The 224913-nt window shown below is 71.3% G+C and carries 207 protein-coding genes, 1 tRNA gene, 2 pseudogenes and 2 riboswitches; of the genes and pseudogenes, 80 read left to right on the top strand and 130 right to left on the bottom strand.

Going from position 1 to position 224913, the window contains the following annotated elements; translation table 11 throughout:
- Positions 1 to 119: 119 nt before the first annotated feature.
- From ACFY3C_RS14925 to ACFY3C_RS14905, 5 genes are all read right to left on the bottom strand, one after another.
- On the bottom strand, positions 120 to 764 hold the full coding sequence (locus ACFY3C_RS14925) for a DUF899 domain-containing protein (protein WP_386574139.1): 645 nt from the start codon (positions 762 to 764) through the stop codon (positions 120 to 122).
- 165 nt (positions 765 to 929) lie between these two features.
- Positions 930 to 2318, bottom strand: coding sequence for an amidohydrolase (locus tag ACFY3C_RS14920; protein ID WP_390771008.1), 1389 nt, complete (start codon positions 2316 to 2318; stop codon positions 930 to 932).
- A 56-nt stretch (positions 2319 to 2374) separates the two neighbouring features.
- Positions 2375 to 4222, bottom strand: coding sequence for an FUSC family protein (locus ACFY3C_RS14915; protein WP_390771007.1), 1848 nt, complete (start codon positions 4220 to 4222; stop codon positions 2375 to 2377).
- Positions 4223 to 4415: 193 nt separating this feature from the next.
- Complete coding sequence (locus tag ACFY3C_RS14910; protein WP_390771006.1) at positions 4416 to 5183, bottom strand: nucleotidyltransferase domain-containing protein; 768 nt, start codon at positions 5181 to 5183, stop codon at positions 4416 to 4418.
- Positions 5184 to 5479: 296 nt separating this feature from the next.
- The gene (locus tag ACFY3C_RS14905; protein WP_386574143.1) at positions 5480 to 5644 is read right to left on the bottom strand and encodes a hypothetical protein; all 165 of its coding nucleotides are present in this window, start codon (positions 5642 to 5644) and stop codon (positions 5480 to 5482) included.
- A gap of 108 nt (positions 5645 to 5752) precedes the next feature.
- Between ACFY3C_RS14905 and ACFY3C_RS14900 the strand changes: the two genes are divergently transcribed.
- Both ACFY3C_RS14900 and ACFY3C_RS14895 read left to right on the top strand, forming a co-directional pair.
- Positions 5753 to 6169, top strand: coding sequence for a RidA family protein (locus ACFY3C_RS14900; RefSeq protein WP_386574144.1), 417 nt, complete (start codon positions 5753 to 5755; stop codon positions 6167 to 6169).
- Positions 6166 to 6621, top strand: coding sequence for a GNAT family N-acetyltransferase (locus ACFY3C_RS14895; RefSeq protein WP_386574145.1), 456 nt, complete (start codon positions 6166 to 6168; stop codon positions 6619 to 6621). The genes ACFY3C_RS14900 and ACFY3C_RS14895 overlap by 4 nt, the downstream gene beginning before the upstream one ends.
- A gap of 70 nt (positions 6622 to 6691) precedes the next feature.
- Here the strand turns inward: ACFY3C_RS14895 and ACFY3C_RS14890 are convergent, their stop codons facing one another.
- Both ACFY3C_RS14890 and ACFY3C_RS14885 read right to left on the bottom strand, forming a co-directional pair.
- The gene (locus ACFY3C_RS14890) at positions 6692 to 7417 is read right to left on the bottom strand and encodes an aspartate/glutamate racemase family protein (RefSeq protein ID WP_390771005.1); all 726 of its coding nucleotides are present in this window, start codon (positions 7415 to 7417) and stop codon (positions 6692 to 6694) included.
- Between the two features lie 5 nt (positions 7418 to 7422).
- Positions 7423 to 8883 (bottom strand): NCS1 family nucleobase:cation symporter-1, encoded by a 1461-nt coding sequence (locus tag ACFY3C_RS14885; RefSeq protein ID WP_386574147.1) that lies wholly within the window; start codon positions 8881 to 8883, stop codon positions 7423 to 7425.
- A gap of 185 nt (positions 8884 to 9068) precedes the next feature.
- Here ACFY3C_RS14885 and ACFY3C_RS14880 point away from each other — a divergent pair, with 185 nt between their 5' ends.
- A complete protein-coding gene (locus ACFY3C_RS14880) occupies positions 9069 to 9743 on the top strand; it encodes a GntR family transcriptional regulator (protein WP_390771004.1) in 675 nt (224 codons plus the stop codon).
- Positions 9744 to 9750: 7 nt separating this feature from the next.
- Here the strand turns inward: ACFY3C_RS14880 and ACFY3C_RS14875 are convergent, their stop codons facing one another.
- On the bottom strand, positions 9751 to 10446 hold the full coding sequence (locus ACFY3C_RS14875) for a uracil-DNA glycosylase (protein ID WP_390771003.1): 696 nt from the start codon (positions 10444 to 10446) through the stop codon (positions 9751 to 9753).
- Positions 10447 to 10739: 293 nt separating this feature from the next.
- Here ACFY3C_RS14875 and ACFY3C_RS14870 point away from each other — a divergent pair, with 293 nt between their 5' ends.
- The gene (locus ACFY3C_RS14870; RefSeq protein ID WP_390771002.1) at positions 10740 to 11414 is read left to right on the top strand and encodes an RNA-binding S4 domain-containing protein; all 675 of its coding nucleotides are present in this window, start codon (positions 10740 to 10742) and stop codon (positions 11412 to 11414) included.
- Positions 11415 to 11547: 133 nt separating this feature from the next.
- Here the strand turns inward: ACFY3C_RS14870 and ACFY3C_RS14865 are convergent, their stop codons facing one another.
- The 3 genes from ACFY3C_RS14865 to ACFY3C_RS14855 form a co-directional block, all read right to left on the bottom strand.
- Positions 11548 to 12009: a DoxX family protein gene (locus ACFY3C_RS14865; protein WP_390771001.1), complete on the bottom strand. Its 462-nt coding sequence runs from the start codon at positions 12007 to 12009 to the stop codon at positions 11548 to 11550.
- A 75-nt stretch (positions 12010 to 12084) separates the two neighbouring features.
- Positions 12085 to 12765, bottom strand: coding sequence for a class I SAM-dependent methyltransferase (locus tag ACFY3C_RS14860; protein ID WP_390771143.1), 681 nt, complete (start codon positions 12763 to 12765; stop codon positions 12085 to 12087).
- Positions 12766 to 12839: 74 nt separating this feature from the next.
- Positions 12840 to 13766 carry an acyltransferase domain-containing protein gene (locus ACFY3C_RS14855; RefSeq protein WP_390771000.1) on the bottom strand — a complete coding sequence of 309 codons (927 nt, stop codon included), beginning with the start codon at positions 13764 to 13766 and terminating at the stop codon, positions 12840 to 12842.
- A 77-nt stretch (positions 13767 to 13843) separates the two neighbouring features.
- On the opposite strand from ACFY3C_RS14855, the gene ACFY3C_RS14850 reads away from it, so the two are divergent.
- Positions 13844 to 14158: a DUF6343 family protein gene (locus ACFY3C_RS14850; protein WP_390770999.1), complete on the top strand. Its 315-nt coding sequence runs from the start codon at positions 13844 to 13846 to the stop codon at positions 14156 to 14158.
- Positions 14159 to 14352: 194 nt separating this feature from the next.
- Here ACFY3C_RS14850 and ACFY3C_RS14845 read toward each other — a convergent pair whose 3' ends face one another.
- The 3 genes from ACFY3C_RS14845 to ACFY3C_RS14835 all read right to left on the bottom strand — a co-directional run bounded on the left by ACFY3C_RS14845 (position 14353) and on the right by ACFY3C_RS14835 (position 16446).
- Positions 14353 to 14733, bottom strand: a complete 381-nt coding sequence (locus ACFY3C_RS14845; RefSeq protein WP_390770998.1) for a tetratricopeptide repeat protein — start codon at positions 14731 to 14733, stop codon at positions 14353 to 14355.
- 49 nt (positions 14734 to 14782) lie between these two features.
- Entirely contained in the window at positions 14783 to 15430 is a 648-nt protein-coding gene (gene coaE, locus ACFY3C_RS14840) for a dephospho-CoA kinase (protein ID WP_386574156.1), read from the bottom strand.
- Between the two features lie 77 nt (positions 15431 to 15507).
- Positions 15508 to 16446, bottom strand: coding sequence for a PAC2 family protein (locus ACFY3C_RS14835; protein ID WP_390770997.1), 939 nt, complete (start codon positions 16444 to 16446; stop codon positions 15508 to 15510).
- 221 nt (positions 16447 to 16667) lie between these two features.
- Between ACFY3C_RS14835 and ACFY3C_RS14830 the strand changes: the two genes are divergently transcribed.
- The gene (locus ACFY3C_RS14830) at positions 16668 to 17627 is read left to right on the top strand and encodes a nitrous oxide reductase family maturation protein NosD (RefSeq protein WP_390770996.1); all 960 of its coding nucleotides are present in this window, start codon (positions 16668 to 16670) and stop codon (positions 17625 to 17627) included.
- A 140-nt stretch (positions 17628 to 17767) separates the two neighbouring features.
- On the opposite strand, the gene rpsA is transcribed toward ACFY3C_RS14830, so the two are convergent.
- Positions 17768 to 19258 carry a 30S ribosomal protein S1 gene (gene rpsA, locus ACFY3C_RS14825; protein ID WP_097255253.1) on the bottom strand — a complete coding sequence of 497 codons (1491 nt, stop codon included), beginning with the start codon at positions 19256 to 19258 and terminating at the stop codon, positions 17768 to 17770.
- A 227-nt stretch (positions 19259 to 19485) separates the two neighbouring features.
- Here rpsA and ACFY3C_RS14820 point away from each other — a divergent pair, with 227 nt between their 5' ends.
- Positions 19486 to 20454: a class I SAM-dependent methyltransferase gene (locus ACFY3C_RS14820; RefSeq protein ID WP_390770995.1), complete on the top strand. Its 969-nt coding sequence runs from the start codon at positions 19486 to 19488 to the stop codon at positions 20452 to 20454.
- Between the two features lie 70 nt (positions 20455 to 20524).
- Complete coding sequence (gene hrpB / locus ACFY3C_RS14815; protein WP_390770994.1) at positions 20525 to 23050, top strand: ATP-dependent helicase HrpB; 2526 nt, start codon at positions 20525 to 20527, stop codon at positions 23048 to 23050.
- On the opposite strand, the gene ACFY3C_RS14810 is transcribed toward hrpB, so the two are convergent.
- From ACFY3C_RS14810 to ACFY3C_RS14800, 3 genes are all read right to left on the bottom strand, one after another.
- Positions 23040 to 24032, bottom strand: a complete 993-nt coding sequence (locus ACFY3C_RS14810) for a DUF3068 domain-containing protein (protein ID WP_390770993.1) — start codon at positions 24030 to 24032, stop codon at positions 23040 to 23042. The two genes, hrpB and ACFY3C_RS14810, sit on opposite strands and share 11 nt — an antisense overlap.
- Before the next feature lie 27 nt (positions 24033 to 24059).
- Positions 24060 to 24194, bottom strand: coding sequence for an SPW_0924 family protein (locus tag ACFY3C_RS14805; protein ID WP_390770992.1), 135 nt, complete (start codon positions 24192 to 24194; stop codon positions 24060 to 24062).
- A 155-nt stretch (positions 24195 to 24349) separates the two neighbouring features.
- Positions 24350 to 26041, bottom strand: coding sequence for a lytic transglycosylase domain-containing protein (locus ACFY3C_RS14800; protein ID WP_386574162.1), 1692 nt, complete (start codon positions 26039 to 26041; stop codon positions 24350 to 24352).
- A gap of 318 nt (positions 26042 to 26359) precedes the next feature.
- Between ACFY3C_RS14800 and ACFY3C_RS14795 the strand changes: the two genes are divergently transcribed.
- Positions 26360 to 27217, top strand: a complete 858-nt coding sequence (locus ACFY3C_RS14795; RefSeq protein ID WP_390770991.1) for a DUF4184 family protein — start codon at positions 26360 to 26362, stop codon at positions 27215 to 27217.
- Here the strand turns inward: ACFY3C_RS14795 and ACFY3C_RS14790 are convergent.
- Together ACFY3C_RS14790 and polA are read right to left on the bottom strand one after the other, a co-directional pair.
- Positions 27135 to 27542: a hypothetical protein gene (locus ACFY3C_RS14790; protein ID WP_390770990.1), complete on the bottom strand. Its 408-nt coding sequence runs from the start codon at positions 27540 to 27542 to the stop codon at positions 27135 to 27137. The two genes, ACFY3C_RS14795 and ACFY3C_RS14790, sit on opposite strands and share 83 nt — an antisense overlap.
- Positions 27543 to 27817: 275 nt before the next feature.
- Positions 27818 to 30544 (bottom strand): DNA polymerase I, encoded by a 2727-nt coding sequence (polA, locus tag ACFY3C_RS14785; RefSeq protein WP_390770989.1) that lies wholly within the window; start codon positions 30542 to 30544, stop codon positions 27818 to 27820.
- 157 nt (positions 30545 to 30701) lie between these two features.
- Between polA and ACFY3C_RS14780 the strand changes: the two genes are divergently transcribed.
- The 9 genes from ACFY3C_RS14780 (at position 30702) to ACFY3C_RS14740 (ending at position 40686) form a co-directional block, all read left to right on the top strand.
- A complete protein-coding gene (locus tag ACFY3C_RS14780) occupies positions 30702 to 33044 on the top strand; it encodes an FdhF/YdeP family oxidoreductase (protein ID WP_390770988.1) in 2343 nt (780 codons plus the stop codon).
- A gap of 47 nt (positions 33045 to 33091) precedes the next feature.
- Positions 33092 to 33583 (top strand): PaaI family thioesterase, encoded by a 492-nt coding sequence (locus tag ACFY3C_RS14775; protein ID WP_386574167.1) that lies wholly within the window; start codon positions 33092 to 33094, stop codon positions 33581 to 33583.
- Between the two features lie 54 nt (positions 33584 to 33637).
- Positions 33638 to 34054 (top strand): hypothetical protein, encoded by a 417-nt coding sequence (locus tag ACFY3C_RS14770; protein ID WP_390770987.1) that lies wholly within the window; start codon positions 33638 to 33640, stop codon positions 34052 to 34054.
- Positions 34051 to 34659, top strand: a complete 609-nt coding sequence (locus ACFY3C_RS14765) for a Tat pathway signal sequence domain protein (RefSeq protein WP_386574169.1) — start codon at positions 34051 to 34053, stop codon at positions 34657 to 34659. Before ACFY3C_RS14770 ends, ACFY3C_RS14765 begins: the two co-directional genes overlap by 4 nt.
- A gap of 290 nt (positions 34660 to 34949) precedes the next feature.
- Complete coding sequence (locus ACFY3C_RS14760; RefSeq protein ID WP_390770986.1) at positions 34950 to 36185, top strand: branched-chain amino acid ABC transporter substrate-binding protein; 1236 nt, start codon at positions 34950 to 34952, stop codon at positions 36183 to 36185.
- Positions 36186 to 36294: 109 nt separating this feature from the next.
- Positions 36295 to 37227: a branched-chain amino acid ABC transporter permease gene (locus ACFY3C_RS14755; RefSeq protein WP_386574171.1), complete on the top strand. Its 933-nt coding sequence runs from the start codon at positions 36295 to 36297 to the stop codon at positions 37225 to 37227.
- Positions 37228 to 37232: 5 nt separating this feature from the next.
- Entirely contained in the window at positions 37233 to 39056 is a 1824-nt protein-coding gene (locus tag ACFY3C_RS14750) for a branched-chain amino acid ABC transporter permease (RefSeq protein ID WP_390770985.1), read from the top strand.
- 5 nt (positions 39057 to 39061) lie between these two features.
- Positions 39062 to 39973, top strand: a complete 912-nt coding sequence (locus ACFY3C_RS14745) for an ABC transporter ATP-binding protein (RefSeq protein ID WP_390770984.1) — start codon at positions 39062 to 39064, stop codon at positions 39971 to 39973.
- A complete protein-coding gene (locus tag ACFY3C_RS14740) occupies positions 39970 to 40686 on the top strand; it encodes an ABC transporter ATP-binding protein (protein ID WP_384606294.1) in 717 nt (238 codons plus the stop codon). The genes ACFY3C_RS14745 and ACFY3C_RS14740 overlap by 4 nt, the downstream gene beginning before the upstream one ends.
- Positions 40687 to 40769: 83 nt before the next feature.
- Here the strand turns inward: ACFY3C_RS14740 and ACFY3C_RS14735 are convergent, their stop codons facing one another.
- The gene (locus ACFY3C_RS14735) at positions 40770 to 41426 is read right to left on the bottom strand and encodes an ANTAR domain-containing response regulator (RefSeq protein WP_390770983.1); all 657 of its coding nucleotides are present in this window, start codon (positions 41424 to 41426) and stop codon (positions 40770 to 40772) included.
- Positions 41427 to 41526: 100 nt separating this feature from the next.
- Between ACFY3C_RS14735 and ACFY3C_RS14730 the strand changes: the two genes are divergently transcribed.
- Positions 41527 to 41601 (top strand) — tRNA-Leu (locus ACFY3C_RS14730).
- Positions 41602 to 41687: 86 nt separating this feature from the next.
- On the opposite strand, the gene pyk is transcribed toward ACFY3C_RS14730, so the two are convergent.
- Both pyk and ACFY3C_RS14720 read right to left on the bottom strand, forming a co-directional pair.
- Positions 41688 to 43124: a pyruvate kinase gene (pyk, locus tag ACFY3C_RS14725; protein ID WP_390770982.1), complete on the bottom strand. Its 1437-nt coding sequence runs from the start codon at positions 43122 to 43124 to the stop codon at positions 41688 to 41690.
- 154 nt (positions 43125 to 43278) lie between these two features.
- Positions 43279 to 43974: an SIMPL domain-containing protein gene (locus ACFY3C_RS14720; RefSeq protein ID WP_386574176.1), complete on the bottom strand. Its 696-nt coding sequence runs from the start codon at positions 43972 to 43974 to the stop codon at positions 43279 to 43281.
- 149 nt (positions 43975 to 44123) lie between these two features.
- Between ACFY3C_RS14720 and ACFY3C_RS14715 the strand changes: the two genes are divergently transcribed.
- Positions 44124 to 45929: a bifunctional metallophosphatase/5'-nucleotidase gene (locus ACFY3C_RS14715; protein ID WP_390770981.1), complete on the top strand. Its 1806-nt coding sequence runs from the start codon at positions 44124 to 44126 to the stop codon at positions 45927 to 45929.
- 73 nt (positions 45930 to 46002) lie between these two features.
- Here ACFY3C_RS14715 and ACFY3C_RS14710 read toward each other — a convergent pair whose 3' ends face one another.
- From ACFY3C_RS14710 to ACFY3C_RS14680, 7 genes are all read right to left on the bottom strand, one after another.
- Positions 46003 to 47415, bottom strand: coding sequence for a lysine N(6)-hydroxylase/L-ornithine N(5)-oxygenase family protein (locus ACFY3C_RS14710; protein ID WP_390770980.1), 1413 nt, complete (start codon positions 47413 to 47415; stop codon positions 46003 to 46005).
- Entirely contained in the window at positions 47412 to 48770 is a 1359-nt protein-coding gene (locus tag ACFY3C_RS14705; protein ID WP_390770979.1) for a pyridoxal phosphate-dependent decarboxylase family protein, read from the bottom strand. Before ACFY3C_RS14705 ends, ACFY3C_RS14710 begins: the two co-directional genes overlap by 4 nt.
- Before the next feature lie 564 nt (positions 48771 to 49334).
- The gene (locus tag ACFY3C_RS14700) at positions 49335 to 50171 is read right to left on the bottom strand and encodes an NAD(P)H-binding protein (protein WP_390770978.1); all 837 of its coding nucleotides are present in this window, start codon (positions 50169 to 50171) and stop codon (positions 49335 to 49337) included.
- A gap of 127 nt (positions 50172 to 50298) precedes the next feature.
- The gene (gene pepN, locus ACFY3C_RS14695; protein WP_390770977.1) at positions 50299 to 52779 is read right to left on the bottom strand and encodes an aminopeptidase N; all 2481 of its coding nucleotides are present in this window, start codon (positions 52777 to 52779) and stop codon (positions 50299 to 50301) included.
- 103 nt (positions 52780 to 52882) lie between these two features.
- On the bottom strand, positions 52883 to 53224 hold the full coding sequence (locus ACFY3C_RS14690) for a chorismate mutase (RefSeq protein WP_386574183.1): 342 nt from the start codon (positions 53222 to 53224) through the stop codon (positions 52883 to 52885).
- Between the two features lie 164 nt (positions 53225 to 53388).
- On the bottom strand, positions 53389 to 53841 hold the full coding sequence (locus ACFY3C_RS14685; protein WP_390770976.1) for a nuclear transport factor 2 family protein: 453 nt from the start codon (positions 53839 to 53841) through the stop codon (positions 53389 to 53391).
- 7 nt (positions 53842 to 53848) lie between these two features.
- Entirely contained in the window at positions 53849 to 54256 is a 408-nt protein-coding gene (locus tag ACFY3C_RS14680; RefSeq protein WP_386574185.1) for a carboxymuconolactone decarboxylase family protein, read from the bottom strand.
- 129 nt (positions 54257 to 54385) lie between these two features.
- On the opposite strand from ACFY3C_RS14680, the gene ACFY3C_RS14675 reads away from it, so the two are divergent.
- Positions 54386 to 55219: a helix-turn-helix domain-containing protein gene (locus ACFY3C_RS14675; protein ID WP_390770975.1), complete on the top strand. Its 834-nt coding sequence runs from the start codon at positions 54386 to 54388 to the stop codon at positions 55217 to 55219.
- 22 nt (positions 55220 to 55241) lie between these two features.
- On the opposite strand, the pseudogene ACFY3C_RS14670 reads toward ACFY3C_RS14675, so the two are convergent.
- Both ACFY3C_RS14670 and ACFY3C_RS14665 read right to left on the bottom strand, forming a co-directional pair.
- A pseudogene (locus ACFY3C_RS14670) lies at positions 55242 to 55981 on the bottom strand (IS982 family transposase).
- Between the two features lie 69 nt (positions 55982 to 56050).
- Entirely contained in the window at positions 56051 to 56929 is an 879-nt protein-coding gene (locus tag ACFY3C_RS14665) for a helix-turn-helix domain-containing protein (protein ID WP_390770974.1), read from the bottom strand.
- 98 nt (positions 56930 to 57027) lie between these two features.
- Between ACFY3C_RS14665 and ACFY3C_RS14660 the strand changes: the two genes are divergently transcribed.
- Positions 57028 to 58785, top strand: a complete 1758-nt coding sequence (locus ACFY3C_RS14660) for a beta-galactosidase family protein (RefSeq protein ID WP_390770973.1) — start codon at positions 57028 to 57030, stop codon at positions 58783 to 58785.
- Positions 58786 to 58899: 114 nt separating this feature from the next.
- Entirely contained in the window at positions 58900 to 59775 is an 876-nt protein-coding gene (locus ACFY3C_RS14655) for a hypothetical protein (RefSeq protein ID WP_390770972.1), read from the top strand.
- A gap of 153 nt (positions 59776 to 59928) precedes the next feature.
- On the opposite strand, the gene ACFY3C_RS14650 is transcribed toward ACFY3C_RS14655, so the two are convergent.
- Entirely contained in the window at positions 59929 to 60840 is a 912-nt protein-coding gene (locus ACFY3C_RS14650; RefSeq protein WP_390770971.1) for an SDR family oxidoreductase, read from the bottom strand.
- Positions 60837 to 61622 carry an SDR family oxidoreductase gene (locus ACFY3C_RS14645; RefSeq protein WP_386574192.1) on the bottom strand — a complete coding sequence of 262 codons (786 nt, stop codon included), beginning with the start codon at positions 61620 to 61622 and terminating at the stop codon, positions 60837 to 60839. The genes ACFY3C_RS14650 and ACFY3C_RS14645 overlap by 4 nt, the downstream gene beginning before the upstream one ends.
- A gap of 100 nt (positions 61623 to 61722) precedes the next feature.
- Here ACFY3C_RS14645 and ACFY3C_RS14640 point away from each other — a divergent pair, with 100 nt between their 5' ends.
- From ACFY3C_RS14640 to ACFY3C_RS14625, 4 genes are read left to right on the top strand one after another with little or no spacing between them, the layout of a single operon-like run.
- Positions 61723 to 62466 carry an enoyl-CoA hydratase family protein gene (locus tag ACFY3C_RS14640; protein ID WP_390770970.1) on the top strand — a complete coding sequence of 248 codons (744 nt, stop codon included), beginning with the start codon at positions 61723 to 61725 and terminating at the stop codon, positions 62464 to 62466.
- A complete protein-coding gene (locus ACFY3C_RS14635) occupies positions 62467 to 63318 on the top strand; it encodes a CoA transferase subunit A (protein ID WP_386574195.1) in 852 nt (283 codons plus the stop codon).
- Positions 63315 to 64103: a CoA-transferase subunit beta gene (locus ACFY3C_RS14630; RefSeq protein WP_390770969.1), complete on the top strand. Its 789-nt coding sequence runs from the start codon at positions 63315 to 63317 to the stop codon at positions 64101 to 64103. The genes ACFY3C_RS14635 and ACFY3C_RS14630 overlap by 4 nt, the downstream gene beginning before the upstream one ends.
- Positions 64103 to 65161, top strand: a complete 1059-nt coding sequence (locus ACFY3C_RS14625) for an NAD(P)H-dependent flavin oxidoreductase (protein WP_390770968.1) — start codon at positions 64103 to 64105, stop codon at positions 65159 to 65161. The genes ACFY3C_RS14630 and ACFY3C_RS14625 overlap by 1 nt, the downstream gene beginning before the upstream one ends.
- Here ACFY3C_RS14625 and ACFY3C_RS14620 read toward each other — a convergent pair.
- Genes ACFY3C_RS14620 through ACFY3C_RS14610 form a run of 3 tightly spaced genes read right to left on the bottom strand, consistent with a single transcriptional unit; the run spans position 65145 to position 67810 of the window.
- Complete coding sequence (locus tag ACFY3C_RS14620) at positions 65145 to 66302, bottom strand: acetyl-CoA C-acetyltransferase (RefSeq protein ID WP_390770967.1); 1158 nt, start codon at positions 66300 to 66302, stop codon at positions 65145 to 65147. The genes ACFY3C_RS14625 and ACFY3C_RS14620 overlap by 17 nt on opposite strands.
- A gap of 38 nt (positions 66303 to 66340) precedes the next feature.
- Positions 66341 to 67000 carry a TetR/AcrR family transcriptional regulator gene (locus ACFY3C_RS14615; protein ID WP_386574199.1) on the bottom strand — a complete coding sequence of 220 codons (660 nt, stop codon included), beginning with the start codon at positions 66998 to 67000 and terminating at the stop codon, positions 66341 to 66343.
- 24 nt (positions 67001 to 67024) lie between these two features.
- Positions 67025 to 67810, bottom strand: a complete 786-nt coding sequence (locus ACFY3C_RS14610) for an SDR family oxidoreductase (protein ID WP_386574200.1) — start codon at positions 67808 to 67810, stop codon at positions 67025 to 67027.
- 53 nt (positions 67811 to 67863) lie between these two features.
- Between ACFY3C_RS14610 and ACFY3C_RS14605 the strand changes: the two genes are divergently transcribed.
- Together ACFY3C_RS14605 and ACFY3C_RS14600 are read left to right on the top strand one after the other, a co-directional pair.
- Complete coding sequence (locus tag ACFY3C_RS14605; RefSeq protein WP_390771142.1) at positions 67864 to 69003, top strand: acyl-CoA dehydrogenase family protein; 1140 nt, start codon at positions 67864 to 67866, stop codon at positions 69001 to 69003.
- Positions 69003 to 69953, top strand: a complete 951-nt coding sequence (locus tag ACFY3C_RS14600; RefSeq protein ID WP_390770966.1) for an acyl-CoA dehydrogenase family protein — start codon at positions 69003 to 69005, stop codon at positions 69951 to 69953. The genes ACFY3C_RS14605 and ACFY3C_RS14600 overlap by 1 nt, the downstream gene beginning before the upstream one ends.
- A 26-nt stretch (positions 69954 to 69979) precedes the next feature.
- Here ACFY3C_RS14600 and ACFY3C_RS14595 read toward each other — a convergent pair whose 3' ends face one another.
- On the bottom strand, positions 69980 to 70705 hold the full coding sequence (locus tag ACFY3C_RS14595; protein WP_390770965.1) for a VWA domain-containing protein: 726 nt from the start codon (positions 70703 to 70705) through the stop codon (positions 69980 to 69982).
- 144 nt (positions 70706 to 70849) lie between these two features.
- Between ACFY3C_RS14595 and ACFY3C_RS14590 the strand changes: the two genes are divergently transcribed.
- The gene (locus tag ACFY3C_RS14590; RefSeq protein WP_390770964.1) at positions 70850 to 71728 is read left to right on the top strand and encodes a rhomboid family intramembrane serine protease; all 879 of its coding nucleotides are present in this window, start codon (positions 70850 to 70852) and stop codon (positions 71726 to 71728) included.
- A gap of 28 nt (positions 71729 to 71756) precedes the next feature.
- Positions 71757 to 71909, top strand: a pseudogene (locus tag ACFY3C_RS14585) (chitosanase); the annotation flags it as partial.
- Positions 71910 to 71922: 13 nt separating this feature from the next.
- On the opposite strand, the gene ACFY3C_RS14580 reads toward ACFY3C_RS14585, so the two are convergent.
- Both ACFY3C_RS14580 and ACFY3C_RS14575 read right to left on the bottom strand, forming a co-directional pair.
- A complete protein-coding gene (locus ACFY3C_RS14580) occupies positions 71923 to 72948 on the bottom strand; it encodes a glycoside hydrolase family 113 (RefSeq protein ID WP_390770963.1) in 1026 nt (341 codons plus the stop codon).
- 35 nt (positions 72949 to 72983) lie between these two features.
- Positions 72984 to 74774 carry a DUF2334 domain-containing protein gene (locus ACFY3C_RS14575; protein WP_390770962.1) on the bottom strand — a complete coding sequence of 597 codons (1791 nt, stop codon included), beginning with the start codon at positions 74772 to 74774 and terminating at the stop codon, positions 72984 to 72986.
- 510 nt (positions 74775 to 75284) lie between these two features.
- Between ACFY3C_RS14575 and ACFY3C_RS14570 the strand changes: the two genes are divergently transcribed.
- The 3 genes from ACFY3C_RS14570 (at position 75285) to ACFY3C_RS14560 (ending at position 78477) form a co-directional block, all read left to right on the top strand.
- Positions 75285 to 76484: a glycosyltransferase gene (locus tag ACFY3C_RS14570; RefSeq protein ID WP_386574483.1), complete on the top strand. Its 1200-nt coding sequence runs from the start codon at positions 75285 to 75287 to the stop codon at positions 76482 to 76484.
- Positions 76485 to 76606: 122 nt separating this feature from the next.
- Positions 76607 to 77770, top strand: coding sequence for a non-hydrolyzing UDP-N-acetylglucosamine 2-epimerase (wecB, locus tag ACFY3C_RS14565; protein ID WP_390770961.1), 1164 nt, complete (start codon positions 76607 to 76609; stop codon positions 77768 to 77770).
- Positions 77767 to 78477 carry a calcium-binding protein gene (locus ACFY3C_RS14560; protein WP_390770960.1) on the top strand — a complete coding sequence of 237 codons (711 nt, stop codon included), beginning with the start codon at positions 77767 to 77769 and terminating at the stop codon, positions 78475 to 78477. Before wecB ends, ACFY3C_RS14560 begins: the two co-directional genes overlap by 4 nt.
- Positions 78478 to 78575: 98 nt before the next feature.
- Here ACFY3C_RS14560 and ACFY3C_RS14555 read toward each other — a convergent pair whose 3' ends face one another.
- From ACFY3C_RS14555 to ACFY3C_RS14545, 3 genes are all read right to left on the bottom strand, one after another.
- Positions 78576 to 80039: a glutamate synthase subunit beta gene (locus ACFY3C_RS14555; RefSeq protein ID WP_386574210.1), complete on the bottom strand. Its 1464-nt coding sequence runs from the start codon at positions 80037 to 80039 to the stop codon at positions 78576 to 78578.
- The gene (gene gltB, locus ACFY3C_RS14550; protein ID WP_390770959.1) at positions 80032 to 84627 is read right to left on the bottom strand and encodes a glutamate synthase large subunit; all 4596 of its coding nucleotides are present in this window, start codon (positions 84625 to 84627) and stop codon (positions 80032 to 80034) included. Before gltB ends, ACFY3C_RS14555 begins: the two co-directional genes overlap by 8 nt.
- Before the next feature lie 400 nt (positions 84628 to 85027).
- The gene (locus tag ACFY3C_RS14545) at positions 85028 to 85759 is read right to left on the bottom strand and encodes a VIT1/CCC1 transporter family protein (protein WP_389183580.1); all 732 of its coding nucleotides are present in this window, start codon (positions 85757 to 85759) and stop codon (positions 85028 to 85030) included.
- 305 nt (positions 85760 to 86064) lie between these two features.
- Here ACFY3C_RS14545 and ACFY3C_RS14540 point away from each other — a divergent pair, with 305 nt between their 5' ends.
- Genes ACFY3C_RS14540 through ACFY3C_RS14510 form a run of 7 tightly spaced genes read left to right on the top strand, consistent with a single transcriptional unit; the run spans position 86065 to position 93885 of the window.
- Positions 86065 to 87288: an ADP-ribosylglycohydrolase family protein gene (locus ACFY3C_RS14540; RefSeq protein WP_390770958.1), complete on the top strand. Its 1224-nt coding sequence runs from the start codon at positions 86065 to 86067 to the stop codon at positions 87286 to 87288.
- Complete coding sequence (locus tag ACFY3C_RS14535) at positions 87285 to 88400, top strand: ADP-ribosylglycohydrolase family protein (RefSeq protein WP_390770957.1); 1116 nt, start codon at positions 87285 to 87287, stop codon at positions 88398 to 88400. The genes ACFY3C_RS14540 and ACFY3C_RS14535 overlap by 4 nt, the downstream gene beginning before the upstream one ends.
- An 8-nt stretch (positions 88401 to 88408) precedes the next feature.
- Positions 88409 to 89584, top strand: a complete 1176-nt coding sequence (locus tag ACFY3C_RS14530) for an ADP-ribosylglycohydrolase family protein (RefSeq protein ID WP_386574217.1) — start codon at positions 88409 to 88411, stop codon at positions 89582 to 89584.
- Positions 89572 to 90939 (top strand): ADP-ribosylglycohydrolase family protein, encoded by a 1368-nt coding sequence (locus tag ACFY3C_RS14525; protein ID WP_390770956.1) that lies wholly within the window; start codon positions 89572 to 89574, stop codon positions 90937 to 90939. The genes ACFY3C_RS14530 and ACFY3C_RS14525 overlap by 13 nt, the downstream gene beginning before the upstream one ends.
- Positions 90936 to 91829: a ribokinase gene (gene rbsK, locus ACFY3C_RS14520; RefSeq protein ID WP_390770955.1), complete on the top strand. Its 894-nt coding sequence runs from the start codon at positions 90936 to 90938 to the stop codon at positions 91827 to 91829. Before ACFY3C_RS14525 ends, rbsK begins: the two co-directional genes overlap by 4 nt.
- A 2-nt stretch (positions 91830 to 91831) precedes the next feature.
- Complete coding sequence (locus tag ACFY3C_RS14515; RefSeq protein ID WP_390770954.1) at positions 91832 to 93076, top strand: CaiB/BaiF CoA transferase family protein; 1245 nt, start codon at positions 91832 to 91834, stop codon at positions 93074 to 93076.
- Positions 93073 to 93885 carry an HpcH/HpaI aldolase/citrate lyase family protein gene (locus ACFY3C_RS14510; protein ID WP_386574221.1) on the top strand — a complete coding sequence of 271 codons (813 nt, stop codon included), beginning with the start codon at positions 93073 to 93075 and terminating at the stop codon, positions 93883 to 93885. The genes ACFY3C_RS14515 and ACFY3C_RS14510 overlap by 4 nt, the downstream gene beginning before the upstream one ends.
- 68 nt (positions 93886 to 93953) lie before the next feature.
- Here the strand turns inward: ACFY3C_RS14510 and lgt are convergent, their stop codons facing one another.
- The 11 genes from lgt to hisI all read right to left on the bottom strand — a co-directional run bounded on the left by lgt (position 93954) and on the right by hisI (position 102906).
- Positions 93954 to 94949 (bottom strand): prolipoprotein diacylglyceryl transferase, encoded by a 996-nt coding sequence (gene lgt / locus ACFY3C_RS14505; protein ID WP_390770953.1) that lies wholly within the window; start codon positions 94947 to 94949, stop codon positions 93954 to 93956.
- A gap of 84 nt (positions 94950 to 95033) precedes the next feature.
- On the bottom strand, positions 95034 to 95804 hold the full coding sequence (locus ACFY3C_RS14500) for a DsbA family protein (protein WP_386574224.1): 771 nt from the start codon (positions 95802 to 95804) through the stop codon (positions 95034 to 95036).
- Positions 95805 to 95891: 87 nt separating this feature from the next.
- The gene (gene trpA, locus ACFY3C_RS14495; protein WP_390770952.1) at positions 95892 to 96710 is read right to left on the bottom strand and encodes a tryptophan synthase subunit alpha; all 819 of its coding nucleotides are present in this window, start codon (positions 96708 to 96710) and stop codon (positions 95892 to 95894) included.
- Positions 96707 to 97990, bottom strand: a complete 1284-nt coding sequence (gene trpB / locus ACFY3C_RS14490) for a tryptophan synthase subunit beta (RefSeq protein WP_386574226.1) — start codon at positions 97988 to 97990, stop codon at positions 96707 to 96709. The genes trpA and trpB overlap by 4 nt, the downstream gene beginning before the upstream one ends.
- A gap of 65 nt (positions 97991 to 98055) precedes the next feature.
- Positions 98056 to 98307: a tryptophan biosynthesis modulator TrpM gene (trpM, locus tag ACFY3C_RS14485; protein ID WP_390770951.1), complete on the bottom strand. Its 252-nt coding sequence runs from the start codon at positions 98305 to 98307 to the stop codon at positions 98056 to 98058.
- A 21-nt stretch (positions 98308 to 98328) separates the two neighbouring features.
- Entirely contained in the window at positions 98329 to 99138 is an 810-nt protein-coding gene (gene trpC / locus ACFY3C_RS14480) for an indole-3-glycerol phosphate synthase TrpC (protein WP_386574228.1), read from the bottom strand.
- A 158-nt stretch (positions 99139 to 99296) separates the two neighbouring features.
- A complete protein-coding gene (locus ACFY3C_RS14475; RefSeq protein WP_390770950.1) occupies positions 99297 to 99746 on the bottom strand; it encodes a DUF2752 domain-containing protein in 450 nt (149 codons plus the stop codon).
- Between the two features lie 172 nt (positions 99747 to 99918).
- Positions 99919 to 100179: an HGxxPAAW family protein gene (locus ACFY3C_RS14470; RefSeq protein ID WP_386574230.1), complete on the bottom strand. Its 261-nt coding sequence runs from the start codon at positions 100177 to 100179 to the stop codon at positions 99919 to 99921.
- A gap of 129 nt (positions 100180 to 100308) precedes the next feature.
- The gene (locus ACFY3C_RS14465) at positions 100309 to 100947 is read right to left on the bottom strand and encodes a TIGR02234 family membrane protein (RefSeq protein ID WP_390770949.1); all 639 of its coding nucleotides are present in this window, start codon (positions 100945 to 100947) and stop codon (positions 100309 to 100311) included.
- 76 nt (positions 100948 to 101023) lie between these two features.
- On the bottom strand, positions 101024 to 102502 hold the full coding sequence (locus ACFY3C_RS14460; protein ID WP_390770948.1) for an anthranilate synthase component I: 1479 nt from the start codon (positions 102500 to 102502) through the stop codon (positions 101024 to 101026).
- A gap of 11 nt (positions 102503 to 102513) precedes the next feature.
- Positions 102514 to 102906: a phosphoribosyl-AMP cyclohydrolase gene (gene hisI / locus ACFY3C_RS14455; protein WP_390770947.1), complete on the bottom strand. Its 393-nt coding sequence runs from the start codon at positions 102904 to 102906 to the stop codon at positions 102514 to 102516.
- A gap of 138 nt (positions 102907 to 103044) precedes the next feature.
- Between hisI and ACFY3C_RS14450 the strand changes: the two genes are divergently transcribed.
- Positions 103045 to 103680, top strand: coding sequence for a TIGR03085 family metal-binding protein (locus ACFY3C_RS14450; protein ID WP_386574234.1), 636 nt, complete (start codon positions 103045 to 103047; stop codon positions 103678 to 103680).
- 10 nt (positions 103681 to 103690) lie between these two features.
- Positions 103691 to 104098 carry a VOC family protein gene (locus tag ACFY3C_RS14445; RefSeq protein WP_389183622.1) on the top strand — a complete coding sequence of 136 codons (408 nt, stop codon included), beginning with the start codon at positions 103691 to 103693 and terminating at the stop codon, positions 104096 to 104098.
- 3 nt (positions 104099 to 104101) lie between these two features.
- Here the strand turns inward: ACFY3C_RS14445 and ACFY3C_RS14440 are convergent, their stop codons facing one another.
- The 10 genes from ACFY3C_RS14440 to hisD form a co-directional block, all read right to left on the bottom strand.
- Positions 104102 to 105334 carry an MFS transporter gene (locus ACFY3C_RS14440; RefSeq protein ID WP_390771141.1) on the bottom strand — a complete coding sequence of 411 codons (1233 nt, stop codon included), beginning with the start codon at positions 105332 to 105334 and terminating at the stop codon, positions 104102 to 104104.
- 32 nt (positions 105335 to 105366) lie between these two features.
- Positions 105367 to 105948: an ArsR/SmtB family transcription factor gene (locus tag ACFY3C_RS14435; RefSeq protein WP_390770946.1), complete on the bottom strand. Its 582-nt coding sequence runs from the start codon at positions 105946 to 105948 to the stop codon at positions 105367 to 105369.
- Between the two features lie 85 nt (positions 105949 to 106033).
- Positions 106034 to 106789, bottom strand: a complete 756-nt coding sequence (hisF, locus tag ACFY3C_RS14430; protein ID WP_389183628.1) for an imidazole glycerol phosphate synthase subunit HisF — start codon at positions 106787 to 106789, stop codon at positions 106034 to 106036.
- The gene (locus ACFY3C_RS14425; protein WP_390770945.1) at positions 106786 to 107187 is read right to left on the bottom strand and encodes a RidA family protein; all 402 of its coding nucleotides are present in this window, start codon (positions 107185 to 107187) and stop codon (positions 106786 to 106788) included. Before ACFY3C_RS14425 ends, hisF begins: the two co-directional genes overlap by 4 nt.
- Positions 107184 to 107909, bottom strand: coding sequence for a bifunctional 1-(5-phosphoribosyl)-5-((5-phosphoribosylamino)methylideneamino)imidazole-4-carboxamide isomerase/phosphoribosylanthranilate isomerase PriA (priA, locus tag ACFY3C_RS14420; protein ID WP_145875170.1), 726 nt, complete (start codon positions 107907 to 107909; stop codon positions 107184 to 107186). Before priA ends, ACFY3C_RS14425 begins: the two co-directional genes overlap by 4 nt.
- 3 nt (positions 107910 to 107912) lie before the next feature.
- Positions 107913 to 108557, bottom strand: coding sequence for an imidazole glycerol phosphate synthase subunit HisH (hisH, locus tag ACFY3C_RS14415; RefSeq protein ID WP_386574242.1), 645 nt, complete (start codon positions 108555 to 108557; stop codon positions 107913 to 107915).
- Positions 108548 to 108712 carry a hypothetical protein gene (locus tag ACFY3C_RS14410; RefSeq protein WP_386574244.1) on the bottom strand — a complete coding sequence of 55 codons (165 nt, stop codon included), beginning with the start codon at positions 108710 to 108712 and terminating at the stop codon, positions 108548 to 108550. Before ACFY3C_RS14410 ends, hisH begins: the two co-directional genes overlap by 10 nt.
- Positions 108713 to 108715: 3 nt before the next feature.
- Positions 108716 to 109309: an imidazoleglycerol-phosphate dehydratase HisB gene (gene hisB, locus ACFY3C_RS14405; RefSeq protein ID WP_030783530.1), complete on the bottom strand. Its 594-nt coding sequence runs from the start codon at positions 109307 to 109309 to the stop codon at positions 108716 to 108718.
- A complete protein-coding gene (locus ACFY3C_RS14400) occupies positions 109306 to 110412 on the bottom strand; it encodes a histidinol-phosphate transaminase (protein WP_390770944.1) in 1107 nt (368 codons plus the stop codon). Before ACFY3C_RS14400 ends, hisB begins: the two co-directional genes overlap by 4 nt.
- Positions 110409 to 111752, bottom strand: coding sequence for a histidinol dehydrogenase (gene hisD / locus ACFY3C_RS14395; protein ID WP_390770943.1), 1344 nt, complete (start codon positions 111750 to 111752; stop codon positions 110409 to 110411). The genes ACFY3C_RS14400 and hisD overlap by 4 nt, the downstream gene beginning before the upstream one ends.
- Positions 111753 to 111964: 212 nt before the next feature.
- Here hisD and ACFY3C_RS14390 point away from each other — a divergent pair, with 212 nt between their 5' ends.
- The 4 genes from ACFY3C_RS14390 to ybaK all read left to right on the top strand — a co-directional run bounded on the left by ACFY3C_RS14390 (position 111965) and on the right by ybaK (position 116104).
- Positions 111965 to 113542, top strand: coding sequence for an oxidoreductase (locus tag ACFY3C_RS14390; RefSeq protein ID WP_386574249.1), 1578 nt, complete (start codon positions 111965 to 111967; stop codon positions 113540 to 113542).
- Positions 113543 to 113689: 147 nt separating this feature from the next.
- On the top strand, positions 113690 to 114775 hold the full coding sequence (locus tag ACFY3C_RS14385; RefSeq protein ID WP_390770942.1) for a hypothetical protein: 1086 nt from the start codon (positions 113690 to 113692) through the stop codon (positions 114773 to 114775).
- 11 nt (positions 114776 to 114786) lie between these two features.
- Positions 114787 to 115527: an LON peptidase substrate-binding domain-containing protein gene (locus ACFY3C_RS14380; protein ID WP_386574251.1), complete on the top strand. Its 741-nt coding sequence runs from the start codon at positions 114787 to 114789 to the stop codon at positions 115525 to 115527.
- 22 nt (positions 115528 to 115549) lie between these two features.
- Positions 115550 to 116104, top strand: a complete 555-nt coding sequence (ybaK, locus tag ACFY3C_RS14375) for a Cys-tRNA(Pro) deacylase (protein WP_386574253.1) — start codon at positions 115550 to 115552, stop codon at positions 116102 to 116104.
- Positions 116105 to 116109: 5 nt separating this feature from the next.
- On the opposite strand, the gene ACFY3C_RS14370 is transcribed toward ybaK, so the two are convergent.
- The 4 genes from ACFY3C_RS14370 to ACFY3C_RS14355 all read right to left on the bottom strand — a co-directional run bounded on the left by ACFY3C_RS14370 (position 116110) and on the right by ACFY3C_RS14355 (position 120034).
- Positions 116110 to 116781 carry an AAA family ATPase gene (locus ACFY3C_RS14370; RefSeq protein WP_386574254.1) on the bottom strand — a complete coding sequence of 224 codons (672 nt, stop codon included), beginning with the start codon at positions 116779 to 116781 and terminating at the stop codon, positions 116110 to 116112.
- 34 nt (positions 116782 to 116815) lie between these two features.
- Positions 116816 to 117637: an ABC transporter permease gene (locus ACFY3C_RS14365; protein ID WP_386574256.1), complete on the bottom strand. Its 822-nt coding sequence runs from the start codon at positions 117635 to 117637 to the stop codon at positions 116816 to 116818.
- A 76-nt stretch (positions 117638 to 117713) separates the two neighbouring features.
- Positions 117714 to 118727, bottom strand: coding sequence for an ABC transporter ATP-binding protein (locus tag ACFY3C_RS14360; protein ID WP_390770941.1), 1014 nt, complete (start codon positions 118725 to 118727; stop codon positions 117714 to 117716).
- A gap of 89 nt (positions 118728 to 118816) precedes the next feature.
- A complete protein-coding gene (locus ACFY3C_RS14355) occupies positions 118817 to 120034 on the bottom strand; it encodes an NYN domain-containing protein (RefSeq protein WP_390770940.1) in 1218 nt (405 codons plus the stop codon).
- Positions 120035 to 120276: 242 nt separating this feature from the next.
- On the opposite strand from ACFY3C_RS14355, the gene ACFY3C_RS14350 reads away from it, so the two are divergent.
- Positions 120277 to 120447, top strand: a complete 171-nt coding sequence (locus tag ACFY3C_RS14350; protein ID WP_386574260.1) for a hypothetical protein — start codon at positions 120277 to 120279, stop codon at positions 120445 to 120447.
- A 71-nt stretch (positions 120448 to 120518) separates the two neighbouring features.
- Here ACFY3C_RS14350 and dnaE read toward each other — a convergent pair whose 3' ends face one another.
- Complete coding sequence (gene dnaE, locus ACFY3C_RS14345) at positions 120519 to 124058, bottom strand: DNA polymerase III subunit alpha (RefSeq protein WP_386574261.1); 3540 nt, start codon at positions 124056 to 124058, stop codon at positions 120519 to 120521.
- A 170-nt stretch (positions 124059 to 124228) separates the two neighbouring features.
- On the opposite strand from dnaE, the gene ACFY3C_RS14340 reads away from it, so the two are divergent.
- The 4 genes from ACFY3C_RS14340 to ACFY3C_RS14325 all read left to right on the top strand — a co-directional run bounded on the left by ACFY3C_RS14340 (position 124229) and on the right by ACFY3C_RS14325 (position 128944).
- Positions 124229 to 125554: a DUF2252 domain-containing protein gene (locus tag ACFY3C_RS14340; protein WP_386574262.1), complete on the top strand. Its 1326-nt coding sequence runs from the start codon at positions 124229 to 124231 to the stop codon at positions 125552 to 125554.
- A 67-nt stretch (positions 125555 to 125621) separates the two neighbouring features.
- Positions 125622 to 126305 carry a hypothetical protein gene (locus ACFY3C_RS14335; protein WP_390770939.1) on the top strand — a complete coding sequence of 228 codons (684 nt, stop codon included), beginning with the start codon at positions 125622 to 125624 and terminating at the stop codon, positions 126303 to 126305.
- A gap of 66 nt (positions 126306 to 126371) precedes the next feature.
- A complete protein-coding gene (locus ACFY3C_RS14330; protein ID WP_386574264.1) occupies positions 126372 to 127181 on the top strand; it encodes a thioredoxin domain-containing protein in 810 nt (269 codons plus the stop codon).
- A 92-nt stretch (positions 127182 to 127273) separates the two neighbouring features.
- Positions 127274 to 128944 (top strand): alkaline phosphatase D family protein, encoded by a 1671-nt coding sequence (locus ACFY3C_RS14325; protein WP_390770938.1) that lies wholly within the window; start codon positions 127274 to 127276, stop codon positions 128942 to 128944.
- Between the two features lie 7 nt (positions 128945 to 128951).
- On the opposite strand, the gene ACFY3C_RS14320 is transcribed toward ACFY3C_RS14325, so the two are convergent.
- From ACFY3C_RS14320 to ACFY3C_RS14295, 6 genes are all read right to left on the bottom strand, one after another.
- Positions 128952 to 129521, bottom strand: coding sequence for a dienelactone hydrolase family protein (locus ACFY3C_RS14320; RefSeq protein WP_390770937.1), 570 nt, complete (start codon positions 129519 to 129521; stop codon positions 128952 to 128954).
- A gap of 195 nt (positions 129522 to 129716) precedes the next feature.
- On the bottom strand, positions 129717 to 131303 hold the full coding sequence (locus ACFY3C_RS14315) for a Na+/H+ antiporter (protein WP_390770936.1): 1587 nt from the start codon (positions 131301 to 131303) through the stop codon (positions 129717 to 129719).
- Between the two features lie 85 nt (positions 131304 to 131388).
- A complete protein-coding gene (locus tag ACFY3C_RS14310; protein WP_390770935.1) occupies positions 131389 to 131856 on the bottom strand; it encodes a GNAT family N-acetyltransferase in 468 nt (155 codons plus the stop codon).
- On the bottom strand, positions 131853 to 132797 hold the full coding sequence (locus ACFY3C_RS14305) for an RluA family pseudouridine synthase (protein WP_389183683.1): 945 nt from the start codon (positions 132795 to 132797) through the stop codon (positions 131853 to 131855). The genes ACFY3C_RS14310 and ACFY3C_RS14305 overlap by 4 nt, the downstream gene beginning before the upstream one ends.
- A gap of 74 nt (positions 132798 to 132871) precedes the next feature.
- Positions 132872 to 133474, bottom strand: coding sequence for a signal peptidase II (gene lspA / locus ACFY3C_RS14300; RefSeq protein ID WP_386574270.1), 603 nt, complete (start codon positions 133472 to 133474; stop codon positions 132872 to 132874).
- Between the two features lie 67 nt (positions 133475 to 133541).
- The gene (locus ACFY3C_RS14295) at positions 133542 to 135782 is read right to left on the bottom strand and encodes a TraR/DksA family transcriptional regulator (protein WP_390770934.1); all 2241 of its coding nucleotides are present in this window, start codon (positions 135780 to 135782) and stop codon (positions 133542 to 133544) included.
- Between the two features lie 614 nt (positions 135783 to 136396).
- Between ACFY3C_RS14295 and ileS the strand changes: the two genes are divergently transcribed.
- A complete protein-coding gene (gene ileS, locus ACFY3C_RS14290; RefSeq protein ID WP_390770933.1) occupies positions 136397 to 139540 on the top strand; it encodes an isoleucine--tRNA ligase in 3144 nt (1047 codons plus the stop codon).
- Between the two features lie 160 nt (positions 139541 to 139700).
- On the opposite strand, the gene ACFY3C_RS14285 is transcribed toward ileS, so the two are convergent.
- The 16 genes from ACFY3C_RS14285 to rsmH form a co-directional block, all read right to left on the bottom strand.
- The gene (locus ACFY3C_RS14285) at positions 139701 to 140813 is read right to left on the bottom strand and encodes a DivIVA domain-containing protein (RefSeq protein ID WP_390770932.1); all 1113 of its coding nucleotides are present in this window, start codon (positions 140811 to 140813) and stop codon (positions 139701 to 139703) included.
- Positions 140814 to 140868: 55 nt separating this feature from the next.
- Positions 140869 to 141156, bottom strand: coding sequence for a YggT family protein (locus ACFY3C_RS14280; RefSeq protein ID WP_094220204.1), 288 nt, complete (start codon positions 141154 to 141156; stop codon positions 140869 to 140871).
- Between the two features lie 50 nt (positions 141157 to 141206).
- The gene (locus ACFY3C_RS14275) at positions 141207 to 141848 is read right to left on the bottom strand and encodes a cell division protein SepF (RefSeq protein ID WP_023551436.1); all 642 of its coding nucleotides are present in this window, start codon (positions 141846 to 141848) and stop codon (positions 141207 to 141209) included.
- A 128-nt stretch (positions 141849 to 141976) separates the two neighbouring features.
- On the bottom strand, positions 141977 to 142696 hold the full coding sequence (locus tag ACFY3C_RS14270) for a YggS family pyridoxal phosphate-dependent enzyme (protein WP_389183697.1): 720 nt from the start codon (positions 142694 to 142696) through the stop codon (positions 141977 to 141979).
- Positions 142697 to 142702: 6 nt separating this feature from the next.
- Positions 142703 to 143431 carry a peptidoglycan editing factor PgeF gene (gene pgeF, locus ACFY3C_RS14265; protein WP_390770931.1) on the bottom strand — a complete coding sequence of 243 codons (729 nt, stop codon included), beginning with the start codon at positions 143429 to 143431 and terminating at the stop codon, positions 142703 to 142705.
- A complete protein-coding gene (gene ftsZ / locus ACFY3C_RS14260; protein ID WP_386574276.1) occupies positions 143428 to 144630 on the bottom strand; it encodes a cell division protein FtsZ in 1203 nt (400 codons plus the stop codon). The genes pgeF and ftsZ overlap by 4 nt, the downstream gene beginning before the upstream one ends.
- A 278-nt stretch (positions 144631 to 144908) precedes the next feature.
- Complete coding sequence (locus ACFY3C_RS14255; RefSeq protein ID WP_390770930.1) at positions 144909 to 145703, bottom strand: cell division protein FtsQ/DivIB; 795 nt, start codon at positions 145701 to 145703, stop codon at positions 144909 to 144911.
- A gap of 26 nt (positions 145704 to 145729) precedes the next feature.
- Positions 145730 to 146818 carry an undecaprenyldiphospho-muramoylpentapeptide beta-N-acetylglucosaminyltransferase gene (murG, locus tag ACFY3C_RS14250; RefSeq protein WP_145875226.1) on the bottom strand — a complete coding sequence of 363 codons (1089 nt, stop codon included), beginning with the start codon at positions 146816 to 146818 and terminating at the stop codon, positions 145730 to 145732.
- A 6-nt stretch (positions 146819 to 146824) separates the two neighbouring features.
- On the bottom strand, positions 146825 to 148186 hold the full coding sequence (ftsW, locus tag ACFY3C_RS14245; protein WP_390770929.1) for a putative lipid II flippase FtsW: 1362 nt from the start codon (positions 148184 to 148186) through the stop codon (positions 146825 to 146827).
- Between the two features lie 95 nt (positions 148187 to 148281).
- Positions 148282 to 149730, bottom strand: a complete 1449-nt coding sequence (murD, locus tag ACFY3C_RS14240; protein WP_390770928.1) for a UDP-N-acetylmuramoyl-L-alanine--D-glutamate ligase — start codon at positions 149728 to 149730, stop codon at positions 148282 to 148284.
- Entirely contained in the window at positions 149712 to 150782 is a 1071-nt protein-coding gene (gene mraY, locus ACFY3C_RS14235) for a phospho-N-acetylmuramoyl-pentapeptide-transferase (protein ID WP_386574484.1), read from the bottom strand. The genes murD and mraY overlap by 19 nt, the downstream gene beginning before the upstream one ends.
- A complete protein-coding gene (murF, locus tag ACFY3C_RS14230) occupies positions 150782 to 152188 on the bottom strand; it encodes a UDP-N-acetylmuramoyl-tripeptide--D-alanyl-D-alanine ligase (protein ID WP_386574280.1) in 1407 nt (468 codons plus the stop codon). Before murF ends, mraY begins: the two co-directional genes overlap by 1 nt.
- Before the next feature lie 4 nt (positions 152189 to 152192).
- A complete protein-coding gene (locus ACFY3C_RS14225; protein WP_390770927.1) occupies positions 152193 to 153848 on the bottom strand; it encodes a UDP-N-acetylmuramoyl-L-alanyl-D-glutamate--2,6-diaminopimelate ligase in 1656 nt (551 codons plus the stop codon).
- Positions 153849 to 153891: 43 nt separating this feature from the next.
- Positions 153892 to 155856, bottom strand: a complete 1965-nt coding sequence (locus tag ACFY3C_RS14220; protein ID WP_390770926.1) for a penicillin-binding transpeptidase domain-containing protein — start codon at positions 155854 to 155856, stop codon at positions 153892 to 153894.
- A gap of 5 nt (positions 155857 to 155861) precedes the next feature.
- Entirely contained in the window at positions 155862 to 156455 is a 594-nt protein-coding gene (locus tag ACFY3C_RS14215) for a septum formation initiator family protein (RefSeq protein ID WP_386574283.1), read from the bottom strand.
- A 63-nt stretch (positions 156456 to 156518) separates the two neighbouring features.
- Positions 156519 to 157475 (bottom strand): 16S rRNA (cytosine(1402)-N(4))-methyltransferase RsmH, encoded by a 957-nt coding sequence (rsmH, locus tag ACFY3C_RS14210; RefSeq protein ID WP_390770925.1) that lies wholly within the window; start codon positions 157473 to 157475, stop codon positions 156519 to 156521.
- 356 nt (positions 157476 to 157831) lie between these two features.
- Between rsmH and ACFY3C_RS14205 the strand changes: the two genes are divergently transcribed.
- The 4 genes from ACFY3C_RS14205 to ACFY3C_RS14190 all read left to right on the top strand — a co-directional run bounded on the left by ACFY3C_RS14205 (position 157832) and on the right by ACFY3C_RS14190 (position 163495).
- On the top strand, positions 157832 to 158443 hold the full coding sequence (locus ACFY3C_RS14205; RefSeq protein WP_386574286.1) for a beta-class carbonic anhydrase: 612 nt from the start codon (positions 157832 to 157834) through the stop codon (positions 158441 to 158443).
- Positions 158444 to 158709: 266 nt separating this feature from the next.
- Positions 158710 to 159750 (top strand): AAA family ATPase, encoded by a 1041-nt coding sequence (locus ACFY3C_RS14200; RefSeq protein WP_386574287.1) that lies wholly within the window; start codon positions 158710 to 158712, stop codon positions 159748 to 159750.
- Positions 159750 to 161108 (top strand): DUF58 domain-containing protein, encoded by a 1359-nt coding sequence (locus ACFY3C_RS14195; RefSeq protein WP_390770924.1) that lies wholly within the window; start codon positions 159750 to 159752, stop codon positions 161106 to 161108. Before ACFY3C_RS14200 ends, ACFY3C_RS14195 begins: the two co-directional genes overlap by 1 nt.
- Entirely contained in the window at positions 161108 to 163495 is a 2388-nt protein-coding gene (locus ACFY3C_RS14190; RefSeq protein WP_386574289.1) for a DUF3488 and DUF4129 domain-containing transglutaminase family protein, read from the top strand. The genes ACFY3C_RS14195 and ACFY3C_RS14190 overlap by 1 nt, the downstream gene beginning before the upstream one ends.
- Before the next feature lie 98 nt (positions 163496 to 163593).
- Here ACFY3C_RS14190 and ACFY3C_RS14185 read toward each other — a convergent pair whose 3' ends face one another.
- The 3 genes from ACFY3C_RS14185 to ACFY3C_RS14175 all read right to left on the bottom strand — a co-directional run bounded on the left by ACFY3C_RS14185 (position 163594) and on the right by ACFY3C_RS14175 (position 165772).
- Positions 163594 to 163980 (bottom strand): DUF3040 domain-containing protein, encoded by a 387-nt coding sequence (locus tag ACFY3C_RS14185; protein ID WP_386574290.1) that lies wholly within the window; start codon positions 163978 to 163980, stop codon positions 163594 to 163596.
- 276 nt (positions 163981 to 164256) lie between these two features.
- Positions 164257 to 165084, bottom strand: a complete 828-nt coding sequence (locus tag ACFY3C_RS14180) for a methyltransferase (RefSeq protein WP_386574291.1) — start codon at positions 165082 to 165084, stop codon at positions 164257 to 164259.
- Between the two features lie 124 nt (positions 165085 to 165208).
- Positions 165209 to 165772, bottom strand: coding sequence for an SAV_6107 family HEPN domain-containing protein (locus ACFY3C_RS14175; protein ID WP_390770923.1), 564 nt, complete (start codon positions 165770 to 165772; stop codon positions 165209 to 165211).
- Positions 165773 to 165938: 166 nt separating this feature from the next.
- Here ACFY3C_RS14175 and ACFY3C_RS14170 point away from each other — a divergent pair, with 166 nt between their 5' ends.
- The 4 genes from ACFY3C_RS14170 to ACFY3C_RS14155 all read left to right on the top strand — a co-directional run bounded on the left by ACFY3C_RS14170 (position 165939) and on the right by ACFY3C_RS14155 (position 171528).
- Positions 165939 to 166751 (top strand): ATP-binding cassette domain-containing protein, encoded by an 813-nt coding sequence (locus ACFY3C_RS14170; RefSeq protein ID WP_390770922.1) that lies wholly within the window; start codon positions 165939 to 165941, stop codon positions 166749 to 166751.
- A complete protein-coding gene (locus ACFY3C_RS14165) occupies positions 166723 to 168807 on the top strand; it encodes a YhgE/Pip family protein (protein ID WP_386574294.1) in 2085 nt (694 codons plus the stop codon). Before ACFY3C_RS14170 ends, ACFY3C_RS14165 begins: the two co-directional genes overlap by 29 nt.
- A gap of 47 nt (positions 168808 to 168854) precedes the next feature.
- Positions 168855 to 169484, top strand: a complete 630-nt coding sequence (locus tag ACFY3C_RS14160) for a TetR/AcrR family transcriptional regulator (protein ID WP_389183747.1) — start codon at positions 168855 to 168857, stop codon at positions 169482 to 169484.
- Positions 169485 to 170013: 529 nt separating this feature from the next.
- Complete coding sequence (locus ACFY3C_RS14155; protein ID WP_390770921.1) at positions 170014 to 171528, top strand: phytoene desaturase family protein; 1515 nt, start codon at positions 170014 to 170016, stop codon at positions 171526 to 171528.
- Between the two features lie 13 nt (positions 171529 to 171541).
- Here ACFY3C_RS14155 and ACFY3C_RS14150 read toward each other — a convergent pair whose 3' ends face one another.
- From ACFY3C_RS14150 to ACFY3C_RS14125, 6 genes are all read right to left on the bottom strand, one after another.
- Positions 171542 to 172477 carry a hypothetical protein gene (locus tag ACFY3C_RS14150; protein WP_390770920.1) on the bottom strand — a complete coding sequence of 312 codons (936 nt, stop codon included), beginning with the start codon at positions 172475 to 172477 and terminating at the stop codon, positions 171542 to 171544.
- A 56-nt stretch (positions 172478 to 172533) separates the two neighbouring features.
- Positions 172534 to 173457, bottom strand: coding sequence for a methylenetetrahydrofolate reductase [NAD(P)H] (gene metF / locus ACFY3C_RS14145; RefSeq protein ID WP_390770919.1), 924 nt, complete (start codon positions 173455 to 173457; stop codon positions 172534 to 172536).
- Between the two features lie 126 nt (positions 173458 to 173583).
- The gene (gene thiE / locus ACFY3C_RS14140) at positions 173584 to 174231 is read right to left on the bottom strand and encodes a thiamine phosphate synthase (protein WP_386574300.1); all 648 of its coding nucleotides are present in this window, start codon (positions 174229 to 174231) and stop codon (positions 173584 to 173586) included.
- A gap of 90 nt (positions 174232 to 174321) precedes the next feature.
- Positions 174322 to 174687 (bottom strand): Rv2175c family DNA-binding protein, encoded by a 366-nt coding sequence (locus tag ACFY3C_RS14135; protein WP_094220178.1) that lies wholly within the window; start codon positions 174685 to 174687, stop codon positions 174322 to 174324.
- Positions 174688 to 174885: 198 nt separating this feature from the next.
- Positions 174886 to 176118, bottom strand: a complete 1233-nt coding sequence (locus ACFY3C_RS14130) for an NAD(P)/FAD-dependent oxidoreductase (protein WP_390770918.1) — start codon at positions 176116 to 176118, stop codon at positions 174886 to 174888.
- A gap of 32 nt (positions 176119 to 176150) precedes the next feature.
- Complete coding sequence (locus ACFY3C_RS14125) at positions 176151 to 176555, bottom strand: hypothetical protein (RefSeq protein ID WP_386574302.1); 405 nt, start codon at positions 176553 to 176555, stop codon at positions 176151 to 176153.
- A 53-nt stretch (positions 176556 to 176608) separates the two neighbouring features.
- Positions 176609 to 176720: riboswitch (TPP riboswitch) on the top strand.
- On the opposite strand from ACFY3C_RS14125, the gene thiO reads away from it, so the two are divergent.
- The 6 genes from thiO to ACFY3C_RS14095 all read left to right on the top strand — a co-directional run bounded on the left by thiO (position 176718) and on the right by ACFY3C_RS14095 (position 182459).
- Positions 176718 to 177878: a glycine oxidase ThiO gene (gene thiO, locus ACFY3C_RS14120; protein ID WP_390770917.1), complete on the top strand. Its 1161-nt coding sequence runs from the start codon at positions 176718 to 176720 to the stop codon at positions 177876 to 177878. Its footprint overlaps the riboswitch before it by 3 nt.
- Positions 177875 to 178087 (top strand): sulfur carrier protein ThiS, encoded by a 213-nt coding sequence (thiS, locus tag ACFY3C_RS14115; protein ID WP_386574304.1) that lies wholly within the window; start codon positions 177875 to 177877, stop codon positions 178085 to 178087. Before thiO ends, thiS begins: the two co-directional genes overlap by 4 nt.
- Positions 178088 to 178090: 3 nt before the next feature.
- Positions 178091 to 178885: a thiazole synthase gene (locus ACFY3C_RS14110; protein WP_390770916.1), complete on the top strand. Its 795-nt coding sequence runs from the start codon at positions 178091 to 178093 to the stop codon at positions 178883 to 178885.
- A gap of 93 nt (positions 178886 to 178978) precedes the next feature.
- A complete protein-coding gene (gene pknB, locus ACFY3C_RS14105) occupies positions 178979 to 180919 on the top strand; it encodes a Stk1 family PASTA domain-containing Ser/Thr kinase (RefSeq protein ID WP_390770915.1) in 1941 nt (646 codons plus the stop codon).
- Between the two features lie 34 nt (positions 180920 to 180953).
- Positions 180954 to 181859, top strand: coding sequence for a deoxyribonuclease IV (locus ACFY3C_RS14100; RefSeq protein WP_386574307.1), 906 nt, complete (start codon positions 180954 to 180956; stop codon positions 181857 to 181859).
- Positions 181860 to 181934: 75 nt separating this feature from the next.
- Entirely contained in the window at positions 181935 to 182459 is a 525-nt protein-coding gene (locus ACFY3C_RS14095) for a DUF4396 domain-containing protein (RefSeq protein ID WP_390771140.1), read from the top strand.
- Positions 182460 to 182477: 18 nt separating this feature from the next.
- Here the strand turns inward: ACFY3C_RS14095 and ACFY3C_RS14090 are convergent, their stop codons facing one another.
- Positions 182478 to 183110 carry a sulfite oxidase-like oxidoreductase gene (locus tag ACFY3C_RS14090; protein WP_390770914.1) on the bottom strand — a complete coding sequence of 211 codons (633 nt, stop codon included), beginning with the start codon at positions 183108 to 183110 and terminating at the stop codon, positions 182478 to 182480.
- Positions 183111 to 183286: 176 nt separating this feature from the next.
- Between ACFY3C_RS14090 and bfr the strand changes: the two genes are divergently transcribed.
- The gene (gene bfr, locus ACFY3C_RS14085) at positions 183287 to 183766 is read left to right on the top strand and encodes a bacterioferritin (protein WP_386574310.1); all 480 of its coding nucleotides are present in this window, start codon (positions 183287 to 183289) and stop codon (positions 183764 to 183766) included.
- On the opposite strand, the gene ACFY3C_RS14080 is transcribed toward bfr, so the two are convergent.
- Both ACFY3C_RS14080 and ACFY3C_RS14075 read right to left on the bottom strand, forming a co-directional pair.
- On the bottom strand, positions 183763 to 184005 hold the full coding sequence (locus ACFY3C_RS14080) for a bacterioferritin-associated ferredoxin (RefSeq protein WP_386574311.1): 243 nt from the start codon (positions 184003 to 184005) through the stop codon (positions 183763 to 183765). The genes bfr and ACFY3C_RS14080 overlap by 4 nt on opposite strands.
- A 155-nt stretch (positions 184006 to 184160) precedes the next feature.
- On the bottom strand, positions 184161 to 185513 hold the full coding sequence (locus ACFY3C_RS14075; protein WP_386574312.1) for a class II 3-deoxy-7-phosphoheptulonate synthase: 1353 nt from the start codon (positions 185511 to 185513) through the stop codon (positions 184161 to 184163).
- A gap of 105 nt (positions 185514 to 185618) precedes the next feature.
- On the opposite strand from ACFY3C_RS14075, the gene ACFY3C_RS14070 reads away from it, so the two are divergent.
- Positions 185619 to 185675 carry a trp operon leader peptide gene (locus tag ACFY3C_RS14070; protein WP_146468532.1) on the top strand — a complete coding sequence of 19 codons (57 nt, stop codon included), beginning with the start codon at positions 185619 to 185621 and terminating at the stop codon, positions 185673 to 185675.
- Between the two features lie 89 nt (positions 185676 to 185764).
- Positions 185765 to 187621 carry an anthranilate synthase family protein gene (locus tag ACFY3C_RS14065; protein WP_390770913.1) on the top strand — a complete coding sequence of 619 codons (1857 nt, stop codon included), beginning with the start codon at positions 185765 to 185767 and terminating at the stop codon, positions 187619 to 187621.
- 17 nt (positions 187622 to 187638) lie between these two features.
- Here ACFY3C_RS14065 and ACFY3C_RS14060 read toward each other — a convergent pair whose 3' ends face one another.
- The 4 genes from ACFY3C_RS14060 to ACFY3C_RS14045 all read right to left on the bottom strand — a co-directional run bounded on the left by ACFY3C_RS14060 (position 187639) and on the right by ACFY3C_RS14045 (position 191450).
- The gene (locus ACFY3C_RS14060; RefSeq protein WP_386574314.1) at positions 187639 to 188667 is read right to left on the bottom strand and encodes a 6-phosphofructokinase; all 1029 of its coding nucleotides are present in this window, start codon (positions 188665 to 188667) and stop codon (positions 187639 to 187641) included.
- Positions 188668 to 188790: 123 nt separating this feature from the next.
- Positions 188791 to 189468, bottom strand: a complete 678-nt coding sequence (locus ACFY3C_RS14055; RefSeq protein ID WP_386574315.1) for a response regulator — start codon at positions 189466 to 189468, stop codon at positions 188791 to 188793.
- Positions 189465 to 190688, bottom strand: coding sequence for a MacS family sensor histidine kinase (gene macS, locus ACFY3C_RS14050; RefSeq protein ID WP_390770912.1), 1224 nt, complete (start codon positions 190686 to 190688; stop codon positions 189465 to 189467). Before macS ends, ACFY3C_RS14055 begins: the two co-directional genes overlap by 4 nt.
- A gap of 27 nt (positions 190689 to 190715) precedes the next feature.
- Positions 190716 to 191450: a lysophospholipid acyltransferase family protein gene (locus ACFY3C_RS14045; protein WP_390771139.1), complete on the bottom strand. Its 735-nt coding sequence runs from the start codon at positions 191448 to 191450 to the stop codon at positions 190716 to 190718.
- Positions 191451 to 191612: 162 nt separating this feature from the next.
- On the opposite strand from ACFY3C_RS14045, the gene ACFY3C_RS14040 reads away from it, so the two are divergent.
- The 4 genes from ACFY3C_RS14040 to ACFY3C_RS14025 all read left to right on the top strand — a co-directional run bounded on the left by ACFY3C_RS14040 (position 191613) and on the right by ACFY3C_RS14025 (position 194787).
- Positions 191613 to 192392 carry an alpha/beta hydrolase gene (locus ACFY3C_RS14040; protein WP_390770911.1) on the top strand — a complete coding sequence of 260 codons (780 nt, stop codon included), beginning with the start codon at positions 191613 to 191615 and terminating at the stop codon, positions 192390 to 192392.
- A complete protein-coding gene (locus ACFY3C_RS14035; RefSeq protein WP_386574318.1) occupies positions 192385 to 192948 on the top strand; it encodes a hypothetical protein in 564 nt (187 codons plus the stop codon). The genes ACFY3C_RS14040 and ACFY3C_RS14035 overlap by 8 nt, the downstream gene beginning before the upstream one ends.
- Before the next feature lie 212 nt (positions 192949 to 193160).
- Positions 193161 to 193784 (top strand): RNA polymerase sigma factor, encoded by a 624-nt coding sequence (locus tag ACFY3C_RS14030; protein ID WP_390770910.1) that lies wholly within the window; start codon positions 193161 to 193163, stop codon positions 193782 to 193784.
- Positions 193777 to 194787, top strand: a complete 1011-nt coding sequence (locus ACFY3C_RS14025) for a CU044_5270 family protein (protein ID WP_390770909.1) — start codon at positions 193777 to 193779, stop codon at positions 194785 to 194787. The genes ACFY3C_RS14030 and ACFY3C_RS14025 overlap by 8 nt, the downstream gene beginning before the upstream one ends.
- Here the strand turns inward: ACFY3C_RS14025 and ACFY3C_RS14020 are convergent, their stop codons facing one another.
- The 6 genes from ACFY3C_RS14020 to ACFY3C_RS13995 form a co-directional block, all read right to left on the bottom strand.
- On the bottom strand, positions 194788 to 195546 hold the full coding sequence (locus ACFY3C_RS14020; protein ID WP_390770908.1) for an endonuclease/exonuclease/phosphatase family protein: 759 nt from the start codon (positions 195544 to 195546) through the stop codon (positions 194788 to 194790).
- A 64-nt stretch (positions 195547 to 195610) separates the two neighbouring features.
- Complete coding sequence (locus ACFY3C_RS14015; protein ID WP_386574322.1) at positions 195611 to 196564, bottom strand: ROK family glucokinase; 954 nt, start codon at positions 196562 to 196564, stop codon at positions 195611 to 195613.
- A 67-nt stretch (positions 196565 to 196631) separates the two neighbouring features.
- Positions 196632 to 197162, bottom strand: coding sequence for a DUF5304 domain-containing protein (locus ACFY3C_RS14010; protein ID WP_390770907.1), 531 nt, complete (start codon positions 197160 to 197162; stop codon positions 196632 to 196634).
- A 57-nt stretch (positions 197163 to 197219) separates the two neighbouring features.
- Positions 197220 to 198392 carry an ArsA family ATPase gene (locus ACFY3C_RS14005; protein ID WP_386574324.1) on the bottom strand — a complete coding sequence of 391 codons (1173 nt, stop codon included), beginning with the start codon at positions 198390 to 198392 and terminating at the stop codon, positions 197220 to 197222.
- A gap of 171 nt (positions 198393 to 198563) precedes the next feature.
- Complete coding sequence (locus ACFY3C_RS14000; protein WP_386574325.1) at positions 198564 to 199004, bottom strand: SRPBCC family protein; 441 nt, start codon at positions 199002 to 199004, stop codon at positions 198564 to 198566.
- A gap of 124 nt (positions 199005 to 199128) precedes the next feature.
- Positions 199129 to 199926: a metallophosphoesterase gene (locus tag ACFY3C_RS13995; protein WP_390770906.1), complete on the bottom strand. Its 798-nt coding sequence runs from the start codon at positions 199924 to 199926 to the stop codon at positions 199129 to 199131.
- Between the two features lie 301 nt (positions 199927 to 200227).
- On the opposite strand from ACFY3C_RS13995, the gene ACFY3C_RS13990 reads away from it, so the two are divergent.
- A complete protein-coding gene (locus ACFY3C_RS13990) occupies positions 200228 to 202024 on the top strand; it encodes an AMP-dependent synthetase/ligase (protein ID WP_390770905.1) in 1797 nt (598 codons plus the stop codon).
- Positions 202025 to 202043: 19 nt separating this feature from the next.
- On the opposite strand, the gene ACFY3C_RS13985 is transcribed toward ACFY3C_RS13990, so the two are convergent.
- Entirely contained in the window at positions 202044 to 203681 is a 1638-nt protein-coding gene (locus ACFY3C_RS13985; protein WP_386574329.1) for a GMC oxidoreductase, read from the bottom strand.
- A gap of 65 nt (positions 203682 to 203746) precedes the next feature.
- Positions 203747 to 204889, bottom strand: coding sequence for a glycosyltransferase family 4 protein (locus ACFY3C_RS13980; protein WP_390770904.1), 1143 nt, complete (start codon positions 204887 to 204889; stop codon positions 203747 to 203749).
- 56 nt (positions 204890 to 204945) lie between these two features.
- Here ACFY3C_RS13980 and ACFY3C_RS13975 point away from each other — a divergent pair, with 56 nt between their 5' ends.
- Positions 204946 to 206217: a glycosyltransferase 87 family protein gene (locus tag ACFY3C_RS13975; RefSeq protein ID WP_390770903.1), complete on the top strand. Its 1272-nt coding sequence runs from the start codon at positions 204946 to 204948 to the stop codon at positions 206215 to 206217.
- Here ACFY3C_RS13975 and ACFY3C_RS13970 read toward each other — a convergent pair.
- Positions 206181 to 207500 (bottom strand): MATE family efflux transporter, encoded by a 1320-nt coding sequence (locus ACFY3C_RS13970; RefSeq protein WP_390770902.1) that lies wholly within the window; start codon positions 207498 to 207500, stop codon positions 206181 to 206183. The genes ACFY3C_RS13975 and ACFY3C_RS13970 overlap by 37 nt on opposite strands.
- A gap of 90 nt (positions 207501 to 207590) precedes the next feature.
- Between ACFY3C_RS13970 and ACFY3C_RS13965 the strand changes: the two genes are divergently transcribed.
- Positions 207591 to 208133, top strand: coding sequence for a PadR family transcriptional regulator (locus ACFY3C_RS13965; protein WP_390770901.1), 543 nt, complete (start codon positions 207591 to 207593; stop codon positions 208131 to 208133).
- On the opposite strand, the gene ACFY3C_RS13960 is transcribed toward ACFY3C_RS13965, so the two are convergent.
- The 5 genes from ACFY3C_RS13960 to ACFY3C_RS13940 form a co-directional block, all read right to left on the bottom strand.
- Positions 208121 to 209314, bottom strand: coding sequence for a hypothetical protein (locus ACFY3C_RS13960; protein WP_390770900.1), 1194 nt, complete (start codon positions 209312 to 209314; stop codon positions 208121 to 208123). The genes ACFY3C_RS13965 and ACFY3C_RS13960 overlap by 13 nt on opposite strands.
- A 29-nt stretch (positions 209315 to 209343) precedes the next feature.
- Positions 209344 to 210357 (bottom strand): NlpC/P60 family protein, encoded by a 1014-nt coding sequence (locus ACFY3C_RS13955; protein WP_390770899.1) that lies wholly within the window; start codon positions 210355 to 210357, stop codon positions 209344 to 209346.
- Positions 210358 to 210592: 235 nt separating this feature from the next.
- Positions 210593 to 211624: an NlpC/P60 family protein gene (locus ACFY3C_RS13950; RefSeq protein ID WP_386574337.1), complete on the bottom strand. Its 1032-nt coding sequence runs from the start codon at positions 211622 to 211624 to the stop codon at positions 210593 to 210595.
- A gap of 212 nt (positions 211625 to 211836) precedes the next feature.
- Positions 211837 to 213180, bottom strand: coding sequence for an NYN domain-containing protein (locus ACFY3C_RS13945; protein WP_390770898.1), 1344 nt, complete (start codon positions 213178 to 213180; stop codon positions 211837 to 211839).
- Positions 213181 to 213217: 37 nt separating this feature from the next.
- A complete protein-coding gene (locus ACFY3C_RS13940; protein WP_145875323.1) occupies positions 213218 to 213457 on the bottom strand; it encodes a hypothetical protein in 240 nt (79 codons plus the stop codon).
- Positions 213458 to 213610: 153 nt separating this feature from the next.
- Between ACFY3C_RS13940 and ACFY3C_RS13935 the strand changes: the two genes are divergently transcribed.
- Together ACFY3C_RS13935 and ACFY3C_RS13930 are read left to right on the top strand one after the other, a co-directional pair.
- Positions 213611 to 214354, top strand: a complete 744-nt coding sequence (locus tag ACFY3C_RS13935) for a rhomboid family intramembrane serine protease (protein ID WP_386574340.1) — start codon at positions 213611 to 213613, stop codon at positions 214352 to 214354.
- Positions 214351 to 214632: an Lrp/AsnC family transcriptional regulator gene (locus tag ACFY3C_RS13930; RefSeq protein WP_386574341.1), complete on the top strand. Its 282-nt coding sequence runs from the start codon at positions 214351 to 214353 to the stop codon at positions 214630 to 214632. Before ACFY3C_RS13935 ends, ACFY3C_RS13930 begins: the two co-directional genes overlap by 4 nt.
- 35 nt (positions 214633 to 214667) lie before the next feature.
- On the opposite strand, the gene ACFY3C_RS13925 is transcribed toward ACFY3C_RS13930, so the two are convergent.
- The 6 genes from ACFY3C_RS13925 to ACFY3C_RS13900 form a co-directional block, all read right to left on the bottom strand.
- Complete coding sequence (locus tag ACFY3C_RS13925; protein WP_390770897.1) at positions 214668 to 216029, bottom strand: aminotransferase class V-fold PLP-dependent enzyme; 1362 nt, start codon at positions 216027 to 216029, stop codon at positions 214668 to 214670.
- 160 nt (positions 216030 to 216189) lie between these two features.
- Positions 216190 to 216306, bottom strand: a riboswitch (SAM riboswitch).
- 87 nt (positions 216307 to 216393) lie between these two features.
- Complete coding sequence (gene trpD / locus ACFY3C_RS13920) at positions 216394 to 217458, bottom strand: anthranilate phosphoribosyltransferase (protein ID WP_386574343.1); 1065 nt, start codon at positions 217456 to 217458, stop codon at positions 216394 to 216396.
- A gap of 118 nt (positions 217459 to 217576) precedes the next feature.
- Entirely contained in the window at positions 217577 to 219208 is a 1632-nt protein-coding gene (locus tag ACFY3C_RS13915) for a cytochrome bc complex cytochrome b subunit (RefSeq protein WP_386574344.1), read from the bottom strand.
- Positions 219205 to 220263 carry a Rieske 2Fe-2S domain-containing protein gene (locus ACFY3C_RS13910; RefSeq protein ID WP_386574345.1) on the bottom strand — a complete coding sequence of 353 codons (1059 nt, stop codon included), beginning with the start codon at positions 220261 to 220263 and terminating at the stop codon, positions 219205 to 219207. Before ACFY3C_RS13910 ends, ACFY3C_RS13915 begins: the two co-directional genes overlap by 4 nt.
- Positions 220260 to 221072: a c-type cytochrome gene (locus ACFY3C_RS13905; RefSeq protein WP_386574346.1), complete on the bottom strand. Its 813-nt coding sequence runs from the start codon at positions 221070 to 221072 to the stop codon at positions 220260 to 220262. Before ACFY3C_RS13905 ends, ACFY3C_RS13910 begins: the two co-directional genes overlap by 4 nt.
- Positions 221073 to 221134: 62 nt before the next feature.
- The gene (locus ACFY3C_RS13900) at positions 221135 to 221755 is read right to left on the bottom strand and encodes a heme-copper oxidase subunit III (RefSeq protein ID WP_386574347.1); all 621 of its coding nucleotides are present in this window, start codon (positions 221753 to 221755) and stop codon (positions 221135 to 221137) included.
- A 146-nt stretch (positions 221756 to 221901) separates the two neighbouring features.
- Between ACFY3C_RS13900 and ACFY3C_RS13895 the strand changes: the two genes are divergently transcribed.
- The gene (locus ACFY3C_RS13895) at positions 221902 to 222303 is read left to right on the top strand and encodes a hypothetical protein (protein WP_386574348.1); all 402 of its coding nucleotides are present in this window, start codon (positions 221902 to 221904) and stop codon (positions 222301 to 222303) included.
- Between the two features lie 53 nt (positions 222304 to 222356).
- Here ACFY3C_RS13895 and ACFY3C_RS13890 read toward each other — a convergent pair whose 3' ends face one another.
- The 3 genes from ACFY3C_RS13890 to ACFY3C_RS13880 all read right to left on the bottom strand — a co-directional run.
- Entirely contained in the window at positions 222357 to 223619 is a 1263-nt protein-coding gene (locus ACFY3C_RS13890; RefSeq protein ID WP_390770896.1) for an Ig-like domain-containing protein, read from the bottom strand.
- A gap of 129 nt (positions 223620 to 223748) precedes the next feature.
- Positions 223749 to 224147, bottom strand: coding sequence for a cytochrome c oxidase subunit 4 (locus ACFY3C_RS13885; RefSeq protein WP_386574350.1), 399 nt, complete (start codon positions 224145 to 224147; stop codon positions 223749 to 223751).
- Positions 224144 to 224913, bottom strand: a 770-nt coding sequence (locus tag ACFY3C_RS13880; RefSeq protein ID WP_390770895.1) for a cbb3-type cytochrome c oxidase subunit I, incomplete at its 5' end; no start/stop codon positions are given. The genes ACFY3C_RS13885 and ACFY3C_RS13880, both read right to left, overlap by 4 nt.

Below are 224913 nucleotides of genomic sequence, written 5' to 3'. Positions count from 1 at the left end.
ACGGCTCGCTTGGTGACGGGACTGAGACATTGTTGACACCTGGTCAGAGCGGACCGTGAGGATCCGTTCACTTTCCGACAGGAGCGGCACATTCGGCGACGGTCTCACCACGTTCTACGTCACTCCTCGTACTCGTCGTGGTACCGGAGCCGGTCGCTGCCCGCCGGGTTGCGGCCGAGCGCGGTGAGGTCGAGCAGACCGGTGGTGGCGCCGAGGCCGTCCAGGCCCTCGTCGTGCACCGAGTAGGTGTGGAAGACCTGGTCGCGCTCCCGCAGGAAGCAGCTGAGGCCGGGGCGCTCGACCAGCTCCCCGCCCCGCTCCACGGTCGCCTCGAAGTCGCGGTTGAAGTCGCCGTGGCAGGACGAGTACCACGGCACCGCCCAGCCCATCCGCGCCTTGAACGGCAGAAGCCGGGTGAACGGCGCCCGGGAGACGGCCACGAACGAGGTGTTGCGGGCGCACAGATGGGCGAGGTGGCCGACCTGGTCGAGGAAGGCCGCGCAGCAGGGGCAGCCCGCCTCCCACTCCGGCGCGAACATGAAGTGGTGGACGACGAGTTGGGCCCGGCCCTCGAAGAGGTCGAGGAGGGTGGCCTTGCCGTCGCCGCCCTCGAAGACGTACTCCGGGTCGACCTCGACCATGGGCAGCCGCCGCCGCTCGGCGCTCAGTACGTCCCGCGCTCTGCTGACCGCCTCCTCCTTGCGCAGCAACTCCTCGCGCGCGGCGCGCCACTGCTCACGCGAGACGATCTCCGGAAGCGACATGAGCCCTCCTGTCCACCGGTCGGTCGGTTCGGGGTGGTGACCGCCGGCGGGAGCGGAACTCATCGGAGTACGCCACCGGATTCCAAGATTCTTTTTCCAGCACCCCCAGGCGTCCCGGAACGGACTCACGCATCCCAGAGCCGACTCGCGCGTGCCGGGGCGGACTCAGGTGTCGTACTCCTGGACGCGCCGTCCGTGGCTCCGGTCGATCAGGGCGGGCAGTCGCCGGCCCAACTCCCGTACGACGGCGGGCACGTCGAGGGTGAGCAGCTCGCGGTCCCGCATCAGGACGCGGCCGTCCACGATGGTGGTGCGGACGTCGGCGGCGCGGGCGCTGTGCACGAGGGTGGCGGCGAGGTCGTGGACCGGCTGGGTGTGCGGGCCGGTGAGGTCGACCAGGATGATGTCGGCGCGCCGGCCGGGGGCGAGCGTCCCGATGCTGCCGCCGAGGCCGACCGCGCGGGCGCTCTGCAGGGTGGCGTGGTGCAGGGCCTGACGGGAGGTCAGCCAGCGCGGGTCGCCCTCGGTGGACTTCTGGATCAGGGAGGTCAGCGCCATCGACTCCCACACGTCGAGGGAGTTGTTGGAGGCGGCGCCGTCCGTGGCGAGACCGACGGGGACGCCGATCGCGCGCAGGGCCCGTACCGGGGTGGTGTCGGGCCAGGCGAACTTGAGGTAGCCGCGGGGTGCGGTCGCCACCGCCGTACGGCCGCCCGTGCGGGCGAGGAGCGGCAGATCGCGCTCGATGATGCCGGTGCCGTGGGCGACGAGCAGGTCGGTGTCGAGGAGTCCGGTGCGGTCGAGGACCTCGATGGGGGTGACGCCGTGCCGGGCGAGGCTGGTGTCGGTCTGGTCGCGGTTCTCGGCGGCGTGGAGGTGGACGGGCAGGCCGTGGGCGCGGGCGAGTTCGGCGGTGGCGGTGAGGTCGGCGTCCGTGACGGTGTAGGGGGCGTGCGGTGCGAGGGCGGTGGTGATGCGCCCGTCGGCTGCGCCCCGGTGGCTCAGCGCGAACTCCAGTGACCGGTCCCGTCCTTGCGGGCCCTGCGAGGAGAAGTAGGCCTCGCCGAGGTGGGCCCGCATCCCGCACTCGGTGACGACGTCGGCGACCACGTCCATGTGGAAGTAGTGGTCGGCGAAGCAGGTGACGCCGCCGCGGATCATCTCGGCGCAGGCGAGCCGGGCGCCCAGCTCTACGTCCTTCTCGGTGAGGTTGGACTCGACCGGCCAGACGACGTCGTTGAACCACTCCTCGGTCGGCAGGTCCTCGGCGAGCCCGCGCAGGGCGACCATCGGCGCGTGCGTGTGGCAGTTGACGAGTCCGGGCATCGCGACCTGCCCGCGCGCCTCGATCCTCCCCCACGCTCGGCTTCGCTCGCGCGGGGGGACCCTCATCGCGGCCGCCAGGTCCGCCGCGGCGGCCGCGGTGGTCACCGCCTCGATCACGCCATCGCGTACGACGATCGCGGCGTCCTCGCGGAAGGCGATCCGCTCCTCCTCGTCGTGCACGAGGACGGTGCAGCCGGTGACGACCAGGTCGGCGGGAGAGGCGCTCATGGGCCCAACGTACGACGGTCCCGTACCGCGAGGTGGGCCGAACCGCCCATCCGGCGCTATGCGGCGACGGGCGGCCGGACCCACTCCTGGCCGTGCTCCAACTCGTCGAGCAGTTCCTGTAGTTGACGGGTGTGCCGTGAGGTGAGGCGGCCGGTGTCGTCGAGGTGCACGGCGCAGGCCGTGGTGGTGTCGACGAGGCGTTCCAGGACGGCGGCGACGGCGTCCGTGCCCTCGGTGTGCCGGGCGAGGGCGGGCAGTTCGGCGGCGGCGAGCGCGATGGCGGTACGGGCCTCGGCGAGGGTGCGGTAGGCCTCGCGGCGCAGCACCCACCGTTCGGTGCGGTCGCCGGACTCGCTCAGGACGTGCACGAGATAGGCGTGCGCGGCGCTCGCGGCGGCGGCGAGCCGGGCCCGTACCCCGCCGCCCCGCTCCCCCGGCATCGGCAGATGCCCGACGATCAGCACGATCACACAGGCCAGCAGGGTCTCGCCGATCCGGCTGACGGAGGCCTGCGGCTCGCCGCCGACCATCACCAGGGCCAGGACCAGGACGGTGACGACAGCGGTGAGGGCGCCGAAGTTCCGGGTGGCGACGGGGACGAGCGCCCCGCACACCGCCACCAGCACGATCAGCCCCTCCGGGCGCGGCAGCAGCGCGGCCAGCCCGGCGAACACCAGGGCACCGAGCACGGTCCCGGCGGCCCGGCTCAGCACGCGGGAGGCGAGCGGCCCGAGGTCGGGCTTGACGAGGAAGACGGCGGTGGCGGGCAGCCAGTACCAGTGCTGGTGCTGCCCGTACCAGCGGGTGTGGTGCAGGGCCTGGGCGACGGCGGCGCTGGCCCCGAAACAGAGGGCGACGCGCAGCCCGTACTCCCGCCCGCCGGTGCCGAGCGCGGCCCGGACGGCGTCCCCGGCGCCGCGTCGCCGGGCGAGCGGCCGGTGTGCGCCGCCCGCGGTCCGGTCGAAGGTCTCCGCGGCGTGCAGCAGGGCGTCGTCGAGGGCGCGCAGGGCGGGCGCGGACCTGCTGGGGGCGGGCAGCGGGCCGGTGCCGGTGTTGCCGCGGACGGCGGCGGCGAGCCGCCGGAGCCCTTCCGCCGCGCGCGCGGAGAGGGGCTCGCCCGCCCAGGCGAGGGCGGTGGCAGCCTCGGCCAGGGGCAGCGCTGCGGCGTACTGGGCGTGCAGCCTGCGCTCGGCCGCGGAGCCGGCGTACCGGCGCAGCCGGGGTCCGGCGAGGGCGTCCTGGGCGTGGTCGAGGGCGGCGGTGAGCGCGGCCCGGCGGGTGGTGGCGGTGTCGCCGCCCACGGCGTCGAGCAGCGCGGCGACGGCGTCGTACACGTCGGCGACCGCCTCCCGTTCGCCGTCGAACCGGAAGTCCCCGGCGAGCGAACCGGGCGTGGGCAGCGCCAGCCGCAGCAGGAGCAGCCAGCCCGCGCCGGCGAGGAAGGCGAGGGCCCGCTGCCAGCCGCTCTCGGCCGCCGGCATCCCCGCGCCGATGGCGGCGGCGACGAGCAGCTGGGTACCGGCGGCGGAGGCGACGGGCCCGACGGCACTCATGCCTCCGGCGGCCAGCCCGAGGAGGGTGAGGAAGAGGGTCAGCGGTACGGCGGACAACAGCTGCCCGGTGTACGTCCCCACGAGTAGCCCGAGGGCGCCGGCCAGCGCGGGCACCCCGAGCCGCCGGACGGAGGCCCGCCTGCTGCCGGGCCGGTCGTTGATGCCGGCGAGCATCGCGGCGATGGCGGCGACGACCCCGTCGGAGACACGCCCCGCGACGACACCGGCGAGCAACAGCGGCCCGGCGGCGAGCGCACCCCGGGTCACCGCGCTCCAGGGGACGGGCCCGCGTTGGGTACGGAACGCATGGGCCAGCCAAGGGGGCAGGGACAGTACGGCGGGGCGCGGCACGGGGCTCCTGTTCGTTCGAGGGCGGGGGTGGGCCTTCGGACGACGGCGGCCGGGCTGCTGGGTGTGTGTCCCACGGTAGATCGCGTTCGCTGGGCAAACGGGACGATCACGTTTCGGGGAGGTGAAAGGTGGCGGGGCGGGGGGTTTCTTTATGAACGCAATGCGCCGGGGGACCTGGCGCCACGGTTGCCCCTCACCTTTCGGGGCCGAGTCCGAGGATCACCTCGGCCTGTCCGATCACACCCGTCAGCGTCTCCGGCTCCGCCCGCGACGCGCCCACCACCTCGTCGATCCGCCGCAGCCCGGCCCGCTCCAGCAGCCGCTTCTCGTTCGTCACCCACTCCCCGCGTGCCGCCAGCACCGCGTGGCCGGCCTGTACGGCGGCGGTGGCCAGTGCACCGGCGACCTCAGTGAGGCGGGCGTGCGGGGCATGGTGAGCCCTGGCGTAGTCCAGGGTCGCGCGGGCGGTGCCGGACCAGCGCTCCGCCGCGGTCCGGCGCAGTTTCTCCGGGTAGCCGGCAGGGCGCGGCAGTTCGCCGCGCAGTACCCGGTTGACGGCCAGTTCGGCCACGATCAAGTAGCTGGGGATCCCCGCCAGATGGAACAGCAGCGGCTCCACCCGGAACCGTCCCGCCTCCGCCTCCGCCAGCTCGTGCTCGACCACGTCCAGGTCCCGGTAGTGCACGTCGACGCGGCGTCCGTCGATGGTCAGCCAGGCCCCGCCGTTGAAGACACCGCCGCCCCAGCCGCCGATCTCGGACACCTCGCCCTCCCAGCCGAGGGCACGCAGGTCGGCGGGGTCGAAGGACCCGCGGTAGTAGATGGCGAGGTCCCAGTCGCTGTCGGGGGTGTGCGTTCCCTGGGCTCGGGAGCCGCCGAGGGCCACGGCTCGGACGGTGGGGAGGGCAGCCAGGCGGTCGGCCGTGGTGGAGAGGAAGTCGGGGTCGGGGAGCGTGGGCATGGGTGGGGGCTCCAGCTGGGGTGAGGGTTCGGTGCGGGGAGCGTAGGGCGGGGGCCGGGCGCGCGGCGACCCGATTGTCAGTGGGGCGCGTTATCAAGGAAGTCGTCACTCATTGTCACGGCGGGGGAGGTCATGGTGACGGCTGGGGAGAGCGGTGCGAGGGTGCGGCGCGGTCATGTGTCGGTCGCCGGGCTGCGGGCTCGCGGGTGGACGGCCGAGCTGGTGCGCCGGTTGCTGGGCGAGCCCGATCTGCTGCGCGTCAATCCGTACTCGGCGTCGGCCCCGCGGACCCGGCTCTACCACGTCGAACGGGTCGAAGCGGCGGAGCAGAGCGCCGAGTTCAGGGCCGTGGCGGCGGCCGCGGTACGGCGGTCCATCGCGGCGAGGGCCGCCGTACGGCGCAGGCGGCGGGAGGTGTCGGCGAGGGTCGCGGTGGCACGACGGGAGGCGGGCGACGGCACGTCGGACCGGCCCTGCGGGGCCGTTGCCGAGCCGGAAATTCGGGTGCGGAGGCCCGGGCGAGCGCCGGATGATCAGGAGGTTGTCCACCCACCATCCCAGGGGCCGCCATGATTCGCCGAGTGACCGTACCGGGGCTCTTCCCGCCGCCCGCCTATGCGCACGCCTCCGTCGTCGAGGCCGGGACGAAGCTGGCGTTTCTCGCGGGAGCCGTGCCGCTCGACGCGAAGGGGGAGGTGGTGGGAGCCGGGGATCCCGTGCGGCAGGCGGAGCAGGTGGTCGCCAATCTTCGGGAGCAACTGCGTGCGGTGGGCAGCGACTTGGAGCATGTCGTCTCGACCGACGTGTACGTCGTGAGCGGCGAGCCGTCGGTGCTGTCCGCGGTGTGGGAGGTCGTCGAGGCCTCGGGGCTGAGCCGGGGGCCGCACTCGTCCACGCTGCTCGGTGTCGCCTGCCTCGGGTACACCGGGCAGCTGGTGGAGATCACGGCGACGGCCGTGGTGCCGGAGCGGGAGGAGGGCCGGTGACGGCCGAGACCGTCCTTCGCCGGGCGGTGGCGCCGGACGCCCGTGCCGTCGCCGACGTGTGGCTGCGGTCCTACACCGCCGCGTTGCCCTCAGTCGTGCGGCCGCGCTCCGACGACGAGGTGCGCGACTACATCCGGGCGGTCGTGGTGCCGTCGCGGGAGACCTGGGTCGCCGCGACGGGGGGCGGCGAGATCGTGGGCATGATGGTGCTCGCCGGGGACGAGCTGTCCCAGCTGTACCTCGACCCCGACTGGCGCGGCCGGGGCATCGGCGACCGGTTCGTCGCGCTGGCCAAGGAGCGTAGTCCGGGCGGGCTCGGCCTGTGGACCTTCCAGGTCAACAAGCCCGCCCACCGCTTCTACGAGCGGCACGGATTCGTCGCCGTCGAGTACACGGACGGCAGCGGCAACGAGGAGCGGGAGCCGGACGTGCGGTACGTGTGGCGGCCCTGAAGGACGTCCACGTGAAGGGCGTTCACGTGGAGGGCGTCCATGTGAAGGACTTCCCCGTAGTGGGCGGCCCTCACCTCCTCGGGCGTGCTCCCCATGTCCTCCCCTTCGGCAGTGGCTTCGCATAGGTGCCCGCCCGGCTGGTCGTCAGCCCCAGCGACACCAGCGACTCCGCCAGCTTCACGGCCGCTCCGACCCCGTCGACCACCGGGAGCCCTAGCTTCTCCCCCACCGCCCGCTGCAGTCCCGTCATCCCGGCGCAGCCCAGGACCAGGACCTCGGCGCCGGCCTCGTGGGCCCGTTCGGCCGCGGCGAGGAAGGCGGCCTCGGTGCGGGCCGGGTCGTCGGCGAGGTCGAGTACGCCGAGGCCCGTGCCGATCACGGCGGCGCAGTTGCGGGCCACGCCGGCGGTCTCCAGGCTGTCCTCGATCTGGCCGCGGGACCGGTCGAGGGTGGTGACGACGCCGTACCGCCGCCCGAGGAGGCAGGCGAGGTGGGCCGCGGCCTCGGTGATGTCCACGACGGGCACGTCCGCCAGCTCCCGTACGCCCTCCCGGCCGTGCTCCCCGAACCCGGCCAGCACGACGGCGTCGTACGACGGGCCGTCATAGGTGCGCAGTGCGTCGAGGACGGCCGCGGCCGAGAGGTAGCTGTCGAGCCAGCCCTCGGCCGATGCCGGCCCCCACGCGGGGGTCAGCCCGGTCACGGTGGTGCCCGGGCCTGCGGCGGCCCGGGCACCTCGGACGATCTCCTCGGTCATCGCCTGCGTGGTGTTGCAGTTGGTGACGACGATCCGCACGTCCGTCAGACCTCCGCCCCGGCCGTCCGGGCCCGTTCGCCGCGGCACAGCACCGCGTACAGCCCGGCGGCCAGCGCCGTGCCGATGAACCAGGAGTACGGCGCCACGTCACTGAACGCCTTGACCAGCGCCAATACCGCGGCGACCGCGGCCGAGGGCAGGAACGCCCACAGGGCCTTCGGGTTGACGCCCTTGCGGTAGTAGTAGCGGGAGCCGGGTGTGGCGTCGAAGAGCTGGTTCACATCGACCCGGCCGCACTTGACCGCGTAGTAGTCGACCATGATCACGCCGAACAGCGGTCCCAGGAAGGCACCGAGGCCGCCGAGGAAGTAGTTGACCACCGTCGGGTTGGAGAAGAGGTTCCAGGGGGTGACGACCAGGGCGGCCACCGTGCTGATCATGCCGCCGACCTTGAAGGTGATCTTCTGCGGCCAGACGTTGGCCAGGTCGTACGCCGGTGAGACGAAGTTGGCGACGATGTTGACGCCCATGGTGGCGATGGCGAACGTCAGCGCGGCCAGCACCAGCACCCAGGTGTTGCCGACCTTGGCGACCAGCTCCGCCGGGTCCGTGATGGCCTCGCCCCAGACCTCCAGCGAGCCCGCGGTGACGATGACGGAGACGACGACGAAGGCGGTGGAGTTGATGGGCAGGCCCCAGAAGTTGCCGCGCCGGACCGTCCTGTAGTCGGGTGCGAAGCGGGAGAAGTCGCAGAAGTTGAGCATGAGCGTGCCGTAGGTGGCGAGGATCAGGCCGATCGCGCCGAACCACTGCCGCCACTGCTCACCGACGGAGACCGGGTGCGGGGTGGAGGTGAGCGAGATGCTCCAGTGGGCCTTGGCCAGGACCCAGACCGCCAGCGCGATCATCACCAGCCAGATCGCCGGACCGCAGAAGTCCTGGAACTTCCGCACCGATTCCATGCCCTGACTGATGATCAGCGCCTGGATCAGCCAGAGGGAGACGAAGGAGATCCAGCCGAGGGCGTCCAGGCCGAGGAAGGAGCTGTGGGTGAGGGACTCCAGGCCCGGCCAGGCCGCCAGCAGCATCACGTTGACGGCGACGGAGGCCAGATACGTCTGGATGCCGTACCACATGATGGCGATCACGGCCCTGATCAGGGCCGGGATGTTCGCACCCCAGACGCCGAAGCTGATGCGGCTGACGACGGGGAAGGGGACGCCGTGGCGCTGGCCGATCCTCCCCATCCAGTTCATGCCGACGTAGATGAGCACGAAGCCGACGAGCAGGGAGGTGAAGACCTGCCAGACGTTCATGCCGAGGACCAGCAGGCCCGCGGCGAAGGTGTAGTTGCCGAGGTTGTGGACGTCGGACATCCACATGGCGAACAGGTCGAAGACCTTCCAGTTCCGCTGCTCGGCGGGGGCGAGGTCCTCGTTGGTGAGGCGGGGAGCGGGGACGAACGCTGGGGCGCCGGTGGCTTCGGCGCGGTCGGCGAGGGACACGGGGCCTCCATGGGCGAGGGGACGGAGGAGGACGGCTGTTTGTCCGGAGTACCGGACCGTGGGGGGTGCCGAGCGATTCGTTTGGTATACCAAACTGCCTCATGGTCCCGCCGTCAAGCGTTCGGACCGATGTCATCGCTGTTACTTCTCCGTAAAAGCACCGCCGGGTCGGCGAAGATGGCCCCATGAGCCCCACCACGACGAAGACCGAACCCCTGGGCGCGGTGCGCGAACGGGTCCTCGCGACCCTGCGGCAGGACATCATCGCGGGGCGTCTCGGGCCCGGCGAACGGCTCGTCGAGCGGGAGCTGGCCGAACGGTTCGGCGTCTCGCGGGTGCCGGTGCGGGAGGCGATCCGCGCCCTGGTCGCCGAGGGTTTCGTCCTGTTCGAGTCGGCACGCCGTACGGTCGTACGCAGGCTGACCCCGACCGACGTGAAGGAACTCTTCGAGCTGCGCGAGGCGTTGGAGGTGTACGCGGCGGGACTGGCCGCGGCACGGGTGACGCCCGAGGCGCTGGCGGAGCTGCGGGGGCTGCTGACCGAGGCCGCGACGGCGACGAAGGAGGGGGACGGCGAGGCGATCACGGACATCAACACCCGCTTCCACGACCGCATCCTGGCCATGGCCGGCAACAGCCTGCTGATCTCCGTCATGGAGCCGGTCGACGGCCGGCTGCGCTGGCTCACCCGGCAGAACGAGGAGTGGCCCCAACTCCTCGACGAACACCGCGAGTTGTACGAGGCCATCGCCTCCGGTGACCCGGACCGGGCCCGTGCCCACGCACTCGGCCACGTCCGCGCCAACTACCGCTCGACGGTACGGCACCTGTTCGGAACCGAGCCCGACGAAGCCGGCTGAGACTTCACTACGGCAGCCCGGCCGCGTCGGCCGCCGTGCGCAGCACCTCGCGCAGCATCTCGGGGGTGAGCCGGCCGGTGAAGGTGTTGCGCTGGCTGACATGGAAACAGCCGAAGACGTCCAGTCCGCCGAGGGCGACCCGGGTGCCGTGGCCGAAGACCGGGCGGGGCCGGGGCACGGGCCAGCCCGCCTCGTCGAACGCGGGCAGCGCCGCCTGCCAGCCGAAGGCGCCGAGCACCACGGCGGCCCTGAGCGTCGGGCGCAGCAGCTTCAGCTCCTGAACCAGCCAGGGGCGGCAGGTGTCGCGTTCCTCGGGGGTGGGCTTGTTGGCGGGCGGGGCGCAGTGCACGGGCGCGGTGACGCGCACGCCGTACAGATCCAGGCCGTCGTCGGCACGCACGGAGGTGGGCTGCGAGGCGAGCCCCACGTCATACAGCGCCTGGTACAGCACATCTCCCGAGCGGTCCCCGGTGAACATGCGCCCCGTGCGGTTGCCCCCGTGCGCGGCGGGGGCCAGCCCGATGATCACGAGGCGGGCGTCGGCCGGCCCGAAGCCGGGCACCGGCCGCCCCCAGTAGGTCCAGTCGGCGAACGCGGCCCGCTTGGTCCGAGCCACCTCTTCCCGCCACTCGACCAGCCGCGGACAGGCCCGGCACTCCGCGACGCGCCGGTCGAGCCGAGCGAGGGCACAGCTGTCGTCCATACGGCCACCGTATGCCTGGTGCGGACAGCGCCTGCAGCTCGCCCGGCACGTGAAGGCCGAGCATCCCGGGTGGGGCCGCCAGCCGGGGGGCAGGCCATCAGGTGACGGGAGCTTCCCGGCCCACGAGGTCTCGGGGGCCGGCGTCCTTCGGCACCCACTGGGCCCGGCTCGCAGAGCGCCCCGACTCGCCCGGCCCGCCGGGTTCAGGTGGCGCGCTTCGGCACTCCCCTGGAGACGGGCGCTCCCCGGAAAACGCCTCCGGGTCGCCCAGCCCACCGGGTTAAGGTCAGGACATGGCTTCCGAGGATGCGGACGAGAACGTGCAGCGTGACTCCGGCGGAACGGGCGACGCGGCCCCCGCCCAGGGCGCCGAGGGTTCTGGAGCCGCCGGTGCCCAGCCGGTCGACCCGAAGACCGCCGCCGCGGTGGCTGCCGCCGAGGCCGCCGGGCCGGCGAGCGGCGAGACCGTACGGATCGACAGCTGGATCTGGGCCGTCCGCCTGATCAAGACCCGCTCGCTGGGCGCCACCGCCTGCCGTGGCGGGCACGTCCACGTCAACGGCGAGCGGGTGAAGCCCGCCTACTCCGTGCGCGTCGGCGACGAGGTGCGCCTGCGGAACGAGGGCCGGGAGCGGGTCGTGATCGTCAAGCGGCTGATCCGCAAGCGCGTCGGCGCCCCGGTGGCCGCCCAGTGCTACATCGACAACTCCCCTCCTCCCCCGCCCCGCGAGGTCGTGGCCCCCGCCGGCCTCCGCGACCGCGGTGCCGGCCGCCCCACCAAGCGGGACCGCCGCGAGATGGAACGACTGCGCGGGCTGGGCGGCATGGCTGGACTCGGCGGGCCGAGTGGGCCAGGCGGACAGAGCGGACCGAGCGGGATGGGTGGCCCGGGCGGGTCAGGCGGGTCGGACAGGGCGCAAGGGCCCGGCGGGCGGGACGGGAGGGGCGGGCGGCCCCGAGGTCGGTGAGTCACCGCCCGCGTGTGCATCATCCCCATGTCCCAGCGCACCTTCCCGGCACACCAGTGACTGTGTCCGCACACGGTGACGCTGGCCAGGCCCCCGTGCCCCGGCCGACGTCACCTGCGCTGTCCGGCACGGGTCACGCCCGTCGGCCCGTCCGCTGCAGCAGCCGCAGCAGGTCCGCGTTGTGCCCGCGCCGGGACCAGGCGATCAGGACGAGCGGCACGATCAGGATCAGCGGGGTCGCCGCGTACTGACCGTCGAAGACCGTGAGCTGGACGACGAACGCACCCACCATCAGCGCGCTCAGCGCGATCGCCGCCACCGACTGCAGCACCGGCACCAACAGCGCGATCGCGCCGGCCAGTTCGAGCGCGCCGATGGTGTACATGCCCACACCGCCCCAGCCCATCTTGTCGAAGGACTCGACGGCCGACGGGTGCGCGATCAGCTTGGGCAGGGCGCTCGCGATGCCGTAGAAGAGGGCGAGCAGCACCTGCACCGTGCGCAGGGCGATCCGGGCGAGGCGACCGCGCGTGGTCACGGCAGCGGCGGAAGGAGCGGAAGTGGCGGAAGTGGCGGGGGCGGTGGTCTCGGACATGGGGGTCTCCCGGGTGAGGCGGTCCCGATTGCTGTCACCGAGGTAGACCGCCCGCAGTCCGAAAACTCATCGCTCCTACGCGGCCGGTACGGCCCTGACCCACATCCCGTCGGGAGTCAGATAGGCGTCCACCTCCAGTCCCGCCTCGGCCAGCGCCTCCTCGAACTGCTCTTTCGTCAGGGGCCGGGCCAGGAACGTCTGGGTCCAGACCGCGTCCGGGAACACGTACTCGGCGCGCACCGAGTTCACCCCGTCGCCGACCGGCTCCGACGACGCGATCCGCACGGTGAGACCGCTCGGATCGTCCCGCTCCCTCGGCACGTTCGTGTGGTAGTCCGCGCCCTCCCGCTGGATGAGCACGCAGCCGCCCTCCGCCACATGCCGGGCGCAGGCGCGCAGCATGCCCCGCCTCACCTCGACGTCACCGCTGTGCACGAGGAACGACGCGAGCATCACCACGTCGAATCTCTCGTCCACGTCCAGCTTCTCGATCGGGGCGCATATCGTGCGCGCCCCGCGGACGTGGGCGAGCATCTCGGCGGACTCGTCCACCGCCGTGACCGTGAAGCCGCGCTCCAGCAAGGGGTGGGTCATCCGGCCCACTCCGCTGCCCAATTCCAGGATGTGCGCCCCTGCGGGCACCGCCGCGGCGATGACGTCCGGCTCGTCCCCCACCGGCAGCCGCGTGTACAACTCGACCGCGCAGCCGTCCGGAGTGATCGCACCGGGTCCGGTTCCGTCGTATCCCTCACGCATTTCGACTGTCATGCCCGAACAACGGGCAGCCTCCGCACGCCCGTTCCCGCCCAGCCCCGGTTCACTCCTTCGAGTCATTCACCGCGCAGCGGGAACTCCTGGAGCGGAAACCAGCCGTGCCCGATGTACCAGTGCCCTCCGGCCCGCAGATGGTCGCCGACCGCCCGCTCCACGGACGTGCGCCGCGGCAGCTGGGCGACCGGCAGGTCCGGGTCCCCGAAGACGAACTGGACGGGCTCGGTGTCGGCCGGTTCCGTGTCCCCACGGGCGATGCGGAAGCGTTCCTGGAAGCGGACGATGTTGGACTGTGCGGGCAGGTACCGCTTCAGCTGGGGGTCGAGCAGCCAGGAATGGCACAGCACGGCCTCGGGGTGCTCCTCGGGGAAGTGCAGGGCGAAGAACTCCCGGGCCTGCGCCAGGGAACGGCCGCAGGCGGACGGCGTCAGCGGGCCGTGGAAGTCGGGTATGTGCAGGTTCAGGCAGGGTGTGCCGGGAGCCGCGTCCAGACCGGCCGCCGCGATCACCGGCACGGTGTGCTGCCCGAGTCGCGCCCGCTCGAACTGCAGCCGCCCCAGCTGGTACAGCTCCCCGCGGAAGTGATGGGCGAGCCAGCGCGGCGACTGCACCCCGGCCCTGCCGTGCCGTCTGCGGTGCACGGCCAGGTGACGGCCCAGGTCGGCCAGGGTGCGCCGGGAGATCTCGGCCGGGATGCCGCGTTCCCGGTGGTGGGCGAGGGTGTACGGGAGCGCGGCGACGAAGACGTACACGGCGAGGGTGCCGTGCAGCGCGGGCGGAGCGGATGCGAGCAGCTCGGCCAGGTCGGGTGCGCGGCCCGTCTCGCCGGGGTCCCGGAGCAGCTCCTCGACGCCCTGTTCGAGGAGGCGCCGCGTGCCCGGGTCGCCCGTCACCGTGCGGCGCAGCGCGACCAGTTCGTTGATCTCCTCGTGCGGGACGGCCAGGTCGAGGAGCACTTCGGGCAGGTCGTCGGCGTCCGGCAGCACGGCGCATCCCCCTTCGGCGAACGTCGTTGATGAACGTCCCCGACGAAGAGTACGTTGCAAGGAGGAGTGGTGATCCGATGCGTACGGGCAGTGAGCCGGTGACCGCGCGCAGTGCGCTGCGAGCGCGCTTCTGGCTGAGCGTGTGGGGGCTGGTCTGGGCGATCTTCGGCACCGCGGTGTTCGCGCTCGTCGGACGCCCCGGCTGGGCGGCCGCCTGCGGGGTGCTGTGGCTGGTGGCCACCGTCGACATGACCATGATCCTCAGGCACATCCGGCAGGGCCCGCACTACCAGCCGGGCCGGGACGTACCGCCGTACCAGCCGGTGGACCCGCCCTACCCGCGGCCGAGCAGCCGGCCCTACACGCGCCCGCATCGGCCCCGGCACCCGTGACGGCGGCCTGCGGACTCATCGGCGCGCCCCAGCACGGACCCGTCGGGCACGGCCTTCTCGGCGCGGATCCGTCAGCGCGGACTCCTCAGCGCGCGCCCGGCGCGGACCCAGCACGAACGCGTCAGCACGGAGTCCCCGACGCGCCCCGGCACGGACCCGTCAGCACGGAATTCCCGCCGCGGCCCCGCCGGTGGTCAGGACTCGAAGCCGGCCGCCTTCACGTACTCCGGGTTGGGGTCGAGCGCCGCGGCCAGCCGGAAGTGACGCTTGGCCTGGTCGGCGCGGCCCTGGCGTTCGTAGGTGCGGGCGAGCGCGAAGTGCGCGAACGCGTTGTCCGGCTCCCGCTCCAGCACGATGGTGAACTCGAGTTCGGCGGGTCGAAGTTGCGCGGCCGCGAAGAAGGCACGCGCACGCAGCAGCCGGGCCGCGGTGTTCTCGGGATGTGCGGCGATGACTCCGTCCAGCAGCTTCACCGCACCCCGCGGATCCCGCGCATTGAGCAGGTGCTCGGCGGCGCGGAAGTCTATGACATGCGTCTCCGGAGTACGTCCGGTCGAACCGCTGGTCTCGGGCACGGCAAAGTCCTTCCCTCACTGCGGCGGTTCAACGCCCCGACGCGAACGGCTATTCCGCACCACCGCCGCGCGGCCCCCCGCCCCCGGATGCCGCACGCGGCTCGCGCGCCCGGCGCACGAGGTCGTCCCAGACCTCCGCCACGCGCTTGCGCAGCGCGTCCAGGGGTACGTCGTTGTCGATCACGATGTCCGCGATCTCCCGGCGCTGCTCACGAGTGGCCTGCGCGGCCATACGCGCGCGTGCGTCGTCCTCGGCCATCCCGCGCAGCCGGACGAGCCGGTCGAGCTGGGTCTCGGGGCTCGCGTCGACGACGACCACCAGGTCGTACAGCGGCGCCAGGCCGTTCTCGGTGAGGAGCGGCACGTCGTGGATCACGACGGCGTCCTCGGCCGCAGCGCTCTCCAGTTCGAGGGAGCGGGCGCCCACCAGGGGATGCACGATCGAGTTGAGGACTGCCAGCTTCTCGGGATCGGCGAAGACGATGGAGCCGAGTCCGGGCCGGTCCAGGCTGCCGTCCGAGGCGAGGATCCCCTCGCCGAAGGCCTCCACCACGGCCGCGAGCCCGGGCGTCCCGGGCGCCACGACCTCGCGCGCGATGCGGTCGGCGTCGATCAGCACGGCCCCGTGCTCCACGAGCAGCCGCGACACCTCGCTCTTGCCGGCACCGATGCCGCCGGTCAGGCCCACTTTCAGCATGAGCGGAAGCTTAGGCCCTGCCGCTGACAGGGCGACCCCCGGCGTCGACCCCGCGGCCGGGCCGGGCCCGACCGTGCCTAGCTCTCGCCCTCGCGCTCCGCCAGGAACCGCTCGAACTCCCGCCCGATCTCGTCGGCGGACGGAATCTCGACCGGCTCGGCAAGCATGTTGCCCCGGGTCTCGGCGCCCGCGGCCGCGTCGTACTGGTGCTCCAGGCCCTGGACGAGCGAGGTCAGCTCCTCGTCGCCCTCCTGGATCTGCCGGTCGATCTCGGTCTGCGTGCGGTGCGCCTCCGTGCGCAGGGAGTGCGCAATGCCCGACAGCACCAGCCCTGTGGCTGCGGTGACGGCCTCCAGGACGGTCAGCGCGGCGTCCGGGTACGGCGAGCGGGCGATGTAGTGCGGGACGTGCGCGGCGACACCGAGGACGTCGTGTCCGGCCTCCATGAGGCGGTACTCCAGCAGCGACTCGGCGCTGCCGGGTACCTGGGCCTCCTCGAAGGGGCTGCGGTGGCCCGGGACCAGGTCGGTGCGGTTGCCATGTGGGGTGAGGCCCACGGGGCGGGTGTGCGGGACGCCCATGGGGATGCCGTGGAAGTTCACGGACAGGCGGACGCCGAGCCGCTCCGCGATCTGCCGTACGGCGGCCGCGAACCGCTCCCACTCCACGTCCGGTTCGGGCCCGGACAGCAGCAGGAAGGGGGCGCCGGTGGCGTCCTGGACGAGGTGGACCTCGATGGCGGGCACCTCGTAGTCGGTCCAGCTGTCCCGCTTGAAGGTCAGCAGCGGGCGGCGGGCCCGGTAGTCCACGAGCCGGTCGTGGTCGAAGCGAGCCACGACCTGGTGGGGCAGTGAGTCGAGGAGCCGGTCGACGATCTGGTCGCCGGTCTCACCCGCGTCGATGTATCCGTCGAAGTGGTAGAGCATGACAAGTCCGGCCGACTCCTGGGCGAGCGCCATGTCGACGACGGCCAGGCCCTTCGGCTCCCATGCGTACAAACCCTGCGGATCAAGCACTGTGACCGCTCCTCCTCGTGTTCCTCTTCGACAACGTCCCCTGGGGCGTGGGCATTCCCGCGTCGGGCCGCTGATCAGGCGCCCCGCTCCACACACCTTGACGCCCCGTCAACTGGTCCGTACCTTCACGAAGACCGGAGTTCACATTCACACACAGCGTTCATGTATGAGATCTGTGACCTGTATGAGATCCGTGTCCGTACGACAGGAAGGCACCCCCCATGCGCACGCGCACGCTGCTCACCTCCCTGCTCGCCGCGACCACCGCCACCGGTGGCCTGCTCCTCTCCGCGAGCCCGGCCCCGGCCGCCCCGACCATCGAGGTCGGCACCGCGGCCCAGCTCAAGACCGCGCTCAGCAGTGCGAAGCCGGGCGACACGATCCATCTCGCGGACGGCACGTACACCGGCAACTTCAAGGCGACCTCACCGGCCGGCGCCACGGCCCGCATCACCCTCACCGGCTCCCCCAGGGCCGTACTCACCGCGAGCGGCGGCTACGGCCTGCACCTGAACGGCGCGTCCTACTGGACGGTCAGCGGGCTGACCGTGACCGGCGGCCAGAAGGGCATCGTGATCGACTCGGCCAAGGGTGTGGTGGTGGACGGCGTCACCGTGCACGGGCTCGACATGGAGGGCGTGCACTTCCGCAAGTCCAGCACCGACGGCGTGATCAGGAACTCGAGGATCTACGACACCGGGAACGACGGCCGGGGCATGGGCGAGGGCGTCTACGTGGGGACCGCGAACACGCTCTCCGACAAGAGCGACCGCATCCAGATCCTCAACAACACGATCGGCCCCGACGTCGGCGGCGAGAACGTCGACATCAAGGAGGGCACGACGGGCGCGCAGATCGTCGGCAACACGTTCGACGGCAGCGGGCTGACCGGCGCCAACTACGACGACTCCTGGGTCGACGTGAAGGGTGACAACGTCCTCGTCCAGGACAACACCGGCCGGAACACCAGCAATGACGGCTACCAGACCCACACCCAGCAGTCCGGCTGGGGCTGTGGCACGGTCTTCAAGAACAACAAGTCGACTTTGACCGGCGCCACCGGCTCGACCCAGCTGGCGATCAACGTGACGAACTACAGCACGAGCTGCAGGACAACGGTCTACGGCACGAACGCGGTGACGGGCGGCAAGGGGCTGACCAACGTCCAGGTGACGCCCTAAGGGGCGCGGGGAACTGCGCGACCAGCCACAGACGGCCGGCGCTCAACCGATAACCCGCGGTCCCCCAAAAAAGGTCTGAGGGCCCGCACCTCGAAAGGTACGGGCCCTCAAAACTATCGGCTAAGCCTCAGCGGCAGCGTTCAGCTCTGGCCACCGGCCAGCTTCTCGCGAAGCGCGGCCAGCGCCTCGTCCGAGGCCAGGGCACCAGAGGTGTCCGCGCCCTCGGAGGAGTACGAACCGCCGGTCGCGGCCGGAGCCGCAGCCTCGCCACCCTCGGCCGCAGCAGCGGCGTCGGCCTCGCGGGACTTGATGACCTGCTGCTGGTGCTGCTCGAAGCGGGACTGCGCCTCGGCGTACTGGCGCTCCCACTCCTCGCGCTGCTTCTCGTAACCCTCGAGCCAGTCGTTGGTCTCGGGGTCGAAGCCCTCGGGGTAGATGTAGTTGCCCTGGTCGTCGTAGGACGCGGCCATGCCGTACAGGGTCGGGTCGAACTCGACCGAGGCCGGGTCGGCACCGAAGGACTCGTTGGCCTGCTTCAGCGAGAGGCTGATGCGACGACGCTCGAGGTCGATGTCGATGACCTTGACGAAGATCTCGTCGTTGACCTGGACGACCTGCTCCGGGATCTCCACGTGGCGCTCGGCCAGCTCGGAGATGTGGACCAGACCCTCGATGCCCTCGTCCACGCGGACGAACGCACCGAACGGAACCAGCTTGGTGACCTTACCCGGGACGACCTGACCGATCTGGTGGGTCCGGGCGAACTGCTGCCACGGGTCTTCCTGGGTCGCCTTCAGCGACAGGGAGACGCGCTCGCGGTCCATGTCGACGTCGAGAACCTCGACGGTGACCTCCTGGCCGACCTCGACAACCTCGGACGGGTGGTCGATGTGCTTCCAGGACAGCTCGGAGACGTGGACCAGACCGTCGACGCCACCCAGGTCCACGAAGGCACCGAAGTTGACGATCGAGGAGACGACGCCGGAGCGGACCTGACCCTTCTGGAGGGTCGTGAGGAACGTCTGGCGGACCTCGGACTGGGTCTGCTCGAGCCAGGCACGGCGGGACAGGACCACGTTGTTGCGGTTCTTGTCCAGCTCGATGATCTTGGCCTCGAGCTCCTTGCCGACGTACGGCTGGAGGTCGCGAACGCGGCGCATCTCGACCAGGGAGGCCGGGAGGAAGCCACGGAGGCCGATGTCGAGGATGAGACCACCCTTGACGACCTCGATGACGGTACCGGTGACGATGCCGTCCTCTTCCTTGATCTTCTCGATGGTGCCCCAGGCACGCTCGTACTGGGCGCGCTTCTTCGAGAGGATCAGGCGGCCTTCCTTGTCCTCCTTCTGGAGGACCAGGGCCTCGATCTCGTCGCCGACGGCCACGACCTCGTTCGGGTCGACGTCGTGCTTGATCGAGAGCTCGCGGCTCGGGATGACACCTTCGGTCTTGTAACCGATGTCGAGCAGGACCTCGTCCCGGTCGACCTTCACGATGACGCCGTCGACGATGTCGCCGTCGTTGAAGTACTTGATCGTCTCGTCGATCGCGGCGAGGAAGGCTTCCTCGTTACCGATGTCGTTGACCGCAACCTGCGGGGTGGTGGCGGTGGTCTCGGTGCTGCTCGTCATGTGGGAAAGGGCTCCGGTACGGACATTGAAGTCGTAGGTACTGCTACGCCGGGAGCCCGTATCGCTCTGAAGAAGCCGGACAGCCAAGGAAGCGCCTCACCAGTAACTGGTGATGGCGCCTCGACAACCGAGGGGACATACAACAGATGCGAGCGCAGCCTGCTACGTCTGAGGTGCGCAGGCCCGCAGCGCAACTTGTAGCATACGGGGGCAGCCGGACATGGTCAATGCGCGAAGGCGCACACCCGGGGCGGTTCACCGCATACCCGGCACAAGAAAGGTCCCAGGAGGCCACGCAGGGCCGTGGGACCCCTTCTGTGACGCACTCGCCCGGGCGGGTTGCACGGAAGAGTACGACGAGGGAGCCGATCATCCAAGAGTCCGAAGCGCTCGACCCTGAGGGGTTCGAGCCGGAAGCCACCCGACGTGACGCGGGGGTCGCGGAGAGCACCCGGGCCAACCGCGGCTGGTGGGACCGCAACGCCGACGAGTACCAGGGCGAGCACGGCACGTTCCTCGGCGACGACCGCTTCGTCTGGGGCCCGGAGGGCCTGGACGAGGTGGAGGCCGAGCTGCTCGGCGCCCCGGAGGACCTGAAGGGCAAGAAGGTTCTGGAGATAGGCGCGGGCGCGGCGCAGTGCGCGCGCTGGCTGGCCGCCCAGGGCGCCCACCCGGTGGCCCTGGACCTCTCGCACCGTCAGCTCCAGCACGCCCTGCGCATCGGCGGATCGTTTCCCCTGATCTGCGCCGACGCCGGCGCGCTGCCCTTCGCGGACGGCTCCTTCGACCTGGCGTGCTCCGCGTACGGGGCGCTGCCGTTCGTGGCCGACCCGCGCCTCGTGCTGCGCGAGGTGCGGCGGGTACTGCGCCCGGGTGGCCGGTTCGTCTTCTCGGTGACCCATCCGATCCGCTGGGCCTTCCCGGACGAGCCCGGTCCCGAGGGCCTGTCGGTGTCCGCGTCCTACTTCGACCGCACGCCCTACGTGGAGCAGGACGAGGAGGGCCGCGCGGTGTACGTCGAGCACCACAGGACGCTCGGCGACCGGGTCCGGGACATCGCGGCCTCGGGCTTCCGGCTCGTGGACCTGGTGGAGCCGGAGTGGCCGGCCTGGAACACCGCGGAGTGGGGCGGCTGGTCTCCCCTGCGCGGGAACCTGATCCCGGGTACGGCGATCTTCGTCTGCGAACGGGACTGAGCAACCTCGCTCACCGACGCCCCGCACGCACGCGTGCGGGGCGTTTTCGGCGCCGTACGACACTAGGGGCGTGATCCGTTACGACGCCCTGGACGCGCTGCCCGTCCATGCCGCCCTGCCCGCCCTGAACGACGCCCTGGAGGGGCAGGGCACCGCCGTGCTCGTGGCGCCGCCCGGCACCGGCAAGACGACGCTGGTGCCGCTCGTGCTGGCGGGGCTGGTCGGCGGCGGTCCGGCGCGGCGGGTCGTGGTGGCCGAGCCGCGGCGGATCGCGGCGCGGGCGGCGGCCCGGCGGATGGCGTGGCTGCTGGGCGAGAAGCCCGGCGAGAGCGTCGGCTTCACGGTGCGCGGCGAGCGGGTCGTGGGGCGCCGCGCGCGTGTGGAGGTCGTGACGACCGGTGTGCTGTTGCAGCGGCTGCAACGGGATCCGGAGCTGGCCGGCGTCGACGTGGTGGTGCTCGACGAGTGCCACGAGCGGCATCTGGACGCCGACACGGTGGCCGCCTTCCTGTGGGACGTACGGCAGACGCTGCGGCCGGAGCTGCGGCTGGTGGCCGCGTCGGCGACCACGGACGCACAGGGCTGGGCGCGGCTGCTCGGCGATGCCCCGGTGGTGCAGGCCGAGGGGGTCTCGCATCCCGTGGACGTCGTCTGGGCGCCGCCCGCGCGTGCGGTACGGCCGCCGCACGGCATGTGGGTCGATCCGGCGCTGCTGGGGCATGTGGCGTCGGTGGTGCGGCGGGCGCTGGCCGAGCGGGAGGGGGACGTGCTGTGTTTCCTGCCGGGCGTGGGCGAGATCGCGCGTGTGGCCGGGCAGCTGGGCCATCCGGGTGAGGTCGAGGTGCTGCAGGTGCACGGGCGGGCGCCGGCGGCCGTGCAGGACGCGGTGCTGGCCCCCGGGGAGCGGCGCCGGGTGGTGCTGGCCACGTCCGTGGCGGAGTCGTCGCTGACGGTGCCCGGGGTGCGGGTGGTGGTCGACTCGGGGCTGGCGCGGGAGCCGCGCGTGGACCACGCGCGCGGGTTGAGCGGGCTGGCGACGGTACGGGCGTCGCGGGCGGCCGGGCGGCAGCGGGCGGGGCGGGCCGGACGTGAGGCGGCGGGTGTGGTGTACCGGTGCTGGACGGAGGCGGAGGACGTCCGTCTGCCGGCTTTTCCGGCGCCGGAGATCAAGGTGGCCGACCTGACCGCGTTCGCCCTCCAGGCGGCCTGTTGGGGCGATCCGGACGCCACCGGACTGGTGTTGCTGGATCCGCCGCCGGGTGGGGCCATGGCTGCGGCGCGCTCCACGCTGACGGCAGTGGGGGCGGTGGACTCCGTCGGTCGGGCCACCGAGGTCGGTGTGCGGCTGGGGCGGCTGGGGGTTCACCCTCGGCTGGGGCGGGCTTTGCTGGACACGTCCGGTGGGGGTGCCTCGGTTGTCGCTCTGCTTTCCGAAGAGGTGCCTCGGGACTACGGAGATGATCTTGCGGGTGCGTTGCGGCGTGCTCGGCGTGGGGGTGACGCCTATGGGGGGCGGTGGACTCGTGAAGTACGGCGGCTGCAGACCGTGTCGGAGGAGTTTTCCCACCCGGTCGCCCATGACCGTCCGTCACACGTGGACGTCCAGGCCGGACCCGGCACCGGTGACGACAGGATCGCCGGCCTCGTCGCCGCCCTGGCCTTCCCCGAGCGGGTCGCCAAGCTCGACGGCGGTTCGTATCTGATGGCCTCCGGGACCCGGGCCGAGCTGTCCGAAGGGTCGGCGCTGCGCGGCGCACCCTGGATCGTCGTCGCCGTCGCCGACCGGCCCGGTGGAAAGGGGCACGCGCGCGTGCGGCTCGGAGCCGGCGTGCACGAGGACGTGGCGCGGGCGGCGGCCGGGGCGCTGCTGGAGGAGCGGGACGAGGTGCACTGGGCCGACGGGGATGTCGTGGCCCGGCGTGTCGAACGGCTCGGGGCCATCGAGTTGGCCGTACGGCCCCTGAAGGACGTCGATCCCGGGCTTGTGCGCGGTGCTCTCCTCGAAGGGCTCCGGCAGGAGGGGTTCGGGCTGTTGCGGTGGTCCCCGGAGGCGGAGGTGCTGAGGCAGCGGCTGACGTTTCTGCGTGCGCACCTCGGGGAGCCGTGGCCGGACGTGTCGGACGAAGCGCTGCACGCGCGCGTGGACGAGTGGTTGGAGCCGGAGCTGGGCCGGGCCCGGAGGCGGCCCGATCTCGGGCGGATCGACGCCGGACAGGCGCTCGCGCGGCTGCTGCCCTGGGCGAGCGGGGAGGCCGCCCGGCTGGACGAGCTGGCGCCCGAGCGGATCGCCGTACCCAGTGGGTCCAGAATCCGGATCGACTACGGGGACCCGGAGCGGCCCGTCCTCGCGGTGAAGCTGCAGGAGATGTTCGGGTTGCAGGAGACCCCGGCGGTGGCCGGGGTGCCGGTGCTCGTCCATCTCCTCTCCCCCGCCGGACGGCCCGCCGCCGTCACGGCCGACCTCGCCTCCTTCTGGAAGGACGGCTACAAGGGCGTGCGCGCTGAGCTGCGCGGGCGCTATCCGAAGCATCCGTGGCCCGAGGACCCGGCGACCGCCGAGCCCACCCGGCACACCAACGCGCGGCTCAGGCGCTGACCGGTTCGGGTTCCGTCGCCTGTGCGGGTGCCGGGTCCTCGGGGCGGCGGCCGCGTGCCTCCAGGTAGAGGGAGAGCGCGAGGAGCAGCAGGCCGAGGCTCAGGAAGCCCCAGGGCAGGTAGGAGGTCATCAGCAGGACCAGGGTGCGGTTGTGCTCGACCAGGGCGACGGTGTGCTCGATGTAGTCCTCGCGCATCTTCACGTCCCCGGCGAACGCCGTCACCTTGGCGCGACCGCCGAGCAGGGTGCCGCCGCGCAGCTCCTCCTTGTGGAGCTCCTCGCCGTAGACGGGCGCTCCGGTGACGGGCTCGACCCAGAACTTCCGGACCGTGCTGTACCAGCGGGTGGTGCCGGTCTTGGCCACCGACTCGGGGGTGATGCCCTGGACCGGCATGGTCTTGGGCATGGCGACCTTGGTCCAGGGGATGGTCTGTTCGAAGTAGTAGACCTTCAGGCCGCGGAAGGTCAGGGTGCCCTTGTAGTGGATGGGGCTGGTGGTGCGGGTCTGCGCGTCGAAGTACTCGTAGTCGCGCTTCTGGGTCAGGAAGGGCCACTTGAACTCGATGCCGTCCCGCTTGACCGGGTCGCCGTCGACCGACTCGCCGGTGGCGTGGACGGGATCCTGGCTGTGGGCGTCGAAGATGTAGCGCTCCGGGATCCTGGAGATCATCTTGCCGTCGGGGCCCTCGAGGTAGGACAGCCCGTCCCAGACGACGACGGGCCGCCCGGCGGTCTTCTCGATGCGCTCGGCGGCCTCCACGTTGCCCTTGAGGGTCTGCACGATGGTCACCTTGGAGACCTTCTTCGCGCGCATGGAGCCGTAGTCGAGGAGGGTCGCGTCCTTGGCCTCCAGGACCATGTCCTGGTACTGGTTCGCGGGGATCCTGGCCAGGCGCGGGAAGGCGTACCAGCGCAGCAGTGGGGACAGCGCCGCGAAGAACACGGCACAGGCGAGCAGGACCAGGCTTGCCTTGCGGCGCATTCCGGCCTCCCTCCCGGACGGGCGCTGCTAAGGGTGCGAAGGCACCGTCGTCAGCAGCGGTTTGGGGGACGTCCGGCCCGTCGGCGCGCCCACGGCGGTGATCGCGAGGACCAGGGCGAGCGCGAGGGCGAGACCGGTCGCGGCGGCGATCAGGGCGCGCATGCGGGGCCTCCCGGCGGACGGTTCCTGATGGTTCGTCAGGTGCGGCACCGTAGCAACGCGCGCGCGAGATGAGAACACGTCGCGCACACGGACAAGGGCGCCCCCTCCGCCGTGGCGGAAGAGGCGCCCTGTTGCCCTGAGTTGAGTCCGTACCGTCAGGAGGTGGCGGACGGGCTCGGCGAGGGGCTGGTCGAGGCGTCGGCCGCGGCGACGTTCAGCTCGACGGTGAGGGTCGCGCCGCCGGTGGTGGTGATGCGGAGCAGGAAGGTGCCGGTGACGTCGTCCGCGTACAGCTTCGGCAGCGTGAGCAGGCCCTTGCCGTCCGTCTGGAGGCCGGTGAGGGTGCGTACGGCCTTGCCGTCGGCGTCCTTGAAGTAGGGGCCCTTGTCGTTCTCGGTGGCGTCGTCGGCCGACTTGATCAGGGTGGCGGTGGCCACGACCTTGTCGGCGACGGTGCCCTTGTACGTCGCCTTCACCTGGACCTGGTCGGCGAACTCGCCGCCCGGGGTGCAGGTCAGCGGGGTGTCGCTGGTGCGGGCGAGGGTGTCGGCGGCGCGTGCGGTGACGGTGGCCGTGTAGTCGACGCCCTTGGCCTGGTGGCCGACGACAGCGGTGGTGATCTTGAAGGTGCCCGTCTTCTCGCCCGCCTCCAGCACCGGTGCCAGGGCCACGCCCTTGGCGTCGGTGGCGATCGTGGCCACGGTCTCGCCGCCGGCGAAGGTGGCGTCGGTGTCGCCGGTGATGGTGAACCGGATCCGGACCTTGCCGACGGCCGACCCGGCCTTGGTCTCGGCACGGGTGCTGATCCGCTGGGCGAACGTGTCGCCGGCCATCGCGGTGAGCTTCGCGGTGCCGGTGCTCGCGTCCTCCAGGTGGTCCACGGTGTCGGAGGGGGTGGGCGGCTTCGGCGGTGTCGGCGGCTTCGGGTCGTGGTTCCCCTTGTCGCCGCCGGGCTTGCCCGGCTTGGTCTTCGGCGGGTCGGAGGGCTTCGTGGTGTGCTTCGAGCCGTCGTCGCTGCGGTGGGAGGGCACGCCGCCGGAGCCGTCGGGCACGGAGTGGCTGCCCTTGCGGTAGTACTCCAGCCAGCTCAGGACCAGGTTCAGGTAGTCCTGCGAGTTGTTGTAGCTGAGGATCGCGCTGTGCAGGCCGGCGTCGCCGGACAGGTCCCAGTCGTTGCGGCACAGGTAGTGGCCCGCGGCGAGTGCGGCGTCGTAGACGTTGTTGGGGTCCGCCTTGCCGTCGCCGTTGCCGTCGCGGCCGGCCCAGGCCCAGGTGGACGGGATGAACTGCATCGGGCCGACGGCCTGGTCGTAGGCGCTGTTGCCGTCGTACTCGCCGTGGTCGGTGTCCTTGATGAGCGCGAAGCCGTTGCCGTCGAGCTGCGGGCCGAGGATCGGGCTCAGCGTGGTGCCGTCGGCGTCGACGCGGCCGCCGCGGGCGTGGCCCGACTCGACCTTGCCGATGGCGGCCAGGAGTTGCCAGGGCAGGTTGCAGCCCGGCTTGGAGGTGCGCAGCTCGGCCTCGGCCTTCTTGTAGGCGTCGAGGACCGTCGCGGGGATACCGGCCTCGGCCGGGCCCCGGGAGACGGGCGTGCCGATGGTGGACGACGGGCTGGGGTTGGGGCTGTTGAGCGGCGGCAGGTCCGTGTAGTACGGCGAGTTGCCGGTGGCGTTGCCGTCGGCGGCCACGTCCGGTACCGGGGCGCTGGCGCCGGCCGCGGCCTGTCTGCCGTGGTCCTCGCCGGGGGCTCCCGGAGCCTGGGACGCGGACAGAGCCGCGACCGCTGCCGCGGCCACGGCGGTGGTCGCCGCTCCCTTGCGCAGCCGCCTGCCGATGTGCGCCGCCATAGAGTGAACCCCTCCTATGGACGCCCATGCGTCCGTCTCCGTCCGTGTGCCTCGCTCTGGTCTGACGGTTGACCCGGTGCTCTGGTTGCCCCTGTTCCGTCTTTCCATCCGCGTGACGTACGTTCGAACGTGCGCCCGGCACTGCGACCCAGGTGACCCTACGACAGCTTCCTTGAAGCGGGCACGGGTTCGCGCCCGTTTTTCACCGGTTGGCCAACTTCCGTTGGTGTGGCGGGTGTCGAACGGCACTCACGCATACTGGACGGGCATGATCACCGGTTCCGGTGCCACGGCCGACGACCGCTCCAGGGGGCTCTGTTGCCGTTCACGCTCAGCCATGCGGCGGCCGTGCTGCCCGCCATCCGCCGGGACGGCGGCGGCCGGGGCCGGCTGGTGCCCTCGGTGCTCGTCGCGGGCTCCTTCGCGCCCGACATGACCTACTACGCCGCGAGCGTCCTGCCGGGCGGAATGGAGTTCGGTGCGGTCACGCACTCCTTCGCCGGTGTGGCCGGCGTCGACGTGCCCATCTCCTGGGCGCTGGTGGGGCTGTGGCTGCTCGTCCGGGAACCGCTGGTGGCCCTGCTGCCCCGGGCCCGACAGGGGCGGCCGGCCGCTCTGCTGCGCTGCGGTGCGGCGCGCGGGCGCGTGCGGGCCGTATCGGTGCTGTGGTGGTACGTCTCCGCGGTGCTCGGCGCGCTGACGCATGTCGTGTGGGACGCGTTCACGCATCACGACCGGTGGGGGTCCCGGCTGGTTCCGGCCCTCGGGCGGGGCCTGGCGGGCATGCCGCTCTACTCGTGGCTGCAGTACGGCACGTCCGCGGTGGCCGCCGTGGTGATCGCCGGGTTCCTGGTACGCGCGCTGCGGCGGACGCCGGCCGGCGAGCCGGTGGGGGTGCCCGCCCTGTCCGTACGGGACCGCTGGTGGGCGGCCGCCGTGCTCGGCGGCTGTGCCCTGGTGGGAGCGGTGCAGCGGGCGACGCGGTGGTGGGAGTACTGGGGTGCGAACGCGCAGCCCTGGGACCTGGTGCCCACCCTGTGCTTCGGTGTGGGCTCCGGGCTGGTCCTCGGGGTGCTGGTGTACGCGGCCGGGGTCAGGGTGTGGCGCCCGGCCCCGGTTCCGGGCGGTCCCGCAGCGGCGGCCGGTGTCCACCGGGACCGGTCGGCCGCTCGATGACGGGGGCCACGAACACGGTGAGGGTGCGCCGGGGCCGCGCTCTCGGGATCAGGGTGAGCAGCAGCGCGAGGTAGCCGCGGGCGAGATCGGGCCAGGCGTGCCGGTCGGGGGCGTGGCGGGTGCGGGCGGCCAGTCGGCGCCGGAGGTCCGCCGCGGCGCTGCGTACGGTCGTGGCCAGGTCGGCGGGGATGCGGGCGGTGCTTGCGTCGGCCGCGAGGGCAGGGACCGGCGAGGCGGGCGTGGCCCGGTCCGAGGCGGTGTCCGCCGGGGCCGGGGTGGCGCCCTGCACCTCGGGCGTCCGGCGGTGGAGCATGCGTATACCCATGCTCGCAGTGTTGCGGCTGCGGGGCTCGGGGGGCGTTTTGGCGGGGGCCACGTGAGTGAAACGCCCTCCGGGGGCTCGGCCGGGACTGGTGCGGGTGGGTGGGATGGCCGTGGGGGGTGCGGTGGGTTCGGCACCGCCGGGGTGCGCCGTGGAGGCTGATCGCCGTTGCGGCGGAGAAGATTTTGGCGTCCGGCGTGGAAGAAGCGACCGTCGGGCGACGGAGGGGCGTTGTCCAGCCCTTGGCTGAAAACGCCCCTCCGCTGAATCGCCGAAGACTAGTGCGCCGCCGACTCCCAGTCCGGGCCCACGCCCACCGAGACGTCGAGCGGGGCCCTCAGGTGGACCGCGTTCGCCATCTCGTGGCGGACGATCTCCTCGGTGGCCCTGCGCTCGCCGGGGGCGATCTCCAGGACGATTTCGTCGTGGACCTGGAGGAGCATGCGGGACTTGAGGTCCGCCTCGCGCAGGGCCCGGTCGACGTTGAGCATGGCGATCTTGACGATGTCGGCCGCCGTGCCCTGGATCGGCGCGTTCAGGGCCATGCGCTCGGCCGCCTCGCGGCGCTGGCGGTTGTCGCTGTTGAGGTCGGGGAGGTAGCGGCGGCGCCCGAAGAGCGTCGCCGTGTAGCCCGTCGCCCGCGCCTCGTCGACCGCCCGGCGCAGATAGTCCCGGACGCCGCCGAAGCGCTCGAAGTAGGTGTCCATCAGGGCGCGCGCCTCGCCCGCCTCGATGTTCAGCTGCTGGGAGAGGCCGAAGGCGGAGAGACCGTACGCCAGGCCGTACGACATGGCCTTGATCTTGCGGCGCATCTCCGCGTCCACCGCGTCCCGCTCGACCGAGAAGACCTGGGAGGCGACCGTGGTGTGCAGGTCCTCGCCGGAGGTGAACGCCTCGATCAGGCCCTCGTCCTCGGACAGGTGGGCCATCACGCGCAGCTCGATCTGGCTGTAGTCGGCGGTCATCAGGGACTCGAAGCCCTCGCCCACCACGAAGCCGCGGCGGATCGCCCGGCCCTCGTCGGTGCGGACCGGGATGTTCTGCAGGTTCGGGTCCGTGGAGGACAGCCGGCCGGTCGCGGCCACCGTCTGGTTGAAGGTGGTGTGGATACGGCCGTCGCCGGCGACGGTCTTGATCAGGCCCTCGACCGTGACGCGCAGCTTCGCCTGCTCGCGGTGCCGGAGCATGATCACCGGCAGTTCGTTGTCGGTCTGGCCGGCGAGCCAGGCGAGGGCGTCGGCGTCGGTGGTGTAGCCGGTCTTGGTCTTCTTCGTCCTGGGCAGGGCCAGCTCGCCGAAGAGGACTTCCTGAAGCTGCTTGGGGGAGCCCAGGTTGAACTCGTGGCCGGCGGCCGCGTGCGCCTCCTTCACGGCCTGCTGCACGGCACCCGCGAACATCTGCTCCATCGCCTCCAGGTGCGCGCGGTCGGCGGCGATGCCGTGACGCTCCATACGGGCGAGCAGGGCGGAGGTAGGCAGCTCCATGTCCCTCAGGAGGTCGGCGGCACCGACCTCCTGGAGGCGGGCCTCGAAGGCCTCACCCAGGTCGAGGACGGCGCGGGCCTGGATCATCAGCGCCTCGGCCTCGGCGCCGTCGTCCGCACCGAAGGCCAGCTGGCCGTCGGCCGCGGCGGCGGGGGCCAGCTCGCGGTGCAGGTACTCCAGGGACAGCGCGTCCAGGTCGAAGGAGCGGCGGCCCGGCTTGACCAGGTAGGCGGCGAGGGCGGTGTCCATGGCGACGCCCTCGACGCTCCAGCCGTGCTCGGCGAAGACGCGCATCGCGCCCTTGGCGTTGTGGAACACCTTGGCGCGGCCGGCGTCGGCCAGCCAGGCCGCGAACGCGTTCTCGTCGGTCTCGTCCAGCTCGGCGGGGTCGAACCAGGCGGCCGCTCCCCCGGCCGCTGCCAGGGCGATCTCGGCGACCGAGCCGGTGCCCAGGGCCCAGGTGCCGACCATGGCGACGCCGAGGGTCCCTGTACCGTGCTCGGCCAGCCAGGGGGCCAGCTCGCCGACGCCGAGGATCTTGCCGTCCAGTTCCACGCCGTCCGCCGCGACCGGGGTGGTCTCGGCCTCCTCGGTGCCCGGGTCGACGGCGAAGAGACGCTCGCGCAGGGAGGGGTTGCGGATCTCCAGGGTGTCCAGGACCATCGCGACGGTCTTGCGGTCGTACGGGCCCCGCTCCAGGTCGGTGACCGTCTTCGGCAGCTCGACCTGGCGCTCCAGCTCGGTGAGGCGGCGGTTGAGCTTGACCGCCTCCAGGTGGTCGCGGAGGTTCTGCCCGGCCTTGCCCTTGACCTCTTCGACGCGCTCGACCAGCTCCGCGAACGAGCCGAACTGGTTGATCCACTTCGCGGCGGTCTTCTCGCCGACCCCGGGGATGCCGGGGAGGTTGTCCGACGGGTCGCCGCGCAGGGCCGCGAAGTCGGGGTACTGGGCGGGCGTCAACCCGTACTTCTCGAAGACCTTCTCCGGGGTGAAGCGGGTCAGCTCCGAGACACCCTTCGTCGGGTACAACACGGTCGTGTTCTCGGTGACCAGCTGGAAGGAGTCGCGGTCGCCGGTGACGATCAGCACCTCGAAGCCCTCGGCCTCGGCCTGGGTGGCGAGGGTGGCGATGATGTCGTCGGCCTCGAAGCCCTCGACGGCGAAGCGCGGCGCGTGCATGGCGTCGAGCAGCTCGCCGATCAGCTCGACCTGGCCCTTGAACTCGTCCGGGGTCTTGGAGCGGTTCGCCTTGTACTCGGTGAACTGCTCGGAGCGCCAGGTCTTGCGGGAGACGTCGAAGGCCACCGCGAAGTGCGTGGGGGCCTCGTCACGCAGGGTGTTGGCCAGCATCGACGCGAAGCCGTAGATCGCGTTCGTCGGCTGGCCCGTCGCGGTCGTGAAGTTCTCCGCGGGCAGCGCGAAGAACGCGCGGTAGGCCAGCGAGTGCCCGTCCATGAGCATCAGCCGGGGACGGGTGCCGCCGGGGTTCTTGTCGGTCTTCTTCGATGCTGTCTCTGCCACGCCCCCGATCCTGCCACGCCCCACTGACACTCCGGGCCGCGGCGGGTTCGGCGCATGCACGGCACCCGCGCCCGGCAGGACCGGGGCTCACCGCTGTCGGTGCCCCGTGGGAGGATCGGAGGCGTACTTCTCACACGCAGTCGAAGGGGACCGTGCGATGGCGACCAAGCCGCCCAAGGGTGATCCGGTTCAGGACGCGCCGCAGGTCGCGGAGCCGAAGCACGCGGCGGCGGGGCTGCCCGCCATCGGGCACACGCTGCGCATCGCCCAGCAGCAGATGGGTGTGAAGCGCACCGCGCTGACCCTGCTGCGGGTGAACCAGAAGGACGGCTTCGACTGCCCGGGCTGTGCCTGGCCGGAGCCGGACCACCGGCACAAGGCGGAGTTCTGCGAGAACGGCGCCAAGGCGGTCGCCGAGGAGGCCACCCTGCGCCGGGTCACCCCGGAGTTCTTCGCCGCGCACTCCGTGGCCGACCTGGCCACCAGGAGCGGGTACTGGCTGGGACAGCAGGGGCGGCTCACGCATCCCATGCATCTCCCCGAAGGCGGAGATCACTACGAGCCGGTGAGCTGGGAGCGCGCCTTCGACATCATCGCCGAGGAGATCTCCGCCCTCGGCTCCCCCGACGAGTCCGTCTTCTACACCTCGGGGCGGACCAGCAACGAGGCCGCGTTCCTGTACCAGCTCTTCGCGCGCGAGCTGGGCACGAACAACCTGCCCGACTGCTCGAACATGTGCCACGAGTCGTCCGGCTCGGCGCTCTCCGAGACGATCGGCATCGGCAAGGGCAGCGTCCTGCTGGACGACCTGTACAAGGCCGACCTGATCGTCGTCGCGGGGCAGAACCCCGGGACGAACCACCCGCGCATGCTCTCCGCGCTGGAGAAGGCCAAGGCGAACGGCGCGCGGATCATCAGCATCAACCCGCTGCCCGAGGCCGGCCTGGAGCGGTTCAAGAACCCGCAGACCCCGCAGGGCATGCTCAAGGGCGCAACCCTCACCGATCTGTTCCTTCAGATCCGCATCGGCGGCGACCAGGCCCTGTTCCGTCTCCTCAACAAGCTGGTCCTGGAGACGGAAGGCGCGGTCGACGAGGAGTTCGTCCGCGAGCACACGCACGGGTACGAGGAGTTCGCCGAGGCCGCGCGTGCCGCCGACTGGGACGAGACGCTCAGGGCGACCGGCCTGTCCCGGGCGGAGATCGAGCAGGCCCTCGGCATGGTCCTCGCCTCCGAGCGGACCATCGTCTGCTGGGCGATGGGCCTCACCCAGCACAAGCACGCCGTTCCGACCATCCGCGAAGTGGTCAACTTCCTGCTCCTGCGCGGCAACATCGGCCGCCCGGGCGCGGGCGTGTGCCCGGTGCGGGGCCACTCCAACGTGCAGGGCGATCGCACGATGGGCATCTTCGAGCGGCCCGCCCCGGCGTTCCTGGACGCGTTGGAGAAGGAGTTCGGGTTCGCACCCCCGCGCGAACACGGATTCGACGTCGTACGGGCCATCCGCGCGCTGCGGGACGGCGAGGCGAAGGTGTTCTTCGCCATGGGCGGCAACTTCGTCTCCGCCTCCCCCGACACGGACGTCACCGAGGCGGCCATGCGGCGCGCGCGGCTGACCGTGCACGTGTCGACCAAGCTCAACCGCTCGCACGTCGTCACGGGCGCGCGTGCCCTGATCCTGCCGACGCTCGGCCGTACCGAGCGCGATCTGCAGGTCGGCCCGAACGGGAAGAGCACGGAGCAGTTCGTCACGGTCGAGGACTCCATGGGCATGGTGCACGCCTCGCGCGGGCGGCTCGCGCCGGCGAGCCCGCAGCTGCTGTCCGAGCCGGCGATCGTGTGCCGGCTGGCGCGCCGGGTGCTCGGCGCGGACAGCAAGGTCCCGTGGGAGGAGTTCGAGAGGGACTACGCGACGATCCGCGACCGCATCGCGCGCGTGATCCCCGGCTTCGAGGACTTCAACGCGCGCGTGGCCCGCCCGGGCGGCTTCACGCTGCCGCACGCGCCGCGCGACGAGCGCCGCTTCCCGACGGCGACCGGCAAGGCGAACTTCACGGCGGCGCCGGTGGAGTACCCGGAGCTGCCCGAGGGCCGGCTGCTGCTGCAGACCCTGCGCTCGCACGACCAGTACAACACCACGATCTACGGCTTGGACGACCGCTACCGGGGCATCACCAACGGCCGCCGGGTGGTGCTGGTGAACCCGCAGGACGCGCGGGCCCTGGGGGTCACCGACGGGGCGTACGTGGACCTGGTGAGCGAGTGGCAGGACGGCGTGGAGCGGCGGGCGCCCGGTTTCCGTGTCGTGCACTATCCGACGGCGCGGGGCTGCGCGGCGGCGTACTACCCGGAGACCAATGTGCTCGTGCCGCTGGACGCCACCGCCGACACCAGCAACACCCCGGCCAGCAAGTCCGTCGTGGTCCGCCTGGAGAGCGGGCTGGAGGGTCGCCCGGAGGCCCGGCCGGAAGCCCGTCTGGAACAATCGGCGACCGACTGAGCGTTTGCTCAGCCAAGAGACAGGTGTACGACGAACGGAGCCGGCCCATGGGCGAGCAGCAGCAGGTGAAATTCCCGCAGGAGGTCATAGACGAGTACGCCGCGCTCGGTGTCGACCTGCCCGCACTGTTCTCGGCGGGCCACCTCGGGACGCGGATGGGCGTGCAGATCCTGGAGGCGTCGGCGGAGCGGGTCGTCGGCACGATGCCGGTGGAGGGCAACACCCAGCCGTACGGGCTGCTGCACGGAGGCGCGTCCGCGGTGCTGGCGGAGACCCTGGGCTCGGTCGGCTCCATGCTGCACGGCGGCAGCTCGAAGATCGCGGTCGGCGTGGACCTGAACTGCACGCACCACCGTGGGGCCCGCTCGGGCCTGGTGACCGGCGTGGCGACGCCGGTGCACCGGGGGCGGTCGACGGCGACGTACGACATCGTGATCAGTGACGAGGAGGGCCGCCGGGTGTGCAGCGCCCGGCTGACCTGCCTGCTCCGGGACGTGCGGGCCGGCGACGAGGCGCACGTCCGGCCCGCCGGCGACTGAGCGCGTCCCCGCCGCCCCGTTGCCCCCCGCCGTCCCTCCCCTTAGCTTCGGCACATGGGACGGTATGGGGGCCCCTGCCCGGGGGTGAGGTTCCTGACGGTCTGGCTGGCGCTGCCGGCCCTGCTGTGGACGACGAGCTGCGGCGGGGCGGACGGCGCCGGCGGCCCCGGGCACTCGGCCAGCAGCTCGGCCGCCGCCTCCGCGGCGCCGGCCTCCGACGCGGAGCTGTGCGCGAGGATCGTCGCCCACTGGTCGCGGAAGGTGCTCGACAGCGGCACCTACGGCGACTACCAGTCCATGGGGCTGTCCAACGCGCAGTACGAGATCCTGCGCGACGTCGTGGACGCGGCGCGGGCGGCCGAGCGGCGCCAAGGGGCCACTGCCTCCGACGAGTTGATCGACCGCCAGGCCCGCAGTGCCTGCGCCGAGCGGTACCGGCACGGAACCCCGAGCGGAGGTCCGTGGCAATGAGCGGCATCGGCCCCCTGGAGCCCGGCGAGGGCACGCAGGCGTGGGACACCGCACCGCAGGCGCCCCGCGGCCGAAGGCGCGCACTGCTCTCGTCCCTGTACGCCCGCCACCGCCGGGCCGCCCTGGCCCTCGCCGCCGTCGCGCTCCTGCTCGCGGGCGGCGGCTATCTCTACGCGACCCGCCCGCGGCAACCGGCACCGCCCCAAGTGCCGTACCCCGCCCAGGTGGTGACGATGTCGTACCTGCGCGAGCGGGCCACCCCGCCCGGCGGGCCGGCCCGCAGCTTCCGCTTCGAGGTGCTGTTGAGCGTGGAGTCGGGACCGCCGGTCACCGTGACCCGAGTGACCCAGCCGTACGCCGGTCTCTCGGTGGCCGCGGCGCCGCATGTCCCCTTCCGGACAAAGGCAGGCGCTCCTCGCAAGATCACCATAACCATGCAAGTGACGGAATGCGGAAAGGTTCCGAAGGACGCCGGGATGCCTTTCCTGGAAGTAACTCTACGTAATACGCGCGCAATGCAGATTCAGAGTTTCATCCTCGGCCCCCACTACGCACAGCACCTCTCGCACGGCCTGAAAGTCGCCTGCAGCAACAGTGGTGCGTAATCACCAAAACCCTTGAGACACCTGAACGGATCACGGTGAGTCCTGCGGGTTCTCACAATGCGGACAGGGCGAATCGGCCTGAATTCCGGCGTTCCCCCCACGGCGTACCGCTCTGCATTACCTCGTGTCATAACAAGAGCGTCACAGCATTGGTCAGACCCTCCTCCACGTTCCCCACACACGCCTAGAGTCACGGCCAGTCACCGCGCAGTCGGATTCTCACTTCGGCCAGGCGCGAGCGGCTCGACCGTTTCCACGGGGATGCGGTCGTCGATCGGAAAGGACTGATCGTGCGTCAACGTTCGCTCATCGCCATCACCGCCGCCCTGGCGGCGGGTGCACTCACCCTCACCGCCTGCGGCTCGCGCGACGGCGACAAGGGTTCGGACTCCGGCAACGGTGGCGGCACCACCGTCACCATCGGCGTCGACGCCCCGCTGACCGGCGACCTGTCCGCGCTCGGCCTGGGTATCCGGAACTCCGTGGACCTTGCGGCCAAGCAGGCCAACAAGAAGAACTACGTCAAGGGCATCACCTTCAAGGTCGAGGCCCTCGACGACCAGGCGCAGCCCTCCTCGGGCCAGACGAACGCCACCAAGTTCGTCGGTGAGTCGGGTGTCCTCGGCGTGGTCGGTCCGCTGAACTCCTCCGTCGCCCAGTCGATGCAGAAGGTCTTCGACGACGCCAAACTGGTCGAGGTCTCCCCGGCCAACACCAGCCCGGACCTGACCCAGGGCCCCGACTGGCGGAAGTCGAAGTCGCGCCAGTACAAGTCGTACTTCCGCACCGCGACCACGGACGCCATCCAGGGCCCGTTCGCCGCCCAGTACGTCTACAACAAGGCCAAGAAGACCAAGGCCTTCGTCATCGACGACAAGAAGACGTACGGCGCCGGCCTCGCCGGGACGTTCACCGACGAGTTCAAGAAGCTCGGCGGCAAGATCGTCGGCACCGAGCACATCAACCCCGACACCAAGGACTTCTCCGCGGTCGCCACCAAGGTGAAGAACTCCGGTGCCCAGGTGGTCTACTACGGCGGTGAGTACCCGCAGGCCGGTCCGCTGAGCAAGCAGATCAAGGCCGCCGGCGCCAAGATCCCGCTGGTCGGCGGTGACGGCATCTACGCCGACGACTTCATCAAGCTGGCCGGCGCCTCCGGCACCGGTGACCTGGCCACCTCGGTCGGTGCGCCGGTCGAGACGCTCGACTCCGCCAAGGAGTTCGTCGCCAACTACAAGGCGGCGGGCTACAAGGAGGCGTACGCGGCGTACGGCGGTTACTCCTACGACTCGGCCTGGTCGATCATCGAGGCCGTGAAGAAGGTCGTCGACGACAACGGCGGCAAGCTGCCGTCCGACGCCCGCGCGAAGATCACCGCCGCGATGCAGAACGTCTCCTTCGACGGTGTGACCGGCAAGGTCTCCTTCGACGAGTACGGTGACGCGACCAACAAGCAGCTCACCGTCTACTCCGTCACGGGCGGAGCCTGGAAGGCCGTGGAGTCCGGCACCTACAACGGCAGCTGACCCACACCCGCACCAAGCGAGCCGCGCGGGGCGCTGTTCCACTGGCGCCCCGCGCGGACTCGCATCCGGCCACATCCGTCGAACTTTCCGAACGCTCGGAGGACATGCGGTGAACGAACTGCCGCAGCAGCTGGTCAACGGCCTGCTACTTGGATCCATGTACGGGCTGGTCGCCATTGGCTACACGATGGTCTATGGCATTGTCCAGCTCATCAACTTCGCCCACGGCGAGATATTCATGACCGGCGCGTTCGGCGCGCTCACGGTCTACGCCTACATCCTTCCCGACGGCACCTCGATGTGGGTGGCCCTGCCGCTGATGCTCGTCGGCGCCATCCTCGTCGCCACCACGGTCGCCGTCGGAGCGGAACGGTTCGCCTACCGCCCTCTGCGCAGCGCACCCCGCCTCGCTCCCCTCATCACCGCCATCGGTCTCTCCCTCGCCCTCCAGCAGGCGGTGTGGGCCTGGTACCCGGGCGCCAAGTCCGCCCGCACCTTCCCGAGCATCCCGGGCGGCCCCTTCGAGATCGGCAACGTCACGATCCAGACCGGTGACATCTTCCTGGTCTGTGCGGCGCCGCTCAGCATGGCGTTCCTCGCCTACTTCGTGATGCGCACCCGTACCGGGCGCGGCATGCAGGCCACCGCCCAGGACCCGGACACCGCGAAGCTGATGGGCGTCAACACCGACCGCATCATCGTGGTCGCGTTCGCCCTCGGTGCCACCTTCGCCGCCGTCGGATCCGTGGCCTACGGCCTCAAGTACGGCCAGATCGACTTCCGCATGGGCTTCATCCTCGGTCTGAAGGCGTTCACCGCGGCCGTCCTCGGCGGTATCGGCAACATCTACGGCGCCATGCTCGGCGGCCTCGTCCTCGGCGTCGCCGAGGCCCTGTCCACCGCCTACATCGCCGACATCCCCGGCATGGACAAGTTCGGCAGCCAGTCCTGGGCAGACGTCTGGGCGTTCGTACTCCTCATCCTCGTTCTGCTGTTCAGGCCCCAGGGTCTGCTCGGCGAACGCGTCGCGGACAGGGCGTGACACCGATGACCACACAGACCACCACATCCGAGACCCCGAGCGCTCCCGCGGCCGCCCCGTCCGGCCTGATCGGCCTGCCCGCCCCGCTCGGCCGGGCCCTCGCCACCGGCGGCGGCATCCTGACGATCCTCTCCACCTTCCTCGCCTGGACCTGGACCGCCGCGTTCCCCGGCGACCTCACCGTCTACGGCTACCCGGGCGGACTTCAGGTCCTCGTCCTGATCGGCGGCATCCTCACCACCCTCTTCGGCCTCGCCTCCTACGGCGTCAAGGGCCTGAAGTGGCTGACCCCGGGCAGCGCCGACAGCGCGCTGAAGACGGCCGCGCTCGGCACCTTCGCCACCGCCTGGTACACGGTCATCGCCATCAGCGCCAAGCTGGGCGGCCTGGTGAACCTGGAGGCCGGCGGCTTCGTCGTGGCCATCGCCACGCTGGCGGCCCTGGTCGGCGCGCTGGCCCTGCCGTTCGAGCGGCCGGCCCCGGACCTCGCCGACCCGGACGACACCGGCATGGAGAAGTTCCGCCACCAGTCCCGGCAGAACTGGAACAACTTCAAGGCGGCCTTCGCCTCCAAGCCCCTGGGGCCGGCCCCCAAGCTGCCCGCCTACGCCGAGATCCTCGTCATCATCGCGGCGATGGCCGTCGGTCTGATCGTCTTCACCTACGGCATCGGCACCGAGTACGACCAGCTGTTCATCGGCTTCCTCATCACCGCCGGCTTCGGCTTCGGCGCCCTCTCCAAGGCCGGGCTCGTGGCCCGGGTCTCGGCGATCACGGCGCGCCACCGCAACATCACCATGACCGGTGCCTTCGCCGCCGCGGCCGCCTTCCCGTTCACCCAGTCCGACGACCAGTACGCGACGATCGGCGTCTACATCCTGATCTTCGCCACCGTCGCGCTCGGCCTGAACATCGTCGTCGGCCTCGCCGGCCTCCTCGACCTCGGTTACGTCGCCTTCCTCGGTGTCGGCGCCTACACCGCGGCCCTGGTCTCCGGCTCGCCGTCCTCGCCGCTGCACGTCAGCTGGCCGTTCTGGGCCTCGGCCCTGACCGGCGCGGCCGTCGCGATGGTGTTCGGTGTCCTCATCGGTGCCCCGACCCTGCGCCTGCGCGGCGACTACCTCGCCATCGTGACGCTCGGCTTCGGTGAGATCTTCCGCATCACCGTCCTCAACATGGACGGCACCTCGGGCCCGGACGTCACCAACGGCTCCAACGGCATCTCCTCGATCCCGAACCTGAACATCCTCGGCTTCGACTTCGGCCAGGAGCACCAGTTCCTCGGCGCCACCGTCGGCCGGTTCGCGAACTACTTCCTGCTGATGCTGCTCATCACGCTCATCGTGGTCGTGGTGTTCCGGCGCAGCAGCGACTCCCGCATCGGCCGCGCCTGGATCGCCATCCGCGAGGACGAGACCGCCGCGCTCGCCATGGGCATCAACGGCTTCCGGGTCAAGCTGATCGCGTTCGCCCTGGGCGCCTGCATGGCCGGCCTCGCCGGTTCCGTCCAGGCCCACGTCACGTACACGGTGACCCCGGAGCAGTACCAGTTCGCGCACGTCGTGCCGCCCAACTCGGCCTTCCTGCTGGCCGCGGTGGTCCTCGGCGGCATGGGCACCATCTCCGGTCCGCTGGTCGGTGCCGCGCTGCTGTACCTGATCCCGGCCAAGCTCCAGTTCCTGGGCGACTACCAGCTCTTCGCCTTCGGCGTCGCGCTCGTAATCCTGATGCGCTTCCGCCCCGAGGGCCTCATCCCCAACCGGCGCCGCCAGCTCGAATTCCACGAAGAGGCAGAAGCGCCCGCCGTCCTCAGCAAGGCAGGGGCGTGACCATCATGACCACCGACACCACCACCCAGGACGCCGCCCCCGGCGCGTCCGCACCCGGCGAGGTCGTGCTCGACGCCCGCGGCGTCACGATGCGCTTCGGCGGTCTGACGGCCGTACGCAATGTCGACTTCACCGTCAACAGCGGCGAGATCGTCGGTCTGATCGGCCCCAACGGCGCCGGCAAGACCACGTTCTTCAACTGCCTCACCGGTCTGTACGTGCCCACCGAGGGCGAGGTCCGCTACAAGGGCCAGGTCCTGCCGCCGAAGTCCTTCGAGGTCACGGCGGCGGGCATCGCCCGTACCTTCCAGAACATCCGTCTGTTCGCCAACATGACGGTTTTGGAGAACGTGCTGGTCGGCCGCCACACCCGCACCAAGGAGGGCCTGTGGTCCGCGCTGCTGCGCGGCCCCGGCTTCCACAAGGCCGAGGCGGCCTCCCGCGCCCGCGCCATGGAACTCCTGGAGTTCGTGGGCCTGGAGGCGAAGGCCGAGCACCTCGCCCGCAACCTCCCCTACGGCGAGCAGCGCAAGCTGGAGATCGCCCGGGCGCTGGCCAGCGAGCCCGGCCTGCTGCTCCTGGACGAGCCGACCGCCGGTATGAACCCGCAGGAGACCCGGGCCACCGAGGAACTGGTCTTCGCCATTCGGGACAAGGGCATCGCCGTGCTCGTCATCGAGCACGACATGCGCTTCATCTTCAACCTCTGCGACCGCGTCGCCGTCCTCGTGCAGGGCCAGAAGCTCGTCGAGGGCGACAGCGCGACCGTGCAGGGCGACGAGCGGGTCGTCGCCGCGTACCTCGGCGAACCCTTCGAGAACGCCCCCGGTGACGAGGAGGTCGCCGAGGTCGAGGCGGCCGAGGCGCACGCCGAGGCCACGACGGACGCCGCGCCCGGCAAGGAGAACGACCGATGACCGCACTGCTCGAAGTAGAGGACCTGCGGGTCGCCTACGGCAAGATCGAGGCCGTCAAGGGCATCTCCTTCAAGGTCGAGGCCGGCCAGGTGGTCACCCTCATCGGCACCAACGGCGCCGGCAAGACCACCACCCTGCGCACGCTCTCCGGCCTGCTCAAGCCGGTCGGCGGGCAGATCAGGTTCAACGGCAAGTCGCTGAAGAAGATCCCGGCCCACCAGGTGGTCTCGCTGGGGCTCGCCCACTCCCCCGAGGGGCGGCACATCTTCCCGCGCATGACCATCGAGGACAACCTGCGCCTCGGTGCGTTCCTGCGGAACGACAAGCCGGGCATCGAGAAGGACATCCAGCGCGCCTACGACCTCTTCCCCATCCTCGGGGAGCGCAGGAAGCAGGCCGCCGGCACCCTCTCCGGCGGTGAGCAGCAGATGCTGGCGATGGGCCGCGCCCTGATGTCCCAGCCGAAGCTGCTGATGCTGGACGAGCCGTCCATGGGTCTGTCGCCGATCATGATGCAGAAGATCATGGCGACGATCGCCGAGCTGAAGTCCCAGGGCACGACGATCCTGCTGGTCGAGCAGAACGCCCAGGCGGCGCTCTCGCTCGCCGATCAGGGTCATGTCATGGAGGTCGGCAACATCGTCCTGTCCGGCACGGGCCAGGACCTGCTGCACGACGAGTCGGTCCGCAAGGCGTACCTCGGCGAGGACTGACCGCCGGGGCACACGAAGAGGCCCGCGCCCCCTTCTCCGGGGCGCGGGCCTCTTCGTTCGGCTGCGATCGAACGGCTGCGAGATCAGGCCTTCTTCGCGGCTTTCTTCTCCTCGTTGTCCGCGATGACCGCCTCGGCGACCTGCTGCATCGACATCCGGCGGTCCATGGAGGTCTTCTGGATCCAGCGGAAGGCGGCGGGCTCGGTCAGCCCGTACTCCGTCTGCAGGATGGACTTGGCGCGGTCGACCAGCTTGCGGGTCTCCAGGCGCAGGGTGAGGTCGGCGACCTCCTGCTCCAGCTGCTTCAGTTCGGTGAAGCGGGAGACGGCCATCTCGATGGCCGGTACGACGTCGCTCTTGCTGAACGGCTTCACCAGGTAGGCCATGGCACCGGCGTCCCGGGCGCGCTCGACGAGGTCGCGCTGGGAGAACGCGGTGAGCATGAGGACCGGGGCGATGGACTCCTCGGCGATCTTCTCGGCCGCGGAGATGCCGTCCAGCTTGGGCATCTTCACATCGAGGATCACCAGGTCCGGCCGGTGCTCACGGGCCAGCTCCACGGCCTGCTCCCCGTCCCCGGCCTCGCCGACGACGGTGTACCCCTCCTCCTCCAGCATCTCTTTCAGGTCGAGCCGGATCAGCGCCTCGTCCTCGGCGATGACGACACGGGTCGTCAGCGGAGGCACGTGCGACTTGTCCTCGTCGGGCACGTCTACGGGCTGGGGCGACTCGGCGGTCACGGGGGCTCCTCGTTCAGGGCAGGGGTACTGCTGACAAGAGCCTACCTAGCTACGGTATGGTGGACGCGCGGAGGGTCGGGGGAAACCTTGGATTCTGCGAGCCCCGGTAGCCCAATTGGCAGCAGGCAACGGATTCAAAACCCGTACAGTGTCGGTTCGAGTCCGACCCGGGGCACTTTCCTTGGATTCCAAGGTCACTGAATTGGTCGGGCCTCTCTGGGTGAGGGGCCCTTTTCCGCGCCCTGTTCCAATCCTGGTCCGCTATTTGGGACTGTCGTCCTCGCCGATGTGGTGCACCCGGACCATGTTGGTCGAGCCGGAGACACCGGGCGGGGAACCCGCCGTGATGACCACGACGTCGCCCTTCTGGCAGCGGCCGTACTTCAGGAGCAGCTCGTCCACCTGGTCGACCATGGCGTCCGTGGAGTCGACGTGCGGGCCGAGGAAGGTCTCCGCACCCCAGGTGAGGCTGAGCTGGGAGCGGGTGGCCTGCTCCGGGGTGAAGGCCAGCAGCGGGATGGGCGAGCGGTAGCGGGACAGCCGGCGGGCCGTGTCTCCCGACTGGGTGAAGGCCACCAGGAACTTCGCCCCGAGGAAGTCGCCCATCTCGGCCGCGGCCCGGGCGACGGCGCCGCCCTGCGTGCGGGGCTTGTTCCGCTCGGTCAGCGGTGGCAGACCCTTGGCGAGCAGGTCCTCCTCGGCGGCCTCGACGATCTTCGCCATCGTCCGCACGGTCTCGATCGGGTACTTCCCGACGCTGGTCTCGCCGGACAGCATCACCGCGTCCGTGCCGTCGATGACCGCGTTGGCCACGTCCGAGGCCTCGGCGCGGGTCGGGCGGGAGTTGTCGATCATCGAGTCCAGCATCTGGGTGGCCACGATGACCGGCTTGGCGTTGCGCTTGGCGAGCTTGATCGCGCGCTTCTGCACGATCGGGACCTGCTCCAGCGGCATCTCCACGCCCAGGTCGCCGCGCGCGACCATGATGCCGTCGAAGGCGGCGACGATGTCGTCGATGCTGTCGACCGCCTGCGGCTTCTCCACCTTGGCGATCACCGGGAGGCGGCGGCCCTCCTCGTCCATGATGCGGTGGACGTCGACGGCGTCCTTGCCGCTGCGCACGAAGGAGAGGGCGATGACGTCGAAGCCGGTGCGCAGCGCCCAGCGCAGATCGTCCTGGTCCTTCTTGGACAGGGCGGGCACGGAGACGGCGACGCCGGGCAGGTTCAGGCCCTTGTGGTCGGAGATGACGCCGCCCTCGACCACCCGGGTGTGGACCCGGGGGCCGTCGACGGCGGTGACCTCCAGGCAGACCTTGCCGTCGTCCACGAGGACGCGCTCACCCGCGGTGACATCGGCGGCGAGGCCGGCGTAGGTGGTGCCGCAGGTGTGGCGGTCGCCCTCGACGCCCTCCTCCACGGTGATGGTGAAGGAGTCGCCGCGTTCAAGGAGTACGGGGCCTTCGCTGAAGCGGCCGAGCCGGATCTTCGGACCTTGAAGGTCGGCGAGGATTCCGACGCTGCGACCGGTTTCGTCGACCGCCTTTCGTACGTGCCGGTATCGCTCCTCGTGCTCGGCGTGAGTGCCGTGGCTGAGGTTGAAGCGGGCGACGTCCATTCCGGCCTCGACCAGTGCCTTGATCTGGTCGTACGAGTCGGTGGCGGGCCCCAGAGTACAGACGATCTTCGCTCGGCGCATGACTCGAGCCTAGGCCTTACCCGCCGGTAGAGAATCCGGCCCACATGGCCACTCAACAACCTTTGAGTAAAGGGCTATTGACAAGTGTTGAATTGTGCAGCCGCCCGCTCCTATGAGCGATTCTTTGCGGTCATAGCTTCTTCGTGTCCGGAATTCACAGCCGCGGCGGTACCAGGGTGAATTGGGCACTGACCTGGGCGGTGACACGCAGTCGCGAAGGTTCCAGATCGAGGGGTTCGGCGGGCTCGGCCGCCTCGGCCATGCTCATGCGCCGGACACCCCGCCCGAAGGCGGCCCCACCGGCCCGCGGTCGCTCGGCGCCGGTGTCGGCCAGTTCGACCAGGGCGGCGATCGAGGTGCCGAGGGCCTCGGCGTACTCCCGGGCCCGCTGGAGCGCGTCGCCGACCGCCCGCCGCCGGGCCTCGGCGTGCACCGGCGAGCCGGGGCGCAGGGACCACCAGGGGCCGTCGACCCGGGTCAGCTCCAAGTCGGCCAGGCGCGTGGTCAGTTCACCGAGGACGGTGAAGTCCGAGAACTCGGCGCCGAGGTGGACCCTGCCCTGGTAGCTGCGCACCCGCTCCCCCCGGCCACGCTCGGCCAGCTCCGGGGTGATGGAGAAGGCGCCGGTGGACAGCTCCTCCACCGCGTCCCCGTAGGACTTCACGAGGTCGAGCACGGCGGCGTTGCGCCGGGTGAGGTCGTCCAGGGTGGAGCGCCGGTCGCGGCCACGGGCGGTCACGGTCACGCCGATGCGGGCGATCTCGGGCTCGACGTCGAGTTCGGCCTCGCCGCGGACCACGAGGAGAGGGGCATCGGGGGTGCCGTACGGGACGGTCGAGGGGGAGGTCATACGTCCCACTCTGTCACGCACCTCCCGCTTCGGCGGCCGGAGTTCACGCATCCGGTCACCAGATCGCAACCTCTTGGACCTGTTGCCGTCAGTCATGACCAGGTCAGAATCTACGCGCGTTGTTGACCATTCGCCGAGGAGACCAAGAGATGCCGTTGAACCGCCGGAAGTTCCTGAAGAAGTCCGCCGCGACGGGCGCGGGAGTCGCGATCGCCGGTGCGGCGGCGGCTCCGGCGGCCCAGGCGGCCGAGCAGCAGACGCCCGGGAAGCACGTGAAGCGCCACTCGCTCACCGTCATGGGCACCACCGACCTGCACGGCCACGTCTTCAACTGGGACTACTTCAAGAACGCGGACTACACCGACAAGGCGGGCAACGCCCAGGGCCTGGCCCGGATCTCGACCCTGGTCGACCAGATCCGCGCGGAGAAGGGCCACTGCAACACGCTGCTGCTGGACGCCGGCGACACGATCCAAGGAACCCCGCTGACGTACTACTACGCCAAGGTCGACCCGATCACCGCCAAGGGCGGCCCGGTGCACCCGATGGCGCAGGCGATGAACGCGATCGGGTACGACGCCGCGGCGCTCGGCAACCACGAGTTCAACTACGGCATCGAGACCCTGCGCAAGTTCGAGGACCAGCTGGACTTCCCGCTGCTCGCCGCCAACGCGGTCGACGCGAAGACGCTGCGGCCCGCCTTCCCGCCCTACTTCGTCAAGACGTTCCACGTGCCGGGCGCCCGTCCGGTCAAGGTCGCCGTGCTCGGTCTGACCAACCCCGGCATCGCGATCTGGGACAAGGCGTACGTGCAGGGCAAGCTGGCGTTCCCGGGCCTGGAGGAGCAGGCCGCGAAGTGGGTGCCGAAGCTGAAGGCGCTGGGCGCCGACGTCGTCGTGGTCTCGGCGCACTCCGGGTCCTCCGGCACCTCGTCCTACGGTGACCAGCTGCCGTACGTGGAGAACGCGGCCGCCAACGTGGCCAAGCAGGTCCCGGACATCGACGCGATCCTCGTCGGGCACGCGCACGTGGAGATCCCGGAGCTGAAGGTCACCAACGACAAGACCGGCAGGACGGTCGTGCTGTCGGAGCCGCTGGCCTACGCGGAGCGGCTGTCCGTGTTCGACATCGAGCTGGTCTTCGAGAAGGGCCGGTGGACCGTCGAGTCCGTCTCCTCGAAGGTGCTCAACTCCAACTCGGTCGCCGACGACCCGAAGATCACCAAGCTGCTCAGCGACGAGCACGCGAAGGTCGTCACGTACGTGAACCAGGTCGTCGGCACCGCGACCGCGACCCTCACGACGGTCGAGGCCCGCTACAAGGACGCCCCGATCATCGACCTGATCACCAAGGTCCAGGAGGACGTGGTCAAGGCCGCGCTGGCGGGCACCGAGTACGCCTCGCTGCCGGTCATCGCGCAGGCCTCGCCGTTCTCCCGCACCTCCGAGATCCCGGCCGGCGACGTGACCATCCGGGACCTGTCGAGCCTGTACGTGTACGACAACACGCTGGTCGCCAAGCTGCTGACGGGCGCGCAGGTGCGGGCGTACCTGGAGTACTCGGCGGCGTACTACGTCCAGACGGCCGCCGACGCCGCCGTCGACGTGGAGAAGCTGACCAACGAGGGCGGCCGCCCCGACTACAACTACGACTACGTCTCGGGCCTGTCGTACGACATCGACATCGCCCAGCCGGTCGGTTCGCGGATCAAGAACCTCACCTTCAATGGTGCCGCGCTGGACGACAGCCAGCAGTTCGTGTTCGCGGTGAACAACTACCGCGCCAACGGCGGCGGCGCCTTCCCGCATGTCGCCTCGGCCAAGGAACTGTGGTCGGAGTCGACGGAGATCCGCACCCGGATCGCGGAGTGGGTCACCACGAAGGGCGTCCTGGACCCGAAGGACTTCGCGTCCGTGGACTGGAAGCTCACGCGGAACGGCACGCCCGTCTTCTAGGCCGCGCAGGAAGCGGACCGGCCTCCCGGGACGGTGACATGCACAGGATGCGTGTCACCGTCCCGGGGGCCTTCTACCTTTCGCCCACCAGCGGGGTCAGCTGCGTCGCCTGCCTGGGCTGCGGCACCCGGGACTGCGGCTCCTCCAGCCCGTACGTGGTGAAGGACGTCCGGGTGGGCAGCGGGTACGGCTCCTTGCCCGTGAGGGAGTTGAGGATGCCGGCGCTGCGCCAGGCGGCGAGCCCGAGGTCGGGGGTGCCGACACCGTGGGCGTGGAGTCCGGCGTTCTGGACGTACACCGACCCGGTGACCGAGGGGTCGAGCAGCAGCCGGAACTCCCCCTCGATACGCGGGCGTTCGCTGCTGTCGCGGCGCATGTAGGGGTCGAGTCCCGCGAGGAGGCGGCCCAGCGGGCGCTCGCGGTAGCCGGTGGCGAGGACGACGGCGTCCGTGGTGAGCCGGGAGCGGCTGCCCTGCTGGACGTGCTCCAGGTGGAGTTCGACCTTGGTGGTGGCGACCCGGCCGGCGGTGCGAACCCGGACCCCGGGAGTCAGGACCGCGTCGGGCCAGCCTCCGTCCAGGGTGCGCCGGTACAGCTCGTCGTGGATGTCGGCGAGGGTGCCGGCGTCGATGCCCTTGTGCAGCTGCCACTGGGCGGCGATCAGCCGGTCGCGGACGGGTTCGGCGAGGGCGTGGAAGTAGCGGGTGTAGTCGGGCGTGAAGTGTTCCAGGCCGAGCTTGGAGTACTCCATCGGCGCGAACGCCTCGCTCCGGCCGATCCAGTGCAGCCTCTCGCGCCCGGCGGGACGGTGGCGCAGCAGGTCGAGGAAGACCTCGGCGCCGGACTGTCCGGAGCCGACGACGGTGACGTGCTCGGCGGCGAGCACGGTGGCGCGGTGGTCGAGGTAGTCGGCGGCGTGGATGACCGGGACGCCGGGCGCCTCGACGAGGGGCTGCAGCGGGTCGGGCACGTAGGGGGCGGTGCCGACGCCGAGGACGACGTTGCGGGTGTAGGTGCGGCCCAGCGCCTCGGCCTCGCCCTCGGCGTCGAGCCGGGTGAAGTCGACCTCGAACACGTCGCGTTCGGGGTTCCAGCGGACGGCGTCGACCTGGTGGCAAAAGTGCAGCCCGGGGAGGTTCTCGGAGACCCAGCGGCAGTAGGCGTCGTACTCGGCGCGCTGGATCTGGAAGCGCTCGGCGAAGTAGAAGGGGAAGAGCCGCTCGCGGGTCCTGAGGTAGTTGAGGAAGCTCCAGGGGCTGGTGGGGTCGGCGAGGGTCACCAGGTCGGCGAGGAACGGCACCTGGATGGTGGCGCCCTCGATGAGGAGGCCGGGGTGCCAGGCGAAGGCGTGGCGCTGTTCGTAGAAGACGGCGTCGAGTTCGGCGAGCGGGTGGGCGAGGGCGGCGAGGGAGAGGTTGCAGGGGCCGATACCGATGCCGACCAGGTCGCGCGGGGACTCGGGCTCGTGGCCTGGGGAGATGGTCATCTGGGGGTCGTTCCTTCTACGAGTTTGAGGAGCTGGGCCAGTTCGTCCGGCCGGGTGTGGGGGTTGAGGAAGGTGGCCTTGAGCCAGAGGCGGTCGTCGAGCCGGGCGCGGCCGAGGACGGCCCGGCCCTCGTGCAGCAGCCTGCGGCGTACGGCGGCCACCGTGTCGTCGTCCGCGTCGGCGGGCCGGAACAGGACCGTGCTGATGACGGGCCGGTCGTACAGCTCGAAGCCGGTGTGGCCCTGGACGAGCGCGGCGAACTCGCGCGCGCGGGCGCAGACCTGGTCGACCAGGGTGCCGAGGCCGCTGCGGCCCAGCGCCTTCAGGGTGACGGCGATCTTGAGGATGTCCGGGCGGCGGGTGGTGCGCAGGGAGCGGCCGAGCAGGTCGGGGAGTCCGGCCTCGGTGTCGTCGTCGGCGTTCAGGTAGTCGGCGCGCTGGTGCAGGGCGGCGAGGTCGCGGGGCCGGGCCACGGCGAGCAGGCCGGCTGCGACCGGCTGCCAGCCGAGCTTGTGCAGGTCGAGGGTGACGCTGTGGGCGGCTTCGAGTCCGGCGAGTTTGTCCCGGTGCCGGTCGCTGAAGGCGAGGCCGCCGCCGTAGGCGGCGTCGATGTGCAGGCGGGCGCCGTGGGCGGTGCACAGGCCGGCGATCTCGGGCAGCGGGTCGATGAGCCCGGCGTCGGTGGTACCGGCGGTGGCGGCGACCAGCAGCGGGCCGGAGAGCGCGGTGAGGGCCGCGTCGAGGGCCGCCGGGTCGAGGGTGCCGCCCGGGGCGGGGACGACGACCGGCTCGGGAAGGCCGAGCAGCCAGGCGGCGCGGGGCAGCGAGTGGTGGGCGTTGGCCCCGCAGACCAGCTGGACGCTGCCGCCGTGGGCCTCGCGGGCGAGCAGCAGGGCGAGCTGGTTGGACTCGGTGCCGCCGGTGGTGACCAGGGCGTCGGCGAGGCCGATCTCCTGGGCCAGGGCACGGGCGACCTCGGCCTCCAGCGCGGAGGCGGCCGGGGCCTGGTCCCACGAGTCCAGGGACGGGTTGAGGACGCTCGCGGCGAGGTCGGCGGCGGTGGCGACGGCGAGCGGCGGGCAGTGCAGATGGGCCGCGCACAGCGGGTCGGCGGGGTCGGCGGCGCCCTCGGCGAGGGCATGCACGAGGGCGCGCAGCGCGTCGGGGTCGCCGTCGTCCGGCAGGACGTCCCCGAGGGCGTCGGCGATCCGCGCGGCGACGGCGTCGGGCCCGCCGGCCGGCAGCGGTCCGCCGCGGGCCCGGGCACCGCTCGCGAGCGCGTCCATGACGGTGTCCAGGAGCGGCCGCAGGGCTCCGGGGCCATCGGGTCCTGAGGCGAGGGGCGGCATGCTCATGGGCTCTCCTCCGGGGCGCGGGGACATGGGGGCGGCCATGGGGGCTTCCGGCTGGTGCAGGGGCCTGTGTACGGCGTCTTCCAGTTTGTACGGGAAGAGTCCCACGCGTCCGTAAAGCCCAACGATCGGAACCCGAAAGTGGGTACTGCCGTACGGGGAAAGCGCGTTGGAGTGTGGTGACCTGCGGCTGACGTCGGTCGGGTGGTTGACGCGCGGATGACCGACGTGCCCGGTGAGCGGGTGGTGGTGCGTGCGCCCGGTGCGTCGGACGAGGCACCACTGGCGACGCTGTTCGCGGAGTGCGAGGACTGGTGCGTGGGCCTGTTCCTGCCGGCCCCGTGGGCGCGGGGGCGGTGGCATCGGCCGAGCGCCGGTCGAGCCCCTGCTGACCCGCGCCGGGCAGGTGCCCCCGCGCCCACGGGGCCGGCAGGCCGGCGCTCCGGTGAGCGCTTCCTGGAGCGCCTCGGCTTCACCCTGACCGCCCCTGCTCCCGCCCCCGGCCGAGGTGGGCAACCGGTGGGCGGGGCGAGGCGAAGGGGACGTACGGCGGGTGGAGTTGAGGTTCTAGACGCCTCGGAAGTCGTCCGCGTGATCCTGTGCCCACTGGTCGAAGGTGCGCGCCGGGGTGCCCGTGACCTTCTCGACCGTGGCGGTGGTCTCGGGGGGTACGCCCACGGTGGCGGCGAAGCTCTTCAGCAAGGGCTGGACGAACTCCGGCGGGGCGTGCGGGAACAGCTTGGGTCCCGCCTCTTCCGGGGACACCTCGACGAAGGTCAGATCGCGCCCCACCGCCCGGCCGATCGCGGCGATCTGATCGGTGTTGGTGGTCGCCTCGGGCCCGGTGAGGCGGTGGACGGCGCCTTCGTGACCGTCGTCCAGCAGGGCGCGTTCGGCCACGGCGGCGATGTCGTCCTCGTGGATGGGCGCCGTGAGCATGCCCGCGAAGACACCGTGGACGGTGTTGCCGGCACGGACCTGCGGTGCCCACTGCAACGCGTTGGTGGCGAAGGCGTTGGGGCGCAGGAACGTCCACTCCAGGCCGCTGTCGCGGACCTGCCGTTCGGCGGTCGCGTGCATGACGTGGATGGGATGGGTCTCGTCGGCGCCCTCCTGGATGATCCCGGAAGAGAGCAGGACGACGTGGCGCACCCCGGCCGTGCGCGCGGCCTCCAGCAGGGCGGCTGTCCGCTCGCCGCCCGCCTGGACGTACAGGAAGAGCTTGCTCGCTCCCTCGAACAGGGCCGCCGGCTCCTGAGGCGCGAACGTCACCACCTCGGCCTGCCGGGGCAGACCCGCGCGCTCGGGGTCGCGGGTCAGTGCCCGTACCGGCCGGCCGGCGGCGACTAGACGCTCGACGAGGGCACGGCCGACGTTGCCGGTCGCACCGGTGACTACGATCACGGGTTGCCTCCTGGGCTCGGGTTGATCGTCCTGGTCGTCCTTGGCCTTGCGAGCCTAGGCAGGACGATCGGCCCTCCGCATCGTCGTCAGGGACCAGCCACCCCGGCCGCGCCCTACGTCCCCGGCCCTACTCCCCCCGTACCCGCAACGCCCGGGCCAGGTCGTCCAGTTCGTCGACCAGCTTGCGGCGGAGGGCGACGACCGGGTCGGCCTCGTTCAGGCAGGCCTCGCCGAGGGCGAGGGTCTCCGCGTCGACGGCGTGGTACGGGAAGGCCCAGCGGCCGGCGGCGACGGCGATGGCCGGGCCGCGGCGGGCGGCGAGGGCGACCGCGTCCTCGTAGTAGCGCGGCACGTACGCGCGTACCAGGTCGGCCTGTTCGGGCTGCCAGAAGCCCCTCGCGGTGGCCGTGAACAGGTAGTTGGAGAGGTCGTCCGTGACGAACATCGACTCCCAGGCCGCACGCTTGGCCTCGGGGTCGGGCAGGGCGGCGCGGCAGGTGGCGGCGCCCTCCCGGCCGGTGGCGGACGGGTCGCGCTCCAGCTCGGCGGCGATGGCGGCCTCGTCGGTGGCGCCGAGCACGGCGAGCCGGACGAGGATGCGCCAGCGCAGCTCGGGGTCGAGTTCCGGACCGCCGGGCACCGTGCCCTCGGCGAGCCAGGCGGCGATGGTGTCGGGGTGGGCGGCGACGTCGATGAAGTGCCGTACGGCGACCAGGCGCAGGCCGGGGTTGTCGCCGTCCTCGGTGCGGCGCAGCAGGTCGCGGCAGAGGGAGCTGAGGGTGGCGAGGGCGGCCGGGCGGTCCTCGGGGCGCAGGAAGCGGTCGGCGACATGGGTGGAGGCGAACGCGAGGACACCCTGGACGAGGGCCAGGTCGGTCTCCAGCGGGAGGTGGGCGCGGGCCGTCTCCAGATAGGCCTGGGGCGGGAGTTCGCCGTCGCGGACGGCGTCCCTGAGGGCGTTCCACACCACCGCGCGGGTGAGCGGGTCGGGCAGCCCGGACAGGCCCGTACGGACCGCCTCGAAGGAATTTGCGTCGAAGCGGACCTTGGCGTAGGTCAGGTCGCCGTCGTTGAGCAGGAGCAGCGCGGGGCGCTTGCCGATGGGCTGCGGGGCGGTCTGCGGGACGTCGAGGCCGATGCGCTCGCGCAGGGTGAGACGGCCCTCGTCGCCGAGGTCGCGGTCGTAGAGGCCGACGGTGACGCGGTGCGGGCGGCTGCCCGCGCGGTCGACGGTCAGGGCGCAGGTGCCGTCGACGGACCCGATCGCCGGGGTGAGCGTGTCGACACCGGTGGTGCGCAGCCAGGCGTCGGCCCAGGCGTGCACGTCGCGCTCGGTGGCCGCGGCGAGGGAGTCGATGAAGTCGGCGAGGGTGGCGTTGGCGAACCGGTGCCGCTTGAAGTGGATGTTGATGCCGGCGAGGAAGTCCTTCTCACCGAGCCAGGCCACCAGCTGGCGCAGCGCGGAGGCGCCCTTGGCGTAGGAGATGCCGTCGAAGTTGAGCAGGGCGGCGGCGGTGTCGTCGACCGCCTCGGGGGCGACCGGGTGGGTGGAGGGGCGCTGGTCGGCGTCGTAGCCCCAGGCCTTGCGGGCGACCCCGAAGTCGGTCCAGGTGTCGGTGAAGCGGGTGGCCTCGGCGGTGGTCTGGTAGCCCATGTACTCGGCGAAGGACTCGTTCAGCCAGATGTCGTCCCACCACTTGAGGGTGACGAGGTCGCCGAACCACATGTGGGCCATCTCGTGGGCGATGACCATGGCGCGGGTCTGCCGCTCGGTGTCGGTGACGGCCGAGCGGAAGACGAACTCGTCGCGGAAGGTGACCAGTCCGGGGTTCTCCATGGCGCCGGCGTTGAACTCGGGAACGAACGCCTGGTCGTAGGAGTCGAACGGGTAGGGCTCCTCGAACTTCTCGTGGTAGCGGTCGAAGCACGCGCGCGTGACCTCGAGGATCTCCTCGGCGTCGGCCTCGAGGTGGGGGGCGAGGGAGCGGCGGCAGTGGATCCCGAAGGGCAGGCCGCGGTGCTCGGTGCGCACGGAGTGCCAGGGACCGGCGGCGACGGCGACGAGGTAGGTGGAGATCAGCGGGGTCGGGGCGGCCCGCCAGCGGCCCTCGCCGAGGTGCTCGGTGATGCCGTTGGCGAGGACGTTCCAGCCGTCGGGCGCGGTGACGGTGACCTCGAAGACGGCCTTCAGGTCGGGCTGGTCGAAGGCGGCGAAGACCCGCTGGACGTCGTCCAGGAACAGCTGGGTGTAGACGTACGTCTCGCCGTCGGTGGGGTCGGTGAAGCGGTGCATGCCCTCGCCGGTGCTGGAGTAGCGCATGACCGCGTCGACCCGCAGCTCGTGCTCGCCGGCGGTGAGGTTCTTCAGCGGCAGCCGTTCGTCCTGGAAGGACTCCGGGTCGAGGGGCTGTCCGTCCAGCGTGACGGCGCGCAGCTCGACGGGCTTCAGCTCGACGAATGTGTCCCCGTCGGCCCGCGCGCTGAACCTGATCACGGTACGGGAGTCGAAGGTCTCGTCCCCCGTGGTGAGGTCGAGCTCGATCGAGTAGCGGTGGACGTCGAGGAACTGTGCTCGGAGCTGCGCTTCGTCGCGCGTGATGACGGACATGCACGCCATGCTGCCTGATGCCGCCGACAGCGCACAGGGGTGGATCCTTACACGACATATGTCCGGCCCCGAACCCCCTGCCCGGTGTACCCTCCGGCGGGGATCAGGCGGGCTGCCCGTTCGCGGTGTCCTCGGCGATGGACTCGTGGTGCCGGATCACCTCGGCGATGATGAAGTTCAGGAACTTCTCCGCGAACGCCGGGTCGAGCTTGGCGTTCTCGGCGAGGCTGCGCAGCCGCTCGATCTGCCGGGCCTCGCGGGCCGGGTCGGCGGGCGGCAGCTGGTGCACCGCCTTGAGCCGGCCGACCTGCTGAGTGCACTTGAAGCGCTCGGCGAGCATGTGGACGACGGCCGCGTCGATGTTGTCGATGCTCTGACGCAGCCGCTCCAGTTCGTGGCGGACCGCGGGGTCGACGTCATCGCTACCGGTGTTCCTGATGGTCATGGGCGTCAACCCTAAACGAGTCTTTCCGAATACGGTTGGGTGTGGCTCTCCTGCAGGGACGGTGGTGAGCAGCATGGGGGCGGGTCCCGCCCCCATCGAGGGCGGGTGGGGGCCGGGTCGTGGTTGTCCGGTGCGGGGCCGTCCCCATCTCGACGCGATGTCTGTCAGGTCGGGTTCGCTGCCAGGGTCAGGATGTCCTTGTTGCCCTCGCCCCATCCCGCGGTCATGACGATCTCGTCGATCTTCCATCCAGTGCTGGTCCTGGCCAGCCCGAAGCGGTACGTGCCGTACAGGGTCCACTGCGGCGAACCGTAGGGGTTGGCCAGCCGGTGCGTGGACTGAAAGGAAGCGGTGAGCACTCCGCGATCGCCGTCCACCGTAACGAGGTGGTTGCCGAGCAGGTGCTGGGTGGCGTCGAAGGCGCCGATCAGCTTCGACCACATCCCGGTCACCTCGGCCGCCGCCAAAAGCTGGGGCTCGCCGCCGTAGATGCTGGTGAAGTCGTGGACCACCTTGTCACCGAGAAGTCCCGGCAGTGCCGCCCAGTCGCGAGTGTCAACGCTCCACATCATCCGGGTACAGGTCTCGATGATGTCGTGACAGTCCTGAAGTTCCATGACTTGCTTACTCCTTACTGAAGGACGGGACAGGTAGCAGCCCGCGCTCGTCGAAGACCCGGCGGGCGACTGACATGGCGGCCAGGGTGCGGGGGAACCCGGCGTACGGCACGGCTTGGATGATCGCCTCGACGACCTCCCGCGGCTGGACGCCGGCTCCCAGTGCCGAGCCGATATGGGCTTCGAGCTGCGGTTCAAGACCGCCCAGTCCGATGAGGATGCCGAGGATCACCAGTTCACGCCTCCCCGCGTCCAGGCCGGGCCGGGTATGGATGTCGCCGTAGGCGAATTCGACGGCCAACCGCGGCAGATCCGGCGCGATGTCGGCGAGCGCGTCGTAGGCCCGCTCGCGGGTCTCGCCGGCCCCGCCCAGCTCGGCTTGCCGGGTCAGTCCCCGCTCGTACCGTGTCGGCATGTGTCCGGCCCTCCCGTGTCCATGCGATGCGTGCAGGTCTGAGTCTGGACCGTGGCGGCGCAACCACCCAGGCCCCTCCTTGTACGGGTACTGCCAGGGCTACCCTGAGCTTCGGGGATACTGGACGTCATGGAAGATCTGGGAGCGTTCCTGCACTCTCGCCGGGCTCGGGTGACCCCCGAGTCCGTCGGACTGCGGACCAGCGCCCGCCGCCGGGTCTCCGGACTGCGCCGCGAGGAAGTTGCCCACCTGGCAGGGATCAGCGTGGAGTACTACCAGCGCCTGGAACAGGGCCGGTCGGCCAGCCCCTCCCCGGCAGTACTCGACGCCATCGCCCAGGTCCTTCGCCTGGACGAGGTGGAACGTGGCCACCTCGTCACACTCGCCCACCCACCCCGCCGCTCGGCCGACCACCGGCGCGCACAGGTCCGGCCGGAACTGCGCCGCATGCTCGAGCACATGCACCGGATCGCCGCCCTCGTCATCAACGACCGCTTCGACGTCCTCACCTCCAACGCGCTGGGCGCGCGACTGTTCGAGCCCGTGCTGGCCAAACAGGACGCTGATTGCAACCTGGCACGCCACCTGTTCCTGGACCCGGCCGCTGCCGACTTCTACCTCGACTGGAACGACGTAGCCGCAGCCACCGCCGCCCAGCTCCGGCTCGTCCATGCCCGCTATCCGGCGGACACTGAACTGACAGCACTGATCGATGACTTGACCGAAGGAAGCACCGCCTTTGGAACCCACTGGGCGGCAGGCGATGTGCAACTGCGGTCCGCAGGAAGTAAGAACCTGTGTCATCCCGAGGCGGGAGTGCTGGCCTTGCACTACGAAAACCTCAACCTGCCCGGAGACCCCGGACAACGCATTGTCACCCTGAGCCCGGACGAAGACTCCGCCACCGAAACCGCCTTGAGGCTCCTATCCCTGCAGACGGCCGACGCCCCAACACCTCCCTGAGGGCGAGCCGCACCCAATACGGTCAGTGGCCGTAGGCGGTCAATGAGCGGCTGACCGACTGCCGGGTCTGGAAGTTGTGCCATATGGCGGCTGTCAGTGCGAGCACGCGCTGAGCGACGCGGACCGCGACGCCCTCGATGGTGCGTCCGCCGTGTTGTTCCAGGTCGAGCTGCCCCTTGAGGGGGTCGTTGACCGACTCGATCACTTGCCGGACCTTCTTCAGCATCGGCTCACCGGGCCGCAGGACCTCTCTCTTGCGGGAGGGCCGCAGCAGGGTGATGCCCCGTTGGGACAGTGACCGCTCGAAGGGCTTGGACGCGAAGCCCTTGTCGGTGATCAGCAGGAGGCCCGGCCGCTCGCGCACGAGGTCGGCGTCGACAACCGTGAATGTGACGCGCAGTAGCCGTAGTTCACCCATCCGGCCACCGCGGACCGCTTCACCGTGGGGCGGGACATCCCGCACGGCACGGGAGTCGAGTCGGTGATCCACACGGTGTCGTGCCAGAAGTCGGTGTCCTTGGCCAGGACCCGGATGATGCGCTTGATCTGGGACAACGCTGCCCGCAGCCATTTGTTGCAGCCCGGATCCTGAGGGATGAACGGGAACAGGTGCCGCCAGTGCCGACGGGCGTACCTCAGCCAGCGGGCCTCGCTGTGGAAGCCGAGCATCGCCTGCATCACCGCCAAGCACAGCAACTCCGAGTGGCTGAGCTTCGGCGGCCTGCCGGGCAGGCGGGCGAGGTCGGCCCACTCATCGTCGATCTTGACGTATTCGGAAAGACTCGTCTAAGGGGCGGGGCGCCTCCCGTTCACCGGCTGATCAGCATGCGATCAGCCGCCGATCGTCGGAGGATCGTCCGGATCCGGGATCCGGTCGCTCCAGCCGCCGGGGACGCTGCGGCCCTGCTGGGCGCGGAAGCGGACGGGGGCGAGGCCGACCCGGCGGGAGAACAGGCGGGAGAAGTAGGCGGGGTCGTCGTAGCCGACGCGGCGGGCGACGGCGGCGACGGGCAGCTCGGTGGCGGCGAGGAGTTCCTTGGCGCGGCCCAGGCGGATGCCGAGAAGGTAGTCCTTGGGGCTGCATCCGGCGCCGCGGCGGACGGCATTGCGCAGCTCGGCGGGGGTCATGCCGTGCCGGGCGGCGTGGTCGGCGACGCTCATCGGCCGGCAGGCGTCCCGGGCCAGGGCCTGGAGCACCTGGTCGCCGTCGGGGGCGAGGTCGGCGCGGGCGCGGCGCAGGGCGACGAGGAGTTCGTGGACGGCGGCGCCGGTCTCGACCTCCAGCAGGGGGTTGCCGCGGCGGGCGGCGCGGGCGATGCGGGCGACGACCGCGCGGGGGCCGGTGGCGTCCGAGAGCGGGACGACGGGCCGCTCGGGCTCGATGTAGCCGAGTTCGGTGTAGGTCGCGGTGGCGGGCCCGGCGAAGTCGACGAAGCCCTCGTCCCAGCCGGTGTCCGGGTCGGGCCCGTAGTGGTGCGGCACTCCGGGGGTGAGCCAGAGCAGCGCGGGCGCGGTGACGGTGATGCGGCGGCCGTCGGCGCCCTGGTACCAGCCGCCGCCCGTGCTGACCACGACGGCCACGTGGTGGTCGAGGGTGCGGGGGCCGACCGTGGGCAGCGTGCCGTACTGGAGGCCGACACCGAGGCAGACCAGGCCGAGACGGTGGTGGGCGGGGCCGGGGCTGAAGAACCGCATCCAGGTCTGGTACATCGGTGCTCCTCCCGGCGTCGGCGACGGCGGACTTTTGTCCAAGCAGCGCCGATCTTCGTCCATGGCGTCGATCACCGCCAGGGCCGAGGCTTGGGTGCATGAGCGAGTTCACGGTGGGGGAATCCGACTTCCTGCTGGACGGGCGGCCGGTACGGCTGCTGTCCGGGGCGCTGCACTACTTCCGGGTGCACGAGGCGCACTGGCGGCACCGGCTGGAGATGCTGCGGGCGATGGGCCTCAACTGCGTGGAGACGTACGTCCCGTGGAACCTGCACCAGCCGGGCCCGGGGCGCTTCAGGGACGTGCGGGCGGTCGGCCGGTTCCTGGACGCGGTCCGCGAGGCCGGACTGTGGGCGATCGTGCGGCCGGGTCCGTACATCTGCGCCGAGTGGGAGAACGGCGGGCTGCCGCACTGGGTGACCGGCGAGCCGGGTACGCGCGCGCGTACCCGTGACGAGCGCTTCCTGTTCCACGTGCGGAACTGGTTCCACCAGCTGCTGCACGAGATCGTGCCCCGGCAGATCGACCGGGGCGGCCCGGTGATCATGGTGCAGGTCGAGAACGAGTACGGCAGCTACGGCTCGGACGCGGACTACCTGGAACAGCTCGCCGAGCTGCTGCGGGTCAAGGGCGTCACGGCGGCGCTGTTCACCTCGGACGGCCCCGAGGACCACATGCTCACCGGAGGCTCGCTGCCCGGTGTGCTCGCCACGGTGAACTTCGGTTCCCACGCGCGCGCGAGCTTCGAGACGCTGCGCCGCCACCGCCCCGCGGGCCCGCTGATGTGCATGGAGTTCTGGTGCGGCTGGTTCGACCACTGGGGCGGCGAACACGTCGTACGGGATCCCGGGGAGGCCACCGAGGCTCTGCGGGAGATCCTGGAGTGCGGCGCCTCGGTGAACCTGTACATGGCGCACGGCGGCACGAGTTTCGCGGGCTGGGCGGGCGCCAACCGGGGCGGCGGCGAGCTGCACGAGGGTCCGCTGGAGCCGGACGTGACCTCGTACGACTACGACGCACCGGTCGACGAGTACGGGCGCCCCACGGAGAAGTTCTGGCGCTTCCGCGAGGTGCTGGCCGGGTACCACCCCGCTCCCCTGCCCGAACTTCCGCCCCCGCCTGCTCGGTTGGTTTCTCCGACGGAGGTGGCGCTCACCGGATGGGCACCCATGGGTGATGTCCTGGAGGCGCTCGGCGGCGAGGAGACCGTCACCCCCGTACCGCCGTCCTTCGAGGAGCTGGGCGTCGCCCGGGGCCTGGTGCGCTACGAGGTGGGCGTGCCGGGACCGCGGCAGCCGTACCCGCTGACGGCGCGCGGGCTCAGGGATCTCGCGGTGGTGTACGTCGACGGCGAGCGGGCCGGGGTGCTCACCGAGGAGGAGCCCCGGCTGAAGGAGCCCGTCGCGGGCCCCGCGCGCGTGGAGCTGTGGGTGGAGTCCCTGGGGAGGGTGAACTACGGGCCGCGCTCCGGCGAGGCGAAGGGCATCACCGGGGGCGTCCTGCACGAGCGGCAGTATCTGCACGGGGTACGTGCGCGCGGGCTCGATCTGGACGCCTTCGACGACGGCCTGGAGGCGGTGCCCTTCGGCGCGCTGTCCGGGGACGGCGCCCCGGGGCTGTACCGGGGCACCGTCACGGTCCGCGGAGCCGGGGACGCCCGGCTCGAACTGCCGGGCTGGACGCGGGGCTTCGTCTGGGTCAACGGTTTCGGCCTGGGCCGCTACTGGTCCGTGGGGCCGCAGCGGTCCCTGTACGTCCCCGGGCCGGTGCTGCGGGAGGGCGAGAACGAGGTGTGGGTGCTGGAACTGCAGGAGGCGGGGCCGGGTCCGTGCGCACCGCGGCTGCTGCCGTTCTGAGCGCCTGGTCCGGCGGCCGCGGCTTGTTCGAGGGTGGTCCGGCCGCCTACCGGCGAAATACGCTCACACCCGCCTAGAGTGGATGGCAGTTCTGGGCGTCTTAGGGGGTCGGACGTGGCGAACGGCGGACCGGTCGAGCACGGCTACCCGCATCTGGAGACAGTGCGGGCCGCGATCACCGCGCTGTACAAGCGGCTGTCGTACGACACCGTGCAGACCTTCTCGGCCAGCGTGGCCCCCGCCGACGTGGCCTTCAGCGACACGGACGACCTGCATCTGGGCGCACAGCGCGTGGCCCGCGAGATCGTACGGCACTTCCGGCTGCCCGACGCCCGGCTGATCGTCGGCTTCCGGGAGATGAGCCACGCGGCCAACGTCGAACTCACGGCGGGCCCCGAGTACTTCGTCGAGCTGAACGACCGCTTCCGCACCCACCGCAGGGACATCGGCGCGGCTCTCGCCCACGAGGTGACCCATGTCTACCTGCACCGCCTCGACCTCGCCTTCCCCACCACGGCGGAGAACGAGATCCTCACGGACACGGTGACGACCTACCTGGGCGCGGGGTGGCTGCTGCTGGACGCCTACCGCGAGGACAGCGACTCCTCCCAGAAGCTCGGCTATCTCACCCCCGAGGAGTTCGGTTACGTCCTCGCCAAACGGGCCCGGCTCTTCGGCGAGGACCCCTCCGTGTGGTTCACCAGCCCGCAGGCGTACACGGCCTACGTCAAGGGCATGGAGCGGGCCCGGCGGGACGAGCAGCAGCCGCCGCTGACCGCGGCCGGCTGGGCGGGCCGCCGCCGCTACGCCCACGACCGGCGCCATGGCGTCCCGCCCGGAGCGCCGTACACCTTCAGCCCCGACCCCGCCGGCCACCTCCGCGTCTCCTTCCCCTGCCCCACCTGCCACCAGCGCATCAGGGTGCCGGTCCGGGGGCGGGTACGGGCACGGTGCGGGTTGTGCAGGACGGTTCTGGAGTGCAACACCTAGGTTCAAGGCAGCTGGCTGGGGTTCCGCCCCAGTCCCCCCGTTTGTACCTGCGCTTCTCGGCCCACCGAGTCGGGTGGTGGGTGGGCATAGGCGGGGGTCCAGGGGGCGGAGCCCCCTGGTGGGCCCACTGCGGCTCCGAGTACTCGGCGGCCCCTAACCCTGGGCCCCGTACACCACCCCCGGCACCTCCGCCTCCGCCAACAGCTTCAGCGCCGCCTCCCCCGCCTCGGCCGGGGCCCAGCGCGCCCCCTTGTCCATGCCGGGTCCCGCGCGCCAGCCCTCCATCACCGTGATCCGGCCACCCTCCGCCTCGAACACCCGGCCGCTCACCCCGGCGCACGCGGTGGAGCCGAGCCAGACGACCAGCGGGGAGACGTTCTCGGGGGCCATCGCGTCGAAGCCGGCGGCCGGAGCCGCCATGGTCTCGGCGAAGGTGCGTTCCGTCATACGGGTGCGGGCCGCCGGGGCGATGGCGTTGACCTGGACGCCGTAGCGGGCGAGTTCGGCCGCCGCGACGAGGGTCAGGCCGATGATCCCGGCCTTGGCGGCGCTGTAGTTCCCCTGCCCGACCGAGCCCAGCAGGCCCGCCCCGCTGCTGGTGTTGACGATCCGGGCCACCGGCATGCGGCCGGCCTTGGCCTCGGCCCGCCAGTGCGCGGCGGCGTGTTTGAGGGGGAGGAAGTGACCCTTGAGGTGGACGCGGATCACGGCGTCCCAGTCGTCCTCGTCGAGGTTGACGAGCATGCGGTCGCGCAGGAAGCCGGCGTTGTTGACGAGGGTGTCGAGGCGGCCGTACGTCTCGACGGCGGTCCGGATCAGGGAGGCGGCGCCCTCGGTGGTCGCGATGTCGCCGCCGTGCGCGATCGCCTCGCCGCCCGCCTCCCGGATCTCCGCGACGACGGCCGCCGCCGGGCTGTCGGGTCCTGGCACCCCGTCCAGCCCGACGCCCAGGTCGTTGACGACGACCCGGGCGCCCTCGGTGGCGAACGCGAGGGCGTGGGCGCGGCCCAGCCCCCGTCCGGCTCCGGTGACGACGACGACTCGCCCTGCGCAGATTCCGGTCATGCCAGGCCTCCTTGTTCTTCCTTGTCGGCGGTCGCGGCGTCGAGGAAGGCGGGCCGCTCCCCGCCCCCGTGCACCTGCAGACTCGCCCCGCTGATGTAGGCGGCCGCGTCGGAGGCGAGGAAGACGGCGGCCGCGCCGACGTCCGAGGGGGTGGCCAGCCGGCCGAGCGGGACGGTGCGGGAGACCGCGGCGAGGCCGTCCGGGCCGCCGTAGTGCAGATGGGACTGCTCGGTGCGGACCATGCCGACGACCAGCGTGTTGACGCGGACCTCCGGCGCCCATTCCACGGCCATCGACGCGGCCAGGTTCGCCAGGCCCGCCTTGGCCGCGCCGTAGGCCGCCGAGCCGGGCGAGGGCCGGCCGCCGCTCACGCTGCCGACCATGACGACCGAGCCTCGGGCGCGCCGGAGCCGGTCGTAGGCGGCGAGGGAGGCGGTCAGCGGGGTGACGAGGTTCAGCTCGATGACCCGGGCGTGCCGCTCGGCGTCCGCGTCGGCCAGCCGCCGGTACGGGGTGCCGCCCGCGTTGTTGACGAGGACGTCGAGCCGGGGCAGCGCGGCGAAGAAGGCGCGGACGGCGGGCGGATCGCGCAGGTCGAGGGGGGCGAACTCCACTCCGTCGAGGGGCTGTTCGGGCGGACGCCGGGCGCAGGCCAGTACCTGGGCACCGGCCCGGGCGAAGGCCTGCGCGATGCCCGCCCCGACGCCCCGGGTGCCGCCGGTGACGACGACGGTCCTGCCGCGCAGCGAGTTGTCCACAGGCCCTGCCGCGGAGTTTTCCACAGGCTCTCCCGCTCGTCTTCGCCGACTGCTAGCTTCGAAGCCTCACACCTAACAAATGTTTGGTGGAAAGGCGTTGAGTGCGAAGGTAGCTGATGCGTCCATGGGTGTCTCCATGTCGGTCCCGGAAAAGGGGATTTCCGTAGTCACGGTCGACTTCCCGCCGGTGAACGCGCTGCCGGTGAGCGGCTGGTTCGCCCTGGCCGAGGCCGTGCGCGCGGCGGGCCGTGACCCCGGGGTGCGGTGCGTGGTGCTGGCCGCCGAGGGGCGCGGTTTCAACGCGGGCGTGGACATCAAGGAGATACAGGCGGCGGGTCAGGAGGCGCTGATCGGCGCCAACCAGGGCTGCGCGGAGGCCTTCGCGGCGGTGTACGAGTGCGAGACACCCGTGATAGCGGCGGTGCACGGGTTCTGTCTGGGCGGCGGGATAGGCCTGGTGGGGAACGCGGACGCGATCGTGGCGAGCGACGACGCCTCCTTCGGGCTGCCGGAGCTGGACCGGGGCGCGCTGGGTGCCGCCACGCATCTGGCCCGGCTGGTCCCGCAGCACCTGATGCGCGCGCTCTACTACACCTCGCGCACGGCGAGCGCCGCCGAGCTGCACGCGCACGGCTCGGTGTGGCGGGTGGCGCCCCGGGCGCAGTTGCAGGCAGCTGCGCTGGAGCTGGCCCGCGAGATCGCCGCCAAGGACGGACGGCTGCTGCGCATGGCCAAGGCCGCCATCAACGGGATCGATCCCGTCGACGTGCGCCGCAGTTACCGCTTCGAACAGGGCTTCACGTTCGAGGCCAACCTCAGCGGACTGGCCGACCGGGTCCGCGACACGTTCGGGAAGGAGGGCGCGTAGGTGGGCGACAAGACGATGACCGCCGACGAGGTGGTCTCCCGGCTGTCCAGCGGGATGACCCTGGGCATCGGCGGCTGGGGTTCACGGCGCAAGCCGATGGCGCTGGTCAGGGCCCTGCTGAGAGCCGGGATCGGAGACCTCACGGTCATCTCGTACGGCGGCCCGGACATCGGCATGCTGGCCGCGGCCGGCCGGATCCGCACCCTGGTCACCGCCTTCGTCACGCTCGACTCCATCCCGCTCGAACCGCACTACCGGGCGGCCCGGGAGCACGGGGACTTCGAGCTGACGGAGGTCGACGAGGGGATGTTCATGTGGGGGCTGCACGCGGCCGCCCACCGGCTGCCCTTCCTGCCGGTGCGGGCGGGTGTCGGCTCGGACGTCATGCGGGTCAACCCGGGCCTGAGGACGGTCACTTCGCCGTACGAGGACGGGGAGACGTTCGTGGCCATGCCGGCCTTGCGGATGGACGCGGCCCTGGTGCACGTCAACCGCGCCGACCGGCTGGGCAACGGGCAGTACCTGGGCCCGGACCCCTACTTCGACGACCTGTTCTGCGAGGCGGCGGACGAGGCCTACGTCTCCTGCGAACGGATCGTCGACACGACCGAGTTGACGAAGGAGGCGGCCCCGCAGTCGCTGCTTCTCAAGCGGCTCGCGGTGACGGGTGTGGTCGAGGCACCGAACGGCGCGCATTTCACCTCCTGCGCGCCGGACTACGGCCGGGACGAGGAGTACCAGCGGGAGTACGCGTCCACGCCGTGGCCGGAGTTCGCCGAGCGGTTCCTGTCCGGGGACGAGGAGGCGTACCGGTCGGCGGTGCGGGAGTGGCGGAAGGAGCGGGAAGCATGAAGGTCACCCGAGCCCCCCTTCCCCCGCCCACCCGCGCCCCTCTTCCCCCGCCCACCCGCGCCGAGTACTGCGTGATCGCCTGCGCCGAGGCCTGGCGGGGCGGCGGGGAGATCCTGGCCAGTCCGATGGGCCTGATCCCGTCGCTGGGCGCGCGGCTGGCCCGGCTCACCTTCGCGCCGGACCTGCTGCTCACCGACGGGGAGGCGCTGCTGGTCCGCCCGGACGGCACACCCGAGGGCTGGCTGCCCTACCGGCAGCATCTGGCGCTGGTGGCGGGCGGACGCCGGCACGTGATGATGGGCGCGAGCCAGATCGACCGGTACGGCAACCAGAACATCTCCTGCATCGGCGACTGGACCCGGCCCCGGCGGCAGCTGCTCGGGGTGCGCGGAGCACCGCTGAACACGCTGAACAATCCGACGAGTTACTGGATCCCGAGACACTCCGGGCGGGTGTTCGTGGAGCGGGCGGACATGGTGTGCGGGGTGGGGTACGACCGGGCGGCGGAGCTGGGGAGCACGGCCCGCTTCCACCGCATCCCCCGGGTCGTCTCCGACCTCGGCGTCTTCGACTTCGCCACCCCCGACCGCTCGATGCGGCTGGCCTCGCTGCATCCGGGGGTGAGTGTGGAGCAGGTGCGGGAGGCGACGGGCTTCGCGCTCGCCGTGCCCGACGAGGTGCCGTACACCCGGGACCCCGGCGAGGAGGAGCTGCGGCTGATCCGCGAGGTGCTGGATCCGGCGGGGGCCCGCGCGCGTGAGGTGCCCGAGGCGGCGAGGGGGTGATGGAAACCGCGCTGACCCGGCTGGTCGGGGTCCGGCATCCGATCGTGCAGACCGGGATGGGCTGGGTGGCCGGCCCCCGGCTGGTCTCGGCGGCGGCGAACGCGGGGGCGCTCGGCATCCTGGCCTCCGCGACGATGACCGTCGACCAGCTGCGGGCGGCGATACGGGAGGTCCGGTCGCGGACCCGGGCGCCGTTCGGGGTGAACCTGCGGGCGGACGCGGCCGATGCGGCCGACCGGGTGCAGATCATGCTGGACGAGCACGTCCGGGTGGCCTCCTTCGCCCTGGCGCCCTCCCCCGAGCTGATCACCCGGCTCAAAGAGGCAGGTGTGGTGGTCGTCCCCTCCGTCGGGGCGCGGCGGCACGCCGAGAAGGTGGCCGCGTGGGGTGCGGACGCGGTGATCGTGCAGGGCGGCGAGGGCGGCGGGCACACCGGCGAGGTGGCGTCGACCGTGCTGCTGCCGCAGGTGGTGGACGCGGTGCGGATACCGGTGGTGGCGGCGGGCGGCTTCTTCGACGGGCGGGGCCTGGTCGCGGCGCTGGCCTACGGGGCGGCCGGGGTGGCCATGGGCACGCGGTTCCTGCTCACCTCGGACTCGACGGTGCCGGACGCGGTGAAGGCCCGGTATCTGGCGGCGACGGTCCGGGACGTGACGGTCACCCGGGCGGTGGACGGGCTGCCGCACCGGATGCTGCGCACCGACCTGGTCGACGCACTGGAGCGGTCCGGCCGCATACGGGCCCTCGCCCACGCGGTGCGGCGGGCCTCGGGCTTCCGGCGGCTGTCGGGGCTCACCTGGCGGCAGCTGGTCCGGGACGGCCTGGCCCTCAGACACGGCAAGGAGCTGTCCTGGAGTCAGGTGCTGCTGGCCGCGAACACGCCGATGCTGCTCAAGTCGGCGATGGTGGACGGCCGTACGGACCTCGGGGTGATGGCCTCCGGGCAGGTCGCCGGGGTGATCGACGACCTGCCGTCGTGCGCGGAGCTGGTGGAGCGGATCGTGAAGGAGGCGGAGGAGGTGCTGGCAGGGCTGGAGAGACTCAGAGGCGTTCGATGATCGTCACGTTCGCCTGACCGCCGCCCTCACACATCGTCTGGAGGCCGAACCGGCCGCCGGTGCGCTCCAGTTCGTGCAGCAGGGTCGTCATCAGCCGGACGCCGGTGGCGCCGAGCGGGTGGCCGAGGGCGATGGCGCCGCCGTTGGCGTTGACCTTCTCCGGGTCGGCGCCGGTCTCCTTGAGCCAGGCGAGCACGACCGGGGCGAAGGCCTCGTTGATCTCCACGAGGTCGATGGCGTCGATGGTCAGGCCGGTCTTCTTCAGGGCGTGGGCGGTGGCCGGGATCGGCGCGGAGAGCATGCGGATGGGGTCCTCACCGCGCACGGAGAGGTGGTGGACGCGGGCCCGCGGGCGCAGCCCGTGTTCCCGTACCGCCCGCTCGGAGGCGAGCAGCATGGCCGCGGCTCCGTCGGAGACCTGGGAGGAGCAGGCCGCCGTGATGGTGCCGCCGTCGAGGACGGGCTTGAGGGTGGCCATCTTGTCCAGGGAGGTGTCCCGGCGCGGGCCCTCGTCGACGGTGACCTGGCCGTAGGGGACGGTCTCGCGCTCGAAGCGGCCGGTGTCGATGGCCCAGACCGCCCGCCGGTGCGAGCGCAGGGCGAACTCCTCCTGGTCCGCGCGGCTGATGCCCCACTTGGCGGCGATCATCTCGGCGCCGGCGAACTGGTTGACGGGCTGGTCGCCGTAGCGGGCGCGCCAGCCGGTGCTGCCGAGGAAGGGTCCGTCGGTCAGGCCGAGGGGGTCGGCGGCCTGCCGGGAGGCGAAGGCGATGGGGATCTGGGACATGTTCTGCACCCCGCCCGCGACCACCAGGTCCTGGGTGCCGGAGAGCACGGCCTGCGCGGCGAAGTGCACGGCCTGCTGGGAGGAGCCGCACTGCCGGTCGACGGTGACGCCGGGCACCTCCTCGGGCAGCCCTGCGGCCAGCCAGCAGGTGCGGGCGATGTCCCCGGCCTGCGGTCCGACCGCGTCCAGGCAGCCGAAGACGACGTCCTCCACGGCGACCGGGTCGATCCCGGACCGTTCCACGAGCGCCTTGAGCACATGGGCGCCCAGGTCGGCCGGGTGGACCCCGCTGAGCCCTCCCCCGCGCCGCCCCACAGGCGTGCGGACCGCTTCGACTATGTAGGCCTCGGCCATGGCGACTCCCTCACAGGAAAGGGGTGTTGAGCGTGATGTCATTCGCGTACGGCGATCCCGTCCAGCACCATCGACAGGTACTGGCGGGCGATCTCCTCCGGGCTGTGCTGTCCGCCGGGCCGGTACCAGGACGCGGCGACCCACACCGTGTCCCGGACGAACCGGTAGGTGAGCCGGACGTCCAGGTCAGCGCGGAAGACGCGCTCGGCGACTCCGCGTTCGAGCGTGGACAGCCATGCCTTCTCGAACCGGCGCTGCGAGTCGGCGAGGAAGGCGAAGCGGTCCTGCGCGACGAGCTGCTTGCTCTCCTTCTGGTAGATCGCGACGGCGGCGCGGTGCCGATCGATCTCCCGGAAGGACTCGGTGACCAGGGCCTCCAGGGTCTCGCGGGGCCCGAGCCCGGAGGCCAGGACGGTGTCGTAGCCGTCCCACAGCTCGTCCAGGAAGGTCCGCAGGATCTCCTCCAGCATCGACTCCTTGGAGTCGAAGTGGTAGTAGAGGCTGCCCGCGAGCATTCCCGCGTGGTCGGCGATGGTGCGGACGGTGGTGGCGTTGTAGCCCTGCTCGGCGAAGACCTCGGCGGCGGTGCCGAGGAGTTCGTGGCGGCGCGCCTGGGCGGCGGCAGCCGCGGGCTTCTTCGGGGCGGCGGCGGTGGGCTTCTTCGGGGCGGTCACCTGGGGCTTCTTCTTGGTCGGCACGAACCCATTGTGGTCTGCCCGTCGTCAGGGATGCTGGCTGCTGACGGCGACGACCTCGCCGGTCAGGTACGAGGAGTAGCCGGAGGCCAGGAACACGATCACGTTGGCCACCTCCCAGGGCTCGGCGTACCGCCCGAAGGCCTCCCGTGCGGTCAGTTCCCGGAGCAGTTCGGCGGAGGTGACCTTCACCAGGTGCGGATGCATGGCGAGGCTGGGTGCCACCGCGTTGACCCGCACCCCGTAGGCGGCCGCCTCGATCGCCGCGCACCGGGTCAGCGCCATCACGCCGGCCTTGGCGGCGGCGTAGTGGGCCTGGCCGGCCTGGGCGCGCCAGCCGACGACGGAGGCGTTGTTGACGATCACCCCGCCGCCGGTGTCCCGCATCGCGCGCAGGGCCGCCCGGGTGCAGCGGAAGGTGCCGTTCAGCGTGACGTCGAGGACGCGGGACCACTGCTCGTCGGTCATGTCGACGAGGTCCGAGGTGCCGCCGAGGCCCGCGTTGTTGACCACGATGTCGAGCTTTCCGTGCTCCCGTACGGCCGCCTCGAAGAGTGCGCCCACCTGGGACTCGTCGGTGACGTCGCAGGGCACCGCGGCCACCGCGCCCGGGAACTCCCGGCCGAGGCGGGCCTCGTGCTCCTTCAGGCGGCGCGTGTGCGCGTCGCTGATCAGCACCCGGGCACCCTCCTCCAGGAAGCGGCGCGCGGTGGCCCCGCCGATCCCCGCGCCGGCCGCCGCCGTGACGACGGCGGTGCGCCCCTTCAGCAGCCCGTGCCCGGGCTCGTACGCCGGACTCTCGACGCCTGTCATAGGGCCACGCTAACCTACCAAACACTTGTTAGGGAAGGACGGTGACGGCGACCGTGGACCTGACCCACGCTCCGGCCGACGAGGAGTTCCGCGCCGAGGCCCGCGCCTGGCTGGCGGCACACGTGCCGCGCACCCCGCTCCCCTCCCTGGAGACCGCGGAGGGCTTCGCGGCGCACCGCGCCTGGGAGGCCGAACTGTCCGCGGACCGCTGGTCGGTGGTGTCCTGGCCCGAGCAGTACGGTGGCCGTGCGGCCGGCCTCTTCCGGTGGCTGGTGTTCGAGGAGGAGTACTGGGCGGCGGGCGCGCCGGGCCGGGTCGGCCAGAACGGGATCAGCCTGCTCGCACCGACCCTGTTCGACCACGGCACGGAGGAGCAACGCGCGCGCGTGCTGCCGCCGATGGCCTCCGCCGAGGTGGTCTGGGCGCAGGCTTGGTCCGAGCCGGAGGCGGGCTCCGACCTGGCCTCGCTCACCTCCAGGGCGGTACGGACGGACGGCGGCTGGCTGCTGAGCGGCCAGAAGACCTGGTCCTCGCGGGCGGCCTTCGCCGACCGGGCCTTCGGCCTGTTCCGCAGTGACCCCGAGGCCTCGAAGCCGCACCAGGGGCTCACGTATCTGATGTTCGACCTGCGGGCCCCCGGCGTCACCGTCCGCCCGATCGGCCGCCTGGACGGGAAACCGGCCTTCGCGGAGCTGTTCCTTGACGAGGTGTTCGTGCCGGACGAGGACGTGATCGGCGAGCCCGGCCAGGGCTGGCGGATCGCAATGTCCACGGCGGGCAACGAACGCGGCCTCACTCTGCGCTCCCCCGGCCGCTTCCTCGCCTCCGCCGCCCGGCTGCTGGAGCTGTGGAGGGCGCAGGGCCGCCCGGAGCAGGCACGTGCCCGGGTGGCGGACGCCCTGATCGGCGCCCGCGCCTACCAGCTGTTCACCTACGCGGCCGCCGCCCGCTTCCTGGAGGGCGCCGTGTTCGGCCCGGAGTCCAGCATGAACAAGGTGTTCTGGTCCGAGTACGACCTGGCGCTGCACGAGACGGCGCTCGATCTCCTCGGCGAGGAGGGTGAGTCGGCGGACACGGACTGGGCGGAGGGGTACGTCTTCTCGCTGGCCGGTCCCCTCTACGCGGGGACCAACGAGATCCAGCGCGACATCGTCGCCGAGCGCCTGCTCGGCCTGCCGAAGGGACGCCGCTGATGCGCTTCCTCCTCGACACCGAGCAGCGTGCCTTCGCCGGCTCCTTGCATGCCATGCTGACGGCGGCGGACACCCCGGCGGTGGTCCGGGACTGGAGCCGCGGCGACCATGCGGGCGGCCGCGCGCTGTGGCGTCGTATCGCGGAGGCGGGGGTGTTCGGTCTTGCCGTGCCCGAGGAGTACGGGGGGCTGGGGCCGCACCCGGTGGAACTGACCGTCGCGTTCGTGGAGTTGGGCAGGCACGCGGTGCCCGGGCCGCTGGTGGAGACGGTCGCCGCGGCCGTACTGCTCGGTGCGGACGGGCCGGCCAAGCGGTTCCTGCCCGGGCTCGCGGCGGGCGAGATCATCGCCACCGTGGCGGCGCCCACCGGGTACGCCCTCGACGGTGACGCGGCCGCCCTCCACCTCGTCCCGGCCCCGGAAGGACTGTACCTGTCGCCAGGTCCCGGCCCGGTCCGCCCCTCCCTCGACCCCGCCCGCCGGCTGACCCCGCTGGCCCCCGGCGGCGAACTCCTGTCCCCCGGGCCGCCGGACACCCACGCCCTCACCTGGGCGCGCCTGGCCACGGCCGCGCAGGCCCTCGGGCTGGGACTCGCCCTGCTCGACCGGACGGTCGCCCACGTCCGGCAGCGCACGCAGTTCGGTGTCCCCATCGGCTCGTTCCAGGCCGTCAAGCACCGCCTCGCCGACGCGAAGATCGCCCTGGAGTTCGCCCGGCCCCTGCTCTTCGGAGCGGCGGTGTCCCTGCGCCCCGCGGACGTCGCGGCCGCCAAGCTGAAGGCCTGCGAGGCGGCCTACGCCACCGCCCGCACGGCACTCCAGCTGCACGGCGCGATCGGGTACACGGCGGAGTACGACCTGTCCCTGTGGCTGACCAAGGCCCGTGCCCTGCGCACCGCGTGGGGCACGCCCGACGAGTGCAGGGACGTGGTGCTGAAGGACGCCGGCTGAGCGGCCGGGGCCGGCCGGCGCTCGGCTCAGGCAGGCCGCGCGATGCCCGCGGCGCGTGCGGCCGCGAGCCACTGGGGGAACTCGGCGACGAGACGGTCGTACAGCTCGGCGTCGGAGACCTTCCGGGGATCCTGGCCCGCGTGGAAGAAGCCGGCGTTGTCCACGGGACGCTTGCCAGGGACTGCCAGCTCGTCCAGTTTGCGCAGGAACTCGAACTGGCGGCTGCCCGGGTCGCCGAAGCCGACGAACTGCCAGAACAGCGGCAGCTTCGCCGCCTTGCACAGGTAGCGCTCCGCGGCGAGCTTGTTGATCGGGCCGCCGTCGGTCTGGAAGACGACCAGCGCGGGGGCGGTGGCGCCACTGTCCATGTAGTGGTCGATGACGGCGTCCATCGCCAGGTGGTAGCTGGTCTTGCCCATGTGCCCGAGCCCGGCCGCGATCCGTTCGATGCGGCCCTCGTGGCCGTCGAGGGCGATGTCGGTGACCGCGTCGACGTCCGTGGAGAAGAACACCACGGGCACCCGGCCGTCGTCGTCCAGGTGCGCGGACAGGCCCAGCACCCGGTCGGCGAGCGCCTGCACGCTGCCGTCCTTGTAGTACGGCTTCATCGAGCCCGAGTAGTCGACCACCAGGTACACGGCGGCCCGCAGCCCGTCCAGGCCGTGTTTGCGCAGGCAGACGCCGGCCGAGCGGTACGGCTCGACGAGCGCGGGCGCGGTCTCCTCCACCTTGCGCAGGCTGATGGCGGCCATGGTTCCCCCCTTGGCTGTGCGGGAAGCCGAGCCTAAGGGATCAGAGGCCCCAGCTGTCGCTCCTGTCACTTCAGTTCGCTATTTTGTTCGCCGCCGTCCCCACCGGCTCGCCCTGTCCCGAACCTTTCCTCAGAGGAGCCGGCCGTGACCGCCGAGTCCGCCGTCACCACCTGCTTTCGTCACCCCAAGGTGGAGTCCCACGTCCGCTGCACGCGCTGCGACCGCCACATCTGCCCGTCCTGCATGCGGGAGGCCGCGGTCGGCCATCAGTGCGTGGAGTGCGTGAAGGAGGGCGCACGCTCGATCCGGCAGGCGCGCACCGCGTTCGGCGGCCGGATCAGCGCGGTGCCGCTGGTGACGTACGTGCTGATCGGGCTCAACGTGCTCGCCTATCTGGCCGAGTTGGCGCGGCCCTCGGTCGAGGACCGGTTCGACATGCTGGGCACCGTGCCGGCGGGTTACTACCCGGAGGGCGTCGCCCACGGCGAGTGGTACCGGCTGCTGACCGGAGCGTTCCTGCACCTGACGCCCGGCGAGGGCACGTTCGGCATCGCGCACATCCTGATGAACATGCTGGCACTGTGGAACGTCGGCCGGGTGGTCGAGGCCCAGCTGGGCCGGGTGCGCTATCTCGCCCTGTACCTGCTGTCGGCGCTCGGCGGCTCGGTCCTGGTGCTGCTGATCGCCCCCGAGACCCCCACGGTCGGCGCCTCCGGCGCCATCTTCGGGCTGGGCGCCGCGTACTACGTCATGGGCCGTCGCCTCGGCTACGACATGCGCGCGGTCAACCAGTACATGGGCGGTCTGCTGCTGTGGCTGGTGATCTCCGCGTGGGTGACCTCCTGGCAGGGTCACCTCGGGGGCCTGCTGGCGGGCGGGGCGGTGACGCTGGCGTACGCGTACGCGCCCCGGGGCAACCGCCGTGTCCCGATCCAGGCGGGCGCGTGCGTGGCTCTGCTGGCGCTGCTGCTGGTCCTCGCCTGGGTCAAGGCCGCGGATCTCACGGGCGGCGCGGCCGTGTGAGGCGAGCGGGAATCCTGCTGCTCGCGGCCGCCGCCGGGCCATGAGAGCGAAGGCGAAGAGGCCGGGCGTCGACAGCTCCCGCGTCGACACGGCCCAGCGGCGGTTCCTCTACGACGGCAACCTCGACCTGGACACTCCGCTGGAGTGGCGGGTGTACAAGGAGCCGTACCGGATTCCGTAGCGCGTCACGGGCGTCAGCCGGCCCACTTGCGGCGCAGCACCTCCTCCGCGGGTTTGCCGTGCGGGGTGTACGCCAGGTGTGCCGGGGTCTCGCCGCTGTCCGGCCAGTCGTCCCACATCCACCAGCAGACCCCGGCCCACCACGGGCGGCCCTCGAAGGAGTCGAGGAGCGCCCGGTAGGCGGCGGCCTGTTCGGCGTCGGCCGGGTGCGTGCTGACGGTCCAGGAGTACGGGGCGGTGGTGGAGCCGCGCTGGCTGACGTAGCCGGCCTCGGTGAACAGGATCCGGCGGTGCTGGCCTGCCGAGTAGGCGGCGAGCTTCTGCCGGATCGGGGCCCAGGCGCGGTTCAGAAGGGCGGGATCGGTGGTGGGCTTCTCGGCGAGCGGCCAGTAGGCGTCGATGCCGATGAGGTCGAGGTCCTGCCAGAAGTGGATGTGCTGGTACTCGTCGTAGTTGGCGGCGTAGGTCAGCGGGCCGTCGTAGTGGGCGCGGACCGCCTTGATCACCTTTGTCCAGGCGGCGGTGTCACCGGAGACCCCGGCGAGTTCGGTGCCGACCGCGAGCTGTTCGGCTCCGGTGTCGGCGGCGATGTCCGCGTAGTGGGTGATGAAGCGGCGGTAGGCGGCGAACCAGGCGGACCGGTCGCGGGGGCGGATCTCGGCGCGGTCCTGGTCGCCGGGCAGGTCCACATGCGGTTTGATCATCACGTTGAGGCCGGCCGCGTGGGCGCGCTCGACGATCCTGCGCAGGCTCGCGTCGCTCGCGGTCTCCTCCGTGGTGTGCGGGCCGGAGTCGGTGACCCGCTTCTGGTACCAGGTCGGGGTGAAGGTGACCCAGCGTGCCCCGGTGGCCTTGATGCCGCGCAGATAGCGGGGTGCGGCCGGGCTGTCGTAGTCGGTGCGGTTCCACGAGGGCAGGGTGATGCCGCGCATGGTGGTGGTCCCGGTCTCCGGGCGGGAGGCGTGCGTGCTGCCGTGGCCGGACCCGTGGCCCGGCCGGGTGGACTCGCAGCCGCCGGCGGCGAGGAGGACCGCCGCCATGACGGCGACGGTCCTCCTCCTGGGGGCGGGCGCCGTCACAGCGCCGCCGGGCTGACGAAGGTGTAGCCGAGTGCCCTGATGCCGTCGATCGTGTCCTTCAACGGCTGCACCGGGTAGTACGGGTGGTAGAAGAAGCTCGCCACTCCGTCGCGCACCGCCAGGTTGGCCTTCGCCGAGGCGATGAGGTCGGCGGGCAGGCGCGCCGGGTGGTTGTTGTACGCCTCCGGCTCGTAGTTGCCGATGTTCTCGGGCAGCACCTTGGTGCCGTAGACGTCCTTCACGACGTACGGGAAGAACTGGCCGATGAACCGGTTCGGGTCGGACGGGGCCCCGCTCAGCGTCCCGGCGAAGTAGAGCGAACGCTCAAGACGCGCCGAGAAGTTGCCGCTGAAGACCTTGTAGTCGGCCGCGGAGCCCGCGTAGTGCGGGGTCGTCCACAGCGTCGGCTTGGGCAGGCCCGCCAGCGCGAACTGGGCGAGCGCGCTGGTGACCCGGGTCTGCGCCCAGAGACTGGAGTCCTCGGCGACCGGGCCGTCGTAGACGACGTTGTTCGCGGAGTCGACGTGCGCCCGGTAGAACTCGAAGTCGTCACCGGTGACACCGTTGTAGGGGTTGGCGACGTTGCCGTACTGGTGGGTGTAGCCGTGGTCCATCAGGACCGCGCCCCTGGCCAGCATGTACTTCAGCGCGCTGACCACCTGCGGGCGCTGGGCGAGCGTGATCGCCTGCGGGACGCCGTTGTTGTAGGTGCCGCCCGGGTCCGAGTAGACGGGGATCACGTTGATGCCGTAGGGGATGTGCTGCGAGTAGAGGTAGTCGGCCATCGCGCGCAGCTCGGTGGGGTCGGCGTCGGGGCTGATGTCCTCCAGGCGCACCATCGCCCGGTGCCGCTCGGTGGTGGCCGGGGCGAGGGCGTCGAAGAGCAGGTCCTCGAAGGCGATGACGCGGTCGGCCTCGGAGACGTAGGCGAACGGGATCTCACCGATGTAGGTGAGGTTGGACGAGCGGATGGCCCAGCTGAAGGTGTGCCCGTTCGAGCTGTCCAGGCCCTCCGCGAGCCGGGTGACGGCCGGATACCCGGGCCCCGTCAGGACGTTGGGGCGCAGCACGCCGCCGTCCTGCCCGGCCGGGATGGTGCGGGTCAGCGTCTGGCCGCGGTACGTCACCTGTGTGACGTTGCCGATCGAACCGCCGTCCTCGTAGTACGACGTCGTCGGGTCCCAGCCGTACTTCTGCGTGAACTGGGCTACGCCCACCGCCCCCGCCATGTTCCAGATGTTGGCGCCCATCCAGATCACCGGCTTGGTGCTCGCCGACGCGTCGGCGTAGAACGCGGCCGGGACGGCGTCCGGGATGGTGCCGCCGTAGTACGTCGAGCCGATGTAGATCACGGCCGAGTACGAGTCGATCATCCCGGCGGTGTACTGCTGGACCGGCTTGGCCGTCACCGTGCCGAAGTGGCCGGCGAGGTTGGCCGTGGCCATCGCGTACAGCTCGCCCAGCTGCCCGTAGGGGCCCGCCGTGTCGTAGAGGACGAGTGCGGGCTGAGCGGCGTCCGCGGCCGCGTCGGCAGGGGCGAGCAGGGCAGGCCGGGTCGCGGTGGTCGCCTTGGCCGCAGTGCGGACAGGGACGGTGGCCGCGGCTGCGCGGGTGGTCAGGGTAGTGGTCGGGCTGGTCTTGGGGTGCGGCCGGGTACGCCGCGTCTGGTCGGCCTTGAGCTGGGCCTTCGCCCAGCCCTTGAGGTCGACCCGGTTGAGTCCGGACCTGGTGCCGGCGGCCTCGCCCCTGTGGTGCCGCCCCCCGGCGGCCTGGGCGTTGGTGGCCATGAATGTGCCGCTCAGCAGAGCGGCGACGAGTAGTAGAACGACGGAAATTCGGCTGCGTGCCCGCCTCCGAGGCGGGATCACTCGTCTCACGATCTTCCCCCCACTTTGCCAAATGATTGACGAAGCATTTGGCGTTAGGAAGACCAGATTCTTCTGGTCACCTCGACGACTGTCAAATGTCCTTCTCGGTCCCGGAAGGTCTGCTAAGTTCGCCTCGCGCATTGGGGATGCGCACCGAATATGGGGGGACAATGTACGGACGACCCGCCCTGGGGGCACTGCTGCCCCTGGCAGGCGCGATGGCCGCACCGGAAGCAATACCCGGACTACCTTTGGCCAAGGCGCTACAAGCGGTAGCCGGGGCCGGATTTCTGTTCTACTGCCTGACGGCGTGCCTGATACTGCTGGCCCGGATACATCTGCGACGTCAGGGACAGCGGATGCGGGCCCATACCGGGGGCAGCCGTGATCATTGAGCTGCTCCTTTGGTCGAGCATCACTCTGATCGTGATGGCCGGCTGCTACAACACCAGTCTTTTCCTTCTCTCCCGACGCAGAATTCGGCGCTCCAGAACAGACCGGAGAGAACGTTTCTACGTATTCCTGCTGGCGTGTCTGAACGAGGAGAAAGTTCTCGCGGAAAGCCTTGCGCGCATCACTTCTTTACCCGCCAGGAATTTCATGGCCCTGGTCATAGACGACGGCTCCGACGATCGCACCAGTGAAATCGCGCTGGCCGCCGACCCGAACCTGGTCCGGCTGCACCGGCGCACTCCGCCGAACGCACGCCGGGGCAAGGGCGCCGCCCTCAACGACGGGGTGCGGCACCTCAGGGAGTCCGGTCTGCTCGCCGGGCACGACCCGGCGGACGTCGTGCTGTGCGTGGTCGACGCGGACGGGCGGCTCGACCCGCACGTCGTGCAGTCCGTCGACCCGTACTTCGACGACCCGCGTACGGGCGCGGTCCAGGTCTGCGTCCGTATGTACAACCGGCACCTGGGGCTGCTCGCCCGCATGCAGGACATGGAGTTCGTCGTGTACGGCGACGTGTTCCAGAGCGCCCGGCGCTTCATCGGCAGCGTGGGCATGGGCGGCAACGGGCAGTTCATGCGGCTGTCGGCGCTCAACACGCTGGACGGGAACGGCCCGTGGAGCGACAGCCTCACCGAGGACCTCGACCTCGGGGTACGGCTGATCGCCAAGGGCTGGACCAACATGCACTGCACCACCGCCGCGGTGTCCCAGCAGGCCGTGCTCAGCCTGCGCCGCCTGGTCCGGCAGCGATCCCGCTGGTTCCAGGGTCATCTGCAGTCCGCCGGTCTCGTCCCGCTCATCCTCAGGGACGTGCCGACCCGGCCGGCGCTGGACATGCTCTACCACCTGTCGAGCCCGGTCCTGATCCTGCTCACCTCGCTGCTGCCGATCTCCTTCCTGGTCGCCCTGGGTGCCACCGTGATGGCCTCCGTCCAGGTGGGCCACGCGCTCGTGTCACCGATGTGGCTGCTCGGGCCGTACGTGCTCTCGTTCACGGCCGCCTACACGTACGGCTACGTGTACTTCAAGCGTGAGCGGGAGCTCGGGCTGGTGCGCTGTGTGCTCCTCGCCCATGTCTTCGTCTTCTACGGCTACATCTGGTTCTTCGCCGGCTGGTGGGGGTTCTGGCGGATGCTCACCGGCAAGCAGACCTGGCTGAAGACCGCGCGCACCTGAGGGCCACCGTCCCTCTCCCGCGGCCTTCCCGCCGCGCTTCTCTCATCTCTTCTCTCATCTCCGCACCGCTCACACCCTTGCGCGGTCCTGCGACGATCGCGCATGCCCTAGGGGGGCCTTACATGTCCACACCTCCGTCAACCCTGCCCGTACGCGCCATGCTGGTGCTGGGCACCCGGCCGGAAGCGATCAAGCTGGCGCCGGTGGCGCGGGCCATGGCCGACAGCGAGCAGTTCGAGCCGATCGTCGTCACCACCGGCCAGCACCGCGAGATGCTCCACCAGATGCTCGGCCTGCTCTGCGTCGACGTACGGGTCGCGCTCGACGTGATGCGCAGCCGGCAGCAGCTGTCCGAGCTGACCGCCCGACTGGTCGGCGAGCTGGGCGAGGCCATGCGGGAGCAACGGCCGGACCTGGTCGTGGTGCAGGGGGACACCACGACCGCGCTGGCCGGCGCCCTGGCCGCGTTCTACGAGAAGATCCCGGTCGCCCACGTCGAGGCAGGGCTGCGCACCGGAGTCATCGACAACCCGTTCCCGGAGGAGCTGAACCGCAGCCTCATCGGACGCATGGCCCGCTGGCACTTCGCCCCGACCTCGCGCGCGGCACGGCATCTGACCGACGAGGGCGTCCCGGCGGAGCAGGTGTTCACCACCGGCAACACCGTCATCGACAACCTGCTGTGGGTGCTGGCCGAGGGCACCGGCACCTCGGCGTTCCGCACCGGCGCCCGGCGGGTCCTGGTGACCCTGCACCGCCGGGAGAACCAGGGCGAGCGGATGCGCGGCATGGGCCGTGCGCTCACCCGGCTCGCCGGGCGCGGGGACGTGGAGATCGTGCTGCCGCTGCACAAGAGCCCCGCCGTACGGGACGCGCTGCTGCCCGAACTCGACGGCCACGCCGGCATCTCGCTCGTCGAACCGCTCGACTACCTGGACTTCGCGGCCACGCTGGCCGAGTGCGACCTGGTGCTCACCGACTCCGGCGGCATCCAGGAGGAGGCCCCGAGCCTGAGCAAGCCCGCGCTGGTGCTGCGTACGACCACCGAGCGCCCGGAGGCGGTCGAGGCCGGCGCGGCCCGGCTGATCGGCACGGACCCGGACGCCATCGTCACCTGGGCCGAGCGGCTGCTGGACGATCCGCTGGAGTACCGGCGGATGGCGACCGCGGGCAACCCGTTCGGGGACGGACGGGCCGCCGGGCGTGTACTCGCCCAACTGGCCGAGGACTTCGCCGCCGAAGTTCCGGTCGGCCTCACCGCTTCCGGGCCATACTCTGCGGCATGACGTCATCGCTCCTGCGCCCCCGCCGCCGGATCCCGCCGATCCCACAGGGGCGCAGGGGCCGTCTTCTCACCACCCTGGCACTGGCGCTCACGCTGACCGCGCTCCTGGCGGTCGCCCTGACCCAGTGCCGGGGCGAGGCCGCACCGCCGCCCAAGCCCTGGATCGACGGCACGGTCCACGGCCGCTGGCTCTCGGTGTTCAACGGCCACGGCACAAACGTGGGCGACGACGACTCCCTGTCGCTCTCCCCCAAGGCGGCGGAAGACCCTGGCACCACCCACGCGGGCCTCGTGGTGAGCACCGCCTCGTACACGGACGTACGGTACGAGGCCCGGATGCGGACGGTGCGGCAGCTGCGCGATCCCGACCCGAACCCGTGGGAAGTGCCGTGGCTGGTCTGGGCGTACACCGATCCCGAGCACTTCTACTACATCACCCTCAAGCCGAACGGCTGGGAGCTGGGGAAGCGGGATCCGGCCTATCCGGGAGGCCAGCGCTTCCTGGCGACCGGGCGGACGGTGTACCCGGTGGGCGCCTGGTACACGGTCCGGGTGGAGCAGAACGGCGGGAACCTCGCCGTCGAGGTGGGCGGCAGGCACCTGGTGACCTTCGTCGACGACGAACGGCCGTACACCGAGGGCAGGGTGGGCGCCTACACCGAGGACGCGACCGTGAAGTTCCAGGGGCTGAAGGCGAGTTCACGCTGAAAAGGCGGCGACGCCTGCCCACGTCCGGTCGGGGACTGTGGGGCAGGCGCCACCAGTGTTCCGTACGCCTTTGTACGGGACGTTCTACTGCGGGACCGTCAGACCATCAGCGAGCGGTCCGTCGGGCGGATCGGGGCCGGCAGGTCGCTCGCTCCGGTCAGGTGCCGGTCGACACCGCGGGCGGCCGAGCGGCCTTCCGCGATCGCCCACACGATGAGGGACTGGCCGCGGCCGGCGTCACCGGCGACGAACACACCCGGCACGTTGGTCTGGAAGTCGGCGTCGCGAGCGATGTTACCGCGCTCGTCGAGGCCCAGGCCGAACTGCTCCACCAGGCCGTTCTCCCGGTCGGTGCCGGTGAAGCCCATGGCGAGGGTGACCAGCTGGGCCGGGATCTTGCGCTCGGTGCCCGGCTTCGGGGTCAGCCTGCCGTCGACGAACTCGACCTCGGTCAGGTGCAGCCACTGCACGTTGCCGTCCTCGTCGCCCTCGAAGTGGGTCGTCGAGACGGAGTAGACCCGCTCGCCGCCCTCCTCGTGCGCCGAGGTGACCTTGTAGAGCATCGGGAAGGTCGGCCAGGGCTGGCTGGTCGGGTGCCGCTCGTCGTTCGGGCGGGGCATGATCTCCAGCTGGGTGACGGAGGCCGCGCCCTGGCGGTGGGCGGTGCCCACGCAGTCGGCGCCGGTGTCGCCACCGCCGATGACGACGACGTGCTTGCCCTCGGCCGAGATCGGCGCGGTGACGTAGTCGCCCTCCTGCACCTTGTTGGCCAGCGGCAGGTACTCCATCGCCTGGTGGATGCCCTTGAGCTCGCGACCCGGCACCGGCAGGTCACGGGCGGTCGTGGCGCCGGCGGCGATCACGATCGCGTCGTACCGCTTCTTCAGGTCGGTCGCCTTGAGGTCGCGGCCGATCTCGATGCCGGTGCGGAAGCGGGTGCCCTCCGCGCGCATCTGCTCGATACGGCGGTTGATGTGCCGCTTCTCCATCTTGAACTCGGGGATGCCGTACCGGAGGAGGCCTCCGACGCGGTCCGCGCGCTCGTAGACGGCGACCGTGTGGCCGGCCCGGGTCAGCTGCTGGGCGGCGGCGAGGCCCGCCGGGCCCGAGCCGATGACGGCGACGGTCTTGCCGGACAGGCGCTCGGGGATCTGCGGGGCGACGTCCCCGGTCTCCCACGCCTTGTCGATGATCGAGACCTCGACGTTCTTGATGGTGACCGGCTGCTGGTTGATGCCGAGCACGCACGCCGACTCGCAGGGGGCCGGGCAGAGGCGACCGGTGAACTCCGGGAAGTTGTTGGTCGCGTGCAGGCGCTCCTGGGCGGCCGCCCAGTCCTCGCGGTAGGCGTAGTCGTTCCACTCGGGGATCAGGTTCCCCAGCGGACAGCCGTTGTGGCAGAACGGGATGCCGCAGTCCATGCACCGGCTGGCCTGCTTGCTGATGATCGGCAGCAGGGAGCCGGGGACGTAGACCTCGTTCCAGTCCTTGACGCGCTCGGTGACGGGGCGGGTCTTGGCGACCTCACGGCCGTGGTTCAGGAAGCCCTTCGGGTCAGCCATTGATCGCCGCCTCCATCATCTTCTCGGTGATCTCGGTCTCGGAGAGACCGGCTCGCTCGGCGGCGTCCTTGGCGGCGAGCACTGCCTTGTAGGTGCTGGGGATGATCTTGCTGAATCGCGCCACGGCCGCGTCCCAGTCGGCCAGCAGCTTCTCGGCGACCGTCGAGCCGGTCTCCTCGGCGTGGCGGCGCACCACGTCGTGCAGCCACTGCTTGTCCGAGTCGTCCAGCGTCTCGACCGCGCCGACATTGCCGACGTTGACGTTGTCGCGGTCGAGGTCGATGACGTACGCGATGCCGCCGGACATGCCCGCCGCGAAGTTGCGGCCGGTCTGGCCGAGGACCACCGCGCGACCGCCGGTCATGTACTCGCAGCCGTGGTCGCCCACGCCCTCGGAGACGACCAGCGCGCCGGAGTTGCGGACGCAGAACCGCTCACCGGTACGGCCGCGCAGGAACAGCTCGCCGCCGGTGGCGCCGTAGGCGATGGTGTTGCCCGCGATGGTCGAGTACTCGGCGAGGTGGTCGGCCGCGCGGTCCGGGCGGACGACGACGCGGCCGCCGGAGAGGCCCTTGCCGACGTAGTCGTTGGCGTCGCCCTCCAGGCGCAGCGTGACGCCGCGCGGCAGGAACGCGCCGAAGGACTGGCCGGCGGAGCCGGTGAAGGTGATGTCGATGGTGTCGTCGGGCAGGCCCGCGCCACCGAACTTCTTCGTCACCTCGTGGCCGAGCATGGTGCCGACCGTGCGGTTGATGTTGCGGATGGCGACCTGGGCGCGCACCGGCTGTGCCTCGGTGGCGTCCGAGGCGGCGAGCGCGTCCGCGGCCAGCTTGATCAGCTCGTTGTCCAGGGCCTTCTCCAGGCCGTGGTCCTGCTCGACGATCTGGTGGCGCACCGCGCCCTCGGGCAGCGCCGGCACGTGGAACAGCGGCTCCAGGTTCAGGCCCTGCGCCTTCCAGTGGTCGACGGCACGGGCGACGTCGAGCGCCTCGGCGTGGCCGACGGCCTCCTCGATGGAGCGGAAGCCCAGCTCGGCGAGGATCTCGCGGACCTCCTCGGCGATGAACTGGAAGAAGTTCACCACGTACTCGGCCTTGCCGTTGAAGCGGTCGCGCAGGGTCGGGTTCTGGGTGGCGATGCCGACCGGGCAGGTGTCCAGGTGGCAGACGCGCATCATCACGCAGCCGGAGACGACGAGCGGAGCGGTCGCGAAACCGAACTCCTCGGCGCCGAGCAGCGCGGCGATGACCACGTCACGGCCGGTCTTCAGCTGGCCGTCCGTCTGGACCACGATCCGGTCGCGCAGGCCGTTGAGCAGCAGCGTCTGCTGCGTCTCGGCCAGGCCCAGCTCCCAGGGACCGCCCGCGTGCTTGAGCGAGGTCAGCGGGGAGGCACCCGTACCGCCGTCGTGACCCGAGATCAGGACCACGTCCGCGTGCGCCTTGGACACACCGGCCGCGACCGTGCCGACGCCGACCTCCGACACCAGCTTCACGTGGATACGTGCGGCCGGGTTGGCGTTCTTGAGGTCGTGGATCAGCTGGGCCAGGTCCTCGATGGAGTAGATGTCGTGGTGCGGCGGCGGGGAGATGAGACCCACGCCCGGCGTCGAGTGACGCGTCTTCGCGACCCACGGGTAGACCTTGTGGCCGGGCAGCTGGCCGCCCTCGCCGGGCTTGGCGCCCTGGGCCATCTTGATCTGGATGTCGTCCGCGTTGACCAGGTACTCGGAGGTCACACCGAAGCGGCCGGAGGCGACCTGCTTGATGCTGGACCGGCGCGCCGGGTCGTACAGGCGCTCCGGGTCCTCGCCGCCCTCACCGGTGTTGGACTTGCCGCCCAGCTGGTTCATGGCGATGGCGAGGGTCTCGTGCGCCTCCTTGGAGATGGAGCCGTACGACATGGCGCCGGTCGAGAACCGCTTGACTATCTCGCTCGCCGGCTCGACCTCGTCGATGGAAATGGGCCGGCGCTCGGACTTGAAGCCGAACAGGCCGCGCAGCGTCATCAGGCGCTCGGACTGCTCGTTCACCCGCTCCGTGTACTTCTTGAAGATGTCGTACCGGCCGGAGCGCGTGGAGTGCTGCAGGCGGAAGATCGTCTCCGGGTCGAACAGGTGCGGCTCGCCCTCGCGGCGCCACTGGTACTCGCCGCCGATCTCAAGGGCGCGGTGCGCCGGGGCGATGCCGGAGGCCGGGTAGGCCTTGGCGTGGCGGGCGGCGACCTCCTTGGCGATGACGTCGATGCCCACGCCGCCGATCTTGCTGGCGGTGCCGTTGAAGTACTTCTCGACGAAGGTGTCCTCCAGGCCGACGGCCTCGAAGACCTGGGCGCCGCGGTAGGAGGCGACGGTCGAGATGCCCATCTTGGACATGACCTTCAGGACGCCCTTGCCGAGGGCGTAGATCAGGTTGCGGATGGCCTTCTCGGGCTCTATGTCCGACAGGAAGGTGCCCGCGCGGACCAGGTCCTCGACGGACTCCATCGCCAGGTACGGGTTCACGGCCGCGGCGCCGAAGCCGATCAGCAGCGCGACGTGGTGGACCTCGCGGACGTCGCCGGCCTCGACCAGCAGGCCCACGTGGGTGCGCTGCTTGGTGCGGATGAGGTGGTGGTGGACGGCCGCGGTGAGCAGCAGCGACGGGATCGGCGCGTGCTCGGCGTCCGAGTGCCGGTCCGACAGGACGATCAGCCGGGCGCCGTTCTCGATGGCCGCGTCGGCCTCGGCGCAGATCTCGTCGATCCGCGCGGCGAGGGCGTCACCGCCGCCGGAGACCCGGAACAGGCCGGAGAGGGTCGCGGCCTTGAAGCCGGGCATGTCGCCGTCGGCGTTGACGTGGATGAGCTTGGCCAGCTCGTCGTTGTCGATGACCGGGAAGGGCAGCACGACGGAGCGGCAGGAGGCGGCGGTCGGGTCGAGCAGGTTGCCCTGCGGGCCCAGCGAGCTGCGCAGGGAGGTGACCAGCTCCTCGCGGATCGCGTCCAGCGGCGGGTTGGTGACCTGCGCGAACAGCTGCGTGAAGTAGTCGAAGAGCAGCCGCGGGCGCTCGGAGAGAGCGGCGATCGGCGAGTCGGTGCCCATCGAACCGATCGGCTCGGCGCCGGCCTTGGCCATCGGCGCGAGGATGACGCGCAGCTCCTCCTCGGTGTAGCCGAAGGTCTGCTGGCGGCGGGTGACCGAGGCGTGGGTGTGGACGATGTGCTCGCGCTCGGGCAGGTCGCCCAGCTCGATCTCACCGGCCTCCAGCCACTCGGCGTACGGCTGCTCGGCGGCGAGGGACGCCTTGATCTCGTCGTCCTCGATGATGCGGTGCTCGACGGTGTCGACCAGGAACATCTTGCCGGGCTGCAGGCGGCCCTTGCGGACGACCCTGGCCGGGTCGATGTCGAGGACGCCGACCTCGGAGCCGAGGACGACGAGGCCGTCGTCGGTGACCCAGTAGCGGCCGGGGCGCAGACCGTTGCGGTCGAGCACGGCGCCGACCTGGGTGCCGTCGGTGAAGGTGACGCAGGCGGGGCCGTCCCAGGGCTCCATCATCGTGGAGTGGAACTGGTAGAAGGCGCGCCGGGCCGGGTCCATGGAGTCGTGGTTCTCCCACGCCTCCGGGATCATCATCAGCACGGCGTGCGGGAGCGAGCGGCCGCCGAGGTGGAGCAGCTCGAGCACCTCGTCGAAGGACGCGGAGTCGGAGGCGTCCGGGGTGCAGACCGGGAAGATGCGGTCCAGCTTCTCCTGGTGGCCGAACAGGTCGGACACCAGCTGGGACTCACGGGCGCGCATCCAGTTGCGGTTGCCCTTGACGGTGTTGATCTCACCGTTGTGGGCGACGAACCGGTAGGGGTGCGCGAGCGGCCACGACGGGAAGGTGTTCGTGGAGAAGCGCGAGTGGACGAGCGCGACGGCCGAGGCGAAGCGGCGGTCGGACAGGTCCGGGAAGAAGGGCTCCAGCTGGCCGGTGGTCAGCATGCCCTTGTAGACGATCGTGCGGGCGGAGAGCGACGGGAAGTAGACACCGACCTCCCGCTCGGCGCGCTTGCGCAGCACGAAGGCCTTGCGGTCCAGCGCGATGCCCTCGCTGGCGCCGTCGGCGACGAAGACCTGCCGGAAGACCGGCATGGTGGACCGGGCGGTGGCACCCAGCAGTTCCGGTGCGACGGGAACCTCGCGCCAGCCGAGGACGGTCAGGCCCTCGTCGGCCGCGATCGTCTCGATCCGCGAGACGGCGTCCTGGGTCCCCTCACCCGGCAGGAAGGCGATGCCCACGGCATACGAGCCCGCCGCGGGAAGGTCGAATCCGGCGACCTCACGGAAGAAGGCGTCGGGCACCTGGGAGAGGATGCCGGCGCCGTCGCCGGAGTCGGGCTCGGAGCCGGTGGCGCCGCGGTGCTCGAGGTTGCGCAGGACAGTCAGCGCCTGCTCGACCAGCGCATGGCTCGCCTCACCGGTGAGGGTGGCCACGAAGCCGACGCCACAGGCGTCGCGCTCGTTGCGGGGGTCGTACATACCCTGCGCAGCAGGGCGAGCATCCATGAACGACCAGTTCTGGCCATTCGCGGAATGCTGGGACGGCTGGCGCGGCGTACGCATCGGCTCTCCCGTCGTCGTCATGTGGCAAGTGCCGAGGGACGACGTTGGCCCTCTGCGGATGTGGCTAAATTTCATGCAGGTTACATGATGGAGCGGTTCTCGGGAACCGGATACTCCGTTCCAGCATGCGGACGCCGCCCGGGTTTACGGCAGGTGCCGCGGGGTCACGGCAGCGCCGCACACGAGCGGCGGGAAAGTTTGGGGGGACCGAGCGGGACAAGATCGATCAGATCGGTGTCCGTCGGCCCGAAGGGGGGCGGGTGGAGCGTCGTCGCTCCTCCCGCGAGTGCGCCGCAGGCGTCATTGCCCACAGCGCTTACGGCTCATGCCCGGTGGTTAAGCATTCGAAACCAGCAAGTAACGGCTACTTATGCGGCCCATCGCATAGGTTGCGGTCGCACTATCCTACGGCCGTTCCGAACAGGCTGCCCAGGGCGTATGTCACACCGGCCGCCGCACCGCCCAGGGCGAGCTGCCTGAGGCCGCTGTACCACCAGGTCCGCGCGGTCACCCTGGCCACCACCGCACCACAGCCGAAGAGCCCGGCGAGCGCGAGCAGCAAGGCCGGCCAGAGGGCGGTCGCACCCAGCAGGAACGGCAGCACGGGCAGCAGGGCGCCGAGCGCGAACGACCCGAAGGACGACACGGCGGCGACCAGCGGCGACGGCAGGTCACCGGGGTCGATGCCCAGCTCCTCGCGGGCGTGGATCTCCAGGGCCTGCTCGGGGTCCTCGGACAGCTGCCGGGCGACCTCACGGGCCAGCTGCGGCTCCACCCCACGGGCCACGTAGAGCGCCGCCAGCTCGTCCTCCTCGTCCTGCGGGTGCTTGCGCAGCTCACGCCGCTCGACGTCGAGTTCGGCCTCGACGAGTTCGCGCTGCGAGGCGACGGAGGTGTACTCGCCGGCCGCCATGGAGAAGGCGCCGGCGGCGAGGCCCGCGAGCCCGGTGATGACGATCGTCTGGTGACCGACGGAACCGCCGGCGACACCGGTCAGCAGAGCGAGGTTGGAGACCAGGCCGTCCATGGCACCGAAGACGGCGGGACGCAGCCAGCCGCCGTTCACGTCCCGGTGCGTGTGGTTGTCGCGGTGCGCCTCGTGCAGCGCCGCCTCGGTCTCGATGATGGCCATGCGGGTCCCCCAGGAAGATTAGCCAAAGCTAACTTTGGATGAGTTCTACTTTTCGACAACAGCGAACGTACGCCGATAATTTCATCGCCGCCAGCAAGGAAAGGCTGGGCTAACCTGCGGATTTACCTCTATCCGCTCATCCGTGCTGATCATTGCTCAGATGCCGACTGGGTGACACGGCGCCTGCCGAGGCTCACGCGCGCCCCTCCCGTGGGAGACATCCGCAAAGGTCCCCGTGACCCCCTTGAGGTCCCGACGCGGCCCCGCTGTCGCCCCGTCGTGGTCCCGTGAAGGAGAGGCCGCCCATGGCATCGATCGCCTGCACTCCCCCGGCCCCGGCGCCCGGGGACGCCACCGGACTGCGCGAACGGGCCCGCGGCGCCCTGCTCGGCCTGGCCGTCGGGGACGCGCTCGGGGCGCCCGCGGAGAACCTGAAGCCCTCCGAGATCCGCGCCCGCTGGGGCCGCATCACGGGGTACGTCACCGAGGAGCCGTGCGGCACGGACGACACCGAGTACGCGATCTTCTCGGGCCTGCTGCTGGCCCGGCACGGCTCGGCACTCACCCCCGCCCATGTCGAGGCCGCATGGCACGAGTGGATCGCCGACCGGGCCGAGGGCTCCTTCCGCGGCGCGGGCTTCAGCGAGCGGGGCACGCTGGAGAACCTCCGCCGCGGCCTCGCGGCGCCCATCTCCGCCCAGCACCGGCACGCCTGGAGCGACGGCCTGGCGATGCGGGCGGCCCCCTTCGGCGTCTTCGCGGCGGGCCGCCCCGCCGAAGCGGCCCGTCTGGTGGCGATCGACGGCCTGGTCAGCCACGAGGGCGAGGGCATCTACGGCGGCCAGGCGGTCGCGGCGGGAGTGGCGGCGGCGATGGCGGGCGCCTCGCCCGCGGTGGTGATCGCCTCGGCGCTCGCCGTCGTCCCCGAGGACTCCTGGACCGCCCGCTCGCTGCGGCGGGCGGTGACCGTGGCCCACCGCGGCGAACGCGCGGTCCGCTCCGCGGTGGTCATCGGCGGCTACCCCTGGACCGACCTGGCCCCCGAGGCGGTCGCCCTCGCCTTCGGCGCGTACGCGGCGGCGGACGGCGACTTCCGGGAGGCGGTCCTCACGGCGGTCAACATGGGCCGCGACGCGGACACGACGGCCGCGGTGGCGGGCGCCCTGTCCGGCGCGACCCAGGGCGCCTCGGCGATCCCGCCGGAGTGGGCATCGGCGATCGGCCCGGTACGGGGCCGCTGTCTGCCCTCCATGGCCGGCCATCACGTCCTGGACGTGGCGGAGCTGCTGGTGCCGGGGGAGGGAGGGAAGTGGGGGGCGGGGGTGGTGCAGCCGGACTTTCTGCCGGAGGACGTTCGGGGGCTTGGGCCGACGACTTCTCAGCCGACCGAGCCCCCCACACCCCTCCCAGCCACTTCTCAGCCAAACGAGTCGGGTGGTGGGTGGGCAAAGGTCCGGGGGTCCAGGGGGCGGAGCCCCCTGGTCGGTGCGGGTAACTCCGCTCACCAGGACAGCGAGCCGGTGTCATGACGCGCCGCATCGAGGGACTCCTGCTGGGCCTAGCCGCAGGCGACGCCGCCGGCTGGCCCGCCGCCCGGCACCGCGCCGCCAGAATGCCCGAGTGGACCCGCCGCCTGACCCGCGAACTGGACACCTTCGCCGAGCAGAACGCCACCACCACCCTGCCCGTGCCGATCGCGCTCAACCAGCCGCCGGAACCCCTCCGCCTCGGCCCCTCCGACGATGCCGAGTGGGCGGCGTTCGCCGCGGAGGCGGTCCTGCGGGCCGGCGGCGACGACGTGCTCGGCGACCTCAGCCGGGAACGCCGTATGCGCGCCGCCATCGACCTCACCTGGACCGCCGTCGCCGCCGAGGTCGCCGCGGCGGCGGACCGCGCGCCCGAGATCGAGTCCGCCGTACTGCCCCTGCGCGCCCGCATCTCCGTACGCGCCGGCCTCGGCAACCTCGCCGCCGGCCTGCGCCCGCCCGCCACCGGCCACGACAACCCGCACTACTTCGACGACGCCGCCTGCGTCCGCGCCTGCGTCCTCGCGGTGGCCCACCCCGGCGACCCCCAACGCGCCGCCGGCCTCGCCGAGTTCGACGCCCGCTACACCCAGGACGGCGACGGCGTGCACGGCGCCCGCGCGATGGCGGCGGCCCTCGCGCTCGCCCTCACCGGAGCGGACCCGGACACCTGTGTGACGGCCGCGCTCGCCGAACTCCCCGCGGCGACGGAGATCGGCCGCAACACCCGCCACGCCCTCGCCCTGGCCGAGGACAGCGAGTCGGCGTTCGCCCTCGTCCCCCTCCTCGAACACCAGATCGTCGACCACGTCTACAGCTACGGCATCGCCGCCGCCGAGACCGTCCCCGTCGCCCTGGCCCTCGCCACGGCCGCCCGGGGCCGCCTCGCCGAGGCCGTCCCCGCCGCCGCCTGTCTGTCCCGGGTCGCCGACTCCGCCCCCGCCCTCGCGGGTGCGCTCACCGGCGCCCTGGGCGGCGGCGCGGCCGTCCCGGCCGGCTGGCGCGACGCCTGCCGAGTCCTCTCCGGCTGCGCCCTCCCCCGCCTCACCGGCACCGACCTGGTGGAACTCGCCGGACTCCTGGAAGCCGCACAACGGGCCCGACCAGGAGGATGATTCGGGGCATGACGCCCATAGGAGAAGAAAACCGCGGGCCCGGCCTGGACGAGCGGATCACCGGAGCCCTGGTCGGAGCCGCCGTCGGCGACGCGCTCGGCGGCCCCGTCGAGGGCTATTCCCCCGACCAGATCACCGACCGCCACGGGGGCCGGGTCCACGGCATCGTCGGCCCCTGGCACGGCGACCACTGGCGCACGGCCCGCCCCATCGCCCCGTACCACAAGGGCGACGGCCACGTCACCGACGACACCTTGATGACCCACGCGCTGGTCAGGGTCTACGCCCGCGTTCGCGACCACCTCGACGCATACGCCGTCGCCGAGCACCTGGTCCCGGACCTGATGACCAACCCGCGCTGGATCCCGGAGCTGGAGGCCGAGGCGCTGCCGCTCCACCGTGTCTTCCTCGCCGAGAAGTGGCTCGTGGCACGGCTGGCCTACGGTCACGTGGACCCCCGGGAAGCGGGCGTCGGCAACATCGTCAACTGCGGTGCGGCGATGTACATGGCCCCCGTCGGCCTGGTCAACGCGGCCGACCCGGCCGGGGCCTACGCCGAGGCGCTGGACATCGCGGGTGCGCACCAGTCGTCGTACGGCCGTGAGGCCGCCGGAGTCTTCGCCGCGGCGGTCGCCGCCGCCACCGCACCGGGCGCGACCCCGGACTCCGTGGTGAGCGCCTGTCTGTCCCTGGCGAAGGACGGCACGCGCACGGCGATCGAGAAGGTCTGCGAAGTGGCGTGCGACCACGGCGACTTCGAGTCGGCCCTGGTCCCCCTCCGGGCGGCGGTGGCCCCGTACGACACGGTCGGCCCCGACTACCGCGCCCCCTCGCTCGGCGCCCGGCGCCCCTCCCGGCTGCACTCCATCGAGGAACTCCCCATCGCGCTGGGCATGTTGCTGGTCGCCGGCGGCGACTACCGCCAGGCAGTCCTGGGCGCGGTCAACTACGGCCGCGACTGCGACTCGATCGCCACGATGGCCGGCGCACTCGTGGGCGCCCTGGGCTCCCCGGTCCCGGAGGACTGGGCGAAGACGGTGGCGGAGGCGAGCCGCCTGGACCTGTGGGAGCCGGCCCGGACCCTGGCCGCGGTCACCCGCGAGGTCTTCGCCCGGGACGTGCGCCGCCGGCGTGCACACGAGCAGGCCTTCGCGGCGCTCGGAGGCACGGCATGCTCCGCCTGACCTGGATCCAGCCTGAGGACCTCCTGGGCCACGAACTCCACCAGGCCCGCCTGGACGGCCGGGAACCGTCGAGGATCGAGGCGAGATGGCGGGCGGCGGGCGGCCTGGAGCCACCGGAGCGCGCGGGCTCCTCACCGCGGCCGGCATCGCGGTACCTTCGGCTGCTGGCGGAGGACCTGCTGGACGAACTCGCCGACCTGCCCGGCCGGTTGACCGACGACGAGCCGACGGACCTGGCCCGTATCAAGGCACTGTGCCCGGACTGGCCCGAACCCTCCGGACGCACCCCACCCACCCTCACCCCCCTCGCCCTCGAAGCATCCTGGCTGGGCCGGGCCATCGGCTGTCTCCTCGGCAAACCCGTCGAGAAGCTGCCCCTGGACGGCATCCGCGCCCTCGCCCGGTCCGCCGGCAACTGGCCCCTGTCCACCTGGTTCACCGCGCGCGGCGTCCCCGAAGACCTGCTCGCCCAGTACCCCTGGAACCGCCGCTCCGCCGCGACCTCCCTCGCCGAGAACATCGACGGCATGCCCGAGGACGACGACCTCAACTACCCCCTCCTCAACCTCCTCCTGCTCAGGCGCCACGGAAGGACCTTCACCACCACCGACGTGGCACGGCTCTGGCTCGACGAACTCCCGCCCGGCCGCACCTTCACCGCCGAGCGCATCGCCTTCCGCAACCTCCTCACCGGCATCGAACCCCCGCACACCGCCCGCCACCGCAACCCGTTCCGCGAATGGATCGGCGCCCTGATCCGCGCCGACATGCACGGCTGGACCAACCCGGGCGACCCCGCGGCCGCCGCCGAACAGGCCCACCGCGACGCGCGCCTCACCCACACCGCCAACGGCGTCTACGCGGCCATGTTCACGGCCGCCACCCTCGCGGCGGCGGCCACCGGCACCCACGACATCCACGCCTGCCTGCACACCGGCCGCACGGTGGTCCCACCCCGCTCCCGCCTGGCGCACGCGATCGACCACGCCCTCCGCACGGCCGGGAAACACCGGGACTTCGACGACGTCGTGGACGAACTCCACGCCGCCTACTCCGCGACCCACCACTGGGTCCACGCCATCCCCAACACCGCCCTGATCGTCGCCGCCCTCACCCACGCGGACGGCGACTTCACCGGCTCCGTCTGCCGAGTCGTGTCCGGCGGCTGGGACACCGACTCGGGCGGAGCGACCGCCGGCAGCGTCGCCGGCCTCCTCGCCGGCACCCCGAGCGCGCTCCCCGAGCGCTGGCGGGCCCCGCTGAAGAACCGGCTCGCCACCTCCGTCGCCGACTTCGACGGCACCGGCTTCGACACCCTCGCCCACCTCACGCACCTGGAGGCGACCCGACCATGACCCACATCGCCGTCCTCGGCAGCACCAACATGGACCTCGTCACCTACGTCACCAAGGCTCCGCAGCGCGGCGAGACCGTGACGGGACGGGAGTTCCGTACGATCCCCGGCGGCAAGGGCGCCAACCAGGCGATCGCCGCGGCCCGCGCCGGCGCCACGGTCTCGATGATCGGCGCGGTCGGCAACGACGCCTTCGGGGTGCGCCTGCGCGACACCCTCGAACACTCCGGTGTGGACACCGACTTCCTGCGCACGGTCGAGGGCCCGTCCGGCACCGCGCACATCGTGGTGGACGCCGAGGGCGGCAACTCCATCGTCGTCGTCCCCGGCGCGAACGGCACCGTCGACCACCTCGCACCCGGCGACGAGGGCGTGCTCGCCTCCGTCGACGCCCTGCTGCTCCAGTTGGAGATCCCGCTGGCCGCGGTCGTCGCGGGCGCGCAGACGGCCCACCGGCACGGCGTCCGCACCATCCTCACCCCGGCTCCCGCCCAGCCGCTCCCGCCCGAACTCCTCGCCGCGACCGACCTGTTGGTCCCCAACGAGTACGAGGCGGTCACCCTCACCGGCCGCACCGACCCGCGGGAGGCGGCCGCCGCCCTGCTCGACCTGGTCCCGGAGGTCGTCGTCACCCTGGGCGCGACCGGCAGCCTGTACCTGGCCCGGGGCGCCGAACCCCTGGTGGTGCCCGCACCCGAGGTGAAGGCCGTGGACTCCACAGGGGCGGGCGACACCTTCGTCGGCGCGCTCGCGGTGGCCCTCGCCGAGGAGAAACCGGTGCGCGAGGCCCTGTCCTGGGCGGCCGCCGCCGCGGCCCTGTCCGTGCAGCGGGAGGGGGCGTCGGCGTCGATGCCGTACCGCCCGGAGATCGATGCGCAGTGCACGGCATGAGCATGAGTACGACCACGAACGCGACGGCGAGTACAACTACGGCTGCGGGTACGGCCCCACGGATCCAGCCCCTCGACGGCCTGCGGGTCCTCGATCTGGCCACCCTCTTCGCCGGCCCCATGGCCGCGACCCTGCTCGGTGACTTCGGCGCCGAGGTGATCAAGGTGGAGCATCCCGGCCGCCCCGACCCGTCCCGGGGGCACGGCCCGGCGAAGGACGGCGTCGGCCTGTGGTGGAAGGTGCTCGGCCGCAACAAACGGACCATCACCCTCGACCTGTCCAAGCCCGGCGGCGGCGCGACCCTGCTCCGGCTGGCCGCCACCGCGGACGTGGTGATCGAGAACTTCCGCCCCGGCACCCTGGAGAAGTGGGATCTGGGCTGGGCGGAGCTGTCAGCCGTCAACCCGCGGCTGATCCTCACCCGGGTCACGGCCTTCGGCCAGTTCGGCCCGTACGCGCACCGGCCCGGCTTCGGCACCCTCGCCGAGGCGCTGAGCGGCTTCGCGGCCCTCACCGGCGAACCGGACGCACCGCCGACGCTCCCGCCGTTCGGACTCGCCGACTCGGTCACGGGCCTGGCCACGGCGTACTCCGTGCTGACGGCCCTGGCCGCACGGGACCGGACCGGCGAGGGGCAGGTCGTGGACATGGCGATCATCGAACCGATCCTCGCCGTCCTCGGCCCCCAGCCCACCTGGTACGACCAGCTCGGCTACATCCAGGAACGCACCGGCAACCGGTCCGCTAACAACGCCCCGCGCAACACCTACCGCACCGCCGACGGCCGCTGGGTCGCCGTCTCCACCTCCGCGCAGTCGGTGGCGGAGCGGGTGCTGCGGCTGGTGGGCCGCCCGGAGCTGATCGAGGAGCCGTGGTTCGCCACGGGCACGGACCGGGCGGCGCACGCCGACGTCCTGGACGAGGCGGTGGGCTCCTGGATCGCGGCCCGCTCCCGCACCGAGGTCCTCGCGGCCTTCGAGAAGGCGGACGCGGCGGTGGCCCCGGTCCAGGACGCCCGGGACGTACTGGAAGACCCCCAGTACCAGGCCCTGGACACGATCACCACCGTCGCCGACCCGGAGCTGGGCCCGCTGCGCATGCAGAACGTGCTCTTCCGGCTGTCCGCCACGCCCGGCGCGATCCGCTGGGCCGGCCGCCCGCACGGCGCCGACACGGAGGCGGTGCTCACCGAGCTGGGCCTGGCCCCGGCCGAGCTGCGCGCCCTGCGCGAGGAGGGCGCCCTGTGACGCCGTTCCCGCTGACCTGGCTCTACGTCCCCGGCGACCGCCCGCACGTCGTGGCCAAGGCGCTGGCCGCGGGCGCCGACGTGGTGGTGATCGACCTGGAGGACGCGGTCGCCCCCGACCGCAAGGACTACGCCCGCGCGGCCACGACCGAGCGTCTCGGCGAGCCGCAGCCCGTCCCGGTCCACGTCCGCGTCAACGCCCTCGACGGCCCCTGGGCGGCCGCCGACCTGACGGCGCTGGCCACACTGCCGGGCGTGTCCGGGCTGCGGCTCCCGAAGGTGACGTCCCCGGGCCAGATCAGGCAGGTCGCCGTGGCCACTCCGGTCCCCCTGTACGCCCTGCTGGAGTCGGCCCTCGGCATCGAGCACGCGTACGCCATCGCCACCGCCCATCCGTCCCTGCGGGGTGTCTCCCTCGGCGAGGCCGACCTCCGGGCCGACCTGGGTGTACGGGCCGACGCGGGCCTCGACTGGCCCCGCTCCCGGGTGGTCGTCGCCGCCCGCGCGGCCGGCCTGGCACCGCCGGCCCAGTCCGTCCACCCCGACATCCGCGACCTGGACGGCCTGGCCGCCTCCTGCGCCCGCGGCCGCACCCTCGGCTTCCTGGGCCGGGCTGCGATCCACCCACGGCAGCTGCCGGTGATCGAGCGGGCGTATCTCCCGACGTCCGCGGAGATCGAGTCAGCCGAAACGATCATCAAGGCCGCGGCGACGAACGAGGGCGCCCAGGCCCTGCCCGACGGCCGCTTCGTCGACGCGGCGGTGGTGGCGGCAGCACAGCGGACGCTGTCATTGGGGCGGCGACACTGAACCTCCCTCCGCACGCACCGAGGGCGCCCGGAAGATTCCGGGCGCCCTCGGTGTCGTACAACCAGCCGTCAGCTCTTCTTCGCCGACTCCGCCTCGTCCTTCGCCTCCACGGCATCCGGCTCGGCCTTGTCCTCTGCCTTGTCCTCAGCCTTGTCCCCAGCCTCATCCTCGACCTCGGCGTCGGCCTTGGCGCCGGCTTCCGCACCGCCGGCTTCGGCGGCTGCGGCGCCCTCGGTCGGACCGTCGGAGGCACCCGGTTCCACCACCGCTTCACGGCCCGGCCGCTTCTTGGCCGACACCACGATGTACGTCACCGCCAGCAGGAACACGATGATCGCGGTCCAGTCGTTGAGGCGGAGGCCCAGGATGTGGTGGGCGTCGTCGACGCGCATGTACTCGATCCAGCCGCGGCCCACGCAGTACGCGGCGACGTACAGGGCGAAGGCCCGGCCGTGGCCCAGCTGGAAGCGGCGGTCGGCCCAGATGACCAGGAGGGCGACGCCGATGCACCACAGGGACTCGTAGAGGAAGGTCGGGTGGTAGTAGCCCGGTACCCGGCCGCCCTCGGAGGAGGTGATGTGCAGCGCCCACGGCACATGGGTCTCGCGTCCGTACAGCTCCTGGTTGAACCAGTTGCCCCAGCGGCCGATGGCCTGCGCGAAGGCGATGCCGGGGGCGATGGCGTCGGCGTAGGCGGGCAGCGGGATGCCCCGGCGCCGGCAGCCGATCCACGCGCCCACCGCGCCGAGCGCGATCGCGCCCCAGATGCCGAGGCCGCCCTCCCACACCTTGAAGGCGTCCACCCAGTCACGGCCCGGGCTGAAGTACAGCTCGTAGTCCGTGATCACGTGGTAGAGCCGACCGCCGACGAGGCCGAAGGGAACGGCCCAGACAGCGATGTCGGCGACCGTGCCGGATCGCCCGCCCCGGGCGATCCAGCGCTTGTTGCCGAGCCAGACGGCGACGAAGACGCCGATGATGATGCAGAACGCGTAGGCGCGCAGCGGAATCGGTCCGAGGTTCCAGACCCCGCGCGACGGGCTGGGAATGTAGGCAAGTTCCATGGCAAGGTCGACGCTACCGTGCCGGGCCGCGGGGACGGCAGGCAGCCCGGCTACGGGTCCATAACGGGCACGTGAGAAACACGCTTACCCGCGGTTCGCGTCCTCCACCATCTGCTTGAGCTTCGCCGGGGTCATCGTCTGGTCCGCGTAGATGTTCTTGCCGCCGAACAGGACGGTGGGCGTACCGCTGAAGCCGCCGGTCTGGAAGGCCTTGTGGGACTTGTTCACCCAGCTGTCGTGGGTGCCGTCCTTGACGCACTTCTGGAACGCGGGGGTGTCGAGGCCGTTCACCTTGCCGGCCAGCTGGATCAGCTTGGCGTTGTCCCCGAAGGCGTCGTCGGTCTCCTTCGGCTGGTTCGCGTACAGCACGTCGTGGTAGTCGCGGAACTTTCCGGCGTCCTGGGCGCAGGCCGCGGCGTTGGCCGCGCGCAGCGAGCCGGTGCCGCCGAGGTTGCCGTCGATCAGCCGGACCAGGTGGTACTCGACTCTGAGCTTGCCCGCGTCGGTGAGCTCGTGGAGCGTGGGCCGGTACATCGTCTCGAAGGACTGGCAGGCCGGGCAGCGGAAGTCCTCCCAGACCGTGAGCGTCGCCTTGGCGCCGTCCTTGCCCACCGGGATCGCGAGACTGTCCTTGCCCTGCGCACCGGAGGGCGCCACGACCGGGCCCGAGCTGGTGGTCTTCTTGCCCGAGTTGGCGGCGATCACCCCGATCACCGCCGCGAGCCCCAGGACGCAGACGACGCTCGCACCCACGATCAGCGCGCGCCGTCGCTTCTCCGCGGACTTCTGCTTCTCGCGCTCGACCGCCAGCCGCTCCCGGGCGGTGCGCTTTCCGTCACGGTTCTTCTCGCTCACACCCCCAGAACGAACCGGGGAGGCGCAGCGCGCCTCCCCGGCTTGAGGTCCACTCGTTCGAGTGACCGAATCTTCCGTTACGGACGGTTACGCCTGTCCGCGTACGCCCTTCGCCAGGTCGCCGGCGAGCCCGCGCACCGCCTCGATGCCCAAGGCGTGGTCCGGGGCGTCCAGCATCCGCTTCACGAACGCCGAGCCGACGATGACGCCGTCGGCGAAGCCGGCGACCTCGGCGGCCTGGGCCGCGTTGGAGACGCCGAGCCCGACGCACACCGGCAGCGGGCTGCCGGTGGCCCGGGTGCGCTCGACCAGGTCGTGGGCCTGGACGCCGACCGACTCACGGGTGCCGGTGACACCCATCAGCGAAGCCGCGTAGACGAAGCCGCTGCCGGCCGCGGTGATCTCGGCGAGCCGCTCGTCCCTGCTGCTGGGGGCGACGACGAAGACGGTGGCGAGACCGTGCTTCTCCGCGTGCTCCCTCCACAGGCCCGACTCCTGGACCGGCAGGTCCGGCAGGATGCAGCCCGCGCCGCCCGCCTCGGCCAGCTCGGCGGTGAAGCGCTCCACGCCGTAGCGGTCGATGGGGTTCCAGTAGGTCATCACGAGCACCGGCTTCCCGGTCGCCTCGTGCGCCTCCCGGACCGTCCGCATGACGTCCGCGATCCTGACTCCGCCGCGCAGGGCGATGTCGTCGGCGGTCTGGATGACCGGGCCGTCGAGGACCGGGTCGCTGTGCGGCAGACCGACCTCGACGACGTCGGCGCCGCCGTCGAAGACGGCCTTGATCGCCTCGATGCCGCCGTCCACGGTCGGGAAGCCGGCCGGGAGGTAGGCGATGAGGGCGGAGCGCCCCTCCGCCTTGGCGGCGGCGAGGGTGTCGTTCAGAAGCTGAATGTTGCCGCTCACTTGGCGTCCCCCTCGATCTCGGCGGTGTCGGCTTCGTTGGCGGCCACCTCGGCGTCGGTGTCGTAGAGGCCGAAGTAGCGCGCCGCCGTGTCCATGTCCTTGTCGCCGCGGCCGGACAGGTTGATGACGATCAGCCCGTCCTTGCCCAGCTCCTTGCCGACCTCCAGGGCGCCGGCGAGGGCGTGGGCGCTCTCGATGGCCGGGATGATGCCCTCGGTGCGCGACAGCAGGCGCAGGGCCTGCATGGCGGCGTCGTCGGTGACCGCGCGGTACTCGGCGCGGCCGCTGTCCTTGAGGTAGGAGTGCTCGGGGCCGATGCCCGGGTAGTCCAGACCGGCCGAGATCGAGTACGGCTCGGTGATCTGACCCTCGTCGTCCTGCAGGACGTAGGAGCGGGAGCCGTGCAGGATACCGGGCTCGCCCGCGGTCAGGGTGGCCGCGTGCTCGCCGGTCTCCACGCCGTGCCCGGCCGGCTCGCAGCCGATCAGGCGGACGCCCTCGTCGGGGATGAAGGCGTGGAAGAGGCCGATGGCGTTGGAGCCACCGCCGACGCAGGCGACGGCGGCGTCGGGGAGACGGCCGGCGCGCTCCAGGAGCTGCCGCCGCGCCTCCACGCCGATCACCCGGTGGAAGTCGCGGACCATGGCCGGGAAGGGGTGCGGGCCGGCGACCGTACCGAACAGGTAGTGGGTGTGGTCGACGTTGGCGACCCAGTCCCGGAACGCCTCGTTGATGGCGTCCTTCAGCGTGCGGCTGCCGGACTTCACGGCGACGACCTCGGCGCCGAGCATGCGCATACGGGCCACGTTGAGGGCCTGGCGCTGGGTGTCGATCTCGCCCATGTAGATGGTGCAGTCGAGGCCGAACAGGGCGCAGGCGGTGGCCGTGGCGACGCCGTGCTGGCCGGCGCCGGTCTCCGCGATGACGCGGGTCTTGCCCATGCGCTTGGTGAGCAGGGCCTGGCCGAGAACGTTGTTGATCTTGTGGGAGCCGGTGTGGTTCAGGTCTTCCCGCTTGAGGAACACCCGGGCGCCACCGGCGTGTTCGGCGAACCTCGGCACCTCGGTGAGGGCGCTGGGGCGGCCGGTGTAGTTGACGAGCAGGTCGTCCAGCTCGCGGGCGAACTCGGGGTCGTGCTTCGCCTTCTCGTACTCGACGGCGACCTCGTCCACGGCGGCGACGAGGGCCTCCGGGATGAACTTGCCGCCGAACGCGCCGAAGTAGCCTTCGACGCTGGGCACCTGGCCGGTGGGGTCAGGGATGAAGAACTCGCTGGGCATGCGGATACCTCACGGTGAGTGGAGTGGTGTGTGAACAGCACTGATCGCCGTGGGGGCGGGGATCGTCAGTCGGCTGCGGGCCCGTTGTGGCTGGTCGCGGCCGCGCGGCGGAGCCGCATGTTCGGGCACTGCCCCGCGCCCCTATAGGTCGGCTGCTGCCATCGCATGCCGTTGACTTGCCCCGGCTCGTCACCGATGACGTACCGCACCCGTCGGCCGTGCACCCTGCGGGCGGGCGCGCGGCAGCCACGCGGGCGGCAGCCGCGCGCGAGGCGGGCGTACCGGTCCGTGGCCGTGGCGGGTGTGGTCGCAGTCATCGCGGCAAGCCTATCCGCTGATCAGCTTCGGCCGTGCCGCAGTGCGGGGTGCTCGCCCGCCGCGACCAGGTCGGAGACAGCCGTCTTCGGGTCCTTGCCGGTGACCAGGGACTCGCCCACCAGGACCGCGTCGGCGCCGGCGTTGGCGTACGCGATCAGGTCGTGCGGCCCGCGCACACCGGACTCGGCGACCTTGACGATGCCCTCGGGGATCTCCGGGGCCACCCGCTCGAAGGTGCCGCGGTCGACCTCCAGGGTCTTCAGGTTGCGCGCGTTGACGCCGATGATCTTGGCGCCCGCGGCCACGGCCCGCTCGACCTCCTCCTCGTCGTGCACCTCGACGAGCGGGGTGAGACCGATGGAGACGGCACGCTCGATCAGCGACTCGAGAGCCGGCTGTTCCAGGGCGGCCACGATCAGCAGCGCGAGGTCGGCGCCGTACGCGCGGGCCTCCCACAGCTGGTACGACGTGACGATGAAGTCCTTGCGCAGGACCGGGATGTCCACACGCGCGCGGACGGCCTCCAGGTCGGCCAGCGAGCCGCCGAAGCGGCGCTGTTCGGTGAGGACGGAGATGACGGCGGCACCGCCCGCCTCGTAGTCCGCCGCGAGCCCGGCCGGGTCGGCGATCGCGGCCAGCGCGCCCTTGGAGGGGCTGGAGCGCTTGACCTCGCAGATCACCTTGACACCGTCGCCCTTGAGCGCGGCCACCCCGTCCTTGGCGGCGGGGGCCTTCGCCGCACGCTCCTTGAGCTCGTCGAGGCTGACGCGTGCCTGCCGCTCCGCGAGGTCGGCACGGACTCCGTCGATGATCTCGTCGAGCACACTCACGCGAGCGGCCCCCTTTCAGACGGTTGTTCCTTCGGGTTCTGAAACCCTTGGTCACTTTGATGGTATCCGCAGGTCCACGATGGGCCTGCATCCGAGCTATACCGGTCCCACCACCTGGACATTCCGTGGACGGGTCCGAGAGCGGTCCGGGAGCCGGTCTAGGGGTGCAGCCAGCCGCTGCCCGGCAGGTTCCGGACCACGGTGAAGACCAGCAGCAACGCGCCGATGCTCCACATCTGTACCCGCCCGAGTTCGATCCGCAGTGGCCGGCCGCGCACCGCGCGGACCACCCAGACGGTCCACAGCACCGCGAAGCCCAGGTAGGCGGCCACGCCCGCCGCGTTGTCGTGCAGGGCGGTGAGGAAGTCGCCGTGGATGAAGGCGTGCGCGCTGCGCAGTCCGCCGCAGCCGGGGCAGTACAGGCCGGTGAGCCGGTACAGGGGGCACACCGGGTAGTGGCCGGGTTCGTTCGGGTCGACCGTGCCGACGTACGCGAAGGCGCCGCCGACGGCCGCGAGCAGGCCGACCGGAAGGGCGAGCCGGCCCCACAGGGCGGGTGGCGGGCTGGTGCGCGGGGCGCTGTGGCTGTCGGCGTTCACGCTAGGCATTCTGCCCCGCACGCCCCGCGCACGCGCGCGAGGGGGCGGGCTCGGCGGCGCCGACTCGCACCGGACCGCGCGTAGCCGTCGGCGACACACGCCGACCGCGCCCCCGATACGCGCGAGGGGCGGCCCGTACCCTCCTCGGGTTCGGGCCGCCCCTCGTGGGAAGCGGTGGTGCTCAGCTCTCGGCGGCGGCCGGCTCGCGGGTCGCGGCGGGGGCCGCGTGCGTGACGGCGAGCGCCTGCTGCTTCGGCTGGCCGAGGCCCATGGCGCGCATCGCGGCGCCCACGACGCCACCGAGGAGCACGAGCACCATGCCGGCCCAGAAGCCCACGGGCTGGGCCATCACCATGAAGGCGCCCGCGACGCAGAAACCGATGAAGGCGATGGTGACGCCGGTCCAGGCGGCCGGGGTGTGACCGTGGCTGCTGCCCGCCATGACTTGCTCCTCGTTGCTGTGTGTCCTAGTCCGAGCCGGACGCTCGTCGTCCATTGTTCCGTACGCGCACGCGTGCCGGACGCTGGGGTGACGTCTGGTTCGCCACATCTGCGCCCCCAGGGGTACTGCTCAGGCGCCGGTCGGGTCCTCGCCCCGGTCCAGGGCCTTCCAGATCTCCTCGGGACGCTCGGGGTCCACCGGTCGCGCCTTGCGCCGCGGGCGGTCGGCCCCGCGCTCGTAGCGGCCGGACATGGCGGGCCACCGGCTGCCGTAGCGCAGGGCGAGCAGCCCGGCGAGCAGGATCAGGACGCCGCCGACGGCCGCGACGTACGGCCAGCCGGTGTGGCTGAGGGCGGCGACCGTGGCCGAGGTGTCGCCGGTGGTCTGCGCGGCCTTCTCGTCCAGCGCGGAGCCGTCGGACGCCCCGACGAGGGCGGCGGCGACGATGCCCGTGCCGGAGAGCGCGAGCAGCGCGGCGACGGCGAGGCGGCCCGCCCCGCGGACGGCGAAGACGGCGACGAGCGCGGCGAGGCCCACTACGGCGAGGGCCGCGGGGACGCCCGTGACGTCGCTGCCCTTGGCGGTCAGCGGGAACGCGCCGCCGGCCACCGTGGCGGTGCCCTCCGCCCAGCGCTGCCGGGTCGCGAGCAGCGCCACGGCCGCGCCGAGCGCACCGAACAGCAGGGCGAGGGCGAGGCTCCGGCGGCCGGACCGGGCGGGCGCGGCGGCTTCGGAACGGGGGTGAGGTACGGCAGTCACGTAGTCCACTATCGCTTGAACCCCGGGCGAACCGTCACCCGGGGTTCACGTCGGACGCTCTCAACCGTCCTTCACCGACCGGCTTCTACCGTCCGAGACGGTTCGCCGTGTGGACGGCCCGCAGTACCGCGGCGGCCTTGTTGCGGCACTCCTGGTCCTCGGCGACCGGGTCGGAGTCGGCGACGATGCCCGCACCGGCCTGCACATAGGCCGTGCCGTCCCGGAGCAGGGCGGTGCGGATGGCGATGGCGGTGTCGGAGTCGCCGGCGAAGTCGAGGTAGCCGACGCAGCCGCCGTACAGGCCGCGCCGGGACGGCTCGAGTTCGTCGATGATCTGCATGGCGCGGGGCTTGGGCGCGCCGGACAGGGTGCCCGCCGGGAAGCAGGCGGTCAGCACGTCGAAGGCCGTACGGCCCTGGGCGACCCGGCCGGTGACCGTGGACACGATGTGCATGACGTGCGAGTAGCCCTCGATGGACATGAAGTCCACGACCTCCACCGAGCCGGGCTCGCAGACCCGGCCGAGGTCGTTGCGGCCGAGGTCGACCAGCATCAGGTGCTCGGCGCGCTCCTTGGGGTCGGCGAGCAGTTCCTCGGCGAGGGCCTGGTCCTCCTGCGGGGTGGCGCCGCGGTGCCGGGTGCCGGCGATGGGGTGGACCATCGCGCGCCCGTCCTCGACCTTGACCAGCGCCTCCGGGGAGGAGCCGACGACGTCGAATCCGTCGAAGCGGAACAGATACATGTACGGGGACGGGTTGGTGGCCCGCAGGACCCGGTAGACGTCCAGCGCGCTCGCCGTGCACGGGGTCTCGAAGCGCTGGGAGGGCACGACCTGGAAGGCCTCGCCCGCGCGGATGCGCTCCTTGACGTCCTCCACGGCCGCCTGGAAGTCGGGGCCGCCCCACAGGGCGGTGTACTCGGGCAGTTCGGAGGGCGGCAGGACGGCCGGGGGCTGGGCGACCGCCCGGGACAGGTCGGTCTCCATCGCGTCGAGGCGGGCCACGGCGTCGGCGTAGGCCTCGTCCACCCCGGTGTCGAGGTCGTTGTGGTTGATCGCGTTGGCGATCAGCAGGACCGAGCCCTCCCAGTGGTCCATGACGGCGAGGTCGCTGGTGAGGAGCATGGTCAGCTCGGGCAGCTTCAGGTCGTCGCGCTCGCCGGGGCCGATCTTCTCCAGGCGTCGGACGATGTCGTAGCCGAGGTAGCCGACCATGCCGCCGGTGAAGGGCGGCATGCCCTCCTGGTGCGGGGTGTGCAGGGCCTGGAGGGTGGCGCGCAGCGCGGCGAGCGGGTCGCCGCCGGTGGGGACGCCGACGGGCGGGGCGCCGAGCCAGTGGGCCTCGCCGTCCCGTGCGGTGAGGGTCGCGGCGGAGCGCACGCCCACGAAGGAGTAGCGGGACCAGGAGCGGCCGTTCTCCGCGGACTCCAGCAGGAAGGTGCCGGGGCGTTCGGCGGCGAGCTTGCGGTAGAGCGCGACCGGGGTGTCGCCGTCGGCGAGGAGCTTGCGCGTGACCGGGATGACGCGTCGGTCGGTGGCGAGCTTGCGGAAGGTCTCGAGGTCCATGGCGGCTGACCTTACTGATCCTGTGCCCGCACGCCGGAATCGGCGTCCTTGAGCAGCACGTCCACGTCGAAGCAGGTGCGGGCGCCGGTGTGGCAGGCGGCGCCGACCTGGTCGACCTTGACCAGCAGGGTGTCGGCGTCGCAGTCGAGGGCGACGGACTTGACCCACTGGAAGTGGCCGGAGGTGTCGCCCTTGACCCAGTACTCCTGGCGGCTGCGCGACCAGTAGGTGCAGCGGCCCGTGGTGAGCGTGCGATGCAGCGCCTCGTCGTCCATCCAGCCGAGCATCAGCACCTCACCGGTGTCGTACTGCTGGGCGATGGCCGGGACGAGCCCGTCGGCGCTGCGCTTCAGGCGCGCGGCGATCTCGGGGTCGAGGCTGCTGGGCGGAGGCGTACTGGTCATGGGTGCCATTCTGCCGCGCGGCACGGACAGTGACCGGTCAAGTCCACTGATCGAGCCCTGCGGCGCGCAGCGCCTCGTTGAGGGGCGGTGGTCGGGTGACGGGTGGGCGGACCCTCTGCGTGGTCGTAGGCTGACTGCATGTCGACCTTCGCTCAGCGTGAACGGCTTCTGCTCGCCGACCTCTTGGAAACCACCGGCCCGGAGGCCCCGACCCTCTGCGAGGGGTGGCTGACACGCGATCTGGCCGCGCACGTGGTGGTGCGGGAGCGGCGGCCGGACGCGGCCGGGGGCACGCTGATCAAGCAGCTCGCGCCGCGGCTGGAGAAGGTGATGGCCGAATACGCCGCGAAGCCGTACGAGGAGCTGATCCAGCTGATCCGGACCGGCCCGCCGCGTTTCTCGCCGTTCCAGCTCAAGCAGATCGACGAGGCGGCCAACATCGTGGAGTTCTACGTCCACACGGAGGACGTGCGCCGCGCCCAGCCGGACTGGACGCCGCGCGAGCTCGACCCCGTCTTCCAGGAGTCGCTGTGGTCCCGTCTGGAGCGCACCGCCCGCCTGCTGGGCCGGGGTGTGCCGACGGGCCTGGTCCTGCGGCGTCCGGACGGCCAGACGGCCGTCGCCCACCGGGGTGCGCCCGTGGTGACGGTGACCGGCGAGCCGGCGGAGCTGCTGATGTTCGCGTTCGGCCGGCAGAGCGCGGCGAAGGTCGAGCTGGACGGCGACGAGAACGCCATCGCGAAGCTGCACGATTCCAAGCAGCTGGGCATCTGAGAGGCACCTCATGATCAAGGTCGCGATGACCGGTGTGTACGTGGACGACGTGCCGAAGGCGCACGCCTTCTACACGGACGTCCTCGGCTTCGAGACCCGTACGCATCTGGACCTGGGCGGCGGCACGCTGTTCGTCACGGTCGGCGCGCCGGGCGGGGCCCAGCACGATCTCCAGCTGCTGCTGGAGCCCGGCGACGGCCCCATCGCGGAGCCGTACCGCCGGGCCCTGTACGAGGCGGGGATCCCGTGCATCGTCTTCTCGGTGGACGACATCCAGGCGGAGTACAAGCGGCTGGTGAACCTCGGCGTGCGCTTCACCCACGAGCCGCAGGAGCAGGGTCCGGTGATCGCGGCCGTCATCGACGACACGGTCGGCAACCTGATCCAGCTGACCCAGCCCAAGCCGGCCCACGGCTGAGTCTCAGCGGGGCAGTTCGGCCCGGCGCAGGCCCGGGACGTACAGGGCGACGAGCCCGCCGAGGCCGCAGACGACGGCGCTGACGACGTAGACCGGGCCGAGTCCCCAGGCACCGATCGCGGCGGCCGCGAACGGCATGCTCAGCGGGGCGAGTCCGAGGCTGACCAGGCTGGAAACGGCCGTGACCCGGCCGAGGTAGGCGGGGTCGGCCTGGGTCTGGAGCAGGGCCCCGCACAGGGCGCCGCTGAGCCCTGCGAGGAGTCCGACGAGCAGGGCCACCCCAACGGCCCCGGCGAGGCTCGGCACGAAGGCGAGGGCGCCGATCGCGACGGAGCCCCCGAGGATGGCGTACGCGGCGACCAGCCCGGCGCGCGGCAGCCGCCCGCGGACGGTGAGCAGCAGCGAGGCGGCGCCCGCGCCGACGCCGAACCCGGCGAGGATCCAGCCCATCCCGGAGGCGCCCCAGCCGCGCCGGTCGGCGAGCAGGGTCAGACCGACGTTGAACGGCCCGACGAAGCCGAAGTCGCCGAGGGCGATGGCCAGCATGAGCGGGGCGAGGACGCGGTGGCGGCGGATGTAACGCAGGCCTTCCCGCAGATCCCGCCAGGCGGACGTCTCCCGCGTGTCGACCCGGTCGTCCGTCGGCAGCTTCCGGACCCGTACGGAGACCAGCAGCGGCACCGACACCGCGATGAGCAGTCCGGCGAGGGTGAACGCGGTCGCCGCACCGCCGAGCGCCACGCCGAGGCCGCCGAGCGGGGCGCCGACGACGTTGGAGAAGCGGATGGCGAGGCCCCGCATGCCCTGTACCCGGGCAAGCTGGTCCTTGCAGGTGATCCGTGCCGGGAGGGCGCCGACGGCGGGCATGAACACGGCGTCGACGGTGCCGAAGACCAGGGCCAGCAGAGCGAGCGGCCACAGCCCGGGGCTGGTGAGGGACAGCAACGCGGCCACGGCCAGGACGGCCGCGCAGCGCACGGCGTCGCTGCCGATGACGACACGGCGCGGGCCGAGCCGGTCGGCGAGCACTCCCCCGCCGAGCATCAGCACGGCCCTCGGCACCGCGCTGACCGACATCACGACACCGGCCTGCGCGGGCGTTCCGGCCTGGACGGCGGCCCAGGACAGGGCGATGTAGTAGATGCTGTCGCCGAGCATCGAGGAGGTGTAGGCCCCGAGCCAGCGCAGGACGTTGGGGTCGCGGTGGGCGGCCTTTTCGAGCTGCCGCGTGGGCATGTCGGACAGGACGGTCACGGCGGTGCCCTCTCTCAGACGCGGAACGGGAAGCCGTACACGTGCAGCGCGACGTGCTCGCGCCCTTCGGTCTCCGCCTCGGCGGACCGGCCCTTCTCGTCGTACTTCCTGACCAGGGCGAGCAACTCCTCCCGGAGTTCGTTCAGTTCACCCGCGGTGAGGCGGAAGAGGGACTCGCTGTCGGGTGCGGCGGCGTTCCACTCGGCACTCCAGGTGGAGCGCTCGTCGAGGTAGCGGCGGTACATCTCGGCGCGCTGGTCGTGGAAGAGACGGGTCGCCGCCAGGTGTGCGGCCGCCTTCTCGGGGGCGCCCCGGAAGTCCTTGTCGCGGATGCTCACCCCCTCCGAGGAGGGCTGCCACCAGCGTTCCCGGCCGTCCGCGCTCTGCGGCTCGGCCTCTTCGATGAGGCCGTGCTCGGCGAGCTTGCGCAGGTGGTAGCTGACCAGCGAGACGGCCTCGTCCACCTGGTCGGCGAGGTGCGAGGCGGTGGCCTTGTCGGCCACACACAGGGCTCGGTACAGCTTCATCCGCAGCGGGTGGGCGAGCGCCTTCAGCGTGCCCACGTCCGTGATGGGACGGCTCCCCTTGGCTGTCATGCACCCAACGCTAGACAGGAAAGAAAAGTTGCACAACAGATTTTGCGCAACTTTCCTTTCCTGTTTGCCGAAGCTCAGCGCAGCGTCACCGCACCGGGTGCCCCGCCTCCCGCAGGGTCTGCTTCACCTCGCCGATCCGCAGGTCTCCGAAGTGGAACACCGACGCGGCCAGGACCGCGTCCGCGCCCGCCTCGATGGCCGGTGGGAAGTCCGCGAGCCGGCCCGCGCCGCCGGAGGCGATCACCGGGACGGTGACGTGCTTGCGGACGGCCGCGATCATCTCCAGGTCGTAGCCGTCCTTGGTGCCGTCCGCGTCCATGGAGTTCAGCAGGATCTCGCCGGCGCCCAGCTCGGCGGCCCGGTGCGCCCACTCGACGGCGTCGATGCCGGTGCCACGGCGGCCGCCGTGGGTGGTCACCTCGAAGGTGCCTTCAGGAGTCCGCCGGGCGTCCACCGAGAGGACCAGGACCTGTCGGCCGAAGCGTTCCGCGATCTCGCGGATCAGGTCCGGGCGGGCGATGGCCGCCGTGTTGACGCCCACCTTGTCGGCGCCGGCCCGCAGCAGCTTGTCCACGTCCTCGGCCGTGCGGACGCCGCCGCCGACGGTCAGCGGGATGAACACCTGCTCGGCGGTGCGGCGCACCACGTCGTACGTCGTCTCGCGGTTGCCGGACGAGGCGGTGATGTCCAGGAACGTCAGCTCGTCGGCGCCCTCGGCGTCGTACACCTTGGCCATCTCGACCGGGTCGCCCGCGTCGCGCAGGTTCTGGAAGTTGACGCCCTTGACGACCCGGCCGTTGTCCACGTCCAGGCAGGGGATGACTCGGACCGCCAGGGTCATGAGTTCACGGCTCCTCTGAATGCCTCTAGTTCCACTTCGACCAGGATGCGCGGGTCGACGAAGCCCTCCACGACCAGCAGGGTCGAGGCCGGGCGCACGGAGTCGAAGATCTCCTTGTGGGCCCGGCCCACGGCGTCCACGTCCCGCACATGGGTCAGGTACATCCGCGTGCGGATCACGGACTCGATACCGAGCCCGAACTCCGCGATCGCCTCCAGTGCGCCGGTGAACGCCACCTTGGCCTGCTCGTACGGGTCGCCCTCCCCGTACAGCACCCGGCCCCGGAAGGACGTCGTACCGGCCACCAGCACACGGTCACCCGCCGCGACGGCGCGCGCGAACCCGAAGCTCTCCTCCCAGGGACTTCCGCTCTGCACGCGCCGCACGGCATCGGTCATGACGACACAGCCTCCAAGGCCTCTTCCAGGGTGAACGCCTTCGCGTACAGGGCCTTCCCGACGATGGAGCCCTCGACACCGAGGGGTACCAGCTCGGCGATGGCCCGGAGGTCGTCCAGCGACGACACGCCGCCGGACGCCACGACCGGCCGGTCCGTCACGGCGCACACGTTGCGCAGCAGCTCCAGGTTCGGGCCCTGGAGGGTGCCGTCCTTGGCGATGTCGGTGACGACGTAGCGGGCGCAGCCCTCCTTGTCGAGGCGCTCCAGCGTCTCGTAGAGGTCGCCGCCGTCACGGGTCCAGCCGCGGCCGCGCAGGGTCGTGCCGCGCACGTCCAGGCCCACCGCGATCTTGTCGCCGTGCTCGGCGATGACCTTGGCGACCCACTCCGGGGTCTCCAGGGCGGCGGTGCCGAGGTTCACCCGGGTGCAGCCGGTGGCCAGGGCGGCGGCGAGGGTGTCGTCGTCGCGGATGCCGCCGGACAGCTCCACCTTGATGTCCATCGCCCTGGCGACCTCGGCGATCAGCTCCCGGTTGTCACCCGTGCCGAAGGCGGCGTCCAGGTCGACCAGGTGCAGCCACTCGGCGCCGGAGCGCTGCCAGGCGAGGGCGGCCTCCAGCGGGGAGCCGTAGGACGTCTCGGTCCCGGACTCACCGTGCACGAGGCGGACGGCCTGGCCGTCACGGACGTCGACGGCGGGAAGGAGTTCGAGCTTGGCCATGGTCTACAGGGTTCCGATCCAGTTGGTGAGGAGCTGGGCACCGGCGTCGCCGGACTTCTCGGGGTGGAACTGGGTGGCCCACAGGGCACCGTTCTCCACGGCCGCCACGAAGGGCTTGCCGTGCGTCGACCAGGTCACCCTGGGCGGGTGCATGAGCGGGTTGTGGGTCTCCAGGGTCCAGTCGTGGACGGCGTAGGAGTGCACGAAGTAGAAGCGCGTGTCCCGGTCCAGGCCGGCGAACAGCTCGGAGTCGAGCGGGGAGTCGACTGTGTTCCAGCCCATGTGGGGCACGATGTCGGCCTGGAGCGGCTCGACCGTGCCGGGCCACTCGTCGAGGCCCTCGGTCTCGACGCCGTGCTCGATGCCACTGGCGAACAGGATCTGCATGCCGACGCAGATGCCCATCACCGGGCGCCCGCCGGACAGCCGACGGTCGATGATCCAGTCACCACGGGCCCCGCGCAGCCCCTGCATGCAGGCGGCGAAGGCGCCGACGCCCGGCACCAGCAGGCCGTCGGCGTTCATCGCCCGGTCGAAGTCGCGCGTTATCTCGACATCGGCCCCCACGCGCGCGAGGGCACGTTCGGCGGAGCGGACGTTGCCGAAGCCGTAGTCGAAGACGACCACTCGCTTGGCGCTCAATTCCACACCTCCAGCCTCAGGACGCCCGAGACGAGGCACATGGCCGCGCCGATGGACAGCAGCACGATGAGGCTCGTGGGCATCTTCTGCTTGACGAAGGAGATGATGCCGCCGACCAGGAAGAGGCCGACGACGATCAGGACGGTGGACAGACCGTTCATGGGTTACAGCGCGCCCTTCGTGGAGGGGAGGATGCCGGCCGCGCGCGGGTCGCGCTCGCTGGCGTAACGGAGGGCACGGGCGAGCGCCTTGAACTGGCACTCCACGATGTGGTGCGCGTTGCGCCCGTAGGGCACGTGCACGTGCAGCGCGATCTGCGCCTGGGCGACGAAGGACTCCAGGATGTGCCGGGTCATCGTCGTGTCGTACTCGCCGATCATCGGCGCCATGTTCTCGGGCTCGGTGTGCACGAGGTAGGGGCGGCCGGACAGGTCGACGGTGACCTGGGCGAGGGACTCGTCCAGCGGGACCGTGCAGTTGCCGAAGCGGTAGATCCCCACCTTGTCGCCGAGCGCCTGCTTGAAGGCGGCGCCGAGCGCGAGGGCGGTGTCCTCGATGGTGTGGTGGGAGTCGATGTGCAGGTCGCCGTCGGTCTTCACGGTCAGGTCGAACAGACCGTGCCGGCCCAGCTGGTCGAGCATGTGGTCGTAGAAGCCGACGCCCGTCGCGATGTCGGTCCGCCCGGTGCCGTCGAGGTCTATCTCGACGAGGACCGAGGTCTCCTTGGTCGTTCGTTCCACACGTCCTACGCGGCTCATGCCTCAAGCTCCTTCATGACTTCACGTACCGCGTCGAGGAACGCGTCGTTCTCTTCGGGGGTTCCGGCGGACACCCGCAGCCACCCCGGTACGTCGTTGTCCCGGACCAGGACGCCCCGGTCGAGGATCTTCTGCCAGGCGGTGTGGGAGTCCTCGAACCGGCCGAACTGCACGAAGTTCGCGTCGGACTCGGTGACGTCGTAACCGATCGCCCGCAGCTCGCTCACCATCCGGTCCCGTTCCGACTTCAGCTGCTCGACGTACTTCAGCAGCGTGTCGGTGTGCTCCAGGGCGGCCAGGGCGGTCACCTGGGTGATCGCCGACAGGTGGTACGGCAGCCGTACGAGCTGCACGGCGTCCACGACCGCGGGGTGCGCGGCGAGGTAGCCGAGGCGCAGGCCCGCCGCGCCGAACGCCTTCGACATGGTGCGGGAGATGACCAGGTGCGGCCGGCCCGCCAGCAGCGGCAGCAGCGAGTCGCCGTGGCTGAACTCTATGTAGGCCTCGTCGACGACGACCATGGACGGCTTGGCCGCCTGAGCCGCGTCGTACAGCGCGAGGACCGTCTCGGGCGGAACCGCGTTGCCGGTGGGGTTGTTGGGGGTGGTGATGAAGACGACGTCGGGCCTGTGCTCGGCGATGGCCTGCTCGGCGACCGCGAGGTCGATGTCGAAGTCCTCGTTGCGGGGGCCCGAGATCCAGCCCGTCCCCGTGCCGCGTGCGATGAGCGCGTGCATCGAGTACGACGGCTCGAAGCCGATGGCCGTGCGGCCCGGTCCGCCGAAGGTCTGCAGCAGCTGCTGGATGACCTCGTTGGAGCCGTTGGCGGCCCACACGTTCTCGACGCCGAGCGGGTACTTGCCGGTCTTCGTCAGGTACTTGGCCAGCTCGGTGCGGAGCTGGACCGCGTCCCGGTCGGGGTAGCGGTTCAGGTTCCGGGCGGCCTCGCGCACCCGCTCCGTGATCCGCTCGACCAGCGGCTCGGGCAACGGGTACGGGTTCTCGTTGGTGTTCAGCCGTACGGGGACGTCCAACTGGGGCGCGCCGTAGGGGGACTTGCCGCGCAGCTCGTCCCGTACGGGGAGATCGTCGATGCCTGTCACTTGCCCTCGGGTACCTTCCAACCGAACCTTGCCTTGATCGCCGCGCCGTGCGCGGGCAGGTCCTCCGCCTCCGCCAGCGTCACCACGTGGTGCGCGACCTCGGCCAGCGCGTCCTTCGTGTAGTCGACGATGTGGATGCCGCGCAGGAAGGACTGGACGGACAGGCCGGAGGAGTGGCAGGCGCAGCCGCCGGTGGGCAGGACGTGATTGGACCCGGCCGCGTAGTCGCCGAGCGAGACCGGGGCCCAGGGGCCGATGAAGATCGCGCCGGCGTTCCTGACCCGGTCGGCGACCGCGGCGGCGTCCGCCGTCTGGATCTCCAGGTGCTCGGCGCCGTACGCGTCGACGACCCGCAGGCCCTCCTCGATGCCGTCGACCAGGACGATCGCGGACTGCTTGCCGTTCAGGGCCGGGACGATCCGGTCCTCGATGTGCTTGGTGGCCGCCACCTGCGGCTCCAACTCCTTGGCCACCGCGTCCGCCAGCTCGACCGAGTCGGTGACCAGTACGGCGGCCGCCAGCGGGTCGTGCTCGGCCTGGCTGATCAGGTCCGAGGCCACGTGCACCGGGTCGGCGGTGTCGTCCGCGAGGACCGCGATCTCGGTGGGGCCGGCCTCGGCGTCGATGCCGATCTTGCCGGTGAAGTAGCGCTTGGCCGCGGCCACCCAGATGTTGCCGGGGCCGGTGACCATGTTGGCGGGCGGGCAGGACTCGGTGCCGTAGGCGAACATCGCGACGGCGGTGGCGCCGCCGGCCGCGTAGACCTCGTCCACGCCGAGCAGGGCGCACGCGGCGAGGATCGTCGGGTGCGGCAGCCCACCGGCTGGATCATTTTCAAAAGCGGGCGCCTGGGCGGGGGAGGCGAGCGCGATCGACTCGACGCCGGCCTCCTGCGCGGGCACCACGTTCATGACCACGGAGGACGGGTAGACCGAGCGGCCGCCCGGGGCGTACAGCCCGACGCGGTCGACCGGCACCCACTTCTCGGTGACGGACCCGCCGGGCACGACCTGGGTGGTGTGCGTCGAACGGCGCTGCTCGCGGTGGACCAGGCGGGCGCGGCGGATGGTCTCCTCCAGGGCCGCGCGCACGGCCGGGTCGAGGCCCTTGAGCGCGTCGGTGAGCGCATGAGCCGGGACACGGACGGATTCCAGCCGTACTCCGTCGAATTTCTCGGCGAAGTCGATCAGCGCCGCGTCGCCCCGATGATGCACGGCCTCGCAGATCGGACGCACCTTCTCCAGGGCGGCCTGAACGTCGAAGTCGGCTCGGGGCAGCAGGTCGCGCAGGGCGGGGCCCTCGGGGAGGGCGTCGCCGCGCAGATCGATTCGGGAGATCACGGTGTCAATTCTCTCAGACCGGGGTCCGGAGCCGTCCGCGCGTATCAATGGCTGATACAGAACGCGGGACAGCGGGCGGTACATAGCCTGGCCGGAACCCGGAAGATCGCCTTCACGTCTTGTGTAACAGACGTCACTCAGCGGGCATGAACGGGTGTACGGGGAAGGTGACAGCGAGTAGTCACGCGTAGTCAGAGGAGGAAGGAAGAGCGGTGACCGAGGGGGCCGGCATCCACGCCGGGGACCTGCCGGACGACCTGACCGCGGCCGAGGCGGGCATGTGGCAGGCCTTCCGCAACGGCAGCGTGTACGACCTGAGCAGCGGTGACTCCGTCGTGGACGATCCGCACGGCGGGCATCCCTGGGGGCCCGAGCGGAGCGTCAGGGCGCGCATCGTCTGCTGGCTGGTGCTGGACGGGCCGCCCGCGCTCGCGGGCCGGGTGCCCTCGCTGAAGCTGGTCGGCGTGCGGGTCACCGGCACGGTGGACCTGGCGGGCGGCACGGTCACGCCGTACGTGGAACTGCGCGGCTGCCGTTTCGACGAGCAGGTCCTCCTGCCCGAGGCCCGGTTCACGACCCTGCGTCTGGTGGACTGCGCGGTGCCCCGCCTGGAGGCGGCCCGGGTGCACACCGAGGGCGATCTGCACCTGCCGCGCTGCCGCTTCCAGAACGGGGTGCGGCTGACCGACGCGCACATCGGCACGGACCTCCTGCTCAACCAGGCGATCGTCTACCGGGACCGCAGCGGCCGCTCGATCGCCGCGGACGGCATGACCGTGGGCCAGGACCTGCAGGCGGAGCTGCTGGAGTCGCACGGCGAGCTGAGCCTGCGCAGCGCCAAGGTCGGGGTCTCGCTGAGCCTGCGGGGAGCGAAACTGGCCAACCCGTACGCGCGCCTGGCCCTGAACGCCCCCCAGCTGACGGTGGGGCGCACCCTCTATCTGACCCCGGCCGGCGTGGGCAACCCGCTGCTGAGCGGGACGACCCCCGCGCGCGGGACACGCATCCAGCGCTTCGAGTGCCGGGGCGGGATACGGCTGGACGACGGGCGCTTCGGGGACGCGGTGGACCTGGAGCGGGCCCGGTTCACCTTCACCGACGACCAGGAGCTGTCGCTGCGCCGGGTGCAGACGCCCGAGCTGCGCTTCCTCGGGGACAGGCCGGAGCGCGGGAAGGTGGTGCTGTCCGGCGCGCGGATCGTGAACCTGGTGGACCACGCGGGCAGCTGGCCGGGCCCGGGCAACCTCCACATGGGCGGCTTCGCGTACGAGAGCCTCGTACCGCAGGGCCCGTTCCCGCTGACCCGGCGGCTGGACTGGGTGGCGGCGGCCACCGCCGAGTACAACCCGGAGCCGTACGAGCGGCTGGCCACCGTGCTGCGCGCGGCCGGGGAGGACGAGGACGCCCGCGAGGTGCTGCTCGCCAAGCAGCGCCGGCGCCGCGAGACGCTGCCGCCGGCCGCCAAGTGCTGGGGGTACGTCCAGGACTGGACGGTGGCCTACGGCTATCGGCCGGGCCGGGCGGCGGTGTGGATGGCGGTGCTGTGGGCGGCGGGCACGCTGGCGTTCTCGCACGCCGGCCATCCGCCGGTGAACCCCGGCGGCCATCCGACCTGGAGCCCCGCCCTGTTCACGCTGGACCTGCTGCTGCCGGTGATCGACCTGGGCCAGGCCGGCCAGTGGCAGTTGCGCGGCGGCTGGCAGTGGCTGGCGGCGGCGATGATCCTGATGGGCTGGATCCTGGCGACGACGGTGGCGGCGGGGGCGACCCGGCTGCTGCGGCGCGGCTGACGCCTGACTGAACGGCACGTACGTCACATTGGTCAGCTACACCACATTGGTTGAACAATCACCTTTTACTTGTCCTTGACCATCGGACGTACAACCTTCCACGACTTGCCCTGACCCTCTGGCGCAGCCCCGACCTGCGGACTTTCAATGGTCGACACCATGGCTCTGCTGCCGGCGTTCCTCCGCCCCACACGGATGACACGACGTGCCTCGCGCCCCGCCGGCCCTCGGCCGGCGGGCGACGAGGCCGTCCTCGACGCGCCCGACGAACGCCTCTCCCCCGTGCTGGTCGCGGCCGGCCGGGGCGAGTACGGCGCCGCCTCCGCCCTGCTCGCCATCACCCGCGCGGCGGCCGAGTGGGAGGCCCACGACCGCTACACCCGGCGGCTGGCCGCCTTCGCCCGCTCGCGCTGCGAGTGGTTCGAGGCCTGGCGCGCGGCCGCCCCGGACGACCCCGACGTGACGCTCGTCGCGGCCCAGCTCGCGGTGGACCGCGCCTGGCCCTCCCCGGCCCGCGCCGAGCTGCTGCGCGAGGTGAGCCCGCTGATCACGGCCGCCGCCAAGGCCGACGGCCGCGACCCGGTGCCCTGGCGGATCGCGCTCGACCACGCACGCGGCTCCCGGGCCGGGCACCGCTGCTTCGAGGAGCTGTGGGAGGCGGCGGTCCGGCGGGCCCCGCACCACTACGGCTGCCATGTGGCCGCCCTGCGCTATCTGGGCAGCTCCTGCTGCGTCGTGTGGGGGGACACCCCCCACACCCCCCGTGCCTCTCACCGCGAGTGCTTCGACTTCGCCGACCTGGCCGCGCAGGACGCCCCGGCCGATTCGCTCGTCCAGGCGCTGCCGGCCCGGGCGGCCCTCGCCTACCTGACCGACGGCTGCGGCCCCGATGTGCCGCGCGAGCGGCTGCACGCGGCGGCCGACCGGGCGATCGCGCTCTCCGGCCGGTTCCCGGCGGCCACGCCGTCGTACGCCGAGATCCGCAACAAGCTGCTCTACGTCCTCGCCCGGCTCGAACGCTGGGAGGACGCCCGCAGCCAGCTTCGCCTGATCGGCCCGTACGCCACCTCGTTCCCCTGGGACCGGCTCTCCGACGACCCGCTGGGCCACTTCCTCAGGCTGCGCGAGGCGCTCCTGACGGCCGCCGGCACCACCACCCTGACCGAACTCCTGGCGGCACCGGCGCGACCGCGGAACGAACACCGCGGCCGAGCCGCCGCCCCCGACCATTAGGCTGGGGCGCCGTGACCACCGTCCGACTCCCTCTGTTCCCGCTGAACTCGGCGCTGTTCCCCGGGCTCGTGCTGCCCCTGAACATCTTCGAGGAGCGCTATCGCGCCATGATGCGCGAGCTTCTGAAGACCCCCGAGGACGAACCGCGCCGGTTCGCCGTCGTGGCGATCCGCGACGGCCACGAGGTGGCACCGAGCGCGCCGGGCATGCCGGATCCGACCGCACAGCCCGAGCGGGGGCCGGCCGCGGGCTTCGGCCCGGACCCCCTCACGTCCTTCCACGGCGTGGGCTGCGTGGCGGACGCGGCGACCATCCGGGAGCGCGCCGACGGCACGTTCGAGGTGCTGGCGACCGGGACGACCCGGGTACGGCTGCTGTCCGTGGACGCGTCGGGCCCGTTCCTGACGGCGGAGCTGGAGGAGCTGCCGGAGGACCCCGGCGAGGAGGCGGGCGCCCTGGCCGAGGGCGTCCTGCGCGCCTTCCGCCAGTACCAGAAGCGCCTGGCGGGCGCCCGGGAGCGCTCCCTGTCGACGGGCGCGGACCTCCCGGACGACCCGTCGGTGGTCTCCTACCTGGTGGCGGCGGCGATGGTCCTGGACACGCCGACCAAGCAACGGCTGCTGCAGGCGCCGGACATCGCCTCCCGGCTCCGGGACGAGCTGAAACTCCTTCGCGCCGAGACGGCCATCATCCGTAACCTTCCGTCCCTGCCCGCGTTCGAGCTGACGCGGACGCCGACCAGCCTGAACTGAGCGAACCGAGGCCGACACCCCGATGGCTAAGAAGTCGAAGAAACAGCAGTCCGAATCAAAGGGGCGCGAAGCGCCTTCGAATAGGGCTGGTGGTGGGCGACGGGCGGGCGGGACCCCCGCGACGGTGTCCCTGACTGCGGCGGGCGTGGACTTCACCCTGCACTCCTACGACCACGACCCCTCCCACCCCTCCTACGGCGAGGAGGCGGCGCAGGCGATGGGCGTCTCCCCCGACCGGGTCTTCAAGACCCTGGTGGCCGACGTGGACGGCGCGCTGACGGTGGCGGTGGTGCCGGTCTCCGGCACGCTGGACCTCAAGGCGCTGGCCGCGGCGGTGGGCGGCAAGCGGGCGACGATGGCCGACCCCACCCTCGCGGAACGCACCACCGGCTACGTGCGCGGCGGCATCTCCCCCCTGGGCCAGCGCAAGAAGCTCCGCACCGTCCTGGACGACTCGGCCGAGGTCCACGCGACGATCTGCATCTCGGCCGGCCGCAGGGGCCTGGAGGTCGAGCTGACTCCGGGAGACCTGGCACAACTGACCGAAGCGGTGCTGGCACCGATCGGCCGGGGCTGACGGGATTACGCCAGCGGGGCTCCGTACCCGTCCTTCGGGGCCGGTCCCTGCGGATACGGCTCGGGGTCCCGAGGCCCGAACAGCGCGGTCAGCCCCAGATGCACCAGCGACGCGGCCAACGGCCAGGCCAGCAGCGCGCCCTTCGCCCCCAGCTTCAGCGGCGCCGAGAAGGTGACCCCCTTCCCGACCTCCTTCGCGTGCGCGATCACGTCGGACGTGGGCCCCAGCCACACCCCCAGCCGCCACGCCAGCAGCGACCCGAGCAGACCGCCCACGCCCAGCGCCACCACCAAGGGCACACCGCCGCGCCGCCGCAGCGCGAACACGACGACCGCGCTGACCAGCCCGAAGGCCAACCCGAGCAGCGTGAACGTCCCGTCCACCCCGGCCGCCTGCTCCCCCTCGGTGTCCTTGAGGTAGACGACCCAGCTCTTGTCGACCGCGTCCCCCACCAGCGGCACATGCGGCGCCAGCCACCACCACAGCAGCCCGAACAGCAGCCCGCCCAGTGCCACCGCTATCGCGATCACGACGGCTTCCAGGACTTCCTTCTTCATCCCGGGGCCGTCCTGTTCGTACAGGCCCATGCCTGGCGCCCCAGCAGGCGGCGGCGCCTGCCAGACCTGGTGCGGGGAGTCATCGTGCGGCGGCGTGGGCGGAGTCAGCGGTGCGGTCACCCTGACATCGTGCCAGGTCGCGCTGTGGGCCGCGTCATCGGACGGCGGCCCTGCGGTAGGCCCAGGTCGCCACGGCCAGCGAGATCACTCCGACACCCGCGCAGACCCCCAGGTCAGCGAGGACGGCGGCCCAGTCCGGGTGCGCCCCGAAGGTCCGCGCGTAGGCCTCCACGCCGTAGGTCGACGGCAGCAGGTCCCGGGCCAGCCGTACGATCTCGGGCATCCGGTCGGCCGGCAGCACGCCGAGCAGCAGTGCCGCCGACATGCCCAGCTGCCCGAGCAGCGTGGCCAGCTCGGGCCGCGGCGCGAGCAGCCCGCAGGCAGCGCCGAGTCCGGCGAGCGCGGCCCCGGCGAGCGGGACGACGGCCACCAGGATCCACAGGTTGGACAGCGGCAGCCCGAACAGCACGCACCCGAAGACGGCGGTCACCAGGGTGCCCGGCACGGTGAAGGAGGCGTACGCCCCCGCCGCGCCCAGCACGACAGCCGCGGGCGGCACCGGCAGCGTGGCGTAGTGGTCGAGCCCGCCGCTGGCCCGCAGCTGCCCGAAGTACTGCGACAGCAGATTGAGGGCGACGTACGCGACGACGAGCACCGAGGACCCGGCCACCACGGACTGGGCCTCACTGCCGCTGTCGACGACGCCCCGCATCATCACGGTGATGCCGACGGACTGGAAGGTCGCCACGAACAGCAGCGGGATGCGCGCCACCCGGGCCCGGGACAGCTGGGCCCGGTAGACGGCCACCAGCGACGGCCACAGCCGCGCGGGCGGCCCGAGCTCGGCCGCGGGCCGGGCCGGCTCCGGCACGGCCCGGGCACCGCCCGGCAGAACCTCCGCGGGTACGACACTCACGACGCGCTGCTCCTCTTCCCTACGGCAGCCGCGCCGCCGTCCCACAGCGACCATACGGGTACGGCGTTCGTCGCGCTCACGCCTTCACCAGCCCCTGCCGCGCCGCCCCGCCCAGCGCCAGGTAGACGTCCTCCAGGCTTGGCGTGGCGAGCGTGAAGTCGTCCAGGGCGGCGAAGGCGGCCCCGCCGGTCACCGTGGCGACGGCGGCCCGGGCCTCCTCGGGCGCGAGCCGGAGAGTCCAGCGCCGCCCCATCTCCACGGCCCGTTCGCGCAGCACGGCGACCTCGGGCACGTCCAGCGGTGCCCGCTCCCGCCACACCAGTTCCACCCGCACCTCGCCGGAGACCTGTTCCTTCAGCCCGGCCGGGGTGTCGCAGGCGATGACCCGGCCCTGGTCCAGGACGGCGACCCGGTCGAGGACGGTCTCGGCCTCGATGACGTTGTGGGTGACCAGCAGCACGGTCGTACCGCGCTCGGCCCGGCGCCGGTCCACGGCCGCCCACACCGCGCGCCGGGCCACCGGGTCCATGCCGGTGGTCGGCTCGTCCAGCACGAGCAGCGACCGCTCGCCGACGAGGGCGGCGGCGAAGCAGGCGAGCCGCCGCTGACCGCCGGACAGCTTCTTCAGCGCCCGCCCGGCGATCGGCGTGAGGCCCAGCTCGTCAAGTACGGCGTCCCGCTCGGCGCGCGCCTGCCGTACGTCCAGGCCGCGCAGGCGCCCGGTGGTCTCGGCGGCGAGCGCGACGGTCAGCTCGTCCAGGGCGGAGGACTCCTGCCCCAGGTAGGCGAGGATCCGGGCGGCCCGCTCGGGGTGCCTGACGATGTCGTGGCCGAGGATCTCGACGCTGCCGGCGTCCGGCCGCAGCAGTCCGGTGAGCTGTCGTACGAGGGTGGACTTGCCGGCGCCGTTCGGCCCGAGCAGGCCGAAGATCTCTCCGCGCCGTACGTCCAGTTCCACGCCGTCGGTGGCCCGCACCTCGGGCGCGCCCGGCGCTCCGCGCCGCCCCTTCACGGGCGGGTAGGTCTTGCTGAGCCCGCGCACGCGTACGACCTCGTCCTGCCGAAGTGCCTGCCCCACGCGCGTACTCACAAGGCACGAGACTACGGGGTCCGGCCCCTTTACTCGCCTTTGGGGCCTCTTCTCACCCCCGGCTTCTCATCCCGCCACCGGGAAAGGGCTCACTCCCCGGCCGGGGCGTGCTCGGCCGCGGCCGGTACGTCGACCTCCCGCCAGAAGCCCGCCCGGATGGCGTAACGGTCGTGCTCGTCGATCTGGTCGTCCTTGTGGGCGAGCAGCCCGAAGCGGGCGGCGTAGCGCAGCAGCTCGCCGTCGATGCGGTGCGGGATGCGCGGATACATCGTGGACAGCCGCTGCAGATGGCCCTGGTCGCCGAGCCGGGACATCCAGCGGCGGGCGAAGACCTGCCCCACCTCGTACGGGTCGCCGCCGACCGTGGTGATGTCCTCCTCCCGGTCGGCCCAGCGCTGCTCGGCGGTGGTGAGCTGGGCCAGCGTCGGCATGGAGGCGATCTCGGGCGGCTCGGAGACCCCGCCGGGCCGGTCCACCCAGCCCTTGTCGGAGGACCACCTGAGGGTCGCGGTCGCCGGATGCTGCACGGCCTGCGCGCCGGGCGCGCGCAGCGCGGCGAGGTCCTTGGGGGTCGGTACGCCCTTGGCGGCGGGCACCCGCTCCTGGGTTCCGGCCTCGGCCGCGGCGGCCGGCGCGTGGGCGCCGTCCTCTGCGGGTGCTTCGGCGGGCGTGGCGAGCGCGGACTCGGGCAGCGGCGCGGAGAGGATCGCGGCGATCTCGGGGCGGGGCGCGGGCGGGGGTGCGCAGACGCCGGTCAGCTCCTTGGCGCGGACCGCCTGGGTGATCCAGGCCCGGTCCAGTACGCGCCGCTCGTCGGCCTCGGCGACCAGGTCCTCGGACTGGTTGTAGTCCCCGTCGGCGGCCTGTACGGCCCACAGGTGGACGGCGACGCCGTGCTCCTTGGCGGCCATCATGCCGGGCAGCAGGTCGCCGTCGCCGGTGACCAGGACGACGTCGGAGCAGGCGCGGTTGCGGGCCAGCTCGGTCAGCTCGGCGTGCATGGCGGCGTCCACGCCCTTCTGCGCCCAGCGTCCGTCGCTGCGGGTGAGCGCGCCGAGCCGGACGGTGACGCGGGGCATCACGCGCAGCCGGCGGTGCTCCGGCTGGGGGACCCGGTCGGGGGCGCCGTCGAACCAGTAGATGCGCAGCAGAGGGCGCTCGGTCTCCGACTCCGCGCGTTCGCGCAGGGCCTGGATCAGCGCGGCGTGGTCGACGGTGATCCGGGACCGTGAGGGCTCACCGGCAAGGAGGCTGGCGGCGGCTCCCAGCAGATACCCGGCGTCCACCAGGACGATGCAGCGGTCCACGCGACTCACCCTCTTCCCAGGAGGCTCTTGCTTCGGACTTCCTTTGCTCCGGACTTCCTTCGAGTCTGCCCGACCACGCGGAGGTTAACGGCCGGAACTCGATCTTCGGCGTGGCGTTTGCGCATGCCGCTCGCCCATCACCCCTGTCACACACGGTAATTATCCGACATGCGCGTGATGTCAGCTTATGTGAATCTGGTCGCGGCCCTGGCCCCTAGATCCCCCACAGGAGGCAGATCACCATGGCCAAGAACAAGAACCGCAAGCAGGGCAGCCAGCAGCGCTCGCAGGCTCAGCAGGCCCAGGAGCACACGCAGCGGTCGTCCTCGGAGGCGCACGAGTCCCCGATGCACGTCCCGGGCAGCCCGGCGGATGTTGCTCGTAAGAAGCAGCAGCGCTTCGGCCACAACTAAAGGGCAGTTGAAGCCCAGGCACACGGAAGGGGCGCACCCGCCGAGGGTGCGCCCCTTCCCGCCGCATCGGCTCAGCCCGCCAGGCAGGACGGGCCGAGCAGCACCTTCAGATCTCCGAAGAGCGCCGGATCCGGCTTCACACGGTGCCGGTCCAGCCGGAGCACCGTCGTCTTCGTCGGCCCCTGGAGCTTGATGCGGACCTCGCTCTCGCCCCTGTGGTGGCTGAGGATCTCGCCGAGGCGGCTGACCATCGGCGGGGTGACCTTGACCGCCGGGATGGTGAGGATCACCGGCGCGTTGGTGCCCGCGTTCGACAGGTCGGGCACCTGCAGCTCCATCGCGACCAGCCGCGGCACGTCCTCGCGCTTGTCGAGCCGGCCCTTGACGAACACGACCGCGTCCTCGACGAGTTGGGTCGACACGAGCTGGTACGTGGCCGGGAAGAACATGCACTCGATGGAACCGGCGAGGTCCTCGACCGTGGCGATCGCCCAGGCGTTGCCCTGCTTGGTCATCTTGCGCTGCAGGCCCGAGATGATGCCGCCGATGGTGACCACCGCGCCGTCCGCGTGCTCACCTCCGGTGAGCTGGGCGATGCCCGCGTCGGCCTTGTCGGACAGCACGTGCTCCAGGCCGAAGAGCGGGTGGTCGGAGACGTACAGACCGAGCATCTCCCGCTCCTGGGCGAGGAGGTAGGTCTTGTCCCACTCCTCGTCGGTGAACTGCACGTCGAGCCCGAAGCCGGGCTCGTCGCTCTGTTCCTCGCCCATGCCGCCGAAGAGGTCGAACTGCCCCTCGGCCTCCTTGCGCTTGACCGCGACCACGTTGTCGATCATCGGCTCGTACTGCGCGGTGAGGCCCTTGCGGGTGTGCCCCATGGTGTCGAAGGCGCCGGCCTTGATCAGGGATTCCGTGGTGCGCTTGTTGCACGCGACCGCCTCGACCTTGTCGAGGTAGTCGGGGAAGGAGGAGTACTTGCCCTTCGCCTTGCGGCTCTTGATGATCGACTCGACCACGTTGGTGCCGACGTTGCGCACCGCTTCGAGGCCGAAGAGGATCACGTCGTCGCCCTGGGCGGCGAAGTTGTGCACCGACTCGTTGACGTTCGGCGGGAGCACCTTGATGCCCATGCGGCGGCACTCGTTGAGGTAGATCGCCGACTTGTCCTTGTCGTCCTTGACCGAGGTCAGCAGGGCGGCCATGTACTCGGCGGGGTAGTTCGCCTTGAGGTACGCGGTCCAGTACGACACCAGGCCGTACGCGGCGGAGTGGGCCTTGTTGAAGGCGTAGCCGGCGAAGGGGACCAGCACGTCCCACAGGGCCTGGATGGCCTCGTCGCTGTAACCGTTCTTGCGGGCGCCTGCCTGGAAGATGGTGAAGTTCTTCGCCAGCTCGTCGGGCTTCTTCTTGCCCATGACGCGGCGGAGGATGTCGGCCTCGCCGAGCGAGTACCCGGCGATGATCTGGGCGGCCTTCTGCACCTGCTCCTGGTAGACGATCAGGCCGTAGGTGACCGCGAGGACCTCTTCGAGGGGCTCCTCCAGCTCCTTGTGGATCGGCGTGATCTCCTGCTGCTTGTTCTTGCGCAGCGCGTAGTTCGTGTGGGAGTTCATGCCCATCGGGCCCGGGCGGTACAGGGCCGACACGGCGGAGATGTCTTCGAAGTTGTCGGGCTTCATCAGGCGCAGCAGCGAGCGCATGGGGCCGCCGTCGAACTGGAAGACACCGAGGGTGTCGCCGCGCTGGAGCAGTTCGAAGGTCGTCGGGTCGTCGAGCGGAAGGCCCAGGAGGTCGATGTCGACCCCCTTGTTGGCCTTCACCATCTTGACGGCGTCGTCCATGATCGTGAGGTTGCGCAGGCCCAGGAAGTCCATCTTCAGCAGGCCGAGCGACTCACAGCTCGGGTAGTCCCACTGCGTGATGGTCACGCCGTCGGTGTGCCTGACCCAGACCGGGACGTGCTCGGTGATGGTCTCGCTGGACATGATCACGCCGGCGGCGTGCACGCCCATCTGCCGGACCAGGCCCTCCACACCGCGCGCGGTGTCGATGACCTTCTTCACGTCCGGCTCGTTCTCGTACATCCCGCGGACCTCGCCGGCCTCGCTGTAGCGCGGGTGGCTGGAGTCGGTGATGCCGGAGAGCGGGATGCCCTTGCCGAGGACGTCGGCGGGCATGGCCTTGGTGATGCGGTCGCCCATCGCGTACGGGTAGCCCAGCACGCGCGCGGAGTCCTTGATCGCGTTCTTGGCCTTGATGGTGCCGTAGGTGCCGATCATGGCGACCTTGTCGGCGCCGTACTTCTCCGTCACGTACCTGATCACCTCGACGCGCCTGCGCTCGTCGAAGTCGATGTCGACATCGGGCATCGAGATGCGCTCGGGGTTGAGGAACCGCTCGAAGATCAGGCCGTGCGGGATCGGGTCGAGGTCGGTGATGCCCATGGCGTAGGCGACGATCGAACCGGCCGCGGAGCCTCGGCCGGGGCCGACGGCGATGCCGTTGTTCTTGGCCCACATGATGAAGTCGGCGACCACGAGGAAGTAGCCGGGGAAGCCCATCGAGATGATGACGTCCATCTCGTAGTCGGCCTGCTTCTGGCGGTCGTCCGGGATGCCGCCGGGGAAGCGGCGCTCCATGCCGCGGCGCACTTCCTCCTTGAACCAGGTGACCTCGGTGTAGCCCTCGGGGATGTCGAACTTGGGCATGAGGTCGCGCTTCTCGAACATGCCGGTGGTGTCCACCATCTCGGCGACGAGGAGCGTGTTGGCGCAGCCCTCCTGCCAGGCGTCCGAGGAGTCGATGGCGTACATCTCGTCCGTGGACTTCAGGTAGTAGCCGGTGCCGTCGAACTTGAAGCGGTCCGGGTCGGAGAGGTTCTTGCCGGTCTGGATGCACAGCAGGGCGTCGTGGGCGCCGGCCTCGTGCGCATAGGTGTAGTGCGAGTCGTTGGTGACCAGCGGCGGGATGCCGAGCTTCTTGCCGATGTCGAGGAGGCCCTGACGGACCCGGTGCTCGATCTCGATGCCGTGGTCCATCAGCTCCAGGAAGTACCGGTCCTTGCCGAAGATGTCCTGGTAGTCGGCGGCGGCCTTGAGGGCCTCCTCCTCCTGGCCGAGGCGGAGCCGGGTCTGCACCTCACCCGAGGGGCAGCCGGTGGAGGCGACGATGCCCTCGGACCACTGGGCGATGGTCTCCTTGTCCATCCGGGGCCACTTCTGCAGCCAGCCCTCGGCGTAGGCGTCGGAGGAGAGCCGGAAGATGTTGTGCAGGCCCGTCCTGTTCACGGCCCACATCGTCTTGTGGGTGTAACCACCGGAACCGGAGACGTCGTCACGCTTCTGGTGCGGCTGGCCCCACTGGATCTTGCGCTTGTTGCGCCGGGACTCGGGGGCGACATACGCCTCGATCCCGATGATCGGGGTGATTCCGGCCTTCTTCGCGGTATGGAAGAAGTCGTACGCGCCGTGGAGGTTGCCGTGGTCGGACATGGCGATGTGCGTCATGCCCATCTCATTGCAGGCGTTGAACATGTCCTTGAGCCGCGCGGCACCGTCCAGCAGCGAGTACTGGGTGTGGACGTGCAGGTGCGTGAAGGGCGGCTTTGACACGGTGAGGCCTCCAGGGGAAACACTCGGCGAAGGGGTGGCGGACAGTTCTGGGGTCAGCGTCGAAGTCTATGCCTCGGGACTGACACTCCACGGGCACTCCCACGTACCTTCGTGCGTTGGAGACGGCAGAAACGCTGTCGTACAGGCACTGCACCAGGAGGCACCCCGCGATGTCGGTATCCCAGCTCAACGACGAGCAGCGCGGCGAGGAGATCCTCGCCGTCTTCGACACCGCCTTCGGCCGGCTCCTGGCCGCCGACCCGGCCGCGTTCCGGGTGAAGTTCCGGAAGATGGCGGCCTCGGCTTTCGCGTTCTACCGGGGCACGGCGGCCCTCTTCTACCACGACCTCGACGCTGAGAAGCGCGGCGGCCCGTACCTGGACGACCGCACCTCGCGGGTGTGGATCCACGGCGATCTGCACGCCGAGAACTTCGGCACCTACATGGACTCCAACGGCCGCCTGGTCTTCAACGTCAACGACTTCGACGAGGCCTACGTCGGCCCGTTCACCTGGGACCTGAAGCGCTTCGCCGCCTCCGTCGCGCTCATCGGGTACGCGAAGGCGCTCAGCGACGAGCAGATCACCGAGTTGGTGACGGTCTACGCGGCCGCCTACCGCGAGCGCATCCACGCCCTGGCCACGGGCGCCAAGAGGGACGAGGTGCCGCCGTTCACGCTGGACACCGCGCAGGGTCCCCTCCTGGACGCGCTGCGTGACGCCCGCTCGCTGACCCGCTTCGGGCTGCTGGACTCGATGACCGAGATCCGCGACTTCGAGCGCCGCTTCGCACCGGGCGGCGGCTCCATCGAGCTGGACGCCGCCACCCGCTACAAGGTGCTGGCGGCCTTCGACGGCTACCTGGAGACCCTTCCGGACTCCTCCCTGACCCGCCCGGACTCGTACCGGGTGAAGGACGTCGTGGGCCGTCGCGGCATCGGCATCGGCTCGGCCGGCCTGCCGTCGTACAACATCCTCCTGGAGGGCCACAGCGACGCCCTGGAGAACGACGTCGTGATCTACATCAAGCAGGCCCAGACCCCGGCCGTCTCCCGGCACATCACGGACCCGGCGATCGCGGAGTACTTCCAGCACGAGGGCCACCGCACGGTGATCTCCCAGCGCGCCCTGCAGGCGCACGCCGACCCGTGGCTGGGCTGGACCGAGCTGGACGGCGCGGGCCAGCTGGTCGCCGAGGTCTCGCCGTACGCGGTCGACCTGGACTGGGGCGACATCGACGACCCGGAGGAGATCGCGGCCGTCGTCGCCGACCTCGGCCGGGCCACGGCCACGATGCACGCGGCGGCGGACGACACCTCCGGCGAGTCCCTGGTGCCGTTCTCCACCGAGCGGGCCATCGACGCGGCGCTCGCGGCCGACGAGGAGGGCTTCGCGCCCCTGCTGGTGGACTTCGCGCACGGGTACGGCGCACGCGCGCGTGCCGACCACCAGATCTTCGTCGACCTGTTCCGCAACGGCCGGATTCCGGGGCTGTAACCTCGCACACTCACAGGCACTCTTTAGGGGTCTCTTACTCGCGTACGTGACAGACTCTGCTCTCGCAATGGACATTTCCGGGACCCAGCTCAGAGCCGTGCGCGCGGCGCTGTTCACGGCCGTGGTCGTGACGCTCAGCACCGCGTCGCACGTCCTGCTGTCCAGGGCGCCGCTGCCGGTGTCGACCGTCGCCGCGGTCGCCACCGGCGTGTTCCTGACCGCGTACGCGCTGGCGGGCCGCGAGCGTGGCTTCGGCCGGATCGCGGCCCTGCTGATCCCGCTGGAGCTGGCCGCGGACACGGTGTTCACCACCGGCCAGCACGCTTGTTACGGCAGGGCGGGCGGGCCGGTCGCCGGACCACTGCGCGCCCTCGGCCTGGACGTGCTGTGCCAGGGCAGCGTGGGCACCCCGCTCGCCCAGGTGACGGGCGCCTCGGGCCGTGGCGGCGCGGCACTGCTCGCGCACGCCAGCCCGGCCGCCGCCTGGCTGCTGCTCGCCGCGCACATCGGCGTGGGACTGCTGGCCGCCGCCTGGCTGCGCCGGGGCGAGCGGGCTCTGACCCAGCTGCTGCGCGCGGTCGCCGCCACCACCTTCCGGCCGCTGCTGCTGGCGGTGGCCGCGGTCGCCGTACGACTCCTGCCGGCGCGCCGGCTGCCGGGCCCGGCCCTGCGCCCGGTCACCGCGCGCGACCGGCTCCTCGTGCACTCCCTGGGACGGCGTGGACCGCCGTGCTCACCGGCATTCGCCTGAGCACGATCAGTCCCCCATACGTATCCCGCGTACGACGTGTGCGCGTCCCACATGGAGATCACCAACATGAGCAAGCGGAACAGCCAGTCGGCGAAGACGGCGGCCCGGGAGCGGCTGCGCCAGGAGCGCGAGCGGCAGGCCAAGCGCGACAGGGCCAGGCGGCAGGTCATCGTGGCCGCCTCGGTCGTGGGCGTGCTGGCCGCGGCCGGCGGCATCGGCTACGCGGTCGTCCAGATGAACAAGCCCAGCTACTGGGAGGGCCTGAAGGACGCGTCAGTCGTCGCCCCGGCCAACACCACGGGCACGAAGGGCACCACCGTCGTCATCGGCAAGGACAGCGCCAAGAAGACCCTCAAGATCTACGAGGACCCGCGCTGCCCCGTGTGCGCCCAGTTCGAGCAGGTCGTCGGCTCGACCGTGAAGAAGGACATCGACGACGGCAAGTTCAAGCTCCAGTTCATCAGCGGCACGTTCCTCGACGCCCACGACAACGGCACCGGCTCCAAGAACGCGCTGAGCGCGCTGGGTGCCGCGCTCAACGTCAGCCCCGAGGCGTTCCTCGAGTACAAGACCGCGCTGTACTCCGCGAAGTGGCACCCGGACGAGCAGACCGACAAGTTCAAGGACGACAGCTACCTCATCAAGGTCGCCGACACCGTGCCCGCGCTGAAGAACAACACGAAGTTCCAGGATGCGGTCAAGAAGGGCACCTACGACGCCTGGGCGATGGCCATGTCGAAGACGTTCGACGACAACAAGGACGGCGTGACGGGCACCCCGAGCTTCGTCATGGACGGCAAGAAGCTCAGCGACGGCAAGGTGCTCCTGACGGTGGCCGACTTCAACAGCGCGGTGGACGCGGCTCTCAAGGGTTGACGGCTCCTCAGAAACTGACCTTCACATGAAGAGCGGGCGAACTTTCGGAGTTCGCCCGCTCTGACGTGTACCGATCAGTAACCTGATCGGTCGTGACCAGTCGATACAAGCCATCCGAGGCCGCAAAGCGCCTCAACTCCCTGTCGCCCCGCCGCCGTACGGTCGTCAAGGCCGCGGCGGCGACTGCTGTCCTGGCCGGACCGCTCGCCGCCGCCCTGCCGGCGCGCGCCGCCACGGACGCCCCCGCCTTCCTGCACGGCGTCGCCTCCGGCGACCCGCTGCCCGACGGCGTGCTGCTGTGGACCCGGGTGACCCCCACCCCGCAGGCGATACCCGGCTCCGGGATCGGCCCGGACACCGAGGTGAGCTGGGTCGTCGCCAAGGACAAGGCGCTGACGAACGTCGTCGCCAAGGGCTCGACCACCGCGACCGCTGCCTCCGACCACACCGTCAAGGCCGACATCCGCGGCCTGGAACCGGCCACCGACTACTGGTTCCGCTTCTCGGCCGACGGCACGAACTCCCCGGTGGCGCGTACCCGCACCGCGCCGGCGGCGGACGCTGCCGTCTCCGGCCTGCGTTTCGGCGTGGTCTCCTGCGCCAACTGGGAGGCCGGCTACTTCTCCGCCTACCGCCACCTCGCGGCCCGCACCGACCTCGATGCCTGGCTGCACCTCGGCGACTACATCTACGAGTACAAGTCCGGCGAGTACGCGGCCCGGGGCACGGTCGTCCGCCCGCACGCGCCGGCGAACGAGATCCTCACGCTCGCCGACTACCGGATCCGGCACGCGAAGTACAAGACCGACCCCGACCTGCAGGCGCTGCACCTGAAGGCACCGGTCATCGCGATCTGGGACGACCACGAGTTCGCCGACAACGCCTGGTCGGGCGGCGCGGTCAACCACACCGAGGGCGCCGAGGGCACCTGGACGGACCGCCAGGCCGCCGCCAAGCAGGCCTACTTCGAGTGGATGCCGGTCCGCCCCGCGATCGCCGGCACCACCTACCGCCGGCTGCGCTTCGGCAAGCTCGCCGACCTCTCCCTGCTGGACCTGCGCTCCTTCCGCTCCCAGCAGGCCGGCACGGCGAGCGGTTCGGTGGACGACCCGAACCGTACGATCACCGGCCGGGCCCAGCTCGACTGGCTGAAGGCCGGGTTGAAGGCCTCCGACACCAAGTGGCGGCTGGTCGGCAACTCGGTGATGATCTCGCCGTTCTCCTTCGGCTCGCTCTCCGCCGACCTGTTCAAGCCCCTCGCCGAGCTGCTCGGGCTGCCGCAGGAGGGGATCGCCGCCAACACCGACCAGTGGGACGGCTACACCGACGACCGCCGCGAGGTGCTGGACCACCTGCGCTCCAACGCCATCGGCAACACCGTCTTCCTGACCGGTGACATCCACATGGCGTGGGCCAACGACGTGCCGGTGGACGCGGGCACCTACCCGCTGTCGGCCTCGGCGGCCACCGAGTTCGTCGTCACCTCGGTGACCTCCGACAACCTCGACGACATCGTGAAGGTCCCCGAGGGCACCGTCTCCGCGATCGCCTCGCCGATCATCAAGGCGGCCAACCGGCACGTCCACTGGGTGGACACCGACCGCCACGGCTACGGCGTCCTGGACATCACCGCCGACCGTGCGCAGATGGACTACTACGTCCTGTCCGACCGCACGAACGCCAACGCGACCTCCTCCTGGGTGCGTTCGTACCGCACCCGCAGCGGCACGCAGAAGGTGGAGCGCACCTACGACCCGGTGTAGCCGACTGCTACAGGCTGTCGAGGAAGCCGAGCGCCACCCGCCAGGTGGCCTCGGCGGCCTCCGCGTCGTGGTCCGGCAGCCCGGGGTCGGTGTACAGGTGGCCCGCCCCGGCGTACCGGTAGATCTCCACGTCCGCCCCCGCTCTGCCCATCTGCAGGTACCAGGCGCTCAGCCAGTCGTCCGTCTCGAACGGGTCCGGCTCGGCGACGTGCAACTGCACGGGCAGCTCGTCCACCTGTACGTTCGGCGCGAGGTCCGAGGTACCGTGCAGGAGCAGCAGACCGCGTGCCTTCTCGTCGCCGAGGGCCAGGGTCTGCGCGATGGAGGCGCCGAGCGAGAAGCCGGCGTACACGAGCCCCCGCTCCGAGTACGGCGCCGCCGCCAGCACGGCCCGCTTCAGCAACTCCTCCTTGCCGATCCGCTCCTTGAACTCCATCCCCTCCTCGACCGTGTCGAACGTGCGCCCCTCAAAGAGGTCCGGCGTCCACACCTCGTGGCCCGCCGCGCGCAGCCGGTCCGCGGCCTCGCGCACCGCGGGCCTGAGCCCATAGGCCGAATGCAAGAGCATGATGTTCATGAGGCCATGGTGCCAGCCGGGTACGACAACGCCGTAGCGCGGCCTCCCGCGGGGCGCCGCGAAGACGCAGGTTCGGGAGCCCGCGACCCGCAAAGGCATGGAGACGGAAAGCCGCCGACGGCGCCGCACCCCCACGGCAGACGCCCACCTCTCGGCCGACTGGAAACGGGTGGTGCGCGAGTGGGAGAGAAAATCTCAACGCAGGCTCCGCACATCGAGATGCCTCAGCACCCGATCCACAATCTCGGGATCCGCCCCCGGCTCACTCCGCGCGGCCAACACCTCATGCCGGGCCGCACTCAACATCTCCCCCTGAATCCGCCTCACCCGCTTCACCCGCCGCTCCCTCTGCTGATGCGCCTCCCGCCGCTCCGCTTCCCCCAGGTCCGGGCTGATCCGGATCCCGATGTCGAAGGCCCGCCGCAACATCTGTTCCGCCAGCTCCTCCGGCAACTCCTCCACCTGCTCGATCTCCCGCAGCCTCCGTCTGGCGGCCTTCGTGGCCCGTCGCGCCAGCTCCTCCTCGAACTCCTTCTCCCGCTCGGAGTCCGCCCGCACCCCGAGCCGCTTCACCAGCCAGGGCAGGGTCAGCCCCTGCAGCACCAGCGTGGCGATGATCACTCCGAACGCGATGAAGATGATCTCGTCGCGCTCGGGAAAGGGAGATCCGTCGTCCGTCCTGAGCGGGATCGCCAGCGCCAGCGCCACCGAGGCCACCCCGCGCATCCCGGACCACCACATCACCACGGTCTCCCGCCAGCCCACCGGGATCTCCTCGTCGTAGTCCCGCCGGGCGTGCAGCCGCTTGGTCAGCCAGGTCGCGGGCATCAGCCACAGCAGCCGTACGAGGACGACGACGCCGACGATGATGGCGGACCAGCCGAGCAGTTCGCCCCAGCGCCCGCTCGCCGTCCTGATCGCGTTGTGCAGTTCGAGACCGATCAGCCCGAAGGCGACGCCGGTGACGAGCGTGTCGACGATGTCCCAGAAGGTGTACCCGGCCAGCCTGGTCATCACGTCGTCGGCGTCGGTGGCGTACTCGGCGAGGAAGAGAGCCGTGGTGAGCACGGCGAGCACCCCGGACCCCTGCAGCTCCTCCGCGAGCACATAGGAGGCGTACGGCACCAGCAGAGTCATCCCGATCTGCAGGGTGGGGTCGCCGAGCAGGTCCATCAGCTTGTTCGCGCCCCAGCCGAGCACCAGCCCGACCACGACCGCGACCACGGCCGACAGGACCAGGTCGAGACCGGCGTGCCAGGCCGAGAACTCCCCGCTCACGGCGGCGGCGATCGCCACGTGGTACAGCACGATGGCCGTGACGTCGTTGAAGAGCCCCTCGCCCTCCAGGATCGACACCAGACGGCGCGGCAGCCCGAGCTGCCCGGCGACGGCGGTGGCGGCGACCGGGTCGGGCGGGGCGATCAGCGCGCCCAGCGCGACGGCGGCGGCGACCGGCAGGCCGGGCACGATCGCATGGGCGACGGCGGCCACGCAGATCGTCGTCACGAAGACCAGGGCGACGGCCAGCAGGAAGATCGGCCGCTTGTTCGCCGTGAACTGCCGCCACGAGGTCCGTCGTACGGCGGCGTAGAGGAGTGGCGGCAGCAGTCCGGGCAGGATCAGCTCGGGCGGGATGTCCACGTCGGGCACGAAGGCGGTCACCGCCAGGACCCCGCCGAGCACGGTCATCAGCACCGGCGCCGGCAACCCGAGCCGTTCCCCCACCGGGACGCTCACCAGGGCCCCGAGCAGCACCACGAACAACAGAGCCAACTGGTCCACGGCCGGCGCTCCGGGAGTCGACGATCACACGGCAGGCGTCCAGCCTGCCACGGCCCTCGGCGCTCCGGCCGTCACGGCACCTCGGCTACAGGACGCGCCGCATCGCCCGGTGCGGGATCCCGGCCTCCGGGTACTCCGGGCCGTACGCCTCGTACCCGAGGCGCTCGTAGAAGCCCAGGGCGTGGGTCTGCGCGTGCAGGTCCACCGCGGCCAGGCCACGCGCGCGTGCCGCCTCCTCGATGGCCCGCACCAGGGCCACGCCGACGCCCAGCCCGCGCGCCTCACGGGTGACGGCGAGCCGCCCCAGGGAGCCCACCGAGGCGTCCCCGCCGGTCTTCGCCGCTGCCGCCTCGCCGTACAGCAGGCGGCCGGTGCCGAGCGGCACGCCGTCCTCGCGGACCGCCAGCACATGCACGGCCACGGCGTCGTACGCGTCGTACTCGATGTCCTGCGGGACGCCCTGCTCGACGACGAAGACGCTCTTGCGCACCGTGAAGCAGGCCTCGCGGTCGGCGGGGTCCTCGGCGATCCGGACGGTGTACGGCGTGCTCACGCCCACGTCTCCTCGCGGACCTGGTCGAGGGCGCTCTGCAGGTCCTCGGGGTAGTCGCAGGCGAACTCCACCCACTGCCCGTCCCCGGGGTGCTCGAAGCCGAGCCGCACCGCGTGCAGCCACTGGCGGGTCAGGTGCAGCCGCTTGGCGAGGGTCGGGTCGGCGCCGTAGGTCAGGTCGCCGACGCAGGGGTGGCGGTGGGCGGACATGTGGACGCGGATCTGGTGGGTGCGGCCGGTCTCCAGCTTCACGTCGAGCAGGGAGGCGGCGCGGAATGCCTCGATGAGGTCGTAGTGGGTCACGGAGGGCTTGCCGTCGGCCGTGACCGCCCACTTGTAGTCGTGGTTCGGGTGGCGGCCGATGGGGGCGTCGATCGTGCCGCTCGTCGGGTCCGGGTGGCCCTGGACGAGGGTGTGGTAGCGCTTGTCGACCGTGCGCTCCTTGAACTGGCGCTTGAGCGACGTGTACGCGTACTCGGACTTCGCCACGACCATCAGGCCGGAGGTGCCGACGTCCAGGCGGTGCACGATGCCCTGGCGCTCGGCGGCGCCGGAGGTGGAGATCCGGTACCCGGCGGCGGCGAGACCGCCGATGACGGTCGGGCCGCTCCAGCCCGGCGAGGGGTGCGCGGCCACGCCGACCGGCTTGACGATCACGACCACGTCATCGTCGTCGTGCACGATCTCCATGCCCTCGACCGGCTCGGCGACCACCTGCACGGGCGCGGGTGCCTGGGGCATCTCGACCTCGAGCCAGGCGCCTCCGTGCACCCGCTCCGACTTGCCGACCACCGTCCCGTCGACCTGGACCTTGCCGGCGGCGGCCAGCTCCGCCGCCTTGGTGCGGGAGAAGCCGAACATGCGGGAGATGGCGGCGTCGACGCGCTCGCCCTCCAGGCCGTCGGGCACGGGCAGGGTACGGATCTCGGGAATCGTGCTCACCCGACGAGTATGCCGGACGGCTCCGACGACCCCGAACGAGCCTGTGGACAACGCCCCCGCGGTGCCGGCCGGCGTCAGTCCTTGTGGACGGTGCCGTCGGGGTCCAGGCCGCGGAAGGACAGCAGCACGATCAGGATGCCGCCGCACACGATCGCCGAGTCGGCCAGGTTGAACACCGCGAAGCCCTTGGGCGCGATGAAGTCCACGACCTCGCCCTGGAAGATCCCGGGCTCCCGGAAGATCCGGTCGGTGAGGTTGCCGAGCGCGCCGCCGAGCAGCAGGCCGAGGGCGATCGCCCAGGGGAAGCTGTAGAGCTTGCGGGCCAGGCGGATGATCACCACGATCACGGCGGCCGCGATCAGCGTGAAGATGATCGTGAAGGCCGCGCCGAAGCCGAAGGCCGCGCCCGGGTTGCGGATGGCGTGCAGCTCCAGCAGGTCCCCGATCACCTCGATCGGGGCGTGGTGCTCCAGCTTCGCGACCACGATCATCTTGCTGATCAGGTCGAGGGCGTACGCGAACGCGGCCACCGCGAACAGCACCGCGATCCGGCGCCCGCGCCCGGTCCGCTGCGGCGCCGCCGCCCCCTGCTCACCCGTGTCGGACACGCCGGACGTCTGCTCGCCGCTGTCGTCCGGGGTGTCCGGCGTACCGATGATGCGCTCCGCCTCTGCCACGTGAGTCCCTCAACCTAGGTGCCTGACTGAGGACGAGAGTACGGCACGTCCCGGCGGGCCCTCGTGCTCAGGAGCGACGTTCCTGCTTCTGCTTGCACTCCACGCACAGTGTGGCCCTCGGGAACGCCTGCATGCGGGCCTTGCCGATGGGGTTTCCGCAGTTCTCGCACAGGCCGTAGGTGCCCGCGTCGAGCCGTTCCAGGGCGCGTTCGGTCTGGATGAGCATCTCGCGCGCGTTGGCGGCCAGCGCCATCTCGTGCTCGCGCGTGATGTTCTTGGTGCCGGTGTCGGCCTGGTCGTCACCGGCGCCGTCCCCGGAGTCCCGCATCAGGCCCACCAGGGAGGCCTCGGAGGAGCTGATCTCGGTCCGCAGCCGCTCCGCCTCGGACTGCAGCTCGGCGCGGGCCTCGGCGACCTCTTCCGGGGTCCAGGGGTCCTCGCCCGGGCGCACCGCCAGCTCGCCGGGCTCCGCCGCGGCGACCCGCGCCTTGGGAACGGCGGTCTGCTCCGCCGTGGCCGTGCCAGGAGTCTTCTTCGCAACCACCGTCGTGGCTCCCGTCTGCTTCGCGGCCCGCGCCGCGCCCGCCTTCTTGGCCGTGCTCTTCCCGGCAGTCCTGGTGGAGACGCCCTCGCCGACCGCCTTCTTGCCGACGGCCTTCCTGGCAGCCCCCTTCACGACTCCACCGGCAACCGTCTCCTCGGCGGCCACCTCCACCGCCTTCTCGCCCCCCTTCTCGGCAACGGCGCCCTTCCCGGCCCCCTTCTTGCCGGCGGCCGTCCCCTTGGCACCCGTCTCCTTGCCCGCTGCCTTCTTGACCCCCGCCTTCGCGGCCGACTCTTTGCCGACCGAACCCTTGGCGGCCGTTTCCTTGGCGCTCGTCTCCTTGGCGCTCGTTTCCCTCGCCGCGCCCTTCTTGGCCGCCGCTTTCGCAGCCGACTCCCCGACGGCCGCCTCCTTCGCCACTGCCTTCTTGGCCGCAGCCTTCCTCGGTGCCGTCTCCTTGGCCGCTGACCTCCCGGCCGCCGTCTTCTCCGCCGCCGCCTTCCCGGCCGCCGTCTGCTCGGCTGCGGCCTCCTCGACCGCCCCCACGCCGACCGCGGCCTTCCCGGCGCCCGCCCTCTTCCCAGCCGCCTTACCAGCCGCAGCCTGCTCGGCCACCGCGCCCCCAGCCGCCGCCTTCTCGCCCGGCGTCCTCCCAGCCGCCGCCTTCCCAGCCGCGGCCTCCTCGACCACCCCCGCCTCGGCCGCAACCTTCCCGGCGCCCGCCTTCCCGGCGGCAGGCTTCGTGTCCGCCTCCCCAGCCGCAACCTTCTTGCCCGCCGTTCTCCCGGCCGCCGCCTTCCCGGCCGCGACCTCCTCGACCACCCCCGCCTCGGCAGCAGCCTTCCCAGCGCCCGCTCTCTTCCCAGCCGCCCTACCTGCCGCAGCCTGCTCGGCCACCGCGCCCCCAGCCGCCGCCTTCTCGCCCGGCGTCCTCCCAGCCGCCGCCTTCCCAGCCGCGGCCCCCTCGGCGACCCACGCCTCGGCCGCAACCTTCCCAGCGCCCGCCCTCTTCCCAGCCGCCTTACCTGCCGCAGCCTGCTCGGCCACCGCGCCCCCAGCCGCCGCCTTCTCGCCCGGCGTCCTCCCAGCCGCGACCTCCTCGACCACCCCCGCCTCGGCAACAGCCTTCCCAGCGCCCGCCCTCTTCCCAGCCGCCTTACCAGCCGCAGCCTGCTCGGCCACCGCGCCCCCAGCCGCCGCCTTCTCGCCCGCCGCCTTCCCGGCCGCGACCTCCTCGACCACCCCCGCCTCGGCAACAGCCTTCCCGGCGCCCGTCTTGCCGGCGGCATGCTTCGTCCCCGTCTCCCCAGACGCCGTCTTCTTCCCTGCCTTCCCGACCGACGCGCTCTTCCCGGCCTTCCCGACCGACGCGCTCGTCCCGGCTTCCTCGACCGCCGTGCTCTTCCCGGCTTCCTCGACCGCCGTGCTCTTCCCGGCGTCCACGACGGCCGTGCTCTTCCCGGCCCCCGCCATAGAGCCCCTCTTGGCCGTCGAGCCCCTCTTCCGCTCGGTCTCCTCTGCGGCGGCCGCCCTCTTCGTGGCAGCGCTCGGCTGCTCCCCGGGCGGCTTCCTCGGTGTCTTGGCGGCTGCCGTGCCGCCCGGGGGGCGGTCGGAGCGTGCTGTTCCGTCGGCGCGGGAACGGACCGTTTTCACCGGTCCCGCCAGGCCGGCCGAGGCGGCACCCGCGCGCGTGGTCTTCTTGCGGCCGGCTCCCTGGGAGCGGCCGGTCGCCGGCTGCTGTACGGCGGTCTTCTTCGCCACCATGGCCGCGACCCCTTCACATATTGTGATCTTGCCCGCGAATCGTGCTGGGACGATAAATCGACTTGAGTCCCGCGGCAACGGGGCGCACCGCCCGATTCGCCCGCCCGCACCCCCCGCGCAGCGGACCTGCATCCGTTGTGCCCAGCTCCCCGCCGGGTAATCCGCCGAGCCGGGCGCGCCCGGATGCGCGCACCCGTACCCCTCGCCATTCGGGTCATCCCGCCGCCGCCCCGCCGCCGCCCCGGCGGGGCCCCGCGCGGGCCACGAAAAGCGGTCGGCCGCTGTCCGCGCGGCGCCGTACACTGGGCGGAGCGAAAAGCGTGGATGGGGACGAGTAGCGACGTACGCAGCCCAGAGCGACCCGGGGACGGTGTGAGCCCGGGGGTGAGCGCGACGTGAAGATCACCCCGGAGCCGCCGGAAGAAAGCCGTGGAGGACCCACGGCGAGTAGAGCCGGCTTCGCGACCCCAATGAGGGGGCTCACCGGCGCGTACGGCGCGGCGGGGAGCCAAGGAGGGTGGTACCGCGGGAGCGCGCCGCACACGGCGTAGCAGGAATGAAGGCTCTCGTCCCTCCGACGGAAGGCAGCAAGTTCCGTTGGAGGATGCTCGCAGATGACAGCGCCGACGTACCGCCAGGTGCCCGCCCAGGTCGACCTGCCCGCGCTTGAGCACGCCGTGCTCGACTTCTGGCGCGACCAGAAGATCTTCGCCAAGAGCCTGGAGCAGTCCGAGGGCCGCCCGGAGTGGGTGTTCTACGAGGGCCCGCCCACCGCGAACGGCATGCCCGGCGCCCACCACATCGAGGCGCGGGTCTTCAAGGACGTCTTCCCCCGCTTCCGCACCATGCGCGGCTACCACGTGGCCCGCAAGGCCGGCTGGGACTGCCACGGCCTCCCGGTGGAGCTGGCAGTCGAGAAGGAGCTGGGCTTCTCCGGCAAGCAGGACATCGAGGCGTACGGCATCGCCGAGTTCAACGCCAAGTGCCGCGAGTCGGTGACCCGGCACACCGACGCCTTCACCGACCTGACGACCCGCATGGGCTACTGGGTCGACCTGGAAGACGCCTACCGGACCATGGACCCCGAGTACGTGGAGTCCGTCTGGTGGTCGCTGAAGGAGATCTTCAACAAGGGCCTGCTGGTCCAGGACCACCGCGTCGCCCCCTGGTGCCCGCGCTGCGGCACCGGCCTGTCCGACCACGAGCTGGCGCAGGGCTACGAGACGGTCGTGGACCCGTCCGTGTACGTCCGTTTCCCGCTCACCTCCGGACCGCTCGCCGGCGAAGCCGCGCTCCTGGTGTGGACGACGACCCCGTGGACCCTGGTGTCCAACACGGCGGTCGCCGCGCACCCCGAGGTGACCTACGTGGTCGCGACCGACGGCGAGGAGAAGCTCGTCGTCGCCGAGCCGCTCGTCGCCAAGGCGCTCGGCGAGGGCTGGGAGACCACCGGCCAGTCCTTCACGGGCGCCGAGATGGAGCGCTGGACGTATCAACGTCCGTTCGAGCTGGTGGAGTTCCCGGAGCCGGCCCACTATGTGGTGAACGCCGAGTACGTCACGACCGAGGACGGTACGGGTCTGGTCCACCAGTCCCCCGCCTTCGGTGAGGACGACCTCAGGGTCTGCCGCTCGTACGGCCTGCCGGTCGTGAACCCGGTCCGCCCCGACGGCACCTTCGAGGAGGACGTCCCGCTGGTCGGCGGCGTCTTCTTCAAGAAGGCGGACGAGAAGCTCACCGAGGACCTCCAGCAGCGCGGTCTGCTCTTCAAGCACATCCCGTACGAGCACAGCTACCCGCACTGCTGGCGCTGCCACACCGCGCTGCTCTACTACGCGCAGCCCTCCTGGTACATCCGCACCACGGCGGTCAAGGACCGCCTGATCCAGGAGAACGAGCAGACCAACTGGTTCCCGGAGACGGTCAAGCACGGCCGGTTCGGCGACTGGCTGAACAACAACATCGACTGGGCGCTGTCCCGCAACCGCTACTGGGGCACCCCGCTGCCGATCTGGCGCTGCGAGGACGACCACCTCACCTGCGTCGGCTCCCGCGCGGAGCTGACCGAGCTGACCGGTACCGACCAGGCCGGCCTGGACCCGCACCGCCCGTACATCGACGACGTCACCTTCGCCTGCCGTCACGACGGCTGCGGCAAGACCGCCACGCGCGTGCCCGAGGTGATCGACGCCTGGTACGACTCGGGTTCGATGCCGTTCGCGCAGTGGGGCTACCCGCACAAGAACAAGGAGCTGTTCGAGAGCCGCTACCCGGCGCAGTTCATCTCCGAGGCGATCGACCAGACGCGCGGGTGGTTCTACACCCTCATGGCCGTCGGCACCCTCGTCTTCGACAAGTCGTCGTACGAGAACGTCGTGTGCCTCGGCCACATCCTCGCCGAGGACGGCCGCAAGATGTCCAAGCACCTGGGCAACACCCTGGACCCGATCCCGCTCATGGACCGGCACGGCGCGGACGCGGTGCGCTGGTTCATGGCGGCCGGCGGCTCCCCGTGGGCGGCCCGCCGGGTGGGCCACGGCACCATCCAGGAGGTCGTCCGCAAGACGCTCCTCACGTACTGGAACACGGTGGCCTTCCAGGCGCTGTACGCCCGTACGTCGAACTGGGCGCCGTCCGCCGCGGACCCGGCCCCGGCCGACCGCCCGGTGCTGGACCGCTGGCTGCTGTCCGAGCTGCACGCGCTCACGGACCAGGTGACCCAGGCGCTGGAGGCGTACGACACCCAGCGCGCCGGCAAGCTGCTCTCCGCGTTCGTCGACGACCTGTCCAACTGGTACGTCCGCCGCTCGCGCCGCCGCTTCTGGCAGGGCGACAAGGCCGCGCTGCGCACGCTGCACGAGGTGCTGGAGACCGTCACGAAGCTGATGGCCCCGATCACCCCGTTCATCGCCGAGCGGGTGTGGCAGGACCTGGTGGTGCCGGTGACCCCGGGCGCCCCGGATTCGGTGCACCTGGCTTCCTGGCCCGAGGCGGACCTCGGCGCGATCAACCCCGACCTGTCGAAGCAGATGGTCCTGGTCCGCCGGCTGGTGGAGCTGGGCCGTGCCACGCGCGCGGAGTCGGGCGTCAAGACGCGCCAGCCGCTGTCCCGGGCCCTGATCGCCGCCACCGGCTTCGAGAACCTGGACCCCGAGCTGCACGTCCAGATCACCGAGGAGCTGAACGTCTCCGCACTGGCGTCACTGTCCGAGGTCGGCGGCTCGCTGGTGGACACCACCGCCAAGGCCAACTTCCGCGCCCTGGGCAAGCGGTTCGGCAAGCGCGTCCAGGACGTGGCCAAGGCCGTCGCGAACGCGGACGCGGCGGCGCTGTCCCTGGCCCTGCGCGAGGGCACGGCGTCGGTCGAGGTCGACGGGGAGACGGTCGCCCTCGCCCCGGACGAGGTGATCATCACGGAGACCCCGCGCGAAGGCTGGTCGGTGGCGTCCGACTCGGGCGCGACGGTCGCCCTGGACCTGGAGATCACCGAGGCGCTGCGGCAGGCGGGCCTGGCCCGTGACGCGATCCGGCTGATCCAGGAGGCCCGCAAGAACAGCGGCCTGGACGTCGCCGACCGGATCGCGCTGCGCTGGACCTCCACGGACACGGCGGTCATCGCGGCCCTGACCGAGCACAGCGAACTGATCGCCGAGGAGGTCTTGTCGACCGACTTCGGCCAGGGTGAGGCGGACGACAGCTTCGGCGAGCCGTTCACCGACGAGGGGCTGTCTCTCACGTTCCGGCTGCGCAAGGCGTAAGCGCTGATCGTTTGAAGGGCCCGGTCTCCGGCTAGGAGGCCGGGCCCTTCTTCCCTGAGGCAGCAACACGCGTAAAAAGGGCGGGGCCCCGGACCGAAGTCCGGGGCCCCGCCCTGTTGAACGCTGCCGACGCCGTTGTCGTACTAGTGGCCGCGGCCCGTCAGTTGTCGTCCTCGTCGATCAGGAACCCGCGCATCGGCGAGGGCGCCTGGCCCATCGGGGACGGACCCTGCGGACGGACCGGAGCCATGGGCTGGGTCATCGCGGGGGTCATCTGCTGCTGGCCGCCGTAGGACGGGGCCGGCGGCGCCGGAGGGCCACCCATCGGCTGGTTGCCGCCGTAGGACGGGGCGCCCGCGCCGGCCGGTGCCATGGAGGGCGCCGGGGACGGCGGGAGGGAGGCGGTGGCCGGGGTGCGCGGCGGAGCCAGGGAGTCGTCGGCCTGCGTCTCCAGCTGGCGCAGCTGCGACTCCAGGTAGGACTTCAGACGCGTGCGGTACTCGCGCTCGAAGCCGCGCAGGTCCTCGACCTTGCGCTCCAGCGTGGCGCGCGCGGACTCCAGGGAGCCCATGGCGACGCGGTGCTTCTCCTGCGCGTCCCGCTCCAGCGCGTCCGCCTTGGCACGGGCGTCACGCTCCAGACCCTCGGCGCGGCTGCGGGCCTCGCCGACGATCTTGTTGGCCTCGGAGCGGGCCTCGGCGATCGCCTGGTCGGCGGTCTGCTGAGCCAGCGAGAGGACACGGGCGGCGCTGTCGCCACCGGGGCCCTGACCGGGGCCGCCCATCGGACCGCCCATGGGGCCGCCCATCTGCTGCGGCATGGGCGGCTGACCACCCATGGGGCCCTGACCCATCGGACCCTGGCCCATCGGGCCGGGACCCTGCGGGCCGCCCTGACCGCCGGGACCGGCGGGCAGCTGCGGGGCACCGCTCGGCAGCTGGGGCGGACCACCCATGGGGCCACCCATCTGCTGCTGCGGCGGGCCCGATATGCCGGCGGGCACCGGAGCGCCGGGACCTCGCATACCCTGCTGAGGCATGCCAGGCTGCTGATCCTGCGGCTCGGGAGGCTTGCGCATGTTCTGCTGGTTCTGGGCAGCAGCGCGCGTGGCCGCGGCCAGCTTGGCGCGCAGGTCCTCGTTCTCGCGGAGTAGACGGGTCAGTTCGGCTTCGACCTCGTCGAGGAAGGCATCGACCTCGTCCTCGTCATAGCCTTCTCGGAGGCGGACGGTCGTGAACTGCTTGTTCCGCACGTCCTCGGGGGTCAACGGCATCTCTTCACCTCAACGTAGTCATCGGCAGTCGGCAAGACCGTATCGTCCACTCTCATCACAAGAAGCTCTGCACAACGGAGATGAGGATGTAGACGATGATCATCAGTACGAAGAAGGACAGGTCGAGCGCCACGCCCCCGAGACGCAGCGGCGGGATGAACCGCCGCAGAAGCTTCAGCGGTGGATCGGTGACAGTGTAGGTGGCCTCAAGGACGACCACCATCGCCTTGCCGGGTTGCCACGAGCGGGCGAACTGGAAGACATAGTCCATGACCAGCCGGAAGATGAGCACAACGAGGAACACCATCAGCGCGATGTAGATCACCTGCGCGAACACGCTCATGGCCTGGACTTCCCTCTCCCCTGTTCCGTGCTTCTTTCCGGTGGTGCGTCTCAGCTCTGGTTGAAGAACCCGCCCTCTGCGATGCGGGCCTTGTCCTCCGCCGTGACATCGACGTTAGCAGGAGACAACAGGAATACCTTCTGCGTCACCCGCTCGATGCTGCCGTGAAGACCAAACACCAAACCGGCCGCAAAGTCGACAAGTCGCTTCGCGTCTGTGTCATCCATCTCAGTCAGATTCATGATCACCGGGGTGCCCTCACGGAAGTGTTCCCCGATGGTACGGGCCTCGTTGTACGTCCGCGGGTGAAGCGTGGTGATCCGGTAAGGCTCTCGTTCCGACACAACCTTGGGCATGATCACCGGTGCGTTCTTCTCCAGGGACTGACGTTCTTGTGTGATGGATGCCACGGGCGCGATGCGCGCCGGACGTCCGGATTCCGCGGCGAGCGAAGTCGAACGGGCCACCGGTTCACGCGGTGCGGGCGGCTGCACGATTCGCACCTCTTCGTCCCTTTGGGACTGATGTGCACTGTGCGACTGGTGTGACGATTCATGCCGTCGGTGGTCCCGCTCGGGCTCCGGGTCCAGTTCGGGCTCGAAGTCGTCATCGGGATCGAATCCGCGGCCGTCGTACCCATCGTCCTCCACGAGGCCGAGGTAGACCGCCATCTTGCGCATCGCGCCGGCCATGCTCTGAGTCCTCCGCTCTGTGGTGGATCGACTGACTACTGCCAAGTGCCCGCGATCCACGAGGTCGTTGCGCCCGCCTTCACAGGCATTGACCATATTTTCTGCTGTGGTCCGACTTCTTGGCGACGTTACCCGAGCCTGGGGCGGACTCCGAGTACCGCGGTGCCGACGCGCACATGTGTCGCCCCGGCGGCCACGGCCTGTTCGAGGTCCGCACTCATCCCTGCCGACACCATGGTTGCAGCCGGATGGGCTCGGCGCAGGTCAGTCGACAAATCCATGAGCCGCTCGAATGCCGCCTGTTCGCGTCCCGCGTACTCCCCGGTGAGCGGAGCGACGGTCATCAGTCCGTCGAGCCGCAATCCGGGCGAACCGGCCACGAGGTCGGCCAACTCTTCGATTCCGCCGGGCGCCACGCCACCGCGCTCGCCCCGCAGGCTCTCGCCGGCGTCGAGCGCGACCTGGATGAGACACCCCACCTCGCGCTCCACCCGCACGGCCTCCTTCGACAGCGCGGTGACGAGTCGCGCACGGTCGATGGACTGCACGACATCGGCGTAACCGACCACGGAACGCACCTTGTTGGTCTGCAACTGACCGACAAAATGCCAATTCAGGGGCAGATCCGCACAAGCCGCGGCCTTCGGTGCCGCGTCCTGGTCCCGGTTCTCGGCGACATGACGCACACCGAGTTCCGACAGAATCCGCACATCACTCGCCGGGTAGGTCTTGGTGACCACGATCAGGGTCACCTCTTCCCGCCCCCGCCCGGCCGCCGCGCACGCGGCGGCGATGCGCTGCTCGACTTTCGCCAGATTTGCGGCGAGTTCGGTCTTACGGTCCGTCATGCCCCATCAGTCCAGCCAGACATAGCCCGCGAGCCGCCCGGTGGTGCGGTCACGGCGGTACGAGAAGTGATCGCCCGACTCCAGCGTGCACACCGGCGAGTGCGCCCGGTCGCACACCCCGAGCCGGTCGAGCTGTGCGTGCACTCCGGCGCTCACGTCGACCGCGGGTGTGCCCCAGCTCGTCTCGGCGTGCGCCGTCGGCTCGACGGCGGCCACTTCGGCGCGCATCTGCTCCGGCACCTCGTAGCACCGGCCGCAGACGGCCGGTCCGGTACGGGCGACGATCCGGCCCGGCTCGGCGCCGAGTTCGGCCATGGCCCGTACGGCAGCGGAAACGATCCCCTTGACCATGCCGGGCCGCCCGGCATGCGCCGCGGCCACGACCCCGGCGACGGGGTCGGCCAGCAGCACCGGCACGCAGTCGGCGGTGAGGACGGCCAGGGCGAGTCCCCGGCGGACGGTGACGATCGCGTCGACCTCCGGTACGGGCCGTTCACCCCAGGGCGCATCCACGACGGCCACGTCGGCGCCGTGCACCTGGTTCATCCAGACAACCCGCCCGGCGTCCAGCCCGAGCGCCTTCGCGGCCAGCTCCCGGTTCTCCCGCACGGCCGCGGGATCGTCCCCGACCGCGCCGCCGAGGTTGAGCTCCTCATACGGAGCGGCGCTCACCCCACCCCACCGGTCGGTGAAGGCGAAGTGCGCGCCGCTCACGCTCTCGCGCTGTCCTATCACTTCAGAAAGTCCGGGACGTCCAGTTCCTCGGCCGCGCTGTCCGAGTAGTTCCGCGACGACGGGACCGGCGGGGCGGCCGGGACGTCGGCCACCGGCTCGGGCGTCGGCTCCGGCTCCTCCTTCGGGGTCACGCTGCCCAGCGAGCCGAAGGACGGGCGGCTCTCCGGCTGCCGTACCGGAGCGGGCTCCTCGCGGCGGGCCGGGGCCGAGGAGGAGGCCGAGCCGAGAACGTTGTCCCGGCGGGCCGGCGGCTGGCCGCCGTCGAAGCCGGCCGCGATCACGGTGACCCGCACCTCGTCGCCGAGGGCGTCGTCGATGACCGCGCCGAAGATGATGTTGGCCTCGGGGTGGGCGGCCTCGCTGACCAGCTGCGCGGCCTCGTTGATCTCGAACAGGCCGAGGTCGGAGCCGCCGGAGATGGAGAGCAGGACGCCCCGGGCGCCGTCGATGGAGGCCTCGAGGAGCGGCGAGGAGATCGCCATCTCGGCGGCGGCCACCGCGCGGTCGTCGCCGCGGGCCGAGCCGATGCCCATCAGGGCCGAGCCGGCCTCGGACATGACCGACTTGACGTCGGCGAAGTCGAGGTTGATCAGACCGGGGGTGGTGATGAGGTCGGTGATGCCCTGAACACCGGAGAGCAGGACCTGGTCGGCGGACTTGAAGGCGTCCAGGACCGAGACCTGGCGGTCCGAGATGGACAGCAGCCGGTCGTTCGGGATGACGATGAGGGTGTCGACCTCTTCGCGCAGCTCGGCGATGCCGTCCTCGGCCTGGTTCGCGCGGCGCCGTCCCTCGAAGGTGAACGGGCGCGTGACCACGCCGATGGTGAGGGCGCCCAGCGAGCGCGCGATGTTGGCCACGACGGGCGCGCCGCCGGTGCCGGTGCCGCCGCCTTCACCGGCCGTCACGAAGACCATGTCGGCCCCCTTGAGAACCTCCTCGATCTCCTCGCGGTGGTCCTCGGCGGCCTTGCGGCCGACGGCCGGGTTGGCTCCGGCGCCGAGTCCGCGGGTGAGTTCGCGGCCGACGTCGAGCTTGACGTCGGCGTCGCTCATCAACAGCGCCTGTGCGTCGGTGTTGATGGCGATGAACTCGACACCCTTGAGACCGACCTCGATCATCCGGTTGATGGCATTGACACCACCGCCGCCGACACCGATGACCTTGATGACTGCGAGGTAGTTCTGCGGTGCTGCCACGTCGAAGGCCTCTCGCCTCGAATTACGTTGTCGCCACCGGGCGGTTCCCCGCACCGGGACGACGGATGCCGAATGGGACGGTCCGAACGCCGACCCGAACCCTAACCCTGAAGTTTAGGGTTACCAGTGTGTCTGTTCCCTGGAGTCTTCTGAACAGGACACTAAGTCGACAAGTGGCGCCCGTTCAACGAACACGCCGAACCTCCCGTTTTTCTTTTCACCCTATGTGATCAGCCGTAGCAGTGCCCAACCAGGGTGCTGGCCTGCGCTGATGTGCGTCAACTCCCCGATGACGCAGGGGCGGTGGGGACGCTGACATCGAAGTGCCGCGCACCGGGAGCTGCTTTCATGAGAGCCGTGAGGGCCCGTGCCTTGGCGCGGCCGTTCTCGCCGCTCCCCCATGCCACGGTGCGGCCGTCGCCCAACTCCAGCGAGATGTCGTCGTAGGAACGGACTTGGACGGTCCGGGTGTCCCGGGCGACAGCGGCCGGCAGGTCGCCGCCGACCTGGACCGCCTCGCGCACCAGCCGGTCGGTGCCGAAACGCCGGAAGCTGGCGGAACCGGAACCCTTGCGGGATGCGGTCAATTCCAGCGTCGGAACGCCTTTCGGCGCCTGCGAAACCGTGGCGAAACGGACACCTTCCTCGTCGACTTCGACGAAGTTCCCCGCTTTTCGGACAAGTAGCACCGGGGTGCGCTCGACGACTTTCAGGCCGATTCCATGCGGCCAGGAACGGACGACATCAACGGTGTCAATTCGGGGCAATTTCCGGCGAAGTCGGGCCGCGATGGCGTCCGTGTCCACGGAAATCAGCGGGTCCCCGACCGGCACGGAGGCGGCCTCGCGCACGTCGGCCGGGGTCAGGACACGGGTGCCCGAGACCGAGACGCGCTGCACACGCAGCCACGAGGAGCCGTACAACACCCAAGCGGAACCCGCCCCGAGGAGCACCAGGGCGACCGCCAGAATGACGATCGTACGAAGGCGGAGTCTCCTCAACCTCCGCGCGAGCGGCGGGCCGGACGACTCCTGCTGGCGTTCACCGCGCTCGGCGGTCGTCGGTCCGGCCACGCTCACTGCCCCTTCGTCATACAGTCCTATCGGCGCGAGGCGATCGCCTCGTACACCATGCCGACCAGCAGCTCGTCGGCGTCCCGGCGACCGAACTCGCTTGCCGCGCGTGACATCTCGTACAGCCGGTGCGGGTCGGCGAGCACGGGCAGGACGTTCTGCTGCACCCACTCGGGGGTCAGCTCCGCGTCGTCGACGAGGAGTCCGCCGCCGGCCTTCACCACCGGCTGGGCGTTCAGCCGCTGTTCGCCGTTGCCGATGGGCAGCGGGACGTAGGCGGCCGGGAGCCCGACGGCGGAGAGTTCGGCGACGGTCATCGCGCCCGCGCGGCAGAGCATCAGGTCGGCCGCGGCGTACGCGAGGTCCATCCGGTCCAGGTAACTTACCGGGATGTAGGGGGGCATTCCCGGCATCTGCTGCACCTGCGGCAGTTCGTTCTTCGGGCCGACCGCGTGCAGGATCTGGATGCCGGCCTGCTGCAGCCAGGGAGCGACCTGCTGGACGACCTCGTTGAGGCGCCGGGCACCCTGCGAACCGCCGGAGACGAGCAGCGTGGGCAGGTTCGGGTCGAGGCCGAACCGGGCGCGGGCCTCGGGGCGGGCGGCGGCGCGGTCCAGGGTCGCGATGGAGCGGCGCAGCGGAATGCCGATGTAGCGGGCGTCGCGCAGCTTGCTGTCCGGAGTGGAGACGGCGACCCGGGCCGCGTACCGCGAGCCGATCTTGTTCGCCAGGCCGGGCCGCGCGTTGGCCTCGTGGATCACGATGGGCACCCCGAGGCGCTTGGCGGCCAGGTAGCCGGGCAGGGCGACGTAGCCGCCGAAGCCGACCACGCAGTCGGCCTTGGTGCGCTCCAGGATCTGCTCTGCGGCCTTGATCGTGCCGCGCAGCCGGCCCGGAACGGTGATCAGTTCGGGCGTGGGCTTGCGGGGCAGCGGCACGGCGGGGATCAGCGCCAGCTCGTAGCCGCGCTCCGGGACGAGTCGGGTCTCAAGTCCGCGTTCCGTGCCCAGGGCCGTGATCCCCACGGTCGGATCCTGCCTGCGCAGGGCGTCCGCGAGGGCGAGCGCGGGCTCGATGTGGCCGGCGGTCCCCCCACCAGCGAGTACGACATGCACCGAAATTCACCGCTCTCCGGACGAACGCGCCACCGAGGCACGCCGTCGCATCGTGTTCCATCTCCGAGGCCCCCGATCCATCCTGGCGCCTCCAGCCCGCTTTCTACCAAAGCGAGGTTGCCGCATCGCAAGCGCCGCCCGCGCAGCGGGCTCGTCGCGTGCGAAGGCGATCAGCAGCCCGATGGCGAACATGGTCGGCAGCAGGGCGGACCCTCCGTAGGAAAACAGCGGGAGGGGGACACCGGCGATCGGCAGCAGACCAAGCACCGCACCGATGTTGATCACCGCCTGGGTGGTGATCCAGGTGGTCACGCCTCCCGCGGCGTACCTCACGAAGGGGTCCTCCGTGCGTCCGGCCACGCGGATACCCGCATAGCCTAGAGCCGCGAACAGGGCGAGCACCGACAGCGTCCCCGCCAGGCCCAGTTCCTCACCGGTGACGGCGAAAATGAAGTCGGTGTGTGCTTCAGGTAGTTGGCCCCATTTTTCCACACTCGCGCCGAGACCGGATCCGAAGAGTCCGCCGGAGGCGAGGGCGTAGATCCCGTGCACGGCCTGCCAGCAGTCGGCGACCCCGGACTTCGGCTCGGTGGCGCCGATGCAGGCGAGCCGGGCCATCCGGTTGGGGCTGGTCTTGATCAGGACCACACCGATCAGACCGGCGATCGAGAGGACGCCGGCGAACAGCCGGGTCGGCGCCCCCGCGAGCCACAGCAGGCCGAACAGGATCGCCGTGAGAATGATCGCGGTGCCCATGTCGCCGCCGAGCATGATCAGGCCCAGCAGCAGGAAGGCGACCGGCACCAGCGGCACCAGCATGTGCTTCCACTGGGTCAGCAGCTTCTTCTCCTGCTTGCGGGCGATCAGGTCGGCGCCCCACAGCACCAGGGCGAGCTTGCCGAACTCACTGGGCTGGATCTGGAAGGAGCCGCCGAGGGAGATCCAGTTCTGGTTGCCGTTGACCGCCATCCCTATCCCTGGCACCTGCACCAGGACCATCAGGAAGACGGCACCGGCGAGGATCGGGTAGGCGAGTGCGCGGTGCAGCTTCACCGGCATACGGGAGGCGGCGAACAGCAGTCCGCTGCCGATGAGCGCGGCGAGGAACTGCTTGCGGAAGAAGTACGACCCCGGCAGCGACAGCTGCAGCGCGGTGATCTGGGAGGCCGAGTAGACCATCACCAGGCCCAGCACGGTGATCAGCAAGCTGCCGCCGAGGATCAGGTAGTAGGCGGTCAGCGGCCGGTCCCAGGCCTTGCGCGCGCGCATGTAGAGCCGCAGGAACGGGTTGTCGCCCGACGGCCGGGGTGCCGTGGGCCTTCTGGCGGCGCGCTGAACAGGAGGACGGCCTGTACGGCTACTGGGCATCACCAGCTCCTCGCACCCGCCGACCAAACCCGAGCCACATCCGCCTCACGCGTCCCTCCAAGGGTCCCGAAGCACCCAGGGGGTGAGACCCGCCGTCAGGCGCCCGCTCCGAGTTCGCGGACCGCCTCCGCGAACGCGTCACCGCGCTGGTTGTAGTTGGTGAACATGTCCATGGAGGCGCAGGCCGGGGCCAGCAGCACCGTGTCGCCGGGCTGCGCGAGCCGCTTCGCCTCCGTCACCGCCTGGAGCATCGCCCCAGTGTCGGCCCGTTCGAGGTCGACGACGGGTACTTCCGGGGCGTGTCGCGCGAGGGCCTCGCGGATCAGGGCACGATCGGCGCCGATCAGGACGGCACCGCGAAGTCGCTTTGCCGACTTGGCGACCAGCTCGTCGAAGGTCGCGCCCTTCGCCAGACCGCCCGCAATCCATACGATCGGCTCATATGCCGCCAACGAGGCTTCCGCGGCATGGGTGTTGGTCGCCTTGGAGTCGTCCACGTACGCCACCCCGTCGATGTCGGCGACGTGCGCGATGCGGTGGGCGTCCGGCCTGAAGGCCCTGAGGCCGTCGCGTACGGCCTTGGCGGGCACCCCGAAGGCGCGCGCGAGGCCCGCGGCGGCAAGGGCGTTGGCGATGTTGTGCGGGGCCGGCGGGTTGACGTCGAAGACCTCGGCCAGCTCCTGCGCGTTCTTGTGGCGGTTCTCCACGAAGGCGCGGTCGATCAGGATGCCGTCCACGACGCCGAGTTGGGAGGGGCCCGGGGTGCCGAGGGTGAAGCCGATGGCGCGGCAGCCCTCCTCCACGTCCGCCTCGCGCACCAGGTCCTCGGTGAGCTTGTCGGCCACGTTGTAGACGCAGGCGACCCGATTGCCTTCGTAGATGCGGCCCTTGTCGGCGGCGTACGCCTCCATGGAGCCGTGCCAGTCGAGGTGGTCCGGGGCGAGGTTCAGGACGACCGCGGAGTGGGCGCGCAGGGAGGGCGCCCAGTGGAGCTGGTAGCTGGACAGTTCGACGGCCAGGACGTCGTACCGCTCCTCGCCGAGGACCGCGTCCAGCAGGGAGACGCCGATGTTGCCGACGGCGGCCGTGCGCAGGCCCGCGGCCCTCAGGATCGACGCCAGCATCTGGACGGTGGTGGTCTTGCCGTTGGTGCCGGTCACGGCCAGCCAGGGGGCCGCGTCGGGGCCCCGCAGGCGCCAGGCCAGCTCCACGTCGCCCCAGACGGGCACGCCCGCCTGCTCGGCCGCGAGGAACAGCGGCTTGTCCGGCTTCCAGCCGGGCGCGGTGACGATCAGCTCGGTGCCCTCGGGCAGGGTAGCGCCGTCGCCGAGGCGCACGGTGATGCCGAGCGCCTCCAGCTCCGCGGCCTGCTCACGCGCGCGTGCGTCGTCGCCGTCGTTGACGACCGTGACGATCGCCCCGCGCGCGTGCAGCACTTTCGCCGCCGGGACGCCGGAGACGCCGAGCCCGGCGACGGTGACGTGCTTGCCCTGGAAGTCAGAAGGCTCAGAAGGCACCGAGGAGGTCACTTGTCCGCTGCCCATCCCGCATAGAAGAGGCCAAGTCCGACAATCACACAGATTCCCTGGATGATCCAGAAGCGGACCACCACCAGGACTTCGGACCAGCCCTTGAGTTCGAAGTGGTGCTGGAGTGGCGCCATCCGGAAGACGCGCCTGCCGGTGAGCCGGAAGGAGCCGACCTGGATGACGACCGACATGGTGATGAGGACGAACAGGCCGCCCATGATGGCCACCAGCAGCTCCGTGCGGGAGAGGATGGCCAGGCCCGTCAGGACACCACCGAGGGCGAGCGAACCGGTGTCGCCCATGAAGATCTTCGCCGGCGAGGTGTTCCACCACAGGAAGCCCAGGCAGGCGCCCATCAGGGCGGAGGCGATCACGGCGAGGTCCAGCGGGTCGCGCACCTCGTAGCAGGCGGCCGGGTTGGTCAGGGTGCCCGCGTTGGCGCAGGACTCCTGGAACTGCCAGACGCCGATGAACGTGTAGGCGCCGAAGACGAGGACGGAGGCGCCGGTGGCGAGGCCGTCCAGACCGTCGGTGAGGTTCACGCCGTTCGACATCGCCAGGATCATGAACAGCGCCCAGACGACGAACAGCACCGGGCCGATGGACCAGCCGAAGTCCGTGATGAACGACAGCTTGGTGGAGGCCGGAGTGTTGCCCCGGGCGTCGGCGAACATCAGCGACAGCACCGCGAAGGAGATGCCGACGATCAGCTGGCCGGCCATCTTGGCCTTGGCCCGCAGACCCAGCGAACGCCGCTTGACGATCTTGATGTAGTCGTCCAGGAAGCCGACCAGACCCATGCCGAACATCAGGCCGAGCACCAGCAGGCCGGAGTAGGTGGGCGGGTAGCCGGTGATGAGCTTGCTCAGGAAGTACGCGGCGATCGTCGCCAGGATGAAGGCGATACCACCCATGGTGGGCGTACCGCGCTTGCTGGCGTGCTCGCGCGGGCCGTCGTCACGGATGTACTGGCCGTACCCCTTGCGGGCCAGCAGCTTGATCAGCAGCGGGGTCCCGATCAGGGTCAGGAAGAGGCCGATGACTCCCGAGAACAGGATCTGCTTCATCATCGGGCGGCAACCTCACCCTCGGCACCGGCCTCGACGAGCGCCTGGGCGACGCTTTCGAGCCCCACCGAACGGGACGCCTTCACGAGCACGACGTCCCCTGGGCGCAACTCGCTGCGCAACAGGTCGACCGCCGCCTGTGCGTCGGACACGTGCACCGACTCCTCACCCCACGAACCCTCGTTATATGCGCCCAGTTGCAGCCAGGAGGCCTCAATCCCCCCGACCGCGACGAGCTTGCTGACGTTGAGCCGGACGGCGAGCCGTCCGACGGCGTCGTGCTCGGCGAGCGCCTCGTCCCCCAGCTCGGCCATCTTGCCGAGCACCGCCCACGTGCGGCGCCCCTTGCCCATGGCCGCGAGCGCCCTGAGGGCGGCCCGCATGGACTCGGGGTTGGCGTTGTAGGCGTCGTTGACGATGGTCACGCCGTCCGGGCGCTCGGTGACCTCCATCCGCCAGCGGGAGAGGGAGCCCGCCTCGGAGAGCGCGGTGGCGATCTCTTCCGCGGACAGGCCCAGCTCATGGGCGACGGCGGCCGCGGCGAGCGCGTTCGACACGTGGTGCTCACCGTACAGGCGCATGGTCACATCGCTTGCACCGGAGGGTGTGTGAAGCCTGAAGGCGGGCTGTCCGCTGTCCGTGAGTCGCACGTTCTCGGCGCGTACGTCCGCTTCGGCCGACTCTCCGAAAAGGACCACCTTCGCCTTGGTACGGGAGGCCATGGCACGGACCAACGGGTCGTCGGCGTTGAGGATCGCGGCTCCGTCCTCGGGCAGCGTCTCCACCAGCTCGCCCTTGGCCTGCGCGATCTGTTCACGGCCGCCGAACTCGCCGATGTGGGCGGTGCCGACGTTGAGCACCAGGCCGATCTTCGGCGGGGTGAGGCCGGTGAGGTAGCGGATGTGGCCGATGCCGCGCGCGCCCATCTCCAGGACGAGGAACCTGGTGTCCTCGGTGGCGGACAGGGCGGTCAGCGGCAGCCCGATCTCGTTGTTGAGCGAGCCGGGCGTGAACACGGTCGGCGCCTTGCTCCGGAGCACCTGGGCGATGAGGTCCTTGGTGCTGGTCTTGCCGGCCGAGCCGGTCAGCGCGACGAGGGTCGCGCCGAGCCGTCGTACGACATGGCGGGCGAGGGCGCCGAGGGCGGTCTGGACGTCGTCCACGACGATCGCGGGCACGCCGACGGGACGCGACGCCAGTACGGCGACCGCGCCCGCCTCCACGACGGCCTGCGCGAAGTCGTGGCCGTCCACGCGCTCGCCGACGAAGGCGGCGAACAGGGTGCCTGGCACCACCTCGCGGGAGTCCCGTACGACCGGTCCGGTGACCTGGACGGACGGATCCGGTATGTCGTGCGTCTGCCCGCCGACGACTGCTGCGATCTCGGCGAGGGAGAGGGCGATCACAAGTTCATCCCTGGGTCTTCTGGATAGCTTCGCGAAGCACCTGGCGGTCGTCGAAGGGACGGATCACGCCGGCGATGTCCTGGCCCTGCTCGTGGCCCTTGCCCGCGACCAGCACGGTGTCGCCGGGCTGTGCCCGGCCCACGGCGGCCTCGATCGCGGCGGCCCGGTCCTCGAACAGGAGCACCTCGCCGCGCTCGTGCGCGGGCACGGAGGCCGCGCCCTGGAGCATGGTCGCGAGGATCGCGAGCGGGTCCTCGGAGCGGGGGTTGTCGGAGGTCAGTACGGCCGTGTCGGAGAGCCGGGCCGCTGCGGCACCCATCGGGGCGCGCTTGGTCTGGTCGCGGTCGCCGCCGCAGCCGAGAACGACGTGCAGCCGGCCCTTGGTGACCTTGCGCAGCGCCTTGAGCACCGACTCGACGGCGTCGGTCTTGTGCGCGTAGTCGACGACCGCGAGGTAGGGCTGCCCGGCGTCCACCCGCTCCAGGCGGCCGGGGACCCCCGGTACGGCGGCGACGCCGTCCGCGGCGACCTGCGGGTCGAGGCCGGCCACGGCGAGGGCGACGATGGCGGCGAGGGTGTTCGCCACGTTGAAGGGGCCCGGCAGCGGCGACTTGGCGTGGACGCGCTCGCCCTGGGGGCCGACGACGGTGAACGTCGAGTCCATGGGGCCGACCTCGACGTCCTGGGCGCGCCAGTCGGCGTCGGGGTGGCCCTCGGCGGAGAAGGTGACGACCGGGACGGTCGCCTCCTCGGCGAGCCGGCGGCCGTACTCGTCGTCCGCGTTGATCACACCGAGTTTGCTGCGTTTCGGCGTGAACAGCTGCGCTTTGGCCCGGAAGTAGTCCTCCATGTCGGAGTGGAACTCCATGTGCTCCGGGCTGAGGTTGTTGAACACGGCGATGTCGAAGACGCAGCCGTCGACCCGGCCGAGGACCAGGGCGTGGCTGGAGACCTCCATGGCGACCGCCTCGACGCCGCGTTCGCGCATGACGGCGAACAGGGCCTGCAGGTCGGTGGCTTCGGGGGTGGTGCGCTCGGACTTGATGCGCTCCTCGCCGATGCGCATCTCGACGGTGCCGATGAGTCCGGTGTCGCGGGTGGTCTTGAGGCCGCCCTCGACCAGGTAGGCGGTGGTGGTCTTGCCGGAGGTGCCGGTGATGCCGATCTGGAGCAGGTCGCGGCCGGGGTGGCCGTAGATCGTCGCCGCCAGTTCGCCCATCCGCCCGCGCGGGTCCGCCACGACCAGGACCGGCAGTCCGGTCGCCGCGGCGCGCTCGGCGCCCGTCGGGTCGGTCAGCACGGCGACCGCGCCGAGGCCGGCGGCCTGGGTCACGAAGTCGGCGCCGTGCAGGCGGGCCCCCGGAAGGGCGGCGTACACGTCTCCGGGGCGGACGGCGCGCGAGTCGTGGGTGATCCCCGTGACCTCGGCGGCGCTGTCCGGGGCGGCGGCACCCAGCTGATCGGCCAGCTCCGCGAGGGGTGTGGCGGAGACCTGAACCGGTCGCGGCGGTCCCGGATATGTCACGGAAGCGCCCTTCTGGGTGGTTTGGGACTGATCAGCGTGTGGCACGGCGGTGAGCGTACCGGGCGCACCCGCTCCGGAGCGAAGTGAGGGCTCTGCGGCGCCTTGGTTCCCGGAATCGGGGGTGATCGTTCTCACGGGCTCGTTCCTGGTGGTGTTCCGGTGGTGCGGGGCGGGCTGATCAGGGCTTGTATTCGACGGGCAGGTTCGCCGGCTTCGCCCCGGTCGGCGGGACCTGGAGGGTCTTCAGGGCGAACTCCATCACCTGCTTGTAGATGGGTCCGCAGATCTGGCCGCCGTAGTAGCTGCCGGACGTGGCGTTCTGGATCGCGCAGTAGACGGTGATCCGCGGGTTGTCCGCGGGTGCGAATCCGGCGAACGACGAGGTGTAGCCGCGGTAGCGGCCGGTGGCCGGATCCACGCGGTTGGCCGTACCCGTCTTGCCCGCGACCCGGTAGCCGGGAATGCGGGCCTTGACGCCGGTGCCGTGCTCGTCGTCCACGACGGACTCCAGCATCTGGGCGAGCGTCCTGGCCGTCTTCTCGCTGACCACGCGCGTTTTCTGGGGCTGCGCGGCGGGGGTGAAGCGGCCGTCGGCGCCCTCGGTGCCGCGCACCAGGGTCGGCTCGACGCGGACACCGCCGTTGGCGATCGTCGAGTACACGGAGGCGGCCTGCATGGCGCTCAGGGAGAAGCCCTGGCCGAAAGGAACCGTGTACTGCTGCGACGTCGACCACTTGCCGGCGGGCGCGAGGATGCCCCTGGTCTCGCCGGGGAAGCCGAGCCCGGTGGGGCCGCCGATGCCGAACTTGCGCAGGTACGAGTAGAGGACCTTGTTGGCCTCCGGCTGGGTCTTGCCCAGCTGGCCGGTGGCGAGGATGGTACCGATGTTGCTGGACCTGGCGAGCACGCCGTTGAGCGTGAGGTGCCAGGTGTTGTGGTCCATGTCGTCCTGGAAGAGGCGGTCGCCGCGGTGCAGCCGGTTCGGTACGACGACGTGGGTGAGCGGGGTGGCCGCGTTCTGCTCCAGCACCGCCGCCATCGACATCACCTTGGCGGTGGAGCCGGGCTCGTAGGCGTCCTGGACGGCCGGGTTGCCCATGGCCGCTCCGTCGGCCTTCGACAGGTCGTTCGGGTCGAAGCCGGGCGCGTTGGCCATGGCCAGGATCTCGCCGGTGCGGGTGTCCTGGACGATGACGTAGCCGCGGTCCGCCTTGGACTTCTCGACCTGCTCGGTGATGGCGTTCTGGGCGGCCCACTGGATGTCGCGGTCGATGGTGAGCTCGACGTCGCTGCCGGGCACGGCGGGCGTCTCCGTCGAGCCCGCGGTGGGCACCTCGCGGCCGCCGGACTGGGCGTAGCGGATCTTGCCGGCCTTGCCGGACAGCTGCTTGTTCAGCTCCTGCTCGATGCCGCCGCCGCCCTGGCCCTCGGCGTTGACCCAGCCCAGTATCCCGGCGGCCAGCTCGCCGTTGGGGTACACGCGCTGGCTGCTGGGGTCGGCGAAAACGCCCGCGAGCACGTTGGCCGAGGTGTTGTCGGTCTTGGCCTTCTGGGCGAGCGCGCTCTTCAGGTCCTTGATCTGCTTCCAGACCTGCGGGGTCTGCCGGGTGGCGAGCCGGGTGTAGCGCGACAGCTTGTTCGCGGGCCTGAGCTTCTTGACGATCGTGGCCTGGTCCTGGCCGAGGATCGGCGCGAGCAGCGCGGCGGCCTGTTCGGGTCCGTCGTCGATCTTGAGCTGCTTGACGGTGAACATCGTCGGGTCGGCCGTGATGTCGTACGCGTCCTCGCTGATGGCGAGGGCCACACCGTTGCGGTCGGTGATCTGGCCGCGGTCGGCGGCCAGGGTGTGCACGACGTACCGGTTCAGTTCGGCCTTGGCGGCGTACGCGCTCGCGTCGACGGCCTGGACCTGGAGCAGCCGTACGACGAAGGCGAGCAGCACCAGGGTGAGCGCGAGGCCGACCATGCGCAGCCGGGGTCGGGGGCTGCCGAGCCGGAGGGCGGGCGGGGGCATGGGCCGGGCCCCGCTCGGCCGGCGGGCCGGACGGGCACCGGGCCCGGGCTGCCGCCGTACGGTGCCCCGCGGCCGGGGCGGCTTCGCGGGGCCGGGCACGCGGCGCCGCGGCGCTTCCCTGTCGGACACTTCCGTCACCTGCCGGGGGTCGGGGTGGGCGCGGACTGGAGGGTGGCGGGCGGCGGCACCGCCCCGCCCGGGGCGGCCGCCGGGGCCGGAGCCGAGGGGGCGGGGGTCGCGGGCGGCTGTGTCGGCGCGGCCGAGGGGAACGACGGGGTCGCGGCGGTCGAGGGCGGCACGGAGGCGCCGGGGGCCGTGAGGAGGGCCTCCGGGGCGACGGGCTGCGCGAAGGAGGCGGGCTCGGGGCTGGCCGCGTTCGGTACGCCCTTGACTTTGCCGTCGGAGCCGAGGAAGGCCGGGTCGCCGCCGGGGACCATGCCGAGTTCGCGGGCGCGGCGCTGGAGGGCGTCGGGGGACGAGTAGGCGTCGATGTCCCGCTGCAGCGCCTGTTCCTCGTCGGTGAGGCTCTTCGTCTGCTTCTGCAGGTCGTCGAGTTTGAACGAACCTTCGCTGAGGGCGGAGTTGAGCACCAGCAGCCCGATGAGGCCGCCGCCGAGCAGCAGGACGACGAGGAGGACGAACGGGGTGCGGGCCGCGCGGGCGCGGCCGGCCGGGAAGAGCCGGGCGAGCCGGGCGGCCCTCCCCCTCAGTTCGGGTTTCCTACTCACTGGGCCTCCGGTGGCTCCGGCGCGCCGACGGGTGAGTTCGGAAACCCAACCGACCCGATTCGCTCACTCGGCGTCCTCCCTGATGCGCTCGGCGCCCCGCAGCCGGGCCGGGGCGGCCCTGCGGTTCTCGGCGACCTCTTCCTCGGTGGGGAGTTCGGCACCGCGCGTGAGCAGCTTGAGCCGCGGCTGGTAGCGCTCGGGCACGACCGGCAGCCCGGGCGGCGCGGTGGACGCGGCGCCGGCCGCGAACACCTGCTTCACCAGCCGGTCCTCGAGCGAGTGGTACGACAGCACGGCGATGCGCCCGCCGACGGCGAGGGCCTTCACCGCGCCCGGGATCGCCCGCTCCAGGACGGACAGCTCGCCGTTGACCTCGATGCGCAGCGCCTGGAAGGTGCGCTTGGCCGGGTTGCCTCCGGTGCGCTTGGCGGCCTGCGGCAGCGCGTCCCGGATCAGTTCGACGAGCCGCGCGCTGTTGCTGAACGGCTCCTTCTCGCGTTCGCGGACGATGGCGGAGACGATCCGCTTGGCCTGCTTCTCCTCGCCGTACGCGCGCAGGATCCGCACCAGCTCGCCCGCCGGGTAGGTGTTGAGGACCTCGGCGGCGCTGATGCCGGTCGTCTGGTCCATGCGCATGTCGAGGGGGGCGTCCTGGGCGTAGGCGAAGCCGCGGTCGGCCTCGTCCAGCTGCATGGAGGAGACGCCGAGGTCGAACAGGACGCCCTGGACGCGCGGGATGCGCAGCCGGTCCAGTACGTCGGGCAGCTCGTCGTAGACGGCGTGCACCAGGGTGGCCCGGTCGCCGAAGGGCGCGAGCCGCTCGCCGGACAGGCGCAGCGCCTCCTTGTCCCGGTCGAGGGCGACGAGCCGCACCTCGGGGAACTGCGTCAGCAGGGCCTCGCTGTGGCCGCCGAGGCCGAGGGTGCAGTCGACGACCACCGCTCCCGGCCGCTCCAGGGCGGGTGCCAGCAGATCCAGGCACCGCTGGAGCATCACCGGGACGTGTCGACTCTGACTCAAGGGGGCCTCTCAGTTCCGGCGGGCCGTGACGCACCGCCGGGTCCCCGCCCGCTCTGTGAAGGGGAGGCCTGCCGGCGCCGGAAGCGTCAGCCGACCGGGAGCGGGAGGAGGCCGAGCCGTACGTACGCGCCGCGCACGTGGGGAGACGGTCCGGGTGTGGGCCGGGGTCTCCGGGGGTTTCACCAGCAGGGAGAGCCGCCCCTCCCGCTTCGCGTCACTTTAGTCCACCGTGTCTCGCGGTCAATCAACCGGCCTGCGCGTCGCGTACCGCGCCTCGGGCAGAGCGGCAATTCGAAAAGATTCACCCATCCGGCCCACGTTTGCCCTCCGTGTGGGTTAGCTCACAACAAGCCACGATGACGTTCTTTGTCCGCTCTCACAGCAGGCCGGGACCGGGGGTGACCAGTAACGTCGTCAGTATGACGACTTCCGCAGCAGTTCCCCCTGGATCCGAAGCCGCCATAACCAGCGGTGGCACCGTGACGGACCGCCTGGTGGAGGCCAACGGGCACTACGCCGAGGCCTTCGCCGACCCTGGCATGGACGCCCGTCCGGTCCTGCACGTGGCCGTGGTGGCCTGCATGGACGCCCGACTCGACCTGCACGCCGCGCTCGGCCTGGAGCTCGGCGACTGTCACACCATCCGCAACGCGGGCGGAGTCGTCACCGACGACGTGATCCGCTCCCTGACCATCAGCCAGCGGGCGCTCGGCACCCGCAGCATCGTCCTGATCCACCACACCGGATGCGGTCTGGAGTCCCTCACCGAGGACTTCCGGCACGAACTGGAGATGGAGGTCGGCCAGCGCCCGGCGTGGGCGGTGGAGTCCTTCCGGGACGTCGACCAGGACGTCCGTCAGTCCATGCAGCGGGTGCGCACCTCGCCGTTCCTGCTCCACACCGACGACGTGCGCGGCTTCGTCTTCGACGTGCACACCGGTCTGCTGCGCGAGGTCGACCCGGCCTGACCGGGGCCGCCGGCCCACCCCGAACACCCCCGCCCTGCGAAAGCATTCCGCCGCACGGCATCGAAAACGGTGGTCGAAAAGACCGTAAGACCGACATCGTGCGGGCAGTTGTCCACAGGCGAGTGACACGAATCGGTAACGGCAGCAAGAATGCGGGGTGTGGGCGTCGCGTGGAACCTTTTCCGCGCGGTGTCCGTGTTTTCGGGGTGGGCCGGTTTCGCATCGCAGAGCGTCGGCCCGAGTAAGAACGGGCCGAGGAGGGCCGGGTGACGACCTATGACGATCGAGCGAGCCTCACTGATCTGACCGCCACTGTGGAGCGTGTCCGCAGTTCGGTGGAGGGTGTGATCGAGGGCAAGCCCGAGGTCGTACGGCTTTCGCTGACCGTACTGCTCGCCGAGGGACATCTGTTGATCGAGGATGTCCCCGGAGTGGGCAAGACCATGCTCGCCAAGGCACTGGCGCGGTCCATCGACTGCTCGGTGCGGCGCATCCAGTTCACGCCCGACCTGCTGCCCTCGGACATCACCGGTGTGTCCATCTGGGACCAGCAGCGCCGGGACTTCGAGTTCAAGCCGGGCGCCATCTTCGCGCAGATCGTGATCGGCGACGAGATCAACCGCGCCTCGCCAAAGACCCAGTCCGCGCTGCTGGAGTCCATGGAGGAGCGCCAGGTCACCATCGACGGGCAGAGCTACGAACTGCCCAGTCCCTTCATGGTGGTGGCCACGCAGAACCCGGTGGAGATGGAGGGCACCTATCCGCTGCCCGAGGCGCAGCGCGACCGCTTCATGGCCCGGGTCTCCGTCGGCTACCCGAGCGTCGAGGCCGAGCTGCAGATGCTGGACGTGCACGGCGGGGTCTCCCCGCTGGAGGACCTCCAGCCGGTGGCGCACGCGCACGAGATCGTGAAGCTGATCGAGGCGGTGCGCGGGGTGCACGTCTCCGAGGCGGTGCGGCGGTACGCGGTGGAGCTGGTCGCGGCCACCCGCACGCACCCCGACCTCAGACTCGGCGCCTCCCCGCGCGCGACGCTGCATCTGCTGCGCGCGGCGAAGGCGTCCGCCGCCCTCAGCGGCCGGGAGTACGCGCTGCCGGACGACGTCCAGGCACTCGCCGTCGCCGTCCTCGCCCACCGGCTGCTGCCCACCGCCCAGGCCCAGCTCAACCGCCGTACGGCCGAGCAGGTGGTGCTGGAGATCCTGCAGCACACCCCGGTGCCCGCGGCGCCGCAGCAGCAGAGCGGCTTCGGCGGTCTCGGCCGGGGTGTCCCGGCCTATCCGCAGCAGCCCCCGCGGAGTCTGTGATGAGCGCCGGGGGGACGGGGCAGGCGGAGTCCGACCGCGGGGAGGCGGGCGGGGTCCGTACGGCCCTGGCGGGGCTCACCACCCGCGGGCGTTCCTTCCTGGCCGCCGGGATCGCGGCCGCGGTCTGTGCCTATGTGCTGGGCCAGATGGATCTGCTGCGGGTCGGCCTGCTGCTGGCCGTGCTGCCCCTGCTCTGCGCGACCGTGCTCTACCGCACGCGCTACCGGGTGGCCGGCAGCCGCCGGCTCTCCCCCGCGCGCGTGCCCGCGGGCAGCGAGGCCCGGGTGCACCTGCGGGTGGACAACGTCTCCCGGCTGTCCACGGGCCTGCTGATGCTCCAGGACCGGGTGCCCTACGTGCTCGGGCCCCGGCCGCGCTTCGTGCTGGACCGGGTGGAGCCGGGCGGCCGCCGCGAGGTGTCCTACCGGGTCCGCTCGGACCTGCGCGGCCGCTATCCGCTGGGTCCGCTGCAGCTGCGGCTGACCGACCCGTTCGGGATGTGCGAACTCACCCGCGCCTTCTCGACGTTCGACACGCTGACCGTCATACCGCGCGTGGAGCCGCTGGCGCCGGTCCGGTTCAGCGGCGAGGCCAAGGGGTACGGCGACGGGCGGCAGCGCTCGCTGGCCCTCGCGGGCGAGGACGACGTGATCCCGCGCGGGTACCGCTACGGCGACGACCTGCGCCGGGTGCACTGGCGCTCCACGGCGCGCTACGGCGAGCTGATGGTGCGCCGCGAGGAGCAACCGCGCCGCTCACGCTGCACGGTCCTGCTGGACACCCGGGGCGTCGGCTACGAGGGCGCGGGCCCCGACTCGGCCTTCGAGTGGGCCGTCTCGGGCACCGCGTCGGTCCTGGTGCACATGCTCGAACGGGGCTTCACGGTGCGCCTGCTGACGGAGAACGGCAGCTCGGTGCCCGGCGAGGGCGCCGACGGGTTCGCGGGTGCCGGCCAGGACTCCGCGGACGCGGCCGGGCTGATGATGGACACCCTCGCGGTGATCGACCACTCCGACGGCACGGGCCTGTCCCGGGCGTACGACATGCTGCGCGGCGGGAACGAGGGGCTGCTGGTCGCCTTCCTGGGCGATCTCGACGAGGAGCAGGCCGCGGTGGTCGCGAAGATGCGCCAACGCAGCGGCGGTGCGATCGCGTTCGTGCTGGACCCGGACACCTGGGTGCGGGAGGCCACGGACGTACCGGGCCCGGGCGACCGGCACGGCGAGCGGCTGCGCATACTGCGCGAGGCGGGCTGGACGGCGCTGAGCGTGCCGCGCGGCGCCTCGCTGAACGATCTGTGGCGGCAGGCGGACCGGGAACGCTCGGGCCTGACCGCGGTGAGCCGGGAGGCACTGTGATGAGCGGGCGGGCACGACTTGCCCTGTGTGCCGCCGCGGCGACGCTGATGGCCGCGTGCGCACTGCTGCCCCTGGTCGACCAGCCAACGTGGCTCTTCCAGACGGTGCTGCTGGTCGCCGTGCAGACCGGAGTGGGCGCGGCGGCCCGGCGGGTGCCGCTGGCGCGGCCGCTGACCGTGGCGGCGCAGGTCCTGGTCACGCTGATGCTGCTGACCCTGGTCTTCGCCCGGCAGCAGGCGCTCGTCGGGCTGGTCCCCGGTCCGGAGGCCTTCCGGCACTTCGGCGACCTGTTCCAGCAGGGCTCCGACGACGTCAGCCAGTACGCGATACCGGCACCGCTCACCGACGGCATCAAGCTGATGCTGATCGGCGGTGTCCTGGTGATCGGCCTGCTGGTGGACACCCTCGCGGTGACCTTCCGCAGCGCGGCCCCGGCCGGACTGCCGCTGCTCGCGCTGTACTCGGTGGCCGCGGGACTGTCCGGCGGCGGCACCGACTGGCTGTGGTTCCTGGTCGCGGCGGCCGGCTATCTGATGCTGCTGCTCGCCGAGGGCCGGGAGCGGCTGGCCCAGTGGGGCCGGGTCTTCGGCAGCGCGGCCCGCGCCCCGGGCGACCCGGAGGCCGGCGCGGTGGCCCCGGTGCGCACCGGACGCCGGATCGGCGCGGTCGCCCTCGGTGTCGCCCTGGTGGTGCCGCTGGCTCTGCCCGCGATGCAGGGCGGGCTGCTGGACGGCGCCGGAGCGGGCGTCGGCGCGGGCAACGGAAACGGCGGCACGATCTCCGCGGTCAACCCCCTGGTGTCCCTGCGCGACAGCCTGAACGTGGAGACCGACCGCCAGGTGCTGTCCCTGAAGACCAGTGCCGGCGACCTCTCGGACATGTATCTGCGGATCGTCTCGCTGGACGACTTCGACGGCACCACCTGGAAGCCGTCCCAGCGGCACATCGTCGGCGTGCCCGACGTCTTCCCCACGCCCGTCGGCCTGGGCACGGGCGTCAAGCGCACCACCGTGAAGACGACGATCACGGCCGCGGACTGGTACGCGCAGGACTGGCTGCCGATGCCGTACCCGCCGAGCGGTGTGCGGGTCAGCGGCAAATGGCGGTACGAGCCCGTCGGCATGACGCTCGTCGGTGACCACGGGCAGAACACGCGCGGCGAGACCTACCAGGTGAACAGCCTGGACGTGCAGCCGACCGCCGAGCAGCTGGCCGCGGCTCCGCAGCCGCCGGCGACGCTGAGGCGCGAGTACACCAACGTGCCGTCCAGGGTGCCGAAGGTGGTGGCCAGGACCGCCAAGGAGATCACCGCGGGCTCGGCGAGCCACTACGAGGAGGCGGTCAAGCTCCAGGACTACTTCGCGGTGTCCGGCGGCTTCCAGTACGACACCCAGGTGGAGGTCGGCCGCGGTCCCGACGCGATCGCGACCTTCCTGAAGAAGAAGCAGGGCTTCTGCGTCCACTTCTCCTTCACGATGGCGGCGATGGCCCGCACGCTCGGCATCCCCGCCCGGGTCGCGGTGGGCTTCGCGCCCGGCACTCCGCAGGCGGACGGCACGGTCTCGGTGAGCCTGAAGGACGCGCACGCCTGGCCCGAGCTGTACTTCGAGGGCGTGGGCTGGACCCGCTTCGAGCCGACCCCGACCCGGGGCACCGTGCCGTCGTACACCCAGTCGAACAAGCCCGGCACCTCCGAGCCGGAGGAGACCCTGCCGTCCCACGGGGCGTCGGCGGCGCCCTCGGTGTCGGCCTCGCCGAGCGAGAGCTGCAAGGCCCAGCTGCGGGGGCTCGACGCGTGCGGCAGCCCGTCCGCGGCGGTGGCGGCGCACAGCGGTGGCGGCGGTTCGTGGCGCTGGCTGTGGTACGCGCTGATCGGGCTCGGCGCCCTGGTGGTGCTGGCGATCCCGCTGGCGCCGATGCTGTGGCGGGCGCGGGTGCGGTCGGTACGGCTCGGCGCGCACGCGCGGACCGAGGAGGGTGCGGCGGCACACACGCTGGCGGCCTGGCAGGAGCTGATCGACAGCGCCTGGGACGTGGGCATCCTGCCGGACGAGTCGCAGACGCCGCGCAGGGCCGCGGCCCGGATCGTGCGGCTGGGAGATCTCGACCATGCGGCCGGGGCCGCCGTGCACCGGGTGGCGGACGCGCTGGAGCAGGTGCTGTACGCGCCCCGGCCGCGCCTGGTGGCGGGCCTGGCAGAGGACGTGCGCCGGGTGATCGCCGGCCTGAACGGCGGCGTGAGCGGGCGGACGCGGCTGCGGGCACGGTTCGCGCCGCGGTCGTTGGTGCGGGTGCTGTGGGCGGTGTCGGCCCGGTGGGCGGCGCTCAGGGCGCGTGCGGTGGCGGCCCGGCCGACGCTGCGCAGGCCTTCGGGGCAGCAGGGCTGAGACCGGAGAACGCGTGAGGGGTGGCCACCGGCTGGTGGCCACCCCTCACGGAGGTCTGCTGTGGTGAGCCCGAGCTGTGGGCGCGAACCGGCGGGCGGCTAGTGGCCCTGCTGCTCGTCCCGGCGGCGCTGCCAGCGCTGCTCGATCCGGTCCATCATGGAGCGCTTCTGCCGTACCTGGCGGCGCGGGGCGGCCGCGGGCTGCTCGCCCGGCTTGGGTGCCTTCCGCCAGCCTGTGACGGCGAGGACGGCACAGCCCAGCATGACGAGGAAGCCCACCACGCTGACCCAGATCTGCTGTGCGACCATTCCGGCCATGAGGAGCGCGATACCCACGAGGAAGCCTGCGACCGCCTGGTAGACCCGCCGCCGGGTGTACGTCCGCAGCCCACTTCCCTCAAGCGCCGACGCGAACTTGGGATCTTCGGCGTACAGCGCTCGCTCCATCTGCTCGAGCATGCGCTGCTCGTGCTCCGAGAGCGGCACGGAGTCCTCCTCATCGTGCAGTCGCCGGGGCGACCTGGGGGTCCCTTCAGGATAGGCAGGGAATCGCCCCCGTGAAACCCGCCCCTCTACGCCAATAGGCCAACCGGAATCCGCCATGGCCGTCCCGGCTCGCTGAGGCTTCCATTCCCCGGCGGCCGATCCGTCATGCCGGACCGTATACCTCGATCATACGGCGCAAACCGCTCGATCGGGGGGCTTGTGGCGTACTCCATCTGCCGCCAAGTCCCTGATCAGCGCCGCGTCCCGGAAGGCCGCTCAGGCCTTTGCGGCCCCTCGCGTCTCACCGAGCACATGGAGCTGGGTGGCTACGGAGTGGAAGGCGGGCAACTCGGCTGCCGCGGCCTCCAGCTTGAGCAGCGCGTCCAGGGCGCCGGGCTCGGTGTCCACGAGGACGCCGGGCACCAGGTCGGCGAAGACCCGCACGCCGTGCACCGCACCGACCCTCAGGCCCGCGCCCTCGACCAGCGCGGTGAGCTGCTCCGCGGTGAAGCGGCGCGGCATCGGGTCGCCGGCGCCCCAGCGGCCCTCCGGGTTCTCCAGGGCCTGCTTGGCCTCCTTGAAGTGACCGGCGAGGGCCCGGGCGAGGACGGCACCGCCGAGACCGGCGGCGAGCACGCTGAGGACACCCTCGGGGCGCAGCGCGGCGACCGCGTTGCGCAGGCCCTCGGCGGGGTCGTCGACGTACTCCAGGACGCCGTGGTACAGCACGGCGTCGTAGCCGCCGCGCTCGACCACCTCGAACAGGCCGAGGGCATCGCCCTGGACGCCCTTGACCCGGTCGGCGACGCCGGCCTCGGCGGCGCGGCGCTCCAGCGCGAACAGCGCGTTCGGGCTGGGGTCGACGACGGTGACACGGTGACCGAGGCGGGCGAGGGGCACGGCGAAGTTGCCGCTGCCGCCTCCGGTGTCGAGCACGTCCAGCGAGTCCCGCCCCGTGGCCTTGATCCGGCGGTCGAGGGCGTCCTGGAGGACCTCCCAGACCACGGCGGTACGGAGAGAGGCGCGGGGTCGGGAGGAGCCGGAGCGCAGCGACGTCGTTTCAGGGTGGTGGGGGGAGACGGGCGGGCGCATCGGGTCCGACACGGCAGTTGACTCCTCGGCAGGGCGGACGGCTTCAGGCAAACTCCACCCTATTGCCTTCGGCGCCGTAGCCGGTCACCGCCGAGGTGCACTGCCGTGTCCGTCCCGACCGGTGGACCGGCGCCGGTCAGCCCGCGTCCGGCAGACCGTCGTGCGGGCCCGGGCCGCCGCGCTCGCCGGTGTCCTGCCGGGGCTGGGGCAGGACGGGCTGGAGCACCAGCATCCGCTCGACGATGCGGAGGAACATCCCCGCGTCGCGTATCAGGTCGTCGGCGTCCCGCTGTTTGGCCGCTCCCTCGATGCCCGCCTCGGCGCGGGCCCGGCGGGTGGCGCCGGAGGCGAAGAGCGCGCTCCACTCGGTCAGTTCGGGGGCGATCTCGGGCAGCACCTCCCAGGCGCTGCGGATGCGGGCCCGGCGGCGCGGGGAGGTCTCGGGGCGGCCCCGGGCGGCGAGCACGGCGGCGGCGGTGCGCAGCGCGGCGAGGTGGGCCGTCGCATAGCGCTCGTTGGGGGTTTCCAGGACGGCGGCTTCTTCGAGGCCGGCCCGGGCCAGCGTCAGCAGGTCGAGGGCGGCGGGCGGGGCCGTGGCCCGGCGGAGCACGGGGTGCACATCGCTCGCCGGGCCGGTCAGTGAGGGGGCAGGGCCGGTGGCGCGGCGCCGGTGGGCGGCGGCTGCGGAGGAGTTGGCCATGACGAACCTCCTGTCGTCTGGGTGACGGCACAGGTGCCGTATGTGCCCATCGTGAGGTATGGCACTGACAATCCGTTCTGACCTGGGGCTTTGCTTCGATCGCAGGTTCGGGCGTATTTTTGCACTGACCAGTCAGTTCAAAAGATTGCAGCAGGCAGGGGAGCTTGTGGACGGCGTGGACGTCACAGCCGAGGGCCTAGGGCTCAAGGGGCCACGGGGGTGGGCCTTCCGGGACATCACCTTCGACGCGAAGCCCGGTTCGCTGATCGCGATCGAGGGACCGTCCGGCTCCGGCCGTACGTGCCTGCTGCTCGCGCTCACGGGACGGATGAAGGCCACCAAGGGCGCGGCCGCCGTGGGCGGGTCCGCGATCCCCCGGCACATGGCGGCCGTGCGCCGCGTCGCCGCCGTGGCCAACGTGGCCGGTGTCACCGACCTGGAACCGGCCCTGACCGTTGGGGAGCACCTGCGGGAACGGGCCCTGCTGCAGCACAGGTTCGGCGACTCGCCGCGCCTGCTGCTGCGCCGCCGGGCGGACCTGGCCCGCGAGTCGCAGCAGCGCGTCGACGCGGCCCTGACCGCCGCCGGACTCGACCTCGACGCGCTCCCCAAGGGCCCCCGCACGGCCGTACGCGATCTGGAGCGGCTGGAGGAGCTGCGCCTGTCCATCGCGCTGGCCCTGCTCGGCCGGCCCGGGCTGCTCGGTGTGGACGACGTCGAGACGAAGCTCTCGGACGCCGAGCGCGCCGAGGTCTGGGACCTGCTGCGGTCCATAGCGCGCGCAGGCACCACGGTCGTGGCCGTGTGCCGCACCGCCCCCGAGGGCTGCGTCGTCGTCCCCACGCTCCACGGCGCGGACAAGAGCGACCTGCGCGGCGCGGACGAGAGCGCCCCAAGCGAAGCGAAGAGCGACGACAACAGCGAGAAGACCGACACGAAGGAGGAAGCCGATGCGCTCGCCCAGGCTGGCCGCGCTTGAGCTGAGGCGCTTCGGACGCGGGAAGCTGCCGCGCGCCGCCCTGGTCGCGCTGCTCGTGCTGCCCCTGCTCTACGGCGCCCTGTACCTGTGGTCGTTCTGGGACCCGTACGGCCGTCTGGACCGCATCCCGGTGGCCCTGGTGAACGACGACAAGGGCGCCACGGCGGGCGGGAAGAAGATCACGGCCGGCGACGACATCGTGTCCGGGCTGCGCGACAGCAAGACCTTCGCGTGGCACGAGGTGAGCGACGCCGAGGCCCGCAAGGGCGTCGAGGACGGCACCTACTACCTGTCCCTGACGATGCCGGCCGACTTCAGCGACCGGATCGCCTCCAGCTCGGGCGACTCCCCGGAGACGGGCGCGCTGCGGGTGCGCACGAACGACGCGAACAACTACATCGTCGGCCAGATCTCCCGGACGGTCTTCAACGAGGTCCGCACGGCCGCGTCCACCAAGACGTCCCGGACCTTCCTCGACAAGATCTTCATCTCCTTCTCCGGCATCCACGACAAGACCGTGACGGCGGCCGAGGGCGCCGACCGGCTCAAGGGCGGTCTCGGGAAGGCGGAGAAGGGCTCCAAGGACCTCGCTGACGGCCTGAAGGACGCCAAGAGCGGCAGCGGCAAGCTCTCCAAGGGCCTGACGAAGCTCACCCAGGGCGCGAGCGACCTGGAGGACGGCTCGCAGCGGGTCGCGGACGGCACCCAGACCCTCGCCGACAACGTCAACGGCGTCTACCGCAAGTCCGGCCCGTTCCTGAAGGACAACGAGAAGACCATCGGGGACACCGCACAGCTGGTCGCCGACTCGGCCGAGGCGGTCCGCCACAACCTCGACGACCTGGTGAAGCTCGCGCCGGGCGCCGCACGGGCGGCCCACGCGTCCGCGGCCGTCCTGGACGAGGTCTACCAGGCGCGCTGCGCGAACGCGGCGATCCCCGACCCCATCTGCCCCGACCTGAAGAAGGCCAGGCAGGCGGCCGCCGACGTGGCCACCGTCGCCGACGACCTCAACACCCTGATCGCCGACCAGAACGGCGACCTGAAGACGCTGCGGACCAACCTCACCAAGCTGCAGACGCAGGCGCAGGCCCTGGCCGAGCGCGCGCCGCACCTCTACGAGGACGTGAACGACGCCGTCACGAAGATCAACAAGCTGAACGACGGCGCGGCCGAGGTCGCCGCGGGCGCCAAGAAGCTCCATGCCGGACTGGGCACCGCCGGAACCGGCGCGGCCAAGCTCGACCAGGGCATCGGGACGGCCGAGTCGGGCGCCCAGACCCTGAGCGGCGGCATGTACAAGCTGGTCGACGGCTCCGGAAAGCTCGCCGGTGGTCTGCACGACGGCGCGAAGAAGATCCCCGACTACGACAAGCAGGACCGCGACGAGCGCACCGGCGTGATGGCCGACCCGGTCCAGCTCGCCACCCACGACCTGCACAAGGCGCCCAACTACGGCACCGGCTTCGCCCCCTACTTCATCCCGCTGTCCCTGTGGGTGGGCGCGATGGTGGCGTACATGCTGATCCCGCCGCTCAACCGGCGTGCCCTGGCAGCCGGTTCGCCGGGCTGGCGGATCGCGCTGGCCGGCTGGCTGCCGGTGGCCGCGGTGGGCGTGCTGCAGACGGTGGCCCTGATGTCCGTGCTGCACTGGGCGATCGGGCTGCAGATGGCGCGGGCGGCCGGCACGGTCGGCTTCCTGTTCCTGGTGGCGGCGTGCTTCGCCGCGATCGTGCAGTGGCTCAACGCCCGCTTCGGCGCGGCCGGCCGGATCCTCGTGCTGGCGCTGCTGATGCTCCAGCTGACCTCGGCGGGTGGCACCTACCCGGTGCAGACCAGTCCGGGCTTCTTCAACGCCCTCCACCCGTTCCTGCCGATGAGCTACATCGTGGCGGCCCTGCGCCGGCTGATCACGGGCGGCGGGCTCGGCCCGGTGTGGCTGGCGTGCGGGGTGCTGGCCGCGTTCACCGCGGGCGCCCTGGCCCTGACCGCGCTCGCGGCCCGGCGCCGCCAGGTGTGGACGCTGGACCGGCTGCACCCGGAGCTGAGCCTGTGATCCCCAAGACGCCCCTGCACGCGCGCGTACCTGTGACAATCAGGGCCATGGAAAGCAGCAGCGCCACGTCCGGCGGCAGCACGCGCCGCGAGGCAACCCGGCAGAAGCTCTACGAGGCGGCCGTCACACTCATCGCCGAGCAGGGCTTCTCCGCCACCACGGTGGACGAGATCGCCGAGCGGGCCGGAGTCGCGAAGGGCACGGTCTACTACAACTTCGCGAGCAAGTCGGTCCTCTTCGAGGAGCTGCTGCGGCACGGCGTGGGCCTCCTCACCGCCTCCCTGCGGGACGCGGCCGAGCGGACCGCGGCCGAGGGCGGCAACAAAGTGGACGCGCTGGACGCGATGGTCCGCGCGGGACTGGTCTTCATCGACCGCTACCCGGCCTTCACCCAGCTCTACGTGGCTGAGCTGTGGCGCACCAACCGCGCCTGGCAGTCCACCTTGATGGTGGTGCGGCAGGAGGCCGTCGCCGTCGTCGAGGGGGTGCTGCGCGAGGGCGTGGCGGCCGGCGAGTTCAGCGACGAGATCGACGTCCAGCTGACGGCGGCCGCGCTGGTCGGCATGGTTCTGGTGGCCGCCCTGGACTGGAAGTCCTTCCAGCCCGAGCGCTCCCTGGACGACGTGCACGCGGCCCTGTCCCGGCTGCTCCAGGGGCGCGTGAGCGGGAAGGCCTGAGCACACCCCGAGCACGAGGAAGGCGCCGGTCCGCTTGCCGGACCGGCGCCTTCCCACTCCCCCGTACTTCCCGTACTCCCCCGTACGGATTCCCCCTCGGTCCCCCGCGGTGGTCTGCCCCGGGCCCCCCGTGCCTCGCTTCCGCCGACGGATCGGCGGAAGGAGCGGCCAGGGCGCGGGCGCCGCTCCGCCGCCCCGTGTCGGCGGTGCCGGTCCGCGCCCCTTGCCGTGCCTCCACTCTCCCGTTCGCGCAGGTCCCGCCCCATCCGCGCGCGTACTCATCTCGGCGCCTAGGTACGGGTACTCAGGCGTGTGTGCACGGGCCCACGCCGCCGGCCCGCCGACTGGCTACGAGCACCTCCGTGTCCGTACTCCCCTTGGCCGGAGGTCTGGGGGTGTCCCCAGAAGACACAGCACGAGCGGCCGGCCCAGCGGCGGGAGGAGCGACGGCCGGCCCGGCGGGTGCCCGGACCGCCCGGCTGACCGCCCGCGGGCCGCGTTGTCGGTGGCGGTCGATAAAGTCGCAGGCATGGCACGGATTGCGGTGATCGGCGCCGGGATGGGCGCGATGGCGGCCGCTGCCCGGCTGGCCGTCGCGGGCCACCGGGTGGCGGTGTACGAGCGTACGGAGACGTACGGCGGCGCGGTGCGCCGCTTCGAGCGGGACGGGTTCGCCTTCGACACCGGCCCCGGGCTGCTGACGCTGCCCGCCGTGTACCGCGATCTGTTCGTCAAGACCGGCAAGGAGCCGCTGGAGGACGTCGTCGAGCTGGTCCAGGTCGACCCGGCCGCGCGACACGTCTTCGCGGACGGCACGCAGGTGTCCCTGCCGAACGCCTCGCGCGCGGGTGTCGTCGCGGCCCTGGACGAGGCGCTGGGCGCGGGGGCCGGGCAGCGCTGGGGCGACTTCCTGGTGCGGGCCCGCGAGGCCTGGGACCGCACGCGCCGGCCGCTGCTGGAGGAGCCCCTGTGGCCAAACTGGCAGGTGCTGGCCGAGCGGGAGCCGTATCCGGCCGTCCCGCACAAGCGGCTGCTGCGCACGCGCCGGGCGGGCACGCCGGCCGAGATCGGTGCCTGGGAGCTGCGCGACGAGCGCCTGGCGGCCCTCCTGGAGAGTCACGTCCTCGGGTACGGCCTCGATCCCCGGACCGCTCCGGCGAGCGCGGCCGTGCTGCCGTACATGGAGCACGCCTTCGGCACCTGGTACGTGCGCGGGGGCGTCCGGGAGTTGGCGCGCGCGGTGTACGAGCGGTGCCTGCAGCGGAGAGTCGAGTTCAGCTTCGGCGCCGAGGTGACCGGGATCCTGGAGAAGGACGGCCGGGCCGCGGGGGTGGAGCTGGCCGACGGTTCGGTGGCCGAGGCGGACCATGTGGTGGCGGACGTGGACCCGGCGCGGCTGCGTGCCCTGACGGAGCATCCGCTGGACGCGGACGGGGACGTGCGGGCCGATGATCCGGTCTCGCCCCGGCCCGGACGGTTCACGGCCCTGCTGGCCCTGCGGGGCGGGCGCGAGCCCGGAGCCGTCCACCGCACGATCGTGCACGCACCGGACGCCGAGACCGAGCTGGACTTCCTGGCCTCGCCCGGCGGCGACCGGCCGGTGTGTCCGACGGTGACCGTGCTGCGCCCGGACGACCCCGCGCTCACACCGGACGGCGCGCACGAGTCCGTGGTGGTGTCCGCCGTGGTGTCGACCGAGGCCGCCTGGGAGGACGAGGGCACGGTCCGGCGCTACACGGACTTCCTGGTCGAGGCCGCCGAGCGCGCGGTGCCCGGGCTGCGGGAGCGTCTGCTGTGGCACGAGGTGCGCACACCCGTGCACACGGAGGAGGAGACGGGCGCCCGGTCCGGGGTCGTGCCCGCTCCCGCGCTCGCCGCCGGCCGGGGCCGTTTCCTGTACCCGGCGAACACCACGCGCCTGCCCGGTCTGTACCGAGTGGGCGGCTGGTCGCACCCCGGCGGCGGGCTCCCGCACGCCGGCATGTCGGGTGCGCTGGTGGCCGGGCTGATCGTGGAGGGGCCGGAGTTCCGCGGCTCGCAGTGAGCCGCGGCAGGCCTCAGAAGCGGTACTGCTCGTCGTACCCGGAGCCGGGCTGGGGCTGCTGCCCGTGGCCCTGGTACGGGTACGGCTGCTGCTCCTGCGGGAGTTGGCCGCCGTAGGTCTCGTCGTTGCGCTGCTGCGGGACCCAGACTCCGCCGGCCGGGGTCTCGCCGTAGCCGCCGGTGGCGTACGGGTCCTGGCCGTAGCCCTGCTGGCCGTACTGCTGCTGGTCGTAGCCGGTGCCGTACGAGGTGCCGCCGTAGGACTGGGTGCCGACGTACGGGTCGGAGTAGTTGGCGTAGCCCTGCTGCTGGCCGCCGGTGTCGTAGCCGTAGCCCTGCTGGGCGTAGCCCGAGTAGTCGTAGGCGTAGTTCTGCTCGGCGGCCTGCGCCTGGGCCTGGGCGGCGCCCGCGTAGGCGGTGTCGCCGTAGACGCCGTAGGAGCCCGTGTCGTCCGGGAGGGGCTGGGGCTCGTAGACGGTGGAGGTCTCGGCGGCCGTGGGGTCGGTCGAGCGGCCCGGGGTGAAGACGTCGTCGCGGTCGTAGTCGTCGTCGCCGTAGGCCAGCTGGTCACTGCGGTAGTCGGCGTCCAGCTCTTCGCCCTCGGCGGCCTCCAGGTCGGAGACCTCCAGGCTCGGGTCGTGGCGGTTCGCCTTGCCGCGGCGGCGCTTGCTGCTCCCGCCCTCGGCCTCGGCGTCGGGATGTTTGATCGCCCAGCCTGCGGCGAAGCCGCGGCGGAAGGACAGCGTGACGTAGGTCTGGCCGATCGCGAAGGCGATCGCGCCCCCACCGATCACGATGACGGACGGCATGAGCACGCCGACCACGACACCGAGGAAGCCGACGAAGGCGAGCAGCCGCCAGCGCAGCCGTGCCTTGTACTGCAGCAGCACCTCGCCCAGCAACCACAGTGCGACGATGCCGAACGCGATGTAGAGGACCGTCCAGCCCATGTACGCCCCTCTCCCAGTGACCGCTACGCAGTGTGTCGTATCGCGGTGCGGCCGGTCTAGGCCTGCGGGGGGTGGTGCAGGCCCAGGTTCTCGTAGATTTCCAGGGTCGCCGTGGAGTTGTTCAGGGTGATGAAGTGCAGTCCGGGCACTCCCTCGTCCAGCAGCCGTGCGCAGAACTCCGTGGCGAACTCGATACCGATGGAGCGTACCGCCGCCGGATCGTCCTTCGCTGTGAGGATCCGCTCTTTCAGGGCGTCCGGGAACTGCGCGGTGCTGAGCTTGGGCAGCCGCTCCAGCATCTTCACGCTGGTGACCGGCAGGACCTCGGGGATGACCGGGGTGTCGCAACCCGCGGCCTCGACCCGGTCACGCAGCCGCAGGTACGACTCCGGCTGGAAGAACATCTGCGTGATGGCGTAGTCGGCGCCCGCACGGCACTTGTCGACGAAGTGCGCGACATCGGTGTCCCAGTCGGCGGATCGTGGGTGCATCTCCGGGAAGGCGGCGACACCCACGCAGAAGTCACCCGACTCCTTGATGAGCCGGACGAGTTCGGCCGCGTACGTCAGGCCGCTCGGGTGCGGGACCCAGTCGCCCATCGGGTCGCCGGGCGGGTCACCGCGGACGGCGAGCATGTTGCGGATGCCGGCGTCCGCGTACTGGCCGATGAGGTTGCGCAGTTCGGCGATGGAGTGGTCGACCGCGGTGAGGTGGGCGACCGGGGTGAGCGTTGTGTCCACGACGATCTGCTGGGTCTCCTTGACCGTCGTCGTGCGCGTGGAGCCGCCGGCGCCGTAGGTGACCGAGACGAAGTCGGGGGCCACCGCCTCGACCCTCCGCAGCGCGTTCCACAGGTTCCGCTCGCCCTTGGGGGTCTTCGGCGCAAGAAACTCGAACGAGTACGTCTTCTTGCCGGTGGCGAGGATGTCGCGCACGGTGCGTGCGCGATCAGTCCTGGTGGATGCGGTTCCGAGGGCCATACCGGCAGGTTAGCCAGGGGCGGGCGGTCCCCCAACCGGGCACTGGCAATTTGCCCGAATTGTCGGGTTCCTGTCCACCCCTTGGACAAAAACGTGGACAGGAAGTGGACAGACCCTGGTCCGGAGCTACGCCTGGCGCAGTCGCTTCGCGAACTCCGCCGCGGCGGCTCCGGGGTCGTCGGCCTCGGTGATCGCTCGGACCACGACCACCCGGCGGGCCCCCGCGTCCAGCACCTCGTCCAGATTGCCGAGGTCGATGCCGCCGATCGCGAACCAGGGGCGGTCCGTGCCCAGGGCGGCGGTGTACCGGACCAGGTCCAGGCCCGGGGCGTGCCGGCCGGGCTTGGTGGGGGTGGGCCAGCACGGGCCGGTGCAGAAGTAGTCCACGCCCTCCTGGACGGCGGCCGCGGCGGCCTCGGACTCGGCGTGCGTGGAGCGGCCGATCAGGACGTCGCCGCCGAGGATCGCCCGGGCCGCGGGGACCGGGAGGTCGCCCTGGCCGAGGTGGAGCACGTCCGCGGAGGCGGCGTGGGCGACGTCGGCCCGGTCGTTGACCGCGAGCAGCTTGCCGTGCCGGGCGCAGGCGTCGGCGAAGACCGCCAGATGCTCCAGCTCCTCGGCGGCCTCCATCCCCTTGTCGCGCAGCTGCACGATGTCGACACCGCCGGCCAAGGCCGCGTCCAGGAACTCGGCCAGGTCGCCCTGCCGGCGGCGGGCGTCCGTGCAGAGGTAGAGGCGGGCCTCGGCGAGGCTGCTGCGGGCGGTGTCGGACATGCGTGGGTCCCCCCGTCGTCGGTGTCCATGGGCGGGCGAGCGGGTGGCGTACGGGCCGGAGCCCCTACGCCACCCCTGGTGCGGGTCGGTTCAGACGGCGAGCGCCTGGGCGCGGCGCTTCACCTCCGTGCCGCGATTCTCGCTCAGGGCCTGCGCGGGGGTGCCGGGCAGGGTCGGGTCGGGGGTGAAGAGCCACTCGATCATCTCTTCGTCCGTGAAGCCGTCGTCCCTCAGCAGCGTCAGGGTCCCGGACAGGCCCTTGACGACCTTGTCCCCGTCGATGAAGGCGGCGGGGACGTGCAGCGCCCGGTTCTCACCTCGGCGTACGGCGATGAGCTGGCCCTCCTTGACCAGCTGCCGCACACGTGTCACCTCGACGTCGAGCATCTCGGCGATGTCGGGGAGGGTGAGCCAGGCGGGGACGAGAGCATCGATCTTTGCGTCAATCTCGGTCACAGGGACAAGCGTAGGCGCTCCGCTGGTTCGGCCGCGATGGGAAGTGCCGGGATGTGTCGTCGGTCGTCCGCGGGTCCGTTGTGGCTGGTCGCTCCCCCAAGTTCTCGGCTTCGCTCGAACAGGGGGGACCCCCATCGCGGCGGAGCCGCATGCCGGCTCAGCCCCGCGCCCCTTGGGAGCGCTGCCCCAAGACGTTGATCAGTCGGCCGTGGCGTCCTTCAGCGGTCTGGCCGGGTCGGTCAGCGCCTCGGCGTCCATGCGCCGGCTCGCCTCGATCAGGCGCCGGCCCTGGGCCAGATCACGCGGCCGGCCCACGGCCAGCAGGGCCACCAGCCGGTCCTCGCGCAGCCAGCAGACGGTCCAGGCCGGGCCCGCGGGGTCGCCGCGCCACACCATGCGGTCGGCCGCGGGGTGGTGGCCGGCGTACTGGACGAAGCGGCCGAACTGCTCGGACCAGAAGTACGGCACCGGGTCGTAGACCACGGGGGTCTCGCCCAGGATGTTCGCGGCGACCGTACGCGGGCCCTGTAGGGCGTTGTCCCAGTGGTGGACCAGCAGCCGGGTGCCGTACCGCGCCGAGGGGAAGGAGGCGCAGTCGCCGACCGCGTACACGTCCTCGACGGAGGTGCGCAGATGGGCGTCGGCCACGACCTCGCCGTGCGCGCCCACCTCGACGCCCGAGCCGGCCAGCCAGGCGGTGGCGGGGCGCGCGCCGATGCCGACCACGACGGCGTCCGCAGGCAGCCGCATGCCGTCCGCGAGCAGCACCGCGCCGGGCTCGACGCGCTCCACGCGCGCGTGGGTGCGCAGCTCGGCGCCGCTGTCGGCGTACCAGGCGGCCATCGGGGCGGCCACCTCGGGCGGCAGCGCGCCCGCGAGCGGCCGGTCGGCGGCCTCGACGACGGTCACCGCGCAGCCCGCCTCACGGGCCGCCGTGGCGAACTCGGCGCCGATCCAGCCGGCGCCGACGACCACGATGGAGTGCTGCCGGGCGAGCACCGGCCGCAGCCGCTCGGCGTCGTCCAGGGTGCGCAGCAGATGCACGCCCGGCACGCCCTCGGTGCCCGGCAGCGTGATCGGTTCGGCGCCGGTGGCGAGGACCAGCACGTCGTACGGGACGGGCCCGGCCTCGGTGTCCAGCTCGTGGTCGCCGGGGCGCACGCCCAGCACCTCGCAGCCGAGCCGCAGTTCGACGCCGAGCGACTCGAAGTCGACGTCGAAGGCGGATCCCTCGGCCTTGCCCAGCAGCACGGCCTTGGACAGCGGCGGCCGGTCGTACGGCTGATGGGGCTCGGCGCCGATCAGCGTGACGGTGCCCGTGAAGCCCTGCTCGCGCAGGGCGACCGCGGTCTGCACCCCGGCCATGCCCGCGCCCGCGACGACCACGCGCCGCCCCTGTGACGTGCCCTGTCGTGCTGTCTGCTCGCTCACCCGATCACCATAGACAACTGACAATTCGTCAGTCAGCGGGCGTGCTCGGTGACCTGTTCCACAACGCTGGTCCCGGCGCCCGGCCGGGACTCCCACTCCCAGGTCTCCTCCAGCCGCACCCGCCCGTCCGGCAGCTCCACGACGGTGGACGCGCAGTGCCCCGAGGAGGTGGTCCCGTCGTGTCCCAGCTGCACGTACCGGAAGTCCAGCCGGTCGCCCTGCCGGGTGCCGACCAAATGGCCGCGCACGACGTCGCCGCCCGCGTACTCGGCCCAGATCTCGCCGTCCTTCTCGTGGTACGCGAACCGGGTGCGGGTACCCACCTGACCTGGGGCCTGGTCCGCCACGGGGGCCAGGATCAGTCCGTCGAGAGATCTATAGGGCGGGGCGCAGCCCCTCGTTCGAGGGTGGTGGCGGGAGACGGGCGGGCAGGCCATGGACCGGGGCTCCCTTACGGGTGACGAGCGCTGCGGGCTAGGGTGGCCACCGTACAAGCACTCGCGGGAGCCCGGACGCACCGGGCTGAGAGGGAGGCTGGCGGCCTCCGACCGTACGAACCTGATCCGGGTCATGCCGGCGAAGGGAGGGGCTGGACGCCCATGTCGTCACGTACGTCCGACGTCCTCGTCATCGGGGGCGGAATCATCGGCCTGGTCACGGCCTGGCGGGCCGCGCAGCGCGGGCTCGCCACGGCCGTGGTGGACCCCGAGCCCGGCGGCGGGGCCGCGCGGGTCGCGGCGGGGATGCTGGCCGCGGTCTCCGAGCTGTACTACGGCGAGGAGACACTGCTCGCCCTGAACCTGGAGTCCGCCCGCCGCTACCCGGACTTCGCGGCCGAGCTGACCGAGCTGACGGGCCACGACCTCGGCTACCGCCGCTGCGGCACGCTCGCCGTCGCGCTCGACGCCGACGACCGCGCCCACCTGCGCGAACTGCACGCGCTCCAGCAGCGTTCGGGCCTGGAGTCGGAGTGGCTGTCCGGGCGGGAGTGCCGGCGGCTGGAGCCGATGCTCGCGCCCGGGGTGCGCGGCGGACTGCGGGTCGACGGCGACCACCAGATCGACCCGAGGCGGCTGGCCGCGGCCCTGGTGACCGCGTGCGAGCGGGCCGGGGTGGTCTTCCACCGGTCCTGGGCCGAGCGGCTCGACGTCGCACGGGGCCGGGCCACCGGAGTGACCACGGCGGACGGCACGGCGCTGAGCGCGGAGCAGGTCGTCCTCGCGGGCGGCAGCCTGAGCGGGCGTCTCGCGGGCGTCCCGGACGACGTACTGCCCCCCGTGCGGCCGGTGAAGGGCCAGGTGCTGCGGCTGACCGTGCCGCGCCGGTACGCACCCTTCCTGAGCCGCACCGTGCGGGCGATGGTGCGCGGCAGCCATGTGTACCTGGTGCCCCGGGAGAACGGCGAGCTGGTCGTCGGCGCCACCAGCGAGGAGCTGGGCTGGGACACGACCGTCACCGCCGGGGGCGTGTACGAGCTGCTGCGCGACGCCCATGAGTTGGTGCCGGGGATCACCGAGCTGCCCCTCACCGAGACCCTGGCGGGGCTGCGCCCCGGCTCCCCGGACAACGCGCCGCTGCTCGGCCCGTCCGGGCTCGACGGGCTGCTGCTGGCCACCGGGCACTACCGCAACGGGGTGCTGCTCACGCCGGTCACCGGGGACGTGATGGCGGAGCTGCTGGCCGGCGGTGAACTGCCCGAGGAGGCCCGTCCGTTCACGCCGGAGCGCTTCGGCGCCGCACTCATGGAGCAGCCCGCATGAACATCTCCGTCACCATCTCCGTGAACGGGGAGCGCCACCAGGTCGCCCCGGGCACCGCGCTGGACGCCCTCGTGAAGACCCTCACCAGGGCGCCGTCCGGGGTGGCCGCCGCCGTCAACGAGACCGTCGTCCCGCGCGCGCAGTGGGCGACCACGGCCCTCGCCGAGGGCGACCGTGTCGAAGTCCTCACCGCCGTCCAAGGAGGCTGACCCATGGCCGACGATCCCTTCGTCCTCGGCGGTGTGCCCCTCGGCTCCCGGCTGATCATGGGTACGGGCGGCGCACCGAGCCTGGACGGGCTGGAGCGGGCGCTGGTCGCCTCCGGCACGGAGCTGACCACGGTGGCCATGCGGCGGGTCGATCCCACGGTGCACGGCTCGGTGCTGTCGGTGCTGGAGAAGCTGGGCATCCGGGTGCTGCCGAACACGGCCGGCTGTTTCACCGCGGGGGAGGCCGTGCTGACCGCCCGGCTGGCCCGGGAGGCGCTGGGCACCGACCTGATCAAGCTGGAGGTCATCGCCGACGAGCGGACGCTGCTGCCGGACCCGGTGGAGCTGCTGGAGGCGGCGGAGACGCTGGTCGACGACGGGTTCACGGTGCTGCCGTACACCAACGACGACCCCGTGCTCGCGCGGAAGCTGGAGGACGTGGGCTGTGCGGCGGTGATGCCGCTCGGCTCGCCGATCGGCTCCGGGCTCGGGATCCGCAACCCGCACAACTTCCAGCTGATCGTGGAGCACGCGCGCGTGCCGGTGATCCTGGACGCGGGGGCAGGTACGGCGTCGGACGTGGCGCTGGCGATGGAGCTGGGGTGTGCGGGTGTGATGCTCGCCTCGGCCGTCACGCGGGCGCAGGAGCCCGAGATGATGGCCGCCGCCATGAAGCACGCGGTGGAGGCGGGGCGGCTGGCCCGGCTGGCCGGGCGGATCCCGCGCAGGCACTTCGCGGAGGCCTCCTCCCCGGCCGAGGGCCGCGCGCACCTGGATCCGGAGCGCCCCGCGTTCTAGCCGCGTGCCACCAGGGTCACAGCTCTGCTGCATTCCGTCCCCGGAACGGCCGAGCGGGCGGGACTGTCGGTCACTCCTCGTACACTCGCCTGCGTGGATACGACCCTTCAGGACCCCCTCGTCGGGCAGGTGCTCGACGGACGCTATCGCGTCGATGCGCGGATCGCGGTCGGTGGGATGGCCACGGTCTACCGGGCCCTGGACACCCGCCTGGACCGCGTTCTCGCGCTCAAGGTGATGCACCCGACCCTGGCGGCCGACGGGTCGTTCGTGGAGCGGTTCATCCGGGAGGCCAAGTCGGTCGCCCGGCTGGCCCACCCCAACGTGGTGCAGGTCTTCGACCAGGGGACCGACGGGTCGTACGTGTACCTGGCGATGGAGTACGTCGCCGGGTGCACCCTGCGGGACGTGCTGCGCGAGCGGGGCGCGCTGCAGCCGCGGGCCGCGCTGGACATCCTGGAGCCCGTGCTGGCCGCGCTCGGCGCCGCGCACCGGGCCGGGTTCGTGCACCGGGACATGAAGCCCGAGAACGTGCTGATAGGGGACGACGGCCGGGTCAAGGTCGCCGACTTCGGGCTGGTGCGGTCCGTGGACACCGTCACCAGTACGACGGGTGCCGTGCTCGGGACCGTGTCGTACCTCGCGCCCGAGCAGATAGAACAGGGCACCGCCGACCCGCGCGTCGACGTGTACGCGTGCGGTGTCGTGCTCTACGAGATGCTGACCGGCGGCCGGCCGCACTCCGGGGACTCCCCCGCGCAGGTGCTGTACAAGCACATCCACGAGGACGTGCCGCCGCCCTCGACACTGGTGCCGGGGCTGCCGTACGAGCTGGACGAGCTGGTGGCCTCGGCCACCGCGCGCACCCCGGACATCCGGCCGCAGGACGCGGCGGCGCTGCTCGGCCAGGTGCTGCGGGCGCGGGCCGCTCTGAGTGCCGAGCAGCTGGACGCGCTGCCGCCGCAGGCGCTGTCTGCGGAGCACGAGCACCGCGACATCTCCGCGGACCGTACGAGCGTGATCCCGCGCTCGCTGACCGTGCCACGGCTGCTGCCGGTCAACGAGGACGAGGACCCGACGGCGGCCGTCCAGCACACCAGCCGGCTGGACAGCCCGTCCGTCGCGCCCCGACGACGGTCGGCGCGGCCCGGGCGCGGGCTCATCACCCTCATCGCCGCGATCCTGGTGGTCTTCGGTGTGGGTGCCGGCGTCTGGTACATCAACTCGGGGCAGTTCACCAAGGTCCCGCAGCTGCTTTCCAAGACCAAGGCGCAGGCGCAGGCCAAGCTGAAGGCGGCCGGGCTCGACGTCAAGCAGGTCAGGTTCGAGTACAGCGACACGGTCGAGCGCGGCGCGGTCATCAGCACCGACCCGGCCGCCGGGGCCCGGATCCGCAGCAACGACTCCGTGACGCTGGTCGTCTCCCGGGGCCCCGAGATCGTGAAGGTGCCGGACCTGAACGGCGTCCCGCTGGGCAGGGCGCAGTCCAAGCTGAAGGCCGCCGGTCTCGAACCGGGCATGGTCAACCGGGCGTTCAGCGACAGCGTCCCCAGGGGCGCGGTGATCAGCACCGACCCGGAGGCGGGCATCAAGCGGCACGCGGGCTCGGCGATCGCGCTCCTGGTCAGCAAGGGCAACCCGGTCGACGTACCGGACATCACCGGTGACGACCTGGACGACGCCAAGCAGGAGCTGGAGGACGCCGGCCTGAAGGTGATCGTCTCCACCGAGCAGGTCTATTCCGATTACGACAAGGGTCAGGTGGCCCAGCAGGACCCGGAAAGCGGCGGCAAGCAGGTCGCCGAGGGCGACACGGTGACGCTGAAGCTGTCCAAGGGCCCGGAGATGATCGAGGTGCCGGACGTCGTCGGGGACAGCGTGAACGATGCGACGAAGGCGCTGAAGGACGCCGGCTTCCAGGTAGACGAGGACCGGGGCCTGCTCGGGATCTTCGGCGACACCGTGCGCAAGCAGTCGGTGGACGGCGGCGAGAAGGCGCCCAAGGGGTCGACGATCACGATCACCATCCGGTGACCGGGGGCGGCGCGCCGCGTGACACCCTGAACGGGTGAGCATCGAGCAGTCCCGCCCCCTCTCCGGCAGCCCCGGAACCAGTCCCTCCCGCAACCCCGTCGGCGGTCACGTCCCCGTGGCCGGGGGTCTGCACTCCGTGGGGCTGTCGTACGCCCGTGACCTCAAGGCCGAGACCGTGCAGGTCTTCGTCGCCAATCCGCGCGGGTGGGCCACGCCGGCCGGGAACCCCCGGCAGGACGAGGCGTTCCGCCAGGCGTGCGCCGAGGAGTCGATCCCGGCGTACGTGCACGCCCCCTACCTGATCAACTTCGGCTCGCACACCGAGGCGACCGTGGAGAGGTCGGTGGAGTCGCTGCGGCACTCGCTGCGGCGCGGGCGGGAGATCGGTGCGCTCGGCGTCGTCGTGCACACCGGCAGCGCGACCGGCGGGCGGGAGCGGGCCGTGGCGCTGCGGCAGGTCCGCGAGCACCTGTTGCCGCTGCTGGACGAGCTGACCCACGACGACGATCCGTACCTGCTGCTGGAGTCGACCGCCGGACAGGGCGCCTCGCTCTGCTCGCGGACCTGGGACTTCGGGCCGTACTTCGAGGCGCTGGACGCCCATCCGAAGCTGGGCGTGTGCCTGGACACCTGCCACATCTTCGCCGCCGGGCACGACCTGACCGGGCCGAGCGGCATGCACCAGACCCTGGACCTGCTGGTCGACACCGTCGGCGAGGGGCGGCTGAAACTGATCCACGCCAACGACTCCAAGGACGTGGTCGGCGCGCACAAGGACCGCCACGAGAACATCGGCTCCGGCCACATCGGCGAGGACCCGTTCCGGGCGCTGATGACCCACCCGGCGACGGAGGGCGTGCCGCTGATCATCGAGACTCCCGGCGGCAAGGAGGGGCACGCGGCGGATGTGGAGCGACTGAAGAAACTGCGCGACGGATAACCTCTTGGGGAATACCCCTGGGGGGTATACGGTTCTTGCTCGGTGCAGGAACCGTTACCTGACATGGGGGTCGTCATGCAGCACGAGGCGCACGCAGCACACCAGCAGCACGAGGCACACGCGCACCACCAGCACGAAGCGCACGCGCACCACCACGCGCCCGCCGCCTCCTGGTCCGTGGCCGCCCGGGCCACCCTGCACTGCCTCACCGGTTGCGCCATCGGCGAGGTGCTGGGCATGGTCGTCGGTACGGCGTTCGGGTGGGGGAACCTGCCGACCATGCTGCTGGCGATCGTGCTGGCCTTCTTCTTCGGCTACTCGCTCACGCTGCGCGGGGTGCTGCGCGCCGGTGTCGACTTCCGTACGGCCCTCCGGGTGGCGCTGGCCGCGGACACCCTGTCCATCGTGGTGATGGAGCTGATCGACAACGGGGTGATCGTGGTCTGGCCGTCCGCGATGGACGCCACGCTGGGCGACGCGCTGTTCTGGATCTCGCTGGTGATCTCGCTCGTGATCGCCTTCGTGGTGACCACGCCGGTCAACAAGTGGACGATCGGCCGCGGCAAGGGCCACGCGGTGGTGCACCAGTACCACCACTGACCGACACGCCAGGAGAAGTCAGAGCTCGGGGCCGTCCCCGGGCTCTTCCTGGTAGGAGTAGCGCTGTTCCTTCCAGGGGTCGCCGACGTTGTGGTAGCCGCGCTCCTCCCAGAAGCCGCGGCGGTCGGCGGTCATGTACTCCACGCCCCGCACCCACTTGGGGCCCTTCCAGGCGTACAGGTGGGGGACGATCAGGCGGACCGGGAAGCCGTGCTCGGCGGTGAGCAGCTCGCCGTCCTTGTGGGTGGCGAAGATCGTGCGGTCGGAGGCGAAGTCCGACAGGCGCAGGTTCGAGCTGAATCCGTACTCCGCCCAGACCATCACATGGGTGACGTCCGGCGCCGGCGGGGCGAGGTCCAGGATCGCGCGGGCCGGGACGCCTCCCCACTCGGCGCCGACCATGCTGAACTTCGTCACGCAGTGCAGATCGGCGACCACGGTGGTGTACGGCAGGGCCGTGAACTCCTCGTGGTTCCAGGTGCGCTTGTCACCGTCGACGGTGCTCCCGAAGACCCGGAACTCCCAGCGCTCGGGCCGGAACTTCGGCACGGGCCCGTAGTGCGTGACCGGCCAGCCGCGCTGGAGTCGCTGCCCCGGCGGAAGCTCGGACCCTGCCGCTGCTCCAGATTCGCGCTCCACCGGATGACCCATGTCTCCATCCTGACAGACCTGGGGCAGTGCCCTTGACCACCGTTCCGTAAATCGGACAACTGACATCAAGTCGTCGCGTACTTACTAAGTACGCACTTACTGGACGATCTTCCCCGCCGGTGCAATCATGCGGCCGCATACGCCACCCGTCCCACCGTGCGGAAGGAGCCGCTGCCATGCAGGGCGACCCCGAGGTCATCGAGTTCCTCAACGAGCAGCTCACCGGCGAGCTGACCGCGATCAACCAGTACTTCCTGCACGCGAAGATGCAGGAGAACCTGGGCTGGACGAAGCTCGCCAAGTACACGCGGCACGAGTCGTTCGACGAGATGAAGCACGCCGAGGTGCTGACCGACCGGATCCTGTTCCTGGAGGGGCTGCCCAACTACCAGCGGCTGTTCCATGTGCGGGTGGGCCAGACCGTCAAGGAGATGTTCGAGGCAGACCGGCAGATCGAGGTGGAGGCGATCGACCGGCTGAAGCGGGGCATCAAGATGATGCGCGAGAAGGGCGACATCACGTCGGCGAACATCTTCGAGGACATCCTCGCCGACGAGGAGCACCACATCGACTACCTCGACACCCAGCTGGAGCTGCTGGAGAAGCTCGGGGAGGCGCTGTACATCGCGCAGGTGATCGAGCAGCCGGAGAGCTAAGCGGCCTCGTCCAGGCCGGCGGGGCCGGACAGCTCCGCCAGGACGGGCTTGCCCTGGTCCGCCAGGTCACGGCGCGGGCAGGCGCCGCGGCCGAGGATCGCCTGGATACGCCGTACGCACGAGCCGCAGTCCGTGCCCGCCTTGCAGGCGGAAGCGATCTGCCGGGGGGTGCAGGCGCCGCCCTCCGCGTGCTTCTTGACCTGGTCCTCGGTGATGCCGAAGCAACTGCAGACGTACACGCGGATTCACCTCCCGACGGGATTGATAGGTGTCGCCATCCCGCTTGATCGGTGAGGCTTACCTAACCTTACCCGCCATACCGAACCCGCAAAAGTGCGTCGGGGCGCGGATCCGGTGTGATCCGCGCCCCAATGCGATTAGCGATCGCCAATGATCACTGGTCTCGGTACATCTCGGCGACCAGGAACGCCAGGTCCAGGGACTGGCTGCGGTTCAGGCGAGGGTCGCAGGCCGTCTCGTAGCGCTGGTGCAGGTCGTCGACGAAGATCTCGTCGCCGCCGCCCACGCACTCGGTGACGTCGTCACCGGTCAGCTCCACGTGGATGCCGCCCGGGTGGGTGCCGAGGCCCTTGTGGACCTCGAAGAAGCCCTTGACCTCGTCGAGCACGTCGTCGAAGCGGCGGGTCTTGTGCCCGGAGGCCGCCTCGAAGGTGTTGCCGTGCATCGGGTCGGTCACCCAGGCCACCGTCGCGCCGGACGCCGTGACCTTCTCCACCAGCTCGGGGAGCTTGTCGCGGATCTTGTCGGCACCCATGCGGACGATGAAGGTCAGCCGGCCCGGCTCCCGCTCGGGGTCGAGGCGGTCGATGTACTGCAGCGCCTCCTCGGCCGTCGTCGTCGGGCCGAGCTTGATCCCGATCGGGTTGCGGATCTGCGAGGCGAACTCGATGTGCGCGCCGTCCAGCTGCCGGGTGCGCTCACCGATCCACACCATGTGCGCCGAGACGTCGTAGAGCCGGCCGGTGCGCGAGTCCACGCGGGTCAGCGCCGACTCGTAGTCCAGCAGCAGCGCCTCGTGCGAGGAGAAGAACTCGACCGTCTTGAACTCCTCCGGGTCCGTGCCGCAGGCCCGCATGAAGTTCAGCGCGTTGTCGATCTCGCGCGCCAGCTGCTCGTAGCGCTGACCGGACGGGGAGGACTTCACGAAGTCCTGGTTCCAGGCGTGCACCTGACGCAGGTCGGCGTAACCGCCGGTGGTGAAGGCACGCACCAGGTTCAGCGTCGAGGCGGACGCGTTGTACATCCGCTTCAGGCGCTCGGGGTCCGGGATGCGGGCGGCCTCGTTGAAGTCGAAGCCGTTGACCGAGTCGCCGCGGTAGGTGGGCAGTGTGACGCCGTCGCGGGTCTCGGTGCCCTTGGAGCGCGGCTTGGAGTACTGGCCGGCGATCCGGCCCACCTTCACCACGGGCACCGAGGCCGCGTAGGTCAGGACGGCGCCCATCTGGAGGAGCGTCTTGAGCTTGTTGCGGATGTGGTCGGCGGACACCGCGTCGAAGGCCTCGGCGCAGTCGCCGCCCTGGAGAAGGAACGCCTCTCCCTTGGCGACGGCCGCCATCCGGGCGCGCAGCTGGTCGCACTCGCCCGCGAAGACGAGCGGCGGATACGACTCGAGGTCCGCGATCACTGCGCGCAGAGCCTCGACGTCGGGGTACTCGGGCTGCTGCGCCGCGGGCAGGTTTCGCCAGGTGTTGCCAGCGCTCGGGCTGGTCTTAGCGTTCACGGTCACCTCGTAAACATTACGGGGTCGTGTCGCCATATTTTCCTCCGGCTCGACTGGTGAGACGGAGTGCTTGCCTCATGGACGCCACGGCCGTGCGGTAGGGTTCCTCGCATGTTCGCGCTTTCGAACCAGAACTGGTGGTGGACCGCTCATCCGGCGGCCCGCTGACTGCGCGTACTCAAGACTTCGCGAAGGCCGCCCGAGGGGCGGCCTTCGGTGTTTCCGGGGTCGTTCCTCTCCATCGAGAAGGATCACCCATGGATCTCCAGAACCTCTTGCACGACCCCCGCCCCTTCGCCCTGCTGCGCCGTCGCACCCCGGGCCGCGACGAGCACACGGTGGAGGTGCTGCTCGGTCCCGTCTCCTCGCGGGACCGCCTCGCCGACCTGCCCGACGAGGGCCTCGCGCTGGTGCCGTTCCGGCAGATCCGCGAGCGCGGCTTCGACGTCCGCGACGACGGCACACCGCTGCTGGTGCTGACGCCCGAGGAGTCGTACGAGGTCCCGCTGGCCGAGGCCCTGCGGTCGCTGCCGGGCCACGACGTGCGGGTCGAGGGCGGGGGTTTCGACGTCGACGACGACGAGTACGGCGAGATCGTCGGGCGGGTGCTGCGCGAGGAGATCGGCCGGGGCGAGGGCGCGAACTTCGTCATCCGGCGGACGTACGAGGGTGAGATCCCCGGGTTCGGGCGGGCCGACGCGCTGACGCTGTTCCGGCGGCTGCTGGAGAGCGAGCGGGGCGCGTACTGGACGTTCGTCGTGCACACCGGGGACCGGACGCTGGTGGGTGCCAGTCCCGAGGTGCACGTGCGGATGTCCGGAGGCACGGTCGTGATGAACCCGATCAGCGGGACGTACCGGTATCCGGCCGAGGGGCCGACGGCCGAGCACCTGCTGGACTTCCTCGCCGACGGCAAGGAGATCGAGGAGCTGTCCATGGTCGTCGACGAGGAACTGAAGATGATGTGCACCGTCGGCGACATGGGCGGGGTGGTCGTCGGCCCGCGGCTGAAGGAGATGGCACACCTCGCGCACACCGAGTACGAGCTGCGCGGCAAGTCCTCCCTGGACGCGCGGGAGGTGCTGAAGGAGACCATGTTCGCGGCGACGGTCACCGGGTCGCCGGTGCAGAACGCGTGCCGGGTGATCGAACGGCATGAGGTCGGCGGGCGTGGCTACTACGCCGGTGCGCTGGCCCTCATCGGCCGGGACTCCGGGGGCGCTCAGACCCTCGACTCCCCCATCCTGATCCGCACCGCCGACATCTCGGCCGACGGCCGGCTGCGCGTCCCGGTCGGCGCGACGCTGGTGCGCGGCTCGGACCCGGCCGGCGAGGTGGCCGAGACACACGCGAAGGCGGCGGGCGTGCTGGCGGCCCTGGGGGTACGGCCGTCCCGGCCGCGCGATGAGCGGGAGCGGCCCCAGCTGGCCGACGACCCCCGGGTGCAGGCCGCGCTGGACGGGCGCCGCTCGTCGCTGGCGCCGTTCTGGCTGCGGATGCAGGAGCGGTCGGCGGCGCTGGAGGAGCATGCCCTGGTGGTCGACGGGGAGGACACCTTCACGGCGATGCTCGCGCATGTGCTGCGGTCGAGCGGGCTGGACGTCACCGTCCGGCGGTACGACGAGCCCGGGCTGCGGGAGGCCGTGCTCGCGCACGAGGGACCGGTCGTCCTCGGGCCCGGCCCGGGTGACCCCGGCGATCTGGACGACCCCAAGATGCGCTTCCTGCGTGCTTTGGCCGCCGAGGTGATCGGGGTGCACCGGCACGGTGTCCTCGGGGTCTGCCTGGGGCACGAGCTGATCGCGGCGGAGCTGGGGCTGGAGATCGTCCGGAAGGAGATCCCCTACCAGGGGGCGCAGACCACGATCGACCTGTTCGGGCGGGCGCAGACCGTCGGCTTCTACAACAGCTTCGTGGCGCACTGCGACGAGGAGGCGGCACGGGAGCTGGCCGCGCACGGGGTGGAGGTGAGCCGGGCGGAGAACGGGGAGGTGCATGCCGTACGGGGTCCGGGCTTCGCCGGGGTGCAGTTCCACCCGGAGTCGGTGCTGAGCCTGGACGGGGCCGCGGTCGTACGGGAGCTGATGGGTCAGCTGCGCCGCACGACCGTGTAGCCGTCCGGGGGCGGTCCTCAGCCGAAGAACACCCCGACCTCCTGGTACAGCTTCGGGTCCACGGTCTTCAGCTTGGCCGTGGCCTCGGCGATCGGAACGCGGACGATGTCGGTGCCGCGCAGGGCGACCATCTTGCCGAAGTCGCCCTCGCGGACGCAGTCGATGGCGTGCAGACCGAAGCGGGTGGCGAGCCAGCGGTCGAAGGCGCTCGGGGTGCCGCCGCGCTGGATGTGCCCGAGGACCGTGGTGCGGGCCTCCTTGCCGGTGCGCTTCTCGATCTCCTTGGCCAGCCACTCGCCGACACCGGAGAGGCGGACGTGCCCGAAGGAGTCGAGCGACCCGTCCTTGAGGACCATGTCGCCGTCCTTCGGCATGGCGCCCTCGGCGACGACGACGATCGGGGCGTACGAGGCCTTGAAGCGGGAGGTGATCCAGGCGCACACCTGGTCGAGGTCGAAGCGCTGTTCGGGGATGAGGATGACGTTGGCGCCACCGGCCAGGCCGGAGTGCAGGGCGATCCAGCCGGCGTGGCGGCCCATCACCTCGCAGACGAGGACCCGCATATGGGACTCGGCGGTGGTGTGCAGGCGGTCGATGGCCTCGGTGGCGATGTTGACGGCGGTGTCGAAGCCGAAGGTGTAGTCGGTGGCGGACAGGTCGTTGTCGATGGTCTTGGGCACGCCGACGCAGGGCACGCCGTACTCGTCGGACAGCCGCGCGGCGACGCCGAGGGTGTCCTCGCCGCCGATCGCGACGAGCGCCTCGACCTCCAGCTTGGCCAGGTTCTCCTTGATCCGGCGGATGCCGTGCTCCTGCTTGAGGGGGTTGGTGCGCGAGGAGCCGAGGATGGTGCCGCCGCGGGGCAGGATGCCGCGCACGGCGGGGATGTCGAGGCGGACGGTGTCGCCTTCGAGGGGTCCGCGCCAGCCGTCCCGGAAGCCGACGAAGTCGTATCCGTATTCCTGAACGCCCTTGCGGACGATGCCCCGGATGACGGCGTTGAGCCCGGGGCAGTCGCCGCCTCCGGTCAGTACTCCGACCCGCATGGAAATGTCCCTTCGCCGCGGTTGCCTGACGCCCAGTCACGGTAATGGTGATGCGCGTCACACAGCGAGAGGCGGGAAGGGTGATTCCGGTGAATTGTCAGGAGGCGGCTTGACCAGGCGGTTTCACGCGTCGTCGAGCCCGCGCTCGATCGCGTACCGCACCAACTCCACCCTGTTGTGCAGCTGGAGCTTGCCGAGGGTGTTCTGGACGTGGTTCTGGACCGTGCGGTGGGAGATGACGAGGCGTTCGGCGATCTGCTTGTAGCTCAGGCCCTTGGCGACCAGCCGCAGCACCTCGGTCTCCCGCTCGGTCAGCCGGGGCGCCCCCGGCTCGTCGGCGTCCGGGGCGGGCGCGGGCTCGGAGGCCAGGCGCCGGTACTCGCCGAGGACCAGTCCGGCCAGGCCCGGCGTGAACACCGGGTCGCCGACGGCGGTACGGCGCACCGCGTCCAGGAGTTCCTCGGTGGAGGCCGACTTGAGCAGGTAGCCGGTCGCCCCGGACTTCACGGCCTCCAGCACGTCGGCGTGCTCGCCGCTCGCGGACAGGACCAGGACGCGCAGGGCGGGGTTGTGGCCGACCAGTTCCTTGCACACCTGGACGCCGGGCTTGGCGGGCAGGTTGAGGTCCAGCACGAGGACGTCGGGTGCGGCGGCCTTGGCGCGGCGGACCGCCTGCTCGCCGTCGCCTGCGGTGGCGACCACCTCGAAGCCGGACTCGCTCAGGTCCCGGGCGACGGCGTCGCGCCACATGGGGTGGTCGTCGACCACCATCACCTTGATCGGGTCCTGCTGCTCGCTCATCGCTTCTCCGCCTTGTCCCGTGAGACCTTCGGTACCGTCAGTTCGACCTCCGTGCCCTGCCCGGGGACGGAGATCAGCTCGGCGCTGCCGCCGAGGTCGCGCAGCCGGCCCCGGATCGACTGGGCCACGCCGAGCCGGCCCTCGCCCTCGGCCTGGGCGAGCCGGCCCTCGGGGATGCCGGGGCCGTCGTCCCGTACGGTGACGACGATCTCGTCGGGCTCGTCCTCGACGAGGATCCAGGCCCGGGCCTCGGCACCGGCGTGCCGGCGCACGTTGTCCAGGGCGGCCCCGACCGCGGCGGCCAGCTCCCGCGCCGCCGGTCGCGGCAGCGGCACCGGAGCACCGGGCTCGGCGAGGCCGACCCGGGCGCCGGCGTAGGGGGCGAGCAGGGTGCGCAGGTCGACGGGGCCGTCGGCCGGCTCGTCATCGGGCTCCTCGACCGCGCGGACGACGGCTCCGGCGGCCATGTCCTCGGACACCCGGGAGACCGGCAGCAGCCCGCCGGAGACCAGCGTGCGCAGCGCCACCTCCTGCTCGCCCGCGAGGCGCCCCAGTTCGGCCGCCTCGCCGCCGATGACCGCGCCGCGCCGCTGCACCATCGCCAGCACCTGGAGCACGCTGTCGTGGATGTCCCGGGCCAGCCGCTCCCGTTCCCGGGTCGCGGCCTCGATCTCCAGGGCGCGGGCGAGGGTGCGCTCGGAGGCGCGGGCGACCTCCACGACGTAGCCGATGGCGATGGAGGCCACCCAGACCAGGATCACGTTGTGCACGGTGTCCCGGGCCGGGGTACCGCGCTCGACCAGGTTGACGACGGCGACGGCGGTGGAGGCCACGGCGGCCCAGCGCCAGCCGCCCTTGACGGCGAAGGCCAGCACCGAGCCGGCCGTCCATATCGACGGCAGCGTCGGGCCGCCGCTCGCGATCCGCTCGTGGCTGTCGGCGAGCGGGGTGAGCATGATGCCGCCGAGGGCGATGGCCAGGTCGACGGCCAGGAAGCGTTTGGTGCAGCTCGCCGCGTTCGCCACCTTGGGCAGGGTGGCCAGGGTCCAGCCGACCAGGACCGCGTAGTAGGAGACGGCGACCCAGGGGCGTACGAACTGGTCGTACGCCGTGGCGCACAGCCCGATGGCGTACAGCATGGTCAGCACCCGGTAGCCGGCCAGCGCACGCCACAGCGGCAGCTCGACCGACATCCGCATGACCCGCTCGCGCTTCGCCATGACCCCCGCTCCCCCCGGCTTCCCCCGCTAGCCCTCGGCCTGCTTCTTCTCCGCCTCCTTGGCGGCCTTCTCCGCTTCCTTGGCCGCCTTCGCCGCGTCCGCGATCTGCCGCTTGGCGGCGGTCGCGTACATGTCGACGTACTCCTGGCCGGAGAGCTTCATGATCTCGTACATGACCTCGTCGGTCACCGCGCGCAACACGAAGCGGTCGTGCTCCATGCCCTGGTAGCGGCTGAAGTCCAGCGGCTTGCCGATGCGGATGCCCGGTCGCATCAGCTTCGGCATCACCTTGCCGGGCGGCTGGATCTTCTCGGTGTCGATCATCGCGACGGGGATGACCGGCGCGCCGGTGGCGAGCGCCACGCGCGCGAGGCCGCCGGGCTTGCCCCGGTACAGCCGGCCGTCGGGCGAGCGGGTGCCCTCCGGGTAGATGCCGAACAGCTCACCGCGCTCCAGCACCTCTATTCCGCTCCTGATCGCGGCCTCGCCGGCGCCGCGCGCCCCGGAGCGGTCCACCGGGAGCTGTCCGACGCCCTTGAAGAAGGCGGCCGTGAGGCGGCCCTTCACGCCCGGGGTGGTGAAGTACTCGGCCTTCGCGATGAAGGTGACCTTGCGGTCGAGGATCGCGGGCAGGAAGAACGAGTCCGAGAAGGACAGGTGATTGCTCGCCAGAATTGCGGCGCCTTCGGCCGGAATGTTCTCCAGGCCCTCCACCCAGGGTCTGAAGGCGACCTTCAGCGGCCCTCCGATGGCGACCTTCATCGTGCCGTACAACACCCGCGTGCCTCCTGTTTCCGTCGATCAGACCTTAACCCGGACCGCCGCCGATGACCCCGACGACCCTGGTCGGTGTCAGTGCGGTCGCGTACGGTGAAGCACATCCGCCAGTTCTTCATGCCGTTCTCAGGAACAGGAGCCCGAAAGGTGCCGGTTCTCCCCGGAGCCGAGCCGTACCGCCACGAGGGCGGGGAGGTGGGTGTTCTCCTCTGCCACAGCTTCACCGGCTCGCCCCAGTCGCTGCGCCCCTGGGCGGAGCAGCACGCCGCGCACGGCCTGACCGTGTCGCTGCCGCTGCTGCCCGGGCACGGCACCCGCTGGGAGGACCTTCAGGTCACGGGCTGGGAGGACTGGTACGCGGAGGTGGACCGCGAGCTGCGGGTGCTCGCCGAGCGGTGCTCCCGGGTGTTCGTGGCGGGCCTGTCGATGGGCGGGGCGCTGGCGCTGCGGCTGGCGGCCCTGGGCGGCGAGCGGGTCGCCGGGGTGGTCGTCGTCAACCCGGCGAACCGGGTGCACGGCCTGTCGGCGTACGTCCTTCCGGTGGCCCGGCACCTGGTGCGGACGACGAAGGGCATCGCCAGCGACATCGCCAAGGGCGGCCCGGCGCTGCTCGGTTACGACCGGGTGCCGCTGCACCCGGCGCACTCCCTGCGGGCGTTCCTGCGCCGGCTGGACGGCGAGCTGCCCCAGGTGACCCAGCCGTTGCTGCTGCTGCGCAGCGCCCAGGACCATGTGGTCCCGGCGGCGGACTCGGCCCGGGTGCTGAGCCGGGTGTCCTCCGTGGACGTAACGGAGATCGTGCTGGAACAGAGTTACCACGTGGCGACGTTGGACCACGATGCGGACCGGATCTTCGAGGAGAGCCTCGCCTTCATCGGCCGGCTCGCACCCAGTGTCGGCAAGGAAGGGACGGCCGCAGTTGGCTGAGCACGACTCCGACCGCGAGGACCGCGAGCCGGACGAGAAGGGCGTGCCCTTCGACGAGGACGCCGCCTGGCAGGCGATCGTCGCAGGGTACGGCCAGGAGCCACCGGACCCTCCGGGTTCCAGGCCCTTCAGGCCGGTGGAGGATCTCGCGCTGCCCGAACCCGAGCCCCAGGGCGAGGGCACGGCCGGCTCCGAGGAGCCGCGGCCCGCGAAGCCGCTCGGCAGCTCGATCTCGTTCGCGCCCGGCGTGGGCCCGCGTGACTACACCACCCCGGAACCGTCCGAGGACGACTTCGACGAGGACGACGAGGGCCACTTCGTACCGCCCGAGCCGCCGCCGCTGCCCACCGCCGACACGACCGCGAGGTTCGCCTGGCTCGGGGTGGTCGGCGGCCCGGTCCTGCTCCTGGTGGCCGTGCTGCTCGGCTGGGAGATGACCTGGTGGCTGACGACCCTCGGGATCGGCGGGTTCCTGGGCGGGTTCGCCACGCTGGTGATGCGGATGAAGACGGACGACGACGAGGACGACGAACCGGGACACGGCGCGGTCGTCTGACAGACCGGCTGAGGGCCCGTCCGGAGACAATCCGGACGGGCCCTCACGCATCTCCGTACGGTGGGCCGCCCGCGCCGGACCCGGTGCGCAGTCCGGCTCGCACGGCCGGTGCGCCGAAAAGGGAACCCGATTCCGCCGACCGGCGAAGGAGAGATGAACAACCCGAACAAGCCCAAGCCTTCGAGGCGTTCAGACGAACGAAAGGAGCCCCGATGACCGTCGGACCACCGGGCGTCGGCACCCGCGGCAAGGATCGCGAGGAGAGTGATGCCCGCGTGATCGCGCGGTCCCGGGACGAGCCCGAGCTGTTCGCCGCGCTCTACGACCGGTACGCCGACGCCGTGCACCGTTACGCGGCCCAGCGGCTCGGTCCCGAGGCGGCGGAGGATCTGATGGCGGAGACCTTCATCACCGCCTTCCAGCGGCGTCACACCTACGACCCCGGGCGGGACGACGCCCGCCCATGGTTGTTCGGCATCGCGACGAACCTCATCGGTCGGCACCGCCGGACCGAGGCGCGCCGGTTCAAGGCGCTCGCGCGGCTGCCGGAGCCGGTGGAGCACGAGGAGCCGGTCGCGGACCGGGCGGTTTCCAGGGCCGGTGCCACGGGGGTGCGCCGGGAACTGGCAGCCGCGCTGGCCGGGCTGTCAGCCCGGCACCGCGACGTGGTGCTGCTGGTGGCCTGGGCCGGCCTCGACTACGAGGAGGCGGCCCAGGCCCTCGGCGTGCCGGTCGGCACGGTCAGATCCCGGCTGCACCGGGCTCGCAGCAGATTGCGCGAAGCACTGGGCGGATCCGATCCGACGGCATTCCGAGAGGCAGACGCCCATGCATGACATCGACGAACTGCGCGAAGTGAGCGACCACGCCCCGGGGACTCCCCCGCTCGACGACGCCACCCGGCACCGGGTACGGGCACGGCTGGTCGCCGCGATGGACCGGCCCGCTCCGGTCGTACGGCCGCGGCGCCCCGTCCTGCGCATCGCCCTGACCGGCGCGCTCGCCGCAGCGGTCGCCGCCGGGGTCCTGGTCGTCGTACGGGACGATGACGGCGCGAACCGGGAGCGGACGGCGAACCCGCCGGCGTCGAGTGCGCCCGCCATGCGGAACGTGAGCGCGCAGATGGTGCTGAACGGGGCCGCCGCCTACGAGCGCAAGCACGAGCGGACGGTCACCCCGCGCGACGACCAGTTCATCTACACCAAGGAGATCATCAAGGAGACCAACCAGAAGACCGGCGGGACGAAGAGCTACGTCGCCGAGAACTGGCGCTCGGTGGACGGCTCGAAGCCGTCCTGGATCATGGAGATCGGCAAGGGGTGGTGGTCGCCGCCGCTCAAGAAGAACGAGAGCGTCTGGCCGCCGCAGGACTGGGGAACGCTGCGGAAGCTGCCGACCGATCCGAAGAAGTTGATCCTCGAGGTCGGCCGCGACATGGGCATGCCCGGAAAGACCGACTCGCTGGACGACATCACCGACGAGCAGTGGCCGCAGATCCAAGTCGGCCTCGCGGGGCTGCTCAAGCTGGTCCCGGTGATGCCGCAGGGGCTGCGCCCGGCGGCCTACGAGGCGCTCGGCATGGTGCCCGGGGTGAAGGCGGTGCCGAACCAGCAGGACGCGAAGGGACGCACCGGCGTGGCCATCATGTACGACGACCCAACGGTCCCGGAGGGGGTCGCGAGCTACGGCAGCTACTTCATCTTCGACCCGGAGACGTACGCCTTCCTCGGCTTCCGTGACGAGCGCACCTCGGGCCACGGCCCGGCCATGAAGAAGTACACCCAGCGCTCCTACCTCGACAGCTGGGCCGTTGTCGGCAAGGCGAAGCAGCGGCCGTAGCTACGCCGTGGCGGGCACCCTGAGGGCGGCGAGGACCGGAAGGTGGTCCGTGGCCGCCCTCAGGTCCGTCTCCGTGATCCCCGGCTGCTCCAGCGGCACGCCGCAGCCGAGCACCTCGATGCCCTTCGTGGCGAACACGGCGTCGATGCGCTGGTGGGGGTCGGCGGGGGTCGAGGTGAACTCGCCGCCCCAGGGGGCGGTGGTCCGGCAGTCCTGGAGGCGGTCGGAGAGGAGGCGGAAGGTGGGGCCGTCGGGGCGTTCGTTGAGATCGCCGCCCGCGACGGCGTGCTCCACGCCCAGGCCCGCGAGGCGGTCGAGGAGCATGCCGGCCTGGTCGTAGCGCTCGTCCTGCTGCAGGCTGAGGTGGCAGCTGATCACTCCGAGACGGGCCGCGCCGAAGCGGACCACCGCCGTGGCGAGGCCGCGGCGGTGCAGGCCGGGGGTGAGCGGGAGGAGTACGTCCTGCGTGCGCTCGACGGTGGCTCTCAGGTTGCACAGGATCGCCGGTCCCGCTGCCGTCGCTCCTCCGGTGAGGATGACCTGGCCGGAGGCCGCCGCGAGCCGGGCCAGCTTCTTGCGCCAGCGGAAGAAGCGGGGGGCTTCCTGGACGAGGACCAGGTCGGGGGCGCAGGCGGTGATGACCCTGGCCAGGGCTTCGGTGTCGTCGCGCATCGAGCGGATGTTGTAGCTGAGCACCCGGATGACCGCGGAACCATCGGGCTCTGTACGGGAGTTGGGAAGCAGCATGACGATCAACATACGACGGTGCCCGCCGTCCCGGGACCGGACGCGGCGGGCATCGTCGTGGTAGGGCCAGGGCTCGCTACATGATCGGGTCGGGCTCGCGGGCCAGGTCCGCCGCGCCCACCAGGCCCGCCTTGTTGCCCAGCTGAGCCGCGATCACGTCGGCGACCGGGCGCCAGTTGCCGCCGACCAGCCAGCGCTTGTAGGACTTGCGGATCGGGTCGAGGACCAGCTCGCCCTCCTCGGAGAGGCCGCCGCCGACGATGAACGCGGACGGGTCGAAGAGGGAGGCCAGGTCGGCGAGGCCGGCACCGGCCCAGCGGGCCAGCTCGCGGTAGGAGTCGACGGCGACCGGGTCGCCCTGGCGGGCGGCCATGGAGATGTGCTTGCCCTCGATGCCGTCCGGGGTGCCGTCACCGAGGCCGAGCAGGATCTCGGCGTTCTCGGGGGTGGCGTTGGCGCGCTGCTTGGCGTAGCGGACCAGGGCGCGGCCGGAGGCGTACTGCTCCCAGCAGCCCTGGCTGCCGCAGCCGCACAGCAGGCCGTCCGGGACCATGCGGATGTGGCCGAACTCGGCGGCCACGCCGAAGTGGCCGCGGCGCAGCTTGTTGCCGATGATGATGCCGCCGCCGAGGCCGGTGCCGAGCGTGATGCAGATGACGTTGCGGTGGCCCTTGCCGGCGCCGAACTTGTACTCGCCCCAGGCGGCGGCGTTGGCGTCGTTCTCGACCACGACCGGGAGGCCGGTGCGGGCCTCGACCTTCTCCTTCAGCGGCTCGTTGCGCCAGTCGATGTTGGGCGCGAAGTACACCGTGGAGCGCTGCCGGTTGACGTAACCGGCCGCACCGATGCCCACGCCGACGATCTCGTGCCCGGCGCGCGCGCCCTCGACGGCGGAGGCGATGGCGTCCACGATCGCCTCGGGCGTGCCCGGGGTCGGCACCTTGTGGGTCGAGAGGATGTTGCCTTCCTCATCGACCACGCCGGCCGCGATCTTCGTGCCGCCGATGTCGACGCCGATGGTGAGTCCCATGAATCCCTCAGTTTCGGTCGAGCCCCGCTACGGCCAACCGTACCCGAGGCCCTGCCCCGGGAGGGCTTCAGTCCAGGTCGATGCGTTCCCCCGGGCCGGTGCCCTCGCCCCCGTCGCGGCGGTCGGACCGGTCGTCCTTGAGGTCGGCGGCGCCGGTGGTCCAGCGGTGCTCCTGGGCCTGGACCGCGGAGCGGTAGGCGGCCAGCAGTTCGTTGCCGGCCGCGGCGAGGTGGTCGAAGACGTCCGGGTTGCGCTCGATGACCGGCTCGACGGCGGCCTTCGCCTGCTGGACGACCTGGCGCACCACCTGCTGAGCCGCCGGTCCGGCGACGGCGCCGAGCAGCGGGGACTGGAGACCGGACAGCTTGTCGGCCACCGTGTCCACGAGTCTGCGCAGTTCCTCGGCGGCGGAGCCCGGGGGCGGGCCCTGCTCGGCGCGGCGGCGGGCCTTCTCGGCGGCGAGGTCCTCGGCGCAGGCCGTGGCCCAGGCGTCGCCGTCGGTCGCCCTTCCCCAGGCTTCCGACTGCGCTCCGGCAGGGGGGACCCCCACCCCGTGGACCTCTTCGGCCGGATCGGGTGCGGGACGCTCTTCGCTCATGGCGGACTCCTGACTACGGTTCGCCCCTACGACGTTACCCGAACGGGCGTACGCGGTTCACCGTCCGGCGGCGGGCCACAGGGCGGGATCGGGGGTGAAGCGGATGCGCAGCTCACCCTCGCGCAGGGCGGCCCCGGCAACGGTGCAGCGGCGCAGGGCGGAGGGAAGCGGAACGATCCGCCGGAAGGGGCCCGCGGTGATCACCAGTTCGTCGCCGCGCCGGATCAGGTCCAGCTCGTCCCGTATCGCGCCGGGCAGCGGGATGTGCCAGACGAGCACGCCGTCCTCGGCGAGGCAGTCGACGACGGGCCACTCGACCGGGGTGGGCACGGGGTTGACGCCGGGCACGGCGAGGGCGTCCAGGTCGTCGGTGCCGTGCGGGTCCCGGCCGAGGTGGGGGACGGTGTGGAGGTCGTACGGCTCGGCCCACTCGGCCAGGGCCTTGCGCTGCTGGGCGAGGAGGCCGGCTAGCCAGGTGTCGGGGGCGGTCTCGGGCAGGACGCGGTTGGCGATCAGGGCCTCGGTGCGCAGGCCGCGCAGGGCGAGGCCGAGGGTCGCGGTGTGTACGGCGTCGGCGCCGGCGGGGCCGGGTTCGGCGACCAGGCGTACGGCGGTGCGCCGGTCGGTGAGGACCGCCTCGACGGCGGCCAGCTCGACGTCCCAGCGGGCCGCCGTCTCGTACAGCCACTCGGCGGGCATGGGAACGCCGGCCAGCCGGCCGAGGACGGGACGCAGGGCGCGGGCCGCCTGCCGCTCGGGCGGGAGCAGGCGGCGCAGGTAGCGGCGCAGTTCCTCGGGCAGGGCGAGCAGGGGGAGGGCCTGCGGGAGGGGCGGGAGGTCGACGACGAGGAGGTCGTAGCGCTCGGAGAGGGCGGCGTCCCTGAGGGCGCGCAGGAAGGACAGCTCCTCGGCGCCGGGCAGCGGGGTGACCTCCTCGCCGTCCAGCCGGGCGGCGCCGAGGAGGTCCAGGACGTTCGCGGCGCGGGTCTGGAAGGCGGTGAGGTCCTGCCGGAAGCGGTCGACCGCGTCGGGCCTCCACACGGTGAGGAGCGGGGCGGCTTCGGTCGGGGTCGGTCCTGTTCCTGTGCCCAGTGCGACGCCCGGGGTGTCGGTGCGATCGGCGCTGAGGAGGAGCGTGCGGGTGCCTTCGCGTGCGGCACGCTGTGCGGTGGCGGCAGCGATGGTCGTGCGACCGCTGCCGCCCGGGCCCATGATCAGGATGGTGCGCATGAGGGTGAACGGTAACGGAGGGCAGGGGGCGGCGGTGTCGGGGTGGCACCCGGTGCTGCGGCCGGGCCGGGGGTAGGTCGCGCCGCCCGGCGCTGACGTTCGCCGCCCGCGCCCACCCGTGCCGCTCCGCATCTCAGCCGAACGAACGGGCGGGTCGGTGGGTGGGCGAATTCAGTCGGTCGACTCGACCCGCTTCTTCAGGCCCGCCAGAGCGCGGTCGATGATGACCTTCTCCGCCTTGCGCTTGATCATCCCGAGCATGGGGATCTTGACGTCGACGGTGAGCTGGTAGGTGACCTCGGTGGAGCCCGCGCCGGCCGGCTTGAGGATGTAGGAGCCGTCCAGGGAGCGCAGCATCTGGGACTTGACCAGGGTCCAGGAGACCTCGTTCTGGCCGGTCCAGGTGTAGCCCAGGGTCTGGTCGTCCTTGATGGCCCCGGCGTCCATGACGAGGCGGACCTGCTCGGCGCGGCCCTGGTCGTCGGTCTTGAGGACCTCCGCCTCCTTCACCTCGCCGGTCCAGTCCGGGTAGCGGGCGAAGTCGGCGATCACCGCCATGACGTCGGCCGGAGCCGCCTCGATCGTGATGCTCGAACTGGTGTGTTCCGCCATCGCCGTGGCTCCTCCAGATACAGACCTAAGAGTGTGCAGCGTGAAGGCTACCGCGCCGCCGACCTGGAGCCTTCACCCCGTCCTTCACTCCGTCGCCCTGCCGTCGCGCCCCACCCACGGCGCTTCACCATTCCAGCGCCCACGGCCTGCCCGTCCCCGCGAAGTGCCCCACGTTCACACACTCCGTCGCCCCTATCCGCATCCGGCGCACCAGTGGCTGATGGACGTGGCCGAAGAGGGAGTAGCGCGGGCGGGTGCGGCGGATCGCGTCCAGGAGCGCCCGGCTGCCGCGCTCGAAGCGGCGCGCGACCGTGTCGTAGACCAGCTCCGGAACCTCCGGCGGGATGTGCGTGCACAGCACGTCCACCTCGCCGATCGCCTCGATCTTCGCCGCGTACTCCTCGTCGTCGATCTCGTACGGCGTCCGCATCGGGGTGCGCAGCCCGCCGCCCACGAAGCCGAACGTCCGGCCGCCGATCTCCACCCGCTCACCGTCCAGCACCGTGGTGCCCGAGCCCGCGTACTCGCTCCACAAAGGCGGCATGTCGACATTGCCGTAGGTGGCGTACGTCGGAGTCGGGAACGCGGCGAACAGCTCGGCGTACTGCTTGCGCACCGCCTTCTCGATGGCGGCGGCCCGGTCGGAGCCGATCCCGGCCCACAGCCGGGCCCCGAAGGCACGCGCCTCCTCGAAGCGCCGCGCGGTGCGCAGCTCGACGATGCGGTCGGCGTTCTCCTTGCCGAACAGGTCGGGGAAGATCCCGCGCGAGTGGTCGGCGTAGTCGAGGAAGAGGACCAGGTCGCCGAGGCAGATCAGGGCGTCCGCACCATCTCCGGCCCGGGCCAGGTCACGGGCGTTGCCGTGCACGTCGCTGACCACATGGACGCGTGTCCTTCGGTTGCCGGAGCGTGTGGGTGCCATGACGATCAAGCGTAGGCGTGTGGGATGTGCGTGAACAGTGGCGACCCCGCCCGGGGTTACTCGCCGGTCGCTTGAGCCGTGGACTACTGTGCGCGAAGGAACGCCATCCCGTGTGACGCAGCGAACATCTCGCCGGGACCCCCTGTCGTAGAAGCCATACCGGCGGGTAACGTCCGGGCAGTCCAGTCGTGCTCAGGGTTTCAACCAACTGGTTGGCACCTGGAGTACCCGCCCGAGCCTTGGACCGCACCGTCGCATCACACAGTGTCGTGGCGCCGGCGCCCTATGAGGAGCAGCAGTCTTGCGCGAGTTCAGCCTTCCGGCTTTGTACGAGGTCCCTGCGGACGGCAATCTGACCGACATCGTCCGCAGAAACGCCGCGCAGCATCCCGACGTCGCCGTCATCGCCCGCAAGGTGGGCGGCGCCTGGCAGGACGTGACGGCCACGGAGTTCCTGGCCGAGGTGCACGCCGCCGCCAAGGGGCTCATCGCCTCCGGTGTGCAGCCGGGCGACCGGGTCGGCCTGATGTCCAGGACGCGGTACGAGTGGACGCTGCTCGACTTCGCGATCTGGAGCGCGGGCGCGGTCACCGTGCCGGTGTACGAGACCAGCTCGCCGGAGCAGGTGCAGTGGATCCTCTCCGACTCGGGCGCGACCGCCTGCATCGTGGAGCTGGACGGCCACGCGGCCGCCGTCGACTCGGTGCGCGACACCCTGCCCCACCTCAAGCACGTCTGGCAGATCGAGGCCGGCGGCCTGGAGGAGCTGGGCCGGCTCGGGCAGGGCGTCTCCGACGCGACCGTGGAGGAGCGCAGCTCGCTCGCCAAGGCCGACGACCCGGCGACCATCGTCTACACGAGCGGTACGACCGGGCGGCCCAAGGGCTGTGTCCTCACCCACCGCAGCTTCTTCGCCGAGTGCGGCAACATCGTGGAGCGACTGCGTCCGCTGTTCCGCACCGGTGAGTGCTCGGTCCTCCTCTTCCTCCCGCTCGCGCACGTCTTCGGGCGGCTGGTGCAGATCGCGCCGATGATGGCGCCGATCAAGCTGGGCTGCGTCCCCGACATCAAGCACCTCACCGACGAGCTGGCCGCCTTCCGGCCGACGCTGATCCTCGGTGTCCCGCGCGTGTTCGAGAAGGTGTACAACTCCGCGCGCGCCAAGGCGCAGGCGGACGGCAAGGGCGCGATCTTCGACAAGGCAGCGGACACCGCGATCGCCTACAGCAAGGCGCAGGACACCCCGTCGGGCCCGTCCATCGGCCTGAAGATCAAGCACAAGGTCTTCGACAGGCTGGTCTACAGCAAGCTGCGCGCGGTCCTCGGCGGCCGGGGCGAGTACGCGATCTCCGGCGGTGCCCCGCTGGGCGAGCGGCTCGGTCACTTCTTCCGCGGCATCGGCTTCACGGTGCTGGAGGGCTACGGCCTGACCGAGTCCTGCGCGGCGACCGCGTTCAACCCCTGGGACCGGCAGAAGATCGGCACGGTCGGCCAGCCGCTGCCCGGCTCGGTGATCCGGATAGCGGACGACGGCGAGGTGCTGCTGCACGGCGAGCACCTGTTCAAGGAGTACTGGAACAACCCGGGCGCGACCGCGGAGGCGCTCGCCGACGGCTGGTTCCACACCGGTGACATCGGCACCCTCGACGAGGACGGCTACCTCAGGATCACCGGCCGCAAGAAGGAGATCATCGTCACCGCGGGCGGCAAGAACGTGGCCCCGGCCGTGATCGAGGACCGCATCCGCGCCCACGCGCTGGTCGCGGAGTGCATGGTGGTGGGCGACGGGCGGCCGTTCGTGGGCGCGCTGGTCACCGTCGACGACGAGTTCCTGGGCCGTTGGGCGGCCGAGCACGGCAAGCCGGCGGGCTCCACCGCGGCGTCGCTGCGCGAGGACCCGGATCTGCTGGAGGCGATCCAGGCGGCGGTCGACGACGGCAACGCCGCGGTGTCGAAGGCGGAATCGGTGCGGAAGTTCCGCATTCTGTCCTCCCAGTTCACGGAGGAGTCGGGCCACCTCACCCCGTCGCTGAAGCTCAAGCGGAACGTGGTGGCGAAGGACTACGCGGACGAGATCGAGGCGATCTACGCGAAGTAGTACGCCTGCTGAAGACGCGTCATGGCGCGGTGTCCTCGACGAGGACCCGCGCCATCGTGCGTTCGGCGAGCGCGGTGATGGTGACGAAGGGGTTCACACCGATCGAGCCGGGCACGAGCGAGCCGTCGGTGATGTAGAGCCTGGGGTACCCCTTGACCCGGCCGTAGTCGTCGGTCGCCTTCCCGAGGACGCAGCCGCCCAGCGGGTGGTAGGTGAAGTCGTCCGCGAAGATCTTGCTGGTCGAACCGAAGAGGTCGTACCGGTAGATGGTCAGGTTGGCCGCGTTGATCCGGTCGAAGAGCTTCTTGGCCATGGCGACCGACACGGCGCTCTGGGCCGGGCTCCAGCCGAGCTTCACCGTCCCGGACGTGGAGTCGTACGAGAACGAGGCCCGTTCGGGGTTCTTGGTGATCGCCAGGTACAGGCTGATCCAGTGCTCGAACCCCATGGGCAGCGGGGCGATCTCGGCGAAGACCGGGTTGGCGGTGTTGGCCCAGTCGTCGATGCCCATGACGGGCATGGTCGCCTGGTTGGCGCCGACGGTGTCCCACATGTGGTTGGCGCGGCCGAGCATGGTGTTGCCGTTGGTGCCCCAGCCGGCGCCGACGCCGGCGTTCAGCGCGGGCAGGGTGCCCGTCTCCCTTGCCCGGACGAGGAGTTCGGTCGTACCGAGGCTGCCGCCGCCGAGGAACAGGTACGTGCAGCTGTACTGCTTGGTCTCCACGACCTTGCCGGTGGTGTCGATGCGGTCGGCGGTCAGGACGTACGACCCGTCGCTCGCCCTGGTGACCGCCCTGACCTTCTCCAGGGTGTGGAGGGTGACGTTGCCGGTGCCGAGGGCGGCGGCCAGGTAGGTCTTGTCGAGGCTGCGCTTGCCGTAGTTGTTGCCGTAGATGACCTCCCCGGCGAGCGCCGACTTCGTGGCCGTACCGGCGGCCTCGCGCTGCATGTAGCCGAAGTCGTAGACGTTCGGCACGAAGGTGGTCTTCAGGCCTGCGTTGGCGGCGGCCTTCCGGGAGGTGCGGGTGAACTGGTACCACTCCGTGGACTCGAACCAGGCCGGGTCGATGGTGTTGACGCCGAGCATGGAGCGGGCGCGCGGGAAGTAGGTGCCGTACATCTCCTCGGCGTCCACGGTCGGGAACTGCTCGGCGAAGTAGGACTTCAGCGGGGTGACCGCCATCCCGCCGTTGACCAGGGAGCCGCCGCCGACGCCCCGGCCGACGTACACGGACATGTTGTCGTAGTGCACGCGGTCGAGGGCTCCGGGGTAGGGGCTGATGTCCTTGTTGACGAGGTCCAGCCACAGGAAGGTGGCCAGCGGGGCCTCCGTGCGGGTGCGGAACCACATGGAGCGCTGGTCGGGTGCGCTGGTGGAGCAGAACACCTTGCCGTCGCTGCCGGCGGTGTTCCACAGGCGGCCCATCTCCAGGACGAGGGTGCGGATGCCGGCCTGGCCGAGGCGGAGGGCGGCCACGGCGCCGCCGTAGCCCGAACCGACGACGATGGCCGGGGAGTTGTCGACGGCGGCCGGTTCGGCTGCCTGCGCGGACTGAAGACCGATGCGGGTGAGACCTGCCGTGGCGGCGGTCTGGAGGGCGATCACGCCCAGGATGTGACGTCGACTCAGCTGACGCTGCATCAGTTTTGCTGTCATGTCGCGCAGCATGTGCGGATTTTCCCGTTCCGCCTAGAGCGGGGACGAGTTTTTGAAGACGGCTTTTAGAGCAGCTCCTTGAGCTTCTCCGCCAGCAGGTCCCAGCGCCACTTCTCCTCGACCCACTGGCGGCCCCGCTTGCCCATTCGGTCGCGGAGTTCCGCGTCTGCGAGGAGGGCGATGATGCGCTCCGCGGCCTCGGCGGGCTCGCCGCCGCGGACGACCCAGCCCGTCTCGCCGTCGAGGACGGCGTCGGGGGCGCCGCCCGAGTCGCCGGCCACGACCGGCAGGCCGGTGGCGGAGGCCTCCAGGTAGACGATGCCGAGGCCTTCGACGTCCAGGCCGCCGCGGCGGGTGCGGCAGGGCATGGCGAAGACGTCGCCGGCGCCGTAGTGCGCGGGCAGCTCGGACCAGGGCACCGCGCCGGTGAAGCGGACCGAGGCCTCGACGCCGGTCTCCCGGGCCAGTCGGCGCAGGTCCTGCTCGTAGGGGCCGCCGCCGACGACGAGCAGCACGGCGTCCGGCTCGGCGGCGAGGATCCGGGGCATGGCCTGGATCAAGGTGTCCTGGCCCTTGCGCGGCACCAACCGGGAGACGCACACGACCACCGGCCGGTCGGTGAGCCCGAGCCGCGCCCGGACCTCGTCGCCGCCCGAGCCGGGGTGGAAGGTCTTCTCGTCGACGCCGGGGGGCAGCTGCACCATCCGCCGGGCCGCGTCCGGGGTCAGCGCGGTCGCTATCCGGGAGCGGGTGTACTCGCCGAGGTAGGTGATCGTGTCCGTGGAGTCCCCGATCCGGCGCAGCAGCTGCCGGGCGGCGGGCAGCTGGGCCCAGCCGGCCTCGTGCCCGTGGGTGGTGGCCACCAGCCGCTCGGCGCCGGCCCTGCGCAGCGCGGGCGCCATCAGGCCGAGCGGCGCGGCCGCCCCGAACCAGACCGAGGTGCAGCCGTGCTCCCGCAGCAGCGAGACGGCTCGCCGGGTCGCGCCGGGCGTGGGCAGCAGCATGGTCGTACGGTCACGTACGACGGTGAAGGGCTGCTCGGCGTCGAAGGCGGCCGTGGCCTCGACGCCCTCGCGACCGCGCTTCCAGGTGGAGGCGTACACGACCAGCCGTCCAGGCTCCAGCCGGAGGGCCATGTTGTGCAGGAAGGCCTGGATGCCGCCCGGCCGGGGCGGAAAGTCGTTGGTCACGATCAGCGTCTTGTGCATCGTCGCCGACCCTACCGGGCGCGCTTCGTGGCACACGCACAGGTCGGCAGGGAATCATGGGGCCGGACCGGGTCGGTGTACGAACAGTCGGCGTACGAACAGGGGTGCGGGTGAGCGGGAAGATAGCGGGACTGCTGGCGACCTGGTGCGCCACCCGGCTGGTGCTACTGCTCTTCGTCTTCGGGGTCTACGTCTTCCCGGGCCCCGACGTGACCACCGACGTGTCGGTGATCTACCAGGGCTGGTACGAGGTGCTGCGCCAAGGAACGTTTCCGCTGGCCGACGTGACCTGGCAGTACCCGCCCGCCGCCGCGCTCGCGATCCTCTCCCCCGCGGCCCTGCCGTTCCTGAGCTACCCGCACGCCTTCTTCGTACTGGTGTGCCTGGCCGACCTGGCCGTGCTGGCCCTGCTGCTGCACGCGGGCCGGCGGCCCGGCCGCTCGCTGCGCGGGGTGTGGACCTGGGTGGTGGGCGTGCCCCTGCTCGGCCCGACGGTGTACGCCCGCTACGACCTGATGGTGACCGCGGTGGCCGTGGCGGCCCTGCTCGCGGGGATCCGGCGTCCCCGGGTGATGGGCGCGCTGGTGGGTTTCGGGGCGCTGCTGAAGGTGTGGCCGGCGCTGCTGCTGGTCGGCGCCACCCGGCTACGGGCGTGGGCGTCGGCCGCGGTGACCGCGTGCGGTGTCGCGACGGCGTTCGCGGTGTCCATGCCGGGCGCCTTCGCCTTCCTCACCTTCCAGCGGGACCGGGGCACGGAGGTGGAGTCGCTGGGCAGCCTGGTCTTCCATGTGGCCCGGCACCACGGCTGGCAGGGGCAGGTGCTGCTGAACTACGGGTCGATCGAGTTCGTCGGCCCGTACGTCGGGCTGGTCAGCAACGTCGCGATGGCGCTGAGCGGGGCGGCGATCGGCTGGCTGGTGCTGTGGCGGCGGCGGGCGTCCCGGTTCGACGCGCACACACTCGCGGACGCGGCCCTGACGGCGGTGCTGCTGTTCACGGTCACCAGCCGGGTGATCAGCCCGCAGTACCTGGTGTGGCTGATCGGCCTGGCCGCCGTGTGCCTGTGCTTCCGGGCGAGCCGCATGGGCGCCCCCGCCCTGATGGTCCTCACCGCGACCTTGCTGACGGTCCTCGAGTTCCCGATCGGCTTCGTGCACGTGGTCGTCAGCGACACGTACGGCATCACGCTGCTCGTCCTGCGCAACGGCCTGCTCGTCGTCGCCACGCTCATGGCGGCCCGTCGGCTGTGGCGCTCCACGGTCCCCGCGGCCACCGAGACCCCACCGGCCCCTCAGCCGGCTCCCGCGAAGGAGACCTCGGCCTCCTGACGGCGGGCCCGCCGGAACAGCACCGCCACCGCCCCGCACTGCACGGCCATCGCGAGCGCCAGGGCCAGGCCGACGCCGGGCAGGCCGAGCCCGGAGAGGGCGTACGCCAGGGGCACCTGGAAGGCGGTGCCGAGCAGGGTGGCCCGGAGCAGCTCCGGAGCTGCTCCGCTGCCCTCGAAGACCCCGCCGAGCGCGATGAAGCAGGCCATCAGCAGCAGGTAGGGGCCGATGCAGCGCAGGAACAGCACACCCTGGTGGGCGACCTCGGGTCCGGCGCCGAAGGCGGCCATGATCCAGGGGGCGGTGACGGCGAACAGGGCGGCGGCGCCCAGGCCGAGACCCCCGGACACGAGCATCGCCTGCCGGCCTATGTCCCGGCGCGCGTCCTGGCCCGCGCCCCGGGTGTGCGCGGTGTGGATGGCGGCGGCCTGCCGTACCGAGTAGAAAGCCATGGTGGCGACGTACATGACCTTGTACGCGATCGAGTAGGCGGCCACCGCCGTCACGCCGAGCCGCGCCACGATCGCCACCAGCACCAGGGCCCCGCCCTGCCGCACGGTGAAGTCGGCGGACATGGGCAGGCCGGTGGTGAGGGTGCGGCGCAGGGCGGCGGGGACCGGCTCGACGGCAGGGGTGCCGGCCGCCGTCCGCAGCAGCGCGTTGCGGCCGAGCGCGCGCAGTCCCGCCGCGAGGGCCACGCAGCGACACAGCACGGTCGAGGCCGCGGCGCCCCGGACACCGTAGAGATGGATCAGGACCGGGTCGCAGAGCAGGATCAGCCCGTTGGACAGCAGGGCGAGCCGCATCGGGGTACGCGTGTCGCCGGCGCCCTTGAGAATGCCGTCGACCAGTTGCTGGGCGAAGAAGACGGCCATGCCCGGCAGGGAGATCGCGAAGTAGGCGGTCGCGAGGCGCAGGGCCGCCGAGTCGCCGCCGCCGAGGACCAGGCGGGCCAGTGGCTCGCGCGACAGGAACCCGCCCACCACGACCACCGGGGTCACCAGAGCGCACAGCGCCCGGCCGCCGTGCACCGCGGCCCGCAGGGCGGCGGGATCGCGAGCTCCCCTGGCGTGCGCGACGAGGACGGTCGTACCGGAGGCGAAGACCAGAGCGATGCCGAGCAGCACGTTCTCGGTGTTGGTCGCGACGGCGACGGCGGCCACGGCGGCGCCGCCGAGCCGGGAGACCCAGACCGTGTTGATGATCCCGGAGGCGACCGAGGCGAGGAGCGAGAGGTAGACGGGGTGGGCGAGCAAGACGAGTTGCCTGCGGTGCGCGTTCACAAGGAGCCCCCTCTTATCGAGCTACCTCGTTTAGAGGTAGCTCGATAAGAGCTAGCATGGGTCCCACGCCCGCTGCAAGGAGGATTTCGCGTGCTGGAGCTGTCGATCCTGGGGTTCCTCGCCGAGGAACCCCTGCACGGCTACGAGCTGAAGGAGCGCATCAAGGCGCTGAGCGGGCATGTCCGGCCGGTCAGCGACGGCGCCCTCTACCCGGCCATCAACCGGCTGGTCGCGGCGGGCAAGCTCGACCAGCGCACCGAGGAGGGCGCGAGCGCCGCCCCGCGCCGGGTGCTGTCCCTGACCGGGAAGGGCCGCGCGGACCTGCTGGAGCGGCTGCGCACCCCCAAGCAGGCCGAGATCACCGACCAGATCCGCTTCAACACCGTCCTCGCCTTCCTGCGGCACCTGGACGACCCGGCGGAGCAGGCCGCGGTGCTGCGCCGCCGCCTGGACTTCCTGGAGGCCCCGGCGAGCTTCTTCTACCGGGACGGGGAGCCGGTGCGCGCGGAGGAGGCGGGCGACCTGTTCCGGCAGGGCATGCTGCGGGTCGCCCGGGCCACCGGCACGGCCGAGCGGGAGTGGCTGCGCGAGGCGATCGAGGTGCTGGGGCAGGCCCCAGGTCAGCGCAGCTGAGCGCGCACGTACTGCCGCCACTCGGCGGTGAACGCCTTGGGCGTGGTCCCGAGCACCTTCTTCAGCGCCTCCTCGACCGCGCCCGCCCGCGTCCGGTGGGCGCCGACGGCCCGGTAGAAGGCGCCGAGCCGGTCCTCGCCCCAGCGGTCGGCGATCATCCGGCAGGCGAGCCAGCCGCTCTCGTAGGACTGCGCGAGGCGGGCGGGGTCGGTGCTGAAGCCGAAGTACTTGTCGGCGGGGAGGCTCGCGGGCACCTTGCCGTCCTGGACCGCGCGGGCCAGTTCCGGTGCGGCCTCGGTGGGTGTGCGGCCGGTGCCGAGGTAGCCGATCCAGTCGGCGTACCCCTCGGAGAGCCACAGCGGGGTGGCGGCGTCGGTGTGCGCGCGGGTGGCCACATGGGTGGTCTCGTGGGTGAGCACGACCTGCTTGCCGACGCTGCCCAGCATCGCGTACGCCTCCGGGTTGACGACCACCCGGTCCGCGGGCGCCCTGCCCGCGCCACCCACCTCGCCGGTGGTGACGGCGGCGATGCCCCGGTAGCCGGCGGCGGGCGAGCCGAGCAGCCCCGCCATGCCCTCCAGCGTGCGCGGGACGAGGACGACGACCCGGCGGGTCCAGTCCGTGCCCCACTCGTGGGAGACGGCCGGGACCGCGCGGTCGGCGAGCCGGGCGTAGGCGCGCAGGTCGCCGGCGCTCTGACCGGCCCCGAGGACCAGGCTGTGCGCGCCCTTCACGGCGGTCACCCTGCCCTGGTCCCACACCTGCTCCCCGGCCTTCCGCGCGGGCTTGTCGGCGGTGACGTACCACTTGCCCTCGGCGGTGCGGCTGAGCGCGAGGGTGCGGCGGACGCTCACCGGGGCCCGGTCGTAGCCGGCGATCCGGTAGCGCAGCTCGGCGTCGGCGGTGGCGCCCGGGCCGTCACCGTGCACGGCGGTCACCCGGTAGGCCCAGGCGGCCAGCGGGAGCGCGCGCAGGCGGACGAACCCGGTCCGGGTGCCCGTCTTGCCGTACGCCGTCTCGTCGTGCCCGAGCAGGGCCGCGGAGCGCCGGTCGAGCACCTGCTGCACCTCGGCCGTGGCCGGGTCGGTCGCCATCCGGCCGCCGCATCCGGCGAGGGGCGCCGCGAGCAGCAGACAGAACCCCGCCGCCGCGGCGCGCCACACCCTTCTACGACCAGCCATTTCCCGATCGTACGGTGCGCGGCGGGAGGTCAGGGACGGGTGACCGAGGAGACGGGCATCATGCCGACCGGGTCGTAGCGCACCGGCGCGCCCGGGTAGGGGGCGTGGATGACCTGGCCGTTGCCGACGTACATCGCCACATGGCTGGCGTCGGAGCGGTAGACGACCAGGTCGCCGGGGCGCGCCTGGGAGAGCGGGATCTGCCGGCCGGCGTACCGCTGCTCCTGGGAGGTGCGCGGCAGGTGGATGCCGGCATGCCCGTACGACCACTGCATCAGGCCCGAGCAGTCGAAGCCGGAGGGGCCGGTCGCGCCCCACACGTAGGGGCGGCCGAGGGCGGAGCGGGCGGCGGCGACGGCGGCCGCCGCGCGGGCGTCGGGGGCGACGGCGCCGGACAGGTCGACGCGGTCGGAGCCGTCGGAGCGGGAGGCCCGGTCGTAGGCGGCGCGTTCGGCGGCGGGCAGGGAGTTGATCAGCTGCTGGGCCCTGGCGAGCTTCTTCTCCACGGTCCGCTTGTGCGTGGCGACCGCCCTGCGGCTCTGCTCCAGCGCGGCGAGCTTCCCGGCGGCCTCGGCGCGCTCCTGGGCCAGTTCGCGCATCGCCGCGCTCAACTCGCGCAGCCGGCCCGCCTGCTGGGCGCCGATGCGGTCGAGGGTGGCCGCCTTGTCCAGGTAGTCGTCGGGGTCGTCGGAGAAGAGCAGGGCGACGGCCGGGTCGATGCCGCCGGCGCGGTACTGGGCGCCGGCCAGCGAACCGAGCCGCTCGCGCATGGTGTTGATGCGCTGCTGCTGCCGGGCGATGTGGTCCTGGGCGTCCCGGACCTTCCGGCGCAGCACGTCGGCCCGCTCGTCGGCCTTGTCGTAGGCCTGGGTCGCCCTCTCGGCCTCCTCGTAGAGGCGGTCCACCTCGGCACGGGTGTCCCCGTGCGGCGCTGCTTGGGCGGGTACGGCGCCGAGCGTGGCGGCCGCGGCCGACAACACGCACAGGGCGACGCCGGCGCCCCGGTTGAACCCGGACAGTGCAAGGCGGCGATGGGACCCCACGGCAGTCCTTCTGCTGGCGGACAGAGACAGCTTCCCCGGCGCCGGGGACGGGGAGGCCCCTGCGCCGGGGAATCGCGGCAGACAGTAGCCGTGCGGAAGGACCGCGCCGAACGGCGTCGAGCGGCGCACACATGCGACGCCCCGCCCTGACGCAGGTCATGGGCGGGGCGTGGAGTCAGTCTCGGTTCATCGGATTCGCCCGTTCGGGCGCCACCGAGTCAGCGTCGCGAAGTTGTCAGACCCGGACGCCGAACTGGAACGGCATGTTGCCGATGGCCTCGTAGCGGACCACGGCGCCGGTGTGCGGGGCGTGCAGCACCTGGCCGTTGCCGGCGTAGAGGCCGACGTGGTGCAGGTCGCTGTAGAAGAACACCAGGTCGCCGACCTGGAGCTGGCTCTGCGTGAGGCGGGTGCCGATGCCTGCCTGGGCCTCGGAGGTGCGCGGGATGGAGACGCCGGCCTGCGCGTAGGCGTAGGAGGTCAGACCCGAGCAGTCGAAGGAGGACGGGCCGGTGGCGCCGTAGACGTAGGGCTTGCCGATCTGGGCCTGGGCGGCCTGGAAGGCGGCGGCGGCACGACCGGAGGCGGAGCTGTCGTTGCCGAGGTCCACCCGCTCGGTGGAGGAGCGGTTGGCGCGCGCCTGCTCGGCGGCGAGCGCGGCCTTCTCCTTGGCGGTCAGGGTGTTGAGCAGCTTCTGCGCCTCGGCGAGCTTGCCCTGGACTTCCTTCTTCTTGTTGCCCAGCTCGGTGCGGGTGGCGGCGAGGTCCTTGAGCTTGTCGGTGGCCTCGGCCCGCTCCTGGGCGAGTTCGCGCTGTTTGTCCTGAATCTTCTTCAGGGCCTCGACCTGCTGGCTGCTCAACTGGTCGAGCGTGGAGGCCTTGTCGAGGAAGTCGTCCGGGTTGGAGGACAGAAAGAGCTGGACCGAGGAATCTATGCCACCGGAGCGGTACTGGGCGGTCGCCAGCGAACCCAGGCCGTCGCGGAGCTTGTTCAGCTCCTGCTGGCCGCGGGCCACGTTGTCCTGGATGGTGGAGATTTCCTTCTGCAGCTTCTGCTGCTTCTCCTTGGCCCCGTTGTACTTCTCGGTGGCCTGCTCCGCCTGCTCGTAGAGCTTGTCGACCTTCGCCTTGACCTCGTTCTTGCCGAGCTTCTCGCTCGGGGCGGCATTGGCGGCGTTCGCGCTGAGCGCGACGGCAGCGGCGGCTGCGGTGGTCAGCACGGTGACACGCGTGCGACTCGGCTGCTTGGGTCGACGATGGGACGCCACGGAGGACGAACTCCTTCTTGTGAGTGATCACCCGTTCGGAGGTTCGAGCCCAGACCCTAGTGACCCAGCTGTGATCAGTTCAAATCCTCGCAGCAAAAAACCCTGTGACGCAATGCATTCTTTGCACATAACTCACGTGCAGTGAGGCGTGATTGACCCTACGTGGCGTGAGAGTCAGGCCAATTCGGGCATTGTGTATGCGCGTTGGACCTTCAGGACAGTCGCTTCAGAAGTACCGCAGAGGCGACGGGACGGGCACCGGCCCTGGCGACCCCGTCGGCCACCTCCCGGTCGGTCGAGGCGACGATGACCGGACGGCCCGGCGGCTCCGCGCGCACCAGCTGGCGGATCAGCTCGTCGGCCGTGACGCCCGGCCTGGAGAACAGCACCCGCACTCCGCGCGGCGGCGCGAGCAGCACCGGCGCGGCCAGTTCGGCGCCATCGAAGACACAGGTCACCTCGGCGCCGGTCTGCGCGGCGAGCGCCGAGAGCTGCCCCAGGAGCCGCAGCCGCTGCTTCTCCAGCGGCATCTGCGGATAACCGGTCTTGGTGACGTTGTAGCCGTCGACGACCAGATGCGCCTGCGGCAGCGCGAGCAGCTGGTCCAGGATCGCCGGGTCGTTCTCGGACAGGGCCCGGGCCGCGATGTCCTTCGGGGTCATACGTCCCGGTTCGACCGCGTCCACGGTCTCGGCCGGGCGCACGGAGACCGGAGGCAGCGCGAGTTCGCGCCGCAGCCCCTGGGTGGCGTCCAGCAGGGTGTCGAGCAGCAGCCGTACCCGCATGTCCTCGACGCTGCGCCCCTCGCGGGCCGCCCGGCGGGTGGCCTCCAGCGCGGCCTCGGCCTCGCCCAGGCGGGCCTTGAGCCGACGGGACTCGCTCTCGGCGACCGACAGCTGTGCCTGCCCCTCGGCGCGTACGGCCTCGATCTCGCCCTGGACCTTGCGCAGCGCGGCCTCGCCGCGCTTGACGTCGCTGAGCGCGGCACGGAGCTTGCGGTGCAGCGACTCCGCTTCCTTCTTCGCCGACTCCAGTTCGGTGCGCAGCCGTTCGGTCTCGGTCCGGGTCTGCGTCCGGGCCTCGGCCAGCTCCTCGCGCAGCCGCTCCAGCTCGGCCCGGCTCTCCTCGTCGGCCCGCTCGGCGTCCGCGCGCTGGGCCTCCTCGCCGGCCGCGGTGACCAGCTTCACCCAGCCCGCCGGGCGCAGTACATAGGCCGCGGCCGCCACGTCGAGCGGGTCCGCGGCCGGGGGCGGCGAGCCGGAGTCGAGGGCGCCGGACAGCTCCGGCTGTGCCTCTCTGAACTTCTCTCCGATCCGCTGCCTGAAAAGCGGATCGGTCTCCAGCGCGGCCGCCATCGCGTTCCCGGCGAACTTGGCCCGCCGGTTCGGGGCGAACCGGGCGTACTGCCGCAATTGGGCGGGCAGTTCCGCGACGGTCAGGCCGCCGAACCCGTCCGAGACGATCTGCACGACCCGTCGGCGCACGCCGTCGGGCAGCGGACGGTCAAGCACCTCAGCGGTGCCGTCGCCCGGCCCCCCGCCTGCGGTCTCCACCATCCGTCACACCCCAATACCTGTACGGGGCCCGCTCCGCTCAGGAGCCGGCGCCCGGCCTGTCCACGAGTTCCACCTGGTCCACCGCGTTGCACCAGCGGCAGCGGACCGAGTCGATGGTCTCACTGACCACCTCGCGTTCCTCGACCGTCGGCTCACCGGCGAGGTCGAGGTGGACGTACTCGACGACCTTCGACGAGCGGGTCACATCGAAGCGGGTGAGGTTGCCGCAGAGGGTGCAGCGCCATCGCGTCGTGGCGGTCGGCAGGGGAACCGTCATCGTGACTGTTCGCTTCCTTCTCGGGTCGGTCCGCGCCGCTCCTCGACGCGTGTGGCTCGTAACCCTACGGCCTGGCGGGTACTCACCGCCCGTCCGTCCGCGGCGGCGAGGCGGTCTGTCAGGTTGCGTCCCCTTACGTCATGCTCTGTAGTCATGATCAACGCCTGGAGCACGACGGCCGGCCGCACACTCAGGGCGCTCCGGGACACCCCCGCGCCGATGACGCACGCCCTCATCGCCGTGTGCTCCCTGATCTTCGTCCTCGGACCGGCCTCCGGGCTCACTCCGGCGTACGGCTCCGCGGACGCGCTGCCGGCCGCGCAGCGCGCGTACTTCCGGCACTGGGGGGTGGTCCCGGCGAACCTGTTCGAGGAGCCCGTCCGGGAGGCCCTGACCCCGGTCACCGCGCTGTTCGTGCACGGCAGCTGGGTGCATCTGCTCGGCAACATGCTCTTCCTCTTCGTCTTCGGGATGATGACCGAGGAACGAATGGGCCGGGTGGAGTTCACCCTCTTCTACGTCTGCTGCGGCTACCTGGCCCTGCTGGGCTACGCGGCCGCCAACGCCACCTCCGAGCAGTCGCTGGTGGGCGCGTCCGGGGCGATCTCGGCGGTTCTCGGCGCGTTCCTCTATCTGTTTCCCCGCGCCCGTGTCACCAGTCTGCTCCCGTTCCTGTTCTTCCTGCCGATGCGCTTCCCGGCCTGGGTGGTGCTGCCCTTCTGGGCGGCGCTGCAGTGGCTGGCGGCGGGGCGCTCCGGCGAGGGGCCCGGGGTGGCCTACCTGGCGCACCTGGTCGGCTTCGGGGTGGGGTTCGGGTACGCATGGGTCCGATACCGACGTACCACTAGAGTGAAGTGCGCACCGGCTCCGGCACCCGAGGGAGAGAACCCGTCGTGATCACCGCGATCGTCCTGATCAAGACCAGCGTGGACCGGATCCCCGAGATCGCGGAGCAGATCGCTTCGCTGGATTCGGTGAGCGAGGTCTTCTCCGTCACCGGTACGTACGACCTGATCGCCATGGTGCGGGTGCGGCAGCACGAGGATCTGGCCGACGTGATCCCGGGGCGGATCAGCAAGATCCCCGGGGTCGAGGCCACGGACACGCACGTCGCCTTCCGTACGTACTCGCAGCACGACCTCGAGGCGGCCTTCTCGATCGGGTTGGACAACTGATCGGCTGAAGACCGCCCCACCAGGCGTTCAGAGACTCACACCGCCGGGACGCAGCGGCCTTCCTCCGTGCGGTACGTCCACTTCGCACCCTCGGTCACCAGTTCCTTCACCGCCGTGACGAAGCGCTCCACGTGCTCGTCGGGGGTGCCCGCGCCGAAGCTCACGCGGATCGCGTTCAGCGACTTCTCGCCCGGCGTGGCCTCGGGGGCTCCGCACTCGCCCTGGGCCTGGGGGTCGGAGCCGAGGAGGGTGCGGACCAGGGGGTGGGCGCAGAACAGGCCGTCGCGGACGCCGATGCCGTACTCGGCGGAGAGGGCGGCGGCGAAGTGGGAGCTGTTCCAGCCGTCCACGACGAAGCTGATCACGCCGACGCGCGGGGCGTCGTCCCCGAAGAGGGAGAGGACCCGGACCTCGGGCACCTCGGCCAGGCCGGCCCGCACCTTCGCGATCAGGTGCTGTTCGCGGGCGACCAGCGTGTCGAAGCCGGCCTCCGTCAGGGCCTTGCAGGCGGAGGCGATGGAGTAGGCGCCGATGACGTTCGGGGAGCCGGCCTCGTGGCGGGCGGCGCTCTCGTGCCACTCCACGGCCACTCCCCCGTCCTCGCGCCGGGTCACCTTGCGGCTGGCGCCGCCGCCCGCGAGGTACGGCTCGGCCGCGACCAGCCAGTCGGCGCGGCCGGCCAGGACACCGGAGCCGAAGGGGGCGTACAGCTTGTGGCCGGAGAAGGCGACCCAGTCGACGTCGAGGTCCTGGACCGACACGGGGTGGTGCGGGGCCAGCTGGGCGGCGTCCAGGACGATCCGGGCACCGTGCGCGTGGGCCGCGGCGGCCAGCTCGCGCACCGGCCACAGCTCGCCGGTGACGTTGGAGGCACCGGTGACGCAGACCAGGGCCGGGCCGTGAGGGTCGCGGTCGGCGAGGGCCCGCTCCAGGGTCTCGACGGCCTGCCGCGGGGTGCGCGGGGCGTTGAGGTAGGTGACGCGGGCGTCCTGCCAGGGCAGCAGGGAGGCGTGGTGCTCGGTCTCGAAGACGAAGACCTGGCAGTCGGCGGGCAGCGCGGCGGCGAGGAGGTTCAGGGAGTCCGTGGTCGAGCGGGTGAAGACCACCTGGTCGGCCGCGCGGCAGTCGAGGAACTCGGCGACCGTCCTGCGGGCGTTCTCGAACAGGTCGGTGGAGAGTTGGGAAAGGTAGCCGGCGCCGCGGTGGACGCTGCCGTAGTACGGCGCGTAGGCCGCCACATCGTCCCAGACGCGCTGCAGGGCGGGGGCGCTGGCCGCGTAGTCGAGCGCGGCGTAGGTGACTTCGCCGCCGGTCACGAGCGGGACGGTGACATCACGGCCCAGGACAGACAAAGGGGCACAAACGGACTGGTCGGCGGCAGCGGTGAAGACGGACATGGCGAGCTCCTGTGCGAGGCAAGGCGGAACCACACGTGAGCGCGTACGGCTCGAACGTGGGGAAGGTGAAAGGGGTACGCGGAGGCGGGGCTCTACGCCCTATCGCATTCGCTTGCTCACAGAAGGCTCCCTCGACGACCAGGACCCCTGGTGTGCGAGGGGTCCGCGCTTGCCGCAGACCTCACTGCCTGCGGCCCGGTCTTCACCCGGGGCACCCCGCCACGGACGGAGGGTTGCCGGACAGTCGGCCGGGGCCTCATGACTGTCACTCATGACCTGTTCAGGAACGTAGCCGAGCTGATCGCCGCCGCGCAACTTCTGTCCGGATCCCGGGACACCCGCTACGACGGCGATCAGCCACCCGCTACTTGTTGCTGGCCGCCACCCACCGCTCCAGCGTCCGCTTCGCCTCGCCCGAGTCGATCGACACGGCAGCCTTGGCCATGCCGGCGCGGAGCTGCTCGGCCAGGGGGGCCTCGGTCGGGTCGAGGGCCACCAGCGCGGCCGCCGAGTTCAGCAGGACCGCGTCCCGGACCGGGCCCTGCTCGCCGTCCAGCAGGCGGCGGGCGACCTCCGCGTTGTACGACGCGTCGGCGCCGCGCAGGGCCTCCACGGGGACGAGGTCGATGCCGACGTCCCGTGGGTCGAAGCTCTCCTCCGTGACCTTGCCGTCCCGGACCACCCACACCCGGGAGGTGGACGTGGTCGTCAGCTCGTCCAGCCCGTCGTCGCCCCGGAAGACCAGGGCGGAGTTGCCGCGCTCGGCGAGGACCCCGGCCACGATCGGCGCCATCCGGGGGTCGGCGACACCGACCGCCTGGGCGCGCACCCTGGCCGGGTTGGTGAGCGGGCCGAGCACGTTGAAGGTCGTACGGATCCCCAACTGGCCGCGCGCCGCGGCGGCATGACGCAGCGCCGGGTGGAACTTCACCGCGAAGCAGATGGTGATGCCGGCCTCTTCGGCGACCTCGGCGACCCGCTTCGGGGTCAGGTTCAGGTTGATCCCGAGCTTCTCCAGGACGTCGGAGGACCCGGAGGCGGAGGACGCGGCGCGGTTGCCGTGCTTGACGACCTTCGCTCCGGTGCCGGCGACGACGATCGACGACATCGTGGAGATGTTCACCGTCTTGGCGCCGTCACCGCCGGTGCCGACGATGTCGACGGCCGGCCCGGGTACCTCGATCACGTTGGCGTGCTCGTACATGGTCCGCACGAGTCCGGTGATCTCCTCCACCGTCTCGCCCTTGGACCGCAGGGCCACCAGGAACCCGGCGATCTGCGCGTCGGTCGCCTCGCCGCTCATGATCAGGTCCATCGCCCAGGCCGTGTCGTCGGCGGACAGGTCCCGGCCGTCCAGCAGCCCGTTCAGCAGGGCGGGCCAGGAACGGCCCGCCGCGGTGTCGCCTCCAGCGGGGGTCACAGCGCTCATAGCCGCTCCTGGGTGTCTAGAAGAACAGTGTGGTCCCACCCTATCCAGCCCGGGACACGGCGAAGGGCCCCGTCCGTAACACGGACGGGGCCCTCGGCGTGGCGTGGCGACGCGGGGATCAGTGGTGGCCGTGGCCGCTCGTGATCTCCTTGTACTCCTCGACAGTCGGCTTCGGGATCTGGTTGTCCTCGCCGTAGTAGGCGTTGCTGAGCTTGGCGCGCAGCTTCTCGGACTTCTTCACCTTGCGCTCGACACCGTTCTCGTCGACCGTCGGGCCGATCTCGGCCGGCTCGTACTGGTGGTGGGCCGTGAGGGTGTGCAGCTGCTCCTGGCTGAGCGGCTCGTGCACCTCGATGAACTCACCGTGCGGCAGGCGCTTGATGATGCCGGTCTCGCGACCGTGCAGCACCTTGTCGCGGTCGCGGCGCTGCAGGCCGAGGCAGATCCGCTTGGTGAGGATGAACGCGATGACCGGTCCGGCGAAGAAGGAGATCCGGACGAACCAGGTCACGGCGTTGATCGACAGGCTGAAGTGGGTGGCGATGAGGTCGTTGCCACCACCGACCAGGCCGACCATGTACACGGTGACCCAGGCGACACCGAACGCGGTACGGGTCGGGGCGTTGCGCGGGCGGTCCAGGATGTGGTGCTCGCTCTTGTCGCCGGTGACCCAGGACTCGATGAACGGGTAGACCGCGATCGCCGCCAGGACGAGGCCGAAGAGCACCAGCGGGATGAACACGCCCAGGACGAGCGTGTGACCCCAGAAGTTGATCTCCCAGCCCGGCATGTAGCGGACCAGACCCTCGGCGAAGCCCATGTACCAGTCGGGCTGGGCGCCGGTGGACACCTGGTCGGGGCGGTAGGGGCCCATGGCCCAGATCGGGTTGATCTGGGTCACCGCGGCGATGGCCGCGATCACACCGAAGACCAGGAAGAAGAAGCCTCCGGCCTTGGCCATGTACACCGGCAGCAGCGGCATGCCGACGACGTTCTTGTTCGTCTTTCCGGGACCCGCGAACTGCGTGTGCTTGTGGTAGAAGACCAGGATCAGGTGGCCCACCATCAGGCCGAGCATGATGCCCGGCAGCAGCAGGATGTGGATCGAGTAGAACCGGGCGACGAAGTCGTGACCGGGGAACTCGCCGCCGAAGAGGAAGAACGAGATGTAGGTGCCGACGATCGGCATCGACAGGATCGCGCCCTCGGTGAAGCGGACACCGGTGCCGGAGAGCAGGTCGTCCGGGAGCGAGTAACCGGTGAAGCCGGTGAACATGCCCAGGACGAAGAGCAGGAAGCCGAACAGCCAGTTGATCTCACGCGGCTTGCGGAACGCGCCGGTGAAGAACACGCGCATCATGTGCACGAACATGCCGGCGAGGAAGATCAGCGCGGCCCAGTGGTGGATCTGCCGGATGAGCAGACCACCGCGCACGTCGAAGGAGATGTGCAGGGTCGAGTTGAACGCCTCGGACATCAGCTGTCCCTGGAGCGGGACGTAGCTGCCGTGGTACTCCACCTCGTTCATCGACGGGTGGAAGAACAGCGTCAGGTAGACACCGGTCAGGATGATGATGAGGAAGCTGTACATGCAGACTTCGCCCAACATGAACGACCAGTGGTCGGGGAAGATCTTGCGCATGTTGGACTTGGCCAGGGAGTAGATCCCGAGCCGTCCGTCGGCCCAGTCGGCGACGCGCTCGCCGGCCGGCGCCTTGCCGCGTCGCTCGTTGTTCTCGTTGGTGCTCATCCGCGCTCCCAGAATGCAGGACCGACGGGCTCTTCGAAGTCGCCGAGCGCCTCGAGGTAACCCTCGTCGTTCACGCCGATGCGGAGCTGCGGCAGGGCGTGACCGGCGGGGCCGAAGATCACTCGGGCACCGTCGGAGAGGTCGAAGGTGGACTGGTGGCACGGGCACAGCACGTGGTGCGTCTGCTGCTCGTACAGGGAGATCGGGCAACCCACGTGGGTGCAGATCTTCGAGAACGCGACGATGCCCTCGTGCGACCACTCGAGCTCGCGCTTGTCCTTGATGTTGTCCGGCTGCAGCCGGATGATCATCAGGGCCGCCTTGGCGATCTCGTTCTGGAAGTCCTCCTGTGCCTCCTCCAGGCCCTCGGGCTTGGCGAAGGTCAGCGAACCGACGGCGACGTCCTCGGGACGCAGCGGCTGGTTCGTGTTCATGTTGACGAGCAGCTTGCCCTTGGCCCACAGCGTGTGGCGCAGCGAGGTGCCGGGCAGCGGGCCGAGGTCGCGCAGCAGCATGACGCCGGAGAGCGGCACCATGGCCAGCGCGCCGAACATCGTGTTGCGGATCAGCTTGCGGCGGCCGAGCGCGGACTCCTTGGCACCCTGCTTGAAGTCCGCGTGGACCTGCGCACGGACCTCGGGAGAGGCGGCGATCGCGTGCCGGTCGTCGGCGACCTCGACGTCGGACATCAGGGTGCGGGCCCAGTGGACCGCACCCGCGCCGATGCAGAACAGCGCCGTACCAAGGGTCAGGCCGAGCGCGAAGTTCAGCGCGCTGATGTGACCCAGCGGGAAGACGAAGATCGCCTTGTCCTGCGGGATCGCCACGTACGCGGCGATGAAGCCGACGGTGGCCAGCATCGACACCGTGAACAGCAGGGCGACGACGCGCTCGGACCGCTTGGCGGCCCGCTCGTCGATGTCCTGGATCCGGTGCTCGTGGGGCGGCAGCCCCGGGTCCGCGAACGGGTTCTTCTCGTCCGCGACGCTCACGACGCCGTGCGCGTGCTCCTGCTCAGCGGGCAGGTTCTCTTCTGGAATGTCTTGGCTACTCATGACTTCTTGGCCTTTGCGGTCCGAGCGGCGACCCAGACGGCTACCGCGATCAGCGCACCGAGGCCGAAGACCCATGCGAACAGGCCCTCAGTGACCGGACCGAGGCCACCCAGCTCCATGCCGCCCGGCTGCTCCGTCTCGCTGCTGTTGATCGCGTGCAGGTACGCGATGATGTCCTTCTTGTTCTTCTCCGACATCGTGGTGTCGGGGAAGGACGGCATGTTCTGCGGGCCCGTCTGCATGGCCTCGTACATGTGCTTCGGGTCGACGCCCGACAGGTCCGGGGCGAACTTGCCCTCGGTGAGGGCACCACCCTTGCCGGTGAAGTTGTGGCACTGCGCGCAGTTGGTGCGGAACAGCTCGCCACCCTTGGCGATGTCCGCACCCTCCGGGCCGTACTGCTCCTTCGTCGGCACCTCGGGACCGGCGCCCAGCGAGGCGATGTACGCCGCGAGCTGGTCGATCTCGGCCTGGGTGTAGATGTTCTTCTTCTTTACGACCTGCGGGCCCTGCGAGGTGGCGGCCGGCATACGGCCGGTCGCGACCTGGAAGTCGACCGCGGCAGCGCCCACGCCGATCAGGCTCGGGCCGTCGGAGGAGCCCTGTCCACCGGTGCCGTGGCAGCTGGCGCAGCCGACCTGGTAGAGCCTCTTGCCCTCCTTGATGGTCAGGGACTGGGAGGTTTCATCGGCCTGCGCCTTGCTCGCGGGCGCGAACGCGGCGTACAGCCCCCCAGTGGCCGCCAGCGCGAAGAGTAGGACGACGACCGCCGCCAGCGGATGGCGTCGTCGTGCGGAGAGCTTTTTCACGGATTACCCCGGTGTCAGGATCTTCTGCGTCGATGCTTCTGGATGTGCGGGAGCGGTCCCGGCTACTTGATCAGGTAGATCGTGGCGAAAAGGCCGATCCAGACCACATCGACGAAGTGCCAGTAGTAGGACACGACGATGGCCGCGGTCGCCTGCTCGTGGGTGAACCTCTTGGCCATGTAGGTGCGGCCCAGGACAAACAGGAAGGCGATGAGACCGCCCGTCACGTGCATGCCGTGGAAACCGGTGGTCAGGTAGAACACCGAGCCGTACGGGCCGGAGGACAGGGAGATCCCGTCCTTCTTCACCAGCTCGGTGTACTCGTAGATCTGACCGCCGATGAAGATCGCACCCATGATGAAGGTGAGGATGAACCAGCCACGGAGCTTCTTCACGTCCCCGCGCTCGGCAGCGAACACGCCGAGCTGGCAGGTGAGCGAGGAGAGCACCAGGATCGTGGTGTTCGTCGCGGAGAAGGGCACGTTGAGCGCGTGTGCCTGCTCCGTCCAGTACGCCGGTCCGGTCACCGACCGGAGGGTGAAGTACATCGCGAAGAGGGCCGCGAAGAACATCAGCTCGGAACTCAGCCAGATGATGGTTCCGACGCTGGTGAGGTTCGGTCGATTGACCGACGGGTGCGCGTGCCCGGTTTCTACTGTCGTTGCTGTCGCCACGACCGACATTATGTCGGTCGCTTATCCCGCCCTCACTCCGGGGGGTGCCGTTCGGAGTGTTGCTGCCCGCCGAACCGGTGTTGACGTGGTGTTCATGGGAGTAACATCCGCCCCGAACGGCCCTGTCCGTACGACGCTGACGTCTCGGAGGAAGCATGCAGCCGACCGCTACGGTGCTGGTGTACAGCGACGACTCCAACACACGGGAACAGGTGCGGTTGGCCTCCGGCCGCAGGCCGGCTCCCGACGTGCCCCAGGTCGAGTTCGTGGAGTGTGCGACTCCTGAGGCGGTGCTGCGGGAGCTGGCCAAGGGCGGCATCGACGTGTGCGTGCTCGACGGTGAGGCCGTGCCCATGGGGGGCATGGGGGTGTGCCGGCAGATCAAGGACGAGGTGTTCAACTGCCCGCCTGTGCTGCTGTTGATGGGGCGGCCTCAGGATGCGTGGCTCGCTACGTGGAGTCGGGCCGATGCGGCGGTCACCTTGCCGGTGGATCCGGTGGAGTTCGCGGCCGCCCTGGCCGGTCTGCTCCGTCAGAAGCGGTTGCTGAGCGCCTAGCGGGGTGGGGGCGCGAGGTCGTGCATCGACACAGCCCCGCGCCCCTTGGGTTCTCACACGGCCGTTGGCTGTAGGCGCAACGCATCCTGGGGAGCAGGGCCGTCCGGGGTGCCGTTGATGAGGGCGCTGCCTGTGCGCCACTTCTTCCAGTCGACGTTCCAGTCCCCGAAGCCGTTGCCGAAGGGCTCCATCGGGTTGCCGTTGGAGTTGACGACCTTGACGATGTCGCCCTCGTGGATGTTGCCGAAGAACCACTCGGCGTTCGATGTGCTCATGCCGGTGCAGCCGTGACTGACGTTCTCGTAGCCCTGGGAGCCCACTGACCAGGGCGCGGCGTGCACGTACTCCCCCGACCAGGTGACCCGGGTGGCGTAGTAGACCGGCAGGTCGTACGAGTCGGAGGTGCCCTCGGCGATGCCGACCGTGGTGCCGCGCATCCGTACGAAGTACTGCTTGGCCAGTACGACCTTGACCCCGTTGCGGGTCTCGAAGCCGGGCTTGCCGGTGGTGACCGGGATCGACTGGACCTCCTGGCCGTTCTTGTAGTACGTCAGCTGGTGCGCCGCGGCGTCCGTGACGGCCTCGATCCGGTCACCGGTGGTGATCTTCAGCGCCTTGGACTTGCCGCCCCAGAGACGGTCGCTGATCTTCACGCCGTCGAGGTTGCTGTGCACCTGGATGGTGGCGTGCGTGGGCCAGTACTCCTTGGGGCGGTAGTGGAGTTCCTTGTCGCTCACCCAGTACCAGGAGCCCTGGACGGCCGGGGTGGAGTCCACCCTGAGAGCGCGCTCCACGACGGCACGCTGCGCCTTGTCCTTGACCTCGTGGTCGAGTTGGGCGGTGATGGGCTGTCCGACGCCGTACTGGCCCGAGTCCGGCCCGAACGTGACGTTCAGGTTCTTGGTGGTCGAGGGCTTGCTGGTGTCGAAGCGGAGGACCTTGCGGCCGGGCGCGCCGTCCTCGTCCTCCGTGCTCACCGCGACCGTGTAGTGGGCGTTGGCGGCCAGCGGGGAGGTGCTGTGCCAACGGCTGCCGTCGGCGGCGAGTTCGCCCGCCACGAAGCGCCCTGTGGCGTCGTAGGCGGTGACGTCCGTGATCCGGCCGTCGTCGGTGCTGGTGGTGATCTCCAGGGGCTTGTCCGGGTCGGCCTGCTTGCCTGCGCCGGTGGGGCCGTTGAAGGAGATCTGGTCCGCTGCGTCGTACGGCTTGGCCGACAGGGGGTTGCCGTCCGAACCGCAGCCGGTGACGCCCGCGCCGAGGGCGGCCACCAGCAGGGTGCAGCTGACGACGGTGCGGGTACGCGGAGTGTGGTTCATATGATCACGCTATGAGATGAAAGCACCATTTGCGCGCCACGTACCTCGTACGAGGGACAGGCCTGCGGCAAAAGCAGGAGCCCGGACCCTCCTGACGGAGTGTCCGGGCTCCCGGTGCGCTACTGCGTGCTACTGGGTGCGGTTCTCACCGTGGTAGTACTCGAACACCCAGCCGAACAGGCCGACCAGGATGAACGGTGCGCCGAAGTACAGCAGCCACCAGCCGACCGCGACACCGAGGAAGGCCAGCGCACCACCGAAGGCGAGCGAGAGCGGCTGCCAGCTGTGCGGGCTGAAGAAGCCCAGCTCGCCCGCGTCGTCCGCGACGTCGGCCTCCTTGTCGTCCTGCGCACCCGCGTCGACCCGCCGGGCGGTGAAGCCCAGGTAGAAGCCGGTCATGATGAGCAGGCCGAAGGCCAGGAAGAGCGCCGTGGTACCGGCCGGCTCCTTCGACCACACGCCGTACACGACGGCCATGATCAGGAGGAAGAAGCTCAGCCAGATGAACATCCGACCCTGGATCTTCACTTGCCGGCCTCCTTGCTGCCCGCGATGGCGCTGCCGTGACCGGCGTACTCGAGCTGCTCGAGCGCGGCGATCTCGGGGTGGTGCAGGTCGAACGCCGGGGATTCGCTGCGGATCCGCGGCAGGGTGAGGAAGTTGTGCCGCGGCGGCGGGCAGGACGTCGCCCATTCGAGCGAACGGCCGTAGCCCCACGGGTCGTCCACGCCGACCGGCTTGCCGTACTTGGCCGTCTTCCACACGTTGTAGATGAACGGCAGGATCGACAGGCCGAGCAGGAACGAGCTGATGGTCGAGATCGTGTTCAGGGTGGTGAACCCGTCGGCCGCCAGGTAGTCGGCGTAACGACGCGGCATGCCCTCGGCACCCAGCCAGTGCTGGACCAGGAAGGTGCCGTGGAAGCCGATGAACAGCGTCCAGAAGGTGATCTTGCCGAGGCGCTCGTCCAGCATCTTGCCCGTCATCTTCGGCCACCAGTAGTGGAAGCCGGAGAACATGGCGAAGACGACCGTACCGAAGACCACGTAGTGGAAGTGGGCCACCACGAAGTACGAGTCGGAGACGTGGAAGTCCATCGGGGGCGAGGCCAGGATGACACCGGTCAGACCACCGAACGTGAAGGTGATCAGGAAGCCGGTGGCCCAGAGCATCGGTGTCTCGAAGGACAACGAGCCCTTCCACATCGTTCCGATCCAGTTGAAGAACTTCACACCGGTCGGTACGGCGATCAGGAACGTCATGAAGGAGAAGAACGGCAGCAGCACACCGCCGG

The sequence above is a fragment of the Streptomyces sp. NPDC001410 genome (assembly GCF_042895235.1).
GTDB lineage: Bacteria > Actinomycetota > Actinomycetes > Streptomycetales > Streptomycetaceae > Streptomyces.
Note: the sequence above shows the minus strand (reverse complement) of the source record. Positions and strands in the feature narration are given on the sequence as shown.

Coding starts and splice junctions, on each gene's coding strand:
- ACFY3C_RS14925 (WP_386574139.1), bottom strand. CDS start 764: ATGTCGCTTCCGGAGATCGTCTCGCGTGAGCAGTGGCGCGCCGCGCGC.
- ACFY3C_RS14920 (WP_390771008.1), bottom strand. CDS start 2,318: ATGAGCGCCTCTCCCGCCGACCTGGTCGTCACCGGCTGCACCGTCCTC.
- ACFY3C_RS14910 (WP_390771006.1), bottom strand. CDS start 5,183: ATGCCCACGCTCCCCGACCCCGACTTCCTCTCCACCACGGCCGACCGC.
- ACFY3C_RS14900 (WP_386574144.1), top strand. CDS start 5,753: ATGATTCGCCGAGTGACCGTACCGGGGCTCTTCCCGCCGCCCGCCTAT.
- ACFY3C_RS14880 (WP_390771004.1), top strand. CDS start 9,069: ATGAGCCCCACCACGACGAAGACCGAACCCCTGGGCGCGGTGCGCGAA.
- ACFY3C_RS14875 (WP_390771003.1), bottom strand. CDS start 10,446: ATGGACGACAGCTGTGCCCTCGCTCGGCTCGACCGGCGCGTCGCGGAG.
- ACFY3C_RS14870 (WP_390771002.1), top strand. CDS start 10,740: ATGGCTTCCGAGGATGCGGACGAGAACGTGCAGCGTGACTCCGGCGGA.
- ACFY3C_RS14865 (WP_390771001.1), bottom strand. CDS start 12,009: ATGTCCGAGACCACCGCCCCCGCCACTTCCGCCACTTCCGCTCCTTCC.
- ACFY3C_RS14860 (WP_390771143.1), bottom strand. CDS start 12,765: ATGCGTGAGGGATACGACGGAACCGGACCCGGTGCGATCACTCCGGAC.
- ACFY3C_RS14850 (WP_390770999.1), top strand. CDS start 13,844: ATGCGTACGGGCAGTGAGCCGGTGACCGCGCGCAGTGCGCTGCGAGCG.
- coaE (WP_386574156.1), bottom strand. CDS start 15,430: ATGCTGAAAGTGGGCCTGACCGGCGGCATCGGTGCCGGCAAGAGCGAG.
- ACFY3C_RS14830 (WP_390770996.1), top strand. CDS start 16,668: ATGCGCACGCGCACGCTGCTCACCTCCCTGCTCGCCGCGACCACCGCC.
- rpsA (WP_097255253.1), bottom strand. CDS start 19,258: ATGACGAGCAGCACCGAGACCACCGCCACCACCCCGCAGGTTGCGGTC.
- ACFY3C_RS14820 (WP_390770995.1), top strand. CDS start 19,486: ATGCGCGAAGGCGCACACCCGGGGCGGTTCACCGCATACCCGGCACAA.
- ACFY3C_RS14810 (WP_390770993.1), bottom strand. CDS start 24,032: ATGCGCCGCAAGGCAAGCCTGGTCCTGCTCGCCTGTGCCGTGTTCTTC.
- ACFY3C_RS14805 (WP_390770992.1), bottom strand. CDS start 24,194: ATGCGCGCCCTGATCGCCGCCGCGACCGGTCTCGCCCTCGCGCTCGCC.
- ACFY3C_RS14800 (WP_386574162.1), bottom strand. CDS start 26,041: ATGGCGGCGCACATCGGCAGGCGGCTGCGCAAGGGAGCGGCGACCACC.
- ACFY3C_RS14790 (WP_390770990.1), bottom strand. CDS start 27,542: ATGGGTATACGCATGCTCCACCGCCGGACGCCCGAGGTGCAGGGCGCC.
- ACFY3C_RS14780 (WP_390770988.1), top strand. CDS start 30,702: ATGGCGACCAAGCCGCCCAAGGGTGATCCGGTTCAGGACGCGCCGCAG.
- ACFY3C_RS14775 (WP_386574167.1), top strand. CDS start 33,092: ATGGGCGAGCAGCAGCAGGTGAAATTCCCGCAGGAGGTCATAGACGAG.
- ACFY3C_RS14770 (WP_390770987.1), top strand. CDS start 33,638: ATGGGACGGTATGGGGGCCCCTGCCCGGGGGTGAGGTTCCTGACGGTC.
- ACFY3C_RS14765 (WP_386574169.1), top strand. CDS start 34,051: ATGAGCGGCATCGGCCCCCTGGAGCCCGGCGAGGGCACGCAGGCGTGG.
- ACFY3C_RS14750 (WP_390770985.1), top strand. CDS start 37,233: ATGACCACACAGACCACCACATCCGAGACCCCGAGCGCTCCCGCGGCC.
- ACFY3C_RS14745 (WP_390770984.1), top strand. CDS start 39,062: ATGACCACCGACACCACCACCCAGGACGCCGCCCCCGGCGCGTCCGCA.
- ACFY3C_RS14740 (WP_384606294.1), top strand. CDS start 39,970: ATGACCGCACTGCTCGAAGTAGAGGACCTGCGGGTCGCCTACGGCAAG.
- pyk (WP_390770982.1), bottom strand. CDS start 43,124: ATGCGCCGAGCGAAGATCGTCTGTACTCTGGGGCCCGCCACCGACTCG.
- ACFY3C_RS14720 (WP_386574176.1), bottom strand. CDS start 43,974: ATGACCTCCCCCTCGACCGTCCCGTACGGCACCCCCGATGCCCCTCTC.
- ACFY3C_RS14715 (WP_390770981.1), top strand. CDS start 44,124: ATGCCGTTGAACCGCCGGAAGTTCCTGAAGAAGTCCGCCGCGACGGGC.
- ACFY3C_RS14710 (WP_390770980.1), bottom strand. CDS start 47,415: ATGACCATCTCCCCAGGCCACGAGCCCGAGTCCCCGCGCGACCTGGTC.
- ACFY3C_RS14705 (WP_390770979.1), bottom strand. CDS start 48,770: ATGAGCATGCCGCCCCTCGCCTCAGGACCCGATGGCCCCGGAGCCCTG.
- pepN (WP_390770977.1), bottom strand. CDS start 52,779: ATGTCCGTCATCACGCGCGACGAAGCGCAGCTCCGAGCACAGTTCCTC.
- ACFY3C_RS14690 (WP_386574183.1), bottom strand. CDS start 53,224: ATGACCATCAGGAACACCGGTAGCGATGACGTCGACCCCGCGGTCCGC.
- ACFY3C_RS14685 (WP_390770976.1), bottom strand. CDS start 53,841: ATGGAACTTCAGGACTGTCACGACATCATCGAGACCTGTACCCGGATG.
- ACFY3C_RS14680 (WP_386574185.1), bottom strand. CDS start 54,256: ATGCCGACACGGTACGAGCGGGGACTGACCCGGCAAGCCGAGCTGGGC.
- ACFY3C_RS14675 (WP_390770975.1), top strand. CDS start 54,386: ATGGAAGATCTGGGAGCGTTCCTGCACTCTCGCCGGGCTCGGGTGACC.
- ACFY3C_RS14665 (WP_390770974.1), bottom strand. CDS start 56,929: ATGTACCAGACCTGGATGCGGTTCTTCAGCCCCGGCCCCGCCCACCAC.
- ACFY3C_RS14660 (WP_390770973.1), top strand. CDS start 57,028: ATGAGCGAGTTCACGGTGGGGGAATCCGACTTCCTGCTGGACGGGCGG.
- ACFY3C_RS14650 (WP_390770971.1), bottom strand. CDS start 60,840: ATGACCGGAATCTGCGCAGGGCGAGTCGTCGTCGTCACCGGAGCCGGA.
- ACFY3C_RS14640 (WP_390770970.1), top strand. CDS start 61,723: ATGGGTGTCTCCATGTCGGTCCCGGAAAAGGGGATTTCCGTAGTCACG.
- ACFY3C_RS14630 (WP_390770969.1), top strand. CDS start 63,315: ATGAAGGTCACCCGAGCCCCCCTTCCCCCGCCCACCCGCGCCCCTCTT.
- ACFY3C_RS14625 (WP_390770968.1), top strand. CDS start 64,103: ATGGAAACCGCGCTGACCCGGCTGGTCGGGGTCCGGCATCCGATCGTG.
- ACFY3C_RS14620 (WP_390770967.1), bottom strand. CDS start 66,302: ATGGCCGAGGCCTACATAGTCGAAGCGGTCCGCACGCCTGTGGGGCGG.
- ACFY3C_RS14610 (WP_386574200.1), bottom strand. CDS start 67,810: ATGACAGGCGTCGAGAGTCCGGCGTACGAGCCCGGGCACGGGCTGCTG.
- ACFY3C_RS14600 (WP_390770966.1), top strand. CDS start 69,003: ATGCGCTTCCTCCTCGACACCGAGCAGCGTGCCTTCGCCGGCTCCTTG.
- ACFY3C_RS14595 (WP_390770965.1), bottom strand. CDS start 70,705: ATGGCCGCCATCAGCCTGCGCAAGGTGGAGGAGACCGCGCCCGCGCTC.
- ACFY3C_RS14580 (WP_390770963.1), bottom strand. CDS start 72,948: ATGGCGGCGGTCCTCCTCGCCGCCGGCGGCTGCGAGTCCACCCGGCCG.
- ACFY3C_RS14575 (WP_390770962.1), bottom strand. CDS start 74,774: ATGGCCACCAACGCCCAGGCCGCCGGGGGGCGGCACCACAGGGGCGAG.
- ACFY3C_RS14570 (WP_386574483.1), top strand. CDS start 75,285: ATGGCCGGCTGCTACAACACCAGTCTTTTCCTTCTCTCCCGACGCAGA.
- wecB (WP_390770961.1), top strand. CDS start 76,607: ATGTCCACACCTCCGTCAACCCTGCCCGTACGCGCCATGCTGGTGCTG.
- ACFY3C_RS14560 (WP_390770960.1), top strand. CDS start 77,767: ATGACGTCATCGCTCCTGCGCCCCCGCCGCCGGATCCCGCCGATCCCA.
- ACFY3C_RS14555 (WP_386574210.1), bottom strand. CDS start 80,039: ATGGCTGACCCGAAGGGCTTCCTGAACCACGGCCGTGAGGTCGCCAAG.
- gltB (WP_390770959.1), bottom strand. CDS start 84,627: ATGCGTACGCCGCGCCAGCCGTCCCAGCATTCCGCGAATGGCCAGAAC.
- ACFY3C_RS14545 (WP_389183580.1), bottom strand. CDS start 85,759: ATGGCCATCATCGAGACCGAGGCGGCGCTGCACGAGGCGCACCGCGAC.
- ACFY3C_RS14540 (WP_390770958.1), top strand. CDS start 86,065: ATGGCATCGATCGCCTGCACTCCCCCGGCCCCGGCGCCCGGGGACGCC.
- ACFY3C_RS14535 (WP_390770957.1), top strand. CDS start 87,285: ATGACGCGCCGCATCGAGGGACTCCTGCTGGGCCTAGCCGCAGGCGAC.
- ACFY3C_RS14530 (WP_386574217.1), top strand. CDS start 88,409: ATGACGCCCATAGGAGAAGAAAACCGCGGGCCCGGCCTGGACGAGCGG.
- ACFY3C_RS14525 (WP_390770956.1), top strand. CDS start 89,572: ATGCTCCGCCTGACCTGGATCCAGCCTGAGGACCTCCTGGGCCACGAA.
- rbsK (WP_390770955.1), top strand. CDS start 90,936: ATGACCCACATCGCCGTCCTCGGCAGCACCAACATGGACCTCGTCACC.
- ACFY3C_RS14515 (WP_390770954.1), top strand. CDS start 91,832: ATGAGTACGACCACGAACGCGACGGCGAGTACAACTACGGCTGCGGGT.
- lgt (WP_390770953.1), bottom strand. CDS start 94,949: ATGGAACTTGCCTACATTCCCAGCCCGTCGCGCGGGGTCTGGAACCTC.
- trpB (WP_386574226.1), bottom strand. CDS start 97,990: ATGCCCAGCGAGTTCTTCATCCCTGACCCCACCGGCCAGGTGCCCAGC.
- trpM (WP_390770951.1), bottom strand. CDS start 98,307: ATGACTGCGACCACACCCGCCACGGCCACGGACCGGTACGCCCGCCTC.
- ACFY3C_RS14475 (WP_390770950.1), bottom strand. CDS start 99,746: ATGCCTAGCGTGAACGCCGACAGCCACAGCGCCCCGCGCACCAGCCCG.
- ACFY3C_RS14470 (WP_386574230.1), bottom strand. CDS start 100,179: ATGGCGGGCAGCAGCCACGGTCACACCCCGGCCGCCTGGACCGGCGTC.
- ACFY3C_RS14460 (WP_390770948.1), bottom strand. CDS start 102,502: ATGGACCTCGAGACCTTCCGCAAGCTCGCCACCGACCGACGCGTCATC.
- hisI (WP_390770947.1), bottom strand. CDS start 102,906: ATGACCAGTACGCCTCCGCCCAGCAGCCTCGACCCCGAGATCGCCGCG.
- ACFY3C_RS14450 (WP_386574234.1), top strand. CDS start 103,045: ATGTCGACCTTCGCTCAGCGTGAACGGCTTCTGCTCGCCGACCTCTTG.
- ACFY3C_RS14445 (WP_389183622.1), top strand. CDS start 103,691: ATGATCAAGGTCGCGATGACCGGTGTGTACGTGGACGACGTGCCGAAG.
- ACFY3C_RS14440 (WP_390771141.1), bottom strand. CDS start 105,334: ATGCCCACGCGGCAGCTCGAAAAGGCCGCCCACCGCGACCCCAACGTC.
- ACFY3C_RS14435 (WP_390770946.1), bottom strand. CDS start 105,948: ATGACAGCCAAGGGGAGCCGTCCCATCACGGACGTGGGCACGCTGAAG.
- hisF (WP_389183628.1), bottom strand. CDS start 106,789: ATGACCCTGGCGGTCCGAGTCATCCCCTGCCTGGACGTGGACAACGGC.
- ACFY3C_RS14425 (WP_390770945.1), bottom strand. CDS start 107,187: ATGACCGATGCCGTGCGGCGCGTGCAGAGCGGAAGTCCCTGGGAGGAG.
- priA (WP_145875170.1), bottom strand. CDS start 107,909: ATGGCCAAGCTCGAACTCCTTCCCGCCGTCGACGTCCGTGACGGCCAG.
- ACFY3C_RS14410 (WP_386574244.1), bottom strand. CDS start 108,712: ATGAACGGTCTGTCCACCGTCCTGATCGTCGTCGGCCTCTTCCTGGTC.
- hisB (WP_030783530.1), bottom strand. CDS start 109,309: ATGAGCCGCGTAGGACGTGTGGAACGAACGACCAAGGAGACCTCGGTC.
- ACFY3C_RS14385 (WP_390770942.1), top strand. CDS start 113,690: ATGGTCGACACCATGGCTCTGCTGCCGGCGTTCCTCCGCCCCACACGG.
- ybaK (WP_386574253.1), top strand. CDS start 115,550: ATGGCTAAGAAGTCGAAGAAACAGCAGTCCGAATCAAAGGGGCGCGAA.
- ACFY3C_RS14350 (WP_386574260.1), top strand. CDS start 120,277: ATGGCCAAGAACAAGAACCGCAAGCAGGGCAGCCAGCAGCGCTCGCAG.
- ACFY3C_RS14340 (WP_386574262.1), top strand. CDS start 124,229: ATGTCGGTATCCCAGCTCAACGACGAGCAGCGCGGCGAGGAGATCCTC.
- ACFY3C_RS14335 (WP_390770939.1), top strand. CDS start 125,622: ATGGACATTTCCGGGACCCAGCTCAGAGCCGTGCGCGCGGCGCTGTTC.
- ACFY3C_RS14330 (WP_386574264.1), top strand. CDS start 126,372: ATGAGCAAGCGGAACAGCCAGTCGGCGAAGACGGCGGCCCGGGAGCGG.
- ACFY3C_RS14320 (WP_390770937.1), bottom strand. CDS start 129,521: ATGAACATCATGCTCTTGCATTCGGCCTATGGGCTCAGGCCCGCGGTG.
- ACFY3C_RS14295 (WP_390770934.1), bottom strand. CDS start 135,782: ATGGTGGCGAAGAAGACCGCCGTACAGCAGCCGGCGACCGGCCGCTCC.
- ileS (WP_390770933.1), top strand. CDS start 136,397: ATGACAGCGCCGACGTACCGCCAGGTGCCCGCCCAGGTCGACCTGCCC.
- ACFY3C_RS14285 (WP_390770932.1), bottom strand. CDS start 140,813: ATGCCGTTGACCCCCGAGGACGTGCGGAACAAGCAGTTCACGACCGTC.
- ACFY3C_RS14280 (WP_094220204.1), bottom strand. CDS start 141,156: ATGAGCGTGTTCGCGCAGGTGATCTACATCGCGCTGATGGTGTTCCTC.
- ACFY3C_RS14275 (WP_023551436.1), bottom strand. CDS start 141,848: ATGGCCGGCGCGATGCGCAAGATGGCGGTCTACCTCGGCCTCGTGGAG.
- ACFY3C_RS14270 (WP_389183697.1), bottom strand. CDS start 142,696: ATGACGGACCGTAAGACCGAACTCGCCGCAAATCTGGCGAAAGTCGAG.
- ftsW (WP_390770929.1), bottom strand. CDS start 148,186: ATGCCCAGTAGCCGTACAGGCCGTCCTCCTGTTCAGCGCGCCGCCAGA.
- murD (WP_390770928.1), bottom strand. CDS start 149,730: ATGGGCAGCGGACAAGTGACCTCCTCGGTGCCTTCTGAGCCTTCTGAC.
- mraY (WP_386574484.1), bottom strand. CDS start 150,782: ATGAAGCAGATCCTGTTCTCGGGAGTCATCGGCCTCTTCCTGACCCTG.
- ACFY3C_RS14205 (WP_386574286.1), top strand. CDS start 157,832: ATGACGTTCTTTGTCCGCTCTCACAGCAGGCCGGGACCGGGGGTGACC.
- ACFY3C_RS14195 (WP_390770924.1), top strand. CDS start 159,750: ATGAGCGCCGGGGGGACGGGGCAGGCGGAGTCCGACCGCGGGGAGGCG.
- ACFY3C_RS14190 (WP_386574289.1), top strand. CDS start 161,108: ATGAGCGGGCGGGCACGACTTGCCCTGTGTGCCGCCGCGGCGACGCTG.
- ACFY3C_RS14175 (WP_390770923.1), bottom strand. CDS start 165,772: ATGGCCAACTCCTCCGCAGCCGCCGCCCACCGGCGCCGCGCCACCGGC.
- ACFY3C_RS14165 (WP_386574294.1), top strand. CDS start 166,723: ATGCGCTCGCCCAGGCTGGCCGCGCTTGAGCTGAGGCGCTTCGGACGC.
- ACFY3C_RS14160 (WP_389183747.1), top strand. CDS start 168,855: ATGGAAAGCAGCAGCGCCACGTCCGGCGGCAGCACGCGCCGCGAGGCA.
- ACFY3C_RS14155 (WP_390770921.1), top strand. CDS start 170,014: ATGGCACGGATTGCGGTGATCGGCGCCGGGATGGGCGCGATGGCGGCC.
- ACFY3C_RS14150 (WP_390770920.1), bottom strand. CDS start 172,477: ATGGGCTGGACGGTCCTCTACATCGCGTTCGGCATCGTCGCACTGTGG.
- metF (WP_390770919.1), bottom strand. CDS start 173,457: ATGGCCCTCGGAACCGCATCCACCAGGACTGATCGCGCACGCACCGTG.
- thiE (WP_386574300.1), bottom strand. CDS start 174,231: ATGTCCGACACCGCCCGCAGCAGCCTCGCCGAGGCCCGCCTCTACCTC.
- ACFY3C_RS14125 (WP_386574302.1), bottom strand. CDS start 176,555: ATGGCCTGCCCGCCCGTCTCCCGCCACCACCCTCGAACGAGGGGCTGC.
- thiO (WP_390770917.1), top strand. CDS start 176,718: ATGTCGTCACGTACGTCCGACGTCCTCGTCATCGGGGGCGGAATCATC.
- thiS (WP_386574304.1), top strand. CDS start 177,875: ATGAACATCTCCGTCACCATCTCCGTGAACGGGGAGCGCCACCAGGTC.
- ACFY3C_RS14110 (WP_390770916.1), top strand. CDS start 178,091: ATGGCCGACGATCCCTTCGTCCTCGGCGGTGTGCCCCTCGGCTCCCGG.
- ACFY3C_RS14095 (WP_390771140.1), top strand. CDS start 181,935: ATGCAGCACGAGGCGCACGCAGCACACCAGCAGCACGAGGCACACGCG.
- ACFY3C_RS14090 (WP_390770914.1), bottom strand. CDS start 183,110: ATGGGTCATCCGGTGGAGCGCGAATCTGGAGCAGCGGCAGGGTCCGAG.
- bfr (WP_386574310.1), top strand. CDS start 183,287: ATGCAGGGCGACCCCGAGGTCATCGAGTTCCTCAACGAGCAGCTCACC.
- ACFY3C_RS14065 (WP_390770913.1), top strand. CDS start 185,765: ATGGATCTCCAGAACCTCTTGCACGACCCCCGCCCCTTCGCCCTGCTG.
- ACFY3C_RS14060 (WP_386574314.1), bottom strand. CDS start 188,667: ATGCGGGTCGGAGTACTGACCGGAGGCGGCGACTGCCCCGGGCTCAAC.
- ACFY3C_RS14055 (WP_386574315.1), bottom strand. CDS start 189,468: ATGAGCGAGCAGCAGGACCCGATCAAGGTGATGGTGGTCGACGACCAC.
- macS (WP_390770912.1), bottom strand. CDS start 190,688: ATGGCGAAGCGCGAGCGGGTCATGCGGATGTCGGTCGAGCTGCCGCTG.
- ACFY3C_RS14045 (WP_390771139.1), bottom strand. CDS start 191,450: ATGAAGGTCGCCATCGGAGGGCCGCTGAAGGTCGCCTTCAGACCCTGG.
- ACFY3C_RS14030 (WP_390770910.1), top strand. CDS start 193,161: ATGACCGTCGGACCACCGGGCGTCGGCACCCGCGGCAAGGATCGCGAG.
- ACFY3C_RS14025 (WP_390770909.1), top strand. CDS start 193,777: ATGCATGACATCGACGAACTGCGCGAAGTGAGCGACCACGCCCCGGGG.
- ACFY3C_RS14020 (WP_390770908.1), bottom strand. CDS start 195,546: ATGTTGATCGTCATGCTGCTTCCCAACTCCCGTACAGAGCCCGATGGT.
- ACFY3C_RS14015 (WP_386574322.1), bottom strand. CDS start 196,564: ATGGGACTCACCATCGGCGTCGACATCGGCGGCACGAAGATCGCGGCC.
- ACFY3C_RS14010 (WP_390770907.1), bottom strand. CDS start 197,162: ATGAGCGAAGAGCGTCCCGCACCCGATCCGGCCGAAGAGGTCCACGGG.
- ACFY3C_RS14005 (WP_386574324.1), bottom strand. CDS start 198,392: ATGCGCACCATCCTGATCATGGGCCCGGGCGGCAGCGGTCGCACGACC.
- ACFY3C_RS14000 (WP_386574325.1), bottom strand. CDS start 199,004: ATGGCGGAACACACCAGTTCGAGCATCACGATCGAGGCGGCTCCGGCC.
- ACFY3C_RS13995 (WP_390770906.1), bottom strand. CDS start 199,926: ATGGCACCCACACGCTCCGGCAACCGAAGGACACGCGTCCATGTGGTC.
- ACFY3C_RS13985 (WP_386574329.1), bottom strand. CDS start 203,681: ATGACAGCAAAACTGATGCAGCGTCAGCTGAGTCGACGTCACATCCTG.
- ACFY3C_RS13980 (WP_390770904.1), bottom strand. CDS start 204,889: ATGCACAAGACGCTGATCGTGACCAACGACTTTCCGCCCCGGCCGGGC.
- ACFY3C_RS13975 (WP_390770903.1), top strand. CDS start 204,946: ATGGGGCCGGACCGGGTCGGTGTACGAACAGTCGGCGTACGAACAGGG.
- ACFY3C_RS13960 (WP_390770900.1), bottom strand. CDS start 209,314: ATGGCTGGTCGTAGAAGGGTGTGGCGCGCCGCGGCGGCGGGGTTCTGT.
- ACFY3C_RS13945 (WP_390770898.1), bottom strand. CDS start 213,180: ATGGTGGAGACCGCAGGCGGGGGGCCGGGCGACGGCACCGCTGAGGTG.
- ACFY3C_RS13940 (WP_145875323.1), bottom strand. CDS start 213,457: ATGACGGTTCCCCTGCCGACCGCCACGACGCGATGGCGCTGCACCCTC.
- ACFY3C_RS13935 (WP_386574340.1), top strand. CDS start 213,611: ATGATCAACGCCTGGAGCACGACGGCCGGCCGCACACTCAGGGCGCTC.
- ACFY3C_RS13925 (WP_390770897.1), bottom strand. CDS start 216,029: ATGTCCGTCTTCACCGCTGCCGCCGACCAGTCCGTTTGTGCCCCTTTG.
- trpD (WP_386574343.1), bottom strand. CDS start 217,458: ATGAGCGCTGTGACCCCCGCTGGAGGCGACACCGCGGCGGGCCGTTCC.
- ACFY3C_RS13915 (WP_386574344.1), bottom strand. CDS start 219,208: ATGAGCACCAACGAGAACAACGAGCGACGCGGCAAGGCGCCGGCCGGC.
- ACFY3C_RS13910 (WP_386574345.1), bottom strand. CDS start 220,263: ATGAGTAGCCAAGACATTCCAGAAGAGAACCTGCCCGCTGAGCAGGAG.
- ACFY3C_RS13900 (WP_386574347.1), bottom strand. CDS start 221,755: ATGTCGGTCGTGGCGACAGCAACGACAGTAGAAACCGGGCACGCGCAC.
- ACFY3C_RS13895 (WP_386574348.1), top strand. CDS start 221,902: ATGCAGCCGACCGCTACGGTGCTGGTGTACAGCGACGACTCCAACACA.
- ACFY3C_RS13890 (WP_390770896.1), bottom strand. CDS start 223,619: ATGAACCACACTCCGCGTACCCGCACCGTCGTCAGCTGCACCCTGCTG.